We start from the raw sequence: 227,465 nt of genomic DNA on the forward strand, positions 1-227,465 counted from the left end.
ATTGCGCCTGGCCACCCTGAACGGTGCGCAGGCACTCGGCCTGGGGGATCGCATAGGTTCCATCGAGACCGGGAAGGCAGCCGACCTGTGCGCGGTCGCCCTCGATAGCTTCGAGACCCGGCCCTGCTTCAACCCGGCATCCCATCTGGTGCACGTAGCGGGCCGCGAACACGTATCGCACGTATGGGTTGCGGGCGAAATCCGCGTGGATAAAGGGAATGCAGTGTTGCAATTAAACGACACGGAATTGCTTGGGTTTGCCGCGCTGTGGCAAACTAAGCTTAGTAACTGAACTGGATATGTGCTGCGAGTTGCTGCCGCGGAAATTCACGCATCAGACTTGGCAGGCTTAATTGTTACCCTATTCATCCTCTTGCCAATCGACGAGGAAATTATGACCAAACAGACCAAAAAGCAGATGTTCGCACTGGCCGCCATCGCCTCGATCGGCCTCTCCGCATCCACTGTCTTTGCGCAGGTAAAAGACGTCGTGGTGGATGGCAAGGGTGAAATTCCCTACGTCATCGACGGACGCAACGTCGTCGCCCGCAGCGGCACCGGCCTGTGCTGGCGCACCGGCTACTGGAGCCCGGCGGCTGCCGGCACCGCGATGGCCGGCCAAGTGCCGGTCGGCTGCGAGTGCGACAGCGACATCGTGCCGAAGGACAAGTGCGGAGCACCGGCGCCGGCCGCCGCTCCGGCTGCAGCCCCGGCTCCCGCAGCTGCCACGCCGAAGCCCACCGCCGACAAGATCAAGCTGTCCGCCGACGCCCTGTTCGACTTCGACAAGGCCGTGCTGAAGCCCGAAGGCAAGACCAAGCTTGACGAGCTCGCCTCCAAGGCCAAGGGCATCAAGCTCGAAGTGATCCTCGCCGTCGGCCACACCGACCGCCTGGGCTCCGACTCCTATAACCAGAAGCTGTCCGAGCGCCGTGCCAACGCCGTCAAGACCTACCTGGTCAGCAAGGGCATCGAAGCCAACCGCGTCTACACCGAAGGCAAGGGCGAGCGCCAGCCGATTACGGGCAAGAACTGCGCTGACAAGCTGGGCCGCAAGAAGCTGATCGAGTGCCTGCAACCCGATCGTCGCGTGGAAATCGAACTGGTCGGCACGAAGTAATTCTGCCAGACTGAGCCAAAGGCCCTGCTTCGGCAGGGCCTTTTCATTTCTGCAACGCTCTTGCTCCAATTACGTCTTCGCCCGATCAAAGTCGAGACCCGAGCCATGAACACCAACGCCGACCCAGCCGAACTGCAAAAATTCAGCGACCTTGCGCACCGCTGGTGGGATCCAACTTCCGAATTCAAACCCCTGCACGAAATCAACCCCCTGCGGCTACGCTGGATAGACGGCCACACGAACCTCGCGGGCAAGCGCGTTCTGGACGTTGGTTGCGGAGGCGGCATCCTGTCCGAGAGCATGGCGGCGCTCGGAGCACAGGTCACGGGAATCGATCTTTCCGAAAAGGCCCTGGGCGTTGCCCGCCTGCACCTGTTCGAATCGGGCAACAAGGTGGATTACCAGCACTGCAGCGCGGAGGAGTTCGCCTCCCGGCACCCCGGCGAATTCGACGTCGTGACGTGCATGGAAATGCTCGAACACGTCCCCGACCCAGCCAGTACCGTGGCGGCCTGCGCCGGACTCGTCAAGCCGGGCGGCCAGGTCTTTTTCTCCACACTCAACCGCAACTTCAAGTCCTATCTGTTTGCCGTCGTCGGCGCGGAATACATCCTGAACCTGCTCCCCCGCGGGACGCACGAGTACGCCAAGTTCCTCAAGCCATCGGAACTAGCGCGCTTTTGCAGGAATGCAGGACTGGAGTCCGCAGAACTCCTGGGATTGAGCTACAACCCCCTCAGCCAGACCTATTCCCTGGGGCAGGATACGAGCGTGAACTACATGCTGCAGACGCGACGCAGCGCCTGACACGAGAACAAGAACGCGCACGCGGGGGAAAATCGAAAGCCCCCTGCACCCAGTGCGAAAAGTGCTAGACTTGCACTTGAAATCTGGAGAACCGCCACCAGATTCGAACCGTGATACACAGGGGCCGACCTGGCTTCGACGTGGGTCGCAAAGCAGCGCAGTGCATACCGAGGACCAGTCACCTCGTAAATCCATCTGGAAATCAACAAACGCCAACGACGAACGTTTCGTTCTAGCCGCTTAATCCCGGCTAGCGCTGCACCGGCAGGTCTCTGGGCCGGGTGGTCTTAGCGCAAGCTGAGCCGCTGCAGTGTCATCTACAGAGACTCGCGAGTTGCGCCGGGTTACTTGGCGCAACAGCTAAAGGTAAGGTAACTCGCTCCTGTCCGGCCTGCCGACCGGCTAAGACAGGAGTTAAATCAAATAGGTTGGCTAAGTATGTAGATCTGTCTGTGGAGGGCTTGCGGACGGGGGTTCAATTCCCCCCGGCTCCACCAATTCAACGCCAAGACATTCATTTGTCTTGGCGTTTTTCATTGCACCAGCAGTACGAGCACAACGGAGCACCGCCGGAGTCCATCCCCACCCCGCCCTGAAAGGCGAGACTGTAACAGCGACAAGACAGCTCAGCGCGGGCGCGCCACGATCGCTTCGATCACCTGTACGTCGGCATCTACGCGATCTTCGACATTTCTCGTCATTTCGGGTTGCCTGCGGACCGGCGGAGCGGCATGCCGGGCGCCCGCCCGGGGATCGTCGCTCCGCTTCGACTGTGACCTTGCGGCGGTTTCCCGTACCGTCGCACCACGCGCCCCCCGTGCGTTCGCACGTCCCTCCACGTCCTTCACCGGCCGCCCCCCGCCCGCCCCGCCCGACCGCCCGATGGCCGCCCCGGGCCTTTCCATGTCCGGACCAGCCATTTCCACGATGGTCGCAGCTGGCGTACGCACCTCTTGCACCGGCGACACGAACACCGGCACTGCCGGAACCGGCTCCTGACGAACACCCATCACAGCCGGGGCACTCACCGCGACCACATCCGCACCCTCGACCATGCGGGACGCCACGGGCTCGCCCTCCCACATCAAGGAAGTTAGCGCGAGCACGACGGCCAACGCCACACCCAGGACGAGCGCCATGCTCGCCCGTTTTCCGCCTGCGGCCATTCCTCTACCTGCGGAGAGCTCATCGAGAATCCGGATATCGCCACCGCCATGCTCACGCAAAGTCGTTGCGAAAAGATTCGGCACCGGCTGAACACCCATCGCAGCCGCCGTTTCTGAAGAAGCATGAGACATACACGAGCACCAATCCATTCGCCATATTCATATATAATAGTTTATTTTAACGACGTAAGCATTTTTCTTGCCTACGTCCGGCACCGTGAATTCGCCAATCTTGCTTGCTGCTCCATTCGCATACTTCGTGCTCGTCTGCATCGGACTGTTGCTCATCCGCTATCCGGCGCGACGACGTACGGTTCTCACAGCCGGAACGGCACGCACCCATGCGCTCGCCGCGGCACTTCGCAGCATGTTCCGCCGCACCGCAGGGCGCGTGTCGGCTGGTATTCGCCATATGCGAAATTGCAGGGTGAACATTTCCACCCCGCCGATCCAAAGCCGCCCGGTGGCGATTTCCGCCATCGCGCTCGCCGTTCTTCCTCCGCTGGCCGTGCTTGCGCTGTCGCAACGTGCAATGTTCGAGTTTGCTCCGGACGACACGCTCCCCGACCGCAAGATCGCCGCACTGCTGGCCGGCGAACACCTGACGCCCCCGCCGCCGCTTCCGCCCGCAGTTTTCGCCACGACGGAAGCGGACATACTCAGGCCGTCACTCGGGTCGGCCAGCAGGGACTGGAGTCTGCTCGACGGCGAGTTCCGGCAGCGTCTGCTCACCGTGTTCAAGCTGCTCGCGGAACAGCATGGCTACGAAGCGGTACTGCTCGAAGGCTATCGCAGCGCCGAGCGCCAGGCGGACCTGCTGCTGCGCGGCCCTTCCGTCACCCAGGCCGGTCCGAACATGAGCTATCACCAGCACGGCCTCGCCGCCGATGTCGCTTTCCTGCGCGACGGCAGGCTGATCATCTCCGAACGCGACCCTTGGGCCATGCGTGGCTACGAACTCTACGGCGCCCTTGCCGAGGCAGCAGGCCTGACCTGGGGCGGACGCTGGAAGATGATGGACCTGGGGCACGTCGAGCTGAGCCGGCGCGAAGTCCTTCCCGGCGGACGCTCCTGAGCCGCAGCCCCGTCACACCCGCAACTACGAGGAACCATTTCATGGCACGTCCATTCATCATCATCGGCGACCGGACCGATCACGGAGGCATCGTGATCGGCGCTTCACTCAGCAGCGACTGCAACGGCAAAGGCATCGCGCGCGTCGGCGACCAGGTGAGCTGCCCGAAGAAGGGGCATGGCCGGGTGACGGTCATCGCGACGGGCGATCCCACCACCCTCATCGACGGGCGTCCGGCCGCACGCCATGGCGACAAGACGGCCTGCGGTGCGACCCTGATCGCCTCGCAGGCCCTCACGGTCGACTGAGCCCGGACCCGCGATCCGATGTTCGCCTTCGCCCTGAGACCCCTTGTGCTCGTCGTTCTTACGACAACGCTTGTCTGGGCGCTCGTCCTCGGCTGGTGGCAAGCCGCGGGCTACGAGCCGGGCGCGGCCGACGTCGCCGCGCACCTGGTCCTCCTTCCGATCACACTTGTTGGCGGCTTCTGGCTCCTGCGCACCTTCATCGAACACCTGCGCCTGCCACCCCGCGTTGCGGCAAACGCGTCAGCCCCGCAAGACGCGGAATCTTCTAGCCTACCGGCCTCAGAGGCGTCCCGCACGACACGTCGCCCGGACGCGCGCCTGATCGCCTTCGCGCTGCAGTGCGCGCAGGGAACAGATCCGGCGCAGGTGCTCGACGCAAGCCGGCAAGGATGCACGCCTCCGCTCGACGACCACCTACGCGACATGCACGGCTTTCCCGCATTCGCCGCGCGCGTTGCCGATCTGCCATTGGAAGCACTCGATGACGCGCTGAACGACTCGGCCATCGACGTGCGCCGACCGCCCCGCGAAGAGGAAAGGCGGGCGCAGGCGATGCTGCACATGGCGCTCCCCCGCGCCCTTGACGAGATCGGCGAATCGATCGCGGTCGGCCGCGCCGCAATCCGGTCCGTGGTCTGGCTCTCGGACCAGGATTGGCCCGACGAATACCGGGACGGCCTTTCCGCCTGGCTGCGACGCGAGCACCTCGGTCCCCGCGGAATCGCTCCGGCAGAGATCCAATTTCACCGCGTACGGGACGACGCCCATGGGCTCGAGATCATCGATCAGCTGATTGCGGATCTGAACTGCCAGGGGTCCCCGGCAATCGAGCTCGTGATGGGCGCCGTGTCGCATGTCGGCGAGCGAACAATCACGAGCTGGGAGGCCGGGTCGCATCTGTTCACTGCGAATACGCAGGAGGGCCGGATTCCCGGCGAAGCGGCCGCGGTTCTGGTGCTCGCGAATCCCGCAGGAGCCGCGCTCGTACAACGCCTGCCGTCTCCGCGCATATCCCGCGCGGCATCAGGCAGAAGCACGCCCCCCGGTGATACCGGCCCCGGGACCGATGGCTCTCTCCCGGGGCGCATGATCGGTGCAACCCTGGCCGATACCGGCCTCGACGCGGCGGACATCTCCAGCGTGCTCGCCGACGCAGACCATCGCATCGGGGTGGCGAAGGTACTCCTGCGGACACTCTCCGAACACTTTCCCGCGCTCGAACCACTTTCGGACACGATCAGTCTCGGAAGCGCGACCGGCTTTGTCTCGCCGATCGGCGGACTTGTCACGCTGTTGTGCGCAACCGAAGCCGCCAAAGCGGCCGAGAGCGTCGCTTTGTGCCTGGCCTGCCAATCCCCCGGTGCCTGCGCGGCCATGATTGTCGACGCCAGCCCCCAGACTTCCCCATCACCCCCGCAAACGCCCGCCTCTGCCCTTCACGCCACTTGACCGATGTCTTCAATCCGCACTTTTCTGACCGACTCGCGCACGCTCTCCCTTATCGGCATCCTGGCCCTTGCGGCCTTCTTCACGCTGGGTGCCGAAACGCTGGAACTCGCATTGACATGGGCAGCGATCGCCTCGTGCGCCCTTCTCGCAATCTGGATTTCGATCTGGGCCTGGCGGCGCCGCCGGGCCGGTCTCGCCGCGTCCGCCCTCGAACGGCTACTCGAACCACGTACGGACGACGGCACAGGCCGGACGAAGGACGAAATCGAAACCTTGCGCCTGCGCATGAAGGAAGCCATCCGCACCATCAAGACATCGAAGCTCGGACTGGTCTCCGGACGGGCAGCACTATATGAGCTGCCGTGGTACATCACGATCGGCAACCCTGCGGCGGGAAAGAGCACGGCCGTCGTCAATTCGGGCCTCACCTTTCCCCTCGGTGACGCCGCCGGCAGCGTCGTGCAGGGGCTCGGCGGCACGCGCAACTGCGACTGGTTCTTCACGACGGAGGGGATCCTCCTCGACACGGCCGGCCGCTACTCCATCCATGAAGAGGACCGCGAGGAATGGCTGGGCTTTCTCGACCTGCTGAGGAAACATCGCCCGCTCGCTCCGATCAACGGGATCATCGTCACGGCGAGCATCGGCGAGTTGCTCCGCAATCCCCCGGGGGTCGCAATCGCGCTCGCCAAGAACCTGCGCCAGCGGGTTCAGGAACTCACCGAACGCCTGGAAGTGTTCGCACCGATCTACGTGATGTTCTCCAAGGCCGATCTCATCGCCGGGTTCAACGAATTCTTTCAAGACGTGGATTGGAACGAGCGCGACCGCGTGTGGGGCGCGACGCTGCCCTACGGGACCGACGGAAGCAACGACGCAATCGGGTTGTTCGACCGCCACTTCGATGAATTGTACGAAGGACTGCGCGAAATGAGCGTGGCGCAGATGTCGATTGCCCGCGGCGAGCGCATGGCACCGGGGCTGCTCACCTTCCCGCTCGAGTTCGCGGCGATCAAGCCGGTCCTGCGGTCCTTCATCGCGACGCTGTTCGAGGAAAACCCCTTCCAGTTCAAACCGATCTTCCGCGGCTTCTACATCACTTCGGCGATCCAGAGCGGCGAGACGCCCAGCAGTTCCAGCGAGCGCGTGGAAAAGCGCTTCGGACTTTCGGGCGATGGTCCGGCTGCAGCCCGGATCGCCTCGAACAACGGATTCTTCCTGAAGGACCTGTTCTCGAAGGTAATCTTCGCCGACCGCAACCTGGTACGGCACTATGCCAGCCGCAGAAAAAAACGCCTGCATCACGCCACATCGCTGACTGCAGCGGCACTGCTGGGCCTTTCTCTGGCGGGCTGGAGTTGGTCGTACGCGAACAATCGCAGCCTCGTCGAAAATGTCCGGGCCGATCTGGACCGTGCTGTCCGCCTTCAGGAAGATCGCATCGATCTGCAGTCACGGCTCGAGGCGCTCGAACTCCTTCAGGACCGCATTGCGCAACTGGAGCGCTTCGAAACGGAGCCCGCACGATCGCTCCGTCTCGGTCTGTTCCAGGGCGATGAGGTGAAATCCAGATTGCTCGAAGAGTACTACCGCGGCGTCACCGAAATCATGCTGCGCCCGGTCGGCGAAAGCATCGAAGGCTTTCTTGCTGCGGTCAATCGCAACTCGGGCCGTCTGCGGCAGGCCGACAACGCCGACCGGGGCACAAACGGCGACGCCCATCCGGACGTGCAGCCGTACAAGGAATCCTCGCCGACCAACGTCGAGGACGCCTACAACGCCCTGAAAACCTATCTGATGCTGGGCGACAAGGCACACACCGAGGTCGGCCACCTCTCGGATCAGCTCAGCCGCTACTGGCGCACCTGGCTCGATGCCAATCGCGGTTCCATGCCGCGGGAACAGATGATGCGCAGCGCGGAACGGATCATCAGCTTCCACCTGCGACATGCGAACGATCCCGGTTGGCCGACGATCGCGGGCAAGCTCTCCGTCATCGACGAAACGCGCACGACGCTGCGCCACGTGGTGCGCGGCATGCCGGCCATCGAGCGCGTCTACGGCGACATCAAGGCGCGAGCGGCCACCCGATTCCCCCCGGTGACGGTAGCTAACCTCGCAGGCCCGGGCGACACGGGCCTTGTCAGCGGCAGTCACGTGATATCCGGCGCGTTTACCGCCGAAGCCTGGCGCAGCTATGTCGAAGCCGCCATCAAGGATGCGGCCACGGGAGAACTTCGCAGTACGGACTGGGTTCTCGACACGAGCGCGAAGGACGACCTCTCCCTCGCCGGCAGCCCGGAGCAGATCCAGAAGACGCTCGTCGCGATGTACAAGAAGGAATACGTCCAGGAGTGGCAGAGATTCGTCTCGGGCATCGGCGTCAGCGGTTTCGACGGATTCCCTGTCGCCGTGGCAGCCATGAATCGGCTGGGCGACGTAAGCGCATCCCCCTTGGGCAAACTGCTGCGCACCGTGCACGAGCAGACCGCCTGGGACAATCCGGGGGTAAGCCATGCGGTAGCCGAACGCGCACAAAAGGGCTTCATCCAGTGGTTCAAGCAGTCGATCCTGCGGATGTCGCCCGCTCCGGTCACGCTCGAGGTGTCCTCGAACACGGTAACGGGTGCCAGCCCCATGGGCGCCGTCGGCCAGGAGTTCGCCGGAATCGGTCGTCTGCTCGCACGGAGGGACAACGGGGAAGCAATCCTGGACCTCTACCTGCGGCGGCTCTCGGGGCTGCGCACGCGCCTCAATCTCCTTGCCAACCAGGGCGACCCCGGCCCCGGCGCTGTGAAGCTGATGAGCGAGACGATCGAAGGCGGCAACTCGGAACTTGCAGACACACTGCGGTTCGTGGACGAGCAGGTGCTGACAGGCATGCCCGACAACCAGCGTGAAGTGCTCCGCCCGCTGCTCGTGAGGCCGCTGCTGCAAACCTTCGCGGCCCTGATCGCTCCGGCAGAACGGGAACTCGACAAGAGCTGGAATGCAAACGTGTACGAACCGTTCGGGCGTCAGCTTGCCGGAAAATACCCGTTCGACGCCAAGTCGGGCATAGAAGCGACACCGGCCGAGATCGCGCAGATCTTTGGTCCTGACGGGGCCATCTCCAAGTACGCGGCGGCAAGCATCGGACCGCTGATGATGCGGCGCGGAAACTATATCGAACCCCGGACCTGGGGCGATCTCGGTATCCGCCTGCGGCCCGAATTTCTCGCCGCGTTCCCCGGCTGGGTCGCTCCACTGGACAGTAGCAGCGCCACGCAGACCGCGGCGCTCGCGCAAACGAGCTTCAGACTGCTGCCGCAGCCGTCCCCGGGCACCACCGAATACACGATCGAGATCGACGGACAGAGGCTGCGTTACCGCAACGGCGCCGCTCAGTGGGCAACCTTCGTGTGGCCCAATCCGGCGGGAACCCCCGGCGCACGCGTCGTCGCGACGACCTTCGACGGACAGGAACTCGAGGTCGCAAATTTCGGCGGGCGCTTCGGACTCGAAAAGCTGATCAACTCCGCCACCCGAACCCGCAATGCGGACGGCTCCTTCAACCTCGTCTGGCAGGCGGGCGAGATCTCGGTGCCGGTCGCGCTCAAGATCGTAAGCAGCCCGGACGTGCAGACGGGCAAGAACACCGGAGCCGGGCCCAGCCGCAACGCCCCCCTCCCCGCCAGCGTGGCGGGCGAGGCGGCGAGGACACAAACCGACGCCGGAACGGTTGGCGCTGCCACGCTCGCCGCAACGGCTCAAGCAGGAGGGAGCCGGCCATGAAGGGGCCCACCATCAACGGCACGGGCTATTTCGGCAAATTGCCTGCACGCGGCGATTTCGTGAAGGGGGGCGGATCGGCACAACTGATCGCGATGCTCGACCGCTGGATATCGGAAAGCATGAACCTGCTGTCGACCGATCCCCGTTGGCGCATTCCGTACGACAACATGAATCCGGTCCATTTCGCCTTTGTCGGCCCGCGCAGCCGCCTCTCGGTCGTCGGCCATCTTCAGCCCAGCCATGATGCTTCCGCGCGACGCTTCCCCTTCCTCGTCGCCTCGACGATCGAGTCGGAGGCCGGGCACTCCCACCCCGGCCCTCTGGCCCTGTCCTCGCCATGGGAAAAGTTCGGGCAACTCGTCGGCCTTGCCCGGACGGCCGACGAACCTGCCCCCATGTTGCACGCCCTCGCGCGCATCGACTGCACCCAGGAACTCGCGCACATGGCACAAGCGTCAGGCGCCGATGCGGTGCCGGAATCAAGCACCATTGCGGACATCGACCGCCTGCTCGAGCATGAAGGCCACGCCGGAAACACGCGCAGCATCATCCTCGCGCTGGGCATCCTGCTGCGGCCGCTGCTCGGCAGCAACCGGCCGACAATCGAACGCGGCCTGCGCCTGCCCTTGCCCAGCGACGTCGGCCCCAGGGACGCAATGGCACAGGTGTGGGTGAACCTCGTCAGCGGCTTCGTCAGGAGTACCCCTTGCGAACTCCAGCTGCTGCTGGCGCCGGTTGCCGGACGCAATACGCTCGTCATCGGCTTCAACGGCGCATCGCCGCAGCCACTCGTCAGCCTGATCTCACCGGGGAGCGCACCCGACGCCGTAGTGAGCCTCGAAGACCCCGAATGGATCGACACGCACCCCGACCTGGTCGGCGACTACGGGATCGCCAAGCTGTCGAGCTATCTCGCACAGCCCGGGACGACCCTCGCTACTGCGCTCGCCACCTTCAGGGAAGTATTTTTCGGAGAATGATCTTGAAGCTCAGTTCCGCACTCGCTGCCGGGCTGCTCTATGCCGCGGCAGGCATGAGCGCGCAGCCCCCGCAAGCTCCTGCACCCGACGGAATGGTATACGTCACTGGAACGGTGCCCGACGAAAACGCCCGCGTGGCCATCATTGCCCGCCTGCGCGACCTTTATGGGGCCGACAAGGTCGTCGACCGGCTCGATTCGGGAGGCGTCGTCGCGCCGCCCGACTGGACCGGCCACGTCGTGAAGACACTCGGCAACGGCATCCGCGACGTTCGCCAGGGGCAGCTGGACGTGAACGGAACCCAGGTGACGATCAGCGGCAATGTCGCCAACGAAGCCCGGCGGCAGCACGTCGCCAGCGAGATTGCGACTGCGCTGAACCCGACTTACACGGTGAATAACGGTCTGCGGGTGCCGGCAGGAGCCCAGGCGCTACTCGACCGGACGCTTGCGGATCGTGTGGTCGAGTTCGAAAGCGGGTCGGCGATCCTGACGCCAACCGGCATTGCCATTCTCGATGAGATGGGGGCGGCCATTGCCGGACTCGATCGGCCCCGCGTTGACATCATCGGACATACGGATTCCACCGGAAACCGCATGACCAACATCACGCTGAGCCTCGCCCGGGCCGACGCGGTCAAGACCTATCTAACGGGCAAGGGCATCCCGGCAGCCGGCCTGAGCGCGATGGGCGCAGGCCCCGACCGGCCGGTGACGCCGAACGACACGCCCGAAGGCCGCGCGCGCAATCGCCGGATCGAATTCCGGCTCGCCGAGTGAGGACTGCCGGGCCGTTCAACGCGCCGGCGCATCCGGGGGTACGAGTCCGAGCAACTCCTCGACGTGTGAGAGCGCCCCGTCGTCCCTGACCACGGTCCGCAGCCATTCGTGCAGCGACATCTCGCCCCAGCGTGCCGCCTTGTCGGCGAGATAGGCCACCGGACTGTGGGGCTCCGTGCGTCGGAAGAAATCCGCCACCTCCCGGAGCCGCTCGATGGCATCGGCGCGCGTCACTATCGGCCCAGGCCGCATGCTGCCCGATGCTGGCTTGTCCGCCGCGCTCCGCGCATTTTCCGCAGACGAAACTGCGCCGGACTGCGAGGCGGGGGCAGACGCTTCACCGCCGCAGCGCCGCAGGGTGTCGAGCACCTCGATCAGGGCCTGGCGCACGTCATCGAAGCCAGGGCCATCCAGACCGAGTCTCGCGTCCACGACCCGTTCGAGTTCGTCCAGCGCCAGCCTTGCCGCTTCCGCCTCCGCTGAAATGCGGGCGAAAAAGTCGCGAGAAGTATCCCTGCGCGCCGCCTCGAACTGATCGAGCGTCACCGGCGCCGCGCGCATGAGGAATTCCGCCTCCTGCGGATTGCGCTCCAGGCTGGCCGCCAGAGTGCGTGCGGACTCCAGATCTGCCGTCGAGAAGCACCCACGCGACGAATCCGTCAGGGGCGTATCGCGAATGATGCGGCGGGACTGGCTGACCAACCAGTCGAGGCTCCCGGCACGCATCTCATGGTCACCATCCTCGGGCAGCGGATGGATATCGTCCCAATACGATTCGCACAGCCCCGCCACCAGCCGGTAGCCATCGGCGAGCCCGGCAAATCCGCACGTCCTCGCCACGGCCTCGGCCAGCCAGACGGCGAGGCGGACATCCTTCGCACGGGATGCCAGCGCATCCTCGCACAGACGCGCAACGCGTGGCCAGTCTGCCTCCTTCAGCGGCCTCACCCATTCGCCCTGACTCACCGAAGGGTCGTCGGCGCGGCGCGCTTCCTGGATCTCGTCGAAAAGCGCGGAGAAGGTGAGATCCTCGCCGCAGCGATTGCCGGCAAGCGGTCGAAGCAGTGCATCGAATTCCATGGGCGGTTCCGGTTCTGGCAAAACCGCCATTTTACATGACGTCAAAATACCCCGGCAGCATTCACGGACAGCTTTCAGGCGTACTGGATCAGCTCGATCTTGTAGCCGTCGGGATCCTCGACAAAGGCGATGACGGTCGTGCCGTGCTTCATCGGCCCGGCCTCGCGCACTACCTTCCCGCCGCGAGCCCGGATCTCGTCGCAGGCCCGGTACGCATCGGGAACCGCCAGCGCGATATGGCCGAATGCATTGCCCATCTCGTAGGAATCGACACCCCAGTTCCAGGTGAGCTCGATGACCGCCCCCTCGGACTCGTCTTGATAGCCAATGAACGCCAGCGTGAACTTCCCCTCGGGATAATCGTGGCGGCGCAGCAGCCGCATCCCGAGCACCTCGGTGTAGAACTTGATCGAACGATCGAGATCGCCGACACGCAGCATGGTGTGAAGCAATTTCATTTCAGCAGTCCTCTTCAGTCTTCGGCAATGAGCGCCGCATCGGCGCCATCGATGATCGGCAGCGCACGTCCGGCATCGCGCAGACGCGCGCGCGCCGCCTTCCAATCCGGATACAGCACGGTCACCACGGCCCAGAAACGCGGCGAGTGGTTCATTTCCGCGAGGTGTGCCACCTCGTGGGCGACGACGTAGTCGATGAGCGCGGCGGGCAGATGAATAAGCCGCCAGTGCAGCCGGATACCGCTGCGGCTGCTGCAACTCCCCCAGCGCGTACGTGCCGACGACAAACGCACGGCCGGCACGGCATGCCCAAGCCGGAAACAGAACTCCGCCACGCGCTCGCCGAACCACGGCAGCGCGCGAGCGCGCAGCGCACGGACCAGCGCCTTGCGTGCCCCGGGGCCGCCGGGCAACACGAGTTCTTCAACGCTGTCCGCGCCGAGGCGCCAGCGCGCCGGGCGACTGCCCTCCCCGACGCACAGACGGCACGTCTCGCCCAAAAGAGGAAACAGGACGCCATCCTCGACCGTCATCACGGTCGGCGGAACACGGACGGCGAGCTTCTCGAGCAGCCAGTCGTGGTGGCTGCGGATGAAACGATCTATTTCCGGCTGCGTCGCCGGCCACGGCACGGCGACACGAACGCCGCGGTGATCGACCTGCAGCGCGAAGCTGCGTCGCGGAGAACGCCTCAGAACGTATTCAAGATCCCGCTCGCCCAGGCGGATCCTGCAGGATTCCTCGCTTGCGGGGCGGGGCTGGCGCAACAGGCCGGCCAGTCGGCTCACGCCCTCTCCTGCCAAGCGTATCCGCGCGCTCCGATCTCTGCGCGGATGCGCGCCATCGCAGTCACGACGCTCGCGGCGGGGCCTTTCACGCCGAGCTCTATCGTCCGGACCTCGCCGGGCGCCGTCGGCACGCTCGGCAGGCTGAACAGCTCCAGATCGGGAAACTCTGCCGTCACGGCCTCCATCAGATCGACCAGTTTCCCTTCCATCGCGTCCAGCACCGTGATCGCCGCTTCGGTATAGTCAGTGGCATGGTGCAGCTGGCCGAACTGCGTATCCAGCACCCATTCGATCATCGGCCAGGCCATCACCGGAAAGCCGGGCACGAAGTAATGCCCGTGGACCGAAAAGCCCGGTACCTGGTTGTACGGATTCGGGATGATCGCGCTGCCTTGCGGATAGGTTCCGAGCTGCAGGCGATGCGGCGTGATTTCGGCGCCGAACTTCTCGCGCAGGATCGCCTCGGCCTCGGGATGGAGTGCGAGTTCCAGGCCCAGCGCAGCCGCCGCGCACTGGCGCGTGCGGTCATCGGGCGTTGCGCCGATACCGCCGAAACTGAATACCACGTCACCGGTAGCAAAGCTTTCGCGCAGCGTCGCAACGAGCCGCTGCGCGTCGTCGCCCACGTAGCGCGCCCAGGCAAGCCTGAGTCCGCGCACCCCGAGCATCTCGACGAGCTTCGCCAGGTGCTTGTCGCTGCGCCTGCCGGACAGGATTTCGTCGCCGATGATGATTGTGCCGAACGCCACCCCCTACTCCCGCACCTGCGGCACAGGCAGGGCATCGAGGACGCTTACACCCCGTTCGATGCGCTCGCGCCGCAACGCCTCGAGCATGAAATGGACGAACGCAAGGCCGCAGAACGCGGGTGCCACGAGATTGACGAAAGGCACATAGGCAAGCAGAGCGCAACCGCCGCCAAGCAGCAGCATGGATGTGCGCTGCACCCGCGGCAGCCGCTTCAGCTCCTCGCCGTCGGCGTGCAGCATCAGCGCGTCGTAACCGAACGCACGCTGGTTCAACCAGGCGGTCAACATGACAGACGCAACGAGCCCCGCCCCTGGTATCAGCCACAGAGGCAATGAAGCGACCATGCCGAACAGGAACAGCAGACCCGCGACGACCGCATTCCACGCACTGCCCAGGTTCGAGCCGCCGCGACGCAGCTCGAGGTCGCCATAGTCGCGCATCGCGACCCGCTCGAGCATCATCGGCAGCGCGAACACCGCGACCAGCAGGGCCGCAGTGACATAGATCAGCGGCAGGAATCCCAACGCAAGGGCGATCTCGACGACGATCAGCGTCGCGGCCCCACCGATCTCGGACGTCGCGATCCATTCGCCGACGAAGGCCCATCCCTGGATCCATCCCACGATCGCCTCAACCAGCGTCGACCATGACAGGATGGCAATCGTCATCCACACGACCAGGGCAACCAGACTGGGCCAAACGAGGTGCACGAACACCCCCTTGCGCCCGAGACTGCGCAATGCCCGACCAAACGCAAGCAGGATGTCGCGCATCGCCCCTCTCCGCTCAGCGCATCATCCCGGGCAACATGCCCTTCATGCCGCGCATCATCTTCTGCATACCGCCCTTGGAAAACTGCTTCATGACCTTCTGCGTCTGCTCGAACTGATTGAGCAGGCGATTGACTTCCTGCACGGTCACACCCGCCCCCGCGGCAATGCGGCGTTTGCGGCTCGCCTTGAGGACCTCGGGCTTGGCGCGCTCCAGCGGCGTCATCGAATTGATGATGCCCTCGATCCGTCCGATCGCCTTCTCCTCGACACCGCCCTGCAGCTTTCCAGCCATCTGCGAGAACTGCGCGGGCAGCTTGTCCATCATCGAAGCGAGGCCACCCATCTTGCGCATCTGCCCGATCTGCTCCTTGAAGTCGTTGAGATCGAAGCCCTTGCCGGTCTTGAGCTTCTCCGCAAAGGCACGTGCCTTCTCCTCATCGACGCCGCGCCGCGCGTCCTCCACCAGGCCGAGGATGTCACCCATGCCGAGGATCCGGCTGGCCATGCGCTCGGGGTGAAATTCCTCCAGGCCGGTGAGCTTCTCGCCCACACCGGCGAACTTCAGCGGCTTGCCGGTCACGTGCCGAACGGACAGCGCCGCACCGCCGCGCGCATCGCCGTCGAGCTTGGTGAGCACGACGCCGGTGAGAGGCAAGGCCTCGTTGAAGGCCCGCGCCGTATTCACGGCATCCTGGCCGAGCATCGCGTCGACCACGAACAGCGTTTCCACGGGATTGATCGCGGCATGGATCGCCTTGATCTCCTCCATCATCGCCTGATCGATCGCGAGCCGGCCGGCCGTATCGAACAGCACCACGTCATAGTAGTGGCGCCGCGCATGATCGAGGACCGCGAGGGCGATATCGACGGGCTTCTGGTCGGGCGTCGTCGGATAGAAATCGATCCCGGCCTGCGCCGAGACCGCCTTCAGCTGCTCGATCGCGGCAGGCCGATAGACGTCAGCCGAGACTGCGAGCACCTTCTTCTTCATCCGCTCGTGCAGCATCTTGCCGAGCTTGCCGGTGGTCGTCGTCTTGCCCGCGCCCTGCAGGCCCGCCATCAGGATCACGGCCGGCGGCTGCGTCGCCAGGTTCAGACCGATGTGGGCGCCGCCCATCAACGCCTTCAGTTCATCGTGCACCACCCCCACCAGGGCCTGGCCGGGCGTCAGCGATCCGACAACTTCCTGACCGACCGCCTTCTCCTTCACCCGCGCGATGAAGTCCTTGACCACGGGCAGGGCCACGTCGGCCTCGAGGAGCGCAAGGCGCACCTCGCGCATTGCATCCTGGATATTGTCTTCGGTGAGGCGCGCCTGGCCACGCAGGGTCTTGACGACCTTGGAGAGGCGCTGAGTGAGATTGTCGAGCATATTGGCTGGGGCCCTAGGCCTTGGAGTAAACTGCGGGGAACTATGCAAACCATTCTACTTCATCTGTTCGCCGCGACGCTCTACGCGGTCCTGGGCGCCCACTTCTGGCGAGTCACGGCTCGCGCAGCGCCGAACGAGCCGAGGCGCAGCATGTCCGCCGCGGAACGGTTCACGATGTTCGGGGCGATCATTGCCCATGGGTGGGCGCTGCAGGGAGAACTGTTCCCCGGCGAAGGCATGCGTTTCGGCTTCGGCTTCGCCGTATCGCTGGTCATCTGGCTGGCAGTATGCTTCTACTGGATCGAGACCTTCTACGCCCGCCTCGACGGCCTGCACGGCTTCGTCGTCGCAGCCGGCGTCGTGGGCAGCCTGCTACCCCTGGGCTTTCCGGGACAGCATCTCCTCGTGAATGCCGGAAGCCCCGGATTCCGCGCCCATTTCATCATGGCGATGCTGGCCTACAGCGTATTCACGCTGGCGGCGCTGCACGCGATGCTGATGGCCATCGCGGAACGGCAACTGCACAGCGGGCGGCTCACCAGGACCTTCGCCAACCTGCCCCCGCTGCTGACGATGGAGACGCTACTGTTCCGGCTGATCGGGATCGCGTTCATCCTGCTGACGCTCACGCTGAGTTCGGGCGTCGTGTTCTCGGAAGCGCTGTTCGGGCAAGCCTTCCGCCTCGACCACAAGACGGTCTTCGCGATCGTCTCGTGGCTGCTTTTCGGGGCGCTGCTCGTCGGACGGCGCGTCTGGGGCTGGCGCGGCCGCGTCGCGCTGCGCTGGACGCTGGCCGGCTTCATTGCACTGGTGCTCGCGTACGTCGGCAGCCGTTTCGTGGTCGAAGTGCTGCTCGAACGCACCACCTGAACCCGGGCAGGCGGCCCGGACTGCCGCCAGACGAATCGACCGCGGTCTTTACAATTCCTTACGCGGCGGGCAAGATCAAATGTCAGTTAGCTAAGATCGGGACATGGCAGCAAACCCCCAGACCGCCCTGAGCGGACTCGCGCGAGCACTGATACAGCACGGCCGACTCTCGGAAGCCGACGCGGTCACGTGCACCAAGGGCGCGGCAAACGTCCCGAACGGATTCATCCTCGAACTTGCGCAGCGCAAGCTCCTGACTCCGAAGGCCGTCGCGTGGTTCGCCGCCGAAACATTCGGCTATCCGCTGCTCGACATCTCGTCGGTGGATCGCGCCAGCATCCCCCGCGATGCGATCGACCGCAAGCTGATGGCCAAGCACCAGGTCGTCGCGCTGGGCAAGCGCCAGAATCGCCTCACCGTTGCGACTGCCGACCCGTCCAACATGCGCGCGCTCGACGAGATCCGCTTCCAGACCGGAATGCAGGTCGATCTCATCGTCGTCGAAGCCGACCGCCTGGCGCGCCTCGCCGAGACGCTGTCCGAATCGACCGAGGACACGCTGAAGGAGCTTACGGGCGAAGAGTTCGACATGGACCTCCTGCAGGATCAGGAGACCGGTACCGAACAGCCAGCCGATGACGCCTCCGCCGAAGTCGACGACGCCCCCGTCGTCAAGTTCATCCAGAAGGTCCTGATCGACGCGATCAACGAAGGCGCGTCCGACATTCACTTCGAGCCATACGAGAAGTACTACCGGATCCGCGTCCGCACCGACGGCATCCTGCGGGAAATCGCCCAGCCGCCGCTGATCCTGAAAGAAAAGATCGCGGCACGCATCAAGGTCATCTCGCGCCTGGACATCTCCGAGAAGCGCATCCCGCAGGACGGACGCATGAAGCTCGTCCTGTCGAAGAACAAGTCGATCGACTTCCGCGTGTCCTCGCTGCCGACTCTGCATGGCGAAAAGATCGTCATGCGTATTCTCGACGCCTCGTCTGCCATGCTCGGAGTCGATGCACTGGGCTACGAACCGGACCAGAAGAAACAGCTGCTCGACGCCATCGAGCGTCCGTACGGAATGATCCTTGTGACCGGGCCGACCGGCTCGGGCAAAACCGTTTCACTGTACACCTGCCTCAATATCCTGAACAAGGCGGGCGTAAACATCTCGACCGCAGAGGACCCCGCGGAAATCAACCTGGCCGGCATCAATCAGGTCAACGTCAACGACAAGGCCGGCCTGACTTTCGCCGCGTCACTGCGCGCCTTTCTGCGCCAGGATCCGGACGTGATCATGGTCGGCGAAATCCGCGACCTCGAGACTGCCGAAATCTCGATCAAAGCGGCCCAGACCGGCCACCTCGTGCTCTCGACACTGCACACCAACGACGCCCCGACCACGCTCGAGCGCCTGCGCAACATGGGCGTCGCACCGTTCAACATCGCTTCGTCCGTGATCCTGATCACCGCACAGCGCCTGGCGCGGCGGCTGTGCACGTGCAAGCAGCCGGTCGACATCCCGGTCGAAGCCCTGCTCGAGGCCGGATTCAGCGGCGAAGACCTCGACGGCAGCTGGCGCCCTTACGGCCCCGTCGGATGCGAACGCTGCAAGGGCAGCGGCTACAAGGGGCGCCTCGGTATCTACCAGGTCATGCCCATTTCAGAGGAAATTGCCCATATCATTATGACCAACGGCAATTCGATGGACATCGCCGCGCAGGCTCAGCGCGAAGGCGTGCGCGACCTTCGCCAGTCCGGCCTGCTGAAAGTGAAACAGGGTGCGACCTCGCTCGAGGAAGTGCTCGCCACCACCAACGAATAGGGAACATCGAACGCTCATGGCGACCACCACCCGAGCCCGAGGCGCCGCCGCCGGCCCCAAGGAAACCCTCTATACGTGGGAGGGCAAGGACAAGAACGGCAAGCAGGTGCGTGGCGAAATGCGCGCAAGCGGCGAATCCGTAGTGCAGGCCACCCTGCGCCGTCAGGGAGTGCAAGTCCTCAAGGTCAAGAAGGCCAAGATGTCGCGCGGCCACAAGATCACCGACAAGGACATCGCCCTCTTCACACGCCAACTGGCGACGATGATGAAATCCGGCGTCCCGCTGCTGCAGGCCTTCGACATCGGCATCAAGGGATCCGGCAACCCCAGCCTCGCGCGTCTGCTCAACGAGGTGCGCAACGACGTCGAAACGGGATCCAGCCTCTCCCAGGCCTTCAGCAGGCATCCGGTGTATTTCGACAAGCTGTTCTGCAACCTGGTCGGCGCCGGCGAGCAGGCAGGTATTCTCGACGGACTCCTCGACCGCATCGCGACCTACAAGGAAAAGATTCTCGCGATCAAGGGCAAGATCAAGTCCGCGATGTTCTACCCGATGGCGGTCATCGTCGTCGCGGCGATCGTCGTCACCGTGATCATGCTGTTCGTGGTGCCCGAATTCAAGAAGGTATTCGCGAGCTTCGGCGCCGAGCTTCCCGCACCAACAATGATCGTGATCGGCATATCCGATGCCTTCGTCCAATACTGGTACGTCGTATTCGGCATCATCGCGGGCGTCATCACCGGAATCAGCTACACGTACAAGCGCTCGACAGCGATGCAGATCGCAGTCGACCGGATAATACTCAAGCTGCCCGTCGTCGGCGAGATCGTGCTGAAAGCGACGATCGCGCGCTGGACTCGGACACTATCGACGATGTTTGCGGCCGGCGTCCCGCTCGTCGAGGCCTTGGATTCGGTTGGCGGAGCCTCCGGCAACTACGTGTACCAGACGGCGACAAAGCAGATCCAGACCGAAGTCAGCACCGGCACCAGCCTGACGGTGGCGATGCAGAACTCGAACGTATTCCCCAGCATGGTCGTGCAGATGGTCTCGATCGGCGAGGAGTCGGGCCAGCTCGACTCGATGCTGGGGAAGGTCGCCGACTTCTTCGAACAGGAAGTCGACGACGCCGTCGCCGGCCTGTCGACCCTACTCGAACCGATCATCATGGTCTTCCTCGGCGTGGTCATCGGCGGCCTCGTCGTCGCGATGTACCTGCCGATCTTCAAGCTCGGCCAGGTCGTCTGACCCCTCCCTGCCGCCCGGTGCGCACGAACCGGGCGGCGCCACGCAAGCCCTCCCATGCCTGATTTCCTTCGCGACCCGATCCTGTTCACCTCCCTCGCAACGCTTCTCGGCCTGTTCGTCGGCAGCTTCCTGAACGTCGTCATCCATCGCCTGCCGCAGATGATGGAGCGCGAATGGCATGCGCAGGCCGCGGAATTGCGCAACGAACCGCTCCCCCAGCAGGAAACCTTCAACCTCGCCACCCCGCGCTCACGCTGTCCGCACTGCGGGCACCTGATCACCGCACTCGAGAACATCCCGGTCGTCAGCTACCTGATGCTGCGGGGCCGCTGCCGTCATTGCAGCGCCCCCATCAGCCGTCGCTACCCCGTCGTCGAGCTGCTGACGGCGGTCCTGTCGGGCTACGCGGCCTGGCATTTCGGCTTCGGACTTGCCGCGCTCGGCGCCCTGGCTTTCGTCTGGACGATGATCGCACTCGCCTTCATCGACCTCGACACCCAGCTCCTTCCCGACAATCTGACGCTGCCCCTGCTGTGGCTGGGACTCGCGCTCAACCTCGGCGGCGCCTACGCGGACATTTCCGCGAGCGTGGTCGGTGCGATGGCCGGCTACCTTGCGCTGTGGTCGGTGTATTGGCTGTTCAGGCTCGCAACCGGGAAGGAAGGCATGGGTTACGGCGACTTCAAGCTGCTCGCCGCCATCGGGGCCTGGTTGGGATGGCAGATGCTGCCGCTGACGATCCTGTTCTCGTCGCTGGTCGGCGCAGCGGTGGGCATCGGCTTGATCGTCTTCGCGCGCCACGGGCGCAACGTCCCCATACCGTTCGGCCCCTATCTTGCCGCGGCAGGCGTGCTGGCGATGTTCTGGGGGCAGACCCTGACAGGCCTCTACCTCGGGACCTTCTGATGCGGGCTTGAAAACCCGCCGGGCACCCCCACATCGCAGTAGCTGTCATGCTCGCGCGCGACGGACGGCTCCCTTCTCGCCAATGCTGCGTTGCGCTAGACTTAGAAGCTTGATTTCCGGAGGTTGCCATGCCCATTTATGAATATCGTTGCGACAGCTGCGGGTTCCAGAAGGAACATCTCCAGAAGATGAGCGACGAGACGCTCACCGTCTGCCCGTCGTGCAACGCGAACAGCTATCAGAAGCTGCTCTCCGCAGCCGGCTTCCAGCTGAAGGGCACCGGCTGGTATGCGACGGATTTCAAGGGGGGCGGTTCCGCCCCGGCGAAATCCGAACCCGCCGCGACGCCGGCAGGCTGCGGCGGCGCGTGCGCCTGCCACCCGGGCTGAGGGCGACCGCGGCACGTGAAAAAGTATTTCATTACCGGACTGCTGATCTGGATCCCGCTCTCGATCACCTTCATGGTCCTGGCGTGGATCGTCGGCACGCTCGACCAGATCATCGAATGGCTGCCTAAAGGCCTTCAGCCGCGAAACCTGCTCGGCTTCGACATTCCCGGTGCCGGCCTCGTGGTCGGCGTCGTCATACTGCTGAGCACCGGCCTCATTGCTGCCAACGTCATCGGGCAAAAGGTCGTCCGCTACTGGGAGGCCCTCCTTGCCCGCATTCCGGTGGTGAAATCGCTCTACTATGGCGTGAAGCAGGTTTCGGACACGCTTTTCTCCAGCTCCGGCCAGGCTTTCCGCAAGGCACTGCTCGTCCAGTACCCGCGCCAGGGCTCGTGGACGATAGCCTTCCTCACCGGCAAACCCGGCGGCGACGCAGCCACTCACCTCAAGGGCGAGCATGTCAGCGTCTATGTGCCGACGACGCCGAACCCCACCTCGGGCTTCTTCCTGATGATGGCCAGGGAAGACGTGATCGAACTCGACATGAGTGTCGATGAAGCCCTGAAGTACATCATCTCGATGGGCGTGGTGGCACCTCCCGCGCACGTCGCTCCAGCGCGCTCGGCGCTCTTGAATGAGTAACCTCGCGGCCCGCAGCGGCCGCGCCTTCGTTTCGGAACTGAACCCATGCGAACCAAGTACTGCGGACAGGTAAACGCCGCCGACCTCGACCAGACCGTGACCCTGTGCGGCTGGGTACACCGCCGCCGCGACCACGGCGGAGTCATCTTCATCGATTTGCGCGACCGGGAAGGTCTCGTGCAGGTCGTGTGCGACCCCGACCGCGCCGAAACCTTCCGCACGGCGGAATCGATCCGCAACGAGTACGTGATCAATCTGACCGGCAAGGTCCGCCGCCGCCCGGCAGGCACCGAGAATCCGAACCTCGTTTCCGGCGAGATCGAGGTGCTGTGCCATACCATCGAGGTGCTCAACGCATCCGTGACGCCGCCGTTCCAGCTCGACGACGACAACCTGTCGGAGAACGTGCGACTGGTGAACCGGGTGCTCGACCTGCGCCGTCCGCAGATGCAGAAGAACATGATGCTGCGCTACAAGGTCGCGATGGCCTTCCGCCGCTTCCTCGACGGGCAGGGGTTCATCGACATCGAAACGCCGATGCTCACTAAGAGCACGCCGGAAGGTGCCCGCGACTACCTCGTGCCTTCGCGCGTCCATCCGGGCCAGTTCTTCGCACTCCCCCAATCACCGCAGCTCTTCAAGCAACTGCTGATGGTCGCCGGCTTCGACCGCTACTACCAGCTCACGAAGTGCTTCCGCGACGAGGATTTGCGCGCTGACCGCCAGCCGGAGTTCACCCAGGTCGATATCGAAACCTCGTTCCTGAACGAGACCGAAATCACCGCGATCATGGAAGACATGATCCGCTTCGTGTTCAAGGAAGCGCTCGCGGTCGAACTGCCGAATCCGTTCCCGCGCATGACCTACGCCGAGGCGATGCGCCGTTACGGCTCGGACAAGCCGGACATGCGCGTGACGCTGGAACTGACCGAAGTTACGGATGCGGTCCAGGACGTGGCCTTCAAGGTGTTCAGCGGCCCGGCGACCAGCGGCGGTCGCGTCGCCGCGCTGCGCGTGCCGGGCGGCGCCTCCCTGACGCGCGGCGAGATCGACGAGTACACCAAGTTCGTCGGCATCTATGGCGCCAAGGGTCTCGCCTACATCAAGGTCAATGACGCCGCGCAGCCGAACGAGACGGGCCTGCAGTCGCCCATCGTCAAGAACCTCCACGAGACCGCGCTGCGCACCATCCTGGAGCGCACCGGCGCACAGTCCGGGGACCTGATCTTCTTCGGCGCGGACAAGACCAAGGTGGTCAATGACGCTCTCGGCGCCCTGCGCATCAAGCTCGGCCATGAAAAGGGCTACGTCACCGGCGACGCCTGGCGTCCGCTGTGGGTGGTCGACTTCCCGATGTTCGAATACGACGAGGAAGACAAGCGCTGGGTTGCCTGCCACCACCCCTTCACGAGCCCGAAGGACGAGCATGTCGACCTGCTCGAATCGAACCCGGGCGAGTGCCTCGCGAAAGCCTATGACCTGGCGCTGAATGGCTGGGAGATCGGCGGGGGCTCGGTACGTATCCATCGTGCGGATGTGCAGTCGCGCGTATTCGAAGCGCTCAACATCGGCCCCGAGGAGCAGCAGCTCAAGTTCGGCTTCCTGCTCGACGCCCTCAAGTACGGCGCACCGCCGCACGGCGGCCTCGCGTTCGGCCTCGACCGCATCGTTACGCTGATGACGGGTGCCGAGTCGATCCGCGACGTGATCGCCTTCCCGAAAACCCAGCGTGCGCAGTGCCTGCTCACCGACGCACCGAGCGCCGTCGACGAGAAGCAGCTGCGCGAACTGCATATCCGTCTGCGCCAGAAGGTCGAGACCCAGGTCGAAGTCGCCAAGACCTGATCAACCCCGCACGCGGGATGATCGGAGGGCAGATGGGCGACCATCTGCCCTCTTTGTTTGAGCGCTGCATGCCATAGGCCACGGGGCGTGCGGAAAAGCTACAGATTTTCCCCGACAGTGCCGTAAGCTAGGGACACGCCCCGACGCAGAGTCATCTGTACAGCCCGTAATGGAACCATGGCAGACCTCGAACGCCTGACCCTACTCATCGTCGAAAGCAATCAGGGCATGCGCAGCCAGTTGCGCTCGATGCTCAACAGCTTCGGTATTGCCAACGTCAAGTTTGCGCCCTCGGCAGGTGCGGCCATCAGCCGCCTGCGCGACCACCGCCATGACGTAATCCTGAGCGAATACAACCTCGGAGAGGGCCAGGACGGCCAGCATCTGCTGGAGGATCTACGCAACAAGGAGATCATTCCGCTCGACACGCTGTTCATCATGATCACGGGCGAGCGCAACTACGAGCGCGTCATCAGCGCGGCGGAACTTGCTCCCGACGACTACATCCTGAAGCCGCTCGCACCCGACATGCTGCGCATGCGGCTGCAGCGGGCAGTGGAGAAGCGCGACACTTTCCTGCCTGTCTATCGGCTCGTCGAAGCCGGAGAAACGCAACAGGCCATCGATGCCTGCGCGGCCCGGGCGGAAACCTATCCGCGCTACCGCATCGATTTCCTGCGCCTCGAGGCGGAATTGCACGCCGCGCTCGGGCATTCCGACCAGGCTGAAGGCATCTACCGCACGATCCTCGCGGCAAAGGTGGTGCCGTGGGCACGGCTCGGCTTGGCCAAAATGCTCTTTGCGAACAAGGATTACGCCGCTGCGGAAGAGATTCTGAGCACGCTGGTGGCTGAAAACAGCCGGTACGTCGATGCCTACGACTGGCTCGCCCGCACCCGCGAGGAAACCGGCCACATCGAGGAGGCGCGCGACGTATTGACGAGTGCTGTCGCCCTTTCGCCTCACCGTCTGGGACGTCTGCGTCATCTCGGTAACGTCCAGTTGGCCGTCGGGGATGGTCCTGCAGCAGAGCGGACCCTGGCCGAGGTTGTGCGCAAGGGCAAGTACTCGGATTTCCGCGATCCGGAGGACCATGTGCTCCTGGTGCGGGCGCAACTCAGCCAAGGCCGTACCGAGGAAGCGCAGGCGACGATCCACGATCTGGAGTCGAGCATGGGAGGTATGCCGGCGACACCGGTATGCGCCTCGCTGTCGAAAGCCCTCTATCACACCCGCACCGGTGCAGCGGATCTCGCGCAGGCAGCACTCCAGGACGCACTGCAGGCGGGCGCTGCCCTGTCATCCCTGTCGTTCGACATGAAGCAGGAACTCGTCAAGGCCTGCCTGGACAACGGCATGGAGGCGGAAGGCAGTCAGTTGGTGGTCGACATCCTGCGCAACGCCGCCGACGAACGCACGGTCCAGAAAACCCGCGCGATCCTGCAGGAGCGAGGACACGGCGATCTGTCGAACGAGCTTGAGGAGCGTGTCCATGTCGAGGTGCGTGGTCTCATCGCCGCCGGTGCCGACAGGGTCAAGGCGGGCGACTTCGACGGCGCCGTGCGGGAGATGATGGCGGCGGTACAGAAGATGCCAGGGAATCCGCACGTACTCTTCAATGCGGCCCTCGCCTTGTTGCGGCACATCGAGAACCGCGGCTGGAACGAGCGCCTTGCGGCACAGGCGCGTGGCCTGATCGCGCGCACGCGGCGGCTCGACCCCAGCAACCCCCGCCTCGACGCGCTGAGCGGCTTCATGCAGCAGCTGGCCCGGAAATACAATCCGCGCCAGAGCGGCTGAGCTCGGGAATGTGCCATTTCGGGCGATAGACCCAAGGCAGACCGGCCCCAGGAGATTCACTTGCGTGCATTGATACTCAGGTTCGCGCTCTTCGCTGCAGCGACGCTCACGGCTTTACCGGGATGCGGCCGCGGACCGGACAGTTCGACGGGCGCAGACGCACTCCCGCGGGAGGCGCTGGCCACGCTGGTGCTGATCGACCGCGGGGGCCCCTTCCCTTATCGCAAGGACGGCACGGTGTTCCAGAACAGGGAACGCCAGCTTCCCGACAAGCCTCGCGGTTACTACCGCGAATACACGGTGCCGACGCCGGGGGAGAACGACCGGGGCGCCCGCCGGATCGTCACGGGAGGGAATCCTCCCGAGGTGTATTACTACACCGCCGACCACTATCGCAGTTTCCGCCGGGTCGATCCGCGGCGCTGATGCGGGAGGAAGCGATGGACAACGAAAGCCGACTGGCCGACAGGCTGCGCAAGGGGGCGGGAGCCGGGGTGTTCCACCTGCCCGCCGACGGTGGGGTCGTGATCGCTGCGGCCGCCGCATCGGGCGGCCTGGGCGTGGCACGGGTAGATCTCACCGGCTGCGGGAACAAGGATGAGTTCCTGCGCCGGATCGCCACGGCGCTGCGTTTCCCGGCCTGGTTCGGACACAACTGGGACGCGCTCGCGGACTGCCTGACCGACATGAGCTGGTGGCCGGCCGCAGGCCACGTGCTGATCCTGGAACACGCGGACGGTTTTCGCACCGTGGCCGAAAGGGACTTCCTGACCGCGCTCGAGATCCTGGAGGAAGCCGCCCGTAATCGAAGCGCGGACGATGCGCCGTTATGGACCTTCGTCGGCCTGGCGGCGGACGGCATCGCCCACCTGCGCAGCCTGTGACAAACGCGATGACCTACAAGCTGCCGGTATCGGTGCTCATCGTGGTACATACGGCAACGTTCGACATCCTGTTGCTGCAGAGGGTGTCACCGCCGGGATTCTGGCAGTCGGTCACCGGGAGCCTGGAGCCGGGCGAATCGCCCGCGGAGGCGGCGTTGCGGGAAGTCCTTGAGGAGACCGGAATCGGCGTCCGCGCGGATTGCCTCGTCGACTGGCGCCATAGCAACCGTTTCGCGATTCGCGATGAATGGCGCCACCGCTACGCGCCGGACGTCTCGCACAATATCGAGCACGTCTTCAGCCTGTGCGTACCGGACGGCCAGCTGGTCACGCTCGCACCCGACGAGCACGACGCCGCGCTGTGGCTGCCCCGCGAAGCGGCCGCAGCGAAAGTCTTCTCATGGACCAACCGCGACGCGATCCTGCAACTGCCCGAGCACTACCCGGCAAGCGGCAGACATTAGCCACTTCAGCCGTACGGGCCGTTCAACCCTCGGGCGTCTGGAGCAGTGCCTTCAGACAGGCAGAGCATTAGCATCCGGCCCCGTCTTCGGGAGCCGCCGGGAACGCAGGCAATGCTGCACACCAGCACACCGACTCCACTGCCAGTCTTGAAATGCCGCATTCCGAATCTATATTTGGGGTGGAAGACCATGTTGTGAGAGAGGAGAAAACCATGAGCAACCTGATTCGTCGCGATCCACTCGATGACCTGCTGCGCGGATTCTTCGTCCGTCCGGTCGATTTCGGCGGCGGCGTCAGCGAAGCTCCCCAGATGCGCGTGGACGTGAAGGAGGACAACGACGCCTACCAGGTCCACGCGGAACTGCCGGGCATCATGAAAGAGGACATCCATGTCCACATTGACGGGCCGGTAGTGTCGATCAGTGCCGAACGCAAGCAGGAGAAGGAAGTCAAGGAAGGCGAGCGGGTGCTGCGCACCGAACGTTATTTCGGCAAGGTGTCACGCAGCTTCCAGCTCGGCCAGGAAATCGATGAAGCCAAATCGAGCGCGAAGTTCAAGGATGGAGTGCTCGAACTGAGCCTGCCGAAGAAAGCGCATGAGCAGGCAAAACGGCTGACCATCGACTGACGTCCTCGCTGCGTTGCGTCGGGCAAGCCGCAATCTTCCGGAAAGGGGGATTGCGGCTTCTGCTTTGCAACATGACTCTTTAAAATGGCGGCGCTCAATCATCCAGGAAGCTGCCATGTCCGACACCCCCGATACCGGTAAGGTCACCCCCGCGCTGAAGGCCGAGATCCTCGCGGAGGCCCTGCCCTACATCAAGCGTTTCTTCGACAAGACGATCGTCATCAAGTACGGCGGCAACGCGATGACCGATCCGAAGCTGAAGGACTGCTTCGCGCGCGACGTGGTACTGCTGAAACTGGTGGGACTGAACCCGGTCGTAGTGCACGGCGGCGGCCCGCAGATCGAAAACCTGCTCGCACGCGTCGGCAAGAAGGGCGAGTTCGTCCAGGGGATGCGCGTGACGGACGCCGAGACGATGGAAGTCGTCGAGATGGTTCTGGGCGGGCAGGTCAACAAGGAGATCGTGAATCTCATCAACCAGGCCGGCGGCAAGGCGGTCGGCCTGACGGGCAAGGACGCCAATTTCATCCGCGCCAAGAAGCTGATGATGCAGAAGAAGGATGCGCCCCCGGGCGACCTCGTCGATATCGGCCAGGTCGGCGAGATCACGCAGATCGACCCGACCCTGATCGCTTTCCTGGACCAGGGCGACTTCATCCCGGTGATCGCTCCGATCGGCGTCGGCGAGGATGGCGAAACCTACAACATCAACGCGGACGTGGTTGCCGGCAAGCTCGCCGAGATCCTCAAGGCAGAGAAGCTCGTGCTGCTGACGAACACCCCGGGCGTACTCGACAAGGACGGCAACCTGCTGACCGGTCTAACCCCGCGCCAGATCGACGGACTGGTCGAGGACGGCACGCTGTCGGGCGGCATGCTGCCGAAGATCGGCTCGGCGCTGGACGCGGCGCGCAACGGCGTGAAGTCCGTGCATATCATCGACGGCCGCGTCGAACACTGTCTGCTGCTGGAGATCCTGACCGACCACGGCGTCGGCACGATGATCAAGAGCAAGTAAGCCGCGCCCGCGGGCCGCACGGTGCTTGCGTAGGGCGGGAGGAGCGTAGCGCATCCCGCCCAATCCGGCGGTCGGAAGCGGCCCACAGGCCGCGTGGCGGGATACGCCTTCGGCTCCTCCCCTCCCGCCCTACGGGGCTGAGCGAATTCGAAAGGCTCAGCCGGAACGAAAGTTAATGGAAACGCCCCGGCCGCTTCGCGCGAGCCGGGGCGTTTTCGCGCTGGGGATCAGTCGCCCAGTCCGCCTCTGCGCTGCAGTTCCAGCACGAGGTAGGTCGCCGCCTCGTCGGCACTCATCGTCACCGTGTTGATGCGCACGTCGGGTGCTTCCGGCGCCTCGTAGGGCGAATCGATGCCCGTGAAGTTCTTGAGTTCGCCGCGCCGCGCCTTCTTGTACAGGCCCTTGGCGTCACGCCCTTCGGCGACCTCGAGCGGCGTGTCGATGAACACTTCGATGAACTCGTCTTCTGCCATCAGGCTGCGGGCCATCTGGCGCTCCGCGCGGAACGGGGAGATGAAGGCCGAGATGACGATGAGACCGGCATCGACCATCAGTTTCGCGACTTCGGCGACACGGCGGATGTTCTCGACGCGGTCGGCCTCGGTGAAGCCGAGGTCCTTGTTGAGGCCATGGCGCACGTTGTCGCCGTCGAGCAGATAGGTGTGGTAGCCGTGCGCGTGCAGCGTCTTCTCCACGAGGTTGGCGATCGTCGACTTGCCGGCGCCTGACAGGCCGGTGAACCACAGCACGCACGGTTTCTGGTGCTTGAGCGCGGCGCGCGCAGCCTTGTCCACATCGACGTGCTGCATGTGAATGTTCTGGCTGCGGCGCAGCGCGAAGTGGATCAGCCCCGCGCCGACGGTGTTGTTGCTGAGGCGGTCGATGAGGATGAAGCCGCCGGTGTCGCGGTTGTCGGCATACGGATCGAAGGCGATCGGACGGTCGAGGCTGAGGTTGCACACGCCGATGGCGTTGAGGTCGAGCGTGCGCGCGGCCACATGCTCCAGGGTGTTCACGTTCACCTGGTACTTGATGTGGGTGACGGTCGCGGTGACGGTCTTTGCGCCGATCTTGAGCAGATAGGGGCGGCCGGGCAGGAGCGGCTCGTCGTGCATCCACACGAGGGTCGTCTCGAACTGGTCGGCCGAGCCGGCGGGCGAATCGGCGGTGGAGATGACGTCGCCGCGCGAGATGTCGATCTCGTCGGCGAGGGTCAGCGTGATCGACTGGCCGGCGACGGCCTGCGCCAAATCGCCATCGCGCGTGACAATGCGCGCGACGGTGCTTTCCTTGCCTGAGGGCTGCACGCGGATGCGGTCGCCGGGCTTCACGATGCCGCCAGCGATGGTGCCGGCGAAGCCGCGGAAGTCGAGGTTAGGGCGATTGACCCACTGCACCGGCAGGCGGAAGGGCTGCTTCTGCAGGCGCTCTTCGTCGATCTCGACGGTTTCGAGGTAGCTCATCAGCGTCGTGCCGCGATACCAGGGCATGTTCGCGCCGGGCTCGATGATGTTGTCGCCCTCGTAGGCGGACATCGGGATGAAGGTCACATCGGCGAGGCCGATCTGTTCGGCGAAGCTGCGGTAGTCGTCGCAGATGCGACGGAACACGGGTTCGGCGTAGTCGACGAGGTCCATCTTGTTGATCGCGACGACGATGTGACGGATGCCGAGCAGCGACACGAGGTAGCTGTGGCGGCGCGTCTGCGTGAGCACGCCGCGGCGGGCGTCGACCATCAGTACGGCGGCGTCGGCAGTCGAGGCGCCGGTCACCATGTTACGGGTGTATTGCTCGTGGCCCGGAGTGTCGGCGACGATGAACTTCCTCTTGTCGGTGGAGAAGAAGCGATAGGCGACGTCGATCGTGATGCCCTGTTCGCGCTCGGCGGCAAGGCCGTCGACGAGCAGCGCGAAGTCGAGGTTCTCGCCCTGCGTGCCGTACTTCTTCGAGTCGGCCTCCATCGCGGCGAGCTGGTCCTCGAAGAGCATCTTCGATTCGTACAGCAGCCGGCCGATCAGCGTGCTCTTGCCGTCGTCCACGCTGCCGCAGGTGATGAAGCGCAGCAGGCTCTTCTTCTCGTGTGCCTGCAGATACTGCTCGATGTCGGTGGCGATCAGATCCGAGATGTGGGCCATTTTAGCAGGTCTCCCGCTGGGCCGCCCCAAGGGAGACCTTAGCCCCCTTGGGAGGCAACGAACGAATGTGAGTGTGGGGGCGCATCAAAAATAACCCTCCTGCTTCTTCTTTTCCATGGACGCGGCGGAGTCGTGGTCGATGACCCTGCCCTGGCGTTCGGACGTCCTCGTCAGCAGCATCTCCTGGATGATCGCGGGCAGCGTGTCGGCTTCGGACTCGACGGCGCCGGTAAGCGGGTAGCAGCCGAGCGTGCGGAAGCGCACCTTCTTCATCATCGGCACTTCGCCCGGCTCGAGCGGCATGCGCTCGTCGTCGACCATGATCAGCGTACCGTCACGCTCGACCACCGGGCGCTCGGCCGCGTAGTACAGCGGCACGATGGGCACGCTCTCGAGGTAGATGTACTGCCAGATGTCGAGCTCGGTCCAGTTCGACAGGGGAAAGACGCGCATCGACTCGCCCTTGTGCTTCCGGGCGTTGTAGAGCTTCCACAGCTCGGGGCGCTGGCTCTTCGGATCCCAGCGATGCTGCGCGGTACGGAACGAGAAGATGCGTTCCTTGGCGCGCGACTTCTCCTCGTCGCGGCGCGCGCCACCGAAGGCTGCGTCGAAGCCGTACTTGTCGAGGGCCTGCTTGAGCCCCTCCGTCTTCATGATATCGGTGTGGGTTGCGGAGCCGTGCGTAAAAGGGTTGATATCCCTGCCGATCCCCTCGGGATTGATATGCACGATGAGATCGAGCCCCAGGCTGCTCACCATCTCGTCGCGGAAGACGTACATGTCGCGGAACTTCCAGCGCGTATCGACGTGCAGCAGGGGGAAGGGCGGCGGTGCCGGATGGAAGGCCTTCATCGCAAGGTGCAGCATGACGGCGCTGTCCTTGCCGATGGAGTACAGCATCACCGGGTTTTCCGCTTCGGCAACCACCTCCCGCATGATGTGGATGCTTTCGGCTTCGAGCCGCTGCAGGTGAGTAAGAGACATCGAGGTCCTCGAGATGACGATGAATTGCACGGCCGGCCTGCGGAATCGCGTCTACAATGCCGGGTCGCCAAGTATACCAACCGGCTGGAGTGGCACCTGTGTCAGATAATTGCCCCCTTTCCGATCTCCTCGAATCCCTGCTGCCCGTTGCGCGCAAGGCAGGCGAAGTGGTGATGTCAGTGTATGCGACCGATTTTTCGGTGCACGACAAGGACGACGCATCGCCGGTCACCGAGGCGGACGAGCGCGCCGAAGCCGTGATCCTCGCCGGGCTCGCGGCACTCGCGCCGGGCATTCCAGTGGTGGCGGAAGAAGCAGTGGCGGCAGGACGTATTCCCGCAATCGCCAGGCGTTTCTGGCTCGTCGATCCGCTCGATGGCACCCGGGAGTTCATCAAGCGCAATGGCGAATTCACGGTCAATATCGCCCTCGTCGAAGACGGCCGGCCGTTGCTGGGCGTGGTATTTGCACCCGCCCTCGACAGGCTCTACGCGGGAACGGTAGGCGTCGGCGCCTTCATCGAGGACGCATACGGACGCCACGCGATCCACTGCCGTGTACCGCCGGCCGAGGGCCTCACCGTCGTTGCGAGCCGTTCGCACGGGGATGCCACGGCACTCGATACCTTCCTTGCCGGGCGCAAGGTCGCGAAGCTTGCGAGCGCAGGCTCGTCCCTGAAGCTGTGCCTGATCGCCGCCGGCGAAGCCGACCTCTATCCGCGGCTGGGACGCACGATGGAATGGGACATCGCAGCTGGCCATGCCGTGCTCGCCGCCGCAGGCGGACGCGTGACCCGGCTCGACGGCAACCCCCTCGCCTATGCCAAGCCGGGCTTCGAGAACCCCCATTTCGCTGCCTGGGGCTTTGGCGAAGGCACCGAGCACAGCGCCCGATGACGGCCTACGCGGTCCTGTTGTCCGTCGTCGCGCTGCTCGTGCTGCTGATCCGCGGCAGGATCGCACCCGCGATCCTGTTCACCGCGTGGGCAGCCGCCTACTACCTCGCCGGCCTCGTCAGCGAACGTGAATGGCTCGCCGGCTACACGAATCCTGCGCTGATCACGCTGGTCCTGCTGTTGCTCGTATCGCTGGCGCTCGAGCGCTCGCCGCTACTGGACCGCTTCTCGGATCTCGTGCTGAAGGGCGGGCCGGCGCGGGCGACACTGCGCCTGTCGGCCGTGACGGCGATGTTTTCGGCTGTACTCAACAACACGGCCGTCGTCGGCGCCCTGCTGGGGGTAGTGTCCAAGCAGCGCCGGGTCGCGCCGTCGAAACTGCTGATCCCCCTTTCGTACGCCGCGATCATCGGCGGGGTCACGACGCTGATCGGCACCTCGACGAACCTCGTCGTGAATTCCTTCGTGATCGACGCAGGATTGCCGCCGCTGGGGATGTTCCAGTTCAGCCTCGTCGGCATTCCACTCGCGCTCACGTGCATCGCGGTGATGGTGTTGTGCTCGGGCCTGCTGCCGGAACACGCGCCGGCCGAACGTGAAAACAATCAGACCTACTTCCTCGAGGCGCAGATCACGCCGGGCGCGCCACTCGCCGGCCGAAGCATCGAACAAAACGGCCTGCGCAATCTCGACGGGCTGTTCCTGCTGGAACTCGAGCGCGAAGGCCGGCTGATCTCGCCTGTGGGGCCCGACGAAATCCTGGAGGAAGGCGACATCCTCGTGTTCACCGGGCAGGTCGAGAAAGTGCAGTCGCTGCAGCAGATCCGGGGCCTGCAGGTGTTCGGTACACGCGCCGACGCGCTGTTGGGGTCGAACCTCGTTGAAGTCGTGATCTCGAACGAGTCGATACTGCCCAATCACACGCTGCGCGGGGTGGATTTCCGTTCACAGTTCGACGCCGGCGTCGTCGGCATACGACGGGGCGACAAGCGCCTGACCGGCCAGCTCGGACGGATTCCCCTGCGCGTCGGCGACTCGCTGCTGCTCGCAGTCGGCCCGGACTTCGCCCAGCACCGCAACATCGACCGCAACTTCCACCTGCTTGACACGGGCGTGCTGCGGCCGAAGCTGACGCCACGTCAGAGCACGCTCGCTCTGACGGGTTTCGCGCTCGCCATTGCCGTTTCGGCAATTGGCGTCTGGCCGCTGCTGAACTGTCTGCTCGTGCTGCTCGCCGTACTGCTCGCGACACGTATCCTGTCCGTGAGCGAGATGCGCCGCCGCTTCCCCTTCGACCTGCTGGTGACGATCGGCTCGGCGCTCGCGATCGCGAAGGCGCTGGAATCCTCGGGCGCCGCCGAACTGGTGGCCGACTCGATGCGCGGTGTCTTCGACGGCTACGGCGTGGTCGGCGCCTTCGTCGGCGTATACCTGATCACGGTCGTGTTGACGGAGGTCATCACGAACAACGCTGCAGCCGCGCTCGCGTTTCCAATCGCGCTGTCGACGGCCCGCGCCTTCGACGTCGATCCGATGCCCTTCGTGATGGCGATCGCCTACGGTGCGAGTGCGGGCTTCCTGATTCCCTTCGGCTACCAGACTCACCTGATGGTGATGTCGCCCGGCCGCTACCGCACGCTCGACTTCATCCGGATCGGCCTGCCGGTGAGCCTGACCTATTCGGCGGCGGTGCTGCTGCTCGTGCCGACGTTCTTCCCCTTCTAAGCCGCTTCAGCGCGCGCTGAGACGGGAGACGAATTCGACAACGGTGCCGACCGTCGCGAACGAGCTGCCGTCGATCTCGTCGTCCGGCACCTCGATAGCGAAACGCTCCTCGATCGCGTGTATCACGGCGAGCACTGCCATCGAATCGAGCTCCGGCACGCTGCCCAGCAGCGCGGTGTCTGCGTCGAACAGCAAACCGCGGCCGTCGAGGCTCAACACTTCATCGAGCAGGGCCAAGACCTGTTCCTGAATATCCAAAACGAAAACCTCACTGCACCTACCAACACATTACGATCGCGAGTATCCGCCGCCGGCGTCGGGCGACGAGCGGCGCATTATACTTCCGGTCAGTGCCGATCTGCCTCCACCGACGCCGGAATAAATGCACGACATGAAACCCGGATCACCACAATGACAACAACCGCCCTGCTCCACGACCTGATCCGCAGCGCCGTCGCGCGCAATCCCGCACAAGCCGCGCTGACGCGCGGTGTACAAACCTTATCCTACGCGGAACTCGCAGCGCAATGCGACGCTTTTGCCGCCGGACTGCTCGCACTGGGCCACGCGCGGGCCGAACGGGTCGCGATCTACCTCGAAAAGCGTTTCGAATTCGTGTCGGCCGCGTTCGGGACGAGCGGTGCCGGTGGCGTGCTGGTCCCCGTGAACCCGCTGCTTAAAGGAGAACAGGTCGGGCACATCCTGCGCGACTGCAACGTGCGCGTGCTGGTGACGAGCGCCGAACGCCTGCCCCTGCTGCAGCCGGTGCTGGCGCAATGCCACGATCTGCGGCAGGTCGTGCTCGTCGGCAATCCGGCCACGCTGCCGACGGTGGACGGCGCAAGCGTACATCGCTGGAATGATCTCACGGGAGCACCTGCCCGTGCCGGCCACCGCGTGATCGACTCCGACATGGCTGCGATCCTGTACACGTCCGGCAGCACGGGGCGGCCGAAAGGCGTCGTGCTGTCCCACCGCAATATCGTCACCGGCGCCCGCAGCGTCGCGCAATACCTCGAGAACCACGCCGGCGACACGCTGCTCGCCGCCCTGCCGCTGTCGTTCGACGCCGGCTTCTCGCAACTCACAACGGCCTTTCATGCCGGCGCGCGTGCAGTACTGATCGACTATCTGCTGCCGCGCGACGTGCTCAACGCGGTCGTGCGCGAACGCGTCACCGGCCTTACCGCCGTGCCGCCGCTATGGATCCAGCTCGCCGGGCTCGACTGGCCGGAGACGGTCGGCGAACACCTGCGCTATATCGCCAACACCGGCGGACGGATGCCCTTCGAGACGCTCAAGACGCTACGCGCCAAGCTGCCGCCCACCCGCCCCTTCCTGATGTACGGCCTCACCGAAGCCTTCCGCGCGACCTACCTTCCGCCCGAGGAGGTCGACCGCCGCCCCGACTCGATCGGCAAGGCGATCCCGAACGCCGAAGTGCTGGTGCTGCGCGAGGACGGCAGCGAATGCGCGCCGAACGAACCGGGCGAACTGGTGCAACGCGGCGCCCTCGTCGGCATGGGCTACTGGAACGATCCGGAAAAGACCGCCGAACGCTACAAGCCCCTGCCCGCGGGCATCGGCGGACGCGAGGCGGGGTTGCAGATACCGGAGATCGCGGTGTTTTCGGGCGACACGGTACGGCGGGATGAAGACGGCTTCCTGTACTTCATCGGACGGCGCGACGAGATGATGAAAACCTCGGGCTATCGCGTGAGCCCGACGGAAGTCGAAGAGATCGTCTACGGCACCGGCCGCGTCGGCGAGTGCGTCGCGTTCGGCCTGCCGCACCCGACGCTCGGGCAGGCGATCTGCGTCGTCGCCACGCCCGCGCCGGGCGCAACACTCGACACCGCCGCCCTACTCGCCGACTGCCGCAGCCGCATGCCCGCCTACATGGTGCCCACGCGAATCGAGGTACGCAGCGGTCCTCTTCCCCGCAATCCCAACGGCAAGATCGACCGTAAACTGCTCGCGACCGAGCACCAGCAAGAAGAGGCTGCGAAGTGAACACCACTCCGAAATCGACCCCGATCCACGCGCCGATGACGCAGTTCCCTGTGCGCGACGGTGAGCTCGTCGTCGGCGGGGTTCCGCTCACCCGCCTCGCCGCACGCGTCGGACAGACGCCCTTCTACGCCTACGACCGGCATCTGCTGGGCGCTCGAGTCGGCGAACTGCGCGCGGCGCTGCCCGAGGCGATAGATCTCCACTATGCGGTCAAGGCAAATCCGATGCCCGCGCTGGTGGGCCATATGGCGGAACTCGTGGACGGGCTCGACGTTGCGTCGGCCGGCGAACTGCGCGTCGCACTCGACGCCGGCTGTCCGTCCGGCGACATCAGTTTCGCCGGTCCCGGCAAGCGGGATTGCGAGCTCGAACAGGCGGTCGCCGCGGGCGTGTTGCTCAACGTCGAGTCGGCGGGCGAACTGCGGCGTCTGGCAGACATTTCCGCCCGCCTCGGCTGGCCCGCGCGCGTCGCCCTGCGCGTGAATCCCGACTTCGAACTGAAGAGTTCGGGCATGAAGATGGGGGGCGGCCCCAAGCCCTTCGGCATCGACGCGGAGGCCGTGCCGGAGCTCCTCGCCGAAGTCGGGCGACTCGGACTCGCGTTCGAAGGCTTCCACCTGTTCGCCGGCTCGCAGAATTTGCGTGCAGAAGCGATCGTCGAGGCACAGCGGAAGAGCTTCGAACTCGCGCTGCGCCTCGCCGACGCGGCCCCCGCCCCCGTGCGCGTACTGAACCTCGGCGGCGGCTTCGGCATTCCCTACTTTCCGGGCGAAACGCGCCTCGACCTGGCGCCGATCGGAGCGAATCTCGCGGACCTCGCACACCGCGCGGAAGCGCGCATGCCGGCGGCGACGCTCGTCATCGAGCTCGGACGCTACCTGGTTGGCGAGGCCGGCCTCTACGTCTGCCGCGTCGTCGAGCGCAAGATCTCGCGCGGTCAGGTCTTCCTCGTTTGCGACGGCGGCCTGCATCACCATCTGTCGGCCTCGGGCAACTTCGGCCAGGTCATCCGCAAGAACTACCCCGCGACGATAGGCAACCGTGCCGATGCACCTCCCACCGAGGTGGCAACGGCGGTCGGACCTCTGTGCACCCCGCTCGACCTTCTCGCCGAACGGATGCCGCTACCCGAAACGCAGGTCGGCGATCTGGTCGTGATCTTCCAGTCCGGCGCCTACGGCGCGAGCGCGAGCCCGCAGGCCTTTCTCGGACATCCACCGGCAATCGAAGTGCTCGTCTGAGCGCAACGGCAGGGTCACCCTCACGCAGCTGCGCTTCGCTTCGTTCGCTGTGATCAACTTACGGCGGGACTTGCACCCGCAGGAGTGCCCCCATGCTGGGCGCACAAACGAAACGGCCCCGCCGAAGCGAGGCCGTTTCCGGCCGGGCCCGCAGGCCCGGAGGGTGAGCTGGCGCTCAGACCGGCATTACATGCCCATGTCCATGCCGCCCATGCCGCCCATGCCACCCATGCCGCCCATGCCGCCACCCATTGCGGGCTTGTCTTCCTGCAGCTCGCCGACCATGCAGTCGGTGGTGAGCATCAGGCCGGCAACCGAAGCGGCATTCTGCAGCGCGGTGCGCTCGACCTTGGTCGGGTCCAGCACGCCCATCTCGACCATGTCGCCGTACTCGCCGGTCGCGGCGTTGTAGCCGTAGTTGCCGGAACCTTCGACGACACGATTGACCACCACCGACGGCTCGTCGCCGGCGTTGGCAACGATCTCGCGCAGCGGCTGCTCCATCGCACGCAGGACGATCTTGATGCCGGCGTCCTGGTCGTGGTTGTCGCCCTTGAGGTTGGTCAGGTTGGAACGGGCACGCAGCAGCGCGACGCCGCCGCCGGGGACGATGCCTTCTTCAACGGCAGCGCGGGTGGCGTGCAGCGCGTCTTCGACGCGGGCCTTCTTTTCCTTCATTTCGACTTCGGTGGCAGCACCGACCTTGATCACCGCAACACCGCCGGCGAGCTTGGCGACGCGCTCCTGCAGCTTCTCGCGGTCGTAGTCGGAGGTGGCTTCCTCAATCTGCACGCGGATCTGCTTGACGCGCGCTTCGATGCGGTCGGCCTGGCCGGCGCCGTCGATGAGGATGGTGTTTTCCTTGCCGATCTCGATGCGCTTGGCCTGGCCGAGGTCGGTCAGGGCAGCCTTGTCGAGGGTCAGGCCGACTTCCTCGGCGATGACCTGGCCGCCGGTCAGGACGGCGATGTCTTCCAGCATGGCCTTGCGACGGTCGCCGAAGCCCGGGGCCTTGACGGCGCAGGTCTTGAGGATGCCGCGGATGTTGTTGACGACCAGGGTCGCCAGCGCTTCGCCTTCGACGTCTTCGGCGATGATCAGCAGCGGACGGCCGGCCTTGGCAACCTGCTCGAGCACCGGCAGGAGGTCCCGGATGTTGGAGATCTTCTTGTCGAACAGCAGGACGAACGGGTTCTCGAGGATCGCGACCTGCTTGTCCGGGTTGTTGATGAAGTACGGCGACAGGTAGCCGCGGTCGAACTGCATGCCTTCGACGACGTCCAGCTCGTTCTGCAGCGACTTGCCATCTTCGACGGTGATGACGCCTTCCTTGCCGACCTTGTCCATCGCACGGGCGATGATGTCGCCGATGTCGATGTCGGAGTTGGCGGAGATCGAGCCGACCTGGGCGATTTCCTTGTTGGTCGTGCAGGGCTTGGAGATCTTCTTCAGCTCTTCGATGGTGGCGATGACGGCCTTGTCGATGCCGCGCTTCAGGTCCATCGGGTTCATGCCGGCGGCGACGTACTTCATGCCTTCGCGGACGATCGACTGGGCCAGCACGGTTGCGGTGGTGGTGCCGTCACCGGCGATGTCGGAGGTCTTGGAAGCGACTTCCTTGACCATCTGCGCGCCCATGTTGGCGAACTTGTCCTTCAGTTCGATTTCCTTGGCGACCGAGACGCCGTCCTTGGTCACCGTCGGGGCGCCGAACGAGCGCTCGAGCACGACGTTGCGGCCCTTCGGGCCGAGGGTCACCTTGACCGCGTCGGCCAGGATGTTGACGCCTTCGACCATGCGGGCACGGGCGGAATCACCGAACTTGACTTCTTTAGCTGCCATTCTTCATTGCTCCTTCGATTCGTTTGACGGGGCTAGCGGGAGGCTCAGGCCTCGACCACGCCCATGATGTCTTCTTCGCGCATGACGAGCAGCTCGTCGCCTTCGACCTTGACGGTCTGGCCGGCGTACTTGCCGAACAGGACCTTGTCGCCAACCTTGACGGCCATCGGGCGGACCTTGCCGTCGTCGAGGATCTTGCCGTTGCCGACAGCCAGGACTTCGCCCTGATCGGGCTTCTCGCCGGCGGAGTCGGGGATGACGATGCCGCTGGCGGTCTTGCGTTCGGCTTCGAGGCGCTTGACGATCACGCGATCATGCAAGGGACGGATTTTCATTGACTCACTCCTTGTTATCACATCGAGCACGGGACATGGCCCGTCTGGAAAATTCGCTTGGGCCTGGGGGTCTACCCGGGCCGTTAGCACTCACTGCCAACGAGTGCTAATAATAGGGACGCACTTTTGGGATTTCAAGTGCAGGACGGTGAGAAATGTTGACCGGCCGACTCTGAACCGGCAGCCGGACCGCAAAAGGGCTCGGGCAGCCCTTGCCGATACCTGACGCCGCCCGCCTGCGCGGGGCGCAGCAAACTCCGCGCCGGCGGCGAGAACGGCAACATCCGGCCGGCACCGTTCCAACAAGTGACGAAGGCGCACAAGTCCCTTCGAAGATGTCGTTTGCCCCGGTTTGCCTTGTTGCATAGGATGAACCGGAAAAGAATCCCCGACTCGCCCTTCAGCAGAGGGATGACGGGTAACTTCCAGCGTATCGGAACATAAAGGGACGAGATCTCGCCCGTACGGCTGCAGTTCACTATTTTCACAACACACCTCCCGGCCACTGTGTGCCCCGGGAGCTTTCCGAAAATCGGGACCACCCATGGCAAGCGCTCTTTCGCACATCCGCGTACTGGACCTTTCGCGAATACTCGCAGGCCCGTGGTGCAGCCAGATGCTCGCCGACCTGGGCGCCGACGTGATCAAGGTCGAGCGCCCCGGCGCAGGCGACGACACCCGCGGGTGGGGGCCGCCGTGGCTGAAGGACGAGCACGGCGCCGACACCGACGTCGCGGCCTACTACCTGTGCGCCAACCGCAACAAGCGTTCGGTGACGATCGACATCACGCGCCCCGAGGGCCAGGATCTCGTGAGACGGCTCGCTGCCCGGTCCGACGTCGTGATCGAGAACTTCAAGGTCGGCGGACTCGAACAGTACGGGCTCGATTACGCAGCGCTCAAGGCGGTCAATCCGCGCCTCGTATATTGCTCGGTGACCGGCTTCGGCCAGGATGGCCCCTACGCGCCACGCGCCGGTTACGACTTCCTGATCCAGGGTCTGGGCGGCTTGATGAGCGTTACCGGCCGCCCCGACGGGGAGGAAGGCGGCGGCCCGATGAAGGCCGGCGTGGCGCTGACCGACATCCTCACCGGACTGTACGCCTCGAACGCGATCCTCGCCGCGCTGGCCTGGCGCGAGCGCAGCGGCGAAGGCCAATACATCGACCTCGCCTTGCTGGACGTACAGGTCGCCTGCCTCGCAAACCAGGCGGCGAACTACCTCGCGACCGGCCGCTCGCCCGGAAGGCTCGGCAATGCGCATCCGAACATCGTGCCGTATCAGGACTTTCCCACCGCCGACGGCTACATGATCCTTGCCATCGGCAACGACGGGCAGTTCGCGCGCTTCTGCACCGAAGCGGGCCGCCCGGAGCTGGCCGCCGACCCGCGCTTTGCGACCAACGCGGAACGGGTCAGGCACCGCACCACGCTGATTCCGCAGCTGAAGCGGCTCACGGTGATGCGCAGCACGGCCGCCTGGATCGCGGCGCTGGAGTCCCTCGCGGTCCCCTGCGGCCCGATCAATACGCTGGCGGACGTCTTCGCCGACCCGCAGGTGCAGGCGCGCGGCCTGAAGGTGACGATGCCGCACCCGGCCGCCGGCACGGTGCCGCTCGTGGCGAACCCCATGAAGCTGTCGGCGACGCCGCCGGATTACCGCCTTCCGCCCCCCGCGCTCGGCGAACATACCGCCGAGATCCTGAGCGGAAGGCTGGGCCTGAAGGACGAGGAGATCGCCCGTCTGCACGCCGACGGCGTGCTCTGAATCTCCCGCCCTTCAGCCCGCGCGATCTCAGTCCTTGAGGACCGCAGCCATCGCTTCGGCGACGTAAGCGACGTTGCGCGTGTTGAGGCCGGCGACGCACATGCGGCCTGAGCGCACCAGGTACACGGCGAATTCCTCGCGCAGGCGGTCGACCTGCGCGGGGCTCAGGCCGGTGTAGCTGAACATGCCGCGCTGCGTGATGAAGTAGCTGAAGTCGCGCCCCGGCACGCGCGCGCTGATGACGTCGAAGAGCTTCTGGCGCATCGCGCGGATGCGGTCGCGCATCGCGTCGACTTCGCCCGTCCATTCCCCGTACAACGCGGGGTCGTCCATCACCATCGCGGTGACGCGCCCGCCGTGGAAGGGGGGGCTGGAGTAGTTGCGGCGCACGGTGAATTTCATCTGGCCGAGCACGCGCGAAGCTTCCTCGGCGTCCTTGCACACGATGGACAGACCACCGCAGCGCTCGCCGTAGAACGACAGGTTCTTCGAGAAGGAGTTGCTGACGAGGAAGCTCACGCCGGCATCGGCGAGCGCGCGGATCGCGAAGGCGTCGTCGTCGAGGCTGTCGCCGAAGCCCTGGTAGGCGATGTCGAGGAAGGGAATGAGGCTGCGCTCCTTCGCGACGGCGATCACCTGGCGCCACTGCTCCTGCGACAGGTCTACGCCGGTCGGGTTGTGGCAGCAGGGGTGCAGCAGGACGATGCTGCGCGCCGGCAGGGTCTTCAGCTTCGCGAGCATGTCGGCGAAGCGCACGCCGCCGGTCGCCGCGTCGTAATAGGGGTAGTCATTCACGGCGATGCCGGCGCCCTCGAAGATCGAGCGGTGGTTGTCCCAGGTCGGATCGCTGACCCACACCTCGCTCGCGGGGAAATAACGCTTGAGCAGGTCGGCGCCGACCTTCAGCGCGCCCGAGCCACCGATGGTCTGGATCGTGGCGATGCGCCCCGCCTTCAGCGCGGGGTGTTCCGGGCCGAACAGCAGGCGTTGCACGGCCGCGCGGTAGTCCGCGGCGCCTTCCATCGGCAGGTAGGAGCGCGGCAGCGGCGTCGCGGCGAGCGCGACCTCGGCCTTGCGCACGGAACCGAGCAGCGGGATGCGGCCCTCCTCGTCGTAGTACAGGCCGATGCCGAGATTGACCTTCTGCGCGCGCGGATCCTGCATGAAGGTTTCGACGAGGGTGAGGATGGGGTCGCCGGGATAGGCGTCGACGTGTTCGAACATGGGCAAGCGGCTCCGCGGTGATCAGTCGGGTTAAGCGGTCGAGTTGAGCGGTCGGGTTGAACGTCGCTGGCAGCGGCGCCGAAGCGACACGGCACACGCAGACGGCAAGTTCGGGAGTGTATCCGATCGGGTCCGCGCGTCGCCCATCGAAGCGGCCGGGCATCGGCCGGGGCTCGCGGGGCCAGATACGGGCACTGATGATTGCCCGCACCGCAGGGCACCGCCGAGCGGGTCGAAGACCATCCCTACGACATGGAAATGGTAACTTTGTGTGACAATAGCGCGACTACGTCTTAGGTTATAGCTTCACGAACGGATGCCAGCTGCGATGCCTTCACGAAGATTCCTTGTTCTGCTGCTCGCTACCGTCCTGGGCGCAATCGGGGCGCTCGCCGCTCCTGCCGCATCGGCCGGCGAGCAGGCCTACAAGGCGGTGGCCGCGGTGCGCAAGCTGATCGCATCGGGTCAGGTGCCGGCGGGCTCGCGGCTCACCCTGGGGTTCAAGCAGGGCAACGTCAATGCCTTCCTCGGCAGCGAACTGGCGTTGCAGAAGGAATGGGAGAGCCTGACCGGCATCGTGCTCGACGTGCACATCGTGCCGCAGCAGCCGATCCGGGAGACGCTGCGCAGCACGCCCGACATCGACATCGCGGTGGCGCGCAACCACGAGTATCCCGATCTGCTGGCCGACGGGCTGATCACCGAGATCGGGCCGTTCATGGCCGAATACGGCTACCGCTTCGACGACAACACGACCGAAGGGTACATCCGTCCGGAACTGCAATCGAAGGTGGGCGAGCGTACCGTCGCCATTCCGGCCGACGGCGACGTGGTGCTGCTGTACCTGCGTCGCGACCTGATGGAAGACCCGCAGGAGCAGGCAGCCTTTCGCAAGACTACCGGGCATGCGCTCGCGCCACCGAAGACCTGGACGGAGTACGAGGAGCTGGTGCGCTTCTTCCACCGTCCAGCGCAGGGCCTTTACGGTGCGGGCGAGGAACGCGACGAGGAAGGCGCCTGGATGTACTGGACGCCACGCTTCCTGTCTTCGGCCGCGCCGCACGCAGAGCTGTTCGACGAGCAGATGCGGCCGCGCCTCACCACGCCCGGCGCCATCGCCGCAACCGAAAGCTACCTCGCGCTGGTGAAATATTCGCCGCCGGGCATCACCGACCCCGGGCGGAACTACAATTTCACGCTGCCGCTGTTTGCCCAGGGCAAGACTTTCGCGACGATGAACACCATCGCCGCCGCCCGCATGTTCAACGCCGAAGGCTCGGCGGTACGCGGCAAATTCGTCGCCGCCCCCCTGCCCGGCAGCCGCGTGGACAACCGCATCGTGCGGCACAACACGCTGATCTACGGCAACAATCTCGTGATTCCGAAGTCGGCCCGCAATGCGCGCCTCGCCTTCCTGTACGCCATGTGGCTGACCGACCCCGACGTATCGACGCGCTCGATCGGCGTGGCGGGCGGATTTACCGACCCGTATCGCTGGAACCACCTGCGCGACGCGCGCATCCGCAAGATCTACACACCGGAAGTGCTCGCCGTCTTCGGCGCTGAATGGGCCGTGACGCAGCCGGCCGGCACCGGACTGCGCGGCGATGCACAGTATCTCGCCGCGCTCGACCGCAACCTGACCGCCGCCGCCCGCGGCGAGATCGGCGCGCAGGAGGCGATGAGCCGTACCAGCGCCGAGTGGGAACAGATCACGGAGAAGCTTGGCCGAGCCGAGCAGATCCGCCAGTGGGCGGAGTTCCGTCGCGAGTTCGGTAATCGCCAATGAATCTGCCGCATGCACCCTCCCCGGCTGTCGCCGTGCCAACGCGGCGGAGCCCCTTCCGCCAATCGCTGCTGGTGCGGCTGTCCACGATGTTCGCGCTCGGGGGCCTGCTCGTGGCGGCAATCCTGCTGATCGGCAACCGCGTTCTCGACGATGCGAAGCAGCGGCTCGAAAATACCGTCATCCGCCAGGTACAACCACTCGCTGCGACCCATCGCCTGCAGACGCGCAGCAACGAACTGCGCACGCTGGAGCTCGAACTGCCCACGGTGCGAGACGTGTTCGCACTGCCGCAATACGCCGAACGCATGCAGGTCGAAATCGAGGCGATGACGGCGGAGCTCGCGCCTTTCCTGGCCGTCCTCGCGACCTCGCGCCCGGATGACGCGGCGCGGCTGGAAAGACACTGGGCCAACTACCGCGGCGACCTGCAGGAAGTCATCCACCTCGCGGGGAAGATGGACCTCGCTGCGGCGGAGGCGATCACCAGCACGCGCACGCGCACGGCGCATGCGGCGATATCGTCGATCCTGCGCGAACTGGTCGGCGCAACCGAGCAGGCCGCAACCGAAGCCTATCGACAGGCGCGCGAAGAGCAGCAGCGGCAACAACGCTTCTTCCTCACGCTGTCGTTCGGCGGATTCCTGTTCCTCGCCGTGGGACTGGTCGTTTTCGCGCGCTCGCTCTCGCGCCGGCTGCGCACGGTGCGCGATGCCGCGACCAGGCTGGCCGCGGGCGAGGACCGCAAGCCGATCGCGATCTCCGGCGATGACGAGATCAGCGACCTGGGCCAGGCGTTCAACGCGATGCAGGAGATCGTCGTATCGCGCGAACAAAGCCTGCGCGCCGCCCAGGAGGAACTGGAGGATCGCGTCACGCAGCGCACGCAGGCGCTGGCGACGGCCAATTCGCGGCTGTGGATGCTGTCGCAGGCCGTCGAGCAGAACCCCATCGGGGTGCTGATCGCAGGCGCCGACCGGCGCGTGGAGTACGCCAATGCCGCCTATGTGCGCGTGACCGGCCGTCCGGCCGACACTCAGCTGGCGAGCTCGCTGCCGGAAGCGGCCGACCCGGAACGCAGCCGGGACGTCGACACGGAATTCCGCGCCGCCTTGCTGACCGCCGCGGACTGGGACGGCGAACGCCGCAGCCGCCGCCCCGACGGCAGCGAATACTGGGAGCACCTGCGCCTGGTCGCGATGCGCACCGAGCAGGGCCGGCCGGAGCACCTCCTGCTGATGCGCGAGGACATCACCGAACGGCGAACGCAGGAAGAGAAGGTCGCCTACCAGGCCTATTACGACAGCCTCACGGCACTGCCCAACCGCACGCTGGCGCTCGACCGCCTGCAGCAGGCAACCGGGCGCGCGGCGCGCGAGGGCACGATGTGCGCCGTGATGTTCATCGACCTCGACAACTTCAAGCAGATCAACGACACGATCGGCCACGTCGCCGGCGACGAGCTGCTGTGCCAGGCTGCCGTGCGGCTGCGCTCGGTGATCCGCGCCGAGGATACGGTCGCACGTCTGGGCGGCGACGAATTCCTCATCATCCTCGGTGTCGCGCAGGCGAACGATGCCGACGCGGCCGCAGCCAAGATCATCCAGGCCTTCACGCCGCCCTTCCAGATCGACGGGCGCGAGTTCGCCGCCTCGCCCAGCATCGGCGTATCGATCTTCCCCGACGACGGCAACGATCCGTCGGTGCTGCTGCGCAATGCCGACCTCGCGATGTACGAAGCGAAGGATGCGGGCCGCAACACCTTCCGCTTCTTCAACCAGAAGATCCACGACGACTCGGTCGCGCGCATGGAGATGGAGCGCGAGCTGCGCGGTGCGCTGGAGCGCGGGGAACTGCAGGTGCATTTCCAGCCGCTGGTGGCGGCGCGCGACGGCCGCTTGGTCGGAGCCGAGGCGTTGCTGCGCTGGACGCACCCGGTGCTCGGGCGTGTGCCGCCGGACCGTTTCATCCCCATCGCCGAACAGAGCGGGCTGATCGTGAGCATCGGCGACTGGGTGCTGGAACAGGCCTGTACCCACGCGGCGCGCTGGCGCGAGGCCTGCGGCGGCGAATTCGTGATCGCTGTGAACGTCTCGCCGCGCCAGTTCGCCGCGCCCGGCCTCGTCGACACGATCCGGGCCTGCGTCGAGCGCCACGCGATTCCTCACCACCAGCTCGAGATCGAAGTCACCGAAGGGCTGCTGATCCGCAACCCGGCGGAAGTGCGCGAGGCGATGCTCGCGCTGGCGGCGATCGGCGTCACGGTCGCGCTCGACGACTTCGGCACCGGCTACTCGTCGCTGAGCTACCTGCGCGCCTTCCCCTTCCACACGATCAAGATCGACCGCAGCTTCATCCGCGACCTCTCCGAGGACGCAGAGGACTGTGCGCTGGTCGTCGCGGCGATCCGCATGGCCCGCGCACTGGGCCTGCGCGTGGTCGCCGAGGGGGTGGAAACGGAGGTCCAGTCGCGCTTCCTCGCCCACCAGGAGTCGGACGTCCTGCAGGGCTATCTTTTCGGCCCGCCGATCCCGCCTGAAGATTTTGTCACCGATTGGGTGCACAATCCTACTCGTCGGGCATTCTCATCATGAGAGGACATGGGCAAGGGCGACGTTACGAGACCGGGCGGACCGGGCACTGACGACAGATCGGGCGGACGGAGGGAGCTGATTGCTGCGACCGACGCGCGCGTGGGCATGTTCGTCGTCGAACTCGATCGCCCGTGGGTCGGCACCCCCTTCCTGCTGCAGGGCTTCCTGATCGACGACGACAAGACGCTCGAACAGCTGCGCGAATGCTGCCGCTTCATCTACATCGACCGCAGCCGCTCCGTTGGCGACCACTACGGCGCGCAGGAACAGGCCCGCACGCTGCACACGGGCAACGCGGCACCGCGCCACGCGGTGATGGAGGCCGGGCCGGGCGGCGGCGGTAACCCGCTGAGCTTCCTGGAAGCACTCGCGCTCGTGCGCAAGGGCGGCCTCGACGCGGCCGCCGCGCGCCGGCTCGCGGGCGAGGCGATCGCGAATCGGCCCGAAACGCACTCCGTCGAGCGCGAACTGGTCCGCGCGTCGCCCGTCATCGCGGCGGCCGAAGCGGTGTTCGAGCAAGTCATCGCAGACGTGCGCGAGAACCGCAAGCCGGACATCGCCCAGGTCACTGAGTGCGTCGACGACATGCTGCAGAGCGTCAAGCGCAACCCCGATGCGCTGCTGTGGCTGATCCGGCTCAAGCACTACGACCGCTACAGCTACCACCACGCGCTCGACGTCACCGTGCACCTGATGGTGTTTGCGCACTGCATGGGTTTTTCCGAGGACGGCGCGACGGTGCTGGGCGTCGCCGGCATGATGCAGGACGTCGGCAAGATACGTCTGCCCGAGCGCGTGCTGCAGAAGGCCGGCCGCTTGAGCCGGCTCGAAATGGAGATCGCCAGGTCGCACGTCGAGCACTCGACGCAGATCATCCTGCAGGATCCGCATCCCATGCCGGGCCTGCTCGAGATCGTCAGCCGCCACCACGAACGCATCGACGGCTCGGGGTATCCCGCCGGACTGCGCAACGGGGCCATCGGCCTGCGCGCCGAGATGGCCGGCCTCGTCGACTCCTTCTGCGCGATGACGAGCAAGCGTGCCTACGACGAGCCGCTGAGCACCCAGCGCGCGCTCGAAGCGCTGATCCGTCAGCGCGACAGCAAGTTCTCCGCCAATGTCGTCGACGGGTTCATCCAGTGCATCGGCCTGTATCCCGCAGGAACGCTGGTCGAACTCAATTCCGGTGAAATCGCTGTCGTCATCGCACAGAACCGCGTCCGGCGCATGCAGCCGCGGGTGCTGGTGCTCCTGTGTGCCGACAAGACTCCGAACCCCCATCCGCCGACGCTGGATCTGCTCTACTCGCCCCTGACACCGGCCGGTGCCCCCTACCGGGTCCTGCGTGCGCTACCCGCCGGCGCCCATGGCATCGACCCGTCGGAGTTCTACCTATCCTGAACGCGACCCTGCCCCCCCTCCCGCGCCGCGCCGACGAAGTACTCGCCGTGATCGGTTATTCCGCAGCCGATGCGGCGGCGTTGCGGGCATTCGCGCTGGCCGTCCCTGACGACACGCTCGACGCCGCGTTTGCCGCATGCCTCGAACGCAACAACGCGCGGCCGCCCACACCGAGCGATACCGTACTGTATGCACGACTGCTCGACCGGCCGCTGTGGGGCACGAGCGAATGGCTCGACTCGCTCGCCGCGACGTGGCTGGACTGTAAGCAGTTCGGCAGCCCTCCGACGCTGCCGTCGGCCGCCTCCGCCCGTCTGGTCGAAGCCGTGCATGCCGTGCTGCATGCGGACGACCGCTCGCCCGGCAGTGCGGAATGCGACATCCTGCTGGCGACAGCCAAGCTCGCGCAGGCGGTGCAGGCGATGCTCGCAAGCGCATCGCTCGAGCGCCTGGACCTGCGCCTTGCGGCGGGCGAAGGCGTCGATCCGCTGACCGGGCTGCCCACGCGTGCGCAGTTCGTGCACGCGCTCGAGCGTGAGATGAACCGTCCGGAACAGAAGCTGGTCGGGCTCGTGCTCCTGCATCTTGCGTGGGGAGCCGGCGGCCCGCAACAGCTCAGCGCGCAGCGCGACCAGCTGCGCCGGCAGCTCAGCGACGCCATGGGCAGCGCGCTGCGCCCCGGCGACATGCTGTGCTCGATCGCGGACCAGGAATGGGCGCTGATCATGCCGGAACTGCGCAGCATCGGCCAGGTACAGCTCGCCGCACGCCGGCTGGTCGAGATCTGCGAACAGCTCCCCGAGCACAGCACGCCGCAATTGCGCGGCTCGATTCACGCCGGCACGGCATGTGCCCCCGAGGACGGCGACACGGCACACGACCTGGAGCACGCGGCACGCGCTGCCCTGCTTCGCGCAATGCGCGCGGGGATACCGGTGGTGTGCTTCCACACCGACATGATCGCGCGCATGGAGCACGAGATCGACCTCGAGCACGACATCGCGCGCACGATCGCCCATCCGCCGTTCCAGCTATGGCTGCAGCCACAGATCAGGCTCGACAGCGGCCGCTGCGCCGGAGCCGAGGCCTTGCTGCGCTGGCAGCGCACCGATGGCGAATGGGTTTCCCCACCGCAGATCATCGACATCGCCACCCGCCTGGGGCTGATGCCCGAGCTGTCCCGATGGATTCTCGGTCAGGCGGTACGCACGCTGTCCGAACTCGATGCGCAAGGCATAGAAATACCGGTATCACTCAATCTCGTCGCCGCGGACCTGCACGACGAGGAACTGCCGCATCTGGTCGCACAGATGCTCGCAACCTGGCGCGTGCCCCCTGCCCGCCTGGTACTGGAAGTCACCGAAGGCGCGCTCATCTCGGATCGCGATCGCGCCGGACGCGTGATCCAGGCCCTGCGCGCGCTCGGCTGCGGCGTCTCGCTCGACGACTTCGGCACCGGGTTTTCGTCGTTCGCCTACATGCGCGACCTCCCCGTCAGCGAGCTCAAGATCGACCAGCTTTTCGTCCGCGACATGCTGCGCTCGAGCCGCGATCACGCGATCGTCGCGACGGTGCAGGCGCTCGCGCACGGTTTCGGCATGCGCGTGGTGGCCGAAGGGGTCGAAGACCCGTCCACCGCCGACGAGCTCCGACGCATGGGCTGCGACCTCGCACAGGGATTCCTGTACGCCCGGGCGATGCCGCAGTCGGACTTCGTGCCCTGGGTGAAGGCACGCAACGCCGAGTGAAGCCGCTTCAGTATCGGGGATTGCGTTCGGGCCGCGCCTGACGAAGCCCTGCCAGGATCTCGCCCTTCGACCGGCTCAGGACGAACGGATGTGACGAGGGCATCTCAGAACGCGATCGCGATGCCGAAATGCAGGCGCATACGCCGCTCCGCCTGCCCCCAGGCGAGATCGAGGGCGAGCGGACCGGCCGGGCTTTTCCACCGCGCGCCGACGCCGTAGCCCTTCTTCCACTCGAAGATACCGCGATCGTCCGCCGCATCGCCGGCATCGAAGAAGGCCGCCGCGCCCCATTGCGGCCGGAACCAATGCACGTACTCGGCGCTCGCCGTCGCAAGGTAGCGCCCGCCGACGATCGCATCGGCATCCTGCACGCCGAGACTCTGGTAGGCATAGCCACGCACAGTCTGGGTGCCGCCGGTGCGGAAGAGGAAATCCTGCGGCACGCCATCACGGCTCTTCGCGAGCGTCGCGCCGCCCTCCGCACGCAGGATCAGCACGTCGCGCGCGACCACCGGCACGTAACGCACATAGCGGCCGTACAGACGCACGAAGTTCTGGTCCGACAGCAGGGCGCGCGAGCCGCCACCGATCTCGAGTTGCATCACGTCACCGCGGCGCGGATCGAGCACGTCATCGACCGCGCGCCGCGTCCACGCCCAGTTCAGCGTCAGCGCCTTGCGCCGGGTCGTGTCGCCGCCGTCCAGCTTGCGCTCCTCCTGTTGCAGGCGCAGCGCGAGGCGCGTGTCTATCGTGCCGCCCGCGATCGCGCGGGTGTTCGTGCGCGCCACCCCCACCGCCTGCGTCGTCAGCGTAAGCCCCTCGACGGTACTGCGTTCGGCCGCAGCGCCAACGCTGTCGCGATAGCCCCCCGGCGCCGGCGGCAGGAATACGTCGGCAAACAGCGACTGGCGCAACTGCTCCACGCGCAGGGCGCTGGCAAGCTCCCAGCCGCGGCCGAAGAGGTTCACGTCGCGCCAGCTGACCTCGCCGCGGAAGCCCGTATTGCTCGAATAACCGGTACCGAAGCCGAGCTGGCGCGAGCGCGCCTCGGACACCTGCACGCGCACCGGCACCGCCGCGGCGAGCGCCGGGTCGCGCTCGACGTCTACGACCACGGACGCGAACTGCGGCACGTTCTGCAGCGTGCCCTGCAACGCCAGCAGTTCATCCTGATTGAAGGGACGCCCCGGCTGCAGCCGGTTGAAACGCTCGACGAGATCGGCCGGGAGATTCTTCAGCCCCGCCACCTCGATCGGGCCGAGAAAGAAGGGCGGACCGGAATCGACGGTCACCAACAGCCGCACGGTCGCCGCCTCGGGATCGACCTCGGCGCGGCTATCGGCGATCCGTGCCGCGGCGTAGTCGCGCGACGCGACATCATCGAGCAGACGTCGCTTGGCATCATCCCAGGCCGACTGACGAAAAACCTGCCCGGCAGCGAGCGGCCAGGCATTGCGGAGCTGCGTGCGCCGCGCCGCGAGCGCCTCGCCTTGACCACCCAGCGCACCTTCGAACTGCACCTCGACCGCGACAACCTTCGCCGGCGTACCCGGCACGACGGTCAGTTTCCAGTCGCCCTCGTCTTCACGCTCCAGCCGCAGCTCGGGCGAGAAATAGCCTTCGGTCGCGAGCAACTCGGCCGCCTCGCGCCGCGCACGGCGCGCGAGCGCGATGCGATCGGCACGCTCGGCCGGCAGGATCTGGTCGCTGCGATTGAGGATGCGCAGGTGCCGCTCGAGCAGCGGACGCACACTTTCCGGCGCATCGAGCTGCACGCGCAGAGGCTGCTGCGCGGCGGCGAGCGGCGACAGCACGGCAAGGCACAGCGCGGCGAGCACGCGCGCACCTGATGCTCGGACGCGACGGACGGACATGGCCGGATTGTACCGGTCGCCGCCGCGCCCCAGCGTCCCGGACGAACGGCGTTGCGCGACGTTACCTGCAGCGGCCCTCAGTTCCCCATCGCCATCAGGCTCGCATTGCCGCCTGCCGCCGCGGTGTTGATGCTCAGCGTGCGCTCGGCCACCAGCCGGCCAAGGTCGTACTCCGGCTGCGGACGCACCACGGACAGGATCGGGCCGTCGCGGCGCGCGAGGCGCACACGCCATTCGTCGGCCATGCCTTCCTCACCGTCGAAGAGCAGCGCGCCAAACTCGCCGTCGAACCACTTCGCGTCGATGCGCACGCAGCGGGCGATCTCCGCCGGCAAGGCTGCAAGGAACTTGCGCGCGAGCGCATCGTCGCCCAGCACGAGGCCGTTGCCGGTCGCGAGCGCCGCCATCAACTGATGGAAGTGGCCCGCCATCGAACCCGCGAGCGCCGCGACCGTACCGCGCGGCCGGAAGCTCAGGCTGTTGTCCTCGCCGGTCGGCCCCGGCAGTGCAAGCCGCAGGTTCGCGAGATGATGGCTGCGGTAGGCTTCGGCACGCAGGCGCAGCGCCATCGTGTCGTCGCCCTCGACGAGCGTGCGTCCCGCCTCGTCGACCCACGCCGCGAAGCGCTCGAACAGATCCGGCACCGCGGCTGCCGTCGCGAACTCTGCGCCCGGGCTGCGGCGCAGCAGGCGATGCAGGTACAGCGGCCCGCCCGCCTTCGGCCCGGTGCCCGAGCGGCCTTCGCCGCCGAAAGGCTGCACGCCGACAACGGCGCCGATCATGTTGCGATTGACGTAGATGTTGCCGACATGGGCACGCGCGACGATGTCGTTGATGGTCTCGTCGATGCGCGAATGGACGCCCAGCGTCAGGCCGTAGCCGGTCGCGTTCACCTCGTCGACCACGCGCAGCAGCTCGTGCGCCGGGAAGCGCAGCACATGCAGCACCGGGCCGAAGACCTCGCGCTTGAGTTGCGACAGCGACCGGATCTCTATCATCGTCGGCGGCACGTAGGTGCCCTTCGCGCATGCGTCGGACACCGGCAGCTCGAACACCTTCGCGCCGCCCTTGCGCATTTCCTCGATGTGGCGGAGCAGCCCGGCCTGCGCCTCGGCGTCGATCACCGGGCCGATGTCCGCACGCACGTCGGCGGTGTTGCCGACCGCCAGCTCGCGCACCGCGCCCTCGGTCATCTCGATCACCCGGTCCGCGATGTCCTCCTGCAGGCACAGCACGCGCAGCGCCGAACAACGCTGTCCGGCCGAATCGAAGCTCGACGCGATCACGTCGCCGACAACCTGCTCGGGCAGCGCCGTGGAATCGACGATCATCGCGTTCTGCCCGCCGGTCTCGGCGATCAGCGGCACGTCACCGCCGCGCTCGGCGAGCGTGCGGTTGATGATCATCGCGACCTCGGTCGAGCCGGTGAACATCACGCCGCGCACGCGCGCATCGCGCACCAGCGCTGCACCGACGACTTCGCCGCGACCGGGCAGGAGCTGCACGACCGCCTCCGGAACGCCCGCCTCGCGGAACAGGCGCACCGCCCACGCGGCGATCAGCGGCGTCTGCTCGGCCGGCTTCGCGAGCACCGGATTGCCGGCGACGAGCGCCGCCGCCACCTGCCCGGCGAAGATCGCCAGCGGGAAATTCCACGGGCTGATGCACAGCACCGGCCCCAGCGGCAGGTGCTGTGCGTTGTCCAGCTCGCGCGCCTGCTGCGCGTAGTAGCGGCAGAAATCCACCGCCTCGCGCAGTTCGGCGATCGCGTTCGACCACGACTTGCCGGCCTCGCGCACCGCCAGCGCGATCAGCGCCGGCCCGTCGCGTTCGAGCAGGTCCGCGGTGCGCTCGAGACACTCGGCCCGCTGCACCGGCAGACGCGCCGCCCAGTCGTGCGCGGCGGCCGCGGCAGCGCGCAGCGCGGCCTCGACTTCGGCCAGATCGGCTTCGATGACTTCCCCGACGACATCCTCGAGGTCGGCGGGATTGCGCACCGGCTGCGGCGAACCTTCGATGACGAGACCGGCCACCAGCGGCCCGGCCGAATGGCGCTGCCTGCGGCTGTGCGCCAGCGCGGCGGCGATCGCGGAACGCACCGGCTCGCTCGACAGGTCGAAGCCCTGCGAATTGCGCCGCCCCTGTCCATACAGATCCCTGGGCAACGGGATGCGCGGATGCGGCGAGCCGGCGAGCGGCTCCGCGAGCGCGACCGGATCGCGGACGAGTTCCTCGACCGGCACGTTCTCGTCCACGATCAGGTTCACGAAGCTGGTGTTGGCGCCATTCTCGAGCAGGCGACGGACCAGGTAGGCGAGCAGCGTCTCGTGGCTGCCCACCGGGGCATAGATGCGCACCAGGCGGCGCAGGGCCGGGTCGCCGACGATCTGGTCGTACAGCGGCTCGCCCATGCCGTGCAGGCACTGGAACTCGTAGTCGCCTTTGCGGTAGTCGCCCTCGGCCATGTGCATGATCGACGCCATCGAGTGCGCGTTGTGCGTCGCGAACTGCGGATAGATCACGTCGCGCGCGGCCAGCAGCCGCTTCGCGCACGCGAGATAGGACACGTCCGTGTACACCTTGCGCGTATAGACGGGGTAGCCGTCCAGCCCGTCGATCTGCGCGCGCTTGATCTCGGCATCCCAGTAGGCGCCCTTCACCAGGCGCACCATCAGCCGGCGCTCGTTGCGGCGGGCGAGGTCGACGATCCAGTCGATCGCGAAGGGGGCACGCTTCTGGTAGGCCTGCACGACGAAGCCGATGCCGTCCCAGCCCGCCAGATCCTTGTCCTCGACCAACGCTTCGAGGAGATCCAGCGAAATGTCCAGCCGGTCGGCCTCCTCGGCGTCGATGTTGAGGCCGATGTCGTAGCCGCGCGCCAGTTCGCACAACTGCTTCAGTTTCGGCAGCAGCTCGCCCAGCACGCGCTCGCGCTGCGCCCAGTTGTAGCGCGGATGCAGCGCCGAGAGCTTCACCGAGATGCCGTTGCCGTCGACCACGCCACGCTTGGCGGACCCGTTGCCGATCGCATGGATCGCGTGCTCGTAGTCGTCGTAGTAGCGCTGCGCATCGGCCGCGGTCATGGCCGCCTCGCCCAGCATGTCGAAGGAGTAGCGATAGCCGCGCGTCTCGCGCTCGGCGCCGCGCTCGAGCGCTTCCTCTATCGTGCGCCCGGTCACGAACTGCTCGCCCAGCAGGCGCATCGCCAGATCCATGCCCTTGCGGATCAGCGGTTCGCCGCCGCGCGTCAGCAGCTTGGACAGCGCGCTCGCGAGCCCCTCCTCGCTGCGCGTCGCGACCAGGCGGCCGGTGATGAGCAGCCCCCAGGTCGCCGCATTCACGAACAGCGACGGACTCTGGCCCAGGTGCGCACGCCAGTCGCCACGCGAGAGCTTGTCCCGGATCAGACGGTCGGCCGTGGCCTTGTCGGGCACGCGCAGCAGCGCCTCGGCGAGGCACATCAACGCGACGCCTTCTTGGCTCGACAGCGAGAATTCCTTCATCAGCGCATCGACGCCGCTCGAACGGGCGCGCTTCGAGCGCAGGCCGACGACGAGCTGACGCGCCAGGTCATGGATGCGCCGCTGCATGACCGCATCGACGCGGGCGGCCTCGACGAGCGGCGGCACGCAGCTCGGCTCGGGGCTGCGGCAGGCGTCGAAGATGTGACGGCGCAGTTCCGGACGCGGGTCGGCAGGGATGGCGGCAAGGAGGTCGGAAGTGTTCTGGGTGCTCATGGGCGAAAGACTCCGCAAAGAATTCCCGGCGGGGTCTCCAGCCGCCGGCCCGGACGGGCGAACCCGCCCGTCAAAAACCCGATTCTTCACCCGACATCGTAGTTTATGGCTTCGAAATTCGCTTCCAATAAGTCATAATTCCTGCCGCAATCGAACCTTTCAGACGAATGGTCTACAGACGAACGGAATGGACCGCATAGATCTCAAGATTCTCGCCGAACTCCAGAAGGATGCCCGTCTGTCATTCGTGGAGCTCGCGCGCCGGGTCGGCCTGAGCAAGACGCCGTGTGCCGAGCGGGTACGCAAGCTGGAAGAAGGCGGCGTCATCCGCGGCTACCATGCGAACCTCGATCCGGTCGCGATGGACCGTTCGCACGTCGTGATCGTGCAGGTGCTGCTGAGCGGCACGACCGCGCACGAATTGAAGCTATTCAACGAGGCGGTCCAGCGCATCCCCGAGATCCAGACCTGCCAGATGATAGCGGGCGACTTCGACTACCTTCTAACGGTGCGCACGCGCGACATCCAGACCTACCGCAGCGTGCTGGGCGAGAAAATCTCGGAGCTGCCGTGCGTCAAGCAGACGCACACCTATGTGGTGATGGAAGTCGTCAAGGACGAGAAGACGATAGAGATCAAGACGGGCGACGGGCGCCGCTCCGCCTGATATCGTCGGCTGCGTGCAGGGACATTACCGCCGCAATCCTTGCCTTCGTGAACCGCCCCGCGGTCCGGGGGCGGCGCAGGACTGTCCGTGAGTGCCGGCGCTGCATGGGTTGCGGGAGAAGAAAGCGACGCATGTCTGAGCCGGCGCAGCCGGCGAGTTTGCGTCGCCGCTCCCGCGACCCATGCAGCGGCGGGAAGCCGAAGGCCACGAGCGCCTGCCCGGAGCAGCCCCCGGACCGCGCACGGGCGGGCGCCCCGACGGGGCGCCCGCCTTCCTCAGCCCTCGAGGTGGTACTTCGTCACGCGCTCGACTTCCGCCGCCGAGCCCAGCACCACCGGCACGCGCTGATGCAGCTTGGTCGGCTGCAGGTCCATGATGCGCTCGCGGCCCGTCGTCGCCGCACCGCCCGCCTGCTCGATGATCATCGCCATCGGATTCGCCTCGTACATCAGGCGCAGCTTGCCACCCTGGTCGCGGCACTTCTCATCCAGCGGATACATGAAGATGCCGCCGCGGGTCAGGATGCGGTGCACGTCCGCGACCATCGAAGCCACCCAGCGCATGTTGAAGTCCTTGCCGCGCGGGCCGGTCTTGCCGGCCTGCAGCTCGCCGACGTAACGCTGCACCGGCGGCTCCCAATGGCGCGCGTTCGACGCGTTGATCGCGAACTCCTGGGTCTCGTTCGGCACGGTCATGAAGGGATGCGTGTAGATGAAGCTGCCCATCTCGCGGTCCAGCGTGAATCCATGCACGCCATCGCCCACGGTCAGGATCAGCTGCGTCGACGGGCCGTACAGCGCATAGCCGGCAGCAACCTGCTCGCGGCCCGGCTGCAGGAAATTCTGCTCCGTCGGCTCGCCTTCGCCTTCCGGGTTACGCAGCACCGAGAAAATCGTGCCGACCGAGATATTCACGTCGATGTTCGACGACCCGTCGAGCGGATCGAAGAGCAGCAGGAAGCCGCCTTTCGGATAATCGAAGGGGATCTGATGCACCTCCTCGACTTCCTCCGACGCCATCGCCGCGAGGTGGCCGCCCCACTCGTTCGCCTGCAGCAGGATCTCGTTCGCGATCACGTCCAGCTTCTTCTGGGCCTCGCCCTGCACGTTGTCGGTACCGGCCTCGCCCAGCACGCCGGCCAGCGCACCCTTCGACACATTGACGCTGATCGCCTTCACGGCGCGGGCGACGACCTCGATCAGCAGGCGCAGCTCGGGCGTGGTCCGGCCCGCGCGCTGCTGCTCGATCAGGAACTGGGTTAGCGTGACGCGTCGCATGAAATGACTCCTTGTGGATCCGGCAGGGCCGGATGCAGATAATGGCGCAAGCTGAAAAAAGCGGATTATCCCGCGTACGGCGGCCGAACGCATCAAGATCCGCGCACCTGCGGCCCGGCGAAGGGGTTATGATCGCCATTCCGCGGGCTTCTCCGCGCAGCGGCGGCGACGGCAGGCCCGGCGACCGCAAGATCCGATCACTCACTATGCACGTTCTGGTTCTCGGCGCCGGCGTCACCGGCGTCACGACGGCCTGGTACCTCGCCAGGGCCGGATTCGAAGTCAGCGTCGTCGATCGCGAGCCCGCAGCGGCACTCGAAACCAGCCGCGCCAACGGCGGCCAGATCTCCATCAGCCACCCGGAACCCTGGGCCAATCCCGGCGCGCCGCTCACGGCACTGCGCTGGCTAGGCCGCGAGGACGCTCCGCTGCTGTTCCGTCCGCATGCCGACAGCGCCCAGTGGCACTGGGCCTTCGCCTTCCTGCGCGAATGCCTGCCCGGCCGCACGCGCCGCAACACCGCGGCCATCGCCAGCCTCGCCGTGCATAGCGGCCTGAAGCTGCGCGCGCTGCGCGCCGAAACCGGCCTCGCGTACGATCACCTCGAGCGCGGCATCCTGCACCTCTTCTTCACGCCGGGGGAATTCGCACACGCCCGCGGCCGCGTCGCCGAACTCGCCGCCTACGGCATCGCCGCGCGCGCGTGCGGGGCCGACGAATGCGTCGCGCTCGAACCCGCCCTCGCCGCGGAGCGCAGCCAGCTCGCCGGCGGCCTGTACGCGCCCGGAGACGAATCCGGCGACGCCTGCCGCTTCACACAGAGCCTCGCGCGGCTCGCCGCCGAAGCCGGTGTGAGCTTCCGTTACGACACGACGATCACCGGCCTGTCATGCACGCGCGGCGCCATCGAAGCGGTCGAGGTGCGTGACGCGCAGGGCCGCGCGGACACCCTGCGTGCCGACGCCTATGTCGTCTGCCTCGGCAGCTACGGCCGCGCCCTCGTCGCGCCGCTGGGCGAGAAGTTGCCGATCTACCCCGTCAAGGGCTATTCGATCACCGCACCCGTCACCGATCCCGCGCGCGCACCCAGCGTCAGCCTCACCGACGAATCGCGCCGCATCGTCTGCTCGCGCCTCGGCGACCGCCTGCGCGTGGCGGGCACGGCGGAGCTCAACGGCTTCGACACCACCATCAACACGGCGCGTTGCCAGGCGATTCTCGACTGGGTCGAGGCGCGCTTCCCCGGCGCCGTCGACCTCGCCCGGGCCGAGCGCTGGGCCGGCCTGCGCCCCGCCACACCCGGCAACATCCCGCTGATCGGGCGCAGCCGCGTCTCCCGCCTGTGGTACAACACCGGCCACGGCACACTGGGCTGGACCCTCGCCTGCGGTTCGGCGAGCGCACTCACCGATCTCATTTCCGGCCGACGCCCGCCGGTCGAGCATTTCCCCTTCCTCGACGGGCGGCGCTAAGCCCGTCCGCGGTCAAGGCGCGGCGCGGTATCCACCGCCCCGCCACGTCACGCGCAGCCGGTGCAATGACATGGAGCGGAGGCAGCAGCGCAGGCCGGCGGATCGCCGGCTGCACTGCCGTCCTGACGCTGCTTACTTGACGACTTTCAGGTGATTGCGGGCGGCGCCCCGGCCGCCGCCTGACGGCGTATCCGGCCCTTCGCCATCACCGGGACCGGAACCGCCTTCGACCGACACGTCTTCTTCGGGCTGCGCCTCGCTGCCGGCGATCTCCGGCTCGAACGCCATGCCATGCCCGTTCTCGCGCGCGTAGATCGCGAGCACGTTGGATACCGGCAGGGACAACGCATGCGCGACACCGCCGAAGCGCGCCTGGAAAGTGACCAGATCGTTACCCATCACCAGATGGTTGGTCGCATCCGGCGCGAGGTTGAGCACGATCTGCCCATCGCGCGCGTAGCCGGGCGGAACGACCGTGCGCTCATCGACTGCTACCGCGATGTAGGGCGTGAACCCCTGGTCGAGGCACCAGTCGTAGATGGCGCGCACGAGATAGGGTTTGGTGGATACCTTGCTCATATATTCGATCCGTGGGGCCCCGACGCGCGGGGCCGCCTGCGCGTCAACGACGCATTACCTTTTCGGACGGTGTCAGGGCGTCGATGAAGCCCTGGCGGCTGAAGATGCGCTCGGCGTACTTCATCAGGTTCGCGGCGGCCTTCGGCAGTTCGATGCCGTAGTGCTCGAGCCGCCACAGCAAGGGCGCGATCGCGACGTCGAGCATCGAGAATTCGTCGCCGAGCATGAACTTCTGCTTCGCGAAGATCGGCGCGAGCTGGACGAGCTGATCGCGAACGTGCGCGCGGCTCTTCTCGACCGTGGCCTTCTGGTTCTTCTCCAGCGTGTCGATGTGCGAGAACAGTTCGTGCTCGAAGGTGTGCAGCAATTGCCGTGCGCGGGCACGCATGATCGGGTCGGGCGGCATCAGCTGCGGATGCGGGAAGCGCTCGTCGATGTACTCGTTGATGATGTTGGACTCGTACAGGACGAGGTCGCGGTCGACCAGCACCGGCACCCGGTTGTACGGATTGATGACGGCAATATCTTCCGGTTTGTTGTAGAGATCGACGTCGATGACCTCGAAGTCCATCCCCTTTTCGAACAGCACGATCCGGCAGCGATGGCTGAACGGATCGGTGGTGCCGGAATACAGGTTCATCATGGTGTTACAGCTCCCGATACAAAAACAAAGCGCACCACGCGGTGCTCGCGTGGTGCGTCAGACTTCAAGGCGTCGAATCAGTTCGCGCCGACGTTCAATGAACGTCCTTCCAGTAGTTCTTCTTCAGCGCGAAGCTGAGCGCGAACAGGCCGGCGAGGAAGATCAGCACGACAACGCCGATGGTCTTGCGCTTCTCGGCGACGGGTTCGCCCATCCACACGAGGAAGGAGACGAGATCCGCGACGGTCTTGTCGTAATCCTGCGCCGACAGCTTGCCGGGCTTGGCGAGCTCGAGCTCGATGGCCTTCACGCCTTCGTGCTCGGTCACCTTGGCAACCTGCTCGCCCTGCAGCTCCCACAGCACGTGCGGCATGCCGACGTTCTCGAACACCTTGTTGTTCCAGCCCGTCGGACGGTTCGGGTCGCGATAGAACTGGCGCAGGTAGGTGTACAGCCAGTCGGCGCCGCTGCCGAACTCCGAGGCGCGCTGGCGCGCGATCAGGGTCAGGTCGGGCGGAGTCACGCCGAACCAGGCCTTCTGCTCCTTCGTGCTCGCCGCGACCTTCATCAGATCGCCGATGCGCTCGCCCGTGAACATCAGGTTGTCGCGGATTTCCTGCTCGGTCAGACCGATCTGCGTCAGCGTGTTGTAGCGGACGAAGCTCGCGTTGTGGCAGTTCATGCAGTAGTTGACGAAGGTCTTGGCACCCGCCTGCAGTGCAGCCGGATCCTTGCTCACCGGGGCCTTGTCGAGATGCAGCACCGCACCGGAGGCCAGCGCCAGCGTGGGCGCGAACAGCGCCGCAGCGGCCAGGCGCTTCAGGGTCTTGATCACGTTGATAGTCATTTGAAAGTCACCCTATCCGGTTCGGGTTTGCACTTGTCGATTTTGCTGTACCAGGGCATCGCCAGGAAGAAGGCGAAATAGATCACCGAGCAGATCTGCGCCACCAAGGTACGACCCGGGGTCGGCGGCAGAACACCGAGGTAGCCGAGGATGAAGAACGCGACGACGAAGACCGCAAGGATGCCCTTGTACAGGCCGCCCTTGTAGCGGATCGACTTCACCGGGCTGCGATCGAGCCAGGGCAGGAAGGCGATGATGACGACCGATGCGCCCATCGCGACCACGCCCCAGAACTTCGCATCGAGGCCGAACAGCGGGTAGGTGACCGCGCGCAGGATCGAGTAGAAGGGGGTGAAGTACCACACCGGAGCGATGTGCGGCGGCGTTTTCAGCGGGTCAGCCGGGATGAAGTTGTTGTACTCGAGGAAGTAGCCGCCGCCTTCGGGCGCGAAGAACACGATCGCCGTGAAGAAGATCAGGAAGCCGACCACGCCGACGATGTCCTTCACCGTGTAGTACGGATGGAAGGGGATGCCGTCGAGCGGGATGCCGTTGGCGTCCTTCTTCTTCTTGATCTCGACGCCGTCGGGGTTGTTCGAGCCGACTTCGTGCAGCGCGACGATGTGCGCGAGCACCAGGCCGATCAGCACCAGCGGCACGGCGATGACGTGGAAGGAGAAGAAGCGGTTCAGCGTCGCGTCGGACACGACGAAGTCGCCGCGGATCACCAGCGACAGGTCAGGACCGATGACCGGGATCGCCGAGAACAGGTTCACGATGACCTGCGCGCCCCAGAAGGACATCTGTCCCCACGGCAGCAGATAGCCCATGAAGGCTTCGGCCATCAGCGCGAGGAAGATCAGGGTGCCGAAGATCCAGATCAGTTCGCGCGGCTTGCGGTAGGAACCGTAGAGCAGCCCGCGGAACATGTGCAGGTACACGACGATGAAGAACGCCGAGGCGCCGGTCGAGTGCAGGTAGCGGATCAGCCAGCCGCCCGGGACTTCGCGCATGATGTACTCGACGCTGGCGAACGCGACCGGAATGCCGGAGGCGTTGACCGAAGCGTCGGGTTTGTAGTGCATGACCAGGAAGATGCCGGTCAGGATCTGGATCACCAGCACGAGCAGCGCGAGCGAACCGAAGAAATACCAGAAGTTGAAGTTCTTCGGCGCGTAGTACTCGGACAGGTGCTCTTTCCAGGTCGATGTCAGCGGAAACCGCTCGTCGACCCAGTTGAGCAATTGTTGGGATTTGGTAGTCATCGCTTAGGCCTTTGAGTCGTCACCGATGAGGATCGTGGTATCGGAAAGATACTTGTGCGGCGGCACCTCGAGGTTGTCGGGCGCCGGCATGCTCTTGAACACGCGACCGGACAAGTCGAACTTCGAACCGTGACAGGGGCACAGGAAGCCGCCGTGCCAGTCTTCGCCCATGCCGCTTTCGGCACCCATCTTGAACTTGTCGCTCGGCGAGCAGCCCAGGTGCGTGCAGATACCGACGGCGACGAGGTATTCGGGCTTGATGGAGCGGCTCTTGTTTTTCGCGTACTCCGGCTGCATCTGCTTGGCAGATTCCGGATCGCTGACAATGGTGTCGGTCTTGTCGAGCGACGCAAGCATCTCGGGGGTCCGGCGCAGAATCCACACGGGTTTGCCACGCCACTCAACCGTCATCATTTCGCCCGGCGCCAGCTTGCTGATATTCGCCTCGACCGGCGCACCTGCAGCCTTCGCACGCTCCGACGGCGTCAGACTGGCAACGAACGGCACAGCCGTCGCCACCGCAGCCACGCCACCGGCGGCCGACGTCGCGACAAGCAGTTGCCGGCGGCCACTGTCCATCTTCTGATCCACGCTCATGACCTCATCCCTGAAAAGAAACCCGTTTCCGGATACAAAAAAACTGCGGGATTTTAACAAAAAGCCTGATACATAAAAAGAGGGCATGCCGCAATCATGTCATTGACATAGGCAAAAGCCACGGTCTTGAGGCGTTGCGCGGAAACGACTGGAGTCATATGCTGCAATGCAGCTTCCGCAACGCAGCAAAACCCCGGATCAGAGCGCCCGACGCTCGACGAGGGCCTGTGCGATCGTGCCCGTATCGGTGTGTTCCAGCTCGCCGCCGACAGGTACACCACGCGACAGGCGACTCACCCTGACGCCGCGTGCGGAAAGCAGCTCGGCGATGACGTGGGCGGTGGCTTCGCCCTCGTTGGTGAAGTTGGTGGCGAGGATCACTTCCTTCACCGCATCGTCCGAGGCCCGCGCGAGCAGCTTGTCGAGGCGCAGTTCGCGCGGCCCGATGCCGTCGAGCGGGGACAGGCGCCCCATGAGGACGTAGTAGAGGCCGTTGTAGAGCTGTGTCTGCTCCATCATCGCGAGGTCTGCCGGCATTTCGACGACGCACAACAGCGAGTGGTCACGCTGCGGATTCGCACAGCGCTGGCAGATATCGGTTTCCGAGAAGGTGTTGCAGCGCTCGCAGTGGCGCAGCACTTCGAGCGCGTGCCCGAGCGCCCGCGCGAGCCGGCCGGCGCCGCGCTGGTCCCGCTGCAGCAGGTGGTAGGCCATGCGCTGCGCCGACTTAGGGCCGACGCCGGGTAGCGCGCGCAGGGCTTCGATGAGTTCGTCGAGACTCGAGGGGGAGCTCATCAGAACGGGAGCTTCATCCCGGGCGGCAGGTTGAGGCCGGACGTGAAGCCCGCCATTTTCTCCTGCGTGGTCGCCTCGGCGCGGCGCACGGCGTCGTTCATCGCGGCGGCGACGAGGTCCTCCAGCATTTCCTTGTCGTCCATGACCGAGGGGTCGATGGTGACGCGGCGCACGTCGTGCTTGCAGGTCATGAGGACCTTCACCATGCCGGCCCCTGCCTGGCCTTCGACTTCTACGAGGGCGAGCTGGTCCTGCATCTTCTTCATGTTTTCCTGCATCTGCTGGGCCTGCTTCATCAGGCCCGCAATTCCGCCTTTCATCATGGTGCGATTCTCCGCAATTGGGGATTCAAAGTGGTTTCACCGACGCTTCCACGAGGGTTGCGTCGAATCGTTCGATCAGTTCGCGCACGAAAGGATCGCTTTCGAGGGCCGCGACCGCCTCGGCGTGGCGCGCGCGGCGATCGGCCTCGTCGCGCTGGGCGGGCGTCTCGCCCGCGATCGCGCCGACGGTGGTGCGCAGCTTGAGCGGCGCCCCGTACAGGGAGGCGAGCTGGTCCTGGATGCGCTCGACCACCCCCTGATTCATGTCCAGGAGGTGTCGATGGGCGTTCGACAGCCGCAAGTCGATCACGCCGTCGGCAAAGCCGAGCCACTCGCAGTGCTGCGCGAACTCGCGCACGAGGCCGCCAAGGCCGAGCCGGCGGATGAGGCCGTGCCAGTTGCCGGCAGCGAAGTCCGCCGCCGCGTCGTCGTCGCCGGACTGGGGCGCAGGCGTCGCGACCGGCGGAGCCGGCGGAGCAGAGGCCACTTCCGGCAGCGGAGCGGGCTGCGGCGCCCTCTCGGGCAGCACCGCGAGCGCAGGCCGCGCCGCAGCCTGGGGTGGAGCGGCTTCGGCGGGCGGCTCGGAGCGAAGCACGGCCGGTTCGGCGCTCTGGCCGGCGAAGGCTTCCGGTGGGAGATCCTCCCAGGGCGGCACCGAGTTGGAGGGCTCCGACCGGGTCTCCGCGGGGGCGCTTGCCGCGGCCGGCGCCGGGTGGTGCACGGGCTCGGCCACCGGGGCAGGGGCTGCGGGCACCGGCGCGGACGCCGAGGGCGCTGCGGACATTGCAGGCGTCGCCGGGGCGGACTGGGCGCCTGCATTCGCGGGAGCCGGTCGCGGAACTGCTGCGGGCCGCGGGGCTGCCGGCGGCAGGCTGCGGGCGACGCCCCCTCCCCCGCCTTCGGCCGCGGGGCTGCCGAGCGCCGGCGGCTGGTCGGGGCGGAACGCGTGCAGGCGCAGCAGCGTCATCGTGAAACCGGCGTAGTCGTCGGGCGCGAGCGACAGCTCGTCGCGGCCATGGATCGCGATCTGGTACGCGAGCTGGAGGAATTCGGCGTCGAAGGCCTCGGTATAGGGCAGCACGCGCTGGCGCTCGGTCTCGTCGGCGATCGCGGCGGGGGCGAACTGCGCAAGGGCGACGCGGTGCAGCAGCGATGCGAGGGCCTGCAGCGCCGCATCGAAGGAGAGGCTGCGCGCTTCCATGCGGTCGGCGATGCCGAGCAGCGCCGTGACGTCGGCTGCGACGAGCGCATCGAGCACGGCATACAGGTGGTCGTCGCCGACCGTGCCGAGCATGTGGGTGACCTGCTCTTCCTCGACCTTGCCCGAGCCGTGGGCGATGGCCTGGTCGAGCAGCGACAGTGCGTCGCGCATGGAGCCGTTGGCGGCCTTGGCGAGGTGGCGCAGCGCCGGAGCCTGGAACGGGATGGTCTCGGCCTCGAGGATACGCGACAGGTGGTCGACGATGTGGCCCTGCGGCATCTGCTTGAGGTTGAACTGCAGGCAGCGCGACAGCACGGTGACCGGGATCTTCTGCGGGTCGGTGGTCGCGAGAATGAACTTCACGTGCTCCGGCGGCTCTTCAAGCGTCTTCAGCATCGCGTTGAACGCATGCCCGGTGAGCATGTGCACTTCGTCGATCATGTAGACCTTGTAGCGGCCCTGCACCGGCGCGTACACCGCCTTGTCGAGCAGGGCGGCCATGTCCTCGACGCCGCGGTTCGACGCCGCGTCCATCTCGACATAGTCGGGGAAGCGGTCGGCATCGATCGCCTGGCAGGCTGCACACTGGTTGCAGGGCTCGGCCGTGACGCCGGTCTCGCAGTTCAGCGCCTTGGCGAGGATGCGCGAGATCGTCGTCTTGCCGACGCCGCGGGTGCCCGTGAACAGCCAGGCGTGATGCAGCCGGCCGGTCGCGAGCGCATGACTGAGCGCACGGACGACATGCTCCTGGCCGACCAGCGTCGCAAAGGATTTCGGCCGCCACTTGCGGGCGAGAACTTGATAGCTCATGGCGCGGGATTCTAGCAGAGCACCGGGAGTGGTCCCCGGCTGAATGCGCGGGGCACGCCGCTCAGGGTTGTCCGAGCTGCAGGTAGTAGCGCACGTCGCCGGCTTCGGGCGAGTAGCTGGCACCCACGTAGATCGGACCGAGGGCGGTGTCGGCGCCAAGGAAGAGCGAGTACGCGCGGCGCCGGCCGGGATCGGGCGTGAGGGAGGCGCCGTAGTTGCGCAGTTCGGCCCATTCGGCGGTGGCGCCGGCATATACCCCGCGCCCGAGCGTGTCGGGCAGGCGCGTGATCTGGCGGTAATAGGCGGCACTCACGAGCGCCACCTGATCGGCGGCGAGTTCGCCATAGCGGTAGCCGGACAGGCGGAACGGCCCGCCGAGCAGGGTACGGCCGACTTCGGGCAGGTCGCGGTCCGGGCTGCCGGCGAGCAACCCATGCAGGCGCAAAACGTTGGACCCGATCGAGGTCGCGGCGTCACCGTCGAGCTCGGTGAAGAAGTAGCGCTGATCGGCACCGAAAGTCGGCGAGTGCAACTCCGCGCGCAGGCGGGCCGCGTAGCCGCGCCGGGGAAAGAAGGGGCTGTCGAGGCGGTCCAGGACGGCTGAGGCATGCAGCCAGCCGTCCTCGATGAGACGCTCGGGGTAGAGTTCCGGCCCGGAGATGACCTCCGAACTGCGTCGGCCGCGTCGCCAGCCCGCGCGCAGTTCGCCCCACATGCCGACCTCGTAGCCGGCATCGAGGCCGATCAGGCCCCCCTTCTCCTTGTTCTCGGACAGCTTGCGCCCGTCGACGAAAACGGGCAGCACGCGATTGAAGAGTTCGAAGGACGGCGCGACGAACCAGCCGCTGTCGAGGTCGAGCGGCTGGAACAGCTCGGTACGGATGCGGTTGGTCGTGCCGAGCTGCAGGTCGGTGTCCCAGCGCCCGCCGCGGGTGTTCAGCCAGCGGCGCGACAAGCCGGCATAGAGGCCGACCTGGGAGCCGCCTTCGAAGTCGGCCGCGAGGCCCCCGCCGAAGCGCAGCAGATTGGGCCCCGACGCCTTTTCGTCAGCGTCGAGTTGCACCGTGGCACGCGGCCCGTCGTGCAGCACGCTGTAGCGCAGGCGGTCGAAATCGCCGCGCTCGTAGATGCGGTCGATGTCCTGCTCCAGTTTCGGCGTGTCGAGCGGCTCTCCGGCCTTCTGCGTGAGCGTGGCGCCGAAGAGGCGTTCTGGCACGAACTTGAGGCCTTCGACCTTGATGTCCGCGACGACGGGGGCGCGCTTGTGCCAGCGGAACTGGCGCAGCGCCTGCCACTTCGCGTAGCTGTCCTCATCGACGCTGAAACGCGCAAGCGAGGCGGACTGGCGCAGTGCGGCCTCGGTGCCGTAGGGAATGGTCTCGAGCACACGGTCGAAGTCGCGCGACGTGATGCCGGGCAGCTCGACCTGGATGAGGGCGTCGTCCGGTCCCAGGCGCGCAAGCTGCTGGCGCACGTTCTGCTCGAGGGCGAGGTTGATCGCCTGCAGCGCGATGTCGGTCGCCGAGCGCAGGCGCTCGCGTGCGTGCGGCGGCGTGCCGAGGTTTACGGCGATCACGCGCCCGCCGCACAGCTCGCGGCCGATGTCGACGGGCAGGTTCATCACGAGGCCGCCATCGACGAGCAGGCGTTTGTCGTTCTCGATCGGCAGGAACACGCCGGGCACGGCCATGCTCGCGCGCATCGCGCGCCACAGCGGGCCCTTGTCGAGCAGCACGAGTTCGCCGGTCTCGAGGTCGGTGGCGACCGCGCGGTAGGGCAACGCGAGGCTGTCGAAGGTGTCGAGGACTTCGGCGTCGCCGGCGAGCCGCGTGAGGAAGCGGTCCATCGCCTGGCCCGAGATCGCGCTCTGCGGCAGCAGCAGCGCGCCGTCGCCGTAGCCCAGGGTGATCGCCGAACGGTTGCGCGCGGCGTCCTGCTTGTCGCGGAAGGGCTGGTCCTCGCGCGGCACGCTGCTGGCGAACATGTTCACCCAGTCGACTGCCTGGATCTCGCGCACCATGTCGCCCAACTCCATCCCGGCCGCGTAGGCGCCGCCGACGATGGCGCCCATCGAGGTGCCGACGATGCAGTCGACGGGGACGCGCATATCCTCGAGAACCTTCAGCACGCCGACATGGGCGATGCCGCGCGCGCCGCCGCCCGAGAGCACGAGCGCGACACCCTGCGGCGGCGTGGATGTTTCGGCGCTCACGGGCACGGCGGCGATGCCGGCCAGACACAGCAGGGAAAGGGCAAGGGGACGCAGGTTCAAGCGCGTGCTCGACGAAGGGACTCACCGAAGATAGCGCAAGACCGCAGGGCGTGCGTAACGGAAGTCCCGCAAGGAGGCACAAAATGAAACGGGCGCCCCATTGCGGAGGCGCCCGTTCGCGAATGAGGGTGGCGAGCCCGACCCCCGGCACTTGCAGGGAACGGCTGTGGCTGCTGCCTTCCGGCCCTGACCAGGTTCACCGCGCTGCAATGCGGGGAGACCCGCCACGGGCGGCATTGTAGCAGCTTATGGCCAGAGGGCGGGCGCGGCGAGCGACATTCCATCGGTCGGATGAGCCCGATCGTCGCATGGCGGGACGCACTACGCGCCTCCCGCCCTACGGGTCACCGCAGGGCGGGCGCGACCGCCACTACTTCGCTCAGCCCTTCAGCTCGGGGAAATCCTCCTCGAAGAACTCCAGCGCGCCGCGCACGGAGCCGTCCTTGCCCTCCTCGCTCTTCCTCAGCTCGACGCGGCGGATCTTGCCCGAGATGGTCTTGGGCAGGTCCGAGAACTCGAGGCGGCGGATGCGCTTGTAGGGGGCGAGCTTGTCGCGCGTGAAGGCGAAGATGTCCTTCGCGAGCTCCTTCGACGGCTCGAAGCCGGCGGCGAGGATCACGTAGGCCTTGGGTACGGCCAGGCGCAGCGGGTCCGGGCTCGGCACGACGGCGGCTTCGGCGACGGCCGGGTGCTCGATCAGGATCGATTCGAGTTCGAAGGGGCTGATGCGGTAGTCGGACGCCTTGAACACGTCGTCGGCGCGGCCGACGTAGGTGATGTAGCCTTCCTCGTCGATGCTCGCGACGTCGCCGGTGCGGTAGTGGCCGTCACGCATGACTTCGGCAGTCTTCGCTTCGTCGCCGGCGTAGCCGAGCATCAGGCCCATCGGGCGCTTGGCGAGCACGAGGCTGATCTCGCCTTCCTCGGCCGGCTTGCTGTCGGCGTCGAGCAGCGCGATCGTGTAACCGGGCAGCGGGCGGCCCATCGATCCGGGCTTGAGCTTCTGGCCCGGCGGATTGCCGATCTGGCAGGTGGTTTCGGTCTGGCCGAAGCCGTCGCGGATCGTGATGCCCCAGGCCTTCTTCACCTGCTCGATGACTTCAGGGTTGAGCGGCTCGCCGGCGCCGATGAGTTCGCGCAGCTTGGTCTTCACCGAGGCGAGGTCTTGCTGGATCAGCATGCGCCACACGGTCGGAGGCGCGCACATGGTCGTGATCTCGTACTTCACGAGCACGTCGAGCAGTGCCTTGGCGTTGAAGCGGTTGTAGTTGTACAGGAAGACGCAGGCGCCGGCGTTCCACGGAGCGAAGAAGCAGCTCCAGGCGTGCTTGGCCCAGCCCGGGGAGCTGATGTTCATGTGGCGGTCGTTCGGCTGCAGGCCGATCCAGTACATCGTCGACAGGTGGCCGACGGGGTAGGACTGGTGGCTGTGCTGGACGAGCTTGGGCTTGGAGGTGGTGCCGGAGGTGAAGTACAGCAGCAGCGGGTCGGTGACCTTCGTGACGCCCGACGGCGCGAATTCCGGCGAGGCGGCGTAGGCGTCCTCGAAGGACAGCCAGCCAGCGGTCGCGCCGCCGACGCTGACGCGGGTGTAGGCACCGGCGAGGTCGGCGAACTTGTCGGTGTGGGCCTTGCCGATCACGACGTGCTTGACCTGGCCGCGCTCGAGGCGGTCGGCGAGGTCGTCCGGAGTCAGCAGCGTGGTCGCGGGGATCACGACGGCGCCGAGCTTGATCGCGGCGAGCATGGTTTCCCACAGCGGGACTTCGTTGCCGAGCATGATCAGGATGCGGTCGCCGCGCGCCACACCCTGCTCGCGCAGCCAGTTGGCGACGCGGTTGGAGCGGGCCGACATCTCGGCGAAGGAGAGCTTCGACTCGCGGCCGTCTTCCTCGACGATCCACAACGCGGGCTTCTCGTTGCCCTTGGCCATGAAGTCGAAGTAGTCGAGCGCCCAGTTGAACTCGGTGAGTTGGGGCCACTGGAAGCCGGCATACGCGGTCGCGTAGTCGGTGCGGTTGGCCAGCAGGAAGTCCCGCGCTTTCAGAAACTCGGCAACTGCAGTCATTTCCTCTCCTTTCCCAGAAGCGGCGCGACGGATGTGTCTCCGCCGTGCCCGATGTACGCCCGCGTGCCACAGGCCCGGAAGTGCAGCCGGGGTATTGTGCCGCAGGCGCCTTTGATTGAGTTTCGACGCCCCGTGTCGGACGCCGGGCGGTATTTTGACGTTGACGTAAACGTCATGCAACCACGTTGCGCCAACACGTTGCCCAAACTGACCGGCGGAGGCGGGATTCCGTGTAACAACAATTGCTCACGACGGTGGCGCCCGGCAGACTGCGCCGCTCGTTCCCTTTTGGAACAGGACGTTGCAAGGCTTCTTCGAGTTTTCCACGCAGACACGGACGTCAGGGCGGAACTACTGGCCAGCCTGACGTCCTTCCTCACGATGGCCTGCATCGTCTTCGTGAACCCGGACATCCTGTCCGCGACGGGCACGCGACGTCATCGCAGCGCGCTGCGCGTCAGAGCGGTGTACGCCAGGCGAAGCGGAACTCTTTCGACGGCAGCTCCGTCCGGCACCGGCCGTTGTCCGCATCGGGCCCGACGACGAACCACTCCGCCCGGGAGGTATCGCCGACCTTGCGGGCCTTCTCCGGCACGAAGCACTGCGACAGCTCGCGCGCGGGGACCAGCGCGAAGGCCTGCGGGTGCGCGCGCAACCACTGCGCGGCCTCGTCGACGCCCGCACGCGACTGGAAGCCGAAATGCACGATCGGCTGGCGCGCGTAGAGCCAGTGCCCTTCGCGCCATTCAATGAGAAGCAGCTCCGCGCCCCCCGTCAACTTGGCGGTCTGGCGCATGACCCCTGCGTGGGGATTGGGTCCATCCTTGATTGGCTCGACGAAACCGGCGACGAACCAGGCGCCGAACCACACCACCGCGACGCCGGTGAATATGCGCCGCAGGCGCGGACGCCCGTCGAACCAGCGCTGCAACAACCATGGCACCAACGGCGCGACCGCCAGCACGATGCCCAGCAGCGCAGGGAAGATGTAGAGCTTGCGCTTGCCGGTGCTGAGCGAGAAGAACAGCACGATCATTACGGCCCAGCCCAACAGCACCAGCAGGCGACCGTCCTTCTTCAGCAGCTGTCGGCGCCATGCCGGCACCAGCCACGGCAGCCCGAAGATGATCGGCGTCCATGCCTCCGGAATGACGTTCGTGAAATAGAACCAGACCGGTTCGCGGTGCATCCAGGCATTGGTGTAGCGCTCGGCCGTCTGCCGCAGCGTGACGTCCTGCAGGTAGGCCAGGCTTTCCGGGTCGCCATGCAGCAGCACGGTGGCGGCGAGAGGAACCGCCCATACGGCGACCGCCGCGATCATCACGACGCCCCCCAGGGCCCAGCGCAGCGGCTCGCCCGGCACGGGTCCGACGCCCTTCCAGCCCTTGCGTACCGCATAGGCGTAGGGCAGGAGCATGAACAGCGGGAGGAAACCGATGACCTTGGTGATCACGCCGAAGCCCATCGCGGCGCAGGCAACGTAGAACCAGCCCCATGCCGGCCCCTGGATCAGGTGGCGCAGCAGTCCGTACGTACCGAGGGCGATCCACAGACACAGCAGGCCGTCGAGCTGTCCCGCGCGGAGCACGTTGTAGGTCTGGAAGCAGGCGAGAAACAGCAGGGCGGCGATGACACCGATGCGGCGGTTCCACCAGCGCCGCCCCAGATCGTACAGGCAGCCGGTTGCCACCGTGCCCGCGATCACGGCCGGCAGGAACAGGGCAAGCTTCGGCGAGCCGGTGACACGGATCAGGAAGGCCACGATCCACATGAAGAGCGGCGGCTTGTCGGGGTAGATCTGCCCGGCCCGATGAGGAATGATCCACGAGCCGTTCTGCAGCATCTCGAGCGCAACGCCAAGGAAGCGCTCCTCGTCCACGTTCGACGGCTCGCGCAGACCCAGACCCGCGCCAATCAGCACGAACGCCAGCAGCATTATCGCGATCAGCCCGGTGCGCGGATGAGTAAGCGTTAGCCAGGGGTGGCGCCGGATCGGGACCGGGCCAAGGACTGAAACGTTGGAGTCGTCGCGCATGCGTTGCTCGATTGTGGCCATCACGGGGCACGCGGCAGGCCAAGGCAGATCCTGCCAAACATGCATGCCGACGGGCCCGGGACATCAGGATAATCGCGAGACAGCACGACGGCTGGCCGCAGGCAAGGCGCGACTCTACCTCGATTTGCGTCAAGAAATCGTCAAATCCATATGTCTTTTCCTGCGCGGGGCAAGGCCCGTTCATCGCGATTGCTCGCGCCGTTTGCGTCAGCCCCTACCCTCGATCAGGCGGCACTTTGCCCGGCCGCGACCATGCGCTTGATCTCGGGCACGCAGGAGCCGCAACTGGTGCCGCATTTCAGCTTCTCCTGCAGCGCATCGAAGCCGACACCGCCGGCGATTGCTGCGGCGATGTCGCTTTCCGACACGTTGAGGCAGTTGCATACGATGCGCCCACGGCTCTTCGCGGCGGCCGGCGGACTCGCCAGCGGCGCGAGGATCCAGCGTCGCAGTTCGGCGGTCGGCTGGCGTTCGACCAGCACGTCGCGCAGCCAGCCGGCGGCGGCGGTTTCGCCGGTGAGGCGCAGGCCGACGAGGAGGCCGTCCTCGATGCGCGCGCGCTTGGTGATGCCGCGGCGCGCATCGCTGTACGCGAGGCAGCGCTCGTCGTCGAGGCCCAGCAGCGCGTCGAGCTCGTCGAGCCAGGCCTGGGGGATCGGCTGGTCGTGCGCGATGCGCAGCACCACGGCGGGATGGTCGCGGCCGGCGAGCGCGAGCGAGGCGTAGGCGAAGCGCTCCAGCCACGGGATGAGGCGTGCGGCGCGCTCGAGGGTGACGCCGGCGGGATCCCTCTCGCCGCCCTCTCCCGTCGTCGCTCCCGTCGTCGCGCCCTCGGGCTCGCCGCGCATGATCAGCGCCTGGTGCGGCAGCTTCGCCTTCTCGACCTGCACCGTGGCGTGCTTGAGTTCCGGCTGCTTCGACCAGGGGTCGAATTCGCGCAGGGTGAGCATGTTGACGCCGCCCGAGTTCAGCGCGTTCGCACCCCAGTGCATCGCGACGAAGGCCTGGCCGGAGCGGATCTCGTTCGACGCGGCCGCGCGCAGCACGATCTCGCCGCGCCGGCTCTTCACGCGCACGAGCTCGCCGTCGCTGATGCCGCGCAGCTGCATGTCGTCGGCGTTGAGCTCGATGCGCGCCTCGTCGACGTGGTTGTAGAGGCGCGCGACCTTGCCGGTGCGGCTCATGCCGTGCCACTGGTCGCGCAGGCGGCCGGTGGTGAGGCGCAGCGGGTAGCGGGCGTCGGCGCGTTCGGCGGTGAGTTTCGTCGTCGGCACGACGAAGCGCGCGCGGCCGTCGGCGGTGGGGAAGCGACCGTCGGCGTAGAGGCGCACGGCGCCTTCGCTCGCGCCTTCGGGGAAGGGCCACTGCTGCGGGCCTCGCGTGTCGAGCAGCGCGTAGCTGAGGCCGGTGATGTCGAGGTCGCGCCCGCGCGTCGTCTGCGCGTGTTCGGCGAAGATCGCTTCCGGACCTGGATAGCCGAACAGGCGCGCGGCCTCGGGCTTGCCGATCCGCGGGCCCAGCCGGCGCGCGAAGTCGCACACGATGTCCCAGTCGGCACGCGCCTCGCCCGGCGCGGGGATGGCGCGATTGACGTGCGTGATGCGGCGCTCTGAGTTCGTCACCGTGCCTTCCTTCTCGCCCCAGGTCGCGGCCGGCAGCAGCAGGTCGGCGAAGGGCGCGGTCTCGGTGTTGCCGTAGGCTTCCTGCAGCACGACGAAGTCGCAGCGCGCGAGCGCCTCGCGCACGCGTTCAAGCTCGGGCAAGGACTGCGCGGGGTTGGTGCAGGCGATCCACACGGCCTTGATGCGGCCGTCGTGCATCGCATCGAAGAGCTCGACGGCGGTGAGGCCGGGTTTTTCCGGCACGTCCGGCACGCCCCACAGGCGCGCGACTTCGGCGCGGTGCTCGGGGTTCGCCAGGTCGCGATGCGCGGACAGCAGGTTCGCGAGGCCGCCGACTTCGCGCCCGCCCATCGCGTTGGGCTGGCCGGTCATCGAGAACGGGCCGCAGCCGGGCTTGCCGATCTTGCCGGTGGCGAGCGACAGCGCGATCAGCGCCGCGCCGTTGTGCGTGCCGTGCGTGGACTGGTTCAGGCCCTGGCACCACAGCGACATCGCGCGCGGCGCTTCGCCCCACCAGCGCGCGGCGCTGCGGATGTCGTCCGCTTTCACGCCGCACACCTCGGCCGCGACCGCGGGCGTGATCTCGCGCACGTGCTCGCGCAGCGCATCGAACCCTTCCGTGTGTTCGCGGATGAAGGCGTTGTCGACGAGGCCTTCCCACAGCAGCACGTTGAGCATCGCGTTGAAGAGCCAGATGTCCGTGCCGGGCAGGATGGGCAGGTGCAGGTCGGCGGTGGCCGCGGTGTCGGTGCGGCGCGGGTCGACGACGATGATCTTCATGTCCGGCCGCGCGGCCTTCGCGTCCTCGATGCGGCGGAAGGCGATGGGGTGCGCATAGGACGGGTTGCCGCCCGCGATCAGCAGGCAGTCGGTCGCGGCGAAGTCCTCGTACGAACAGGGCGGCGCGTCCGCGCCCAGCGTCTGCTTGTAGGCGGCGACCGCGCTCGACATGCACAGGCGCGAGTTGGTGTCGACGTTGTTCGAGCCGATCAGGCCCTTCATCAGCTTGTTGAAGACGTAGTAGTCCTCGGTCAGCAGCTGGCCGGAGATGTAGAACGCCACCGCGTCCGGGCCGTGGTCCTTGATCACGTCGGCGAAACGCTGTGCGGCGGTGCCCAGCGCTTCGTCCCAGCCCACGCGGCGGCGGGCTTCGCCGCGCGCGGTGCGCAGTTCGGGGTACAGCAGGCGCGTCTCGCGGCGCGCGGTGAAGTGCAGCGTGGCGCCCTTGGTGCACAGACGGCCGAAGTTCGCCGGGTGCTCGGGGTCGCCGCGCACGCCGGTGATGCGCGCGCCGTCATGTTCGATGAGGACGCCGCAGCCGACGCCGCAGTACGGGCAGGTGGCTTTCGTTTCCATCGTGATCTCTCCGGGGGTCGTCATCTGTTCTTTATCCGCGCCGACTCAGCAGGTACAGCAAAACCACATTCAGCAGCAGCGACCCCAGCGCGACGATCTTCAGCGTCAGCGTCAGGTTGCGTGTCGCCAGCGGTGCCCGCCGGTGGGTCGCGAGGGGCCGATGGGCGCCGCGTTCGAGCGCGACGAGAAACTCCTCGGCCGTCTCGAAGCGCTCCTTTGGCTCGCGCGCGCAGGCCTTCATCAACACGCTCTCGAGCCACTCCGGCGTGTCCGGCCGGTAGCGCGTCGGGCGCACGGGCTCGCCGAAGCGTGGGGTCTGGAAGGGTTCGACTTCGCCGTAGGGGTACTTGCGCGTCAGCAGTTCGTACAGCGTCACGCCGCAGGCGTAGAGATCGCTCGCCTCGTTGGCCTGCCGGCCGGCGAAAAGCTCGGGCGCCATGTAGGACGGCGTGCCGGGGTTGTTGATCTCGCGCAGCGGTTCGGCCCCATGCGTGCCGTCGGACGCCGCGACGCCGAGGTCGAGCACGCGCAGCTCGCCGTGGCGGTCGAGATGTACGTTGTCGGGCTTGATGTCGCGATGCACGATGCCGAGCCGGTGCAGCGACGCGACCGCGCGCAGCAGCGCGGTGCCGATGGGCACCAGCTCGTGCGCCGCGTAGCGGTGGCCGCGCGCGAGGCTGGCCTTCAGCGTCTCGCCCTCGTGCCAGCTCATCAGGTAATACAGATGGTCGCGCCCCGGGTGCTCGCACACGCGCGGAAAACCGTGGCCGGGCACGCGGCGCGCGAGCCATTCCTCGCGCACCAGCGACGCCATCGCCTCCTCGTCGCCCTCCTCCTGGCGCAGGGTCTTGAGCACCAGCGCGGCGCCGTCGACGATGCGGGTCACGCGGTACAGCAGGGTCACGCGCGACTCGTGCAGCAGCTCCTCGACGCGCAGGCCATCCATCGTCTCGCCGACCTTGAGCCGCGGCGGCAGGGGCAGGCGTCGGCCGCTGGCGAGGCGGTCGCGCAGGTTGTCGGCGGGCACCGCGTCGACGTTGGCGACCAGCGCCGTGCAGTTGTCGGTCGCGCCGCGACGCAGCGCTTCGAGCACGAGCGCGTCGGCGGCGGCCTGCGGTTCGTCCTCGCGCGCGAGCAGCTCGCCCATGCCCGCGTCGCCGAGCGTGTTCCACACACCGTCGCTCACCAGCACGAAACGATCGCCGACCGCCAGCTCGCCGTCGTCGAAGTCGATCAGCAGCTGCGCGTCGAGCCCCACCGCGCGGCGCAGCACGTTGTCGAGTTCGGGGTGCTCCCAGGTGTGATCCTCGGTCAGGCGCCGCAGCGCGCCGTCGCGCCACAGGTAGGCGCGCGAGTCGCCGACGTGCGCGACGTAGTAGCGCCTGCCGCGCAGCACGACGGCCGTGAGCGTCGTCGCCATGCCGGCGTAGTCGCGCGACTTCGCGGACTGCGCGAGCAGCCAGCGGTTGATCGCGCCGACGACCGTGTCGATCGACTTCTCGACGCTCCACGTATCGGGCGTCGCGTAGTAGTCCGCCAGCAGCCCGCGCACCGTGTATTCCGCGGCCTCGCGCCCGTTGGCATGGCCGCCGACGCCGTCCGCGACCGCCAGCATCAGGCCCTTCGCTTCCAGTTCCGCACCTTCCGGGGTCGCCGCGCCGACGAAATCCTCGTTGCGCGGGCGCAGGCCCTGTTCGGTGGCGTGGCCGAGGCGCACGGAGAGCGGCGCGACCTTGCCCGGGCGGCGTCCAGCCGCGGGCGCATCCCCCGCCGCGGAACCGGAAATCCGCTCGGGCTGAGCCTGTCGAAGCCCTGCCGAGCCCCGCCCTTCGACGGGCTCAGGGCGAACGGAAGACGCCCCCTCGAATCGTCGTGCTGACAAGGTCGCAGGCTTGTTCATGCCGGGCTCTCCGCTCGTGCCGTTCGTGGCTCAGATGCGCGCCGACGTGAGGTGCGCCGCACCCCAGGTGGTGCGCCACCGCGTCTTCACCGACGTGAGCCCGATCAGCGCGGCGAGCGCGAGCGCGGCGAAGATCATGAAGCCCATCTGGTAGCTGCCGGTGGCCTGCTTCGCGTAGCCCAGCGAGGACGCGAGGTAGAAGCCGCCGACGCCGCCCGCCATGCCCACGAGCCCGGTCATCACGCCGATCTCCCTGCGAAAGCGCTGCGGCACGAGCTGGAACACCGCGCCGTTGCCCATGCCAAGCGCCAGCATCGCCGCCACGAACACCGCGAGCGCCATCCACGCCTCCGGCAACCCGAGGCCGACAATGGCGAGGAAGACCGCCGCGAACACGTACATCACCGACAGGCTCTTGATGCCGCCGATGCGGTCCGCGACGCGGCCGCCGATCGGGCGCACCATCGAACCCGCGAACACGCAGGCCGCCGTGAAGTAGCCCGCCATCTTCGCATCCAGCCCGTACTGCGTATTGAAGTAGATCGTCAGCGAGGATGCCAGGCCGACGAAGCCGCCGAAGGTCACCGAATAGAAGAACATGAACCACCACGCGTCCTTGTCCTTGAGCACCTTGAAGTACTCGGTCAGCGGCTTCGCGGGCGGGCACTCGGGCGCATCCTTCGCGACCACGAGGTAGAACGCGAACACCGCGATCAGCGGGATCAGCGCGAGGCCGAACACGTTGGTCCAGCCGTAGGCCATCGCGAGCCCCGGCGCGAACAGCGCCGCGAGCGCGGTGCCCGAGTTGCCGGCCCCTGCGATCCCCAGCGCCGTGCCCTGGTGCTCGGGCGGATACCAGCGCGACGCCAGCGGCAGCGCCACCGCGAAGGCCGCGCCGGCGAAGCCGAGGAACACGCCCAGCAGCAGCGTCTGTTCATAAGTGTGGATGCCGAACTGCCACGCGACGAAGAGCGCGCCGATCACGATGACCTGCCCGATCGCGCCGGCCATCTTCGGCTTCAGGTGATCGACCAGCACGCCCATCAGGATGCGCAGGATCGCGCCGGCCAGCACCGGCACCGCGACCATCAGGCCTTTCTGCGCGTGATCCAGGCCGAGGTCCTTGGCGATCTGCACGCCCAGCGGCCCGAGGATGACCCACACCATGAAGGCCAGGTCGAAGTACAGGAAGGAAGCCAGCAGCGTCGGCGGGTGTCCGGCCTTGAGGAAGGATTTCTTGTCCATTGGTACAGCTCCGAAATACGAATGCGGCGATGTAGGGCGGGAGGAGCGAAGCGCATCCCGCCACGCGGCGGTCGGGTGGGGCTTGACGGTCCGATTTGCGGGATACGCCTTCGGCTCCTCCCGCCCTACGTTCCATCAGACTTTCAGCAACACCCGGCCGCCCTCGACCTTCACCTCGAAGGACTTCGTGCAGCCCACATCCGGCGCGACCGCGCTGCCCGAGTCGAGCTCGATCTTCCAGCTGTGCAGCGGGCAGGTAACCTGCCGCCCATGCACGATGCCCTGCGACAGCGGGCCCTGCTTGTGCGGGCACTTGTCGTGCAGCGCGAAGACCTCGTCGTCCGCGTTGCGGAAGATCGCGATGTCCCCGCCGCGCGCCGCCTTCACGACGCGCGAACCGAGCACGGGGATGTCCTCGACGGCACAGATGTCCTTCCAGCCGGCGGCGACGCTGATTTCAAGGGTGTTCATCGATTCGCTCCCGTCTCAGGCTTCAAGGATTTCGAATTCGCGGCGCACCGCGGGCACGGCCTCGGCGGCGTAGCGCTCGGCCCACGGGTCCTTCGCGTCCTGCAGCGCGTACAGCAGCCGCTCGAACAAGGCCTTGCGGTTCTCGGCGTTCTCCAGCACGTGCTTCTTCACGTGCTCCAGACCCACGCGCTCGACGTAATGGACGGTCCGCTCGAGGTAGTAACCCTCTTCGCGGTAGAGCTGCAGGAAGGCGCCCGAGTACTCCATCACTTCCTCGCGCGTCGCGACCTTGCACAGGAACTGCGCCACTTCCGTCTTGATGCCGCCATTGCCGGCGACATAGAGCTCCCAGCCCGAATCGACGCCGATCACGCCGACGTCCTTGATGCCGGCCTCGGCGCAATTGCGCGGACACCCGCTCACCGCGAGCTTCACCTTGTGCGGGCTCCACATGCCGAAGAGCATCTTCTCCAGGTCGATGCCCATCGACATCGAACGCTGCGTGCCGAAGCGGCAGTGCTCGGCGCCGACGCAGGTCTTCACCGTGCGGATGCTCTTGCCGTAGGCGTGGCCCGAAGGCATGCCGAGGTCCTTCCACACGTTCGGCAGGTCCTCCTTCCTGATGCCCAGCAGGTCGATGCGCTGGCCGCCGGTGACCTTCACGGTCGGCACGTGATACTTCTCGGCAACCTCGGCGATGCGCTTCAGCTCCGCCGGCGTCGTCACCCCACCGAGCATCTGCGGCACGACCGAATAAGTGCCGTCCTTCTGGATGTTGGCGTGCGCGCGTTCGTTGATGAAGCGGCTCTGCGGATCGTCCTTCGCCTCGTGCGGCCAGGTCGAGATCAGGTAGTAGTTGAGCGCCGGGCGGCAGGTCGAGCAGCCGTTCGGCGTCTTCCACGACAGCGTTTCCATCGTCTCGGGGATGGTCAGCAGCCTGTGGTCGCGGATCGCCTTCCTCACGTCGCCATGCGACAGCTCGGTGCAGCCGCACACCGCCTTGTCGTGCGCGCTCACCGCCTGATAGGCCCCCCCGACCGTCGACGCCAGGATCTGCTCGACGAGCCCGGTGCAGGAGCCGCAGCTGGACGCGGCCTTCGTGTGCTTCTTGACCTCGTCCAGCGTGAACAGGCCCTTCTCCTTGATCGCCTTGACGATGGTGCCCTTGCACACGCCGTTGCAGCCGCACACCTCGGCCGTGTCGGCCATTGACGCGGCCCGGTTCTCGCCCTTGTGGCCGGCGTCGCCCAGATGGTTCTGACCGAACATCAGGTGGTCGCGGATCGCATGGATGTCCTGGCCGTCCTTCATCAGCTGGAAGTACCACGAGCCGTCCGCAGTGTCGCCGTACAGTACCGAACCCACGATGCGGTTGTTCTTGATGACGATGCGCTTATAGACGCCGCCCTGCTTGTCGTGCAGCACGATGTCCTCGGTGTCCGCCCCGCCCGAGAAGTCGCCCGCCGAGAACACGTCGATGCCCGTCACCTTGAGCTTGGTCGAGGTCACCGAGCCCTCGTAGCGGCCGATGCCGAAGTTCGCGAGATGGTTCGCCGCGACCTTGCCCTGCTCGAACAGCGGCGCGACCAGACCATAGGCGATGCCGCGGTGCGCGACGCACTCACCGACCGCATACACGCGCGGGTCGGTCACGGTCTGCAGCGTGTCCGAGACGTGGATACCGCGCACACGGCCCGTGCCGCAGTAGATGCCGGCCGATTCCGCCAACGCGAAATTCGGGCGGATGCCGGCCGCGACGACGACGAGGTCGGCCGGAATCTCCATGCCGTCCTTGAAGCGCACCGCGGACACGCGTCCACTCTCGCCCCGCACCAGCGCCTCCGTCTGCTTTGACAGCAGGAAGTTCATCCCCTTCGCTTCGAGCGAAGCCTGCAGCATGTCGGCGGCCGGCTTGTCGAGCTGGCGCTCCATGATCCAGTCGGCCAGATGCACGACCGTCACGCTCATGCCGCGCAGCATCAGGCCGTTCGCGGCTTCCAGGCCGAGGAGGCCCGCGCCGATCACGACCGCGTGCTTGTACTGCGTCGAAGCTTCGATCATCGCCTCGGTGTCACCGATGTCGCGGTAGGCGAGCACGCCCGGCAGGTCCGCGCCGGGGATCGGCGGGATGAAGGGCGTCGAACCAGTCGCGATAAGCAGACGGTCGTACTCGGCTTCCGTGCCGTCGGAGGCGATGACCTTGCGCTTGGTGCGGTCGATCTTCGTCACCATCTTGCCGGCGTGCAGCGTGATGGCGTTGTCGCGGTACCAGTCGAGATCGTTGAGCATGATCTCGGGCAGCGTCATCTCGCCCGCGAGCACCGGCGACAGCAGGATGCGGTTGTAGTTGCCGTGCGGCTCGGCGCCGAACACCGTGATGTCGTACAGGTCCGGTGCGAGCTTCAGCAGCTCTTCGAGCGTGCGGCAGCCGGCCATGCCGTTGCCGATCATCACGAGTTTCATCTTTTTCATGGCGGGCTCCTTCAGGCAGCGCGGGAAGCGAATTCGGTGAATGCGGGGACAGCGTCGGCGATGCGGGCTTCGGCGTAGGCCGCGACCTCGCCGATGACGATCAGCGCGGGCGCGGGCAGCGCGGCCTCGCGGGCGCGTTCGGCGATGTCGGCGAGCGTGCCGACCACCTGCTGCTGCGTCGGCAGCGTGCCGTGGGCGATCACCGCGGCCGGCGTCGCACAGGACAGACCGCCCGCGGCGAGGCGCCCGGCGATACGCGGGAGCGCGCCGAGTCCCATGTAGATCACCAGCGTCGTGCCGCTCTTCGCCAGCGCCGACCAGTCCGGTTCAGTGCCGTCCTCGGTGTGACCGGTCACCATCGTCACGCCGAAGCAGTGCGCGCGATGCGTCACCGGGATACCGGCCGCGCCCGCGACCGCGACGCCGGCGGTCAGGCCGTGGATCACCTCGACCTCGATGCCGAGCGCGCGCAGGTAATCCATCTCCTCGCCGCCGCGCCCGAACACGAAGGGGTCGCCCCCCTTCACGCGCGCCACGGTCAGGCCACGGCGGGCGTAGCGCGCCATCGCGCGATGGATGAACTCCTGCGCCGCCGACTTCATCCCCGCGCGCTTGCCCACGCGCAGCACGCGCGCCGTCGGTTTCGCCAGCGCCAGCACTTCGTCCGTCACCAGCGCATCGGCCAGCAGCACGTCGGCCTGTCCGATGGCGCGCGCCGCGCGCAGCGTCAGCAGGTCTGCAGCTCCGGGGCCGGCACCGACGAGAAACACCTTGGCCATGATCGTTCTCCACTTCGTAAGGCGAAAAAAAACGGCGCCACGTCGCCCCCGGGAACTGGGTTCCCGAAGAAACGACGGACGCCGTTGTCCGCATGCCCTGCATCAAGCATTTCAAGCCGGAGCCTCGTTGCCCCGGCCTACGGACTCCTTATCGCAAGATGGGTGCCAGCCCCCACATTGAGACGTAAGCTATTATTTTTAAATCGATTATCCTCGCACCAGCGAGGAAGACCCGGGCACAAGGGGGCGGGACGCAGGCACCATATCGGTGCATGGCGCATGATGCTGCACCACAACATAGCGCCCCCGGCAAGAATGGCGGGAGAAGGATCAGGATTGATCCGGCCTGCGGCAAGGCACCGCAGGCACGCGCAGAGGACGGGCGATCGGCGCACGACACCCCCTGCGGGGGCGCCGCGACGCGGAATTACGCGAAGATCACGATATCGGACGCATCCAGATCGGCCATCCGGCCGGTCACGATGCCGAGCAGGACCGGCGCGGCGCCGTCCCCGTTGCCATCCTCGTCGTAGTAGAGCTTGCCCGACGCCGTATCGTAGATCAGGAAATCGTCCACGCCCGTCTCGTTCGAGCTGGCACCGCTCAACCCGCTGCCCTTGACGAAGTTCGTCGCGGTAAATCCGGCGAGGGACTGGAACTCGTTCGCGTCGAAGCCCAGCTTGTCGACGGTTGCGTCGAAATCATTGATGCGATGCACCGTCGCCTTGGTCACCTTCGTGCCGTCCTGCTTGAACACCGTGGTGCTGGGCGGCGTGAACAGCGTGTCGAACACGAAGGTGTCGCTGCCCGCGCCACCCCAGACCTTGTCCGCCCCCTCGCCGAGGAAAATCAGGTCGTCACCGGCGCCGGTCTTGATCGTATCGTTGCCCGACGCGGCCACACCATCTTCCGCATAGTAGCCGTCCGGATCGATGATGTCGTTGCCGGCACCGGTGGTAATGATGTCGTCACCCGAACCGCCCAGCACGACGTTGTTGCCGTCGCCGGCACGCACGTTGTCGTTGCCGGTGCCCGAGGCGATGAAATCGTCGCCGCTGCCTGCAGTGATGCGATCGGCGCCGTCGTTCTCGTCAATCAGGCCGACCTCGGCAAAGACCGCGTTGCTGCCATTACCGGCATCGACTTTGTCGTTGCCCGTACCCATGTAGATGATGTCGTCGCCGTCGCCCGCCTTGATCGTGTCGTTGCCGGCATTGCCGTCGATGACGTCATCGCCCGTGGTGCCAACCAGCTTGTCGTTGCCGACAGTGCCGATCAGGCCGTCCCACTCGACGACCGACCACAGCAGATTCGAACCGTCGAGGTCGTTCCACTGCCCGGCCGCGCCGAGACCGCCGGCCGGCGCCGGCCACCTGCCCGTCGCGATGGCGAGGAAGTCCTGCGCGCCGCCGAAATCGTCCGGCTCGCTGCCGAGGCTGCCGGAGCCCCAGTTCTGGTAGCCCGCCCCAAGCAGTCTGCCGTCCAGCCACTGCCAACTGCCCTCGCTTTGCACGTCCGAAGCTCCGAGCCAGAGATAGCTCGCGCCGCCGCCGTCCGCGGCTGTCGTTGCCCCCTTGGCGACCGAAGCCTTCAGATTCTTCAGGATCGCGACATTCTCGGCGCTGGAGTCGATCATCGACAGGTAGGACGGCACGATCATCGCCCCGCCTCCCGCTGCCTCCAGTCGGCCGCCATCGCTCCATGCGAGTCCCAGCGCATTCGCCGAGGCATCGCCCCACGTCAGCGGGGCTGTCTCGATCTCGTAGGTGTGTCCGCTGTAGTAAAAGTGCATTGCCATCGCAGTTATTCTCCGGTTCCGGGCGTGGGAGATGATAACCGCGCATCATTGCCTAGTCACCCGTATGTCGTGACATGCGCCGCACGGCCGCACCGAAGAACGCAAGCGCAGGAGGAAGGCAGCGCCCTCCTCCCGGCGAGGCGCCGCTCACGCCGCGCGTTTCAGCTGCTTCTTGTAGAGGAAATCCAGCACCGCCGCGCGGCAGTGCGCGAACTCCGGTTCCTCCGCCAGCGCCAACCGGTCGCGCGGCCGCGCGAGCTTCACGTCGAGGATCTCGCCGATGGTCGCCGCCGGCCCGTTGGTGAGCATCACGACGCGATCCGATAGAAGCACCGCCTCATCGACGTCGTGCGTCACCATCACCATCGTCGCCTTCGTCGCCGCGACGATCTTCACCAGTTCGTCCTGCAGCGTCGCGCGCGTCAGCGCGTCGAGCGCGCCGAAGGGCTCGTCCATCAGCAGGATGCGCGGCTCCATCGACAACGCGCGCGCGATGCCGACGCGCTGCTTCATGCCGCCCGAGATCTCGTGCGGGAACTTCGTCTCGGCGTGCGTGAGCCCGACCAGCGCGAGCGCGTCCTGCGTGCGCTGCTTGAGCCTCGCCTTGCCCTCCTTCGCGCCGAACACGCGGTCCACCGCGAGATGGACGTTGTCGTAGCAGGTCAGCCAGGGCAGCAGCGAGTGGTTCTGGAACACCACCGCGCGTTCCGGGCCGGGGCCGGCGATTTCTCGCCCGTCGCACAGCATCACGCCGGAAGTGGGGCGGGTGAGCCCCGCGATCAGGTTCAGCAGCGTCGACTTGCCGCAGCCCGAGTGCCCGATGAGTGCGATGCTCTCGCCCTCGTGAATGTCGAGATTGATACCCTGCAGCGCCGTGAAGGGGCCATTCTTCGTGCCGAACACCTGCCCGACGTTCTCGATCCGTACGATTTTCTTCATGATGATCTCCTCCACCACTCAGCGGTTTTCGTAGTTGAAGCGCCGCGCTACCAGCATCAACGCCTGCTCGAGGACCAGGCCGACGATGCCGATCACGAAGATCGCGATGATGATGTGCTCGACCTTGAGGTTGTTCCACTCGTCCCACACCCAGAAGCCGATGCCGACGCCGCCCGTGAGCATCTCGGCGGCGACGATCACCAGCCACGCCGTGCCGATCGACAGACGGATGCCGGTGAGCATGTAGGGCAGCACCGCCGGGAACAGGATCTTCGTGAACACCTTCCATTCCGACAGGTTCAGCACGCGCGCAACGTTGAGGTAGTCCTGCGGCACGCGCGTGACGCCCTGCGCGGTGTTGAGGATCATCGGCCAGATCGAGCAGATGAAGATCGTCCAGGTCGCGGCCGGGTCGGCGCGCTGGAACACCAGCAGGCCAATCGGCAGCCACGCCAGCGGCGACACCGGGCGCAGCAGGCTGATGATGGGGTTCATCATCTGCGACAGCACCGCGAAGCGCCCCAGCAGAAAGCCGGCCGGGATGCCGACCAGCGCCGCGATGCCGAAGCCGACGGCGACGCGCTGCAGGGACGCCAGCACGTTCCAGCCTATGCCCTGGTCGTTCGGGCCGGCCTGGTAGAAGGGGTCGGCGAAGATCGTCACCGCCGCGTCCCAGGTCTTGCCCGGGCTCGGGATGCCGCCCCCGTTCATCGTCGCCAGATGCCACAGGCCGACCAGCAGCGCGAGCCCCGCCAGCGGCGGCAGCACCGCCCCGGCGAGCGCGCGCAGCCAGCCCCTCAACGCCGCCCCGGCGCCGTGCCTCGCCCGCGCCGCAGCGCTGCGCACCGTCTCCCCCTTGCCTGCCGCCGGTCGCGCGGCCTTCAGATCCACCACTTTCGCGTCGCTCTCGTCGGCCGCCGGAGCCGGCGCCACGCCCATCGTCGCTGTCGCGCTCATCGCCGGTCCCCCGCTTACGCCCGCACCTTGAACGACCCGGCATACTTCGCCGGATCCCTGCCGTCCCACACCGTGCCGTCGATCAGCTTGTGGCTGCGCATGTCGCTCTTCGGCAGCGGCACGTTCGCCGCGGTGGCGGCCTGCTTGTAGATGTCGATGCGGTTCACCTGCTTCGCGACCGCCAGGTAATCGACGTCCTTGTCGAGCAGACCCCAGCGCCGGTGCTGCGTCAGGAACCACATGCCGTCCGACAGGTAGGGGAAGTTCACCGCCCCGTCGTTGTAGAACTTCATGTAGTTCGGGTCGTCCCAGCTCTTGCCCAGGCCGTTGGAATAGCGCCCGAGCATGCGTTCGAGAATCACGTCCATGTCGGTGTTCACATAGGACTTCTGCGCCACCGTCTCCGCCGTCGTGCGCCGGTTCGGCAGCGACGCGTCGATCCAGCGCCCGGCCTCCAGGATGGCGGCGGTGAGCGCGCGCGCCGCGTTCGGATGCTTCGCGACCCAGTCCGCGGTCGTCCCCAGCACCTTCTCCGGGTGATCGGTCCAGATGTCCTGCGTCGTCACCGCGGTGAAGCCGACCCTGTCCATGATCGCGCGGTTGTTCCACGGCTCGCCGACGCAGAAACCGTCCATGTTGCCCACGCGCATGTTCGCGACCATCTGCGGCGGCGGCACGGTGATGACCTTCACGTCCTTCATCGGGTTGATGTCGTGCGCCGCCAGCCAGTAGTACAGCCACATCGCGTGCGTGCCGGTCGGGAAGGTCTGCGCGAAAGTGTATTCACCCGGCTTCGCCGTGATCAGCTTCCGCAGCCCCGCGCCGTCGGTCACCCCCTGCTCCTTCAGCTTGCTCGCGAGCGTGATCGCCTGGCCGTTGTTGTTCAGGCTCATCAGCACTGCCATGTCCTTCTTCGGCCCGCCGATGCCCAGATGCACGCCATACACCAGCCCGTACAGCACGTGCGCCGCGTCGAGCTCGCCCGACACCAGCTTGTCGCGCACCGACGCCCAGCTCGCCTCCTTGCTCGGGATGATCTTGATGCCGTACTTCTCGTCGAACTTCTGCACCGCCGCCATCACGACCGACGAGCAGTCCGTCAGCGGGATGAAACCGACGCGGATCTCCTTCTTCTCCGGCGCATCCGAGCCTGCCGCCCACGCGCCGCCGCCCACGCCCAATCCCGTCGAACCCATCATCGCCGCTCCCGAAAGCGCCACCGTCCGCCGCACGAACTCCCGTCGCGACATGCTCTTGTCCTCGAACGCACTCATCTTCATCTCCCTGCAGGCCGAAAAACGAAAACGGCGCACATCGCCCGCAGCGAATCGCGAGGATTCCGCCACAGGGATGGACGCCGTTGTCCGTAGCTTGCACGACCCCGACATTGGGGCCGGTCAATCCGTCGTCGAACCGCCATTGATCCGACTCGGATCTCCTTTAGCAGGGGCTGTGCCAGAGGCAGGAGAAAGCTCGGAAACCCTTTCGCACAGGGCCTTCCGTCCCACGATGAAGGAGGACGAACGGGTATCCCGGGGGTCCGAGGGCGCACTATTGCAGTGCACCAAGAAGGGCTTTCGCACCAATGGCGCGCGCCAGGACCGGTACGGTGTAGGACCGGTACGGTGTAGGACCGGTACGGTGTAGGACCGGTACGGTGTAGGGCGGGTGCGGTGTAGGGCGGGTGCGGTGTAGGGCGGAAGGAGCGCAGCGCATCCCGCCACGGCCGTCCCGAGAATGGCTACAACAGGTACTTCGCCATGTCGATGAGATCCTGCGCGACCGCCGCCATCGGCTTCGCGCGCTCCATCGCCAGCTTGCGCAGCGTCGCGTAGGCCTCGGCCTCATCCAGCCCGCGCGACTTCATCAGCAGGCCCTTCGCGCGGTCGATCAGCTTGCGCTCCGAGAGCTTCTTCGTCGCCGCCGCAAGCTCGCTGCGCAGCGCCTGATGCTCCTCGAAGCTCGCCACCGCCACGTCGATCACCGGCTTCAGGCGCTGCGGATCGAGGCCGTCCACGACGTAGGTCGACACGCCCGCCTTCACCGCCGCGCGTATCGTCTCCTGGTCGCCTTCCTGCGCGAAGATGATCACCGGCCGCGGCATCTCCGCGTTCATCACCGCGAGGTTCTCCAGCGTGTCGCGCGACGGCGCATCCGTCTCGATCAGGATCACGTCCGGCCGGATCGCCTCGATCTGCGCCGACAGGTCCGACGAAGACGCGAGCACCGCCGCCACCTGATGACCGGCGAGCGCCAGCCCGGCACAGATTTCCGCCGCCCGGGCACGTGATTCATCGATGACGAGTACGCGAAGCATGTCGAAGATTATGCAAGATCCGCGCCGCCGTGAACCGGAAAACGGAGACGCCCCCGTAGGGCGGGAGAAAGCAAGTGTATCCCACCGATCCCGCCGTGATGCCGGGCGCAACCGACGGAACCCCGGACGAGCGGCGGGACTTCATCCCGCCCTGCTGACGCCGAAGCCGCTCACACGACCATGCCAGGTCGCCGCGCTCAGCCGCCGCGCTGACGCCGCGCCTCGAACAGGCAGATGCCGCTCGCGACCGACACGTTGAGACTCTCGACCGTCCCAAGCATCGGGATCTTCGCCAGCTCGTCGCAGGTCTCGCGCGTCAGCCGCCGCAGCCCCTCGCCTTCGGCGCCCATCACCCACGCGACCGGACCCTTCTGGTCGATCTCGTACACCGACTTCTCGGCCTCGCCCGCAGCGCCCACCACCCACACGCCGGCTTCCTGCATCTCGCGCAGTGCGCGCGCGAGGTTGGTCACCGTGACGTAGGGCACCGAATCGGCCGCGCCGCTCGCGACCTTCACCGCCGTCGCGTTGAGCCCGACCGCGCGGTCCTTCGGCGCGACCACCGCGTGCGCGCCCGCCGCGTCCGCGACGCGCAGACAGGCGCCGAGGTTGTGCGGATCCTGCACGCCGTCGAGCACCAGGATCAACGCGTTCTCTTCCAGCACGTCGAGCACGTCGGCGAGCTTGAGGTCGCGGCTGCGCGCATCGACGCGCGCGATGACGCCCTGATGGCGCCGCGTGCCGACCATGCCGTCGAGGCGGTCGGACTCCGCCTGAATCATGCGCACCTTCTGCGCCTCGGCCAACCGTACGACGTCCTTCGAACGCGCATCGGTCCGGCTCGACGACAGGTACAGCTCGAACACCGCCTCGGGGTCGCGGCGCAGTTTGCCCAGCACGGCATGGAAGCCGTAGATCAGGCGCGACTCGGTGCGCCCGCCGGCGGGCGCGTCATCGTTGCCCGGCTGCTGCGGGCGGGAACGGCTTGTAGGTTTGTTAGCCACGGCGTTTCACTTTCCTGGAGGATCCTGCTGTTTCGTTGTTCGTTTCGGCCGCTGCGGGCTTCTTCGCCCGAGGTGCCTTCGCCGCTTTCACGGCCTTGACCTCTTTCCCGGGCGAGACGTCGCCCGCATCTTCCGCAGTCTTGGGCGCCGTTGCCGTCACCGTCTTCGCGGCCTTCACCGCTTTCGCTGCCTTAGACCCGCTCGGCGCCGGCGCAGGCACGGACGCCGCCTTCGCGCCCTTCTTCGCCCGCGCGACGGGCTTGACCGCTTCCGCCGGAGCCGGCCCAACGGCCTTCACCGCGTTCGCGCGCTTTCCGGCGCCGGCAGCCTTCACTTCCGGAGGCGCTTTCGCAGCCTGCTTCGCCTGCTTCGCCTGCTTCGCCTTCGCCGCCGTCGCGTCGGCCTTGTCCGCGACATCCGTATGCACCGGGCGAGCCGCGGGCTTGGGGGCCGCCTTCCCGGCCTTTTTCGCGCCCTCTGCCTTTGCCGGCTTCACCGCCACGGGACGTTCATCGACGGTCGGCGCTTCAGCCACAGCCACCGTTGCCTTGGCCTTCACGGCCTTGCGAGCGCCTGAAGAGGCCCTGGACTTGCCCGTCTTCTCCGCCGGCTCGATCACCACCGCTGCCGCGACGACGGCCTCCGGGGCCTTCGCCCCCTTGTCCTTCGCAGTCTTGCCTGCCCGCTCGGTCGCCCGCTGCGCGCCTTCGATCAGCCGGAAGTCGATCTTGCTCGTCTCGAGATCCACCCGGACGACCTGCACGCGCACGCGATCCGACAGGCGGTGGCGCACGCTGGTGCGCTCGCCGGCAAGCTCGTGGCGCGTCTCGTCGAAGTGGAAATAATCGCTGCCGAGGTCCGAAATATGGACCAGCCCTTCGATGAAAATGTCGTCGAGGGCGACGAAGAGGCCGAAGGGTACCACCGCCGACACGCTGCCGGAAAACTCCGCACCGACCTTGTCCTGCATGTAATAGCACTTCAGCCACGCGACGACATCGCGCGTCGCGTCGTCCGCGCGCCGCTCGGTCGACGAGCAGTGCAGGCCGATCGCATCCCAGTCGCCGGCCGCGTAGAGACGGTTCTCCAGCGCCGCCTTGATCGAACGATGCACCAGCAGGTCGGGATAGCGGCGGATCGGCGACGTGAAGTGGGTGTAGGCCTCGTACGCCAGGCCGAAGTGCCCGACGTTGTCCGGGCTATACACCGCCTGGCGCAGCGAGCGCAGCATCACCGTCTGCAGCAGTTGCGCGTCCGGCCGGTCCTTGACCTTCTCCAGCAGCTTCGCGTAGTCGCCCGCCTTCGGATCGTCACCTCCGCCGACGCCGAGCCCGAACTCCGCGAGGAAGCCGCGCAGCTTTTCCAGCTTCTCCGGCGTCGGGCCCTCATGCACGCGGTACAAGGCCGGGTGTTCGCGTTCCTGCAGGAATTCCGACGCACACACGTTCGCAGCGAGCATGCACTCCTCGATCAGGCGGTGCGCGTCGTTGCGCACCTCGGGCACGATGCGGTCGATCTTGCCCGTGTCGTCGAAGATCATGCGCGTCTCGGTCGTCTCGAAATCGATCGCACCGCGCTTCGCGCGCGCCTTCAGCAGTACGCGGAACAGCTTGTCGAGGTTTTCCAGGTGCGGCAGCAACGCGCCGACCGTATCCAGCGCGGCCTTGTCCTTGTCGTACAGGGCCGCCGCGACCTGGTTGTAGGTCAGGCGGGCGTGCGAGAACATCACCGCCGGGTAAAAGCGGTAGGCCTTGATTTCCCCCGTCGGGCCGATGCTCATGTCGCACACCATGCACAGGCGCTCGACCTGCGGGTTGAGCGAACACAGGCCGTTGCTCAGCTTCTCGGGCAGCATGGGGATCACGCGCCGCGGGAAATACACCGAATTGCCGCGATCCTGGGATTCCACGTCCAGCGCACTGCCCGGCTGCACATAGTGCGACACATCGGCGATCGCGACGATCAGGCGGTAGCCGCGTCCCTGCCGCTCGCAATACACCGCGTCGTCGAAATCCTTCGCCGTTTCGCCGTCTATCGTCACGAGCGGCAGCTTCGTGATGTCCTCGCGCCCCGCCCAGTCCTTCCTGCGCACGGCGGCCGGCAGCTTGCGCGTCTCGGCCTTCGCCTCGGAAGAGAACTCGAACGGCAGCTCGTGCTTGCGCAGGGCGATCTCGATTTCCATGCCCGGATCCGCGTAGTTGCCGAGCACCTCGATCACGCGGCCGATCGGTTGCGCGAACTTGGTCGGTTGTTCGATCAGCTCGACGGTGACGACCTGGCCCGGCAAGGCCTTCTTGCCCCCCGGCGCCACCAAGATGTCCTGCGCGATACGCCGGTTCTCCGGTACGACCACCTGCACCCCATGCTCGTTCAGCACGCGGCCGACGATGCGCGTGTTTGCGCGCTCCAGCACCTCCACGACCTTGCCCTCGGGACGGCCGCGACGGTCGAGGCCCGTGATGCGGACGATCACGCGATCGCCGTGCAGCACCTCGCGCATCTCCTTCGGACCGAGGAACACGTCGGGCTGAGCGTCGTCGCGGATCAGGAAACCGAAACCGTCCGCATGTCCCGACACGCGCCCGCGAATCAGATCGGCCTTGTTCGGCAGCAGGTAGGCATCGCGCCGGTTGCGCAACAGCTCGCCGTCGCGCTGCATCGCGCGCAGGCGACGCTCGAAGAGTCCCGCTTCGTCCGGACTCACGTCGAGCGCGGCGCACAGCTCCTGCAAACTCATGGGCACGCCCTGCTCGGCGAGCGTCTGTTGGACGTATTCCCGACTCGGCAGGGGGTGATCGTACGTGGCGGACTCCCGCTCGTAGAACGGATCGGCACTGCGGACGGGGCTGGGTTTGCGTTGGCTGCCACCTGCTGCGGCCTTGGGCGTTTTCCCTTTTTCTTTTTTCATTGTTTTACTCGTTGACATTCAAAATTTGGCGCTTATAATGCGCGGCTCTTGCCCAGATGGCGGAATTGGTAGACGCACTAGTTTCAGGTACTAGCGCTGCAAGGCGTGGAGGTTCGAGTCCTCTTCTGGGCACCAGTTCTACAGGAAAGCCGACCTTGTGTCGGCTTTTTTGTTGCCGATCGCCGACCGATCCCGCGACGAGGCTGCAGCGGGACGACACGGCTCCCGCCACTCCGGGGGTCGCCTTCCCGAACCGCCAGTGGCGGGATACGCTGCGCTGCTCCCGCCCTACGATGACCGAATCCCTCTTGGCCATCCGCAAACAAGTCGCTATAATGCGCGCTCTTGCCCAGATGGCGGAATTGGTAGACGCACTAGTTTCAGGTACTAGCGCTGCGAGGCGTGGAGGTTCGAGTCCTCTTCTGGGCACCATATCCAGGCAAAAGCCGGTCGAAAGACCGGCTTTTGCTTTTTGTGCTGCCCGTTCGAACCGGCCACATTCGCCAGCACCGAACCCCGCCCCGCGAACGGCAACGCTGCCCGACGACGCACCCGCCGGAACCGGCGGGTGCACGGGGCCGGTCGGTGCCGACCCCGGGTCGTTCAGCGTTTCCGTACCCGTCAAGCCCGCTCAGGCTCCGAACGGATGGCGGCGCAGGATGGTCTCGTCGCGCTCGGGGCCGGTCGAGATCACGTCGATCGGCACCTCGATGATTTCCTCGATGCGGTGCAGATAGGCGCGCGCCTCCTGCGGCAGCGCGTCCCAGCTCTGCGCGCCGAAGGTCGTGCCGCTCCAGCCGGCCATCGTTTCGTAGATCGGCTCGCAGCGCGTCACTTCCTCCGAGCCCATCGGCAACAGGTCGATGCGCTGGCCGTCGAGCATGTAGCCCGTGCACAGCTTCAGCTCCGACAGGCCGTCGAGCACGTCGAGCTTGGTGATGCACAGCCCGGTCACGCCGTTGATGATGATCGAGCGCTTCAGCGCGGCGAGGTCCAGCCAGCCGCAGCGGCGCTTGCGCCCCGTGACGGTGCCGAACTCGCGCCCCTTGGTCGACATCTGGTGACCGGGCACGCCGGCGGTGTCGATGTCGAGCTCGGTCGGGAAGGGTCCGCCGCCGACGCGCGTGCAGTAGGCCTTGGTGATGCCCAGCACGTAGTGCAGGCGGCCCGGGCCGACGCCGGAACCGGCCGCGGCCTGGCCCGCGACGCAGTTGCTCGACGTGACGAAGGGGTAGGTGCCGTGGTCGATGTCGAGCAGCGTGCCCTGCGCGCCCTCGAACAGCAGGCTGCCGCCGGCCTTGTTGACCGCGTACAGCTCGGCCGAGACGTCGGCCACCATCGGACGGATCTCTTCGGCGTCGGCCATCGCCTGGTCGAACACGGTCTGGAAGTCGACCGCATCGGCGCCCAGATGCTGGGTCAGCACGAAGTTGTGGTATTCGAGGTTCGCGCGCAGCTTGTCGGCGAAGCGCTCGCGGTCGAACAGGTCATACACGCGTAGCGCACGGCGGGCGACCTTGTCCTCGTAGGCCGGGCCGATGCCCTTTCCGGTCGTGCCGATCTTGTCGGAGGCGCTCTTCGCCGCCTCGCGCGCGCGATCGAGCGCCGAGTGATAACCGAGGATCAGCGGGCAGCCCGGGCTGATGCGCAGGCGCTCGCGCACCTTGATGCCGCCGGCTTCGAGCACGCGGATCTCGGACAGCAGGTGATGCGCGTCGAGCACCACGCCATTGCCGATATAGCAGGCGACGCCTTCACGCACGATGCCCGACGGCACGAGGTTGAGCTTGTATTCGTTGGCGCCGATCACCAGCGTATGGCCGGCGTTGTGGCCACCCTGGAAGCGCACCACACCCTTGGCATGATCGGTGAGCCAGTCAACGATCTTGCCCTTGCCCTCATCGCCCCACTGGGTACCGACAACCACTACGTTCTTTGACATTTACTTCATTCTCCCTGAAGCGCCCCGACCGTCCAGCGGCCGTCACGCTCGATCAGTTGCCGGTCGCAACCGGCCTCCTTCCAGCTTCCTTCATGTCCCGGCAGGGCCGTCATCACGACCTCTCCCTGCGCACGCAGTTGCGCGACCGCAACCTGCAGAGCCTCATTCGCGACTGCCGGCGCAAGGATGGCGCCCGGCTCGGTCGCATCGGGCAGATGCAGGGCCAGCTCGCGCAGGTCGAGGCTGAAGCCCGTCGCCGGCCTGGCGCGGCCGAATGCCTGACCGATACTGTCGTAGCGCCCGCCGAGCGCAAGTGCAGCGGGCGAGCCGCTGCCGTAGGCTGCGAACACCACTCCGTTGTGATAGTGGTAGCCGCGCAGATCGGCAAGGTCGAAACTGATCGGCAGGTCCGCGAGCGCAGCCGCGAGCGTGCTCAAGTCATCGAGCGCGGCGCGGATCTCGGGCTCGTCGGGCAGGCAGCGGCGCGCCTCGTCCAGCACGTCTGCGCCGCCATACAGCGCCGGCAAGGCCAGCAACGCCGAACGCGCCGGCTCCGCAACGTCAGCCAGCAGCTCGCGCAGGCCCGGCACGTCCTTCGCCTGCAACAGGTCGAAAAGCTCCTCCTCGCGCTCCGGCACCATCCCGGCACGAGCAGCGAGCACACGGAACAGGCCGACATGCCCCAGATCGATGCGGCTGGCCGGCACTTCCGCGAGGCGCATCACTTCGGAGAGCAGGCGCACGATCTCGATGTCGGCGTCGATGCCGGCATGGCCGTAAAGCTCAGCACCGAGTTGAAGAGGCTCGCGCGTAGCGGTGAGCGTCGAAGGCAGTGCGTGCAGCACGCTGCCGCAGTAACACAGGCGCGACACCCCCGCACGGTTGAGCAGGTGCGCGTCGATGCGGGCGACCTGCGGCGTCATGTCGGCACGCACGCCCATCGTCTTGCCCGACAACTGGTCGACCAGCTTGAAGGTGCGCAGCTTGAGATCCTGCCCTGCCCCGGTGGTCAGCGAATCGAGGTATTCGAGCAGCGGCGGCACGACCAGCTGGTAGCCATGGCTGCGGAAGGCGTCGAGCAGGCGCCGGCGTAGGCGCTCGAGCTTTTCGGCTTCGGACGGCAGCGCGTCCTGGATGTGATCGGGAAGAACCCAGCGCATGATACTCACGAGAACAGAAACAGCAGCACCACGCCGATCAGCATCGAGGTCAGTCCGATGAAACGGATCTGGCCGTCGGCCATGTGCGCGAGCCGCAAAAAAGTTTCGCGCCAGGCGGCTGGCGCGACAAAGGGCAGGATGCCTTCGATCACCAACATCAGTGCGAAGGCCATCAAAAGCTTGTTGCTCATGAGCTCAGTTCTTCTTGCCTCCGCCGGAATCCTTCATGAACCTGAAGAACTCAGAGCTCGGATCGACGACCATCACGTCGTTCTTGTTCGCGAAGCTTTCTCGATAAGCCTCGAGGCTGCGGTAGAAGGAATAGAACTCGGGGCTCTGGCCGTAGGCTTGAGCGTAGGTCGCCGTGGCCTTGGCGTCGCCGCCACCCTTGACCTGCTGCGCCTCTCGGTAGGCTTCCGCGATGATGACCTCGCGCTGGCGATCGGCGTCGGCACGGATCTTCTCGGCGATCGCACCGCCCTCGGATCGCAGTTCGTTGGCGACGCGCTTGCGCTCCGCTTCCATGCGGCGATAGACGGACTCGGACACTTCGAGCGGCAGGTCGACACGCTTGAGGCGCACGTCGAGGATCTGCACGCCGATCTTGCGCGCATCCTGGTCGGCACGAGTGCGCATGTCTTCCATGATCTTGTCGCGCGCACCGGACACGACGTCATGCACCGTACGGCGGCCGAACTCCTCGCGCAGGCCCGCATTCACGGTCTGCAGCAGCCGGATGCGCGCACGCGCCTCGTCACCCGCAACCGAAACGTAATAGAGCTGGGGATCGACGATACGCCACTTCACGAAGTGGTCGACCAGCACGTTCTTCTTCTCGGCGGTGATGAAGCGCTCGGGCTCCGGCGTATCCATCGTCAGGATGCGGCGGTCGAAGTAACGCACGTTCTGGATCATCGGCCACTTGACGTTCAGGCCCGGCTTGTCGATAACGTCCTTGACCTCACCGAGCTGGAACACCACGGCGAACTGCCGCTGGTCCACGGTGAACAGCGTCATCGAGGCAAGTACTGCGATCAGCAGCAGCACACCGGCGAAAATCGGCATCTTGTCACGCATCAGCGCTCTCCCCGTTCACGATCGCGCACCATCGCGTCGCGGCTGCGTGAATCCGTCGAACTATCGGCCCGCGGCGCGGGTGCGGGAGTTGCGGGACCGGACGCCGCCGTGGGGGTCGCGTCATGCGCCCCCTGCGTGGCAGCGCCCTGCATCAACTTGTCGAGCGGCATGAACAGGAGGTTGCCGTTGCCCTTCGCATCGACCATGACCTTGCTGGTTTTCGACATAACCTGCTGCATCGTTTCGAGATACAGACGCTCGCGGGTCACTTCAGGCGCGCGCCGGTACTCGGACAGGATCTGCGTGAAGCGGCTCGCGTCGCCTTCCGCGTTCGCGACCACGCGGGCCTGGTAGGCGTTGGCTTCCTCGATCAGACGCGAGGCCGTGCCGCGCGCGCGCGGGATGACGTCGTTGGCGTAGCCCTCACCCTCGTTGCGCAGGCGCTCGCGGTCCTGGCCAGCCTTGACCGCATCGTCGAACGCGGCCTGCACCTGCTCGGGCGGCTGGGCGTTCTGCATCGTCACGCGGCTGATCTGGATACCCGTGTCGTAGCGGTCGAGGATCTTCTGGATCGATTCGTGCGCCGAGGAGGCCATCTGCTCGCGCCCCTCATAGAGCACGAAGTCCATCTTGCTCTTGCCGACGATCTCGCGCATCGCGGATTCGGCCGCCTGCATCACCGACTCGTCCGCATAGCGGTTGTTGAACAGGTACTTCTCCGGGCTCGTCAGCACGTACTGCACCGCGAACTGGATGTTGATGATGTTCTCGTCATCGGTGAGCATCAGCGCTTCGCGCAGCATCTTGTTGCGCTCGGAACCGCGATAGCCGACCTCGACGGTGCGGACACCGGTCAGGTCGACGACATCACTGCTCTCGATCGGATACGGCAGGCGCCAGCGCAGGCCCGGATCGGTGGTCTCGACATATTTGCCGAAGCGCAGCACGACGCCGCGCTGGTTCGCATCGACGATGTAGAAACCGCTCGCCAGCCAGATCACGGCGATCAGGCCCAGCAGCGCGCCAATGCCGCCACCGAACTGCCTGAACGAGAGCTGCGGGAACTGCGGTCCGCCACCGTCGCCACCTCCGCCGCCGCGCGGTCCGCGCTTGCCGCCGAGCATGCCTGACAGTCGCTGATTGAAATCGCGCCACAGGTCCTCGAGGTCGGGAGGCCCCTGATTGCCTCCGCGCCTGTCGTCGCCGCGCTTGTCGTCGCCATTCCCCTGGTTGTTACCCCAGCGTGGATCGTTGAGAGACATTAGAACGCCTGTAATCACGTTTGAATTGGGTCTTTATCGGTGAAATCCGGCGCTATCCCGACGGAATCGCCCGGTGCGTCCGCCGCTGCGCTGCATGCTGCCTCGACGAGGGCCTCGCGCAGCAGCCCAAGCCCTTCGCCACTTCTGGCGCTCAAAAAAACGCGTACGATCTTACCATACTCGTCCCGCTGGACCCCGGGCTCGGCGGGGGTCAGGTCGATCTTGTTCATGACCATGATCTGCGGGACGCCGCCCGCGCCGATCTCGGCCAGGACGGTGTTGACCGCCTCGATCTGGGCCTCGCGGTCCTCGCTCGCGGAGTCTACGACATGCAGCAGCAGATCTGCGTTCGCAGTTTCCTCTAGCGTCGCATGGAAGGCTGCAACCAGCGCGTGCGGCAGGTCGCGGATGAAGCCCACGGTGTCCGACAGGACGACATTGCCGCCCTCGCCCACATAGAGCCGGCGCGAGGTCGTATCGAGCGTCGCGAACAACTGGTCGGCGGCATACGCCCCGGCCTTCGTCAGCGAATTGAACAGCGTCGATTTACCGGCGTTGGTGTAGCCGACGAGCGACACCGACAACACGTTGCGCCCTTCCCGCCCGCGACGGCGCACGCGGCGCTGCTTCTCGATCTGGGCGAGACGCTCCCTGAGCACCTTGACGCGCTTGCCGAGCAGTCGGCGGTCGGTCTCGAGCTGGGTCTCGCCCGGGCCGCGCAGGCCGATACCCCCCTTCTGGCGCTCCAGGTGGGTCCAGCCGCGCACGAGGCGCGTCGAGAGATGGTCGAGCTGCGCGAGTTCGACCTGCAGCTTGCCCTCGTGGCTGCGCGCGCGCTGCGCGAAGATGTCGAGGATCAGGGCCGTGCGGTCGACGACGCGGCACTGCAGCGAGCGTTCGAGATTGCGCTGCTGCCCGGGCGACAGCGCATGGTTGAAGATGACGAAATCGGCGTCGTGGACGCGCAACGTTTCGGCGATCTCGTCGACTTTGCCACGCCCGGCGAATAGTGCAGGATCGGGCCGTGCCCGCCGCCCGCCGACGACGGCCTCAACGCTCGCGCCGGCACTGAGTGCGAGCAGCTTGAGTTCGGAAAGGCGCTCGTCCAGCGCGCCCTGGTTCAGGTCGAGCTGGACGAGTACCGCGCGCTCACCGGCATCGGGGCGCTCAAACATGGAGGAACTTGGCGTCCATGGGGCGCCGCGGGGACTCAGCTATTGCCGTCACCCGAGTCCTGTTGCTGGATGTTGACCGGACGTGCGGGCACGACGGTCGAAATCGCGTGCTTGTACACCATCTGGGTGACGGTATTCTTCAGCAGCACGACGTACTGGTCGAAGGATTCGATCTGGCCCTGCAGCTTGATGCCGTTGACCAGATAGATCGCCACGGGGACATGCTCCCTGCGCAGGGTGTTCAGGAACGGGTCTTGTAGAAGTTGCCCTTTGTTGCTCATTTTCAAACCTCGAGGCTGCGTTTTATTGTGAATGTAAAGGATTTCATGCTGCACTGCCACATTTGTACACGCAATCGATCCCGGTGCGGAGTTGGAATCTAATCTTTGCCAATATACGGATTGTGCGAGGTGCGGAATTGTATCCGCAACGGCGTGCCCTGCAGTTTGAACGCCTCCATGAACGTGCGTTCCAGGAAGCGCACGTAGGATGCGGGTATCTGGTCCAGGGCGGCGCCGTGGATCACCACGATCGGCGGGTTGTTGCCGCCCTGGTGGGCGTAACGCATCTTCGGCCGGAACATGCCGCTGCGCGGCGGCGCCTGCTTCGCGAGCGCGGTCTGAAGGGTACGGGTCAGACGCGGCGTCGACAGGTTCACCATCGCCGCAGCGTAGGCGGAATCGACCGATTTCATGACCGCGGCGACGCCTGCGCCCTTGAGGGCGGAGATGTAATGGAAACGTGCGAAGGACAGGAAGCCCAGCTTGTGCTCGATGGCGCGCTTGATCAGTTCGCGGCGGTAGTCGTCCACGCTGTCCCACTTGTTCACCGCAACGACCAGGGCACGCCCCGAATCGAGGATGAAGCCGGCGATGTGGGCGTCCTGGTCGGAGATGTCCTGGGACGCATCGAGCACCAGCACGACGACGTTGCACTGCTCGATCGCCTGCAGCGTCTTGATGACGGAGAACTTCTCGACGGCCTCGAAGATCTTGCCGCGGCGGCGCAGGCCGGCGGTGTCGATGAGCGTGTAGTTCCGGCCTTCGCGCTCGAACGGGACCGCGATGGCGTCGCGCGTCGTGCCCGGCATGTCGAAGGCAATGACGCGCTCCTCGCCGAGCAGGCTGTTCACGAGCGTCGATTTGCCGACGTTCGGGCGGCCGACGATGGCGATGCGCGGGCCGCGGCCCTCGGCCTCTTCCGGCTCTTCGTCGAGCGGGAACTCGCCGAGCACCATGTCGATGAGCAGCTTGACGCCGTCGCCGTGGGCGGCCGACACCGGCAGCGGCGCACCGAGGCCGAGCGCATGGAAGTCGGCGGCGACGATGCTGCGCTCCATGCCCTCGGCCTTGTTCACGACCAGATGCACGGGGCGCCCGGCGCGACGCAGGCGCGCGGCGATCTGCTCGTCGTGCGGCGTCAGGCCGGCGCGGCCGTCGACGAGGAACAGCAGCACGTCGGCTTCGGCGATCGCCTGTTCGGCCTGACGGGCCATCTCGTGCATGATGCCGCTCTTGGCGACCGGATCGAAGCCGGCGGTGTCGACGACCAGATAATCGCGGTCGCCGACGCGGCCGATGCCGTAGTGGCGGTCGCGCGTGAGGCCAGGCTGGTCGGCGACGAGGGCGTCGCGCGTGCGCGTGAGTCGGTTGAACAGCGTCGATTTACCGACGTTGGGGCGACCGACGAGGACGATGGTGGGTTTCAAGCGCTCATTCCCGCTTAGCGGGCCTCATACACATGGATGCCGCCATCGCGCGTCTGGACGACGAAGCCGTCGCGCCCGAAACGGCGCGGGTCGGCGGTAACGGAGCTGCTGTCGGCGCGGGTGCGCGCGGCGAAGCTGCCGTCCTCGCGCTTGAGCAGGTGGACATAGCCTTCGAAGTCGCCGACCGCGACGAAATCACCGACGATCAGCGGGCGCGACAGCACGCGGCGCGCCAGCGTGTCCTGTTTCCACACGTTCGCACCGCTGGAGCCGTCGAGCGCGTGGACTGCATCGTTGTCGTCGGTGATCACGACGAAACGGCTGTCGCGATCCATGCCGACGCTGCTGGAGAAATCGCGCGACCACAGCGCATTGCCGTTGGTGGCGTCGAAGCACGCGGCACGCCCTTGGTAGGCGACGGCGCACAGTTCCTTGCGGCCTATCACCGGCGTTCCGGCGACGTCTGCGACGCGCTCGAGTTCGGTCGCGCCCTTGGGCGTCGCGACAGTCAGCTCCCAGAGCTGGCCACCGTTGGCGAGGCTCACCGCCACGAGCTTGCCGCCAGGGTAGCCGGCCACGGCGGCCGGACCTTCCAGCGTGACACCGGCAAAGCTGCGCAGCGACAGCGGCGGCGTCGCGCGCTGGAACACCCACTTGCGCGAGCCGGTGGCAGCATCCAGGCCGATGAGGCGGCTGTCCGAGGAGCGCACGACGACGATGGCGTCTCCCACCGCGGGGGCGGCGAGCACTTCGGCACCGATCGCGGCACGCCAGCGCTCGGCACCGTTCGCCGCGTCGAGCGCGACGACCTCGCCGGCCGTGGTAGCCACGACCGCGAGCTTGCCGTTGCTGCCCACGCCTGCGGACAGGCGCTTGGCGGCATTGACCGTCCACACGGCCTTGCCGTCCTTGAAGCGCGCGACGGCGCCGTCGTGGGCGGCGGCATAGACGTCCTCACCGACGACCGCGGGCTGGAACACGTAGGGGCCGGACTTGCCGATGCGCGCCTGCCACAGCGGGCGCAATTCGACCGAGGCCTTGAAGTCGGGCAGTTTGGCCGGCTTCGGTCCCGATTCGGCAAAGGGGTTGAGCGAGGAGCAGCCGGCAAGCAGTGCCAGCGAGGCCGCGAGGGCAAGCGCGGTGAACGGTCGCTTCATCGCTCAGCCCTCCAGGGCTTGCTGCTTGACGCGAATGACTTCGCGCAGGGTTTCGCTGCCGTCGGCGCCTTCCGCCGCCAGCGCATCGAGCGCAGCCTGGTAGGCACTGCGGGCCTCGGCGGGCTTGCCGCTCGCCGCCAGCACGTCGCCGCGGAGGTCTTCGAAGCGCGCCTTCAGGGCCGGGGCCGGAGCGTTCGTCAGCTGCGCAAGCGCCTGGTCGTAAGCGCCCTCGTCGAGCAGCACGGCGGCAAGGCGCAGGCGGCCGATGTCCTTCAGCGCGGGGTCGCTGCCCTTGGCAAGCAACCATTCGAGCTGGGCGCGGGCGTTCTTCGCATCGCCCTTGTCGATCTGCACGCCGGCCGAGGCCAGCGCAGCCAGTTCCGCATAGGCGGATGAGGGGAATTTTTCGATCAGCTGGCCGGCGGCTTCACGCGTCTTCTGCGCGTCGCCCTTCATCATCGCCTGCTCGAGCGCGAAGTACAGCGCACCAGCGTCGCCGGCCTGCCGGTTCTTGTAATACTGGAAACCCTGCCAGCCGACGGAGGCCAACGCGGCAGCCACTGCGATCGCAGTCACCAGATTGCCGTACCGGACCCACCAGGCCTTCAGCTCGGAAATCTGTTCCTGCTCTTCGAGGTCATACACTGCCATCGTTTTCCTCTTCTTCTTCAGTAAATAGACATTCGGCGACGACGTCGCCGAGGGCTTCGAGGGCGACGCGCTGCTGGCCGCCAGGACCGCGCAGGGGCTTCAGGCCGACCTCGCCCGCCGCGGCCTCGTCGTCGCCGATGACGACAGCGAGCTGCGCGCCACTGGCGTCGGCCTTTTTCATCTGCGACTTGAAGCTGCCGCCACCGCAATGGGTGAGCACCGCGAAACCGTAGCCGCGCAGCGCCTCAGCCGCACGGAAGGCGAGGCGCTGGGCCTGCTCGCCCATGTGCACGACGTAGACGTCGGGTTGGGCGCGTTCGATCTCGCCGCCGCCCTCGCGCCACAGAGCCAGCAGGCGCTCGACCCCCATCGCGAAACCCGCCGCCGGGGCGGACTTGCCGCCGAGTTGCTCGACCAGCCCGTCGTAGCGGCCGCCCGCGCACACCGTACCCTGGGCACCGAGCCGCGTCGTGACCCATTCGAACACGGTGCGGTTGTAGTAGTCGAGGCCGCGCACCAGGCGCGGGTTGATGCGGTACGGGATGCCGGCATCCTTGAGCAGGGACTGCACACCGTCGAAGTGCCTGAGCGACTCCTCGCCGAGGAAGTCGATCAGCTTCGGTGCCGCCTCGACGAGCTCCTGCAGCTCGGGGTTCTTGGTGTCGAGGATGCGCAGCGGGTTGGTGTGCAGGCGGCGCTTGCCGTCCTCGTCGAGGCGATCCACGTGCGCGGACAGGTAGGCGATCAGCTCGGCACGGTGGCTCGCACGCTCCTCGCTCGACCCCAGCGAGTTGAGTTCGAGCCTGACGTCCTCGAGCCCGAGGTCGTCCCACAGGCGCGCGCACATCAGGATGTGCTCGGCGTCGATGTCGGGACCGTCGAAGCCCAGCGCCTCGACGCCGATCTGGTGGAACTGGCGGTAGCGGCCCTTCTGCGGGCGCTCGTGACGGAACATCGGCCCGTGGTAGTACAGGCGCTGTGCGCCCGTCGCCAGCATCTTGTGCTGGATCGCGGCACGCACGCACGAGGCGGTGCCTTCGGGTCGCAGCGTCAGGAGCTCGCCATTGAGGGCGTCCTCGAAGGAGTACATCTCCTTCTCGACGATGTCGGTGACTTCGCCGATCGCGCGCTTGAACAGCGGCGTGGGCTCGACGATGGGCATGCGGATCGGGCGGTAGCCGTAGCTGCGCAACCAGTCGCGCACGATGTCTTCGAAATGTTCCCAGGCCTCGGCGTCGTCGGGCAGGATGTCGTTCATCCCGCGCACGGCCTGCAGCGTCTGCATTACAGGTTTCTTTTCAGTCATAGGTGGACGGTTCAGGCCGCCTTTTTTGTGTATTTGGTCGCGACGTAGTTATCGATGATGGCGATGAATTCGGCGGCGATGCTGTCCCCGCGCAGCGTAACCGTTTTTTCGCCGTCGACGAACACGGGCGCGGCCGGGGTCTCGCCGGTGCCGGGCAGCGAGATGCCGATGTTGGCGTGCTTGCTCTCGCCGGGGCCGTTGACGACGCAGCCCATGACGGCGAGCGTCATGTTCTCGACGCCGTCGTACTGCTCGCGCCATCCCGGCATTTGCTCGCGCACGTAGGTCTGGATCGTCGACGCGAGCTCCTGGAAGAAGGTGCTGGTCGTACGGCCGCAACCGGGGCATGCGGTGACCATCGGCGTGAAGGCGCGCAGGCCCATGGTCTGCAGGATCTCCTGCGCGACGACGACTTCCTGCGTGCGGCTGCCGTTGGGCTCGGGCGTGAGCGAGATGCGGATCGTGTCGCCGATGCCTTCCTGCAGCAGCACGGCGAGCGCGGCCGTGGAGGCGACGATGCCCTTCGAGCCCATGCCGGCCTCGGTCAGGCCGAGATGCAGCGGGTAGTCACAGCGGCGCGCCATCTCGCGATACACGGCGATGAGATCCTGCACGCTCGACACCTTTGCCGAGAGAATGATGCGATCCGCGCCCAGCCCGTATTCCTCGGCCTTGGCGGCAGATTCCAGTGCGGAGACGACCAGCGCCTCGCGCATCACGGCGCCGGCGTCGCGGGGCGCGGAAAGCTTCGCGTTCTGGTCCATCACGCGCGCGAGCACGGACTGATCGAGACTGCCCCAGTTCACGCCGATGCGCACCGGCTTGTCGTACTTGCACGCGAGTTCGACGATCGCGGCGAACTGCGGATCCCGCTTGGCTCCCGCGCCGACGTTGCCCGGGTTGATACGCAGCTTCGCGAGCGCCTCGGCGCACGCGGGGAAGTCGGTGAGGAGCTTGTGGCCGTTGTAGTGGAAGTCGCCGACGAGCGGGACGTCCATGTTCAGCGCGAGCAGGCGGTCGCGGATGTGCGGAACGGCCTTCGCGGCGGCTTCGTTATTGACGGTGATGCGCACCAGCTCCGAACCCGCACGTGCGAGTTCGGCGACCTGCATCGCTGTGCCGAGCACGTCCGCGGTGTCGGTATTGGTCATCGACTGCACCACGACGGGGGCATCGGAACCGATCAGGACGTGCCCGACGCGGACCTGGCGCGTACGGTGACGCGGCAGGGGGCCGGCGTGATTGTCGGAGGTGGGGGTTGTAGCCAATTCAGCTCACTCCAGGGTGAATCTTGCGACACTGACGCGTACGTGCGGCTTCAGGTCGTACGGCTTGCCGCGGTAGTCGAGGGACACCTGTCTGGCGTTGCCGACGACCAGCGCGAAGGGCGGCTTGCCCTGCACGGTGCGCGAGCTGCCGGCGCCATTGACACCCGAATAGACGATGGAACCGCGCGCATCGCGCACCTCGATCCACGATTCGCCTTCGAAACGGAACACGATGTGCTCGACGCCCTCGGCGGGCGCTGCGGCCGGAAGCGCGGTAGCGGCCGGCGCCGTTGCAACCGGTGCCGTAGCTTGTGCGGCGGGAGCTGCCGGCGGGACGCCCGGCGCGGCCGCGGGGGCCGGCGCAGGAAGTGCTGCCACAGAAGCTGCTGCAGCGGGAGCACCCGCAGGCGCGGCTGCCGGCGCAGGCATTGCCGGCGCTACCGGGGTGGCAACCGGAAGCGAGGGCACGACACCACTCGCGGCGAGCGCGGATTCCGACACCTGGCCTTGCGGCGCCGCTGCGGCGCTGGTCACGGCGGGAGTCAACGGCGCTGCCGATTCGACGACGCCTTCTGCGACTTCGGCATTCTCCGCAGGCATGCGGAACCAGTCGAAGTACCAGCCCACGAGCACGACGAGCAGGAGCGCACCGGCGATCAGCCCGACGGGGATCTGCATCGAACGCCCGCCGCTGCCGCTGGGCATGACGCCTATGGCATTCGATACCGGCGCGAGTTCCACGGTTTGCGGCATGACGTCGGACTCGAAGGCGGCAAGCACGGCCGCCGGATCGACACCGAGATAGCGGGCATAGTTGCGCAGGAAGCCGCGCGCAAACGCCGCGCCGGGCAGGAGATCGAGCCGCCCCGCCTCCATCGCCTCGATCTGCCGGCTGGTCAGCTTGAGGGAATGCGCGACGTCGCTTGCCGTTTCGCCGCGGATTTCGCGCAACTGCCGAAGTTGCGCGCCCATCTCGGCAGCCAGGTCGGACGATGCCGCCTCCTGCCGGTCCAGATGCACTTCTGTCACTCGTAATTTCCCTGAATCATCGTCTGGTATTCGGGACTGTCGGCGAAGCGGCCGCGCAGCTGTGCCGCGTAGCTGGCTTCGGCGTCACGGTTGCCCAGGCGGCGCGCGGTGCGCAGTCCCAGCCACACCGATTGCGGCGTCGGTTCGCCCTGCTGGTGCAGGTCGACCAACAGGGCGCTCGCGACGTTGTAGACACCGCGCCGGTATGCGATGCCGGCGAGCTGGTAGATCGCCTGACGGTTCGCCGGATCGGCCTGCACGGCGCGGCGGAACTCCGCCTCCGCCGCAGCGTCGTCGCCTTGGCGCAGATGGCACAGGCCCGCGTTGGTGTAGGGCCGCGTCGGGGTGCGGTAATACGGGTTGCGCGCCGACGAGGCGAGGCGCGCCAGGCCGTCCTGCGGGTTGCCGTTGAGACACTGGAACCAGCCGAAACTGTTGTTGAATTCCGGGTCGTTGGGCGCGATCTCGAGCGCTCGCCTGAAGTTCTCGCGCGCCGAGTTGGGATCGTCGATGGCCATGTACACGAGCCCTATCAGGTGATAGGCCGGCGCGTAGCTGGACTGACTCTGCAGCGCCACGCGCGCTTCGTCGAGCGCCACGGCGTAGTTGCCGAGCTGCAGGTATGCCGCACCCAGCTCGGCGTGCACCTTGGCCGTCGCCTCGCCCTTGCCCGACACCGGCGTGTCCGCCACGGGACGATCCGCGAGCGGCGTGCCGGCGGCGTTCATGGTGGCGTTGCAGCCGGCAAGCGCCAGCACCAAGAGCGGAAGCGACAGCTTCACGAAGAGCCGGGTCATGCACGATCCTCCATCGGTTTGACAAGGCGAACGGTACGGCGCGTGCGGTCCTGAACCTGCCCCGCGAGCTGGCCGCACGCGGCATTGACGTCGTCGCCGCGGGTCTTGCGGGTGGTCGTGACGATGCCCGCATCGATCAGGATACCTGCAAAGCGGCGTATGCGTTCGGGCTGGGAGCGGTCGAACCCGGAATTCGGGAAGGGGTTGAACGGAATCAGGTTGAACTTGCACGGCACGTCGCGCACGAGGGCGACGAGCGCGCGCGCATGCGCGTCGGAGTCGTTGACGCCGTCGAGCATGACGTATTCGAAGGTGACGAAGTCGCGCGGGGCGCGTTCCAGATAGCGCCGGCACGCGGCCATCAGCTCGCGCAGCGGGTACTTCTGGTTGATCGGCACGAGGCGGTCGCGCAGCGCGTCGTCGGGCGCATGCAGCGACACGGCGAGCGCGACCGGGCATTCGTCGCGCAGGCGGTCCATCGCCGGGACGATGCCGGAGGTCGACACGGTGACGCGGCGGCGCGACAGACCGTAGGCGTGGTCGTCGAGCATCAGGCGCAGCGCGGTGACGACGTTGTCGAAGTTCGCGAGCGGCTCACCCATGCCCATCATGACGACGTTGCTGATGACGCGGCCGTTATCCGGCTCGCCCTCGGCGTCCTTCGCGCCGGCCGGCGTCGAGGTGCCGCCCAGCAGCTTGTTCGCGAGCCACAGCTGGCCGATGATCTCGGCGGCCGAGAGGTTGCGGTTGAAGCCTTGCTTGCCGGTCGAGCAGAAGGCGCAGTCGAGCGCGCAACCGGCCTGCGACGAGATGCACAGGGTGCCGCGATTGGTCTCGGGGATGAATACGGCCTCGACCGCGTTCGCGCTGCCCACGTCGAGCAGCCACTTGCGGGTGCCGTCGGCGGATACGGTGTCGCGGATGGCTTGCGGCGGGCGGATGCACGCCTCCTGGGCGAGCTTCGCGCGCAGGCTCTTCGCGACGTCGGTCATGTTGTCGAATTCGGTTTCGCCGAAGCGGTGCATCCAGCGCATCACCTGGCGCGCGCGGAAGGGCTTCTCGCCGCGCTCGGCAAACCAGGCGACGAGGCCGTCGACGTCGAAATCGAGCAGATTGACCGGTGTTTCCATGTATTTCCTGTGCTGCCCTCAAAATGCAATCGGCCCGCGACGCACGAAGTGCGCGGGCCGATGCGCGGGCGTAGCCCTGAGAGGCTTAGCGGGCGTAAACGTTCATTCCGGGGAAGAAGAACGACACCTCGACCGCGGCGGTTTCCGGCGCGTCCGAACCGTGAACGGCGTTGGCGTCGATCGAATCGGCGAAGTCGGCGCGGATGGTGCCCGCAGCGGCCTTCTTCGGGTCCGTGGCGCCCATCAGGTCACGGTTCTTGGCGATGGCATTCTCGCCTTCGAGGACCTGGATCATCACCGGGCCGGAAATCATGAAGGACACCAGATCCTTGAAGAAGGGGCGCTCCTTGTGCACGGCGTAGAACTGGCCGGCCTCACGCTCGGACAGGTGCACCATCTTCGAGGCGATGATCTTCAGGCCCGCATCCTCGAAGCGCTGGTAGATCTTGCCGATCACGTTCTTGGCGACGGCGTCGGGCTTGATGATGGACAGGGTGCGTTCGATAGCCATTTGAAAAAACTCCGGTTTGAATCGGTCAGCGAAAAATTGGGCGCAAAAAGCGTAGCTCGTGATTCTAGCAGTTTTTCTTGACAGGCTCCCAGCGCACCGAAAACGGCACGCCTGCCTCAGCCCCGTCAGACAGTCGCTTTTTTTGCACTGCAGCAAGCGTGGCGCGCTTCTTGCGGAAGACCATGGCACAAACAGGGAAATATGGACTCCGCCATGACCTACTCCGGCCATCATCGACGCACATCCGATATCGATTTGCTGACAATTTACGAGATCAGCAAGGTACTGACCTCATCGCTCGACTTCAGGCAATGTGTGCAGAGCGTACTGCGCCTGCTGCTGACACAACTCCACATGCGCCACGCCCTGGTCGGTCTGGTGCAGACAGACGAGCAGTTGCACATTCTTGGTGCGGCGGGCGTGCCCTGGCCGATGAGCGAGGCACCCGTCCTCGACCCCGGCATGGGTGTGATCTCGAAGGTGATCCGCAGCGGTTCGCCGATCGTGATCCCCGACATCGCCGCGGATGCGAACTTCACCAACCGCACGGGGCGCGACCCGCAGCAACTCGCGGGGGTGTCCTACGTCGTCGTGCCGCTGAAGCTGGACCGTGGGGTGATCGGCATTCTCTCGGCCGACCGCCATCCCGACGCCGAACAGCCGATGAACTTCGAGCGCGACGTGCGCATCCTGTCTCTGGTTGCGAACCTGCTGGCGCAGACCTATCGCCTGCACCAGTCGGTCGCCGCCGACCGGCAGGTGCTGATCGAGGAGTCCGCGCGCCTGCAGAAGCAGCTGCAAGGCAGCTACGACATCGAGAACGTCGTAGGGCGCTCGAAACGCATGAAGGAAGTGTTCGCGGACGTGCATCAGGCGGCCCCGTCCGGGGCGACGGTGCTGCTGCGCGGAGAATCGGGCACGGGCAAGGAGGCGATCGCACATGCGATCCATTACCTGTCGCCGCGCGCAAAAGGCCCATTCGTGAAGCTGAACTGTGCGGCGCTGCCGGAGACGCTGTTGGAGTCGGAGCTTTTCGGCCACGAGAAAGGCGCTTTCACGGGCGCGACGTCGGAGCGCAAGGGGCGTTTCGAGCTGGCGAAAGGCGGCACGATCTTCCTCGACGAGATCGGCGACATCTCGCCGGCCTTCCAGGCGAAACTGCTGCGCGTGCTGCAGGAGCAGGAGTTCGAGCGCGTCGGGGGGAACAAGACGCTGCGCGCAGACGTGCGGCTGGTGGCGGCGACGAACCGCAACCTGGAAGAGATGGTGCAGAGGAACGAATTCCGCGCCGACCTGTATTTCCGCCTCAACGTGGTGACGATCTTCATGCCGTCGCTGCGCGAGCGCAAGGATGACATCCCGCTGCTGGTGGATTTCTTCCTCGACCGTTTCAACCGCGAGAACCGCCGCCAACTGACGATTACGCCCGGGGCGCTGGACATCCTGCAGCAGTGCAACTGGCCGGGCAACGTGCGCGAGCTGGAGAACTGCATCCAGCGCGCGGCGACGATGACGCGCGCGAACACGATCCGCGAGGTCGACATGCGCTGCCAGAAGGGACAGTGCTTCTCGGCGGTGCTGCTGGAGAGCGCGCAGTCGCGGGCGTGCTTCCCGGTGATCGGGGTGCCGGCACGCAGTGCGCCGCCCGCTCGGACGACGCCTGCAACACCGGCAGGCGAGCCAGGCGACGAGGTCACAGCCGGCAGGGTGCCGGCCAGCGAGCGCGAGCGTCTGGTCGATGCGATGGAGCGCTGCGGCTGGGTACAGGCGAAAGCGGCGCGGCTGCTGGGGCTCACGCCGCGGCAGATCGGTTATGCGCTGCGCAAGTACAACGTGGAGGTGAAGCAGCTTTGACGGTGGATTGCTTCGATCCGCCCGCGCCCGGGGGCTCCGTAGGTGGGTGGCTCGTGGGCCGCTTAGACGGGGCGGTTGTCCGCGACCTTGACCGGTCCCATCTCGGCGAGCGCCTGCGCGTACTCGACGCGCGGGAAGCCGCCGCCGATTTTCGCGGCGGCGTCGACGATGACGTCGATCTTGGCTTCCGGGGACATCTTCTTGAGGTCGCCCTTTTCGAGGTACAGCAGGTCGAGGAGCTCGTTGTAGACGGTCGCCTCGTCGAGCGGCAGGACGTGGAAGCTGACGCCGTCGAGGTCGAGCAGGTATTTCTTCGAGATGTCGACGTTGCCGGCGAAGATGAAATACTTGCCCGCCGGGACGAGCGCGGCACCGAAGGTGGCGCGGACTTCGTCGAGGTGGGCGAGCGAATCGACGTGCAGGGCGAGGAAGCTCACGGCTTCGCCTTCGACGGCGAGGATGACCTGGTCGGCCTTGATCTCGGGGGGACGCTTTTCACCGGCGAGCGAGGGCGGGAACTTGAGGCCAAGTTCGCCGCGGAAGCCGTAGCGGGCGGTCTTGCCGGTGGGGCCGGAGAAGGTGGGTGACAGGAGCTTGCCGTCGAGGGCGCTGAACAGGGTCGGCGTGGTCATGTTGGATCTCTCGTGCAGTGACAGTGGGTAAGGCGGTTCAGCCACCTTTCCGCAAGAAGTGCGCCACGGCGCTGGGCGAGGTCGGGGCCGGCACGCAAGGCCTTGTCTTGTCTGGCCTTTCCGCGCCCGGACGACGGTTTGCGCGTGCGGCGCGCGGGCTGCTGCAACGACGGCGCAGGGACGACATTCCGGACATCGACGCGACATTGCTGTCGCAGATGCGACATCGCGCCGCAGAGTCGATGCGGTCAATATAGTTCTTTATTTTCAATCTATTGCGTCGATATGGCGGCACTGGCACAGGCATTGCAGTGATCCCCGCAGACGCTGCGCGGCGTGCATTCGCGCCGTTGCGGCCTGATGGACCACTGCGAAGGGAGTTCCCCCATGTCACCGCAAGGCCTCGTTGTGCCCGAAACCCCTGCCCGCAAGATCATTCCGCTCGCCGTCGCGGGAACGGCCGCGTCGCGCGCGGGCGGCTGCGGCACCGCGACCAAGGGCGGCTGCGGGTCGGGCAGTTCCGCCGGATTGCCGCAGCATGTGCGCGACCGCGTCCACGACCATCCCTGTTACAGCGCGGAGGCGCACCACCACTTCGCGCGCATGCACGTGGCGGTGGCGCCGGGCTGCAACATCCAGTGCAACTACTGCAACCGCAAGTACGACTGTGCGAACGAGAGCCGGCCGGGCGTCGTATCGGAAAAACTGACGCCTGAGCTGGCGGCGAAGAAGGTGCTCGCGGTGGCCGCGCAGATTCCGCAGCTGTCGGTGGTGGGCGTGGCGGGTCCGGGCGATGCACTGGCGCTGCCGGAGAAGACGTTCCGCACCTTCGAGCTGATCCGGAAGGCCGCGCCCGACATCCGGCTGTGTCTGTCGACGAACGGGCTGGCCCTGCCCGATCACGTCGATCGCATCAAGGCGCTGGGCGTGGACCACGTGACGATCACGATCAACATGATCGATCCGGAGGTCGGCGCACTGATCTATCCGTGGATCTTCTTCGAACACAAGCGCCGGCGCGGGCTGGAGGCGGCGCGCATCCTGCATGAACGGCAGATGCAGGGACTGGAGATGCTGGTGGCGGCCGATGTGCTGGTGAAGGTCAATTCCGTGATGATCCCGGGGATCAACGACCGCCATCTCGCCGAGGTGAACGCGGCGGTGAAGTCGCGCGGCGCCTTCCTGCACAACATCATGCCGCTGATCTCGGACCCGGCGCACGGCACGCATTTCGGCCTGACGGGGCAGCGCGGGCCGACGCCGGCGGAGCTGAAGGCGCTACAGGATGCGTGCGAGGGCGAGATGCAGATGATGCGTCACTGCCGCCAGTGCCGCGCCGATGCGGTGGGGATGCTGGGCGAGGATCGCGGCGCGGAGTTCACGTCGCAGAACATCGACGCGATCGCGGCCGGGGTCGATGCGGCGGCGGTTGCCGAGTCGCGTGCGGCCTATCGCAGCTTCGTCGAGCGCGAGCGCGCGGACCAGAGCGATGCGGCGGAGGCGGCGCGGGCGCAGCTCGGGACAACGGCCGAGACGCGGCTGGTGGCGGTCGCGACCAAGGGGTCAGGGCGGATCAACCAGCATTTCGGCCACGCCGAGGAGTTCCAGGTGTACGAGGTGTCGGCCGCGGGCGCGAAGTTCGTCGGTCATCGCAAGGTATCGCTGTACTGCCAGGGCGGTTACGACGATGACGAGGCGCTGCCTGGGATCGTCGAAGCGCTGGCCGGCTGTGGCGCGGTGTTCGTCGCGAAAATCGGCCACTGTCCGCGCAAGGATCTCGCGGCGGCGGGCATCGCCGCGGTCGAGGACTATGCGCATGAATACATCGAGGCTTCGCTGATCGACTGGTTCGCGAAGTCGGTCGCGGGCGCCGCCGACATCGCAGCCTGAAGGAGGATCGAACATGTGCGTGACCCTGACCCCCACCGCCGCCAGCTTCATCAAGCGCATCGTGCGCCTGAGTGGCGGCAACGCCGACAGCGGCTTCAGGCTGTCCGTGAAACCCGGCGGCTGCTCCGGCTTCGATTCGAACTTCACGGTCGAAGCCGCACCGGCCGACGGTGACGCAGTGATCGAACAGCTCGGCGCGCGCCTGTTCCTGACCGGAGACAGTTGTGCGCTGCTGCGCGGTTACACGGTCGATTTCACCGAGAACAGCGCCGACAGCCGGCTGAGTTACCGCAGGGAGGGCGCGCCGGAGGTCTGTGGCTGCGGGTCCGGCGCCGGCCCCCGGGCGGCGGGCGAGGCGGTCGCGGTGACGTTCTTCAAGCCCGGCACCGGCTGCACGAAGGGATAGGAGGCGATCATGTCCGCACGCGACTCCGACATCGTCGAACTCGACGGGCCGCCGGCCTTCGATTACGGCGAGAAGGTCATCTCGCGGAAGAACGTCAGGAACGACGGCACCTTCCACGGCCGCGAGATCGGTGACGTGCTGGTGAACAAGGGCGATGTCGGCTACGTGAAGAGCATCGGCAGCTTCCTGCAGCAGTTCTACATCTACGGCATCGACTTCGTCGACCGGGGCTACGTGGTGGGCATGAAGGGGCGCGAACTGCGCTCGCTCGATGCACCCTCCTCGGGCACCTGCGGCGAGGACGAAGCGATCCATTTCGACGAAGAGGAAACGATGCGATGAAAGTCACCGTGCGCAAGGAAACGGCCGGCCACTATTCGATCTACGTGGCGAAGAAGGACCTCGAGGCGCGCATCGTGAGCGCCGAGCAGCCGGCGATCTGGGGCGGCAAGGTGGAGCTCGACAACGGCTGGACGCTGGAGATGCCGGCGATGGCGGCCGACACCCGGCTGCCTATCACCGTCGAGGCGCGACGGCTCGGCGAAGGCTGAGACGCCCGCGCAGCGGCCAACGCGCCGCTCAGTCGCCGTCGAACGACAAGGCCCGGCCGGCCGCCAGCAGCGCCGCGTACTCGGCCGCCGGCACCGGCCGGCTGAACAGGAATCCCTGCATCTCGTCGCACGCGTTGGCGCGCAGGAAATCGAGCTGCGGGCGCGTTTCGACGCCCTCTGCGACCACCGTCAGATCCAGGCTGTGGGCGAGCCCGATGACCGCGCGGCAGATCGCCGCATCTTCGGGGTCGCTCGCGATGTCGCGCACGAAGGCGCGATCGATCTTCAGCTGGTCGATGGGAAAGCGCTTGAGATAGGCGAGGCTCGAATAGCCGGTGCCGAAATCGTCGAGCGCGATGCAGATGCCGATCGTGTTGAGCTCGCGCAGCATCGCAATCGCCCGGTCGACGTCGTGCATGACCGTGCTTTCGGTGATCTCGAGTTGCAGGCAGTGCGGGTCGAGGCCGGCCGCCGCCAGGGCAGCGTGCACCGTCTGCGGCAGATTCTCCTGGCGGAACTGGCGGGCCGAGAGGTTGACCGCGACGGGCGGCACGGCGAGCCCCTCGGCGATCCAGGCAGCCTGCTGACGACAGGTTTCGCGCAGCACCCATTCGCCGAGCGGCACGATCAGCCCGGTATCCTCGGCGACGGGGATGAAGTCGGCCGGCGAGACCATGCCGCGCTCGGGATGTTGCCAGCGGACCAGGGCCTCGGCGCTGGTCACCCGGCCATCGCCCAGGCTGACCTTGGGCTGGTAGAACACCCGCATCTCGCCCTTGTCGATCGCGCTCCGCAGCGCGCTGGCCAGCGCGAGCTGCGCGGTGACCCGCTGGTTCATCTCCGGCGAGTAGAAGCGGAAGGCGTTGCCGCCCGCGGTCTTGGCGTTGTGCATGGCGATGTCGGCGAATCCGAGCAGGGCTTCGGCGTCCTGTCCGTCGCGCGGGAAAAGGCTAATACCGAGACTTGCAGTCGAGTACACCCCGTGGCCGGCGATATCGAGCGGCGCAGCGACATCCTCGAGCAGCCGCCCCACCAGCGGCGCGACATCCGCGACGGCGGCAAGGTCGTCCAGCAGGATCGCGAATTCGTCGCTGACCAGGCGCGCGACGGTATCCCCGTTGCGCAGCGGCCCCTGCACGCGGCGTGCGGTCTCCTTGAGCAGAGTGTCGCCGCGGGCCTGGCCCAAGGTGTCGTTGATGGCCTTGAAGCGATCGAGGTCGAGCAGCACGACCGCAACCGCCCTCCCGTTGCGCCGGGCATGTACCAGCGCCTGATCGAGGCGGTCACGGAACAGGTGGCGGTTGGCGAGCCCGGTGAGCGTGTCGTAGTGCGCCTGGTGGGCGAGCTCGCGTTCGGCGCGCTGGCGCGCATCGCGCTCGCGCAGGCTGCGCAGGCCGTAGGCCAGGTCGTTGGCGAGTTCCTCGAGCAGGGCCACCTCCTGCAGGTCGAAGGCGTCACGCTCGCTGGCGTAGATGTTGAGCGCGCCGACCGTTCGTCCGGCCGCAGTCAGCGGCAGTGCGATGCTCGAGGTGAAGCCGCGGCGCAGCGCCTCGGCACGCCACGGCGCATAGGCCGGGTCGCCGGGGATGTCGATGCAGGTTTGCGTGGTGCCCAGCCGGATCGCACGGCCCGTCGGCCCCTGGCCCGAGGGGACGTCCGCCCAGCTCACGTCGAGCGTGCGCAGGTAGTCCGCGCCCACGCCCGCAGCAGCCGCGGGGTGCACCGAACGGGCGGGATCGTCGAGCGCAAGGCCGACCCATGCCAGCCGGTAGCCGCCATGTTCGACGATGTGGCCACAGACGGTTTCGAGCAACTCCCCCTCATCCTGCGCACGCACCAGCGTTTCATTGCACAAGGTGAGCATGCGCAGGGTACGGTTCAGGCGGCGCAGCTCGTTCTCGGCACGCACCTGCGCCGAGATGTCGCGCACGGCGGCGATGACCTGCGTCGCGCCGTCATGCGCCATGACGGCCCTGCTGATGTCGGCCGGGAACTCGCTGCCGTCGCGCCGCCGCGCGAAGATGCCGGGGCGGCGCATGCCGATCACATCGGAATGCGGCGTCCGGTGATAGTCCGAACGCTGGTCCGAATGTTGTGCCCGGAAACGTTCGGGCACGAGAACCTCGACCGTCTGGCCGAGCAGGTCGCTGCGCGGGTAGCCGAACAGCATCTCGGTGCGCGCGTTGACCATCGTGATGCGACCGGCGGCGTCGGTGATGACGATGCCGTCGGCGGCCGACTCGAGGATGCTGCGGAAACGCTCCTCGCTGGCGCGCAGGGTGCGTTCCGCCTGGCTGCGTTCATCGACTTCGCGCAGCAGCGCCGCGTTGCTGGAGGCCAGTTCGGTGCTGCGCTGCGCTTCGCGCCGCTGCGCCGCCTGCAAGGCTCCGGCCATGTCGTTGAGGGCGACGTTGAGCGTCGCGAACTCGTCGCCGCCGTCGCTGCGCAGGCGCACACCGAGATCGCCCGCCGCCAGGCGCTGCGCGAAGGTCATCGTCTGCCCGATCGAGCGCCGGATGCTGCGCGAGAAGAAATATCCGATGGCCAGGCCGAGCGCGGCCGCAAGCGCTGCGATCATGAGCAGGGCCGTGCCGGCGAAGTGTTCGAAGCCCAGCAGCTCCTCGCGTGTGCTTGTAGCGCGGCCGCTCGCATGGGCGTGCAGGCGCTGCAACTGCGACTCGATTTCATGCACCGCCTCGAGATACTTCTCGCGGGTCGTCTCGAGCTCGTCGCGGACCGCTACGTAGGCCAAGAAGGCCTCTCGATAGTCGTGCAGCGCAACGGCGAACGCGCTGCGCAACGCGGCCGGCAGGGACTCGCCTGCGACCGCGACGGCAAAGCGCTCGCCCGCATCAGCGAAACGCCGGGCGTGGAGCGCGCTGTCGGTGATCATGTAATCCTTCTCGAACCGCCGCATCGCGAACAGATCCGCGCGCAACCGATGCGCTCCGGCAGGAATCAGCGCCTCGATGCGGTGCGCGGCCGCGCGCAGCGTACCGGCCAGGCCGTCGTCACGGCGGCCGAGCTGCCCCTGCAGCGCGGCCGCAGCGAGGAATTCCTTCTCGAAGCCGATGGCAGCAGCCTCGATCTGCCGCACTTCGTTCCGCACGTCGGCTTCGCGCGCGAGCGCCCCGATCGCCGCCACATGCTCGCGCAGCGTCTCGAGGTTGGTGCGCACGAGCGTCACATAGCGCGAGCGGCTCTCCTCATAGCCCAGCACGGGCACCGCAAGCAGAAAGTCCTTCTCGTAGCGGCGCGCCCGGAGCAGCGCATGATTGGCGAGCAGGCTCAGTTCGGCGATCCTCAGTTCGACCGCGAAGTGTTCCTCGAACAGCGTCCCGATCCGGCGATGGCTGGCCAGCGAGGCGATTCCGACAGCCAGGGTGATTGCCACCAGCAGCGCGAAGCCTATCCTCAGGCGCGCACCGAGGCTCAGCTGGGCTAACGTCCCGGGCAGGGAGCCGCCGCGTCCGGGGAGCTTGCTCGCCATGGCACTAATCCACGTAGGGGACGAAGTCGAGCTGCCGGATCAGCCCGGTCACGCTCGACGACATCGCGAACTCGATGAATTCGCGTGCCAGCCCTCGCGGCAGGCCCCGGGTCACGAGGGTCAGCGGCCGCGCGATCGGGAAATCCCCCTTGCGCACGCTGCGGCTGCTGGCGTCGATGCCATCGACCGCAACCAGCCGGACCGGTTGACCGGCCTCCACGGCCCGCTCGGCCTCGCCGATCGACATGAACACGATCGCGCCGCGGTCGCCGGCCACCGCCTGCAGGCGCTGCCGGTTGTCGGTGAGGATGTTGGCTGCGGGAACGGCCGCATAATCGATGCCGAAATGCCTGGCGAAGAGTTCGGACGAACTGCGCCCCTGCTCCGAAGCGAGGATGCGGATCGGCCGGTCCTCGCCGCCCACGGCGCGCCAGTTGCCGATCCGCCCCCGATAGATGGCGGAGATCTCGCCCGAACTCAGGTTCCTGACCGGATTGTCGCGGTGGAGCACCAGCGACACCCCGTCGCGGGCGATCGGCACCCCGACCAGATCCGTCTCGCCCTCCGGCAGCGCGCGCGAGAACATTGCAATATCGGCCTGCGCGTCACGCAAGGCCTGCAGCCCCCGATCCGAGCCCAGGGGGCGGACGTCGACGACGACGTCCGGACGCCGCTCGCGAAAGCGTTCGGCGATCGCCTTGACCAGCGGGCTCATCCTGCCGGAACCTGCGATGACGAGCGCGTTGCGCGAGCCCTGGGCACCCTGTGGGCCTGACGTCAACGGCGCGGCCGACAGGGCCGGCCCGACCGCGCACACGGCAAGCAGCGCACCGATGAGCAGCCCGCTGCCGCCGGTGGCAGACGGCCCGCCGCCGATCACGGCACGCCCACTGCAAACGGCTCGCCCGGCCACGCGTCGAAACCACTCGACACCGGCCGCAAGGGCGTGCGCGCATCCGCGCCGAGGCATTTGCCCCCCTGCCGCGGAGCTGATCGATTCCATCGGGAATGTGTGCAGTTGTTTCAGAGTCCGGCGAGTCTAGTGCAATCGGCATGGGCGGGCAATTCCGGGCCGATACACCCACCTTCGCATCCTGCCGCCCGGCGCGCGATCGGGATGTCGCGCCCGCGCCACGCGCCTCGGCGCGGTCATGCGCCCTGCAGCGCGAGCAGCCCGTCGACCTGACGCTCGATCGCGTGCCTTACCTCGGCGTCGAGACGCTTCAACCAGCGCGCGGGGATCGCCCCGACGCCATAGTGCGCCCCCGCCAGCATTCCGGCGATCGCGCCCGTCGTGTCGGCGTCGCCGCCGTAATTCACGGTGCGGATCAGGCAGGATTCGAAGCTGTCGGTGGCGAAGAAGGCGTGCAGCACCGTCTGTACCGTGTCGACGACGTAGCCGGTCGCACGCTTAGGGTAGGGATCGAAGCGGAACTGGCGGTGCGCCGCGACCAAGGCCTTGGCGTGCTCACGCAGCTGCGCGAGCTTGTCGCGCCAGTAGCCACCGGCGAGCAGATCCGCGAGCATGCGCGCAAAGCACAGCGTCGCGGCGTCGGACAGCGGGTGGTTGTGCGTGACGTGGGCCTGCTCGACGACGCAGCGGGAAAGGAGGTCGGGGTCGCGGAAGGCGAACAGGATCGCGGGCAGGACGCGCATCAGCGCGCCGTTGCCGGCGTCCCCGTCCGAGAAGGGCGATTCGAGCGAGCCGTCGCAGCCGTAGCGCTGGAGGCCGCGGCGGCAGGTGTTGCCGACGTCGATCGGCTTCGATTTCAGCCACGCGAGCCAGTGGCGCGCGATGTTGGCGAGATCCCACCCGCCCGCCTCGAGAATCGCCGCGCCGAGCGCGAGCGACATCTGCGTGTCGTCGGTGACCTGGCCGGCCCTCAGCCTGAGCCAGCCGCCGCCGACGATGTCGCGCAGCTCGCCGTACTGGTGGCGGATCTCCGAGGGGGTGAGGAATTCCACCGTGGCTCCCAGCGCATCGCCTACGGCCAGCCCCAGGTAGGCGCCCAGTGCGCGTTCGCGCAGGGTCGGCTCGATGGCGTTCGTCATAAGGTCGCCATCCTGACACGATACTCGCCGCCGAGCACGAGCATCTCGCCCTCCCCGCGCAGCAGCGGGCCCGGCATCAGGGCGTTGCAGTAGACGAGCTTGCACAGCGGCACCTCGACTTCGAGGATGGTGTCGCCGAACTGGTCGGCGATGTCGCGCCGTGTCGTGAACGAGACAAGGTTGTTCTGCCGCGCGATGGCCTCGCGCGCGCGGCCGGGCCTGCCGTCCGTGCGCGGCAGCCAGGCGACGACCTGGTGCTCGCCGAAGTCGTTCACGCCGCGGTACAGCGTGAGGTGGCGGCGGCCGGGATACAGCCAGCGCCGGAACATGTGTTGGGCGTATTCGTACAGCAGGTCGAGCTGCGCATGGATGCAGTTGTTGTGGAAGCGCGCGTGCATCTTGTCCTCGACGTAGGCCATCCACGCTGCGGACGGGTAGCGGCCGAGCACCTCCTTGTGGAAGGTGGGGTGCAGGCCGAAGCGCGACTCCGCCCAGCCCTTGAGCACCGCAGCTTCGCGGCCGCTGGCGTCGAAGCCCCAGCCGCGCAGCAGGCGCAGATAGCTCGCGCGGTAGCGCTTGCGGCCGGCGGCGTCGTGTTCGCGCGGCAGGTCCAGCTCGAACACCGTGCGCATGTAGATCTGGAAGGCGAGCACCGCCTCGTCGACCGTGGTCGCATCGTCGAGCATCGCGAACAGCGTGCCGTTGGTTTCCCGCACGCCGTGGATGTGCAGCGCGAGCGGATGGTCGCTGAACGCGACGCTCGCAATCAGGCCCGTCGGGATGCCGACGAGGTTGGTCGAGTGGCCGGCGACGGCGCGCGTTTCAGTAATTGCTGAAATGGCCTTCGCGCCTCGCCTGTGCCCGCGCCTGTTTCACGAGTTCGCGCGATTGGGGCGGCGCGGCAGGCGCGGACACCAGCTTTTCGAGCGAGGTTCCGCCGCAGTGCGGGCATGGGGGCGTGTCGCCAGCGCGCACGAGCATCTCGAAGGTCCGGTCGCAGGCGGGGCAGCGGTAGTCGAAGATGGGCATGATCGTTCCATTGGGTTTGTCGGCTCCGCCCTAATGCGCAAGAACGATGCCATCGGCAAGAACGATGCCATCTGCAAGAGCGGCGATCGTGAAGCGGGCGGACAGGTTTTCGTAGGGTGGGAGGAGCACAGCGCATCCCGCCGATCCACCGGCCGGAGGCATTCCAGCGCCGCACGGCGGGATCCGCCTCCGGCTCCTCCCGTCCTACGAGACCGCCGCGGGTGACGCGCATCGATCGACGGAATGTCGTCCCGCCCGGCTGCGCCTCACCAGCGTTGGCGGCAAGCCGATGTCCGACAGCCGCCGCTTTCTTGTCGCGTTGCCGACAGGACCGGAACACCCCTCGCAACACCCGCAAATCCCGAAAATCCCGCCGAAACCCGCATGAATGCTTGATCTCTGCGATTTTCACGGCCACTGGCACAACCCTTGCCATAGGGAAAGCGTGCCGGTTCGCCGGGCGTGAAAGCTGGACTCAAACCTTCTTGAGGAGAAATGAAATGTCCCTTCGTCAAATCGCGTTCTACGGAAAGGGTGGCATCGGCAAGTCGACCACGTCGCAGAACACCCTCGCCGCGCTGGCCGAGATGGGCCAGAAGATCCTGATCGTCGGCTGCGACCCGAAAGCCGACTCGACCCGCCTGATCCTGCACGCCAAGGCCCAGGACACGGTGCTGTCGCTCGCGGCCGACGCCGGCTCGGTGGAGGACCTCGAGCTCGAAGACGTGCTGCGCGTCGGTTACCGCGACATCCGCTGCGTCGAATCCGGCGGCCCGGAGCCCGGCGTCGGCTGCGCCGGCCGCGGCGTCATCACCGCGATCAACTTCCTCGAAGAGAACGGCGCCTATGACGGCGTCGATTATGTCTCCTACGACGTGCTCGGCGACGTGGTGTGCGGCGGCTTCGCGATGCCGATCCGCGAGAACAAGGCGCAGGAGATCTACATCGTGATGTCGGGCGAGATGATGGCGATGTACGCCGCCAACAACATCTCGAAGGGCATCCTGAAGTACGCCAACGCCGGCGGCGTGCGCCTCGGCGGCCTGATCTGCAACGAACGCCAGACGGACAAGGAATACGAACTGGCGGACGCGCTGGCGAAGAAGCTCGGCACCTCGCTGATCCACTTCGTGCCGCGCGACAACGTCGTGCAGCACGCCGAACTGCGCCGCATGACCGTGCTGGAGTACGACCCGGAGTCCAGGCAGGCTGCCGAGTACCGCACCCTGGCGCAGAAAATCCACGCCAACAAGGGCAACGGCACGATCCCTACGCCGATCACGATGGACGAGCTGGAAGACCTGCTGCTCGAGTTCGGCATCATGCAGAAGGAAGACGAGAGCATCGTCGGCAAGGCCAAGGCCGCCTGAACGGGCGCACTTACAGGAGATCCGTTATGAGTGCGGCAACGTTGGAAAAGTCGGATGACAAGACGCGCGAGGTTGCGCAAACCCGGGCGTTGATCGACGAGGTGCTCGAGGTCTACCCCGAGAAGGCGGGAAAGAAGCGCGCCAAGCACCTCAACGTGTATGAGGAAGGCAAGCCCGACTGCGGCGTGAAGTCCAACATCAAGTCGCTACCCGGCGTGATGACGATCCGCGGCTGTGCCTACGCCGGCTCGAAGGGCGTGGTGTGGGGCCCGATCAAGGACATGGTGCATGTGAGCCACGGCCCGGTCGGCTGCGGCCAGTATTCGTGGGCCACCCGCCGCAACTACTACAACGGCACGACCGGCGTGGATGCCTTCGGCGCGATGCAGATCACGTCCGACTTCCAGGAGAAGGACATCGTCTTCGGCGGCGACAAGAAGCTCGACAAGCTGGTCGACGAGATCACGCAGGTCTTCCCGCTCGCGAAAGGCATCTCGATTCAGTCGGAGTGCCCGATCGGCCTGATCGGCGACGACATCGAGGCGGTATCGAAGAAGAAGTCGAAGGAGATCGGCCTGCCGATGGTGCCGGTGCGCTGCGAGGGCTTCCGCGGCGTGTCGCAGTCGCTCGGCCACCACATCGCCAACGACGCGATCCGCGACTGGGTGTTCGACAAGGCGGACTACGAGCAGCCCTTCGAATCCACGCCCTACGACGTCGTGCTGATGGCCGACTACAACATCGGCGGCGACGCGTGGAGCTCGCGCATCCTGCTCGAAGAGATGGGCCTGCGCGTGATCGGCCAGGGCACGGGCGACGCGACGTTGAAGGAAATCGAGATGATGCCGCGCGCGAAGCTGCTGCTGCTGCACTGCTACCGCTCGATGAACTACATCGCGCGCCACGTCGAGGAGAAGTACGGCGTGCCGTGGTTCGAGTACAACCTCTTCGGGCCGACCAAGATCGCCGAAAGCTTGCGCGGCATCGCGGCCTTCTTCGACGACACGATCAAGGAGAAGGCCGAACAGGTCATCGCCAAGTACACCGCGCTGTCGCAGGCGGTGATCGACAAGTACAAGCCGCGCCTCGCGGGTAAGAAGGTGATGCTGTACGTCGGCGGCCTGCGCCCGCGCCACGTCGTCGGCGCCTACGAGGACCTGGGCATGGAAGTCGTCGGCACCGGCTACGAGTTCGGCCACGGCGACGACTACCAGCGCACGACCCACTACGTGAAGGACGGCACGCTGATCTACGACGACGTCTCGAGCTTCGAGCTGGAGAAGTTCGCCGAGAAGATCCGCCCCGACCTGATGGCTTCGGGCGTCAAGGAAAAGTACATCTTCCAGAAGATGGGCATCCCCTTCCGCCAGATGCACAGCTGGGATTACTCCGGCCCCTATCACGGCTTCGACGGCTTCGCCATCTTCGCCCGTGACATGGACATGGCGATCAACTCGCCGGTTTGGGGCATGACCAAGGCCCCCTGGAAGAAATAAGGAGCACGACCATGCCTCAATCAGCTGAAAAGGTCCTCGACCACGCCGGTCTGTTCAAGGAACCGGAATACCAGGAGATCTTCGAGCGCAAGAAGGACTTCGAAGGCGGCTGCGGCGCGGCCAGGGTGCAGGAGATCGCCGACTGGACGAAGACCGCGGAATACCGCGAGATCAACTTCAAGCGCGAAGCCCTCGTCATCAACCCCGCCAAGGCCTGCCAGCCGCTGGGCGCGGTGCTGTGCGCGTCCGGCTTCGAAGGCACCCTGCCCTACGTGCATGGCTCACAAGGTTGTGTGGCCTACTTCCGCTCGCACTTCAACCGCCACTTCAAGGAACCGTGCTCGGCGGTGTCCGACTCGATGACCGAGGACGCGGCGGTGTTCGGCGGCCTCAACAACATGGTCGACGGCTTGGCCAACGCGCATGCGCTGTACAAGCCGAAGATGATCGCGGTGTCGACGACCTGCATGGCCGAAGTCATCGGCGACGACCTCGACGCCTTCATCAAGACCGCCAAGCAGAAAGGCTCGATCCCCGAGGACTTCCGCGTCCCGTTCGCGCACACGCCCTCCTTCGTCGGCAGCCACGTCACCGGCTACGACAACATGCTCAAGGGCTTCCTCACGAGCTTCTGGGACGGCAGGACGCGCGCCGAAGTGTCGACGCCGACGATCAACATCAACGGCGGCTTCGACGGCTACTGCGTCGCCAACAACCGCGAGCTGAAGCGGATGATGAAGGAGATGGAGGTCGAGGCCACCATCATCTCGGACCCGTCCGAGGTCTTCGATACCCCCACCGACGGCGAATTCCGCATGTACGCCGGCGGCACCACCGCGGCGCAGATGGAGGCGGCGCTGAATGCGAAGGGCACGGTCTTCATGCAGGGCATCTCGGCAGCCAAATCCGCCGAGTACGTCGAGAAGGCTGGCCAGAAGAGGGTTTCGCTCAACTGCCCGGTCGGCGTCACCGGCACCGACGCCTTCCTGATGGCGGTGTCCGAGCTCACCGGCCAGCCCATCCCGGCCTCGCTGGAGCTCGAACGCGGCCGGCTCGTCGATGCGATCGCCGACTCGCAGGCCCACCTGCACGGCAAGCGCTTCGCACTGTTCGGCGACCCCGACATGCTGCTGGGCCTCACCGCCTTCCTGCTGGAACTGGGCGCCGAGCCGGTGCATATCCTCTGCACCAACGCGACCAAGGAGTGGACCGAGAAGATCAACAAGCTGCTCGCCGCCAGCCCCTTCGGCAAGGACGCCAAGGCCTGGCCGGGCAAGGACCTTTGGCACATGCGCTCGCTGCTGGCCACCGAGCCGGTCGACTTCCTGATCGGCAGCTCGCACGGCAAGTACCTCGAACGCGACATCGGCACGCCGCTGATCCGCATCGGCTTCCCCATCTTCGACCGCCACCACCACCACCGCTTCCCGATCTGGGGCTACCAGGGCGGCCTGAACGTCCTCGTGAAGATCCTCGACAAGATCTTCGACACGCTGGACGCGCAGACTGAGGGAACGGCTAGCTTCGACCTGGTGCGCTGAGGAGGACAGCATGCCCACGGTCTGCCAGGCCGCGAGCATCGTGAAGTTTTGAACGGCTGAAACCCGCTCACGGCATCCGGCGATCTCTCCACGTCGGATGCCGCTCCGGCCCGCTCGCAAGGCGGGCCGTTTTTGTCTGGCGATGGACCGGGGCCAAGGTCAGGAGGCAGCTTTTTCCGGTTCTGAAACGGGGACGGGGTTACGCGACCACGATATGCCGTTCGACACGCTCAGGGCGAACGGGAGTCTGGATTGCAGCCTCAATAAGCAAGGGGTCCCAACGCACCGACCAGGCCGCTCAGGTCGGCCACTTCCAGGTGCGGTTTCTCGACGTGCGGCCACGCGGCCTGCCCGCGATTCACCCACGCCGCCTGCATGCCCGCGTTACGTGCCCCCAGCACATCCAGAACCATGTCGTCGCCCACGTGCAGCACCTCGTGCGGCTGCACGCCCACGGCTTCGGCTGCGACCTGGAAGATGCGCACGTCCGGCTTGGACACGCCCACCTTGAGCGCCGCGACGCTGGCGACGAAGTACGGCGCCAAACCCACGCGCGCGAGATCGGCGTTGCCGTTGGAGATGCTCACCAGCGGAAAACGCGCGGCCAGGAATTCCACCGCGGGGAGCGCGTCGGGAAAGAAGCTCACGTTGTGGCGTTCGGTGATGAAGGCGTCGAAGGCGGGGCCGGCCAGCGAGGGGTCGTCCCCCGCGCTCGACAGCGCCACGCGGATCGACTCGTGGCGCAGCGCCGTCATGTCATGGGCGAGGTCGGGACGCTGTAGTTCCACGGCGTCGCGGATCTCGCGCAGCGCGCGGGGGCTCGCATACATGGCTGCCGTCGCGGGGGCGTTGCTCACGAGCCATTCGTGCAGCACCTTTTCCGCGCGATCGATGGTGGGCCAGATGGGCCACAGCGTGTCGTCCAGATCCAGCGAGACGGCTTTGATTTGTTTCAGGTTCAGCATGCGCTCAATGGTACCTGAGCGGGGCGCTGCGCTCACGTTCGGGCAGTAACAGTGCGTCAGGAACGGACCTCCGTTGCAAGCCCGCCGACAAACACAAGGGGCAGAAAGGTCGGCTGCGGAGGTTCCCGAGCCCCGCCCGAGACCCCGGTGGCGACGAAGGCGCGTCTCGAGTCCGTGCGCATCGAGATGTTCGACCGCCACCGCCGCCACGAGCATCGCACCCGAGCCTTAGTCGAGCTGATCTTCAAACAGCTCGCCCACGAATTTCACGAACGCGCTGATCTTCGCGGGCTGGTGGCGGCTTGGCGGATAAAGGATCGATATCGGAGGGCCGGGCGCCGACCAGTCTGCCAGGATAGGCACCAGGATTCCTTTCGCAAAGTAGCGCTGCAGCGAGAGGGAGAAAAGCTGGACCACGCCGCCGCCGGATATGGCCGCATCGATCAAGGATTCGGCGTGATTGATCCAGATGCGGGCTTCGGGCATCTGCTCGAACGCTGCATCGCCCTTGCTGAAGTACCAGGGGACGGGTTGCCCCGAAGTCGGTTGCAGAAAACCGATCTGCGGATACCTCGCCAGATCCTGCGGCACCGCCGGGGTGCCATGCCTGGCCAGAAAATCGGGCGATGCGCAGCACACATAGCGCGTCCGGTGAAGCGTCTTCGCCACACGCGCCAGATCCTTCAACTCCCCGACACGGATGGAGACATCCACCCCAGCCGCTTCGGGTGCGAGAACCTGATCGCCAAGCGTCATTCTCACCGTCACTTCGGGATAAAGCTCTGCAAAACGAGGCAATGCCGGAGCGATATACATGCGCCCGATGGCGGTGGGAACGTCCACCCGAAGTACCCCCTGGGGTACGACCTTCGCCCCCCGCAAGCCCTCTTCCAATTCCCCGAGTCCATCGAGCAGGTCGCGGGCCCGCTCGTAGCACGCCCGACCCTCGTCGGTCAGCGAGAGTTTGCGCGTCGTCCGGTTGAGCAGCCGCACGCCCAGATGGCCTTCCAGATTCGTAAGGTGGTTGGTCACCGAGGAATTCGACATATCGAGATGCCGGGCAGTGCGACTGAAGCTGCCCATTTCGACAATGCGGCAAAAGACCCGCAACGCCTCGAAACGATCGATGGACATTTTCGCGATAATCAAAAGAATGATGTCAATTATTCTATATTTAACGCAGCACCAACGATCATCGGAATCCGCTCCGCGACGGGTCGAAAGACCAATGACAAGTCCTTCGCCGGAGCGGCCCATGTACCGGCGAACTCTTGAATCAAGGCGATCGACGAGCGCTTCGGGCGCCATCCGCATCGCAATGCGGCGGTCGGCAGGGAGTCGACGCGGGGGCAAGGGAGAGCGTCACCCACGCCCCTTGCACGGTCGGTGCCCACGGCGGCACGTCAAGTCGGTGCGGACGATCGAGAGTCGAACCCATGCTGCGAACTTCTTATTTCTGTCTTGACAGAAATTACAGACAACTCTAGATTTACCGCATGGAACTCAAGCCGATCGCAGAAAGATTCATCCTCCACTGGGGCGAAATGGGCTCGCGCTGGGGCGTCAATCGCACTGTCGCGCAGATCCACGCGCTGCTCTACCTCGCCGGCCGGCCGATGGATGCGGAAGAAATTGCCCTTACGCTGGGTGTCGCGCGCTCGAACGTCAGCAACAGCCTGAAGGAGTTGCAGAGCTGGCGCCTCGCACGCGTGGTGCATCTGATGGGCGACCGCCGCGACCACTTCGAAACGTCCACCGATATCTGGGAACTGTTCAAGCTGATCGTCGAAGGCCGCCGCCAGCGCGAGATCGACCCGACGATTTCGGTGCTGCGCGACTGCCTCGGCAACCCGGCGATCGGCGACGAAGACACCGGCACCGAGCAGCGCATCAAGGAGACGCTCGAGTTCATCGAGGTGCTGACGACCTGGTCGGAGGAGATGCTGCGACTGCAGCCCGAAACCCTGATGAAGGCGATGGGAGTCGGCGCGAAGATCAGCCGCGCAGTCAGAAGGAAGGACTGAACCGACGACAAGGTCCGGCGCGGGCAGCGATGCCCGTTTTTTTGAGGCATTAATTTCTGTTTTTACAGAAACAACCGTCATTCGAGTAATTAATCATGGAAAGATATCCGATCACCATCTTCCACGACGGCAATTGCCCAATCTGTCGTCTGGATATCGCGAATCTCCGGTCGCGCAACGACGAGGGGCGTCTGCGTTTCATCGACATTGCCGCACCGGGGTTCGACCCCCGGCCCTACGGCATGACGCGGGAGGAGTTCGCTTCGCAGATTCGAGCGCAACTTCCCGACGGCAACCTGATCACGGGCATGGAGGTGTTTCGCCGCGCTTACCGCGCCGTCGGTCTCGGCTGGCTCATCGCCCCGGCCAACTGGGGGCCGCTGAAGGTTCCGGCCGATGCGCTCTACCGCTTCTTCGCCCGTCACCGTCCAACGATTTCGCGTCGCTTCGGCGGCCTGCTCGAAGCGCTCGCCGCCTGCCAGGCAGAGCGCCGTGGCCGCGCCTGCCGGTCGGGCCGATGCGCAGTTCCCGGCCGGCACTAACGGAGACGCAGATGAAGACTATCGTGTTGATCGCGCCGGAAACCACCGCCCCGGTGAGGACGGCCCCGGATGATACTTTCGCTGGCCAACGGGCATCGGCGCGGGGGGCCATGCCATGCGAGTCCTGATCCTTGGCGCTCGCGGCTTCATCGGGGCCTCGCTTGCCGATGCCTTCACCGCCGCGGGCCACACGGTCGTCAAGGCCGTGCGCCAACCGGTTGCGCCCGACGAAATCGCGATCGACTTCGCCTCCGACCACGACCCGGCCGACTGGGGTGCATTCATCGCGGGCGTCGACGTCCTCATCAACGCCGTCGGCATCATCGTGGAGACCGCGGCGCAGCGCTTCGACGTCATCCATACCGCAGCGCCGGTGGCGCTGTTCGAAGCCTGCGTCGCGGCCGGCACGCGAGCGCCACGGGTGATCCAGATTTCTGCGCTCGGCGCCGACAGGGGCGACTCGAGCTACTTCCTCACTAAGCGCGCCGCCGACGAGGCGCTGATGAGCCTGCCGCTCGACTGGCAGGTTCTCCGGCCGGCACTCGTTTTCGGCGAAGAAGGCCAATCTGCACGGCTCTTTCTCACCCTTGCCAGCCTGCCGCTTCTACCGCTTCCGGGCGGTGGCGAGCAGCCGCTGCAACCGGTGCATATCGACGACCTCACCGACGCCGCGTTGCGCCTCGCCGATCCGGCCACGCCGGCACGGCAGTGCATCGAACTCGCCGGGCCGGCCCCGCTCACCCTGCGCGACATCCTCCTCGTTTACCGGCGTGCGCTCGGCTTGCCTCCGACCGGGCAGTTCGCGATCCCGACGCCGCTCATGGCGATCGCCGCGGCCATTGCGGATCGCATTCCCGGCGCGCTCTTCAACCACGAAAACTGGCGCATGCTGCAAGCAGGAAATACCTGCGCCCCCGATGCGCTCGCCGCGGCGACGCGCCTGCTCGGCCATGCGCCGCGCTCGATCGAGCGCTTCATTGCGCCCGAACGTTCGGCCGATCTGCGCCGCCGGGCGCTCGACAGCTGGCATGGCCTCTTGCTGCGAGTAGCGCTCGCCATCATCTGGTTCGTCACCGCGATCGTCAGCGCCGGCGCGTACCCGCAGGCCGACAGCCTGGCCCTGCTCGCCCGCGTCGGCCTTGCCGGCGTCCCGGCGTTCGTCGCGCTCTACGGTGCCGCCGCGCTCGACTTCGCTTTTGGCGTCGCCACCCTGTTCAGGCCCGGTCGGCGCCTGTGGCTGGCGCAGGCGGGCCTCGTTCTCGCATATACCGCGATCATCGCCTTCGCGCTCCCGGAGTTCCTTGTCCATCCCTTCGGCCCGATCACCAAGAACCTGGCCGTTCTCGCAATCCTGATCGTCCTCCATTCACGCGAGGTTTCGTCATGAACACCTACCTGATCCTGAAGACCCTCCATATCGTCTCCTCGGTCTTCCTTGTCGGCACCGGTTTCGGTACGGCTTTCTACCTCTTCTTCGCCAACCGCTCCGGCTCGGTCGAATCGATCGCCGTCGTCTCGCGTCTCGTCGTCCGCGCCGACTGGTGGTTCACCACGCCGGCCGTGATCATCCAGCCGGTCACCGGCCTCCTGTTGATGGAACTCGGCGGCTGGCCGCCGACAGCGCCCTGGCTGCTGGTCTCGTTCGCGCTGTTCGCGCTCGCCGGCATCTGCTGGCTACCGGTCGTGTGGCTGCAACTCAGGATGGCGCGCACCGCGTCGGCGGCCAGCGCTGCGGGCGGCGCGCTGCCGCATCCCTACTGGGCCGACGCAAGGCGATGGGAGCGCCTCGGCTATCCGGCGTTTGCGGCGATGGCGGCCGTCTACTTCCTGATGGTCGTCAAGCCAGGTTTCTGAACCGGTCATTCCGTCCTCACATCAGGAGTTCGCCATGCGCATTCTGTTGATCAATCCACCATATCGCGCCCTTACGATTCACGGCATGGGGCCGCAGGTGCCCCTGGGAATGTTGTCCATCGGCGGCCCGTTGATCGACGCGGGGCATGACGTTGCCCTGCTCAACGCCGAGCAGGCGATGCTGAGCGAGACCGAGATCGTCCGGCGCGTGCACGCTTTCGCGCCCGACGTTGTCATGACGGGACATAGCGGCTCGAGCCCCGCCCATCTGACCGTGCTGCGCATGCTGTCGGCCATCAAGAAGGCGGCCAGTCACCTCGTCACCGTCTATGGCGGCGTGTACCCCAGCTTTCACGCACAAGCCATTCTGGAGACCGCCCCTCAGGTCGATATCATCGTCCGTGGCGAGGGTGAAGCGGTGGTGGTTCGCCTGGCCGAAGCCTTGGCCGCCAGGCAAGAGCTGACCGGAGTGGACGGCATTTCCAGTCGCGACGAACATGGGCGCATTTTCGAGACGCCGTCAGCGCCGGTCATCCGCGACCTCGATGCCTGCCGGGTCGCCTGGGAACTGATCGACGACTGGGATCGCCATCGCTGCTGGGGTCTGGGCCGCTCGGCAATCATCCAGTTCTCGCGCGGTTGTCCTCACCGGTGCAGCTATTGCGGTCAACGGGAGTTCTGGGTGCGCTGGCGGCACCGCGACCCGGTCCGCCTGGCCGACGAGATCGCCATGCTGCATCGCCGCCACGGCGTGAATTTCATTACCTTTGCCGACGAGAATCCAACCACGAACGTCAGACAATGGCGGCGATTCCTCGAGGAGATGTCGGCGCGTGCGGTCCCGGTAGCGCTCACCGCGGCAATGCGCGCCAGCGACATCTGTCGCGATGCCGAACTGTTGCCGCTTTACCGGAAAGCGGGCTTTTGCGCGATATTGGTCGGCATCGAGACCACCGACGCGACGATCATCGAGCGTGTCGGCAAGGACTCCAGCGCGACCGTCGATAGCGAGGCGATCCGGCTCCTGCGCAAGAACGGAATCATCGCCATCGCCACGCATGTCGCCGGCTTGGGCGACGAAGGGTGGATCAGTCGCTGGCGTGCCTTCCGCGGCATGGTGCGCTACGACCCGGACCTGGTGAACGTCATGTACGCGACACCCCACGACTGGACCCGGTTCGGCGCCGAAACAGCCCACCTCGACGTCGTCGAACCGGATATGAGCCGCTGGGATTTTCGTCACCAGGTGCTCAAGACCTCGCGCCTGAAACCCTGGCAACTGTTTCTGGCCGTCAAGCTCACCGAACTCGCACTACATATCCGGCCGCGCGTACTGTGGCGCACGGCCTTCCACCCCGATGCGGAAATGCGCCGACAACTACGCTGGTGTTTGTGGAACGCGGCTAAAGTATGGCGGGCAGAAATCGTTGATTTCAAATGTTTCGGGCGGACTGCGAAATCTCGTTTTGCTCGTACCGGCGAGTCGCAGTTCTTCAATTCAGGTCGTACCGTGACGCGAGGAACGGGGTGCGGTCACACCCGTTCCGCATGAATTTCCACACCGGCCGCGGTTTGACCCGGCCGGCCCGTCCGGAATCGCTCCATGCTAGGGAGTCGCCCATGTACCAAGAGATCCTGGAATTCTGGTTCGACGAGATTTCCCCCGCGCAGTGGTGGAAGAAGGACGCCGCTTTCGACCGCCTGGTCGCCCAACGCTTCGGCGAGGTGCATGCGCAGGCGGCGCGCTGCGAGCTGTCCGGGTGGCGCGGGAGTGCCGCCGGGCGGCTGGCGGAGGTGATCGTGCTGGATCAGTTCTCGCGCAACATGTTCCGCGATTCGCCAGAAGCCTTCGCCTGCGACGCGCTGGCATTGGCACTGGCGCAGGAGGCGATTGCGGCAGGGGCGGAGCAGGCGCTGCGGCCGGTAGAGCGCAGCTTTCTGTACATGCCCTTCATGCACAGCGAGTCGCTGGAGATCCATGAAATGGCGGTGCGGCTTTTCGAGCGCAACGGCATCGCGGACAACCTGGACTCGACCCGGAGGCACAAGGCGATCATCGAGCGCTTCGGGCGCTATCCGCATCGCAATGCGATTCTGGGAAGGGCGTCGAGCGCGGAGGAGATCGAATTTCTGAAGCAGCCGGGTTCGCGCTTCTGAACCCGGCTGCTTCGACCCGCCGCAGAGGGCGGGGCGTTCGGCGACGGCAGGGCGATCAGAGGATCATCTTGCCGACGTACCACGCGCCGCCGGCGATCAGCGCGCTGCACGGGATGGTGAGGATCCACGCCCACACGATGCTGCCGGCGACGCCCCAGCGCACGGCCGAGACCTTGCGCGCGGAGCCGACACCGACGATGGCGCCGGTGATGGTGTGGGTGGTCGACACAGGGATGCCCAGCGCGGTGGCGAGGAAGAGCGTGATCGCGCCGCCGGTTTCAGCGCAGAAGCCGCCGATGGGCTTGAGCTTGGTGATGCGCTGGCCCATGGTCTTGACGATGCGCCAGCCGCCGAACATCGTGCCGAGGCCGATGGCGAGGTAGCACATGACGATGACCCAGGTCGGCACGGGGTCGGAGCTCTGGCTGATGCCGGCGGCGATCAGGAGCATCCAGATGATGCCGATGGTCTTCTGCGCGTCGTTGCCGCCGTGGCCGAGGCTGTACAGCGAGGCCGAGAGGAGCTGCAGGCGGCGGAACCACTTGTCGACCTTGCGTTGCGGGGTTCGGAAGCATATCCACGACACCGCGACCATCAGGATCGATCCGAGCAGGAAGCCCAGCAGCGGCGACACGAGGATGAAGGCGACGGTCTTGATGAGTCCGCTGGCGAGCAGCGAGCCGAAGCCGCCCTTGGCGACCGCGGCACCGACCAGGCCGCCGATCAGCGCGTGCGAGGAGCTGGACGGGATGCCGTAGTACCAAGTGATGATGTTCCACGCGATCGCCCCGACCAGTGCGCCGAACACGACGACGTGGTCGACGACCATCGGGTCGATGGTGCCCTTGCCGATGGTCGTCGCCACCTTCAACTGGAAGATGAAGATTGCGACGATGTTGAAGAACGCCGCCCAGGCGACCGCCTGGTGGGGCTTGAGCACGCCGGTCGAGACGACCGTCGCGATCGAGTTAGCCGCGTCGTGGAAGCCGTTCATGAAGTCGAACAGCAGGGCCAGCGCCACGAGGAACATCACCGTGGCGAGGCCGATCTCCATAGTTGCCATGTTGTTTTCCGGGAGATCGCTGGTCAGGAGTTTTCGAGCACGACGGACTCGAGGATCTTGGCGACGTCCTTGCAGCGATCGGTGACCGATTCGAGCAGTTCGTAGACGCCCTTCATCTTCAGGACCACGCGGACGTCCGGCTCCTCGCGGAAGAGGCCCGACAGCGCCTTGCGCAGGACGCGGTCGGCATCGGATTCGAAGCCGTCGATTTCGTGGCAGATGCGCAGGATCTCGCGGCCGTTGTCCATGTTGGACAGCAGCACGACCGCGGCGCGCACGCTCTCGGCGCAGGACAGCGAGAGCTCGGCGATGCGCAGGGCGTCCTCGGTGACTTCGACGATGTCGTACAGCGAGACGGTCTCGGCGACGTCCTGGATGGTGTCGAGCACGTCGTCCATGTGCGAGATGAGCTGATGGATTTCGTCGCGGTCGAGCGGCGTGATGAACGTGGAGTGCATCAGCGCCATCACGTCGTGGTTCAGCTTGTCCGCACGGGTCTCGATCTCGTCGATGTCGGCAGTGGCCTTCGCCGTCGCCGATGCGTCCTTTCCGACGGCCTGCATCAGCACGACCAGGGCCTTGGCGCCGGCCACGATCTCGTCTGCATGGGAGTTGAAAAGGGTGAAGAACTGACCCTCACGGGGCATGAAGCGGGAGAACATGGTTGTTTTTGCCTGGCGGCCGCATGGAGTTAGGGCGCGATTTTACCAGCGGAAACATCCCTGTAATGTGCCGTGCGTAAATTCAGCCTGGAATCCCCCATTGCGGGTCCATGCGCCCACTGTGGACGGTCGGGACGGGAGCGGCCTCGCGCGCCCTGCCCGTCCGGACGCCCGACGGCAGTTCACATGCCGATCGGAACATTCCGGCGCGTGCGGCCTACATGCGCCGGCCGAAGGCCTTGCCGATAGCCTCGACGGCTTCCGGGCTGTCCCACTCCTTCGCACCGAACACTTTCTGCACGACCTTGCCGTCGGCGTCGACCAGCACCGTGAGCGGAATGCGGTCGGCGCCGAGCATGTTCTCGAGCGCGAGCTGGCGGTCGATGAAGTGCGGGAAGCTGGTCTTCGCCTGGGTGAGGAAGGCCTGGGCGCGCTCGGGGTAGTCGTCGATGGAGATGCCGATCACGTTGAACTGCTTGCCGTAGCGCTTCGACAGGCGCTCCAGCGATCCCATCTCGGCGAGACAGGGCGGACAGTAGCTCGCCCAGACGTTGATGATCAGCGGTTTGCCGCGATAGTCGCCAAGCAGCTTCGAGCCGGTGGTGAGGCCCTGCATCGGCATCTGGCGCAGGGTGCCGCCTTCGGGGACTTCGCCCGGCGTGGCGAAGGCGGAGCCGGACACGATGGCGGCGAGGCACAGGGCGAGGGAGACGAGGGCTTTCTTCATGTTGGCGCAGGATCGGAAGCGCGGCGCGGTGCGCCGGAAAACGAGAGCATAGCAGGGCGGAGGAAGCTCGGACACGGCGGCGGGCCGGTGCTTTTCCGTGGGAGCGGCTTCAGCCGCGAATGGGCGGTATCGAAGGGGGCGCGGCCGATTCGCGGCTGAAGCCGCTCCCACAGCGTCTGTGTCGCTTCCTCGACAAATTGGTTGTCGCGAGTTCGACAGCGGCCGCGATGCGGTCGCACGCCCGTCGCAAGTCTTTGATTTTGCGTGATGCCAGGTCTGGCATCGATCGTGCAACGGTTTCCCCGCCCCCCGACACCCGCGCCACGAGCGCACACAGGAAACCGACATGAGCGCACTAAAACAGAGAATCGACAGCCTGCTGATCGAGCCCGGCTGCGCGACGAACCAGGCGAAGAGCGACAAGGCGCGCAAGGAGGGCTGCAAGAAGCCGCTGACGCCCGGCGCGGCGGCGGGCGGCTGTGCCTTCGACGGTGCGAAGATCGCGCTGCAGCCGGTGGTGGACGTCGCCCACCTGGTACATGGACCGATCGCGTGCGAAGGCAATTCGTGGGATTCGCGCCACGTGTATTCGTCCGGCGCGCAGACCTACCGCACGGGCTTCACGACCGACATGGCGGAGTTCGACGTCATCTACGGCGGCGAGAAGCGCCTTTACCGCGCAATCAAGGAGATCATCGACAAGGTGAATCCGCCGGCGATCTTCGTGTACCAGACCTGCCTGCCGGCGATGATCGGCGACGACGTCGAGGGCGTGTGCCGCGCGGCGAGCGCGAAGTTCGGCACACCGGTGATCCCGGTGAACGCCCCCGGTTTCGCGGGCAGCAAGAACCTCGGCAACAAGCTGGGCGGCGAGGCGCTGCTCGACCACGTCGTCGGCACGCTGGAGCCGGAATACACGACGGCCTGCGACATCAACCTGATCGGCGAATACAACGTCGTCGGCGAGTTGTGGCAGGTGAAGCCGCTCTTCGACGCGCTGGGCATCCGCGTGCTGGCGAGCTTCTGCGGCGACGCACGCTACCGCGACATCGCCGGCTCGCACCGCGCGAAGGCGGCGATCATGCTGTGCTCGCAGGCGCTGATCAACATCGCGCGCAAGATGCAGGAGCGCTACGACATCCCCTTCTTCGAGGGCAGCTTCTACGGCATCGCGGACATGTCGGACTGCCTGCGCAAGATCTCCGCCTTGCTGGTGACGAAAGGCGCCCCTGCGGATCTGCCGGCGCGCGCCGAGGCACTGATCGCGCGCGAGGAGGCGCGCGCGTGGGCACGGCTGGAAAAGTACCGTGCGCGGCTCGCGGGCAAGCGCGTGCTTCTCTTCACCGGCGGGGTGAAGTCGTGGAGCGTGGTGTCGGCGCTGCAGGAGGTGGGCATGGAGATCGTGGGCACCTCGATGCGCAAATCGACGCAGGGCGACCGCGCCAAGGTCGTCGAGATCATGGGCACCGACGCGCACATGTTCGACGAACTTCCGCCGCGCGAGATGTACCGGATGCTGAAGGAGTCGCAGGCCGACGTGATGCTCTCGGGCGGGCGCTCGCAGTTCGTCGCGCTGAAGGCGAAAACGCCATGGGTCGAGATCAACCAGGAGCGCCATCACGCCTACACGGGCTACGACGGGGTCGTGAATCTCGTCGCCGAGATCGACAAGGCGCTGCATAACCCGATCTGGTCACAGGTGCGGCAGCCGGCGCCGTGGGAACAGCCCGAGGGCTGGGGCGCGGCGTGAACGCTACCGGGCCGGCGCCTCGGACGCCGGCAGCGCCGTCGACAGCGCTTCGATCAGGTCGGAGAGCGCGCGCACGGCGCGGTCGCGGGCTTCTTCGATGTCCGCCGCAGGGGCGCCCTCGTGGATGCACCGTTCGAGTTCGGCCGCGATTTCCTGCAGCAGCGCCGCGCCGATCTGGCCCGCCAGCCCTTTCAGCGAATGGGCGAGGCGCTCGGCCGCAGCGAGGTCGCCACCAGCGAGGGCGGCGTCCAGGCGCGCGGTGAAATCCCCGTAGCCGGTGACGAACTTGCGCAACAGGGAGAGATAGAAGTCTTCCTTCCCCATCAGGCGCCGCACGCCGAGATCGGGATCGAGGCCGGGAACCCGCCTGAGCCGCGCGAGGATGGCGCACGGCGCAGCGGATGGCGCCCCCGGCACACCCGGGGCGCTGGCGGCCGATGCGTCGGCGCGCGGGGCGACCCAGCGCAACAGCGCGGCCCACAGGCGATCGGGGTGGATCGGCTTGGCGAGGTGATCGTTCATCCCCGCCTCGATGCACCGTTCGCGATCGCCCGACATGGCGTTGGCGGTCATCGCGACGATGGGCAGGTCGGCGCAGGCAGGTAGCCGGCGGATCGCACGCGTCGCGGTCACGCCGTCCATCACCGGCATCTGCATGTCCATCAGCACGAGGTCGTAGCTGCACTGCTGCACACGCTGAACCGCTTCCTCGCCGTTTTCGGCGATATCGACGCGGAAGCCCGCGGCGCCCAGCAACTCGCTCGCCACCTCCTGGTTGAGCTCGTTGTCCTCGACGAGCAGCAGGCGGGCGCCGCGGATCGCGGCAAGATCGGTCGGCGCTTCGCCGGTGGCGGCATGCGCCTTGGCTGGCCGCAGGACGCCATCGAGCAGCCGGATCGCGGTGTCGAACAGCGCGGAAGCGGTCACCGGCTTGAGCAGGATGTCATCGACGCCGGCGCCGACGGCCGCGCGCACGACATCCTCGCGCCCGTAGGCGGTGACGACGATGCGCACGGGCAGCCGCGGCAGGCCGAGCTGGCCGATCGCGCGCGCGGCGGCCACGCCGTCGAGTCCGGGCATCTGCCAGTCGAGCAGGACGATGTCGTAGGGCTCGCCGGCCTGCGCCGCGCGCTCGACTTCGACAAGGGCCGCGCGCCCGCAGTCCACGGCATCCACGTGGAAGGTCATGCAGCGCATCATCTCGGCGAGCACGTCGCGCGAGCTGAGGTTGTCGTCGGCGACCAGCGCACGCAGGCCGCGCAGGTCCGGGGCGGGCATGAGCAGGTGCCCCTCGGAACGGCCGATGCCGAGGCGGCAGGTGAACCAGAAGGTGGAACCAGCGCCCGGCTTGCTGTCGACGCCGACGCTGCCGCCCATCATGCCGGCGAGCCGCTTGCTGATCGCAAGCCCCAGCCCCGTGCCGCCGTACTTGCGCGTGGTCGAGGTGTCCGCCTGCTCGAAGCTGCGGAACAACCGCCCGCGCTGCTCGTCGTCGATGCCGATGCCGGTGTCGCGCACTTCGAAGCGCAGCACGACGTCGCCGTCCTCGAAGCTTTCGCGCCGGATGCGCAGGACGATCTCGCCGCGGTCGGTGAACTTGACTGCGTTGTTGGCGTAGTTGAGCAGGATCTGGCTGATGCGCAGGGGGTCGCCGATGAGGCTCGCCGGCACGTCGGACGCGAGGTCGATGACCAGTTCGAGGCCCTTCGCGTTGGTTTTCTCGACGATCTGGGCGCCGACGTCGGCGACGGTCTTCTCGAGGTCGAAGTCGATGTGCTCGATGACGAGCTTGCCGGCCTCGATCTTGGAGAGGTCGAGCACGTCGTTGATGATGCCGAGCAGGTGCTGGCTGGACGCGAGGATCTTCTCGAGGTAGTCGCGCTGACGCGCGTCGAGCTGCGTGCGCAGGGCGAGGTAGGTCATGCCGATGACGGCGTTCATCGGCGTGCGGATCTCGTGGCTCATGTTGGCGAGGAAGTCCGACTTGATGCGTGCGGCGTCCTCGGCGAGCGCGCGGGCCTTCTGCATCCGCTCGATGGCTTCGAATTCGGCGGAGATGTCGTCGACGACCCAGACCGAGCCCTTGCGGCGGTCCGACAGATCCACGGCCGTGCCGGTCAGGCGCGCCCAGAACAGCGTGCCGTCGCGGCGCATGAGCTGCTGCTCGCGCCGGTGCGATTCGCCACGCCAGATCGCGGTGTACACCGGCTCGCCGCCTGCTGCGTGCGCGTCCTCGTCAGGGTACCAGACCGCCGTGCGTTGCCCGACGAGCCCGCCATGCGGCCAGCCGAACATTTCGTGCAGGCGCCGGTTGCAGCGCACCAGCACGCGGTCCTTGATCAGGGCGATGCCCGAGGTCGCGGTGTCGAAGATCGCCTGCTGCTCGGCGTTGGCTTCGCGCAGCGAGGCGCTGACCGCGGCCAGTTCGGCGGTGCGCTCGGCGACGAGGCCTTCGAGCCGCTCGCGGTACTCCGCCAGCTCGCGCTGCGCCTGCTTCTGCTCGGTGATGTCGGTGAGCACCGAATGCAGCAGCGCGCGCTCGCCGTCGTGGATCACCGTGACCAGCGTGTCGACTTCGACCAGCGTGCCATCGCCGCGCACGTGCTCCCATTCGAAGCGCCCACCGCCGTCGGCAAGCGCCCGCCGCGACATCTCCTCCGCGAGCACGCTGGAAGGCTGGCCGTCCGGCTGCAAGGGCGGCGAGATGTCGCTGGGGCTGCGGCCGAGGAGGCGGTCGAGGCGGTCGAGGCGCAGGAGGTCGAGCGCCGCGCGGTTGGCGGCGATGAAGCGGCCGTCCTCGACGAGCACGATCGCATGGCGCGCGTCCTCGAACAGCATGTGGAAACGCGCCTCGCCGGCGGGCGAGCGGACTTCGACGCGGCCGGACATCATGCTCGACCGACTCCGTTCGCGGCAGCGGGGAAGACTGCGATTCGCATGGGACGGCCGACAGGCATCCGATAGACGGGCATCTGCGCTCCTCGTGTCCTGAATTTGACGTTCATCGACGTGCGTGCCGGAGGCCGGGCACGGCCGGATGGGTGCGTCCTCGCGGGGCGGGCCGGGTAGCGGCGCACGGCTCCAGCCAGCCGTCATCATACCGCGGGCGGCCCTGATTGCCGTGCGGGATTGCCGCCCGGAACGGCCTGCAGCCGCGCTGCACGGGTTGTGTGGCGCTTGCGACAGGTTCGTGTCGGACATCCGCCAAAGCCGTTCCCGCACGATCCGGCGCCGCGGCCATGTGCCTGTTTTTGCGGGAGTATGTACCTCTGGCACCGTTCCTGCTGTGCAGTGCTCGTACCCTTTCGAGCACGCATCATGGCCACGATCATTCCCGGCAGGAAAGCCTGCACGACGAACCCGCTGAAGATGAGCGCACCGATAGGCGCCGCGCTGGCCTTCCTCGGCATGGACCGCGCGCTGCCCTTGCTGCACGGCTCGCAGGGCTGCACGGCCTTCGGGCTGGTGCTGTTCGTGCGCCACTTCCGCGAGACGATTCCGCTGCAGACGACCGCGATGAACGAGGTCACGACCATCCTCGGCGGCCTGGAGAACATCGAGCAGGCGCTGCTGAACATCAAGAAGCGCGCCAACCCGGCGCTGATCGGGATCTGCTCGACCGGCATCACCGAGGCCAAGGGCGACGACGTCGCGGGCTTCCTGAAGCTGATCCGCGACAAGCATCCGGAGCTCGCCGGCACGGAGGTCGTCTACACCTCGACGCCGGACTTCGTCGGCGGCTTCTCCGATGGCTGGGCGAAAGCCGTCAGCGCGATGGTCGACGCCCTGGTGCCGCCGACCAAGGTGCGCACGCCGTGGCAGGTGAACATCCTCGCCGGTTGCCACCTGACGCCGGGCGACATCGAGGAGATCCGCGAGACGGTCGAAGCCTTCGGCCTCACGCCCATCGTGCTGCCGGACCTCTCGGGCTCGCTCGACGGCCACATCCCGGAGACCTTCCTGCCGCACACGCTGGGCGGCACGCGCCTCGCGGACGTGAAGCGCATGGGCGCCTCGGCGATCACGATCGCGATCGGCGAGCAGATGCGCCCGGCCGCGGCGCTGCTGGAGAAGAAAGCCGGCGTGCCCTTCCGCGTGTTCGAGCGCCTCACCGGGCTTGCCGCCTGCGATGCCTTCATCGCGCTGCTGTCCGACCTGTCCGAACAGGACGTGCCGCTGAAATACCGCCGCCAGCGCAGCCAGCTGCAGGACGCGATGCTCGACGGCCATTTCTACTTCGGCGAGCAGAAGGTCGCGATCGCCGCAGAGCCGGACCTGCTGTTCGCGCTGTCGCACTTTTTCGCCGACATGGGGGCAACGGTGAGCTGCGCGATCGCGCCGCAGGACGCGCCGGTGCTCGCGCGCGTGGCGGCGGAGACGGTGCGCATCGGCGACCTGGGCGATTTCGAGGAGCACGCCGCCGGCTGCGACCTGCTGGTCACCCATTCGCACGGCCGCCAGGCCGCGGCGCGACTGGGCATCCCCTTCTGGCGCGCCGGCTTGCCGACCTTCGACCGACTGGGCGTCGCGCACAAGGTTTCGGTCGGCTATCGCGGCACGCGCGATCTGATCTTCGAGGTGGGCAATGTCTTCATGGAGCAACTGCACGCGCATGAACAGCACGTCACCCCCGCCAGCCTGCGGCCCGACCTCCACCGAGCCGGCCCCGCGCCGGCCGTGGATGCGCCGGCTCGCGCTGGTCACTGATTCGCCATTGGGAGAACTCGGCATGAAAGTCGCCTTTGCAACGGAGAACCTGATCGACGTGGACGCCCACTTCGGCTGGGCGAAGAAGATCGCGATCTACGAAGTGCAGCCGGACGCAAGCCGGCTGGTCGAAGTCGTCGAGTTCGCCGGCGATCTCGCCGAGGACGGCACCGAGGACAAGCTCGTGCCCAAGCTCGACGCGGTGCGCGATTGCGCGATGCTGTACGTGGCGGCGATCGGCGGCTCGGCGGCGGCCAAGGTCGTGAACCTGCGCGTGCATCCGGTGAAGGTGGCGAACCCGCAGCCGATCGCGACGATCATCGAGCGCCTGCAGGAGGTGCTCAAGGGCACGCCGCCGCCGTGGCTACGCAAGGTGCTGCTGAAGGGCCGCGAGCGCAGCTTCGATTTCGATGCGGAGCATGACGCCGCGAGCGAGGCCGAACATGCCTGACGCCCTCGCCCCCGACGAGGCGGCCGTCGTCATCGCCGCATCGCCCTTCCTCGCGGAGCTGGTCAAGCTGATCCGCGCCCAGGACACCTTCGGCCGGCGCGAGCACAAGAGCGATGCCGACATCCTCAAGCCCTTCGTCGTCGACAAGGCCGCGCGCAAGCTGATCTCCATCATCGACGATCCGGGCCCGGAGGTGATGGCGCGGGTGGAACTGTTCTACAACGCCGCCGGCCTCGCGATCGAGCGCCGCACGGGGCTCATCGCGACACCGACGATCAAGCTCAACCACGAAGGCTTCGGCCGCGCGATGCTGACGACGGGGCGCCTGATCGTGTTCTCGAAATACCACCGCGACATCCACCGCTTCGGCTTCGACACGCTGCAGGCGCTCGCCGAAGCCGGCGACCGCATCGTCGGCGAGGCGGCGGAGCTCATCGGCCGCTTCCCCGAGATCGCGAATTTCTGAGGTGAACATCGATGACGAGTGATGAACTGAAAGCGCTGGTGAAGAAGCTCAACGCGCAGGCGACCCAGGCCAAGATGGACCTGCACGACCTGTCCGAGGAACTGCCGATTGGCTGGGAGCGCATCCCCGAGCAGGCGCAGAAGACTTTCGAGGCCTACGCGAAGCTCGCCGAAGCGCGTACCCGGCTGGCCGCCGCCGGTTGAGCGCCGGATCCCGATTACCCTTTCACGGAGCAGCCATGTCCCACTTCACCGTCACCCTGCCCTCGGGCGTCGCCTGGACGCCCAACTTCATCGCCGCGATCAACCAGGACAAGTGCATCGGCTGCGGCCGCTGCTTCAAGACCTGTGCGCGCGAGGTACTGCAGCTCATGGCCGTCGACGACGATGGCGAGATGTTCGCGATCGAGGACGAAGACGAGGAATACGAGAAGAAGGTGATGCACATCGCGCACCCGGAGAGCTGCGTCGGCTGCGAGTCGTGCAACAACAACTGTGCGCGGCGCTGCATCTCCTATGCGCCGAAGGCGATGTAACATGCGCCCCGCCGCCGCATACCTCGCGATGATAGCCGCGCGCTGGAAGCCCGGCGGCAGCCTGTTCGCCGCCGGCGCGCGCCACGACGAGTACGAGGACGTGCGCCGCCTGCTGCTGCAGGGCGCCGCGGGGCGCAGCGCCGACGTGGTCGCGCTGGCCGAATGCGTCGCGCGCGCCTGCATGGGCGAGGACCACCTGTGGCACGACCTCGGCCTGCCTTCGCGCGCCGAGTTGTCCGCGCTACTGCACGAGCACTTCCCGCGCCTCGCCGGACGAAACGTGAACGGCATGCGCTGGAAGAAGTTCTTCTACAAGCAGCTGTGCGAAGAGGTCGGCATCAGCGCCTGCCGCGCGCCGTCCTGCGGCGTGTGCGCCCACCACGGCGAATGCTTCGGCAGCGAGGATCTGCCGCTGCTCGCCTTCGCCTGAGCATCAGTCTCCCGCTCGGCCGCGCCGCAGCAGCTCGAGCGGCACCGACGCGGCGCGGAACATCCGCGTGACGAGCACGCCCAGCACGAGGCCGCCGAACGCGCCCAGCACCGCGGCGACGTCGGTGTGCGCGAGCCGGTCGCCGCCGACCGCGCCGGCGACGATCAGCAGCGCCGGCAACAGGTAGCCCAGGAGCGCCGCACGGTTGATCGCATCCGGGTCGGCCGCGAGCGTCACCGCATCGCCCGGCGCAAGGCCGTCGCATGCGGGCACCGTCACGAGCGACACCTTGGCGCCGCCCGCGAGCTTGCCGACGCCGCAACGGCTACGCTCGCCGCAGCTCGAACAGCCCTGCACCGGCACCGCGACGAGAGCCCTGCCCCCCTCGACCGACCGGACCACGCCCTCATGCGTCAGCACACCGGACATCGCAACAGGCCTCCGTTCAGAACGCGTAGGGCCGGTGCAGCCACTGTCGCACCACCGCCAGATCGCGCTCGGGAAGATAGGAAAACCCCGCCGCCGCGTCGGACGCGACCGCGGCCGGCACCCAGTGCCCCACCGCCTTGCCGGCGAGCATGCCGAAGTACCACGCCATCGGATAACCGACGGCGCGGTCGAAGGCGAGCAGCGCCGCGTGCAGCGACAACCCACTCGCGCCCTCGCGCGCGCCGAAGCGCGGGGCCTCGCCGGTCAGCGCGGGGATGGGCGTCGCACGCACGAGGGTCTGCCGGAAGCGGTCCAGATGCTCGCGCAGCGCGATCGCCCAGTGGTTGCAGAAGGCGGTCGCCGGCCCCGCGCTGGAGGCATCCCAGTCCGCGACGAAGCGGTGGATGGGCTGCGGTTCGAGCGCCTGCGTGCGCATGCGCGCGAGCAGATCGCCGACATGCGTGAGGCGGCGGAAGCGGTAGTGCGCGGCCTCGACGGGCGTGCCGCAGCGCGGCCCATGCTCGCCCGCGCACGCCTCGCCGCCGCAGGGCGCGTCGATCAGTTCGTCCAGCGTCCCGGGTGCAGCTCCGTCGCGGAACAGCGGCGACGCCCAGGTCTCCTGCAGCGCCTCGACCTCCAGCTGGACGAAATCCGTGCTCGCCCGCCCCGGCGCCGCAGCCGCGAAGTAATGCGTGCGGCCACGCAGGTGGGTCGCACGCAGCGTCGAGCCCCCGTAGTCGTCGAGCAGCGCGCCGAGCTCGCCGTCGCGCGCCTCCAGTTCCGCGACTGCCCATTGCTCGAGATTGTCGGAGACGCGCACGCCGTCCGCGTCCATCACGCCCCCCAACCGGTACCAGCCGCCGCGGCACAGCACCTCGCGGAACGGCCAGTCGGGCAGGTGCTTACGAATCGCATGCGCGAGCGCCGCCGGCCCCGCGGCGGCGGGGGTCACGGAGCAGGCTTCGACGACGGGCTCGGCGAGCTGGCGGCAGCGCTCGCCCCAGGCAGTGGGCGCATTCATGCGGAGCTCCTTCCCGGATGGCCGGACGAGGCGCGCCCGGCCGCGGTTTGCACGCGCATCACAGATAGACGATGCAGTTCTCGCCGGCCGGGCACACCGCCAGGCATTGCGGCGAATCGGCATCGCCGTCGCACTCCGTACAGGTGTCGACGGTGATACGGAAGACGCCGCCCTTCTCGGTGATCGACTTGGTCGGACAGGCGGGCTTGCAGTCGCCGCAGGCGGTGCATTCGTCGGCGATGATCTTCATGGCCATGGTGGGCTCCTTGATGACGGGATGGGATCCGATTCCCCGCGCCGTCGCGACGACGACGCGGCGAGGCTCACGCGGCTTATCGCAAGGACGGTGCCACGCCCGACGAGATCACTCAAGCCACTGAAAACAAATGCAAACCATGCTCAGAACGGCCTTCGCAGGCCGCGTCGCGAATGTCGGGTTTGTGACAAGCGAAGCGCGACGTCGTACGGAACCCGCGGACCGTAAAGCCATCGAACATTCGCCCGCCCCGACAGGACGACTCGATGCACACCCCCTCCCCCAATCCCGACACGACCCGCGGCACGCTCCGCCGCCGCATCCTGCGCTGGCTGGGCGGCCTCCCCTTCCTGCCGCTGGGGCTGGCGACGACCGCGGTTCCGGCCGGCGCCGCCACCCTGCGCCCTACGCCCGAGGATGACATCGGCCCCTTCTACCCGCTCGACTGGAACGGCGACATCGACGCCGACCTGACGAAGCTCGCCGGCGCACCGGGAAGCAGCGTCGAAGGCGCACTGCTGCGCCTCAGCGGCGCCGTGCGCGACACTACCGGGAAACCGGTCGCCGACGCCGCCGTCGAAATCTGGCAGGCCGACGCGCGCGGCCGCTACCGCCACCCCGGCGTCGATCCGCGCACGCGCGATCCCGCCTTCCAGGGCTTCGGCCGCACGATGACGGACGCCCAGGGCCGTTACAGCTTCCTCACGATCCTGCCGGGCAACTACGGCACGCGCCCGCCGCACATCCACTTCCGCGTCGCCCAGCCGGGACGTGCCGAGTTCGTCACGCAGATGTACTTCCGCGGCAACAACCGCGAGGGCAACGGCTACGCCCCGCCCGAGCGCGAATTCCTGACGGTCGCGCTCACGCCCGGCAAAACCGGCGCGCCGCAATCCGCCACCTTCGACATCGTCCTCGCCGCCCGCTGAGCACGCCCCCGGAGCATCCCGCGCGGGCTGTCGCAAAGACGACAGCCGCGTCGGCTTTGTCAGGATTGCCCCCCGCGCCCCACCGTCACGCCTGCTCGCCGGGCAGCTTGTACAGCATCACAAGGTGCTGAATCCGCGGCACTTTCATCCCCACCCGGAGCCCGTGGCACGCTCCATGCACTAGCGCCCTCGTAGCGGCAACCGCCGCGACCGAAACACTGCGCAAGCCATGACTGCCACGACCGAAATCCTGTTGCTGCTGCTCTCGACCGCCCTCGTGAACAACGTGGTGCTGGTCAAGTTCCTCGGCCTGTGTCCCGTGATGGGCGTCTCCAAGAGCATGGACGCCGCCCTCGGCATGGGGCTCGCGACCACCTTCGTCATCACGCTGGCGTCGGCGCTGTGCTGGATGCTCGACCGCTGGCTGCTCGCCCCCTTCGAACTCGGCTTCCTGCGCATCCTCTGCTTCATCCTCGTGATCGCCGCCGCGGTGCAGTTCGTCGAGATGGTCATCAAGAAGACCAGCCCCGCGCTGTACCAGAGCCTGGGCATCTACCTCCCGCTCATCACGACCAACTGCGCCGTGCTCGGACTCGCCCTGCTCAACGTGCAGCAGAGCTTCGGCTTCATGAAGAGCGTGCTGTACGGCTTCGGCTCGGCGCTCGGCTTCACGCTGGTCCTGCTGGTCTTCGCCGGCCTGCGCGAACGCCTCGCGCTCGCCCGCGTGCCCGCCGCGTTCGACGGCGCGCCGTCTGCATTCGTCACCATCAGCCTGCTGAGCCTCACCTTCATGGGCTTTTCCGGCCTGATCTCCTGAGGAGCATCACCATGCTCGTTGCCGTCTCCAGCCTCACCGTCCTCGGCGCCGTTCTGGGCGTGCTGCTCGGTTTCGCGAGCCGCCGTTTCCACGTCGAAGGCAACCCCGTCGTCGCCGAAGTCGAGGCACTGATGCCCGGTTCCAACTGCGGCCAGTGCGGCTTCCCCGGCTGTGCCGGCGCCGCGGCGGCCATCGCCGGCGGCGAGGCGCCCGCCACCTGCTGCCCGCCCGGCGGCAAGGCGCTCGCGCAGAGCATCGCCGCCAGGCTGGGACTCGACATCGACCTCTCGGCGGTCGCCGATGCCGGCCCGCAGCTCGCCGTCGTCACCGAAGACATCTGCATCGGCTGCTGCCGCTGCATCAAGGCCTGTCCGACCGACGCGATCCTCGGCGGCGCCAAGCAGATCCACGCCGTGCTGCACGAGGCCTGCACCGGCTGCGGCAACTGCGTCGAACGCTGTCCGACCGAAGCCATCGGACTGAAACCGGTCCCGCTCACGCTCCAGCACTGGGTGTGGCCCAACCCGGCCCGCGCCTGAACCCGGAACGCACATCATGGGATTCTTAGACAAGATCTTCCGCCCCCTCACCCGCAGCGAACCCTGGGGCGTGCATCCGGACGAGCGCAAGCGCCCGGCCTCGGAAACGCCGATCCGCCGCCTGCCGCCCCCGCCGCTCCTGTACCTGCCGCTGTCCCAACACGTCGGCGCCGCGGCCGAGCCCATCGTGCGGATCGGCCAGAAGGTCCTCAAGGGCGAGTGCGTCGCGACCGCCAAGGGCAACATCTCCGCGCCGGTGCACGCGCCGACCTCCGGCGAAATCGTCGCGATCGGGCCGATCACCGCGCCGCACCCCTCGCGCCTCGAGATGATGGCGATCACGCTGCGTAGCGACATGGAAGACCGCTGGGCGCCGCTCGAAGGCCTCGCCGATCCGCTCGCCCGCGCGCCCGAGGAACTCGCGCGCCGCGTCGCCGAAGCCGGCATCGTCGGCCTCGGTGGCGCGACCTTCCCCGCCTCGGTGAAGCTCGGTCTCGGCCACCGCTCGCGCATCCGCACGCTGATCCTCAACGGCAGCGAATGCGAACCCTACCTGTCGTGCGACGACCGCCTGATGCGCGAGCGCGCCGGGGGCGTCATCCGCGGCGCGGTGCTGATGCGCCACGCCACCGGCGCGCGCGAAGTGCGTATCGGCATCGAGGACAACAAGCCCGAGGCGATCGCCGCGATGCGCGCCGCCGTCGACGGCCATGCGGACGTGCAGGTCTGCGTCGTCCCCGCGCGCTACCCGATGGGCTCGGACCGCCAGCTCATCATCGAACTCACCGGCATCGAAGTGCCGGCCGAATCGCGCGCGGCCGACGTCGGCGTGCTCGTGCACAACGTCGGCACGGCCTTCGCGATCCACCAGGCCATCGACCTCGGCCGCCCGCTGGTGAGCCGCCTCATGACGCTCAACGGCGAAGCCCTCGCCCAGCCGGGCAACTACGAGGTCCTCGTCGGCACTCTCGTCGAAGACCTCCTCGCCTTCGCCGGCGGGGTGCGCGGCGAACCCGCGCGCCTCGTCATGGGCGGCCCGATGATGGGCCTCCTGCTGCCCTCCGCCAAGGTGCCCGTCGTCAAGGGCTGCAGCGGCATCCTCGCGCTGTCCGCCACGGAAGTCGCACGCGACGAACCCGGCCCCTGCATCCGCTGCGGCAGCTGCACCCGGGCCTGTCCGGTCGGCCTGCTGCCCCTCGAGATGAACGCCCGCATCGCCAACGCCGCCCTCGATGCCGCCGTCGCCCTCGGCCTGCACGACTGCATCGGCTGCGGTTGCTGCGCCTGGGTGTGCCCCTCGCGCATCCCGCTCGTACAGGCCTTCAACCATGCGAAGGGCGAACTCGCCGCGCACGAGCGCGACAAGAAGCGCACGGACGCGACGCGCCGGATGGCCGAAGCGCGCAGCGAGCGCCTCGAACGCGAAGCGCGCGAGAAGGCTGAGGCCGCCGCGCGCCGCGCCGCCGAGCGCAAGGCACAGAAGGCCCGCGAAGCCGCCGAGAGCGCGGCATCCAACTCCGAAGGAGCCCCGGCATGAGCCCCGTTCCCACCTCCGCCGACGACGGCGCCCTGCCCGCTCTGCCCACCCTCGCCGCCTCGCCCCACGCCCACGGCGGCATGTCCGTCGCGCAGGTCATGCAGCGCGTGATGCTCGCGCTCGCCCCCGCGACGCTGTTCGGCTTCTGGCTGTTCGGCTGGCCGGCGATCAACCTCTTCGCCGTCACCATCGGCGCCTGCCTCCTCGCCGAGCGCTTCTGCGAACGCCTGATGGGCCGCACGAGCAGCCTCGGCGACGGCTCGGCGCTGCTCACCGGCTGGCTCCTCGCGCTGTCGCTGCCGCCCTGGGCGCCGGCCTGGATCGGCCTCCTCGGCGGCTTCATCGCCATCGTCGTCGGCAAGCAGGTCTTCGGCGGCCTCGGCCAGAACCTCTTCAACCCGGCGATGGTCGCGCGCGTCGCCCTCCTCGTCTCCTTCCCCGTCGTGATGACGCAGTGGGTCGTCCCCCAGCCGCTGTTCTCGGCAGACGCCCCCGGCTTCATCGACAGCCTGCGCATCACCGCAGAAGCGCCGGCCCACCCCGACGCCGTCACCTCCGCATCGCTGCTCGGCCACAGCAAGACCGAACTGGCGCGCGGCATCACGATCCCCGAAGCCCTCGCCAGCGGCCCGCAGACGCTCTTCGACTGGACCGGCCTGCGCACCGGCAGCCTCGGCGAAACCGGTACCCTGCTGGTGCTCGCCGGCGGACTCTACCTCCTCGCCAGCGGCATCATCCGCTGGCATATCCCGGCGGCCGTGCTCGCCGGCATCGCCCTGCCCGCCCTCGTCGGGCATGCCGCGGATCCGGCGCGCTACCTCTCGGCCACGCAGCACCTGCTCTCGGGCGCGGCACTCCTCGGCGCCTTCTTCATCGCCACCGACTACGTCACCTCGCCCAACACCCCGGCGGGCCAGCTCATCTTCGGCTTCGGCATCGGCATCCTCACCTGGATCATCCGCAGCTGGGGCGGCTACCCCGAGGGCATGGCCTTCGCGGTGCTGCTGATGAACGCACTGACCCCCGTGATCGACCGCTACTGCCGCCCGCGCATCCTCGGCCGCCGGCGCGACGGACGCGCGCTCGAACCGACCCCGATCGACAACACCGGAGGCGCATGATGGGCACCGACCAATCCCCCGGCTTCTCGCTCGACGCGCTACGCGACCGGCTCGCCTACCAGCCCCTGCTGCTCGGCGGCGTCGCCCTCGTCGCCGGCACCGCGCTCACGCTCGCCAACAATGCGACGCGCGCGCCCATCGCCGCCGCCGAGGCGCACGACACGCAGATGACGCTCGCGCAGGTCCTGCCTGCCGGCAGCGCCGACAACGACCTGCTCAGGGACGTCCTCGAACTTCCCAGCCCCGCCGCCGGCAGCACCCGCAGGATCCACATCGCACGCAAGGCCGGCGTCGTCACCGGTGCCGTCTTCAACGTCTCCGAGCGCGGCTACGCGGGCGAGATCCGCCTGCTGATGGCCGTCGATCCCGCGGGCAGGGTGCTGGGCGTGCGCGTCCTCAAGCACACCGAGACGCCCGGCCTCGGCGACAAGATCGAGATCGCCCGCAACCCGTGGATCACGAGCTTCAGTGGCAGATCGCTCGGCGACCCCACCGCCGACAAATGGGCCGTCAGGAAGGACGGCGGCATCTACGACAGCTTTGCCGGCGCCACCATCACACCGCGCGCAGTGGTCAAGGCCGTCAAGGGCGGCCTCGACTACTTCGCCGCCCATCGCAACGAAATCCTCGGAGCACAGCCATGAACGCCGCCAAACTGATGCGCGACGGCCTGTGGGACAACAACGTCGTCTTCGCCCAACTCCTCGCGATGTGCCCGGCAATGGCCGTGACGACCTCGGCCACCAACGGCCTCGGCATGGGCCTCGCGACCACCGCGGTGCTGATCGTCTCCAACATCCTCGTCGCCTCGATCCGCCATGTGGTCAGCGCACAGGTGCGCATCCCCGTGTTCGTCGTCCTCATCGCGACCCTCGTCACGATCATCGACCTCGTCCTCAACGCCTGGCTGCACGAGCTCTACAAGGTGCTCGGCCTCTTCATCGCGTTGATCGTCGTGAACTGCGCCATCCTCGGCCGCGCCGAAGCCTTCGCGGTACGCAACCCCGTTCCCGCCGCCGCGATCGACGGCCTCGCGATGGGCGTCGGCTTCACCGCCGCGCTCACCGTCATCGGCCTGATCCGCGAGATCCTCGGCAGCGCCACCGTGTTCGCGCAGGCCAGCGCACTCCTCGGCAGCCACTTCGCCTTCCTCGAGATGAAGATCGACGCCTGGAACGGCGCCCTGCTGATGATCCTGCCCCCCGGCGGCTTCGCCGTGCTCGCCTTCCTCCTCGCCGGCAAGCGCGCGTGGGAGCTCAAGCGCCGGCAGACCGCGCGCGCCAGCGAATCCCACTGCTCCGTCCCCGGCCCCGCGTCGGCGTGAGCGGAACGACCAGCGAAGGAGAGCCCCCATGCAAGTCGGCGTTGCCTACACAGAACCGGGCCAGCAGGCCTGGGTCACCATTGACGTCCCCGACCAGGCGACCGTCCGCGACGCCATCGAACGCTCCGGCATCCTGCGGCAGTTTCCCCACATCGACCTCGCCATGCAGAAAATCGGCGTGTTCAGCAGGCTCGTGAAGCTCGACGCCCCGCTGCGCGCCGGCGACCGCGTCGAGATCTACCGCCCGATCACCTGCGACCCGCAAACCGTTCCGCGCCGCGACCTCGCTGACGGCGACGAGGACTGAAACGCCCTGTCCGCAACCGCGCCACACAGCGCCGTGCTCGCGGAGCCGGTGCGTGCGAGGGCCTTGCGCCTCCGATCGACGGAACAAACGCGGGCCGGACTCCGCCCCCGCGTCCGCGAGGCGAATCCGGCCCGCCGAGGCGTCGTCCGAATCGGCTCAGGAACCCAGGCTCCGCCGCAACCCCTCGATCGTCACACGGTGCTCCCCCTGCGCAGTCTGGAACACCTTGAACACCTTCTGCTCGATACCGCTCGACGCGACGAAGTCGTTGTGCGCCCGCGCAAGCAGCGCGCGACAGGCCGCGAAGGCCGACGCAGCAGGCAGGCTCTCGACCCCGCCCGTGTGCGCCAGATACTGCTGGAAGCGCTTCAGGATGTGCAGGCGGCTCACCTGCACGACCGCGACGTCGTAGGGGATCGCAAAGTAATTGAGGAAATCCTCCGCGCTTTCGAGGTGCTTCAGATCTTCGACAAGGGTACTCACGGCATCACTCCTTCGGTAAGCAGCGCACGGCATTCACGGTGGAAGCGCATCAACTCGCGCAGATCGGGACTACTCTTGGTCCGCATCGCATGCTCGCGCACGCGCTCGAGCACGAGGCGGGCGGTCACCGCATCGACCTCCAGCCCCAGCTCGCTGCACGCATTCACGACCGACGCCGCGCCGGAATGCTTGCCCAGCACCAGGCGATGGCTGCGTCCGACCTCGGCCGGATCGAAGCTCTGGTAATTGCCCGCGTCCTTCACCAGCCCATCGACGTGGATCCCCGCCTCGTGCGTGAACACCCAGCCGCCGACAATCGGCTTGTTGGCCGCCACCGGCCGTCCAGACGCCTCCGCGACCAGCTCCGAGATCACCGGCAGCTGCCGCGTATCGACCCCCGACTCGAGCCCCTGCAGGTGGCGCAGCGCCATCACCGCCTCCTCGAGCGGCGCGTTGCCCGCGCGCTCCCCGAGACCGTTGACCGTCGTGCTGATGTGTGTCGCGCCGGCCTTCACGGCCGCCAGCGTATTCGCGGTCGCGAGCCCCAGGTCGTCATGCGCGTGCATCTCGACGTCCAGGTCGCACTCGGCCCGCAATCGTGCGATCGCCGCATGGGTTGAAAACGGGTCGAGCACGCCCAGCGTATCCGCGTAGCGAAAGCGCACCGCGCCACCGGCCTGTGCGGCCTCCAGCACGCGGCACAGGAAGTCGGGATCCGCGCGCGACGCATCCTCGCCCCCGACCGACACCACCAGCCCGCGCTCGCGGGCCGCGCGCAAGGTATCGCGCAGCTGCGCCAGCGCCCAGTCACGGCTCCGCCCCAGCTTGCGCTCGATCTGCTGGTCCGACACCGGCAGCGCCAGATGGATGATGTCGGCCCCGCAATCGGCCGCCGCGTCGAGATCGGCCACGCACACGCGGCACCACACCATCAGCCGCGCCGGCAGCTTCAGCGCGACGATCGCGCGGATCACCGCGCGTTCGGCCTCGCCCATCGCCGGCACGCCGATCTCCATCTCGCGCACCCCGGCCGCCGCCAGCGCCTGCGCGATCACCAGCTTCTCGTCCGCCGTGAAGGCGACCCCGGCCGTCTGCTCCCCGTCGCGCAGGGTCGTATCGTTGATCGTCACCATGATGCTGCGTCCCGTGAATGGCATTGCCCTGCTACCGCAAGGACGATGCCACCCCCGCATCCACCGCAACTTCGCCCCGCAAGCGGCGGCATTTCGGGGATTCGCCCTGCACCGTCGGCCGGACCGGACGACTTCGGCGCGACAATTGGCACGAACCCGACACAGACAATCGTCACTTCACGAACAACGCGGCGAAAAAAAAAGCGCCGGACCAGCCGGCGCTTTTTCCTGTTGCGGAAGGAACGACGCTTACAGCATCGCCTTCAGCAGCTTGGCCATCTCGGACGGGTTGCGCGTCACCGTGAAGCCGCACTCTTCCATGATGGCGAGCTTGGCGTCGGCGGTGTCGGCACCACCCGAGATCAGCGCACCGGCGTGGCCCATGCGCTTGCCGGCCGGCGCGGTCACGCCGGCGATGAAGCCGACGATCGGCTTCTTCATGTTGGCCTTGCACCACTGCGCGGCTTCCGCCTCGTCCGGACCGCCGATCTCGCCGATCATGATCACCGCGTCGGTGTCCGGATCGTCGTTGAACATGCGCATCACGTCGATGTGCTTCAGGCCGTTGATCGGATCGCCGCCGATACCGACCGCCGACGACTGGCCCAGACCGATTTCGGTCAGCTGCGCGACGGCTTCATAGGTCAGCGTGCCCGAACGCGACACGACACCGATGCGGCCCTTGCGGTGGATGTGACCCGGCATGATGCCGATCTTGATCTCGTCCGGCGTGATCAGGCCCGGGCAGTTCGGTCCCAGCAGCAGCGTTTCCTTGCCGCCCTTGGCAACCTTCTGCTTCATCTTGTTGCGCACGACCAGCATGTCGCGGACGGGGATGCCTTCGGTGATGCAAATCGCCAGATCCAGGTCGGCCTCGCAGGCTTCCCAGATCGCATCGGCGGCACCTGCCGGCGGCACGTAGATCACGGACACGGTCGCGCCGGTCTCGGCTGCGGCTTCCTTCACCGAAGCGTAGATGGGGATGTCGAAGATCTTCTCGCCAGCCTTCTTCGGATTCACGCCGGCAACGAAGCAGTTCTTGCCGTTCGCGTATTCCTGGCACTTCTCGGTGTGGAACTGGCCGGTCTTGCCCGTGATGCCCTGGGTGATGACCTTGGTGTCTTTATTGATCAGGATGGACATTCAAACTCTCCTTACTTGACCGCCGCGACGATCTTGGTCGCAGCTTCCGCCATCGTGTCGGCGGCGATGATCGGCAGACCCGACTCGGCGAGGATCTTCTTGCCGAGGTCTTCGTTGGTGCCCTTCATGCGCACCACGAGCGGGACGGAGAGATTGACTTCCTTGGCTGCGGCGACCACGCCGGTGGCGATGGTGTCGCACTTCATGATGCCGCCGAAGATGTTCACGAGGATGCCCTTGACCTTGGGGTTCTTGAGCATGATCTTGAAGGCTTCGGTGACCTTCTCGGTCGTCGCGCCGCCGCCGACGTCGAGGAAGTTGGCCGGCTCGGCGCCGAACAGCTTGATCGTATCCATCGTGGCCATCGCCAGACCGGCGCCGTTCACCAGGCAGCCGATATTGCCGTCGAGCGAGATGTAGGCGAGGTCGAACTTCGACGCTTCGATCTCGTCCGCGTCTTCTTCGTCGAAGTCACGGAAATCGACGATCTCCGGGTGACGGTAGAGGGCGTTCGAATCGAAGTTGAACTTGGCGTCGAGTGCCTTGATGTTGCCGTTGCCTTCGAGGATCAGCGGGTTGATTTCCGCGAGCGAGGCATCGGTTTCCATGTAGCAGGTGTACAGGCGCTTCAGCGCATCCACCGCCTTCGCGACCGAAGCTTCCGGCACGCCGATGCCGCGCGCCAGGTTTTCGGCCTGCGCGTCGGTCAGGCCGACCAGCGGGTCCACGAATTCCTTGAGGATCTTCTCAGGCGTGCTGTGCGCTACTTCCTCGATGTCCATGCCGCCTTCGGAGGAGGCCATGATCGCGACCTTCTGCGTGGCGCGGTCGGTCAGCGCAGCAACGTAGTATTCCTTCTTGATGTCGGCGCCTTCCTCGATCAGCAGGTTGCGCACCTTCTGGCCTTCGGGCCCGGTCTGGTGCGTGATCAGCTGCATGCCGAGGATGTCGTTCGCGTACTGACGCACTTCGTCCAGCGAGCGCGCGAGCTTCACGCCGCCGCCCTTGCCGCGGCCACCGGCGTGGATCTGCGCCTTCACGACCCAGACCTTGCCGCCCAGCTCTTCTGCTGCCTTCACCGCGCCATCCACCGACACGGTATGGAAACCGCGCGGCGTCACGACGCCATACTTTCTTAGTAGTTCTTTTGCCTGATACTCATGAATCTTCATGGTTGCCCTTCGATCGAAGCCGCGACGCAGGGCGCGCCGCGCAGGTTGATGGGACGCTTCGGAGCATCGCTCCACGACACACGCCGTCTCCCTCGACCGACGCATACCGCTCCCGACCGGTCGTGTGTCGCCCGGCCCGACCTCTTGACCCAGCCCCTGAATGGGGACGAAGATCGCAAGATCGCAGGATTATACTCGCAATTGCGCAGTGCAGAATCGCAAGTCCGACGTGATCCTGCCCACCGCGCAACGGGCCGCGCCTACTCGTCGGACGCGGGCTTGCGGTACCACTTCGGGTAGTAGCGGCGCACGGTCTCGCGCGAACTCTCCAGCGCGTGGCACTTGTCGAGCTGGAAGGGTTTTTCGACGGTCTCCTCGTTGTCGCGCCGGAAGGTCGCGTAGGTCTGAATGGCCGCCGTCGGCAGGCTCATCAGCAGCTCGGTCACGTGCGAGCAGCCGCGCACGTCGGCGAACATCTCCCCGACGTTGCGGCGAAAGCCGCGGAGCAGGTTCAGCCCGACAAGCCGCCCGTATGCGGGACCGATCGTGTCGCACTCGCCCACGTAGGGAACACGGTCGGAAGACGCCTCGGCATCGACGATATTGAACGCGTCGTCTATCGTGATCCGCACGCGCATCTCGTGCACGGGGTCGCCCGCGCGGCGCACGCCCGACGCGAGCGGATAATCGACGGGCTTCGTGTCGCGCAGGCAGGCCTCGAGCTCCAGCAGGCCATCGTCGCGGCGAAAGCCCTCGACCGTGATCTGGCGCAGATGCGCCGAGCTGCGTGCGCACTTGGGAGGAGAGAGCGTCATCGGACGTACGGCAACGTATGGAAAACCGCATGTTACCGCGAATCGGGGCCATGTCCGCGCCCACAGGCGCGCCTGGTCGGTGCGGTACGACAGCATTTTCCACCCCACTGCGCGGCGCGAATTCCAGACGTCATAATATTGGAAGTAAGATCTTCTGTTTCCGGCGGGCAGCGGGAATGCAGATTCGCTACAATGTCCCGCAAAGATTTGATACAAGATACGGCTTTACGCCCGGGCCTCGCCAGCTTACGAACGGACGATGAAAAAACAGCAGTTCCAGCACCCGAGGGATTCCGCGCCCCTGCTCCTGACGGCGCTGCTGGCGCTCGCGCCAACATCGTCCGGCGCCTTCGTTCTCGGCGAACCGGTACCCTTGTCGAAGATCGGCGAACCCCTGAAGATCGAGATTCCCGTCCTGCAGGGCGATCCCGCGCAGCTTGGTGAATGCCTGCGCCTTGCGGCCCTGCCTGCATCGTCCGACGGCCTGCCGCGGGTGCGCAATGCGCGCCTCGATTTCGCCGGACACGGGCCGAACGTGCGGCTCGTGCTTTCGCACCGCCTGCCCAGCTTCGACCCCGCGCTGCGCTTCGCCATCGAGGATCTTTGCGACAGCCGCCTGCGTCGCGAGTACACGGTGCTGCTGGCCTTCCCCGACAACTCCACGGCCGACGCATCCGCGGGCACCGCAGCCTCGACACAATCGGGGGATACGGCTGCGGGCGCCCCCCCGCAGGAGACGCCGCGCCGTCCGCGCCACTACCGGCGCGCAGCCTCCTCCGCCGACGCACCGGTGGCGACGTCCACAGCGGCACCCAGCCGGGCCGCAGCGCCGTCGAGCGCCAGCCGCGACCGGCTCGAACTCGGTGGCGGCGAATCGGAGATTCCCGGATCCGGCCTGCGCCTGAGCACGCAGCTCGGCAGCCTTGCACGCATCGACGCGACGACCGAGGCCCGACGCGAGCAGCTGCGCCGCGAGCAATCCGTGATCATGGCGATCGACCGGACGATCGTCGCCCAGCTCGAACTGGACGAACGCATCCGGCAACTCGAAGCCGTGCAGTCGCGGATGATGGCCGAGCACATCCGCACGCCCGTAGCGGCATCCCGCACCGAGCCCGTTGCGCCGGCCACGGAGCCGGCCGATGCTGAGCCGCCGGCACCGCAGGCGCAGCCGGCGGAGCCCGACCACAGCGTCGCCGAAGCCTGGAAACAGGGTACGCTGACGGTCGGATTCGTCTCCCTGGCGCTCGCTGCCGTCCTTGCCTGGATCCGCAAGCGCCGCGACAAGGCGCCCGCTGCCGACGAAACGGAACCGGCACGCAGACCCGCACCTGCCCGGAAGAAGGCGCCCCTCCGCCCCGCCAGCCCGGTCGCTGCGGCCCATCCTGCCGCCCCCGTGCTACCGCCGGACTTGCCGGAGACGACCGCTTCCGGCCGCGCCCCCGTGCATTCGCCCTTCGGCTGGGAGACGGAGGAGGACATTTTCGCGCCCCCCGTATCGATAGCGCCGATAGCGCCCATTGCCCCGCTCGCCCCGACCTCTCGCGTCGCGGTCGAGGAATCCGCAGAAGAGCACGAATCGGCAATCGAGCTCGCCGAAATCATGATGGGGTTCGGCCGCATCCGCGGTGCGGCCGACACGCTCGCCGAGTTCATCGCGTCGAATCCGAAGAAGGCGGTCACGCCCTGGCTCAAGCTCATGGAGGTGTACCGGACCGCGGACCTGCGCGAGGAATTCGACGCCCTCGCCAAACAGCTCAACAAGACCTTCAACGTCAAGACCGTCACCTGGGAGAGCTTCGACGAAGCACGCACGACGACGAACTCGATGGAACAGATGGCCCACGTGACGACGAACGTCCAGCAGATGTGGGGCACGCGCGAATGCCAGGCCTACCTCGAGCATCTGCTGCGTGACAACCGCGACGGAACCCGCGAAGGCTTCCCGCTCAGCGTGATCGACGAGATCCTGCTGCTCGAACTGCTCCTCGAGGACCAGCTCGGCCCCTACCGCCCCGAGATCACGCCGCCGCCCGACGGCGACGCGTCCCGCGCGACACCGCCCCAGCTCGTGTAAGCCGGGAACGGCGGCGGATCGGGCCATACCCGGTCCTGCCCTACACCGGATTGTCGAGATCGACGAAACGGGCCTCGATGCCGAAAGTCTGGTCCAGATATTGCGCCAACGCGTGGATCCCGTAGCGCTCGGTCGCGTGGTGCCCCGCGGCGATGTAGGGCACGCCCGATTCGCGCGCGAGATGCACCGTCTGCTCGGAAATCTCCCCAGACACGTATAGATCCGCGCCGGCCGCGATCGCCTGCTCGAAATAGCCCTGCGCGCCGCCCGTACACCACGCGACGCGGCTTACTGACCGGGTTCCGTCCCCCACCAGCAGGGGCTCGCGCCCGAGCCGGGCGGCAAGCGAACGCGCAAGCTGCTCCGCGGTACCGACCTGCGCGGGCCGGCCGATCCACGCGAGATCCTGCTCTCCGAACCGCCCCTCGCCAACCCAACCCGCGACAGCCGCCAGCTGGGCGTTGTTGCCGAGCTGCGGATGGGCATCGAGCGGCAGATGGTATGCAAGCAGACTGATGTCATGGCGCAGCAGGCTGGCGATGCGGCGCTTGCGGATACCCGTGATGCGCCCGTCCTCGCCACGCCAGAACCAGCCGTGATGCACGATGACGGCATCGACCCCCTCCTCCACGGCACGGTCGAGCAGCGCCTGGCTCGCGGTGACGCCGCACAGCACGCGATGCACCTCGGCCCGTCCTTCCACTTGCAGGCCGTTTGGGGAATAATCCCGGAACCGCGGGACTTCCAGCAGTTCATCCAGATGGGCTTGCAGTTCGGCGAGTTGCATGCGGTCTCCAACTCCAGTTTTCCGGGCCTCTTGGCGAGCGCGACATCGAGCGCCGCCCAATTCGAGCAACATTATGCGCCGCCTGTGGCTGATCTTCGCGCAGGCCGTGACAGTGAGCGTCGCGGTCCTGTTTGTACTGAACACCCTGAAACCGGAATGGTTCAAGAACGCGGCCCCGGCTGCGGTCGTCTCCATCCTCGAGGCCCCGGAAACCGACTCCGCGGCATCCGTTCCCGCGCCGAACTCCTATGCCGACGGCGCCCGACGCTCGATGCCCGCCGTGGTACATATCTACACGGCCAAGGACATCGAGCGCCCACGCCACCCCCTGCTCGACGACCCGATCTTCCGCCATTTCTTCGGCGACCGGCAGGGGAACGCGCCATCGCAGCGCGCATCGGGACTGGGCTCGGGGGTCATCGCGAGCCCCGACGGACTGATCCTGACCAACAACCACGTCATCGAGGGTGCCGACGAGATCGAGATCGCACTCAATGACGGACGCAAGTTTCCCGCGCGCCTCGTCGGCCGCGACCCCGAGACCGACCTCGCGGTGCTCCGCCTGCAAGGCAACGGCAAGCTGCCCGCAATCACCTTCGCACGGCAGGACGCGCTGCAGGTCGGCGACGTCGTCCTCGCCATCGGCAACCCCTTCGGTGTCGGCCAGACCGTCACGATGGGCATCGTCTCGGCCCTCGGGCGCAGCCAGCTCGGCATCAACACCTTCGAAAACTATATCCAGACCGACGCCGCAATCAATCCGGGCAACTCGGGCGGCGCGCTGGTCGACAGCCAGGGCAACCTCGTCGGCATCAACACGGCGATCTATTCGCGCTCGGGAGGCTCGCTCGGCATCGGCTTCGCGATCCCTGCGTCGACCGCGCGCGACGTGCTCGAACAGATCATCGCTACAGGGCAGGTCACGCGCGGCTGGATCGGCGTCGAAATCCAGGAGATCACGCCCGAACTCGCCGAATCCTTCGGCATTCCGGGCACCGAGGGCGCGCTCATCGCCGGCGTGCTGCGCGACAGCCCGGCCGAGCGCGCCGGCATCCGCCCGGGCGACATCCTCATCGGCGTCGACGGCAAGCCGGTCCACGACCCCAAGGGCATGCTGGAGCAGGTCGCCGGCCTGATGCCGGGCCACAACGCAAACTTCCGCGTGCGCCGCACCGACAGCGAACTCGATCTGAAGGTGGAAATCGGGCGCCGGCCGGCGCCCTCCGTGCAACGCTGAACACGGCCCGCCGAGGCGGGCTTAATTGCTCTCGATGCGCTCGAGCGACTCGCTGCCGCCGTCGCTCCGGTCCTTGACCAGAATCCGCGCAATGATCACCCCCACCTCGAAGAGCAGGCACATCGGGATCGCCAGCAGCAGCTGCGACACGACATCCGGGGGCGTAATCACCGCCGCGACGATGAAGGCTCCGACAATCACGTAGGGGCGTGCCGCAACCAGCTTCTCCACGCTGACCACGCCCGTCTTCGCGAGCAGGATGACCGCCACCGGCACCTCGAAGGTCAGGCCGAAGGCGATGAACATCGTCATCACGAAGGACAGGTACTGCTCGATGTCCGGCGCCGGTGTGATGCTCTTCGGAGCAAACTCCGCGATGACCTTGAACACCGTGCCGAACACGAAAAAGTAACAGAACGCCATGCCGAGCAGGAACAGTATCGTGCTGCCGAGCACGAGCGGCAGTCCGAACCGCCTCTCGTGCGCATACAGGCCGGGCGCGACGAAGGCCCAGGCCTGATAGAGGACGACGGGCAGCGCAACCACGAAGGCCGCCATCATCGTCACCTTCACCGGCACGAAGAAGGGCGTGACCACGCCGGTCGCGATCATGTGCGTCCCTGCCGGGAGCGTCCTGATCATCGGCATTGCCAGCAGATCGTAGATGTCGCTCGCCCAGGGCATCAGGCACAGGAATACGACCAGGATGGCCAGCATCGCGCGCAACAGGCGGTCGCGCAGCTCGACGAGATGCGAAACGAAGGTTTCCTGCGCGGCGCTCATGCTTTGTCCGTGGTTGTGTTCACGAGCGGCCCGGAAGACTGCCCGAGCCCGAGTTCGAGCTGACGGCTATCGACGACCGCCTCGGCGGGCTGCGTATCGAGCGACGACAGATTCGCACCCTCCGCCGGCATTGCGGCGGGCGCGGCCGGGGTGGCCTCGGCCACCGGCGCTGCGCTCGGCGCAAGCTGTCCGTCGAGAGCGCTCTTCGCCTCAGCCGCCGTCCGCGCGAGATCAGCCTCCACGCTCTGGGCCTGCCCGCGCATCGACGATTCGAGATCGCGCGCCTGCTGTTCGACCTGCTCCTGCAACTTCTTGAGCTCCTCGAGCTGCATCTCGCGCTGGATGTCCGACTTGACATCGCTGACGTAGCGCTGCAGTCGCCCCAGAAGATGGCCTGCGGTCCGCGCAACCTTCGGCAGGCGCTCGGGCCCGACGACGACGAGCGCCACCACAGCGATGACGATGAGTTCAGAAAAACCTAGATCGAACATGATGTAAGAGCCTTTGCCGGCCGGGTCATGCGTGCAGTGACGGCCTCAAAACGAAGGGGCGCACCAACACCGCGCCCCTTGCCGCTGCCATCACCCACGCAGGCTCAGGAATGCAGCTTGTCGGACTTCTCGCGCGCCGGGGCGTCGATGGTTTCGCCGCCGATCTTCTGCTGGACGTCGTCGGACTTCTCCGATTCCTTCATCCCGTCCTTGAAGCCCTTCACCGCACCGCCGAGATCCTGGCCGATATTGCGCAGTTTCTTGGTGCCGAACACCAGCACGACGATCACCAGGACGATCAGCCAATGCCAGATACTGAATGAACCCATACCGCTCTCCTTAACGCTTCAACATGGCCGGAAGCACTTCCGGGCCACCCAGGATGTGGACATGCAAATGATACACTTCCTGCCGCCCCACCCTTCCGGTATTGATGATCGTGCGGTAACCCTCGCCGCAGCCGTTCTCGCGTGCAAGACGGGCTGCGGTGGTCATCACCCTCCCCATCACCTCGACATGCTCGGGCCCCAGCTCCGCCATCGACGGGACGTGCAGCTTCGGGATCACGAGGAAGTGCACCGGCGCGACCGGGTTGATGTCGTGGAACGCGAGCACGTGCTCGTCCTCGTACAGCTTCTTCGCGGGAATCTCGCCGGCCGCGATCCGGCAGAAGATGCAGTCGCTCATGCTCGCCTCAGGCCGTGGTGCGCGACTTCTTCTCGTCAATCCCTGAGACACCCTCGCGGCGCCGGAATTCAGCGAGCACGTCGTCGACCGACAGGCCGAAGTGCGTCAGCAGCACCATCGAATGGAACCACAGGTCGGTGACCTCCCAGACGATGTGCAGCATGTCCTTGTCCTTGGCCGCCATGATGGTTTCGGCGGCTTCCTCGGCGACCTTCTTGCAGATCGCGTCCGTGCCCTTGGCGTACAGGCTGGACACATAGGAGGAATCGGGGTCCGCCTTCTTGCGCTCCGCGAGGGTCGCGGCGACGCGGTGCAGCACTTCGATGTCGATCATTTGTAGATATCCTTGGGATCCTTCAGCACGGGGTCCACGGCCTCCCACGAACCCGCGCTCAGATAACGCTGGAAAAAGCAGCTGTGGCGGCCGGTATGACAGGCGATCCCGCCGACCTGCTCGACCTTCAGCAACACGACGTCGTTGTCGCAGTCGATACGGATCTCATGCACCTTCTGCACGTGGCCGGACTCCTCGCCCTTATGCCACAGCTTGCGGCGCGAACGCGACCAGTAGATCGCCTCGCCTGTCTCGGCGGTACGTTGCAGGGCCTCGCGGTTCATCCACGCGAACATCAGCACGTCCCCGGTCGAAGCCTCCTGCGCGATCACCGGCACGAGGCCCTGGTCGTCCCAGCTGACCTCGTTGAGCCAGCGGGCGGAATTGGCATTGCTCACAGACGTACCTCGATACCGCGGCTGCGCATCAGCTCCTTCGCCTCGCGCACCGTATGCTGGCCGAAATGGAAGATGCTCGCCGCGAGCACGGCGTCGGCGCGGCCTTCGGACACGCCTTCGGCCAGATGCTCGAGCGTGCCGACGCCACCGCTGGCGATCACCGGAATCGGGACGGCATCCGACACCGCGCGCGTGAGCGCGAGATCGAAGCCGATCTTCGTGCCGTCGCGGTCCATGCTGGTGAGCAGGATCTCGCCGGCGCCAAGGGCCGCGACCTTCCTCGCCCACTCGATCGCGTCCAGCCCGGTGTTGTTGCGCCCGCCGTGCGTGAACACCTGCCACTTGCCCGGCGCGGTCTGCTTGGCGTCGATCGCGACGACGATGCACTGGCTGCCGACCTTGCCCGCAGCGTCGGCGACGACCTGCGGGTTATTCACCGCAGCGGTGTTGATGCTGACCTTGTCGGCGCCGGCATTGAGGAGGCGCCGCACATCCTCGACGGTGCGCACGCCGCCACCCACCGTCAGCGGGATGAAGACCTGCTCGGCGACCTGCTCGACGACATGGATGATGGTGTCGCGCGCGTCGGAACTCGCGGTGATGTCGAGGAAGGTGATCTCGTCGGCGCCCTGCTCGTCGTAGCGACGCGCGATCTCGACCGGGTCGCCGGCGTCGCGCAGCTCGACGAAATTGACGCCCTTGACCACACGCCCGGCATTCACGTCCAGGCAGGGGATGATGCGCTTGGCAAGCATCAGGCAGTTTCGCCGCTGAGTTCGTCGGCGCGCGCCTGCGCGGCGGCGAAGTCCAGCGTGCCTTCGTAGATCGCACGACCGGTGATCGCGCCGGTAATGCCTTCGGACTCGACCGCGCACAGCGCGTCGATGTCCGCCAGCGAGGCGATCCCGCCGCTGGCGATGACCGGGATGCGCAGGGCCTGCGCAAGGCGCACGGTCGCTTCGATATTCACGCCGGAGAGCATGCCGTCGCGGCCGATGTCGGTATAGATGACGCCCTCGACGCCGTAATCCTCGAATTTCTTCGCCAGATCGACGACATCGTGGCCGGTCATCTTCGACCAGCCGTCGACGGCGACCTTGCCGTCCTTGGCGTCGAGGCCGACGATGATGTGACCCGGGAAGGCGCCGCACGCGTCGTGCAGGAAGCCCGGATTCTTCACCGCGGCAGTCCCGATGATGACGTAGGAGATGCCGTTGTCGAGGTAGTGCTCGATGGTGTCGAGATCGCGGATGCCGCCACCGAGCTGGACCGGAATGTCGTCGCCGACCTCATCGGCGATCGCGCGGATCGCCGCTCCGTTCTTCGGCTTGCCGGCAAAGGCGCCATTGAGGTCCACAAGGTGCAGGCGGCGTGCGCCGAGGTTGATCCAGTGCCGCGCCATCGCGGCCGGGTCCTGGGAAAACACCGTGGCATCGTCCATTTCGCCCTGCTTGAGGCGGACGCAATGGCCGTCCTTCAGATCGATAGCGGGAATCAGCAGCATACGGGGAAGAGTTGCATCTGAGGAGTGGAAGGGAAGCTACAGGCGGGGTCCGGACGGTATTCGTCAGGGAGCCCAGGAAATGAAATTCGCAAGCATCCGCAGGCCCGCCTGCGCACTCTTTTCGGGATGGAACTGAACCGCGAAGATGTTATCCCGCGCTACCGCACTGGTAAACATCAATCCGTAATCGGTTTCGGCCGCAATCAGCGCAGCCTCGTCGGGCAGGACGAAATAGCTGTGCACGAAATAGAAGCGATCGCCGTCGGGAATGCCTTCCCACAACGGGTGTGCGATGCGCTGGCGTACCTCGTTCCAGCCCATGTGCGGCACCTTCAGGCGCGAGCCGTCGGCCGCGACCATCTTCGCGTCGGGAAAGCGCACGACATTTCCGGGCAGGATGCCGAGGCCGGGCACGTCGCCCTCCTCGCTGTGGCCGAAAAGCATCTGTTCGCCGATGCAGATGCCCAGGAAGGGCTTGGACGCGGCGGCGTCGAGCACCGACGCGCGCAGTCCGCGCAGATCCAGTTCGCGCATGCAGTCGGGCATCGCGCCCTGCCCCGGGAACACCACCCGTCCCGCGGCGGCCACCACCGCGGGATCGGAGGTCACGACCACAGTCTTGCCGGGGGCTACGTGTTCGACCGCCTTGGCAACCGAACGCAGGTTGCCCATGCCGTAGTCGATGATGGCTACGTCGCTCATCGCGGAATCGCTCGCAGGAAAATCAGAAGGTTGGGCGGGGAGTCTGGCAGGAACTCAGAGGGCGCCCTTGGTCGAGGGGATCACGCCGGCGGCGCGCTCGTCGCGCTGTGCCGCCATACGCAACGCGCGACCGAAGGCCTTGAAGATGGTTTCGCACTGGTGATGGGCGTTGTCGCCGCGCAGGTTGTCGATATGCACGGTCACGCCGGCATGATTGACGAAGCCCTGGAAGAATTCGCGCGCGAGATCGACGTCGAAGTTACCGATGCGCCCACGCGTGTAGTTCACGAAGTAGTGCAAGCCGGGACGGCCGGAGAAGTCCACGACGACGCGCGACAGCGCCTCGTCGAGCGGCACGTAGGCGTGGCCGTAGCGGAAGATCCCTTTCTTGTCGCCGAGTGCCTTCGCGAAGGCCTGCCCGAGGGTGATGCCGACGTCCTCGACCGTGTGGTGGTCGTCGATGTGGGTATCGCCATCGGCCTTGATGTCGAGATCGATCGCGCCGTGGCGGGCGATCTGGTCGAGCATGTGATCGAAGAAGGGCACACCCGTGGCGAGACTGGCCTTGCCGCTGCCGTCCAGGTCGATGCGGACGGTGATCCGGGTTTCCAGGGTGTCGCGAGTTACTTCGGCTTGCCGCATGAGAATCTGCTTCGAATCCAGGAGTTCAGAGGGAGTTCTGACGCGCACGGGCGTCACTCTCGGGCATGATACCATCGCCTGACTGTCCCGCCGCAATGCCGGCCGCAGCGGCCGCCGGACGCGGCCCACAACGGCCCGGACGTGCTCGGGTCCCCTCCGACAATCCTGCATCCGATCCGCCGATGAGCCAATACTGGAGCGCCGTCGTCAACGGCCTGACCCCCTATGTCCCGGGCGAACAGCCCAAGCTCGCCAACCTGGTCAAGCTCAACACCAACGAGCATCCGTACGGACCGTCGCCCAGGGCGATCGAGGCGATCCGCGCCGAGGCGTCCGACGCGCTGCGCCTGTATCCCGACCCGACCTCGGAACGGCTGCGCGCCGCCATCGCCGCGCGCCACGGCATCACGGTGCAGGAAGTCTTCGTCGGCAACGGCTCCGACGAGGTTCTCGCGCACGCTTTCCTGGCGCTGCTGAAGCACGACAGTCCGCTGCTCTTCCCGGACATCTCGTACAGCTTCTACCCGGTGTATTGCGGACTGTACGACATCGAGTTCGAGACGGTGCCGCTCGACGGGAAGCTCGCGATCCGCCCCGACGATTACCTGCCCGCCGACGGCAAGGCCGCGGGCGGCATCATCTTCCCGAATCCGAATGCGCCGACCGGGCGCCTGCTGGCGCTCGCCGAGATCGAGCGCATCGTCGCGGGCAACCCGCAGTGCGTGGTCGTGATCGACGAGGCCTACGTGGACTTCGGCGGGGAATCGGCCATTCCGCTCACCGCACGCTATCCGAACCTGCTGGTCGTGCAGACCTTCTCCAAATCGCGCTCGCTCGCAGGCCTGCGCGTGGGCTTCGCGATCGGCCACCCCGACCTGATCGAGGCGCTGGCGCGCGTGAAGGACAGCTTCAACTCCTACCCGCTGGACCGACTGGCGATCGTCGGCGCGACGGCGGCGATCGAGGACGAGGCGTATTTCGAGCGCACACGTCAGGCGGTGATGCGCACGCGCGGCCGGCTCGTCGCGGACCTCGCCGCGCTCGGCTTCGAAGTGCTGCCCTCGGCGGCGAACTTCGTGTTCGCGACGCACCCGGCGCGCGACGCGGGGGAACTCGCCGCCGAGTTGCGCAAGCGCGCGATCATCGTGCGCCACTTCCGCCAGCCGCGCATCGAGCAGTTCCTGCGCATTACGGTGGGCACGGACGAGCAGTGCGCCGCGCTGATCGGGGCGCTACGCGAGATCCTCGCGTAAACGCATGAAAGGCGCCCCACCGGGACGCCCTTCCTTGATCCCCGGCGCGCGCCAGCGGCGCGGCGGCTCACTTGTGCAACCGCATCTCCGCCGAGCGCGCGTGTGCTTGGAGACCCTCGCCGTGGGCGAGCGTGGAGGCGACGCGGCCCAATGTCTGCGCACCTGCCTCCGAGATCTGGATGATGCTGGTGCGCTTCTGGAAGTCGTACACGCCCAGCGGCGACGAGAAGCGCGCGCTGCGCATGGTCGGCAGCACGTGGTTGGGGCCGGCGCAGTAGTCGCCCAGCGCCTCGACCGACCAGTGGCCGACGAAGATCGCACCGGCGTGGCGGATGCGGTCTACCCACGGCTCGGGTTCGTCGAGCGACAGCTCCAGGTGCTCGGGCGCGATACGGTTCGCGATCGCGCAGGCCTGCTCCAGGCTCTCTACGTGGATCAGCGCGCCGCGGTTCGCGAGCGAGGCGGCGATGGTCTCGCGGCGCGGCATCGCCGGCAGCAGGCGCTCGATCGACGCTTCGACCGCGTCGATGAACGCGGCGTCGGTACACAGCAGGATCGATTGCGCGAGTTCGTCGTGCTCCGCCTGCGCGAAGAGATCCATCGCGACCCAGTCGGAATGGCCACTGCCGTCGGAGATGACGAGGACTTCGGAGGGGCCCGCGACCATGTCGATGCCGACCGTGCCGAACACGCGGCGCTTGGCCTCGGCGACGTAGGCGTTGCCGGGACCGACGATCTTGTCGACCTGCGGCAGGGTCTGCGTGCCGTAGGCGAGCGCGGCGACGGCTTGTGCGCCGCCGATCGTGAACACACGGTCGACGCCGGTGATCGCGGCAGCAGCCAGGACGAGCGGGTTCTTCTCGCCGTTCGGCGTCGGCACGACCATGATCAGCTCGCCGACGCCGGCGACCTTGGCCGGAACGGCGTTCATCAGCACCGAACTGGGATAGGACGCCCGTCCGCCGGGCACGTACAGGCCGACGCGATCGAGCGGCGTGACCTTCTGGCCGAGGCGCGTGCCGTCGGCCTCGACGTAGTCCCAGGATTCGGCGCGCTGGCGCTCGTGGTAGACGCGCACGCGGTCGGCAGCGATGCGCAGCGCCTCGCGCTGCTCGACGGTCAGGCTGTCGAGCGCGGCCTTCAGTTCGGCCTTCGGCAGTTCCAGCCCGGCCATCGACTTCACGTCGAGGCGGTCGAAGCGCCGCGTGTATTCGATGACCGCGGCATCACCGGTAGTGCGCACGGCACTCAGGATCTCGGTGACGGCCGCGTCGATGCGCGCATCCGCGCTGCCTTCGAAGGCGAGCAGCGCGTCCAGCGTGGACAGGAACTCGGGATCGCGCGCGTCAAGGCGGCGGATCGTTCGGCTCGCATCACTCATTTCACAGCTCCCGCAAAGGCCTCCAGCACGGGCTGGAGGAGTTCGCGCTTCAGCTTCAGCGAGGCTTGGTTAACGACCAGGCGCGAGCTGATCTGCATGATCTCCTCGACTTCCTCGAGGTTGTTCGCGCGCAGCGTGTTGCCGCTCGAGACGAGGTCCACGATCGCGTCGGCGAGACCGACCAGCGGCGCGAGCTCCATCGAGCCGTACAGCTTGATCAGGTCGACGTGCACGCCCTTGGCGGCGAAGTGCGCCTTGGCGCTGTTGATGTATTTGGTCGCGACGCGGATGCGCCCGCCGGGCCGCGTCGCCGCGGCGTAGTCGAAGCCCTTCTGCGTCGCGACGCACAGGCGGCACTTCGCGATGTTGAGGTCCAGCGGCTGGTACAGCCCTGCCCCGCCGTGTTCGAGCAGCACGTCCTTGCCCGCGATGCCAAGGTCGGCCGCGCCGTACTGGACATAGGTCGGCGTGTCGGTCGCTCGCACGATCACGAGGCGCACGTCCGGGCGGTTCGTGCCGATGATGAGCTTGCGCGAGGTCTCGGGGTTGTCGGTCGGGGTGATACCGGCAGCCGCAAGCAGCGGCAGCGTTTCCTCGAAGATGCGGCCCTTGGACAGGGCAAGGGTGATGCTGGACACGAAGGGTGCCTCGGGAAAAAAGCGGGCTGACATTGTAACCCGCCCGCCCTTCTGATAGCCTTCGACGACTGGCTGAACCGCGCTGCGGTTCGGCCTTTTTTACTTTTTGCGCGAAGCACGGAGTCGAAACGCCATGAAACCCGAAATCGTGATCTCCTCGCAGGACCTCGATCGCCTCGAGGGCTTGCTGGCCGCACCGGCCGCCCGCAACCGCAGCGACCTCAACGGCCTGCGCGACGAGCTTGCGCGGGCCGATGTGCGCGAACCCCAGGACATGCCGGCCAACGTCATCACGATGAACAGCCGCGCTCACTTCCGCGAGTTGCCCGGCGGCCGCGAGCATGAACTGACGCTGGTCTACCCCGGTGACGCGGCACCGGACGGGGGGAAGGTGTCGGTCTTCACGCCGGCCGGGAGCGCCCTGCTGGGACTGGCGGTCGGCCAGACGATCGACTGGGAGAATTCGGACAAGCACCCGATCAGGCTCGAGGTGCTGGATGTCACGTGGCAGCCGGAGGCTGCGGGACGCTTCGACCTGTAAGGACTGCGGGCGCCGGCGCAACGACCGGCGCCCCACGCATTCAGGCGAGCCGGCGCACCCTCGCGCCGAGGTCGGCGAGCTTCTGCTCGAGGCGCTCGTAACCGCGGTCGAGATGGTAGATGCGCTCGATCACGGTCTCGCCCTCGGCAACCAGTCCTGCGATCACGAGACTCGCCGACGCGCGCAGGTCGGTGGCCATCACGGTCGCGCCCTGCAAGCGTTCGACGCCCTGCACCATCGCAGTATTGCCGTCGATGCGGATGTCCGCGCCGAGCCGCTGAAGCTCGACCGCGTGCATGAAGCGGTTCTCGAAGATCGTCTCGCGGATCACCGCCGCACCGTTCGCGACCGCATTGATCGCCATGAACTGCGCCTGCATGTCGGTCGGGAAGGCCGGGTAGGGCGAGGTGCGAATGCTCACCGACGTAAGGCGCTGCGGCGCCTTCAGGCGGATCGCGTCGCGCTCGGTGACGACGTCGCAGCCGGCATCCATCAGCTTGTCGATCACTGCGTCGAGGTAGGCCGACGAGGTGCGCGTGAGACGGATCTCGCCGCCCGTAGCGGCCGCGGCGCACAGGTAGGTACCGGTCTCGATGCGGTCCGGCATGATGCGGTGGGTCGTGCCCGACAGACGCTCGACGCCGCGGATGCGGATCACGTCGGTGCCGGCACCCGAGATGCGCGCGCCCATCGCGACGAGGCAGTTCGCCAGGTCGACGACTTCAGGCTCGCGTGCGGCATTCTCGATGACGGTCTCGCCGTCGGCGAGGCAGGCCGCCATCATCAGGTTCTCGGTGCCGGTGACGGTGACCATGTCGGTGAAAAGGCGCGCGCCCCTGAGGCGCGGCACCTGCGCATGCACGTAGCCGTGCTCGACCGTCACCTGCGCGCCCATCGCCTGCAGGCCCTTGATGTGCTGGTCCACGGGCCGCGCGCCGATCGCGCAGCCACCGGGCAGGCTCACCTTCGCCTCGCCGCAGCGCGCGACCAGCGGGCCGAGCACGAGGATCGACGCCCGCATGGTCTTGACCATCTCGTAGGTCGCGACCGGGTTGTCGAGCTCCGAGGCATCGAGCGTCACACTGCCGGCATCGTCACCGCTGCCGCGGCTGACCTTCACGCCCATCTGCGCGAGGAGCTTCAGCAGCGTGCCGATGTCGTTGAGCTGCGGCACGTTCGTGAACGTGACCGGCTCGCGTGTGAGCAGCGCCGCGCACAGGATGGGTAGCGCCGCGTTCTTCGCGCCGGAAATGGCGGTCTCGCCCGTGAGGCGGGCACCGCCTTCGATCAGAAGCTTGTCCATCGTGTCCCGCTCAGAAGCCCAGGTCGGTGCGGACTTCGGCCCACTTGGCGGGGGTATAGGTCTGCAGCTGCAATGCGTGGATCTCGTTGCCCATGAGCTTGCCGAGCGTCGCGTACACGGCCTGGTGCTGGCGCACCTTGGGCTTGCCTTCGAATTCGGTACTGACGACGATGCCGGTGAAATGCACCCCGTCGTCGCCCTGGATCTCGACGAACTCGCAGGCCATGCCCTGCTCGATGAGACGCTTGATTTCTGCTGCTTCAAACATTTTGACTACCCTCAAGCCCGCAGCTTGTAGCCCCGGGCGAGCATCGCCAGGGTCAGTACTGCGAGGAACACGAAACAGACACTCACGACCGCAAGGCTCAGCCACGGCGAGACGTCGGACTGGCCGAAGAAACCGTAGCGGAAGCCGTCGATCATGAAGAAGAACGGATTGATGTGCGAGACCGTCTGCCAGAAGGCCGGCAGCGAGTGGATCGAGTAGAACACGCCGGACAGCATCGTCAGCGGCATGATCAGGAAATTCTGGAAACCCGCGAGCTGGTCGAACTTGTCCGCCCAGATGCCTGCAATGACGCCCAGCGAACCGAGGATCGCGCCCCCCATGAGGCCGAACGCGAGGATCCAGCCCGGGGCCGCCATCGGCAGATCGACGAAGGGGAAGGACACGAGCAACACGCCGATGCCAACGAAGAGGCCGCGCAGCAGCGATGCGATCACGTAGGCGGCGTAGAACTCGCGGTAGGACAGCGGCGGCAGCAGCACGAAGATGATGTTGCCGGTGATCTTGCTCTGGATCAGCGACGAGGAGCTGTTCGCGAACGAGTTCTGCAGCAGCGACATCATCACCAGCCCCGGCACGAGGAAGGCCGTGTAGGCGACATCGCCGTAAACCGTGACATGCCGGTCGAGCACGTGCGAGAAGATCAGCAGATACAGCAGCGCGTTGAGGACGGGGGCGCCGACGGTCTGGAAACCCACCTTCCAGAAGCGCAGCACTTCCTTTTGCAGCAGGGTGCGGAACCCGATCAGGCGCTCATGCACGGCTCATGACCTCCACGAACACGCGCTCGAGGTCGGCTTCGCCCAGACGCAGCTCGAGGATCCGCGCCCCCGCCTCGCGCAGCCGCGCGAGCAGCGGTTCGAGATCCTCGTATCGATCGAGCGGGAAGTCGACCCAGCCGCCGGACATGACCGCGCCGCCCAGCGCCGCAACGGCCTCGGCTTGCTCGAGGCGGACGCTGAGCGAGTGGCTCGCGAAACGCCGCAGCAGGTTCTCCGTGGTGTCCAGTGCGACGACCTTGCCCGCTTTCAGCATCGCGATGCGGCCGCACAGCGCCTCGGCCTCTTCGAGGTAGTGCGTCGTCAGCACGATGGTGTGGCCGTCGCGGTTGAGCTTGCGGATGAACTGCCACAAGCCCTGGCGCAGCTCGACATCGACACCGGCAGTCGGCTCGTCGAGCACGATCACCGGCGGACGATGCACGAGCGCCTGCGCGACCAGCACGCGCCGCTTCATGCCGCCCGAGAGCATGCGCATGTTGGCGCCCGCCTTGCCGGTCAGGTCCAGGTTCTCGAGAATCTCGTCGATCCAGTCGTCGTTGTTGCGGATGCCGAAATAGCCGGACTGGATACGCAGCAGTTCGCGCACCGAGAAGAAGGGGTCGAACACCAGCTCCTGCGGCACGACGCCGAGGTTACGCCGTGCGCTGCGGTAATCCGAGACGACGTTGAAGCCCATGACCTCGAAGATCCCGCCGTCCGGACGCACGAGCCCCGAGAGCGCCGAGATGAGCGTCGTCTTGCCCGCGCCGTTCGGTCCGAGCAGGCCGAAGAATTCGCCCTGCGCGACTTCGAGGTCGACGCCGGCGAGCGCCTGGAGGGAACCATAGCGTTTGGTCGCCGAAACGATCCGGATTGCGGGAGAAGGCATCGACTGCAACGGCTCAGGCTTCGGCGGGCAGCAGCTCGTCGACACCGTAGAGCGTCGCGAGGCTGCGCATCCCCGCCGGCATGCCGGCCTGGCGAACCTTGTGCCCGCTCGCGCGGGCGACACGCATCCAGTCGAACAACAGCGCAAGCGCCGATGAATCCGCCGCGCTCACGCCGGACAGGTCGACGACCAGGTCCTCGGCGCGCACGAGTGCGCGACCGCGCTCGATCCATTGCGCGGCAGTCACCATCGTCAGCTCGCCTTCGATGGCGAGAACCTTGCCCGAAGCGGCGTTCATGTACGTGCCGGCGCAGCGAGGTCGCGGTTCTTTTGCTCCAGCGACTTGATCAGGCCATCCACGCCGCCGGCGCGAATCTCCTGCGCGAAGGTGCCGCGGTAGTTCGTCACGAGGCTCACGCCGGCGACGACCACGTCGAAGACCTTCCAGCCTTCGGCCGTCTTTTCCAGCGTGTAGTCGATGTTGATCGCCTGCGCACCGGCCTGGCGGACTTCGGTCTGCACGCGCACCGAGGTATCGGCCTCGGCGAACTTGGCGGGCTTGTAGCCGATGGTCTGGTCGCGGTACTGCGTCAGCGCATTGGAATAGGTGCGCACGAGCAGGGTACGGAAGGCTTCGACGAGCTTGCCCTGCTGCTCCGGGTTGGCCTGGCGCCAGTCCTTGCCGACTGCCAGCATGGTCATGCGGCGGAAGTCGAAATGCGGGAGGACCTTTTCCTCGACCAGATCGATCACACGACGCGTGTCGCCGGACTGGATCGCCTTGTCCTGACGCACGATGGTCAGGACGTCGTCACTGACTTCGCGCACGAGCGCATCGGGCGCCTTCAACGAGTCAGCCGCAAACGCCGGCAGAAGCGAGAACATCAGGCACAGGGAAAGCAGGAACTTCTTCATCATCACTCCTCGGGAACACCGGCAACCAGGCACGTGCCCCTTTTGTCCGTCAGAAAATTATTGTGCGCCGGTATCGGCGAACAGCTCGGCGTCATCCTGTTTCCGCCGCGCCCCGTTGAAATCGATCTCCTCGAGCGGCGGATTGCCGTCGAACACGCGGTAGCGGCGCTGCTGCAGATAGAAGTCGCGCGCGTAGGCATACTTGTCCAGCGTGCCTTCGTCCAGCGTCTTGTCGATGCCGAGCAGGTTGGCGCGCGCATGCACGAGGCGCAGCGCCGTGAGGCTGTTGCGCGTCGGGACGTCCTTGATACCCCACACGTCGTCGCCGTACAGGTCGATCGGCAGAACCGCCGCGTCACGGACAGTGCGCGGACCGAAGAACGGCACGACGAAATACGCCCCTTCGCCCACGCCCCACCAGCCCAGGGTCTGGCCGAAATCCTCGTCGTGCTTGGGCAGCTCGAGCTCGCTCGCGACGTCGAAGAGGCCGAGGATGCCCACCGTCGAGTTGATCGCGAAGCGTAGCAGGTCGCTCAGGCCATCCGCCAATTTGCCCTGCAACAGGTTGTTGCCGCCGATCCACACGTCACCGACGTTGCCGAAGAAGTTGCCGACGCCGGTACGCAGCGGCAGCGGCGTGACCTTGTCGTAGGCCTTGGCGACCGGCTGGATCGCGGCCTCGTCAACCTTCTCGTTGAAGGTGAACATCGCACGATTGTAGCCTTCGAGCGGGTCGTCCGGATTGGCGACGCGCGCCGTGCAACCGGCCAGCGCAAAGCAGGCGGACGCGAGCACGAGCGCCTTCACGAACTTGGGGGAGGTCTTCTTTTTCATTATGGAATTCAGGTTGCGCGCATCCGGTTCAGTTCGCGGGTGCCGACCCTTCGGCCGCCTTGTCGAACATGAATTGGCCGATGAGCTTCTCCAGGACGACCGCGGACTGGGTGATCTGCAGCGCGTCGCCGGTTTTCAGCATCGCCTCGTCGCCGCCCGGCTCGAGGCCGACATACTGCTCGCCGAGCAGGCCGGAGGTCAGGATGGTCCCGATCGTGTCACGCGGGAACTGGTAGGTCGCATCGAGCGACAGGGAGACGACGGCACGATAGGTCTTGGAGTCGAAACGGATCTCCTTGACGCGTCCGACGACGACGCCTGCGCTCTTCACCGGCGCCCTCACCTTGAGGCCGCCGATGTTGTCGAACTGTCCGGTCACGAGGTAGGTTTCACCGCCGTTGGCAGCCCCCAGGTTGCCGACCTTGAACGCCAGGAACATCAGCGCGGCCACACCGATGACGACGAAGAAACCGACCCACAGGTCGAGCGTTGTACGCCTCATGACTGCCCTCGGAACATAAGAGATGTAAGCACGAAATCGAGCGCCAGGATCGCCAGCGCGGAGGTCACGACGGTGCGGGTGATCGCACGCGACAGCCCTTCGGCGGTCGGCGTACAGTCGTAGCCCTCGAACACGGCGATCAGCGCGACCGTGGCGCCGAACACGAAGCTCTTGATCACCCCGTTCATGATGTCGAAGCGGAAGTCCACGGCCGCCTGCATCTGCGACCAGAATGCGCCGTCATCGACGCCGATGAACACGACGCCGATCAGCCAGCCGCCGAACACGCCCATCGCGGAGAACAGCGCGGCCAGTAGCGGCATCGAGATCACACCGCCCCAGAAACGCGGCGCGACGACGCGGGCGATGGGGTTGACGGCCATCATGTCCATTGCGTCGAGCTGCTCGGTGGTTTTCATCAGGCCGATCTCCGCGGTCACGGCGAGGCCGGCGCGGCTGGCGAAGAGCAGCCCCGCGACGACGGGGCCGAGTTCACGCGTCAGCGACAGCGACACCAGCACGCCGAGCGCGTCGCCCGAACCGTAGCGCTGCAAGGTTTCATAGCCCTGCAGGCCCAGCACCATGCCGACGAAGAGACCCGAGACGACGATGATCAGCAGCGACAGCACGCCGCTGAAGTAGATCTCGCGCACCGTCAGGTGGATACGCGTCAGCGACTGCCCCGAATGGCGCAGCAGCAGCATGAAGAAGCGCGCCGCGAAGCCGATGCGCCACACGCCCTCGACCGCCGCCGCGCCCAGACGGCGGATGAAGTTCAGCAGGCCGTTCATGCGGACCTCCCGCCGATGAGGCTCTGATCCAGCGCTTCGGCCGGGTAGTGGAAGGGCACGGGGCCGTCGGGCTCGGCGTGGATGAACTGGTACACCCAGGGATCCTTCGATGCGCGCAGCTCGTCGGGCGTGCCTTCCGCGACGATGCCGCCTTCGGAGACAAAATAGATGTAATCGACGATCTGCAGCGATTCCATGATGTCGTGCGTCACCATGATCGTCGTCGCCCCGAGCGCATCGTTGAGCTTGCGGATCAGCTGGCCGATGACGCCGAGCGAGATCGGATCGAGGCCGGCGAAGGGCTCGTCGTACATGATCAGCATCGGATCGAGCGCGATCGCCCGCGCCAGCGCGACGCGGCGCGCCATGCCGCCCGACAGTTCCGCGGGCATGAGGTCCGCCGCGCCGCGCAGCCCCACCGCGTTGAGCTTCATCAGCACCATGTCGCGGATCAGGCCGAACGGCAGGTCGGTGTGTTCGCGCAAGGGGAAGGCCACGTTGTCGAACACCGACATGTCGGTGAATAGCGCGCCGAACTGGAACAGCATGCCCATGCGCCGGCGCATCTCGTACAGCTCGGCCGTATTCAGGGACGATACATTGCGGCCGGCAACCTCGACGGTGCCGGCCGTCGCACGCAGCTGCCCGCCGATCAGGCGCAACAGGGTTGTCTTGCCGCAACCGCTGCCGCCCATGATCGCAACGACCTTGCCCCGCGGCACCTTCAGGTCGATGCCGCGCAGGATCTCGCGCTCGCCGTAGGCGAAGCGGACATCCTTCAGGCTTACCAGCAGATTGTCGGTTTCGGAAACCAAGTCGACGTCCCTCGGGGATCTTCAAAGCCTGTTAGTTTAGCAGACAGGGCGAAAGCAGCAGCCATTGCCGCCGGCCCGATGCGGGACGAATACACGAACACAGTGTTGCGTCGTGCGGCGCATGCGGGAGGACGAACGCCGACACGGGCGTCGCAGCGGATCACCGCCCCCGCAGCAGCCGACCTTCCGCCTGCTCCAGATCGGCGGGCACACCCATCAGCACGATCACATCGCCCGCCTGCATCAGCGTTTCCGCACTCGGCGCGACGCCGCGGATGTTGCGCCGGCGCACGGCCGAAACGCTCACGCCGAAGTCGTCGAGCGCCATCGCCCCCAGGGTGCGGCCGACCGCATGCGCGCCGGCCGGAAGGGTCACGGGGTGCAGGCGCACCTGGCGTGCCTCGGGGCCGTCGGCTGCATCGGTGGTGCCGTGGAAGAAGCCGCGCATGAGGGCGTAGCGCTGGTTACGCACGTCGCGGATGCGCCGCACGACCCGATTGAGCGGCACGCCGATGAGCGCGAGGGCGTGCGACGCGAGCATGATGCTGCCCTCGAAAGCCTCCGGCACAACCTCCGCGGCACCGCCTTGCGCGAGGCGATCCATATCCTTCTCGTCGGCGGCGCGCGTGACGATGGGCAGATCCGGCCGCAGCGCGAGTGCGCGATGCAGCACGCGCAGCGCCGCCTCGACCTCGCCGAAGGAGATCACCAGCGCGCTCGCGCGCATGATCCCGGCGGCCATCAGCGTCTCGTGGCGCGAGGCGTCGCCGTAGACGACGGTATCGCCGGCCGCCCCGGCCTCGCGCACACGCTCGGGATCGAGATCGAGCGCAACGTAGCTGACGTTCTCCTGCTCAAGGAAGCGCGCCATGTACTGCCCGCTGCGCCCGTAGCCGCAGATGATGATGTGCTTGCTGGTGTTCATCGACTGCGCCGCGACGCGCGTCAGCTCCATCGAACGCAGCAGCCATTCCGACGCGACGAAGCGCATCACGATCCGGTCGCTCGCCTGCACGACCAGCGGCGCGAGCAGCATCGAGACGACCAGCGCCGCGACCGTGGTCTGCAGCAGCGCAGGCGGTATCAGGTCGAGGCCATCGATCTGCGACACCAGCACGAAGCCGAATTCGCCGCCCGCGCACAGCCACAGACCGGTGCGCAGCGCCGTCCCGGCGGAGGAACCGAAAGCGCGCGAGGCCGCGAATACGATCGCGCACTTCACGACCAGCAGCGCCGCGACCATGCCAAGCACCGCGAACAGATGGCTCGCGATCACATGGACGTCGAGGAACATGCCGACCGTGACGAAAAAGAGCCCCAGCAGCACGTCGCGGAAAGGCTTGATGTCCTCCTCGACCTGGTAGCGGAACTCGGTCTCGGAAATCAGCATGCCGGCGAGAAAGGCCCCGAGGGCGAGCGACAGGCCGACGAGCTGCGACAGCCACGCCAGTCCCAGCGTGATCAGCAGCACGTTGAGCATGAAGAGCTCGCCCGAGCGGCGCCGCGCGACGATGGTGAACCAGGTGCGCATCAAGCGCTGGCCGAAACCGAGCACCAGGACCAACAGCACGACGGCCTTCAGGGCCGCGATACCGAGAGTTTCGGCCAGCGCCTCGGCCGGCTGCGACAATGCCGGGAGCAGGATCAGCAGGGGCACGACGGCGATGTCCTGGAACAACAGCACGCCCATGGTCTCGCGCCCGTGCTTGCTGTCGAGTTCCATCCGGTCGGACAGGAGCTTGGACAGGATCGCGGTGGACGACATCGCCAGCGTGCTGCCCAGCGCGAGCCCCGCCCCCCAGCCGAGGCCGAGGAGGTATCCGACCGGCATCACCAGCGCAATGCACCCGAGAACCTGAGCGGCACCGAGCCCGAATACCGTCCGTTTCATCGCCAGCAGGCGCGGCAGCGAGAACTCGAGCCCGATCGAGAACATGAGGAACACGACACCGAACTCGGCGAGATGGCTCGCACCGTCGGAGGCGGGCACCAGTTTCAGCGCGTGCGGCCCCACGGCCGCGCCGACCAGCAGGTAGCCGAGCACGGGCGGCAGGTTGATGCTGCGAAAGATCGCCACCGTGACGACCGCCGCGGCCAGCAGGAGGAGAACCAACTCCAGGGTATTCGGCATGGGGCTCCGCGTTGTGCATCGGGTTCGGCGGACGGTTCGGATATACTTGTCCGTCTTGGTGCGCCGCAGCGTCGTCCGATTATCGACGACTCATATTGCGCAGCGCCATCTATAAAAGAAAAGTGTAACCGCTCCGAACGCCATGAACCCACCCCAGCCAAAATCCGCGCGGGAAGCAGGCGCCATCTCCCTCGCGCGGCGCGTACTCCGCATCGAGGCCGATGCCGTCGTCGCCCTCGCGGACCGACTCGGCGCCGAATTCGAGCAGGCGGTGGACCTGATCCTGCAGCGCCGCGGGCGCGTCATCGTCACCGGCATCGGCAAGTCGGGGCACATCGGGCGCAAGCTCGCGGCCACCCTCGCCAGCACCGGCACGCCGGCCTACTTCGTGCACGCCGCGGAGGCCGCGCATGGCGACCTCGGGATGATCACGCCGGAAGACATCGTGATCGCGCTGTCGAACTCGGGCGCGAGCGAGGAAGTGCTCACCATTGTGCCCCTGGTCAAGCGCCAGGGCGCCAAGCTCATCTCGATCACCGGCAAGCCGGAGTCCCCGCTCGCACGCGAGGCCGACGTGCATCTGGATGCGGCCGTGGCCGAGGAAGCCTGTCCGCTGAACCTCGCCCCGACGGCGAGCACGACGGCGGCGCTCGCACTCGGCGACGCCCTGGCGGTGGCGCTGCTCGATGCGCGCGGCTTCGGCGCAGACGATTTCGCGCGCTCGCATCCCGGCGGCAGCCTGGGTCGTCGCCTGCTGACCCACGTCAGCGACGTGATGCGCCCGAGCGAGCGTGTGCCGCAGGTGTCCGAAGACGCCTCGATGATGGCCGCGCTGATCGAGATGTCGCGCGGCGGCATGGGCATGACCGCCGTGGTCGGCGCCGGCGGCCGCCCGATCGGCATCTTCACCGACGGCGACCTGCGCCGGGCGCTGGAACGCGGCTGCGACGCGCGCAGCGCGACGATCGCCGAGGTGATGACGCGCAATCCGCGCAACATCGGCCCGGACGCGCTCGCCGCGGCCGCCGCCGAGATGATGGAACGGCAGCGCATCAACCAGTTGCTGGTGGTGGACCATCAGGGCGCCCTCGCCGGCGCGTTGACGACCCACGACCTCATGCTGGCGAAGGTGATCTGATGCACGCCGCCTCCCTGCACACGACCTGCACCGCCTGACGCTCCGGCCGTGAAACCGTCCATCCAGCAACTCTATCCCCTCGCCGGCCTGATCATCGTGGCCGGCGCCTCGCTCTGGCTGGAGCGGATCACCACCGACGAGGAGGCCCGCCCGTCGTCCCAGGAGCGCGTAGCGCCGGACTTCGTCGCCGAAGGGACGCGCCTGATCGCCTTCGACCACAGCGGCCGACAGCACTACGAACTGCTGACCGACAAGATCACGCACCACCCGCAAACCGATGCCACGACGCTCGATCACCCCCGCCTGCACTACGAGGTCGACGGGCGCGAACTGCACCTCAGTTCGGAACAGGGCGAAGTGCTCCGCGAGGGCGACGAGGTGCGTCTGGCGGGCGACGTGCGTGCGCGGCGCAATGCAGCAGAAGGCAGCCCCGAAATGACCCTCGCGTCCGCTTCGCTCACGATCTGGCCCGACGACGAACGTGCCGCGACGTCGGACCCGGTCGCGATCACCCAGGGCGCCAGCACGGCGCACGCGAACGGCATGAAGTCCGACAACATCTTCGGCACACTGGAACTCATCGGCAACGCGCGCGTGCATATCCCGCGCACCAACCGGAAATCACCATGATGCGCACATCCCTCCCCACCCTGCTGGCGCTCGCTCACGCGCTCGTTCTGGGCCTGCTGTCGCAACCCGCGCTCGCCGAACGCGCAGACCGTGATCAGCCCGTCAACATCGAAGCCAACCGCGTCACCGTGGACGACCGCAACAAGGTCCACGTCTTCGAAGGCGATGTCGTCCTGACGCAGGGCACCCTCGTGATCAAGGGCGCAAAACTGGTCGTGACCCAGGGCCCGGACGGCTTCCAGTCCGGTGTCGCGACCGGCAGCGAGAAGCGGCTTGCGACCTTCCGCCAGAAGCGCGAAGGCAGCACCGAGTATGTCGATGGCGAGGCCGAGCGCATCGAGTACGACGGTCGCGCCGAACGGGCCCGCCTCTTCAACCAGGCGCACGTGAAATCGGGCGCTGACGAAGTGAGCGGCCACTACATCGAGTACGACTCGCTGAGCGAGAACTACCTGGTCACCAATCAGCCCGGCAAGACCGAGACGCGCGCTGCCGGCGACGGGCGCGTGCGCGCGGTGATCCAGCCCAAGAATTCCGGCCCCGAGAAGACCAAATGACCGCTTCACCCTTCCAAGGAGGAGACTGCATGGAGTACAGCAACATCATCGTCGAAACGCGCGGGCGGGTCGGACTGATCACGCTCAATCGCCCGAAGGCCATGAACGCGCTCAACGACCAGCTGATCGATGAGGTCGGCTACGCGCTCGACGGCTTCGAGAAGGACGAGAGCATCGGCGCGATCGTCATCACCGGCTCGGAAAAGGCGTTCGCGGCGGGAGCCGACATCGGCGCGATGGCGAATTACTCGCACATGGACGCCTACAAGGGCGACTACATCACGCGCAACTGGGAGCGCCTGAAGAGCTGCCGCAAGCCGATCATCGCGGCGGTCGCCGGCTTCGCTCTGGGCGGAGGATGCGAGCTGGCAATGATGTGCGACATGATCTTTGCTGCCGACACCGCGAAATTCGGCCAGCCCGAGGTCAAGCTGGGCGTGCTGCCCGGCGCCGGCGGCACGCAGCGCCTGCCGCGCGCGATCGGCAAGGCGAAGGCGATGGACATGTGCCTCACCTCGCGCATGATGGACGCCGCCGAGGCCGAACGCGCCGGCCTCGTTGCCCGCATCATCCCCGCCGACCGCCTCGTCGACGAGGCGATCGAGGCCGCCACGGTCATCGCCGGCTTCTCGCTGCCGGTAGTCATGATGATCAAGGAATCGGTCAACCGCGCATTCGAGAGCAGCCTCACCGAAGGCCTGCTGTTTGAACGCCGCACCTTCCATTCGGCCTTCGGCCTGGAAGACCAGAAAGAAGGCATGGCCGCCTTCGTCGAGAAGCGCAAGCCGGTCTTCAAGCATCGCTGATGCTTTTTGCGCCGCCGCAATCCTGCGGCGGCGCCCTCCCCCGTAATTTTCGTGTAACCTTCGCGGCGCATGCTGCATGGCAGCCATTGATGCCAATGGCACAGGCTCGCAAACTGCCTGCCGGCATTTGTTTCATAATGAAACAAAATAAAAACAGCCACATAGAACACAGCGCGGCTGTCACACGAGTTGTAAGAATTTTTTTGTGCATCGCACAAAACAGCTTGACACACAGTTGCGCGGACCTATAATCGAATCCATGTTGCGACGCACCACGCACTACGGCCGGCGCGAAGCAAACCAAATCCAACGTAACACACATCAGGAGATGAAAATGTTTGCAACCCCCGAGCAATTCGCCGCCGCCAACAAAGCCAACGTCGAAACCCTGCTGACCCTGGCCAACAACGCCTTCGCCAGCGCCGAGCGTTTCGCCGCCCTGAACCTGAACACCGCCCGTTCGATCCTCGAAGACGGCCTGGCCAACTCCAAGGCCCTGCTCGGCGCCAAGGACGCACAGGAATTCCTGGGCCTGCAGGCTTCGCTGGTTCAGCCGCTGGTCGAGAAGGCCGTGGCCTACAACCGCAGCGTCTATGAAATCGCTTCGCAGGGTCAGGAAGAAGTCTCGAAGCTGGTCGAAGTCCAGATCGCCGAGCTGAACAAGAGCCTGGCCGCTGCCCTCGACAAGGCTGCCAAGTCGGCTCCCGCCGGTTCGGACGTCGCCGTTGCCGCCGTCAAGTCGGCCATCGCCGCCGCCAACAGCGCCTACGACAGCGTCAGCAAGGCTGCCAAGCAAGTCGCCGAGATCGCCGAAGCGAACGTCGCTGCCGCGACCAACGCCACCGTCAAGGCCGTGAGCGCCACTGCCAAGACCGCGTCGAAGAAGGCTGCCTGATAGCCGTCTGATCGACTCGACGCGCCCGCCCCGCGAGGGGCGGCGCGGCAACAAAAAGCCCCGCAGAGCGATCTGCGGGGCTTTTTGTTTTCAGGACTGAATCGGCGGCTGCGAGAGCGGCCGGTGCGGCGGCGAATCCGGCACCTAGCCGGCGATCCTGGCACCCGGAGCGGCGGTGCCCTCGGCTTCCTCTTCCGCGTCCTTCTCTTCCTCGATCGACAGGCTCAACTCCGTGCCCGCGGAGGTCTTCGGCTGGCGACGCTCGGCCTTCAGCTTGATCTGCAGGCGCAACTCGTTGGTCGAATCGGCGTTGCGGATTGCCTCCTCGTAGCTGACGAAGCCGGCGTCATAGAGGTCGAACAGCGCCTGGTCGAAGGTGCACATACCCAGTTCGCGCGACTTCGCCATGATCTCCTTGATGGACTGGAACTGCCCCTTGAAGATCATCTCCGCGATCGTCGGCGTGTTGAGCAGGATCTCGATCGCCGCCTTGCGTCCCTTGCCGTCCTCGGTGCGGATCAGGCGCTGCGACACGATCGCGCGCAGGTTCGACGAGAGATCCATCAGCAGTTGGTTGCGCCGTTCCTCGGGGAAGAAGTTCACGATCCGGTCGATGGTCTGGTTCGCGTTGTTCGCGTGCAGCGTCCCCAGGCACAGATGGCCCGTCTCGGCGAAGGCGATCGCATGCTCCATCGTCTCGCGGTCGCGGATCTCGCCGATCAGGATCACGTCGGGCGCCTGGCGCAGCGTGTTTTTCAGCGCATGTTCCCAGGAATGCGTATCGACGCCGACCTCGCGGTGCGTGACGAGACACTGCTTGTTGCGGTGGACATACTCGACCGGATCCTCGACCGTGATGATGTGCCCGGGGGCAGTGCTGTTGCGGTGATCGATCATCGCGGCCAGCGTCGTCGATTTGCCCGAACCCGTACCACCCACGACCAGCACGAGGCCGCGCTTGGTCATGATGATTTCCTTGAGCACCTCCGGCAGGCCGAGCTTGGCGAGCGTCGGGATCTCGGACGCGATCGTGCGGATGACCATGCCGGCGTGTTGCTGCTGGACAAAGACGTTCACGCGGAAGCGGCACAGTCCGGGGATGGAGATCGCAAAATTGCACTCCATCTCGGCCTCGAACTCGGCACGCTGGCGGTCGTTCATCAGGCTCAGAGCCAACGAACGCGTGATGTCGGGCGTCAGTCGCTGTTGGCTGAGCGCCTTCATCATGCCATGCGCCTTCACGGTCGGCGGAAAATCGACCGAGATGAACAGGTCCGACCCATCCATCTGGTGCATCGCATTGAGCAGCCTGTGCATGTAGTTGCGGGCTTCTTCCATGCCTAGGGCGGACGACATATGGATTCCTTCAGAGGGGCAATCGCAGGGCTTCGACAGGCTCGGCCCGAACGGCATTTCGTTGCCGGGTTCATGGAAGCGGCATTTCAGGACGTCTCCGCCGGAACCGGACGCAGTGCCGCGGGGATGTCCTGCGGAAAATCAGGACGCGGGCGCGACTGGCGCTTCCGCCGGCAGGGCGATCTCGTAGTACGTGCGCTCGCGCGTGACACGGCCGCCCAGGCTGCGGATGCGCCGCCTCACGACGTCGAAGCGGCTGTCCTCGAAACGGGCATGGTCCCTGCAGACGCCAGGATAGGCCTTGCACTCGCTGGAGATGCGGATCAGCAGCTCCGCCCCGCTGGCCATCGTCTCGACGACGATGGTGCCGCCCTTTCCACCCGGGCCGGCAGGACATTCCGTGCACGCCTGCAGCAAATTCATCAGCACTTCGTTGAGGTAGTCGGGAATCACCGAAACCGCGGGCAGATCGGAGCCGCCCCTGAAGTCGAGACGGATCGACCGGAAGCGCCGGTCGAAGCCGAGAAAATCGAGGATCGACTTGACCATCACGTTGATGTCGATGAGTTCGCGCGATTCGCGCCGCGCCGCCGCGAACTCGGAGATCTGCCGGGTCATCCCGGCGATGCGGCGGGTCTGTTCGAGAATCAGGCCCGGCTGGCAGGCGTCGCACCCGGTGCGCTGCTTGTTCAGCTGGATCTCCTGCGCGAGCATCGAAATCGTTGCAAGCGGATTGCCGACCTCGTGGGCGACGTTCGCGGCCATCGTCGCGAGGGCGGCCATCTTCTCGTGATGCCAGCGCTCTTCGCGTTCCGCCGCGCGCTCCTGGGCCGCCGCCTGCGAGTCGATGATGCGCTGGCCGTTGCGCACAATTGCCCACAGGACGCCATACAGCACGATGAGCGTGCCCCCGACGACCAGGAGGAAGACCTCGGAGCTGGTGCTCACCTTGTCCTCGTTTTCCGCCAGGGTCGTCTCCAGCGCCTCCTGGTTCGCGTGCGCCAGCCCGCCAAGTTCGGCCGAAACCGCCTGGATGCGCGCGAGGAATGACGTGACGTCGGAATAGATCTCGAACACGCCCACGACGCGTTCGCTGCCACGCTCGCGCACGGGAATGTAGCTCGAAATCAGGTCGCGGTTCTCGACCACGCCCTCGAAGGCACTGAAGCGCTCGCGGTGGGTCATCTCGCTGGCGGGCACCCCGGCCGCCGCGTTCTTCCACCCCTGGTTGTCCGCCTTGTCCTCGCCGATCTGTGCATGCTCCGACGAATAGATCGTGATGCCACGCAGATCGAACACCTTGATCTTGAACACGCTGCTCGCCTGCATCGTGTCATAGGCCTTGGCGTCGAGCTCGGCAAAGCCCGGCAGCGCCATGATCGTCCTGCCCAGCTCGGCAAAGCATGCGCGCCGTGCATCGGGACCGCCCGCCGCCGCCGAGGACAGGCTGCGGCACGGCGCGGCGGAAATGGCCTGCGCACGGGCGGCAAAGGGCGCGATGTGGGAGTCCCACAACACGTTGCCGACGACGCGCGTGAGCGTGACATGGCTGGCCTCGTGCAGCGAGATCAGGCTCGCGCGTGCGGCGTGGTCCTGCTTCGCGGCGAGATCTGTCTGGGCTCGGGCGAAGAAATCGCCCTGTTCGCGCTGGACCTCGGCGAAAAACGTGATCTCGTCGCGTTGCAGGAAATACAGCACGACGGCGACGATCACGAACGCGGCAAGGCTCGCGAGCGTGAAATAGCGCATCAGGCGGAAATGTCCGGCGGATTCGCGCGCCGGCGGCTCGGCCGGCTGCGACGAAAGCCTGCCACGACGATCCATCATCTGCATCCCTTCCGCCCCTTCCATTCCTCGCTCCGCGCCCCGGAGGGCGGCTTGCGGGACGACCGAAGCCGCCCGATTCACTCCGCCTCTTCGACCTCGCCCGGAACTGCAGCGGCCGCGTCGGGACCGCTCCGGTAGTGGTGCGGGAACAGGCGGTGCATCTCGCCTTCGATCCATGCCGCGGAGCGGCGATTGATCTCGGCGGCATCCAGCCCCGTCGGGTCGATCACGGGACCGATGCTGACGGTGATCTCGCCCGGGTATTTGAGGAAGGCGTCGCGTCCCCAGAATTCCCCGGCATTATGCGCCACAGGCACGGCGGGGACGCCCGCCTGCTGCGCGAGCGCGGCGCCGCCCGCCTTGTAGCGGCGCTTGGCGCCGGGAGCGGTGCGGGTGCCCTCGGGGAACACCGCGACCCAGTAGCCTTCCGACAGGCGGTCCCGTCCCTGCTCGACGACCTGGCCGAGCGCATCCTTGCCGGCGGCACGGTCGATCGCGATGCCCGGAATCGACGCCAACCCCCAGCCGAAAAACGGCACCTTGAGGAGCTCGCGTTTCAGCACGAAGCACAGCGGCGGAAAGATCACCTGCAGGGCCATCGTCTCCCACGCCGACTGGTGCTTGGAGAGGATCACGGACGGCACCGAGGGGATGTTCTCGCGCCCGATGACCTTGTAGCGGATGCCCAGGATGCGCGGGATGAACCACATCATCAACGGCGCCCAGGCCGTGACGACGCGATGGCGCGTGCGCGGCGACAGCGGGTAGGCGAGGATGCCGAACAGCGCGAACGGCGGCGTGAAAATCGCCAGGACGATGGCGAACAGCAGGGAGCGCAGGACGACCACGGTATCCTTCAGGCGGTGAGATCGGCGACCACGGCCGCGAGATCGGGGTAGATGAGCGTGCCTTCGGGCAGCGCAGGATCGTCGCGCGTCTTCATGCCCTTGCCGGTCAGCACGAGATAGGGCTTGCAGCCGACCGCGACGCCGGCCTGCAGGTCGCGCAGGCTGTCGCCGATGCAGGGCACGCCATCCAGCCTGGCGTTGAAGCGCTCGGCGATCTGCAGAAACAGGCCCGGCTTGGGCTTGCGGCAGTCACAGGTGGAATCGGCCGAATGCGGGCAGAAGAAGATCGCATCGAGCCGGCCGCCGGCCTGGGCGAGGCTCTTCACCATCTTCTCGTTGATCGCGTTGAGCGTGTCCATGCCGAAGAGGCCGCGACCGACGCCGGACTGGTTCGACGCGACGACCACGCGCCAGCCCCACTGATTGAGGCGCGCGATCGCCTCGAGCGAGCCCGGGATCGGCTTCCACTCGTCGGGCGACTTGATGAACTGGTCGGAGTCGTAGTTGATGACGCCGTCACGGTCCAGGATGATCAGCTTGTTCGGCATGGATCAGCTCCGGAAATCACGCCGACAGACGCGACAGGTCGGCGACCTGGTTCATCAGACCGGCGAGTTGGCGCAGCAGCGCGAGGCGGTTCTGGCGCGTCATCGGTTCCTCGGCCATCACCATGACCTCGTCGAAGAAGGTGTCGACCGCGGCGCGCAGGCCGGCGAGCACGCACAGCGCGTCGGTGTAGTCCTCGTTGCCCATGTGCGAGCGCACCAGCGGCGCGACATCGACGACGCGGTGGAACAGCGCCTTTTCGGCCTCTTCCTGCAGCAGCGCGACCTCGGGTTCGGGCAGTTCACCCTCGACCTTCTTGAGGATGTTGACGATGCGCTTGTTCGCGGCGGCGAGCGCCTCGGCCTCGGGCAGCGCGCGGAAAGTGCGCACGGCGTCGAGCTTGGCAGGGACGAGATCCATGCGGGTCGGGCGCAGCGCGAGCACGGCGTCGATGACGTCGCCCGCGTGGCCGGCGTCGCGCAGCAGGTTCTTCAGGCGCTCGAACATGAAGTCGAGGAGCTGCGACTCGAAGCCTTGCGCGGTGAGAAGACCAGGCTTGAAGCCGGCCGCGGCGTCGCCGATGAGCTCGGCGAGGTCGAGCGGCAGCGGCGTCTCGATGAGGATGCGCAGCACGCCCAGCGCGGCGCGGCGCAGGCCGAAGGGGTCCTTGTCGCCGGTCGGCAGCTGGCCGATACCGAAGAAGCCCACCAACGCGTCGAGCTTGTCGGCGAGCGCGACGGCGCAGGCGACGTTGCCCGCGGGCAGCGCATCGCCGGCGAAGCGCGGCTGGTAGTGCGACTGGATCGCGTCGGCGACGATCTCGCCTTCCTTGTCGTTGAGCGCGTAGTAGCGCCCCATGATGCCCTGCAGTTCGGGAAACTCGCCGACCATGTCGGTGACGAGGTCGGCCTTCGCGAGGCGGGCGGCACGGCCCGCGGCAGTTGCGTCGCCGCGCAGCTTGCCCGCGATCGCGCTCGCGAGGCGTTCGAGGCGTTCGACGCGCTCGAACTGGCTGCCGAGCTTGTTGTGATAGACGACCGGAGCGAGGCGCGGCAGGCGGCTCTCCAGCGTGTGCTTGCGGTCCTGCTCGAAGAAGAAGCGCGCATCGGACAGGCGCGGGCGCACGACGCGCTGGTTGCCCGTGATGATGTTGGAGGCGTCCTCGAGACGCATGTTGGACACGATCAGGAAGCGGTTGCGCAGCTTGCCGTGCGCGTCGAAGAGCGGAAAGTACTTCTGGTTCGCACGCATCGTCAGGATCAGGCATTCCTGCGGCACGGCGAGGAACTCGGCTTCGAATTCGCCGACATACACGGTCGGATGCTCGACCAGCGCGGCGACCTCGTCGAGGAGGTCGGCGTATTCGCCCAGGCTCGCGCCTTCGCGCGCGGCGGTCGCGAGGAGCTGGCGCTCGATCTCGGCGCGGCGTTCGGCGAAGTCAGGAATAACCTTGCCTTCGGCGAGCAGCGTCGGCTCGTAGGCGTCGGCGGTCGCGAGCGCGATGTCGCCGCGGCTCATGAAGCGGTGGCCGCGCGTGATGCGGTCGGAGTCGAGGTCGAGCACGCGGCCCGGCACGATGCGCTCGCCGTGCAGCATCGAGAGTTTGTGCACGGGGCGCACGAACTGCGCGTCACCCGCGCCCCAGCGCATCAGCTTGGGGATGGGCAGGGCCTTGACGGCGTCCTGCACGATCCCGGCGAGCACGGCGTCGAGTGCCGCGCCGTCTTCGTTGCGGGTGTAGAACAGCGCCTCGGCCTTGCCGTCCATGCGGCGCTCGAAGCTCGCGACGGCCTCGGGCGGAATGCCCTTGGCTTCGAGCTTCTTCAGCAGCGCAGGGGTCGGACGGCCTTCGGCGTCGAGCGCGACCTGCACCGGCATGATCTTCTCGGTGACCTCGCGTGCGGGCGCGGCGGCGCGCACTTGCGGCACGGTGATCGCCAGCCGCCGCGGCGCGGCGAACCAGCGGAAGCCGCGGTCTTCGGCGAGGAGGTCGCGCGCCTTGAGGCCGTCGAAGATCTTCGCGGCAAAGGTTTCGCCGAGGCGCGGCAGGGCCTTGGGCGGGAGTTCTTCGGTCAGGAGTTCAACGAGCAGGGAGGCATTCATCACACGGCCTCCTTCTTGTTTGCAGCGGTGTCGAGCATCGGGAAGCCCAGGCTCTCGCGGGAGTCGTAATAGGCCTGCGCGACGGCGCGCGACAGGTTGCGGATGCGGCCGATGTAGGCGGCGCGCTCGGTGACGGAGATCGCGCCGCGGGCGTCGAGCATGTTGAAGCTGTGCCCGGCCTTCAGGACCATCTCGTAGGCCGGCAGCGCGAGGCCGATCTCGATCAGGCGCTTGGCTTCGGATTCGTAGTTGTTGAAGAGCGAGAAGAAGAACTCGACGTTCGCGTGCTCGAAGTTGTAGGTCGACTGCTCGACTTCGTTCTGGTGGTAGACGTCGCCGTAGCTGACTTTGCGCCCGTCCGGATAGACCGCCCACACGAGGTCATAGACGTTCTCGACCCCTTGCAGGTACATCGCGAGGCGCTCGAGGCCGTAGGTGATTTCGCCCAGCACCGGCTTGCAGTCGATGCCGCCGACCTGCTGGAAGTAGGTGAACTGCGTGACCTCCATGCCGTCGAGCCACACTTCCCAGCCCAGGCCCCAGGCGCCGAGCGTGGGGTTCTCCCAGTCGTCCTCGACGAAACGCACGTCGTGCGCGTTGGTGTCGATGCCGAGCGCGCGCAGCGAGTCGAGGTAGAGCTCCTGGAAGTTCAGCGGCGAAGGCTTCAGCACGACCTGGAACTGGTAGTAGTGCTGCAGACGGTTGGGGTTCTCGCCGTAGCGGCCGTCCTTGGGGCGGCGCGAAGGCTGCACGTAGGCGGCATTCCACGGCTCCGGGCCGATCGCGCGCAGGAAGGTCGCGGTGTGCGAGGTGCCGGCACCGACTTCGAGGTCGTAGGGCTGCAGCAACACGCAGCCGCGATCGGCCCAGAACTGCTGGAGCGTCAGGATGACTTGCTGGAAGGTGGGTTTGTGCAGGGACATGGTCTCTCGACAGCTATGGGCGACGGCAAGGGCGCCGCGCGGCAGACGCAAAGGGGGGATTTTAATGGCATTCCGGGTACAGGGCGAAGTTCCCCGCCGGAAATTGCTCGTCTCACGGGTGGAACACCTCGTGCGCCGGGGTCAGATCGGACCTCCGGGGCCCGCCTTCTGGCGCCGAAACCCCGCGACGGCGAGCGCCAGCGCGACGAACGCCAGCGACGCTGCATCGCCCCAGCGCGCATAGGGCGTGAGGCCTTCGTAGCCCTGCACGGATGCGCGCAGCGCCCCACGCTCGAAGGCCGGCAGCACCTCGACGACGCGGCCGTCGGGCTGCACCAGCGCGGTCATGCCGGTGTTGGTCGAGCGCAGCATCGGCCGCCCCGTCTCCATCGCGCGCACGCGGGCGATCTGCAGGTGCTGGGGCTGAGCGAAGGAGTCGCCATACCATGCGAGGTTCGACAGGTTGAGCATCAGCGTCGCCTCGGGCAGGCTGCGGATCAGCTCGCGGCCGAAGAGGTCTTCGTAGCAGATGTTGATCGCGACGCGCTGCTCGCCGAGGCGCAGCGGCGGCTGGTCGGGCGCGCCGCGCGTCTGGTCGGACATCGGAATGTCGACCAGCTCGTAGAACCAGCCGAAGAGCGGCGGGGAGTATTCGCCGAAGGGCACGAGGTGCTGCTTCGCGTAGGTCTGGGAGGGCGAGGCGCCGAGGCTCAACGCGGCGTTGTAGATCGAGCCGCGCGCATCGCGCAGGAACACGCCGAACACCAGATCGCCACCCCGCGCCGCGACCGGCGCGGCGAGTTCTTCGAGGTAGCCGTCAGGCAGGCGGTCGGCCAGCAGCGGCAACGTCGTCTCGGGCAGCACGACGAGGTCGGCGGGATGCTCGCGCACGAGGCGCGCGTTACCGTCCAGCCAGTCTGCAAGGAGTTCGGGCCGCCACTTCAGGCCCTGCTCGATGTTGGTCTGGATCAGCGCGACCTCGAGCGGCTTGCCGGCCGGGGAGGTCCAGGCGACGCGCCCGAGACCGTAACCGAGGCCGCACAGGACGATGGCGGCAGCGAGCGTCGCCGCGGCCGGACGCACGCTGCGCCAGGGCGTGAGGGCGACGAGCGCCGCGAGGAAGGCGACCAGGCCGCCCACGCCATACACGCCCAGCACGGAGAAGTATCCGGCGAGCGGGCTGGGCGGAGTCTGCGAGTAGCCGAGCGCGAGCCACGGGAAGCCTGTGAACAGCCAGCCGCGCAGCATTTCGGAGCCGATCCACAGGCTGGAAAAAAGCAATGCGCGCCGCCACGCAGCTCCACGGCCGAGACGGACGAACAGGGCGCCGACTGCGGCCGGAAAGAGCGCGAGGTAGGCGCAGAAGAGCAGGATCGCGAAGGCGGCGAGCGGCATCGGCATGCCGCCGTAGCGGTTCAGCGCGACGTAGAGCCAGGACACGCCGGCAAGGAAGGCGCCCAGGCCCCAGGCGAAACCGAGCGCGAATCCGCCCCGGGCGCGCGATTCGCGGGCGGCGAAGCCGGCCAGCACGGCCAGGCTCAGCACCGCCAGCGGGAAGATCCCGAAGGGGGAGAAGGCGAACACCGACGCGCCGCCGGCAAGCAGCGCCGCCAGCAGTCCGCGCATCCGCCCGCCTGCCGCTGCGGCGCCCGAATCCTGCGCGCGAACGGTCACGCGTCCGCCGTTCCGGAGACGGGCTGCACGAGCAGGGTATGCACGCGCCGGCCATCGACGCGCAGCGCGGTGACGCGCAGCCTGCCCAGCATCACGACTTCGCCGCGCCGCGGCAGGCGGCCGAGCTGGCAGATGAGCAGGCCGCCCACGGTGTCGACTTCGGCGTCGCTGAAGTCGGAGCCGAAGGCGGCATTGAATTCGCCGATTTCGGTCGTCGCGCGGACGCGGTAGCGGCCGTCCGCGTCGAGCTGGATGTTGTCGCTGGGTTCGAGCTGGTCGAACTCGTCCTCGATGTCGCCGACGATCTGCTCCAGCACGTCCTCGATCGTGACGAGGCCGGCAACGCTACCGTACTCGTCGACGACGATCGCCATGTGGTTGCGGCTGACTCGGAATTCGCGCAGCAGCACATTGAGCCGCTTCGATTCGGGCACGAACACCGCGGGCCGCAGCAGCGCGGGCATGTCGAAGCCGCGTCCCGCGTAATAGCGCAGCAAGTCCTTGGCGAGGAAGATGCCGACGATGTCGTCCTTGCTGGCACCGACCGGGAAGCGCGAATGGCCGGTGTCGACGACGTGCGCGGCGATGCTGTCGACGGGGTCGTCGAGGCGGATGATGTCCATCTGCGAGCGCGGGATCATCACGTCGCCGACCTGCAGCTCGGACATCTGCAGCGCGCCCTCGATGATCGCCAGCGCGTCGGCATCGAGCAGGTTGCGTTCGAAGGCCGCGTGCAGCAGGGCCAGGAGTTCGTCGCGGTCCTCGGGCTCGCGCGAGAGCAGCGCGGAGAGGCGTTCGAGCAGACTAGGTCGGGGTGATGCGGGGTCCATATGTCGGAAGAATCAGGCGGGCGGGTCAGACGGATCGTTCGGCGTAGGGATCAGGATAGCCCAGTTCGGCGAGAATCCGTGTTTCCAGCGCCTCCATCTCCTCGGCTTCGTCGCTGTCCTCGTGGTCGTAGCCCTGCAGGTGCAGCATGCCATGCACGATCAGATGCGCAAAATGCGCGGCCAGCGGCTTGCCCTGCTCGACGGCCTCGCGCATGACGACCGGCACGCACAGGACGAGATCGCCGGCGAGCGGCGCGTCGTCACCGCCGGGCATGTCCTCGCCCTGATCATAGACAAAGGTCAGGACGTTGGTCGCGTAGTCCTTGCCGCGGAAATCGCGGTTGAGCTCGCGGCCTTCGGTCGCGCCGACGAGGCGCACCGTGACTTCGGCATCGTCGTCCTGCAGCGCGGCCTGCGCCCAGCGGCGCATGTCGGTGGAGGACGGCGCGTTGTCGCGGTTCGCCTTGCCGATCGCCTTCTGGATCGTCAGCGCGAGATGCGGGGGCGAGTCGATCATCACGCCTGCTCCTTCTTCGCGAGCGCGACCTGCATCGCGGCACGCGTCGCCTGGTTGTCATAGGCCTCGACGATGCGCGCGACCAGCGGATGGCGCACGACGTCCTCCTTCTGGAACTCCGTGAAGGCGATGCCGCGCACGGCGGCGAGCACCTCGCGCGCTTCCAGCAGGCCGCTGCGGTGGCCGCGCGGCAGGTCGACCTGCGTGAGGTCGCCGGTGACGACGGCCTTCGCGCCTATGCCGATGCGGGTGAGGAACATCTTCATCTGCTCGGGCGTCGTGTTCTGCGCCTCGTCGAGGATGATGAAGGCGTGATTGAGCGTGCGCCCGCGCATGAAGGCGAGCGGCGCGATCTCGATGCTGCCGCGCTCGAAGAGCTTGGCGACGCGATCGAAACCCATCAGGTCGTAGAGCGCGTCGTAGAGCGGGCGCAGGTAGGGATCGACCTTCTGCGCGAGATCGCCCGGCAGGAAGCCGAGGCGTTCGCCGGCCTCGACCGCCGGGCGGGTCAGGATGATGCGCTCGACGAGCTGGCGCTCGAAGGCGTCAACCGCACTGGCGACGGCGAGATAGGTCTTGCCGGTGCCCGCGGGGCCGATGCCGAAGGTGATGTCGTGCGCCTGGATGTTGCGCAGGTACTCGACCTGGCGCGGCGTGCGGCCGTGCAGCTCGGTCTTGCGCGTCATCAGCGCGGGAGCGGCCTGGTCGGACTTGCGGCGGTTGGCGATCTCGATCAGGCCGAGCTGGACGTCATCGACGCTCAGGTGCTCGCTCGCCTGCTCGTAGAACTCGCGCAGCGCCTTCGCCGCGAGCGCCGCCTGCGCGGCCCCGCCCTGCAGCGTAAAGCGCTCGCCGCGGCGCGCGATCGTCACGTCGTAGGCGGTCTCGATCTGGCGCAGGTTCTCGTCGAGCACGCCGCACAGGTTCGCCAGCCGCTGGTTGTCCAGCGGCTCCAGCACCACTTCGGTGGGTCGGCCCATTCAGACCTCCCGCGTGACGATTTCGCCGCGCAGGCTGTGCGGCAGCGCGGCGGTGATCGTCAGTTCGACGAACTGCCCGATCAGGCGCGGATTGCCGGCGAAATTCACGACGCGGTTGTTGTCGGTACGCCCGGCGAGCTCCGTCTCGTCCTTGCGCGAGCGCCCTTCGACGAGCACGCGCTCGACGCGGCCGACCATCGCCTGGCTGATCGCCTGCGCCTGCTCGTCGATGCGCTTCTGCAGGCGCGCGAGCCAGCGCAGCTTGGTTTCCTGCGGCACCGGGTCTTCCATGTCCGCCGCCGGCGTGCCGGGGCGCGGGCTGAAGACGAAGCTGAACGAGGCGTCGAAACCAATCTCCTCGATCAGCTTCATCGTCTTCTCGAAATCCTCCTCGGTCTCGCCGGGGAAGCCGACGATGAAGTCCGACGACAACGACAGATCGGGCCGGGCCGCGCGCAGCTTGCGCACCACCGACTTGAACTCCAGCACCGAATAGCCGCGCTTCATCGCCGCGAGGACGCGATCGGAGCCCGACTGCACGGGCAGGTGCAGGTGGCTCACGAGCTTGGGAATGTTCGCGTAGGCATCGATCACCCGCTGCGTCATCTCGCGCGGGTGCGAGGTCGTGTAGCGCATGCGCTCGATGCCGGGGATTTCGGCGACGCATTCGAGCAGGAAGGCGAAATCGCCCAGCTCGCCGCCCTTCCTGGAGAGCGGCCCGCGCCACGCATTGACGTTCTGGCCCAGCAGCGTCACTTCCTTCACGCCCTGCCCCGCGAGGCCGGCGACTTCGGTGAGGATGTCGTCGAGCGGCCGCGACACTTCCTCGCCGCGGGTATAGGGCACGACACAGTAGGTGCAGTACTTCGAACAGCCTTCCATGATCGACACGAAGGCGCTCGCCCCTTCGACGCGCGCGGGCGGCAGGTTGTCGAACTTCTCGATCTCGGGGAAGGAGATATCGACCTGCGAGCGGCCGCTATAGCGCCGTTCGGCGATCAGCTGCGGCAGGCGGTGCAGGGTCTGCGGCCCGAACACGACGTCGACGTAGGGCGCGCGCGCGACGATCGCCTCGCCCTCCTGGCTGGCGACACAGCCGCCGACGCCGATGATGAGGTTCGGGTTCGCCTGCTTCAGGTGCTTGACCCGGCCGAGGTCGTGGAACACCCGCTCCTGCGCCTTCTCGCGCACCGAACAGGTGTTGAAGAGGATCACGTCAGCCTCTTCGGGGTTGTCGGTCTTGACCAGTTCCTCGGTCGCCCCGAGCACGTCCGCCATCTTGTCGGAGTCGTACTCGTTCATCTGGCAGCCGAAGGTGCGGATGTATAATTTCTTCATCGAAGCGTGTTGACGCGCAGTTTCGCAAACCGCTATATTAGCAGGCTCGAGCGGTGATGTAGCTCAGACGGTTAGAGCGATGGATTCATAACCCATAGGTCGGCAGTTCGATTCTGCCCATCACCACCAACGAATTCAGGGGCTTGCAGCGATGCAGGCCCTTTTCTTTTTTTGGCGGGCTAACAGCGGGCTAACACTGCGCGGGAAAATTGCCTGCTAAGTGAGGGCGGCTCATTCACGGGACCAGATGGGGTCCTGCCCAAATCGATCCACTTCGACGCGAACGGCAGCCCATCACGGATAGCTGAAACCACGCGCCGAACATGATCGAGAGCGGCATTCTGGATGATGCGCTGATGCGCGACGCCGCTGTGGCTACGAAATTCGTCCGGCCTTTCCAGCGATCACCCTCTTCAGCGAGTCCGCCACCAGATCCACAACTCGTCCTTGTTGATCTGCCGCTCCATACCCCTCTTCAGCATGACGCGATTGACCGCTGCGAGTATGTCGCGCCAGAAGTCGGTTTTTCCGGCCCACTGGCGGCTGTGACCTTGACTGACGGCCTCGTAACTGAATGATCCGCACCTAATCTACTCTCTCTCGAACCCGCTCCCCGGCGTGAACTTCAGCGTCCGGGCGTTTTCCGTCACTGTCCGAACTACATTGTCCGGCGCGCCTGCCGGTATCTGGGCCTCGATCTCCAAGGTCACGGTCACATTGGATCCGATCAGCCCAGCCAGATGGGAAATGACCTCCTCTGCGATTTTTCCTGCATCACGCCCGACGCGTGCTGCATCGAGGGTAATGGCCCCGTGGAAGCGCGTGGGTTTGGCCGCAGCCGGCGCTGCTCCCGTTGCACCGCCACCGCCGGTCGTACCTGTCGTCGCATCAGTACCGCCGCCGGTGACCTCACCGGCACCAGCGCCGTTGCCCGCAACTGCGGGTTCCGTAGCGATACGCTCGGCATCGATCTGTTTGCTCGCCACCTCCGGCTTAACGACCAGCCCTGGCGAATGCAAATCGGAAAGGCTGACCATCGTGCCGCCGCGAAGTCCCCTGTAGCGCCCGGCGTCCTCGTCGAAACCGTCCGCATATCCAAAACTGTCCTTTGACCACGTGAGTAGGTTCACGCCGTCGTTGATGGCATTCAGCAGCACCGCGGAATCCTTCAGACGCGGCAGGTAGAGATAGCGAGCGAAATCTTCGACCAGTTGCTTCACGGCAACATGCGTTTGTCGCTCACCACGCCAGAGCGGAATCTTGTCGAGTTCCATCTTCAACCGCGTTGGCGCAAAGCTGGTCAGATAGAGCTCGTCGGTGCGAAGCTTCTTGCTTGCACGCACTGCCAGCGCATCGGAGCCGGAAAGGCGCAGCGCCTCCCATGTCACTGCCGCCTGTGGCGTGTTCTGCACCGGCACCAGGAGCCATTGATAGGTTTCGGGCAGGCGCGCCGTTGCGGCACTGTCGGCGGCTGCCATCTGCTGTTCAACCTGCTTCTTCTGGTGCGAGGTGAGGCCAAGTTGCGCCTCGTCCGTCATGATCGACTGCCAGGCCAGATACTTCCGCGCCGCTTCGTCGAGGTCCTGCAGCCGCGTCTTGTCGGCGGCTAGAAACACCAGGGTGTTGCGGTACAGGCGCGGCGAGTTGCCGCGATTCTCCAGAATCGCCCTGGCGGCGGCTTCGGCCGCATTCCCTGCTTCCTTGCCATAGGGATGCGCGGTTCCCAGAACCACCAGACGCGCATCGAGATCGTCCGGCACATCGGCACCACCGGGCGGCATCGGATGGATGCGCTGGAAGTCGCCGGTCGAGGCCAGGTCTCTCTTGAGCCGGCGTTCCAGTTCGGCGACCACCTTGTCCGGGTCGCGCTTCAACTGCTCGGCCCGGTCCTCGGCCAGCTTGGTCACCGTCGGCTGGGTCGAATACCAGTAATGTGGCCCATCGGCGTAGAGGTAGGTCGCGGCGCTCGCCATGCGGCGCAGGGCATCGCCAAATACCGCCGGCGATTCGCCCGGCATCACGCAGCCCAGCTTCACGCGGCGGTCCTCGATACCCTTGTGCGCGGCCGCCGTGGTCGGCGCCGAGCCCATGTAGATGGCGCGGGCCACGCGCCGGCACGCGGAAAACTTGCCGAGGTTGGGTAGTTCGCTGTCGAGCTTGAGCGGCAGCGAGTTCGGCCCATCGACATCCTTCTCGATCACCGGCACCCAGTTATCCGAGAGGTAACGCGTCAGTTCCGACTGCACGCGCGCATCGTCGATGGCCACGTTGGCCGGCAGGATTAGCGGATTACGGTCGCCCTTTTCCCACAGGCTATGGATTACGGCTGCCATCAGGCGCAACACCCCGCGCGTACGCTGGAATTTCACCAGCGCGCTCCAGTCGGTATAGAGCCGGTCGAAGATTTCCGGGTGGATCGGGTAGGCCGCCTTCAGGCGCTGCTCGTATTCGGCGTCGCGCGTTTCCGGCGGGAATTCCGCCTGCTGCGTGCGGTAGAAGTCAGCGAAGGCACGCGCCACCACGTCGCGCTGCTTGAACTGCTCGGCATCCGCCAGCGGCTGGAAGAGCCGGCGGCGCACAATCTCGAAACCTTCCTCGGCGCTGGCCGGGCGCCACGACGATTCCACACGGCCCACCACATTGCGCAGCCGATCCAGAGCCTCGCGGCCGCGCGTGCCGCCCACTTCCACGTCGTCCGCGTGTGTGTGTGGCGAACCGGAGGTATCCGAGGCCGGCAAGCTGATCACCAGCAGGCAGTTCTTCGCCAGCTTGGCCGATTCGGTCAGCACCTGGGCGAAGGTGAATTGCGTCTCGAAGCCGCCGGCGGGCAGGTCGCTCTGGTCGTGCAGTTGGCGCGCATAGGCGACCCACTCATCCACCAGGACCAGGCAGGGGCCGTAGTCGTTGAACAGCTCGCGCAGCACATCGCCAGGGCTGGTGGCGCGCTCGTCGTCATTCTGCACGCGGGCATAGCCGGCTCGGCCACCCAACTGCCAGGCCAGTTCGCCCCACAGCGTATGCACCACCGTGCCATCGGGCTTGACGGACGGATTGCCCGGTGAAATCTTGTTGCCCACCAGCACCACGCGGTTGGCCTTGGGCACGGTGCGTGCGCCAGCGGCCGCCAGCACCGCGTCGATGCCGGCCAACTCGGTCGGCGCAATGCCCGAAAATAGGTGATACAGCGCCAGCATCGAGTGCGTCTTGCCGCCGCCGAAGTTGGTCTGCAACTGAACGACCGGGTCGCCGCCACCCACCGTCAGCCGGCGCACGGCACTGGTCAACATCTCCTTCAGGCTTTCGGTGAGATAGGTGCGACGGAAGAACTCCACCGGATTGCGGTATTCGTCGGTGCCCTCGCCCAGATGCACTTGCCACAGGTCGGCGGCAAACTCGGCCTGTTGGTAGCGGCCGCTGGCCACGTCTTCATGCGGCATCACCACTTCGCGCCAGGGCATAAGACTGCCCGTCACCCCGCTTTCGATGGCGATGCTCGATGACTTGCGCTTCTCGCCCCGCGCCTGCTCGTCAAATCGCACGCGAAGCAATTCCATCTTCGTCTTCTCTACCTCGTCTGCCTGCGTGGCCGATACGGCAGTGAGCAGACGGCCAGCGGAATCCAGCGCACGATAGGTGTCGTCGCTGGAAAAGGGTGCCTGATGTGCCCAGCTATTGCGGACGGACAGCAGCTCGTTCACCAGACTGCGCTCTGTCTTGCCGAGAATCTGCCGAAACACTTCGCCCCATTTGCGATCCATGACCACCAGCAAGGCAGCCACGTCACTGAGTGATTCTGTTTTGCCAGCACCAAGGCGGGTGTCGGACAGAACATCCTTAACCTCGAAGGCCCAACCGTCCCCATACTTCGCCTTGAACTCCCTCTCGACAAACGGCCCTAGCCCAGCCTTGAGCAGTTCCAGCGCCTTGCCGACGCGTTCGTGATTGGTGATGGCCATTAGTACTTATTCCTGATCGAAGAGGTCGTCGATGCCGGGCGTAACGGCACGCGGGGTTTCGTGCGCCAGCCGGGTGATTTCCGGCCAGCTTTGCACCAGGCCGTTGTAGGCCATGGCCTCGTTGGCGCGCTTCTTCCGTTCGCACAGGGTGTAGAGGCGGTAGCAGAGTTCGCGGGCAGTTTCGGCCTGGCTGCCGAGTTTGGCGACCAGCTTGGCGGCGGCCGGTTCGCCGCCGGCTTCGAGCACGCGCACCAGTTGGTGCACCATCTCCCAGACCGTGAGGCGCTTGTCGGTGCCCGGGTCCCAGTCGGCGGGCAGTTCGTCGGGTTTCAGCAGGCGCACCTTGCCCTTGCCGGACACGATGATGCCGGCCTCGACCAGACCGTCCATGCCGGTGTTCTTGGCCTGCGAGAGCACGGTGGCGACGCCGTATTCGCCCTCGTTGAACGCCATCTGCTCGAACCACGCCAGCGCCCAGCGCGTGTCCGCGTCGAAGTCGCCTTCCTGCTCGGCCAGCGCCTCGTCCAGCGTCTGGTTGATCAGCGCCAGGGCGGCGCGCACCGAAAGCGGCTTGCCTTCGGCGTCGAGCACCCTGGCATAGCGGGTATACACCGCCATGCCAGGGCCGATGGCCGCCTGCGCAAGATCGACCGGCGCGATGTTGCCGGCTTGCAGGTGGGCGAGCGCGGCAGGGAGTTCGGCCTTGAGGGCGGAGAGGAAGTCGCGGCGGGTGGCGGTTGGCGCGGTCGCGGAGCGGGGTCGGCAGACGAGGACGATGCTGGAGGCGAGCGCGTTGGTGCCTGAGCCGATCATTCGGTTGCCGAGTTCGGTGCGCATCGGCCAGGTGCCGCTGATGGCAAAGCCGGCCTCGATGACGGCGGCGAGAAAGGTATCCCAGCCGGTGTTGGTGGTGCCGTCGCCGCCGTCGCTCTCCGACTGTTTGAAGGCGTAGTAAATGGTGACCGGAAAGGCCGGGTGCGCCTGTTCTGCTAGGCGGTGCATCGCCTGCGTCATGCCGTCGAGGAAAAAGGTTTCCGCCTTTTCCTTGCTGCCGTGGCGGTAGGGGGTGGCCACCAGTTCCTCGGCCTTGGGCACGGCCATAGTCGCGAACAAGTCGGGGAAAATCGGTCGCAGCGAACGACGCAACCAGACGTAGAAGAAGTCGGAGAGGTCGGCGTAGCCGATGTTGTCGTAGTAAGGCGGGTCGGTGGAGATGACTTTGCCCGCGCTAATGGCTTGGCTCGTTGCATCGAACTGCTGGACCACACCAAGGGCAGAACCGGGCATGTTAGCAACGGCTTTTGCGCCCCATTCAACGTTGTTCAGCCAATTGCCGCTGGATTCAGAAAACGGATTCCCTTCAGCGAAATCCCAGACCATTGGGATCGCTTGGCGACCAAACGTGTTTCGAAGCGCCTCCATCTTTGGGCTGTTGTCCCATGAGCAGATCGTCGAGCCGCGGTCCGCTGTTCGGCTAAGCGCAAAGGTCATGTACACCCCCACCGCCTCCGCATACGCCGTCGCGCCAGCGCCGACTGTTGCGAGGGGCTGGTTGTCGTCGGGCAGGCCGGCTTTGAGGGCGTCGCGCTTGACCCGCTCGCGCGCCTCGGCCACCAGATCGGAGAAGGTCGTCAGCGCGACGAGTTGGCGGGGGGTGAAGAGGTCGGCGAAGGTGGTCAGTCCGTAGTTCGGCGTCTTGAAATCGCGCGGATTGACGGGCAAGACGTTGTCCGGTTTCCAGTCCGGTTGAGCCTTCTGCGCAGCCGCTTCGTGCTCCGGCGTCGGCGTGAGATAAATGCGACCGCGGGTGCCTTCGGCCACCACCGCCATCAGCTTTGAGCCCAGGCGGCTCGCCTTGCCTTCCTCCCGGATGTGATCGTAGGTTACGGGGACACCCGACATCAGGCACTTGAACGCCGCACGTTTGCCAGCGGTGGTGCCCAACTTCGCTCCTTCCGCATCCGTCGGCTTGCCCACCTTCACCGTGAAACGATATCCGCCGCCTTCGATCACCGGCTCGACATAAGCTTCCTTGCCCGCCTTGGTGGACAGCATGAACGTCGAGGCGAGCGGCACTTCGACGTTGGCGAAGGCCGGGTTGGGGCTTTTGACGGTGCGCGCCCACAGCCAGGCGATGACGGTGAGCTGCTGCCCGACGTAGGGCTTGAGGTCCGGTCGCTCCGTGGCCATTTCGGCGGTGACCTCGACCTTGGGGTAGAGGTGGCCGATGCGCTTTTCCGCCTCGTCGCGCATCCACTGGCCGTAGTAACGCACGTCTTCGGCGAGACCCTGCGCGCCTTGCCAGCCCTTGTCCATCTGCGCCTTCTGACGCTGCGACTCCGGATTCACCGGCGCCTTGCCGGCGAAGCGCGGCGGTATCTCGATCATCGCCTTGTTAATCAGCACTGCCACGGGGTTCAGGTCGCTGGCGTAGCTCTCCAGTCCCAGCCGCTGCGCTTCAAGCGGCAGCGCGCCGCCGCCGGCGAAGGGGTCGTGGAAGGCGGGCAGCACTTCGCGATTGAACAATTCCTTCGCGCGAGGGTGGTCGGCGTTTTCGGCGCAGGCCCGCCGCCAGCTTTCCCAAATCGCGTCACGGGCCTTTTGCAGCACCGCCTCGTTGGTGGTGTTCTCCCACAGCACAAGCTCTTCGATGATCTTGAACAGGCGCTCGCGCTCCTCGTCCTGCGCCTTTTCGGTCGGAAAGAGGTCGGGATGCGCCGAGGGGTCATCGACCATCTGTGCAAAAATCACCGCACGCGCCGCCGCCAGCGGCCGCCGCGCCCACCACAGGTGCAGCGTGCTGGGGTGGCCGTGGCGAATCGACTTCTCGCGCGCCGCAGCCTTGTTGATGGCTTCGAGCGGCAGGGCGACTTCGATGAGCTTTTTCTTGTGCGTCATGGTTCGAGAATGGCTTTGGACAGCGAGTAGTAGGGCTTCAGGCAACCGTCGGCATCGGGTTGGAGGTAATCCTGGCGCAGCCAAGCGACTATTTCCGGGTCGCTTGCATCGCCGAGGGTATCGGTAAGCGTGCTGGCATGCTGCCTGCGCCGTTCATTGAGCCGCGGGCAGTCGAGACCCAGGTAGCCGATCAGATAATCGGCTTTGCCGTTGGCTGCCGTGGCTGGCTCAATCGCCCCGATCGGCAGGTAGCGGAACATGGAGCACGTTTGCGGATCGTGAGGCGCTGAAAACGCCTGCGCGTCCCACACCCCATTCGGGTTCCGGTGCCGGTCATCCTTGAACCGGCCACAATGTTCTCCTTTGCCACCGTTGCAGGAAATGGCCAGATTGCTGTACTCGTAGATACGCGCGGGGCTATTTTCACGGGACGCCATGTGCTCAATGTGGCTCTCGCCCGGTGCAATGGTACTTTCGCAATAACAACACAAGCCCTGTTGCTCCAGGCGCAGGCTCGCGTCGGTTTGGACGTGGCAGGGTGTACCGATGAACTTGCCCCAATCTTGATTAACAGGCTGGTGCCCGAGACAGGCCGGGGCTGTGCTCCGTTGAATCGTCTTCATGCCGAAGCCCTCTTTGACAACACCTCGATCTGACGAATACGCAAGTCAGCCCGTTGCAGGGCGGGGTCGCTGCGGCCCAGTGCAGACTCCAGTTCCGAGCGCAGGGCCACGGCGGCGGCCGAAGCGTGTTGCCGTAATTCGACCAGTCCAAGGTAGGCATTGAGTTTGGCAACGGTTTCGATCTGCGGTGGGCGAGCATGGGTGCCAAAGACTTCAGCTAGAACCCGTGAGCTCTCGGCACCATAGGTACCGACATCCGCCGGCAAGGCTTCGAACTGGTGATCGCCACCGAGCAAATGGAGATGCTCACGGCGAACGGTGGAGAGAACCGCCGGGCTGTGGGTCGAGACAATCAGTTGCGTGTTCGGAAAGGCTGCGCGCAGGCGCGGAATCACGGTCTGCTGCCAACGGGGATGCAGGTGTAATTCCACTTCGTCGATGAGCAGTATGCCGGGCGCCTCCAGTGGGTCCGACCAGTTCGGGTTGGCCTGCGCCAGACGACGGGCGAAATCGAGTGCGATGGCCAGCAGATTGCGATAGCCGTCGCTCAGTTGGGCGAGTTCCAATGTCTGGATGGTGTCGCCGGCAAGGCGAATGTCCACCGTGAGGCGCGGCGGAGTGCCATCAAAATAAATCCGTTCCAGTCCGTCGATCATGACCGACAAGGCCTTTCGGACAGCTCGGATATCCGCGTATGCCTGATTTTCTTTTGCATCGCTGCCAGGTTTGGCTCGCAGCTCGGAGTTTTCACGCAAATAAAACCATTGACACATCGATGTGAAATTTGCGGCAGCATCGAGCGCGTCGGCAAAAGCCTTGTCCCGCGAAAAATCGAGCTTGAAGATGTCGCCCAGTTCGGGCGTGCCGCCCATGCGCCGAGTCGAACGGTAGTAGGCGACAACCGGCAGGGGAATCAGAGCCTGCGGCGCCTTGCCGATTTCACGCCACAGAGCCTGGACATAATGGTGCAGGTCGGATAGACGCTCCGAAGTGCTGTTGTTGTAGCCGAAGCGTGCTGGTGGCTGGAAGGTGATGTACTGAGACCATTCCAGTGCTGCGGGCTGCCCGCTCGGGGTTTGCCCGGTAAATCGGTCAACCGGGTAGTAATCGCTGGCGCTTAACTTGATCTGGACGAAGGATTTCGTGGATTCCTTGACCACTGATGTCATGTGAATGTCGGATGGCAGCAGTGCGGCGTTTTGTGCCTTGCGCTGACGCTGACTGCCCGCGCCGTTTGCAGCAACCAGCTCAAAGAGCGCGATGGCCAAAGCGTCCAGGATGCTGCTCTTGCCGGCGCCGTTCGCACCGACGATGACGTTGATGTCGGGCTGCAATGTCACCGTAAGCGATTCGAAACAGCGGAAGTGTGTGATGTCGATTCTTGAGAGTTTCATCGGCATGCCTTTGTGCTTGCGACCGAACTCGGAGCATCGACGCCCCACCACAGGAATACATGAGGCGCCATTTGCACGACCGCGATACGGCGATTTTTGGCGGTCATGGGCAGGCTTGCAGCAATCTCTTGTTGGCCGTCAGCAGATCGATCCCGCCCATGGTCATATCGCTATCGTGGGTGAGCAGTTTCCAGCCGTTGAGCCGACAATTCTCGATCATCAGTGCGTCATTGAAATCGGCCGTACCGCTTTGCACGGCCACGAGCACCGTCGGCAGGTCGATGCGAATGAGCGGAGTGTCGCATGCAGTGCTGGTTTTCAGAATTTGCTTCATCTCGGCGACTGCGGACTGAAGAATGCCCGCTGCGTCCGCCGACAGGCGAAAGTCCTTGAACTTTGGGTAGTGGGTTCTCCAGCACGCATCGTATTCGATGCGAATATAGCGATTGAGGTATTCGCTGAGAATCAAGGCATCGACGATTGGCCTGGCTTTCGCCTGCAACAGACGGGAAAACACGCCGGAATAGGTTGCGGCCCACGACGGTGCAGGCTGCGCTGCGGGCGGCTGCAAGTAAAGCCAGACGTTGGCGTCAATGAGGATGGGTTCGTCAGCCTGGAAACCGTAACTTGCAGCGGCACGCGCCTTATTCTTCGTCTGCATCGGTAACCTCCCGCCACGCCTGGTCGTAGGCCGCCCGGTTGGCGAAGTAGCGCCTGGCGTTTGCGATGGCGCGCTCCAGCATGGCGCGATCATCGTCGGAGATGTCACGGAAGGTGAGGTGCTCCTTCAGAAAGACTTCGTCATACTGCCCGCCGTACAGCTGTCCGATCGCGGCATTCAGAAACGCCGTGATCATGTTCTCCCGGTTGGCGAAAGACAGATCGACAGCCCGGTCCGCCCTGAAGGCGGCGACGATCTTGTCAAAGACTTTCTGTCCGTCATCGCTCGATACCCATACTGGGCCGCCGACGATGTCGAATATTTTCAGCGTGATGTGATCGGCCATGGTGGCGAGTCCTGTTCAATGTCCCGATTCGGCGTGCAGGCGGTAGCTGCCGGTGTCTGCTGTGTTGATCTCGATGTTGATCACTGTGCCGGGGAAAGCGGTGTCGATGCGTGTGAGCGTTTCACCTTCCGGCCTTAGCTCCCAGTAGCCGCGATCCGATACGATCTGGATGCGTCCCTTGTTCATGGCGATGAATTCCCGGATCAGCTTAAGTCCGAGTCCGCCGGGCACGCTCCCCGTCTTGGTCGTATTGCCCTCCTGCAAGGCCCATTCGATGGCCTTATCGGAGTTCATTTTCAGCCCGAGTTCCGTGTGAATTTTGCGACGGATGCCGATGCCAGCGTCAGCAACGCAGAAATCGAGGCGATGTTGTTGGGGGAAATACTGTCCACAGGCAAAGATACCCAGCTTGCTATCGGAGTGCATCGCGGCGTTGACAAATATTTCGAGGACGCTGTTCCTGAAACGTTCGGACAGGGCCACCGACATGGTCGGCAATCCCTTGCCGCGCAGATGCTGGTTCAGATATGCGGCAAAATACCGGTCGTCGTCGGCGGAAAACCGCCGGTACGGAATGGTCGTGCCATGCGTGTCATTCCTCTCGGGAAACCCGAATCCGACAAGAAACCGGTTCTTGGCGAGTATGGTTTCGACGCGTGGGTTAATGCCGCACAACTTGAGCTCATTGAGGTTATCGACAGCATGCGCAAGAACGACGCCGAGCGGCGCACTCATGTTTGCGTCGAACCAGGTGCAGGCGGAAAAATCGACCTCGACGGTATCGAGAAAATAGCCTTGCAGAGCCGAGGAAAGTCTCGCGAGGCTCGCAAAACCCGACCGGCTGCTATGAATCTCCCCCACACAGACTTTCTTGGACTCGTTGTTCATGGCGCTATCCTGAATAGCTGCTTCAGTCCTTGCTCAACTACGACCTGGTCTGGCGAAGAAAGCACTCCCAACTCGCCGCGCACCAAGCGATGATCGAGCGTAAACAGCTTGAAGCGCACCACGGATGGCGCCGGCAAGCCCGCCGCGGTTAGATCGACAACGGGGCAATCAAGCGGCCACGGCGCATTTTCCGCCGAGGTGATCATCGCCATCACGGAATGACCGGCCGGACTATTGAAGCTGGCGCCGGCGGAGAGCACCAGCGCAGGGCGGTTCTTGGTCGCGTTGCGGTCGGTGAATGGAAAGGGCACGCGCACCACGGTGAAGCGGTCAAAGCTCACGGTAGGCTTCCTCGTCGGCACTGCTGGCCCATTCCGACAGAGTGCCTTCGACCGCGCGCAGATACTCCAGATCGAGCGGCTGGACGCGCCTGACCGTCGCCGTGCCGTCCGCGCCGACTTCCCAGGCGATGAGGTCGCCTGGTGCAACGTGCAGCGCGGCGCGCACCTCCTGCGGGATGGTGGTTTGCCCTTTGGCGGTAATCTTGGCAACAGCGAGCATGGCGCTCTCCGGTAAGGATGGCATTACATTCTTACTTTACTTCGACGCCGCAGGGGATTCAAGGCACATCGGGTCATCGCGGCGCTTCGGCTCGGGCAATCAGCTCGGCAAAGTCGTAATTGACGCTGGTAACGCCGAAATCCGGCTCGCGGCCGAAGGGCTGGCGCAGGTAATGCACCTTATGGTTCTGGTCGTCGAGGAATTCGACGATGGCGAGGATGAAGTCCTCGGGCTTGTTGAGCGAATAGAGAATCTCGTTGCGGGTGACGGTAATGGATTGCGCCCCCGACACACGTCCTTTCACTTCGACGAAGCGCAAGCGGCCGGTGCCGGGAATGCGGCTTTCGATGTCGTAGCCGAGCTTTTCGAATTCGCGATCCGTCGGGTCAAAGCCCAGCCCGCGTTCGATGTCCATGATGATGGAACGCGCACGCGCCGCGCTGGCCTGGGTGTCGCCGGCCGAAAATATCGGCACTGGAGAGTCGGCGACAATGCACCCCATTTTCTGCAGGAGACCGGCCGGCACGACCAGCAAGCCGCCGAGTACCACAGGTGGCAGCGGCGATATCTGCGCTTCCAGACGCAGGTCGTCGAGGCGTTTTTGCAGACGGGCCTGCAAGAGGTCGGCACGTTTACGGGCTTCGCCAGAGTTCAGTTTGGCGTTGGGTTTGCCGGCCTGCTCTTGCAGTTTGAGCTCTTCGGCGCGATGGTCCCAGTAGTTAATCTCCTTGGTGAGGCGATCCTTGACTGCCGCTTCGGTCTTGGCGATGAGCTCCAGCTTGCGGGACTTCACTTCGGCCAGGTGCTCCGGCACCACCTTGGCGATGGCGTAGCCTTGGGCGGTTTTTTCAATGTCGCGGGTGATCCACTGGCATTCGGGTCGGGCGAGCAGCGCATCGATACCCGGCTCGCCCTCCGCCAGCGGACGGAAGTCGAGATAGGGGGCGTAATGGACGTGGCGAGCACTCCCGGCTTCATCCATCTCGACGTACAACATACGCCTGGAGACGACACGGCGGTTCCCGTCGCGAGGGGTGCTGGCGTCCTGGATGGCGTGTTCGAGGTAGAACAGCACGCGCGGCTGCGTACCGAAATCACGATCATCGACAAGCACTGTGCCGCGCTTGAGCAGATCGCGGTTGCGTTCCAGCGTGAGGTCGATGACGGCATCGAGCAATGGATGGCCGGGGCAGACAAAGGCGGCCAGTGGCTGACCTTGCGGTGAGACGAGTTTTTTCTCGAAGGCGATACGCTCGTAGCGCGGCAGCACGGGCTCACCGATGCCGATGAGACGATCACGATTTCGCACCAATGCCGGCACATGGGTGATCTCGAAACGGCGCGCCTCACGTTGTTTGGCGCTGCCATTCAGCCGCTTGAAGGCTTCGAGGAAGAAGGACTCGATGTAATGCGGCTGCAGGCGCCGGGCGTCGGCGCGCTCCATATCCTCGCGGATGCGCTGCACGCAGGTGGCGTCCATGCTGTCATGGACCAGTTGCCGCTCGTCGAGCAAGGATTGCAGGTGTTCCGAGTCGAGCGCGGTATCGAGGACAGTGGTGAGATAGGCTTTGGTTTCCGGCAATTCACCATAGCGGATGGCATCGATGAGCAGATCGCGCAGGCTCATGACCTTGCCATCAGATTCGAAAGCGAGCTTGCCCAGCACGTCGAAAACCTGCCCGCCGAGGGCCTGGCGAGCCTGCTCCAGCTTTTCGAGCAACTTGCGATAGACATCGCCTTCGCGGGTATCGTCGGCCACCAGATTCCACAGGTAACAGACTTCAGTCTGGCCAATCCGGTGAATTCGACCGAAACGCTGCTCCAGTCGGTTGGGGTTCCAGGGCAGGTCGTAATTGACCATCAAGTGAGCGCGCTGGAGGTTGATACCTTCGCCGGCGGCGTCGGTGGCCAGCAAGACCTGCACCGTGGGGTCGTGCTTGAAGGATTCCTGAACCTTGAGCCGTTCTTCGCGCCCCACCCCGCCGTGAATGAGGACCACAGCCTCCTTGCGGCCGAGGAACTTGGTGATGCGGTCTTCAAGATAGTTCAGCGTATCGCGATGCTCGGTGAATATGACAAGTTTCTGATGCGGTGATGACTTGTGTGGTGGAATCGGGCCAGACCCATAGGGTGCGGCGGGTTCTTCCACGCGATGGCCCAGGCCCGCTGTGGTGAAAATCTCGCCGAGCAGGCTGGCGAGTTCGGTCCATTTGGTATCGGCGCCACTGCGGCGTACTGCCAGAGCGTGGGCTTCCAGCGTCTTGAGGGTTTCGATCTCGATGCGCAGCTCCGCAATGGAGCGTGCGGCCGTGGCTTGGTCGAGAATTTCTTCCTCGGCGGTCTCTACCTCATTGTCCGGGGCGTCTTCGAGATCATTTACATCTTCCGCGTCCAGCACAGGCACTGTGGTGACCATCGGGGCTGCAAGCTGCCCGGCGCGTTGCAACAGCTCCAGCTCGCGCAGGCGGGATTCGAGCCGTTCGCGGCGCCGGCGCAGCGACTGGTAGATCGCTTCGGGTGACGAGGCCAGGCGGCGTTGCAGGATGGTCAGTGCGAAGCCGACCGTGCCAGCTCGCTTGTCGTTCTCGAGCGCCTCGGCGCGGTTGAACTCGTTGCGAACATATTCAGTGACGGCCTTGTACAGTGCCTCCTCCTGGGGGGAGAGGTGGTAAGGCACGGTGTACGCAATGCGCTCGGGGAACAGCGGGGTGCCGTCGAACTTGCGCAGTTTTTCCTTGACCATGCGCCGCATCAGATCGGACACGTCGGCGGAATGCACACCGTCGCGGTACTTGCCCTCGAAGCGGTCACCATCGAGTAGAGCCATGAAAAGCTGGAAATCCGCTTCCTTCCCGTTGTGCGGTGTAGCCGACATGAGCAGGAAATGACGAGTGAGACCCGACAGCAGTTGGCCGAGGTGGTAACGCTTGGTGTATTTGGTTTCGCCACCAAAGACGGTGGCCGACATCTTGTGCGCTTCGTCGCAGACCACCAGATCCCAGCGGCAATCGGGCGCTTGCAGCTTCTGCTGTATCTCTTCGTTGCGCGAAAGCTTGTCGAGGCGGGCGATGACCAGTTTGGTTTCCATGAACCAGTTGCCGGTGCGTGCCGCTTCCAGCTTGTCGTTGGTGAGGATCTCGAACGGCAGGTGGAAGCGCCGGTAGAGCTCGTCCTGCCACTGCTCGGCCAGGCTGCCAGGGCAGACGATCAGGCAGCGTTGCAGGTCGCCGCGCGCGACCAGTTCCTTGATGAGCAGACCAGCCATGATGGTCTTCCCTGCGCCGGGATCGTCGGCCAGCAGAAAACGCAGTGGCTGGCGCGGCAGCATCGCTTCATAAACAGCAGTGATCTGGTGCGGCAGCGGCTCGACGACGGAGGTATGTACGGCCATCACGGGATCGAACAGGTGCGCGAGACGGATGCGCTGCGCCTCGGACACGAGCCGGAACAAGGCGCCATCGCCATCGAAACTCCACGGGCGGCCCTGCTCGACGATTTCGAGCGAGGGTTCGCTGTCCCGGTAAAGAAGCTGGTTTGCCACCTTGCCGTCGGCCGTTTTGTAGGTGAGCTCAAGGGCTTCGGAACCGAACCACTGCACATTGACGACAGTGACCAAGGCATCGGGCACGATCCCGCGCACAGCAGCACTGGGCTGGAGTTGTTCGAGTTTCATCATTGCAGAGGTCGGCTTCTATTGTTGGCTTCCAAGCAAGTCTCGCATTGTCCATCAATGTGTACTCAGGCGAAACGTACTATGCATTTTCCATGCAAGATGAGTCGCCGATGCAGAAGTTGCGTCAGATAGTGCCGACTCTTCGGGAGACGAGGCGCCCATGCTCAGCGACAGCTCAACGATACTGACCCCACAACATCGAACTTAGACGTAACAGTCACGGTCCTTTGGTGACGTACTCGAGCAAGCTGCACTTGAGAATAGCCCCACCGCCCGTGCCGGCGACTCAGTCCAACAGGCTTTTTAGCGTACCGAACGCGGTCATCGCACCACACTGCCTCATCAGCGTAAGCGCGCCGCGTCCGCCGGGCTAAAAACCCTCTGAATTATGCCCAATACCCGTCTTTGTCTCGCGTGAGCGCAAGGCGGCATATCGAACAACGAACTGCCGCGCACCGCACGTAAAACGGACCTGTCACCAAAGGTCTCGCCGAAGCAGCCGCTGCTCCCTCAGCGCCCGCGCCAGCTCCTGCAACTGATCTCGCCAGCCCCCCTTGAAGGCATTGCGTGACACGCGCGCCTTCCCGTCATCCGTCCGCGGCCCCGTCGACTGCTCCCATGGCCGCCATTGCCGGATTAACTCGGATTGTCTGGCTCTTCGCTCGGGGGTCCAGCCGTTTGCCATCGTCACTCTCCAATAGTTTGTTCTGCGCTTTTTTCTTTTTTCCCGCGGGCGCGGACGCGGGCGTTGCTATGCCGTTATTGACCTGCTGCGGACCTGCCGCGAAGTTCGCCTGCCGGGCGATTACGACCGGCGGATTCTTGATCTCAGCCAAAGTCTCCAGCGTTGCACGGCACTGGTTCTGGGCCTTGAGCGCGAGCCGCATGTAACGCTCACAGACGTCGACCTGCCGCCCCATATTCGCCGCTGATCGACGCGCCATCTCGCCAAAGATCGAATTCAGTGCAACCGCCTGAGCAGTCAGTGTTGCCTCAACCCCGCCAAGATCACCACGCTTCACGGCGGCAACCTTGTCGGTCAAGACACCGATCGCTTCCATGAGCGACACTTCGCCAAAAGCGCCGCTGGCAAAATCGACCGTGACCGCTGCCGAAGTTGGAATCGGCGACGCCGCTAGTTCGGCTATCACGGCCTCCATCGATTTGTTTGCCGGTAGCTCGGCGACGATCGCTCTCGACTTTGGAGCCTCGCCGCTCGTTTTCTCGCTCATCATCAGCTTGTCCTTTGTTCGATAAGGGAGGGCCAGCGTTCGCTGCCAGCCCGTGTGCCTGCATCGACCGGGAGTAGTAGACAACCTTCGCAGCGGCGCGGACGATAACGTTTAGGTTCATGCCCCCGACGTGCCCTTACCCGACCATCGGGAGCGACAAGTACACACACACGACCACATAGGTTGCAGCACCAAACACTGCAGCGCCGCTCCCCCCAGCGTTCCGCGAGGATCTGTCGGCAGCAGGTCAGTGCAGAGTCCAGGGCAGCAAATGCCGCCAGTAGCGCCGCTGATCGTTCAGCCGCGGTATTGGTGGCGAAAATGGCATGTATTAGCGCGTTCAGTTTGTCCGCTTCGATGTCGGCCATCGCTCGGGCCGAGCTTCGCTGGTCAGGGCTGCAGGGCTGATCTTCAATGTGCGCAACATTCTGCAGGTCTGCGACTTCCGCGACTTCCGCGACTTTTTGGTCCTTTTGGGCGTAAATCAGTCCATTAGTCGCAAGAATCGCAGAAGTCGCAGCAGGGCCTGGTTGGTGATGGGGGATCTTTGAAGGGTCAAACCACATAGTGCAGCACACTCCATGACAGCCGGGCTTTCACACCATCGACTTCGGTATTCCGCTCGTTTTCAACCAGATAACCATTGACCACCAGTTCATTGATGCATGCCATCAGGCGCTTCTTATCGCGCAACTGGCTTGGCCCGCCATTGAGGATTTGTTTGGACCGAAAGATCCCCAGGCCACGCTCCTGCAGCCACCCCGACAGGGCCTCCGCATCAAGAACTGACTGTGGAATGGCCGCGGCACCGCGGATGCGCAAGGCTTCCCCGAGATACCACTGAACGATCGTCAATCCGCGTTCGAGATAGCTGCGATCGACCTCGCGCGCCGCAAGCCCTCGCTCAATCACTGCAAGCACCCCAGCGATTCGACATGCGTTCTCAAGCGCCTTGGCGGTGCGGTCGCGAAGTTCGGCTAGGTCGGCCCCCGCGGCCATCAACGTCTCGAACTGGTTTCCGGCCACGACGGCCAGTGCTTCGGCCTCGGACGACAGGGGCAATACAACGGGGTCGAGTTCCTGCGGAGACTCTCCAGTGCGAGGCGCCGCCTCCATCAAAGACTTAAGAACTGCGCACAGCCTGCGGATTTCAGGCCGATCTCCGACCCGCTCGAAATGGCTAACGTGACGATGACCAATCGTGCTTGCCGGCCAGGCAACGAGACAACGTGCCAATAGACCCTGCCCGTTCGCCAGTCGGTCAGACAGCAACTTGACCATGACCTCGGGCTGGGCGAGCTGGTGCATTGCCATCCGGCGACCATAGAGCACGCCCGAACCATCACTGGCGCGAACACGATCGAACGGCGAGCCATCCCACAGCTTGCACCAGCGTGCCATGGTCTTCAGTGCGTTATCGGAGTTCAGTGCATTGCCGCCGATCAGAAGTCCGCCTTCGTCACTGAACAGGGCCACACTGGGCTGACCGGCAGCAAGCAGCTTGTACAACCCCTCCACCGTCGGATCGCTTACGAAGCGCATGGGCATCACCGGCGCAGCAGGCTTCTCCCCACACTGCTGGATCGCGAGAAAGACATCATCCTTGCTGGCGCCACTCTTGGTCTTGGTCGCATTCCTCTTCGCCGCATCGGCCGCCTCTTCCCAGGCAACGAGTTCCAGGCTGTAGCGTTCGAGGTCCGACGCGTAGCTTTCCATGTCGGCACGCTCCTGCGCCCTGGCTGCGCCGAGGACGGCCTCATCCAGCGCGCTCTTGCGCTCACCGGAATCGCCAACAGTCAGGAGAAACAGCGCCAGCGGCTTGATCTGCCCCCACGGAAGCCGGATATCAAAATGAGCCTGAGCAGCAAGCGATGCCGCCGCGAGCACCGACTGGCAGCACATGGTGAGTGGCGCCATGATCGTCTCGTGCAACACCCTTGCCGCATCACCCAATACGGGACCCAATGCTGCAACGGGATAACTCGCGGGGCTTGGCAGCTGCGCGCGCAAAGGCTCCGGCGATACTTGCACCGCTGCCGACACGGGCGGCACTATCGGCCTGGCCAACGGAATGACCACTGACGGGACGATCTGCCCCCGCCCCCTTCGATCTTCTACCAGGTTATCGAGAAAGCTCGCGCCACGATCGATGCTATGCCCCATTGAGGCCCCCTACATCGAGCGCGACTTGAATTCGACCGACCGCCAAGGAAAGGCGATCACGATCGGCCGGTGCGAACGGCCGCCCCTCCAATAGCGCGGCGCCCGCTAACATCACCACGAGCGCCTCAAAAGCAATGCAGCGCAAGACATCGGCTGCCGGAAACGGTCGGCGATGCGCGCGCAGCGGTTCATTGCCGCCAAGCCGTTCCAAGAACAGGTCGGAAACGTTGAGCCCCACGGCCCCCATCACTTCATTGACACCGCAGCCCGCGAAGCAATGAACAAGCACCCGCTCATCGTCACCTAGTCTGATTGCGAGGGAGGGGCCGCGGTCGTCATGGGCAGGACAGCAAGCCTGCCAGCGTCGTTGACCAAGCCGCCTGACTTTGTCGAGGCGAGAAAGAAGAAGATCAACGCTCATCCTCTCGCCCTCACGCCGTCGCGCCGGTGTCGCAAAGGCGGCCATCCATCCATTTGATGAGATCCGAACGACGGTACCGCACGTTGCGCCCGATCTTCACGAAGGGGAGATTGTAGCGGCCGGTGCTGCGCCATACGGCAAGAGTGCCGGGCGAGACATCGATGAACTTGGCCGCCGCTTTCTCATCGAGCAGCTCAGCTACGGTAGCAACAATTTGGTGAGGCGCTTGAGTTGGCATTATTCACATCCATTAAGGGCCGCTACGACGCGGCAAGGATGCGAACTTTGCGCAAACTAGACGAACAGCCGGCCTAAATAGGCAACGTCATCTGCCTATTTAGGCCGGCGGGAGGCCAGGGGCGATAGCTCTCGCGGCATCGAGGACCTTCCGTATCGAGTCGTCAGATATGGTCACACCGACTGCTTGAGCACCCTTCTCCAGCTCCTTTCCGCTTGGCAACTTTCCTTTCGGCCACAGCGAAAGAAGGGCTGCAACCGTCTCTAGTTGCTTGCTCTCCCGCGGAACGCGAGAAACTGAACCGTCATTAGCCGGAGGCTTTACCTTGCCCTGTTTTCCGATGGCTTCGACATCTGCAGTTCGCATAAAAATCGCAGCTAGATCTGGCCGAATGACCTTCCATCCGGAATCGTCTGGCGTCGACTCATCCCGCCAGACCATGCCATCATCGTCAGCATCAGAGAGAACCTGTGCAACCAAATCAATTTCTCCACTCTCCATAAAATACGGGATCTTTCTGCGGGGAATCGGCACATATAGGAAATGATGGACTTCAACTCTGTCGCAGTCTGGAACCCACCGTTCGCCCCCCTCATCGACGAACCTGCCCCTTGTTGCTTTACGTGTTTGGTCCAACAGCAGGTAAAGCTTAAGCTGCCCCTCCAACGCCGCGACCAGGGCAGAATCTTGATCGCACCCTAGAAATTCCACCGCCCTGTTGAGTTTCATGTAACTTGGCTTCAGCATTAATTCTCACCGCGCTCTGATTATTCCTTCACTGTAGTAACCGCTCTTGCTCCCGCAGCGGTACCCGTCATCGTATGTGGCGATCGCAATAGAATTCGCGATGTTTCCGGCTCTACCCGCCCATGCGCTTCATCGGCACCACATCAGCCCCCTCCTTGAGCCCCGCCGCCTCAAGCATCGCGGTGGTCGCAGTATTCACGGATTGACGGACAGGGTCGAGATCAAGCCGCGCATAGATCGCCGTCGCCTGCTGGCTCTTATGATTTAGGCTCTTCCCGATGATCGCAAGCGACGCGCCCGTTCGCGCCTGCCAACTTCCGAGCGTTCGTCGCAGGTCGTGTAGCGTTACCCCGTTCGCATCGCTTCTCCCGTAGGGAATGCCCGCGCGCTCCATAACTCGCATCACAGCCTTTTTCGGCTCCTGCATGTAGCCGCTCTTTCCCGCGCCAGGGAACACAAAACCGCCGCTTGTCACCTCCTTGCGCGCTTCAAGGATCGCCACCGCTTCGGGGCACAGAGTGACACTTTGCGGTTCGTCGTTCTTAGTCCGGGGAATGCGCCAAACGCTCGCGTTCAAGTTGATTTCCCGCCAGTGCATAGCGCACAGGTTCGCCCGCCGCGCGCCGGTCAGCAGCGCAAGCAGGATGAAATCGCGCATAATGTCATTCGGCTCGTCCGCCACCGCAGCGAAAAACCTCGGCAGCTCGTCGGCTTGCAGGAAGCGGTCACGGCTTACTTTCTTGCCTGCGACCTTCACACCCTGCGCCGGATTTGTTTCGAGATAGCCCCACTCGATAGCTTTGCCGAAAACACCTGATGCCAGCGCCCGAATGTTGCGCACGGTCGCCACCGATTTACCGCCCTTTTCGGCGCCCGACAGGACCCGCGCGATCATGTCACGAGTAATTGCCGTCAGCTTGTGACCGCCCATCGGCTTTTGCAAATAATCGCGAAAACGTTGCACATCGGCCGCCCATGCACGCTTCTTTTCGCCATGGCGGGCGCCATACTCTGCGAAGAACTCAGATAACGTCGGTTCCGCCTTGAACGCCCGCCGGGCTTCGGCAGGATTCGCGCCGCTTGCGAACTCGCCCAAGACCTTCTGCGCCTCGGCCCGAGCCCGCTCCACGGTCATGTCAGGAAAGGTGCCCAGCTTCACCCACGCGACCGACTGGCCGGCGCGCTTCACCACATAGAAGGTTCGCGCGCCTGCATGAGTCATACGCAGAGCCAGCTTCGGCACCTCTGTGTCGTAGATCGTCAGCCGCTTTCCTGCCGCCGGGGCCACCACCCCAAGCAACGCCGTTTTCGTGAACCTCAGACTCGCCACTTTCTCACCTCGCATCTACCGGGCTAACACCGGGCTAACACTGGCTAACAAATTTGATCATATTTCATGTTAGCCCGTTAAGATGAGTATCGTCTAAACGTCTTACAGGGTAAAGGTTTATTAAGACCCATTAACCCATAGGCTCCTCTGGAATCACGGATTCATAACCCATAGGTCGGCAGTTCGATCCTGCCCATCACCACCACGATTTCCAAGCGAAAGCCCAGCCCTCACCGGCTGGGCTTTTTGCTTTCTGGTCATCGCGGAATCATGGAGAATCGAGCAGCATCCAAGTCAGCGGCAGCGGAAGATCGCCAGTGAGCCGGCGCGGTCAAGGGAACAGGCAATCTTCCGCCGCGTAGCCCAGTATCGAGTTCTCATCGTTCGCGGCTACGGCTGTAACCCCGACCCCTTGCAGATCTTCCCGGATCTCTTCATACGCCTGATCCGACTTTGTATCGCGCACAGGTGCCTGTGCCGGAAATCCATTGCTGCACCTGCTCGGCAACCCACTGACCGTCGTCCAGCGGGATGTCGTGACCGGCCAGGGGATGAATGCTGATCGCGCAGTTCCATGCGCGTGCCAGGGCCAGGGAACACTCCACATCAACGAGCCCGTCGTTCCGGCTGGCGAGGATCAGCAGCGCCGCGGCAGGACTTTCGTTCGGCGCACGGTATCGCGCCGCCGCGCACAGCTGGCGCCATGCGTTCTTCCTCGTGACGGGATATTCCTCGCGGAAGGCGATCCACGCGTTCAGCACCTCTGCCGCGCCCACGCGTAGCCGGCTGGTGAGGAAGAGGATGTTTTCCTCCCATGCGCGTCCGTCGCCGCCGAACAGCGCCAGCTTCAGCAGTGCAGGGTAGCAGCGGGGGCGCAAACGCCGATAGAACGGACTGAACGGGCGCAGGCTGGTGTTGATCAGCACGCAGCGGGCGACCTCGCCAGGATGCGCGTGCGCCCACGCCACCGCCACCATTGCACCGAGCGACATCGCCAGCAGGTTGTACGGCGGCGCGATGCCGAGACGTGACAAGGTCTTCTGGCAATAGGCGGCGATCTCCCGCACATCGGTCGGGCTGTTCAGCTGGTGCAGCGATCCATTCCCGGGAAGATCGATCGTCACGACGCGCGAATCCGGCACGGTTCGGCGGAAGGTGTCGACGAAATCGCCCCAGTGACGCCTTTCCCGCGTCAGTCCGCGGAGGAAGATCCAGGTCTTCATCGGCTCAACGGTACCAGTGAGCGAGCGCGAGCTCGTGATGTTTCGCGTGCGCCTCGCCCTGCGGCAGCCATAGCCGGTAGCTGCACGCGGCACGCGACAGGAAATCGAGCAGCGACAGGTGGTGACGGAGTACGCGCTGCTGCCTGTGTGCGACCTGGGGATTGAAGATTCCGTGCCGGGAGAACAGCTGACGCGGATTCTTCTTGATCCACAGCCAGGCGCCCATCTCCAGCGTCAGCGGCAGGAAGATGCGCCCCGCCTTCTCGCACGCCTGCAGGTGCAGGAAATCCCACAGGTCGCCATGGGTCAGGTATTGGCGGCTTTGCGGCTCGATGACGTAGGGATGATGCGTATGCGTCTGGCGAAAGATCTCTTTCAGGGCATGGATCTCGGCGAGGTGGCGCAGCGGTGTGCGCGTGTGGGCATAGGGAAACCAGATGCGATCGATCAGCCCGAATCCCGAATGGCAGTCGAGGGCGATGCTGAAGTCCCGGGTGAGAAGTTCCTCGCGGACGATTTCGCACAGCGCGCGACTCTCGGTTTCCATGGCGTTGTGCCGACGACCACGGTACCAGGGCAGGCGGGAGCTGATCCGCTGCCCGCCGATCAACGGCGACACTCGCTCGTGAGCGTCGAGCGGCGCGTTGCGCATGAGGTCGACGCCGTTTGGATTGGCGCGCGTGCCGCGCCACATGCCGCCGGGGTTCACCAGCGGCATGAAGACCAGGCGAACGGATTCGAGCTGCCGATGCAGGGTGGAATCCCACCGCAGGCGCATCACGATATGCCGCAGGTAGGCGATCACGACGTCGGCACCTATCCTTTCCAGGCCGTGAACGCCGCCGAAGAAGCCGATCGCGGGCACCTCGCGATCCGGATTGCCCAAGGCAATCGCGTAGAGCGGAAAGCGGATGCCGGAACCTCCGTCGATTTCGGACACGACGCGCGTCTCGAGATGACCTCGCCCCGCCTCGATGACGCTTTCCAGTTCGCTCAGTTCGGAAATCGCAGTATTCGCCACGTTCGCATCGTCAGAAGAGTTCGCATGGAGGCGTGGGCGGGCCGGAGTGCCGGGAGCGGATGGCCGTGTCTTCCCGCGCTGACCGCACGCGCGTCGTCGTGCTGAAACGAGATTGCCATGTTCCCTTGATAGGGTGGGCAGAGTCAGTCATCGCAGACACCCGGGAGCGCCAATGAGGTGGAGATTCTTCGATCTGCAACGAATCATCGACGAGGTGTTCGTGGACGACTGGCTCTATCCGTGGCAGTCGAACGCCATCGGCACCGGGGCCTCGCAATGATCGCAGATACCAATTCGAACGCATGGGGAGCCTGAATTCGATGCCGGACATGCTGTTTTGCCACTGCTGCCGCCTTCACCACCCGCGCGAGCAGATGTCCCGCCATCTCACCCGGCACGGTTATCGGTGGCGCTGCCGGCGCTCGATCGAAGCTGCGCAGGGCAGCATCGCCGAACGTGATGCCTTCGGCAGGCAGCAGACGCAAATCAACGTTGATCTTGCGCGCCAGAAGGCGAAACGGCAATTCCTGTCCATGCAGGAACGACGATTATTGCCTTGAACCCGGAACCTGGATCACGGGCCCGGAGGGGTGTCGGCCCGGCCTGCGACAACCCATCCATCACATCGCCCACGCGCCGACACCTGCCGTTTCAGTGCTTCTTGCTGCACTTGTGCGACTAGCGCGACGCGAGGCGGTTCACTCTGGCCACAGCGTCAATCTGCACCTGCGCACCGAGCGGCAGGCGCGAGACTTCCACACATGAGCGCGCCGGGAAATCGGTCGCAAAGTAGTTGGCATACACCGCATTCACGGCTGAAAAGTCATCCATGTCCGTCAGGAAGACGGTCACGCGGACGACTTGGTTCAAGCTGGATCCCGCTGCGCGCAGGATCGCCTCGATGTTGTGCAGCGCTTGGTTGGCTTGCGTCACTGCGTCCGGGCCGACCAGCGAACCGGTTGCCGGATTCAGTCCGACTTGCCCCGATGTCCAGACCCACCCGTCCATGATGACGCCCTGCGAATAGGGGCCGACAGGCGTGGGGGCGTCCTTGATGAGGACGATCCGCTTGGTCATGCGCAGTCAGAGGTAACCGATGTGCTTGCGGTCCGGGCTGGAGATGACGACCTTGACGAACCGGTGCGGGATGAAGGCCTCCGATTCGATCGTCGAGCCGTCGTCCTTGACGCGTTCCGAGACGACGTGGAAGTAGTTGCGCCCTGGGTCCGCCTCCCGGCAGTAAAGGTACCTGCCGATGGATCCTTCGTGCAGGTAGTCCTTCACGACCGGCGCCAACTCGGCAAGCCCGTCCGCCGTCAGAACCAGGCAAAAGTATTTGCTCGCCATGAGATGCCTCGCAAATGGTTTCAGTCGCGGCCTTGCGACATCACTCGTCCAGAATAGTCGATGCACCACACATTCGCCCCGTCGCGCAGCGTCGGCGTCCGCACGACGCTCAACGCCCCAGCCGCTTCGCCCAGAACGCCGCGACGTCCAGCATGCGTCGCGAGAAGGCCCATTCGTTGTCGAACCACAGCATCAGGCTCACAAGACGCTCGCCGCACGCGTGCGTCTGGCTGCCGTCGACAATCGCGGAGTAGCCGTTGTGGTTGAAGTCCACCGACGCGTGCGGGCCGTCGGAGTACGCGAGCACGCCGTGGCGGTCCTCCTCGGCAACGCGCCGCATGAGGCGGTTGATCGTCTCGACCGTGGCGTTGCGCCGGAGCGTCACCGTCAGGTCGATGGCCGAGACGTTCGGCACCGGAACGCGGATCGCCTTGGCCACGATGCGCCCTTCGAGCACCGGCAGCAGGCGGGAGATGCCTTTCGCGAGGCCAGTCTGGACCGGGATCATCGACTGCATCGCCGAACGGGTCATGCGCAGGTCGGTGGCGTGGTAGCCGTCGATCACCGGCTGGTCGTTCATCACCGAGTGCAGCGTCGTCGTCAGCGCGTGCTCGATGCCGAAGGTCTGTTCGAGGATCGCGAGGATGGGCACGACGGCGTTGGTGGTGCAGGAGGCGGCCGAGACGATGCGTTCGCTGCCGTCGAGCGCCTCGTGGTTCATGCCGAACACGACGGTGCGGTCGACGTCCGCGGCGCTGTGGCCGGGGTGCGAGAGCAGCAGGCGCGGGCAGCCGGCACCGAGGAAGGCTTCGAGTTCGTGCCGGTAGCGGTAGCGTCCCGACGCCTCGACAAGGAGGTCGGCATCGCAGGCCCGCCAGTCGACGCCGTCGGGCGTGGTCGCGTGGGTGACCGCGATGTCCTGGTCGTCGATGTGCAGGCGGCCGTCACGTATGCCGACGGTGCCGGGGAAACAGCCGTGGGTCGAATCGAAGCGCGTGAGATAGGCCATGCTCTCGATGTCCGCCGGCTCGTTGATGGCGACGACGGACAGCGACTTGCGCAGCGGCGATTCGTGGAGGGCGCGCAGGAAGCAGCGGCCGATACGGCCGTAGCCGTTGATTGCGATGCGGAAACTCATTCAGGGAGGCGGGACGGTAGGCCATGCAGTTGAATGCTCAAACCGAAGCATAGCCGGAGAAAGGGGGTTACGTCGCGTTCGCCCGATACCCCGCCCCTTACGGAAGCGATACCCCCCTCACCGGACGCGCCCGTATTGCGGCGAGACACGTCCGGCAAGGGGGGGGAAACGGATCTCAGACCTGCTTCACCGACGCGCGGCAACGGTCGCTGCCGTGGTCGTCGCAGCCTGCATCGTCGGACTCCGGCTCCGGTCGGGGATCGTCGGCCCCCTTCTTGGCGACGATCGACCTGCAGCTGTCCGTGCCGTTGTCGTCGCATCCGGTGTCGTCGGGCTGAGGCTTGCGGCCTCCACCATCGTCCGCGCCCTTCTTCGCGACGATCGCATTGCAGAGGTCAGTGCCATTGTCGTCGCAGCCGGTGTCGTCCGGGCGAGGTTTCCGGCCGCCGTCGTCGGCGCCCTTCTTGGCCAACATGGTTACCGGTGCAGCGGGCATGCTCGCTTGGCTGCCTTGCGGGGACGCGGCTGCGGATACCGAGGCGGCGTAACACGCGGAGGTTGTGAAGCCGAGGACGATGATCGCTGCGGCAAGCTTGCGGGGAAGGGTTTTCATTTTGCATCTCCTGTCGGGGTTGGGGCACGGGCCGAAACGCGGACTACGATCCGAAGTCGTCGCGTCCGGTCCGACACTTCACCTATGCACTGCACGTGCCACCCCGTCGCCGCAGGCAGAAGAAATTTTCAAAAGCCTGTTTTATTTGATCTTTGTCAATTTTCAACGGCAATGCCATGCGCGCCGCCGAGCCCCCGTCGGCTCCCCGACTGCGCGACTCGCCCCATTGCATGGGGGATATCAACCACTTTCCCCGCCGGTCAGGCCCCGATTCCCCGCATCCACCCGAGCCCGTCCTCGGTCCTTCCACGGGGCCGGTATTCGCAGCCGACCCAGCCGGCGTACCCAAGTTCGTCGAGCAGGCGGAACAGGTAGCGGTAGTCGAGTTCGCCGTCGTCCGGTTCGTTGCGCGCCGGCACGCCCGCGATCTGGATGTGGCCGATGTGGTCGAGATGGCGGCGCAGCTTGGTGGCGATGTCGCCTTCCATGATCTGTGCGTGGTAGAGATCCATCTGCACCATCAGGTTGGGCTCGCCGACTTCCTCGCGGATCGCATGCGCCTCGGCCTGCGTGCTCAGGAAGTAGCCGGGCATGTCGCGCGTGTTGATCGGTTCGATCAGCACCGTGACGCCGTGCTGCGCCGCGGCCCGTGCCGCGTGGCGCAGGTTGTCGACGTAAAGGGCGCGCTGGATACCGGGCGCCGCGCCGGGCACGACGAGGCCGGCCATCACGTGCAGGCGCGGGGTGCCGAGCTCCTGCGCGTATTCCAGGGCACGGACCACGCCCGCGCGGAACTCCGCCTCGCGCCCCGGCAGCGAGGCCAAGCCGCGCTCGCCCGCGGCCCAGTCGCCCGGCGGCATGTTGAAGAGGACGTTGGCGAGCCCGCTCTCGCGCAGCCATGAGGCGACCTCGGCCGGCGCGTGCTCGTAGGGGAACAGGAATTCGACGGCCCCGAACCCGGCGCGCGCCGCTGCGGCGAAACGCTGCGGAAACGGGTGCTCAGTGAACATCATCGTCAGGTTGGCGGCAAACCTGGGCATCGCAGCTTCCTTGCGGGAGGGCGGGAGGGCGGGCGCCCCGCGGAGCGGCTATTTTCGCGGACTTTGGCGCAGCACGCCAGCACCGTCGCCGCGACGATGCCAACGGCATCCAGCATGACAGTCTACTTTCCGGCGTGCATAATCGGCTGATGCGAATCCGGGATCCGGGCGGCCCGGCGCCGCAGGCGGCCCGGATCGATCAACAATTCCAAAGCCGCACGGAGAGCACCGATGAGTCAAGTCCTGTTCGAATGGTCCGACAGTTTCAACGTCGGCATCCAGGAGATCGACGAGCAGCACCGCACCCTGGTCGACCTGCTCAACCAGCTGCACGCGGCGATCCGCGACCACCGGGGCAGCCAGGCCTGTCGCGAGATCCTCGACCAGCTGGCCGACTACACGCGCACCCACTTCCTTCTGGAAGAAAGCCTGATGCGCGTATCGCACTATCCCGGCTTCGAGCTGCACAAGCAGCAGCACGAAGACCTCATCGGCCAGGTCCAGTCGCTGCAGGACAAGCTGGACAGCGGCCAGGCGTCGATCAGCTTCGAGCTGCTGCACTTCCTGCAGGTGTGGCTCACGAAGCACATCAACGAGAGCGACAAGCGCTTCGGCAACCACTTCGCGCGCAACACCAACCTGCAGGGCTATTCGGAGTGGTCCGAGGAGGTGAAGACGACTATGAAGAAAAAGAAGTGGTGGTGGAAGTTCTGGTAAACGCCGAAGCGGCCGCCTGACCCGCTGCGCGCCTGCCTCTCCGGACAGGCCGTGCGCGCGACTCATCCTGCGGGCCGCCGGCAAAGGTGGCCCGCCTGTCGTTTACGCGCCAGAGCTTGCGCCCCCGCCCCAGCCTCGTCGGAAACGTCCGCGACCGGGCCCGCCGGGCAAATCCGCGCCGGCGCCCATTTGCCCCGCGCCGCGCGAGGGATCAGAATCCGCATCGGCCCGATCTTCACCGGCCCAACCAGCATTACAGACCCTGACGACAGGGCATCTTCACCAATCCCGTACAACGAGAGTACCGATGGACCTACCCGCACACCAACTCACGATGACCGTGCTGATGACGCCGGACATGGCGAACTTCTCCGGCAAGGTGCACGGCGGCGCCGTGCTCAAGCTGCTCGACCAGGTCGCCTACGCCTGCGCGAGCCGCTACGCCGCGCGCTACGTCGTCACGCTGTCGGTGGACCAGGTGATGTTCCGCCAGCCCATCCTGGTCGGCGAGCTGGTGACCTTCCTCGCGAGCGTCAACTACACCGGCACGTCGTCGATGGAAGTCGGCGTCAAGGTGGTTGCGGAGAATATCCGCACCCAGGAAGTGCGCCACGCCAACAGCTGCTTCTTCACGATGGTCGCGGTGGACGACGACGGCAAGCCGGTGGCGGTGCCGCCGCTGCGCCCCTTCAGCCCGAAGGAGAAGCGGCGCTTCGAGGCGGCCGAGGCGCGCAAGGCGCTGCGGCTGGAGCTCGAACGGCGCTTCGCCGAGACCCACGGTTCGGCCGACCCGGCCTGAAGCCGCCCCTGCGCCCCGCGGGTGGCGCAGTCATTCAAAGGAAACCCCATGCAAGATCACCCGCAAATCGTGTGGCAGGACGAGGCCGGCACTCCGCATTCGGCGCGCTGGCGCTCGGAAAGCGGCAGTCCGCCCCCGCGGCGCGTCGTGCTCGCCGACGATCAGACCCCCGCCGACCAGGCCTACCGGCTCGCGTGCGAGGGCACGGCGCTGCTGTACCGCGGCGACTTCCACAACGCGAAGCTGCTGCTGCAGGCGATGGCGCGGCGCATCGACCGCAAATCGGGCCGCCCCGGCAAGCCGGCCCCAGCGAAGAGCACGACGGAGCGCTTCCACCTGCACCGCCAGGCGCAGGCGCAGCGCGCCCGTGTGCTGGGCATGCTGCTGCTGCCCTTCGAGGCCGGCCACGGCCTGCCGCTGCGCCGTGCGCCGGACGTGCGGCAGGCCTGCCTCGAAGCCTACGGCGCAGCCGACGAAGCGTATGTCGCGTCGCTGCGCGAGCTGCTGGGCCTGATCGGCGCGCACGAATGGCGCAAGAAGGGCGTTCCCGTCCCGGCGCTGGATGCGGCCATCCACCCGCATTACGGCGTGTTCTCGCCGGTGCGCGGGGAATACGTCGATCTCGTCGCCCGGGCGCCCCTGCCCGCGGCCTTGTCGGGCGACGCGGCGGCCTTCGACGTGGGAACCGGCACGGGCGTGATCGCCGCAGTGCTCGCGCGCCGCGGCGTCGCACACATCGTCGCGACCGACCAGGATCCGCGCGCACTGGCCTGCGCAAACGAGAACATCGCGCGTCTCGGCTATGCGCGACAGGTCGAGGTCGTGCAGGCCGACATGTTCCCCGAAGGCCGTGCGGCGCTGGTCGTGTGCAACCCGCCGTGGGTGCCGGCACGCCCGAGTTCGCCGATCGAATACGCCGTATACGACCCCGACAGCCGCATGCTGCGCGCCTTTCTCGGCGGCCTCGCGGCGCATCTGGCCCCCGGCGGCGAAGGCTGGCTGATCCTGTCGGACCTCGCCGAACATCTGGGCCTGCGCTCGCGCGAGGAGCTGCTCGCGGCGATCAAGGCCGGCGGCCTGCAGGTGATCGAACGGCTCGATGCGCGCCCCCGGCACGGCAAGGCGAGCGACGCGGACGACCCGCTGCACGCGGCGCGGGCCGCGGAAGTCACGTCGCTGTGGCGCCTCGCCGCACGCTGAGCGGCGCGGCCCGCCGGCGCGTCATTCGTCCTGCAGCATGCGCTTGAGGTAATCCGGCAGGCCCGACAGCACCAGCGTGTCTGAGCTGCGGTCGTAGTGCACGGCGCCCGAGTGCAGGCTGGCGCGGTCGAATTCGAGCTTCCACTGTTCGCCGGCGGCGCGGAAGCGCACCAGCGGGCGGATCGCGCGGCGGTCGGGAACGAAGCCGCTGGCGAGCGGCGCCTCGCCGGATGAGAGGGCCGCGTCGAGGCGCTCGGGCTGCTCGGGCCACACCTTGCGCGCGATCTCGTCGAGCGCGAGCGGCGAACCGGCCTCGCCCAGCTCGTCGAGGTAGCCGTGCGCGCGTTCGAGCATCGCGTCGCGCGCGGGCGCCTCCAAGCGCTGCGTGTCGGCGAAGTCGGACAGACGCTGCACGAGCTTCTTCGTCTCCTTCAGCGCGATCACGACGTCGCCGCAGCCGAGGAAGCGCTTGAACCACGGTGCGACGTCGCCACGCCCCTTGAGGAAGCTGACGTAGCGCTCGTCGCCGCGCTGCCAGCCGCTGAGGTCGATGCGCCCCACCGCGGGCAGCGCCGAGAAGTCGAGGTGCAGGCAGTCGACGATA

Annotated in this window: 211 protein-coding genes, 3 tRNA genes and 2 other RNA genes (2 of these 216 only partly in view); 80 read left to right on the forward strand and 136 right to left on the reverse strand. The window is 66.1% G+C overall.

The window, feature by feature from the left end:
• The 4 genes from F464_RS0106345 to ssrA all read left to right on the forward strand — a co-directional run.
• Positions 1-292: the 3' end of a TRZ/ATZ family hydrolase gene (locus F464_RS0106345; RefSeq protein WP_018988950.1), read on the forward strand. Its footprint begins 1,028 nt before the window's first position; the window shows 292 of its 1,320 coding nt (coding positions 1,029-1,320); its start codon lies beyond the left edge, outside the window; it ends in the stop codon at positions 290-292.
• Between the two features lie 102 nt (positions 293-394).
• Positions 395-1,120, forward strand: a complete 726-nt coding sequence (locus tag F464_RS0106350; protein WP_018988951.1) for an OmpA family protein — start codon at positions 395-397, stop codon at positions 1,118-1,120.
• 105 nt (positions 1,121-1,225) lie between these two features.
• A complete protein-coding gene (gene ubiG, locus F464_RS0106355; RefSeq protein ID WP_018988952.1) occupies positions 1,226-1,927 on the forward strand; it encodes a bifunctional 2-polyprenyl-6-hydroxyphenol methylase/3-demethylubiquinol 3-O-methyltransferase UbiG in 702 nt (233 codons plus the stop codon).
• 120 nt (positions 1,928-2,047) lie between these two features.
• Positions 2,048-2,424: a transfer-messenger RNA gene (ssrA, locus tag F464_RS30225) on the forward strand.
• A 129-nt stretch (positions 2,425-2,553) separates the two neighbouring features.
• On the opposite strand, the gene F464_RS0106360 is transcribed toward ssrA, so the two are convergent.
• Entirely contained in the window at positions 2,554-3,192 is a 639-nt protein-coding gene (locus F464_RS0106360; protein ID WP_157353579.1) for a hypothetical protein, read from the reverse strand.
• Between the two features lie 160 nt (positions 3,193-3,352).
• Here F464_RS0106360 and F464_RS0106365 point away from each other — a divergent pair, with 160 nt between their 5' ends.
• Genes F464_RS0106365 through F464_RS0106390 form a run of 6 tightly spaced genes read left to right on the forward strand, consistent with a single transcriptional unit; the run spans position 3,353 to position 11,458 of the window.
• Positions 3,353-4,168 carry a M15 family metallopeptidase gene (locus F464_RS0106365; RefSeq protein ID WP_232428844.1) on the forward strand — a complete coding sequence of 272 codons (816 nt, stop codon included), beginning with the start codon at positions 3,353-3,355 and terminating at the stop codon, positions 4,166-4,168.
• Positions 4,169-4,209: 41 nt separating this feature from the next.
• Complete coding sequence (locus F464_RS0106370) at positions 4,210-4,476, forward strand: PAAR domain-containing protein (RefSeq protein WP_018988955.1); 267 nt, start codon at positions 4,210-4,212, stop codon at positions 4,474-4,476.
• 18 nt (positions 4,477-4,494) lie between these two features.
• On the forward strand, positions 4,495-5,925 hold the full coding sequence (locus tag F464_RS0106375; RefSeq protein WP_018988956.1) for a hypothetical protein: 1,431 nt from the start codon (positions 4,495-4,497) through the stop codon (positions 5,923-5,925).
• A gap of 3 nt (positions 5,926-5,928) precedes the next feature.
• The gene (tssM, locus tag F464_RS0106380) at positions 5,929-9,699 is read left to right on the forward strand and encodes a type VI secretion system membrane subunit TssM (protein WP_018988957.1); all 3,771 of its coding nucleotides are present in this window, start codon (positions 5,929-5,931) and stop codon (positions 9,697-9,699) included.
• On the forward strand, positions 9,696-10,679 hold the full coding sequence (gene tagF, locus F464_RS0106385; RefSeq protein WP_018988958.1) for a type VI secretion system-associated protein TagF: 984 nt from the start codon (positions 9,696-9,698) through the stop codon (positions 10,677-10,679). Before tssM ends, tagF begins: the two co-directional genes overlap by 4 nt.
• A gap of 53 nt (positions 10,680-10,732) precedes the next feature.
• Positions 10,733-11,458, forward strand: coding sequence for an OmpA family protein (locus F464_RS0106390; protein ID WP_198292233.1), 726 nt, complete (start codon positions 10,733-10,735; stop codon positions 11,456-11,458).
• 15 nt (positions 11,459-11,473) lie between these two features.
• Here F464_RS0106390 and tssA read toward each other — a convergent pair whose 3' ends face one another.
• The 6 genes from tssA to ffh all read right to left on the reverse strand — a co-directional run bounded on the left by tssA (position 11,474) and on the right by ffh (position 16,679).
• Positions 11,474-12,538, reverse strand: coding sequence for a type VI secretion system protein TssA (gene tssA / locus F464_RS0106395; protein WP_018988960.1), 1,065 nt, complete (start codon positions 12,536-12,538; stop codon positions 11,474-11,476).
• Between the two features lie 74 nt (positions 12,539-12,612).
• Positions 12,613-12,996, reverse strand: a complete 384-nt coding sequence (gene gloA / locus F464_RS0106400) for a lactoylglutathione lyase (protein WP_026295799.1) — start codon at positions 12,994-12,996, stop codon at positions 12,613-12,615.
• Between the two features lie 14 nt (positions 12,997-13,010).
• Positions 13,011-13,784 (reverse strand): M48 family metallopeptidase, encoded by a 774-nt coding sequence (locus F464_RS0106405; protein ID WP_018988962.1) that lies wholly within the window; start codon positions 13,782-13,784, stop codon positions 13,011-13,013.
• Positions 13,781-14,533, reverse strand: coding sequence for a competence/damage-inducible protein A (locus F464_RS0106410; RefSeq protein ID WP_018988963.1), 753 nt, complete (start codon positions 14,531-14,533; stop codon positions 13,781-13,783). Before F464_RS0106410 ends, F464_RS0106405 begins: the two co-directional genes overlap by 4 nt.
• Positions 14,534-14,536: 3 nt before the next feature.
• Positions 14,537-15,307 (reverse strand): EI24 domain-containing protein, encoded by a 771-nt coding sequence (locus F464_RS0106415; protein ID WP_018988964.1) that lies wholly within the window; start codon positions 15,305-15,307, stop codon positions 14,537-14,539.
• A 13-nt stretch (positions 15,308-15,320) separates the two neighbouring features.
• Complete coding sequence (ffh, locus tag F464_RS0106420) at positions 15,321-16,679, reverse strand: signal recognition particle protein (protein WP_018988965.1); 1,359 nt, start codon at positions 16,677-16,679, stop codon at positions 15,321-15,323.
• 42 nt (positions 16,680-16,721) lie between these two features.
• On the opposite strand from ffh, the gene F464_RS0106425 reads away from it, so the two are divergent.
• From F464_RS0106425 to argB, 13 genes are all read left to right on the forward strand, one after another.
• A complete protein-coding gene (locus tag F464_RS0106425; protein ID WP_018988966.1) occupies positions 16,722-17,549 on the forward strand; it encodes a cytochrome C assembly family protein in 828 nt (275 codons plus the stop codon).
• A 103-nt stretch (positions 17,550-17,652) separates the two neighbouring features.
• Entirely contained in the window at positions 17,653-19,371 is a 1,719-nt protein-coding gene (gene pilB / locus F464_RS0106430) for a type IV-A pilus assembly ATPase PilB (protein WP_018988967.1), read from the forward strand.
• A gap of 16 nt (positions 19,372-19,387) precedes the next feature.
• Positions 19,388-20,620 (forward strand): type II secretion system F family protein, encoded by a 1,233-nt coding sequence (locus F464_RS0106435; protein ID WP_018988968.1) that lies wholly within the window; start codon positions 19,388-19,390, stop codon positions 20,618-20,620.
• 54 nt (positions 20,621-20,674) lie between these two features.
• Positions 20,675-21,526 (forward strand): prepilin peptidase, encoded by an 852-nt coding sequence (locus tag F464_RS0106440; protein ID WP_018988969.1) that lies wholly within the window; start codon positions 20,675-20,677, stop codon positions 21,524-21,526.
• A gap of 128 nt (positions 21,527-21,654) precedes the next feature.
• Positions 21,655-21,915: an FmdB family zinc ribbon protein gene (locus F464_RS0106445; RefSeq protein WP_018988970.1), complete on the forward strand. Its 261-nt coding sequence runs from the start codon at positions 21,655-21,657 to the stop codon at positions 21,913-21,915.
• Positions 21,916-21,930: 15 nt separating this feature from the next.
• On the forward strand, positions 21,931-22,557 hold the full coding sequence (locus F464_RS0106450) for a DUF502 domain-containing protein (RefSeq protein ID WP_018988971.1): 627 nt from the start codon (positions 21,931-21,933) through the stop codon (positions 22,555-22,557).
• Positions 22,558-22,602: 45 nt separating this feature from the next.
• On the forward strand, positions 22,603-24,402 hold the full coding sequence (aspS, locus tag F464_RS0106455) for an aspartate--tRNA ligase (RefSeq protein WP_018988972.1): 1,800 nt from the start codon (positions 22,603-22,605) through the stop codon (positions 24,400-24,402).
• Positions 24,403-24,579: 177 nt separating this feature from the next.
• The gene (locus F464_RS0106460) at positions 24,580-26,202 is read left to right on the forward strand and encodes a response regulator (RefSeq protein ID WP_018988973.1); all 1,623 of its coding nucleotides are present in this window, start codon (positions 24,580-24,582) and stop codon (positions 26,200-26,202) included.
• Between the two features lie 60 nt (positions 26,203-26,262).
• A complete protein-coding gene (locus F464_RS0106465) occupies positions 26,263-26,628 on the forward strand; it encodes a ribonuclease domain-containing protein (protein ID WP_018988974.1) in 366 nt (121 codons plus the stop codon).
• Positions 26,629-26,642: 14 nt separating this feature from the next.
• Complete coding sequence (locus F464_RS0106470) at positions 26,643-27,086, forward strand: barstar family protein (protein ID WP_018988975.1); 444 nt, start codon at positions 26,643-26,645, stop codon at positions 27,084-27,086.
• A gap of 8 nt (positions 27,087-27,094) precedes the next feature.
• On the forward strand, positions 27,095-27,550 hold the full coding sequence (nudB, locus tag F464_RS0106475) for a dihydroneopterin triphosphate diphosphatase (protein WP_018988976.1): 456 nt from the start codon (positions 27,095-27,097) through the stop codon (positions 27,548-27,550).
• A gap of 212 nt (positions 27,551-27,762) precedes the next feature.
• Positions 27,763-28,179 carry an Hsp20/alpha crystallin family protein gene (locus F464_RS0106480; RefSeq protein ID WP_018988977.1) on the forward strand — a complete coding sequence of 139 codons (417 nt, stop codon included), beginning with the start codon at positions 27,763-27,765 and terminating at the stop codon, positions 28,177-28,179.
• Between the two features lie 115 nt (positions 28,180-28,294).
• Positions 28,295-29,197 carry an acetylglutamate kinase gene (gene argB, locus F464_RS0106485; protein ID WP_018988978.1) on the forward strand — a complete coding sequence of 301 codons (903 nt, stop codon included), beginning with the start codon at positions 28,295-28,297 and terminating at the stop codon, positions 29,195-29,197.
• A gap of 227 nt (positions 29,198-29,424) precedes the next feature.
• Here argB and cysN read toward each other — a convergent pair whose 3' ends face one another.
• A complete protein-coding gene (cysN, locus tag F464_RS0106490; RefSeq protein WP_018988979.1) occupies positions 29,425-31,332 on the reverse strand; it encodes a sulfate adenylyltransferase subunit CysN in 1,908 nt (635 codons plus the stop codon).
• 84 nt (positions 31,333-31,416) lie between these two features.
• Positions 31,417-32,316 carry a sulfate adenylyltransferase subunit CysD gene (cysD, locus tag F464_RS0106495; RefSeq protein WP_018988980.1) on the reverse strand — a complete coding sequence of 300 codons (900 nt, stop codon included), beginning with the start codon at positions 32,314-32,316 and terminating at the stop codon, positions 31,417-31,419.
• Positions 32,317-32,372: 56 nt separating this feature from the next.
• Between cysD and cysQ the strand changes: the two genes are divergently transcribed.
• Entirely contained in the window at positions 32,373-33,212 is an 840-nt protein-coding gene (gene cysQ, locus F464_RS0106500; protein ID WP_084600422.1) for a 3'(2'),5'-bisphosphate nucleotidase CysQ, read from the forward strand.
• The gene (locus tag F464_RS0106505) at positions 33,209-34,936 is read left to right on the forward strand and encodes an SLC13 family permease (protein ID WP_018988982.1); all 1,728 of its coding nucleotides are present in this window, start codon (positions 33,209-33,211) and stop codon (positions 34,934-34,936) included. Before cysQ ends, F464_RS0106505 begins: the two co-directional genes overlap by 4 nt.
• Before the next feature lie 6 nt (positions 34,937-34,942).
• Here F464_RS0106505 and F464_RS0106510 read toward each other — a convergent pair whose 3' ends face one another.
• Positions 34,943-35,194 (reverse strand): acyl carrier protein, encoded by a 252-nt coding sequence (locus F464_RS0106510; RefSeq protein WP_026295802.1) that lies wholly within the window; start codon positions 35,192-35,194, stop codon positions 34,943-34,945.
• Between the two features lie 153 nt (positions 35,195-35,347).
• On the opposite strand from F464_RS0106510, the gene F464_RS0106515 reads away from it, so the two are divergent.
• Both F464_RS0106515 and F464_RS0106520 read left to right on the forward strand, forming a co-directional pair.
• Positions 35,348-36,949, forward strand: coding sequence for an acyl-CoA ligase (AMP-forming), exosortase A system-associated (locus F464_RS0106515; protein WP_018988984.1), 1,602 nt, complete (start codon positions 35,348-35,350; stop codon positions 36,947-36,949).
• 35 nt (positions 36,950-36,984) lie between these two features.
• Positions 36,985-38,190 (forward strand): pyridoxal-dependent decarboxylase, exosortase A system-associated, encoded by a 1,206-nt coding sequence (locus F464_RS0106520; protein ID WP_018988985.1) that lies wholly within the window; start codon positions 36,985-36,987, stop codon positions 38,188-38,190.
• A gap of 186 nt (positions 38,191-38,376) precedes the next feature.
• On the opposite strand, the gene groL is transcribed toward F464_RS0106520, so the two are convergent.
• Entirely contained in the window at positions 38,377-40,032 is a 1,656-nt protein-coding gene (groL, locus tag F464_RS0106525) for a chaperonin GroEL (protein WP_018988986.1), read from the reverse strand.
• Positions 40,033-40,076: 44 nt separating this feature from the next.
• Positions 40,077-40,367: a co-chaperone GroES gene (groES, locus tag F464_RS0106530; RefSeq protein WP_004311482.1), complete on the reverse strand. Its 291-nt coding sequence runs from the start codon at positions 40,365-40,367 to the stop codon at positions 40,077-40,079.
• Between the two features lie 544 nt (positions 40,368-40,911).
• Here groES and F464_RS0106535 point away from each other — a divergent pair.
• Positions 40,912-42,135, forward strand: a complete 1,224-nt coding sequence (locus F464_RS0106535; RefSeq protein WP_026295804.1) for a CaiB/BaiF CoA transferase family protein — start codon at positions 40,912-40,914, stop codon at positions 42,133-42,135.
• A 27-nt stretch (positions 42,136-42,162) separates the two neighbouring features.
• On the opposite strand, the gene F464_RS0106540 is transcribed toward F464_RS0106535, so the two are convergent.
• Positions 42,163-43,359 carry an amino acid aminotransferase gene (locus F464_RS0106540; protein WP_018988988.1) on the reverse strand — a complete coding sequence of 399 codons (1,197 nt, stop codon included), beginning with the start codon at positions 43,357-43,359 and terminating at the stop codon, positions 42,163-42,165.
• Between the two features lie 328 nt (positions 43,360-43,687).
• Here F464_RS0106540 and F464_RS27945 point away from each other — a divergent pair, with 328 nt between their 5' ends.
• From F464_RS27945 to F464_RS0106560, 4 genes are read left to right on the forward strand one after another with little or no spacing between them, the layout of a single operon-like run.
• On the forward strand, positions 43,688-45,148 hold the full coding sequence (locus F464_RS27945; RefSeq protein ID WP_018988989.1) for an ABC transporter substrate-binding protein: 1,461 nt from the start codon (positions 43,688-43,690) through the stop codon (positions 45,146-45,148).
• Positions 45,145-47,739, forward strand: a complete 2,595-nt coding sequence (locus tag F464_RS29840; RefSeq protein WP_018988990.1) for an EAL domain-containing protein — start codon at positions 45,145-45,147, stop codon at positions 47,737-47,739. Before F464_RS27945 ends, F464_RS29840 begins: the two co-directional genes overlap by 4 nt.
• Before the next feature lie 6 nt (positions 47,740-47,745).
• Positions 47,746-49,140 carry an HD-GYP domain-containing protein gene (locus F464_RS0106555; RefSeq protein WP_051092257.1) on the forward strand — a complete coding sequence of 465 codons (1,395 nt, stop codon included), beginning with the start codon at positions 47,746-47,748 and terminating at the stop codon, positions 49,138-49,140.
• A 47-nt stretch (positions 49,141-49,187) separates the two neighbouring features.
• Entirely contained in the window at positions 49,188-50,888 is a 1,701-nt protein-coding gene (locus tag F464_RS0106560; RefSeq protein WP_018988992.1) for a putative bifunctional diguanylate cyclase/phosphodiesterase, read from the forward strand.
• A gap of 104 nt (positions 50,889-50,992) precedes the next feature.
• Here the strand turns inward: F464_RS0106560 and F464_RS0106565 are convergent, their stop codons facing one another.
• Together F464_RS0106565 and putA are read right to left on the reverse strand one after the other, a co-directional pair.
• The gene (locus F464_RS0106565) at positions 50,993-52,762 is read right to left on the reverse strand and encodes an autotransporter assembly complex protein TamA (protein WP_026295806.1); all 1,770 of its coding nucleotides are present in this window, start codon (positions 52,760-52,762) and stop codon (positions 50,993-50,995) included.
• Between the two features lie 77 nt (positions 52,763-52,839).
• The gene (putA, locus tag F464_RS0106570; RefSeq protein ID WP_018988994.1) at positions 52,840-56,499 is read right to left on the reverse strand and encodes a trifunctional transcriptional regulator/proline dehydrogenase/L-glutamate gamma-semialdehyde dehydrogenase; all 3,660 of its coding nucleotides are present in this window, start codon (positions 56,497-56,499) and stop codon (positions 52,840-52,842) included.
• A gap of 187 nt (positions 56,500-56,686) precedes the next feature.
• On the opposite strand from putA, the gene F464_RS0106575 reads away from it, so the two are divergent.
• Positions 56,687-57,166, forward strand: coding sequence for a winged helix-turn-helix transcriptional regulator (locus F464_RS0106575; protein WP_018988995.1), 480 nt, complete (start codon positions 56,687-56,689; stop codon positions 57,164-57,166).
• A 275-nt stretch (positions 57,167-57,441) separates the two neighbouring features.
• On the opposite strand, the gene F464_RS0106580 is transcribed toward F464_RS0106575, so the two are convergent.
• Entirely contained in the window at positions 57,442-58,443 is a 1,002-nt protein-coding gene (locus F464_RS0106580) for a class 1 fructose-bisphosphatase (RefSeq protein ID WP_018988996.1), read from the reverse strand.
• Positions 58,444-58,649: 206 nt separating this feature from the next.
• Here F464_RS0106580 and F464_RS0106585 point away from each other — a divergent pair, with 206 nt between their 5' ends.
• Positions 58,650-59,915 carry a D-amino acid dehydrogenase gene (locus F464_RS0106585; protein ID WP_026295807.1) on the forward strand — a complete coding sequence of 422 codons (1,266 nt, stop codon included), beginning with the start codon at positions 58,650-58,652 and terminating at the stop codon, positions 59,913-59,915.
• A 132-nt stretch (positions 59,916-60,047) separates the two neighbouring features.
• Here the strand turns inward: F464_RS0106585 and F464_RS0106590 are convergent, their stop codons facing one another.
• From F464_RS0106590 to rnr, 25 genes are all read right to left on the reverse strand, one after another.
• Complete coding sequence (locus tag F464_RS0106590; RefSeq protein WP_018988998.1) at positions 60,048-60,494, reverse strand: ClpXP protease specificity-enhancing factor; 447 nt, start codon at positions 60,492-60,494, stop codon at positions 60,048-60,050.
• A gap of 43 nt (positions 60,495-60,537) precedes the next feature.
• On the reverse strand, positions 60,538-61,137 hold the full coding sequence (locus F464_RS0106595) for a glutathione S-transferase N-terminal domain-containing protein (protein WP_018988999.1): 600 nt from the start codon (positions 61,135-61,137) through the stop codon (positions 60,538-60,540).
• Positions 61,138-61,231: 94 nt separating this feature from the next.
• A complete protein-coding gene (locus F464_RS0106600; protein ID WP_018989000.1) occupies positions 61,232-61,984 on the reverse strand; it encodes a cytochrome c1 in 753 nt (250 codons plus the stop codon).
• Positions 61,981-63,249 (reverse strand): cytochrome b, encoded by a 1,269-nt coding sequence (locus F464_RS0106605; RefSeq protein WP_026295808.1) that lies wholly within the window; start codon positions 63,247-63,249, stop codon positions 61,981-61,983. Before F464_RS0106605 ends, F464_RS0106600 begins: the two co-directional genes overlap by 4 nt.
• 3 nt (positions 63,250-63,252) lie before the next feature.
• Complete coding sequence (gene petA, locus F464_RS0106610) at positions 63,253-63,846, reverse strand: ubiquinol-cytochrome c reductase iron-sulfur subunit (RefSeq protein ID WP_018989002.1); 594 nt, start codon at positions 63,844-63,846, stop codon at positions 63,253-63,255.
• Between the two features lie 198 nt (positions 63,847-64,044).
• Positions 64,045-64,641 (reverse strand): recombination mediator RecR, encoded by a 597-nt coding sequence (gene recR / locus F464_RS0106615; protein WP_018989003.1) that lies wholly within the window; start codon positions 64,639-64,641, stop codon positions 64,045-64,047.
• Positions 64,641-64,964 carry a YbaB/EbfC family nucleoid-associated protein gene (locus F464_RS0106620; RefSeq protein WP_018989004.1) on the reverse strand — a complete coding sequence of 108 codons (324 nt, stop codon included), beginning with the start codon at positions 64,962-64,964 and terminating at the stop codon, positions 64,641-64,643. The genes recR and F464_RS0106620 overlap by 1 nt, the downstream gene beginning before the upstream one ends.
• A 25-nt stretch (positions 64,965-64,989) precedes the next feature.
• Positions 64,990-66,975, reverse strand: coding sequence for a DNA polymerase III subunit gamma/tau (gene dnaX, locus F464_RS0106625; RefSeq protein WP_018989005.1), 1,986 nt, complete (start codon positions 66,973-66,975; stop codon positions 64,990-64,992).
• Positions 66,976-67,036: 61 nt separating this feature from the next.
• Positions 67,037-69,247, reverse strand: a complete 2,211-nt coding sequence (locus tag F464_RS0106630; protein ID WP_018989006.1) for a patatin-like phospholipase family protein — start codon at positions 69,245-69,247, stop codon at positions 67,037-67,039.
• Positions 69,248-69,374: 127 nt separating this feature from the next.
• Positions 69,375-69,473, reverse strand: an RNA gene (gene ffs, locus F464_RS30230) — signal recognition particle sRNA small type.
• 153 nt (positions 69,474-69,626) lie between these two features.
• A complete protein-coding gene (locus F464_RS0106635; protein WP_018989007.1) occupies positions 69,627-71,315 on the reverse strand; it encodes an AMP-binding protein in 1,689 nt (562 codons plus the stop codon).
• Positions 71,316-71,772: 457 nt separating this feature from the next.
• Complete coding sequence (locus F464_RS0106640) at positions 71,773-73,371, reverse strand: ArnT family glycosyltransferase (RefSeq protein WP_232428848.1); 1,599 nt, start codon at positions 73,369-73,371, stop codon at positions 71,773-71,775.
• A 224-nt stretch (positions 73,372-73,595) separates the two neighbouring features.
• A complete protein-coding gene (locus F464_RS0106645; protein WP_084600424.1) occupies positions 73,596-76,349 on the reverse strand; it encodes a nitrate reductase in 2,754 nt (917 codons plus the stop codon).
• 31 nt (positions 76,350-76,380) lie between these two features.
• Positions 76,381-78,249 (reverse strand): bifunctional protein-serine/threonine kinase/phosphatase, encoded by a 1,869-nt coding sequence (locus tag F464_RS0106650; protein ID WP_232428846.1) that lies wholly within the window; start codon positions 78,247-78,249, stop codon positions 76,381-76,383.
• 30 nt (positions 78,250-78,279) lie between these two features.
• Complete coding sequence (locus F464_RS0106655; protein ID WP_018989011.1) at positions 78,280-79,494, reverse strand: nitrate/nitrite transporter; 1,215 nt, start codon at positions 79,492-79,494, stop codon at positions 78,280-78,282.
• 135 nt (positions 79,495-79,629) lie between these two features.
• Positions 79,630-79,965, reverse strand: coding sequence for a nitrite reductase small subunit NirD (gene nirD, locus F464_RS0106660; protein ID WP_018989012.1), 336 nt, complete (start codon positions 79,963-79,965; stop codon positions 79,630-79,632).
• 15 nt (positions 79,966-79,980) lie between these two features.
• On the reverse strand, positions 79,981-82,437 hold the full coding sequence (nirB, locus tag F464_RS0106665; RefSeq protein ID WP_018989013.1) for a nitrite reductase large subunit NirB: 2,457 nt from the start codon (positions 82,435-82,437) through the stop codon (positions 79,981-79,983).
• An 11-nt stretch (positions 82,438-82,448) separates the two neighbouring features.
• Positions 82,449-83,216 carry a uroporphyrinogen-III C-methyltransferase gene (cobA, locus tag F464_RS0106670; protein WP_018989014.1) on the reverse strand — a complete coding sequence of 256 codons (768 nt, stop codon included), beginning with the start codon at positions 83,214-83,216 and terminating at the stop codon, positions 82,449-82,451.
• A 427-nt stretch (positions 83,217-83,643) separates the two neighbouring features.
• A complete protein-coding gene (locus F464_RS0106675) occupies positions 83,644-85,014 on the reverse strand; it encodes a hypothetical protein (RefSeq protein ID WP_018989015.1) in 1,371 nt (456 codons plus the stop codon).
• Between the two features lie 147 nt (positions 85,015-85,161).
• The gene (locus F464_RS0106680) at positions 85,162-85,953 is read right to left on the reverse strand and encodes an ABC transporter ATP-binding protein (RefSeq protein WP_026295810.1); all 792 of its coding nucleotides are present in this window, start codon (positions 85,951-85,953) and stop codon (positions 85,162-85,164) included.
• 18 nt (positions 85,954-85,971) lie between these two features.
• On the reverse strand, positions 85,972-86,910 hold the full coding sequence (ntrB, locus tag F464_RS0106685) for a nitrate ABC transporter permease (protein ID WP_026295811.1): 939 nt from the start codon (positions 86,908-86,910) through the stop codon (positions 85,972-85,974).
• A 14-nt stretch (positions 86,911-86,924) separates the two neighbouring features.
• On the reverse strand, positions 86,925-88,184 hold the full coding sequence (locus F464_RS0106690) for a CmpA/NrtA family ABC transporter substrate-binding protein (RefSeq protein WP_018989018.1): 1,260 nt from the start codon (positions 88,182-88,184) through the stop codon (positions 86,925-86,927).
• 467 nt (positions 88,185-88,651) lie between these two features.
• Positions 88,652-89,227: an ANTAR domain-containing response regulator gene (locus tag F464_RS0106695; protein WP_018989019.1), complete on the reverse strand. Its 576-nt coding sequence runs from the start codon at positions 89,225-89,227 to the stop codon at positions 88,652-88,654.
• Between the two features lie 197 nt (positions 89,228-89,424).
• A complete protein-coding gene (gene rlmB / locus F464_RS0106700) occupies positions 89,425-90,231 on the reverse strand; it encodes a 23S rRNA (guanosine(2251)-2'-O)-methyltransferase RlmB (RefSeq protein ID WP_018989020.1) in 807 nt (268 codons plus the stop codon).
• On the reverse strand, positions 90,224-93,139 hold the full coding sequence (gene rnr / locus F464_RS27955; RefSeq protein ID WP_084600425.1) for a ribonuclease R: 2,916 nt from the start codon (positions 93,137-93,139) through the stop codon (positions 90,224-90,226). The genes rlmB and rnr overlap by 8 nt, the downstream gene beginning before the upstream one ends.
• 50 nt (positions 93,140-93,189) lie before the next feature.
• Between rnr and F464_RS0106710 the strand changes: the two genes are divergently transcribed.
• Both F464_RS0106710 and F464_RS0106715 read left to right on the forward strand, forming a co-directional pair.
• Positions 93,190-93,274: transfer RNA gene (locus tag F464_RS0106710), tRNA-Leu, on the forward strand.
• A 212-nt stretch (positions 93,275-93,486) separates the two neighbouring features.
• Positions 93,487-93,571 (forward strand) — tRNA-Leu (locus tag F464_RS0106715).
• 199 nt (positions 93,572-93,770) lie between these two features.
• On the opposite strand, the gene F464_RS0106720 is transcribed toward F464_RS0106715, so the two are convergent.
• The 16 genes from F464_RS0106720 to ndk all read right to left on the reverse strand — a co-directional run bounded on the left by F464_RS0106720 (position 93,771) and on the right by ndk (position 109,312).
• Complete coding sequence (locus tag F464_RS0106720; protein WP_018989022.1) at positions 93,771-95,081, reverse strand: adenylosuccinate synthase; 1,311 nt, start codon at positions 95,079-95,081, stop codon at positions 93,771-93,773.
• Positions 95,082-95,086: 5 nt separating this feature from the next.
• Complete coding sequence (locus F464_RS0106725) at positions 95,087-96,241, reverse strand: ATP phosphoribosyltransferase regulatory subunit (RefSeq protein ID WP_018989023.1); 1,155 nt, start codon at positions 96,239-96,241, stop codon at positions 95,087-95,089.
• Between the two features lie 5 nt (positions 96,242-96,246).
• A complete protein-coding gene (locus F464_RS0106730) occupies positions 96,247-96,432 on the reverse strand; it encodes a DUF2065 domain-containing protein (RefSeq protein WP_018989024.1) in 186 nt (61 codons plus the stop codon).
• A gap of 4 nt (positions 96,433-96,436) precedes the next feature.
• A complete protein-coding gene (gene hflC, locus F464_RS0106735; RefSeq protein ID WP_018989025.1) occupies positions 96,437-97,318 on the reverse strand; it encodes a protease modulator HflC in 882 nt (293 codons plus the stop codon).
• The gene (hflK, locus tag F464_RS0106740) at positions 97,318-98,580 is read right to left on the reverse strand and encodes an FtsH protease activity modulator HflK (protein ID WP_018989026.1); all 1,263 of its coding nucleotides are present in this window, start codon (positions 98,578-98,580) and stop codon (positions 97,318-97,320) included. The genes hflC and hflK overlap by 1 nt, the downstream gene beginning before the upstream one ends.
• A 14-nt stretch (positions 98,581-98,594) precedes the next feature.
• On the reverse strand, positions 98,595-99,755 hold the full coding sequence (hflX, locus tag F464_RS0106745) for a ribosome rescue GTPase HflX (protein ID WP_018989027.1): 1,161 nt from the start codon (positions 99,753-99,755) through the stop codon (positions 98,595-98,597).
• Between the two features lie 35 nt (positions 99,756-99,790).
• Positions 99,791-100,036 (reverse strand): RNA chaperone Hfq, encoded by a 246-nt coding sequence (gene hfq / locus F464_RS0106750; RefSeq protein ID WP_026295813.1) that lies wholly within the window; start codon positions 100,034-100,036, stop codon positions 99,791-99,793.
• A 98-nt stretch (positions 100,037-100,134) separates the two neighbouring features.
• Positions 100,135-101,463 carry a ribosome biogenesis GTPase Der gene (gene der / locus F464_RS0106755; protein WP_018989029.1) on the reverse strand — a complete coding sequence of 443 codons (1,329 nt, stop codon included), beginning with the start codon at positions 101,461-101,463 and terminating at the stop codon, positions 100,135-100,137.
• Between the two features lie 14 nt (positions 101,464-101,477).
• A complete protein-coding gene (gene bamB, locus F464_RS0106760) occupies positions 101,478-102,620 on the reverse strand; it encodes an outer membrane protein assembly factor BamB (protein WP_018989030.1) in 1,143 nt (380 codons plus the stop codon).
• 3 nt (positions 102,621-102,623) lie between these two features.
• Positions 102,624-103,271 carry a tetratricopeptide repeat protein gene (locus tag F464_RS0106765; protein WP_018989031.1) on the reverse strand — a complete coding sequence of 216 codons (648 nt, stop codon included), beginning with the start codon at positions 103,269-103,271 and terminating at the stop codon, positions 102,624-102,626.
• The gene (gene hisS / locus F464_RS0106770; protein ID WP_018989032.1) at positions 103,258-104,556 is read right to left on the reverse strand and encodes a histidine--tRNA ligase; all 1,299 of its coding nucleotides are present in this window, start codon (positions 104,554-104,556) and stop codon (positions 103,258-103,260) included. The genes F464_RS0106765 and hisS overlap by 14 nt, the downstream gene beginning before the upstream one ends.
• 32 nt (positions 104,557-104,588) lie before the next feature.
• A complete protein-coding gene (gene ispG, locus F464_RS0106775; protein WP_018989033.1) occupies positions 104,589-105,845 on the reverse strand; it encodes a flavodoxin-dependent (E)-4-hydroxy-3-methylbut-2-enyl-diphosphate synthase in 1,257 nt (418 codons plus the stop codon).
• Between the two features lie 6 nt (positions 105,846-105,851).
• Entirely contained in the window at positions 105,852-106,874 is a 1,023-nt protein-coding gene (locus tag F464_RS0106780; protein WP_018989034.1) for a RodZ domain-containing protein, read from the reverse strand.
• Complete coding sequence (pilW, locus tag F464_RS0106785) at positions 106,871-107,671, reverse strand: type IV pilus biogenesis/stability protein PilW (RefSeq protein ID WP_018989035.1); 801 nt, start codon at positions 107,669-107,671, stop codon at positions 106,871-106,873. Before pilW ends, F464_RS0106780 begins: the two co-directional genes overlap by 4 nt.
• Entirely contained in the window at positions 107,668-108,801 is a 1,134-nt protein-coding gene (gene rlmN / locus F464_RS0106790; protein WP_018989036.1) for a 23S rRNA (adenine(2503)-C(2))-methyltransferase RlmN, read from the reverse strand. Before rlmN ends, pilW begins: the two co-directional genes overlap by 4 nt.
• 85 nt (positions 108,802-108,886) lie before the next feature.
• Positions 108,887-109,312, reverse strand: a complete 426-nt coding sequence (gene ndk, locus F464_RS0106795) for a nucleoside-diphosphate kinase (protein ID WP_018989037.1) — start codon at positions 109,310-109,312, stop codon at positions 108,887-108,889.
• A 255-nt stretch (positions 109,313-109,567) separates the two neighbouring features.
• Between ndk and nifA the strand changes: the two genes are divergently transcribed.
• Positions 109,568-111,166, forward strand: coding sequence for a nif-specific transcriptional activator NifA (gene nifA, locus F464_RS0106800; RefSeq protein ID WP_232428847.1), 1,599 nt, complete (start codon positions 109,568-109,570; stop codon positions 111,164-111,166).
• 62 nt (positions 111,167-111,228) lie between these two features.
• Here nifA and F464_RS0106805 read toward each other — a convergent pair whose 3' ends face one another.
• Positions 111,229-111,798 carry a hypothetical protein gene (locus tag F464_RS0106805; RefSeq protein ID WP_018989039.1) on the reverse strand — a complete coding sequence of 190 codons (570 nt, stop codon included), beginning with the start codon at positions 111,796-111,798 and terminating at the stop codon, positions 111,229-111,231.
• Between the two features lie 387 nt (positions 111,799-112,185).
• Here F464_RS0106805 and nifB point away from each other — a divergent pair, with 387 nt between their 5' ends.
• The 4 genes from nifB to nifT are packed head-to-tail and all read left to right on the forward strand — an operon-like array spanning position 112,186 to position 114,645.
• A complete protein-coding gene (gene nifB / locus F464_RS0106810; RefSeq protein WP_018989040.1) occupies positions 112,186-113,688 on the forward strand; it encodes a nitrogenase cofactor biosynthesis protein NifB in 1,503 nt (500 codons plus the stop codon).
• A gap of 13 nt (positions 113,689-113,701) precedes the next feature.
• The gene (locus tag F464_RS27960) at positions 113,702-114,094 is read left to right on the forward strand and encodes a HesB/IscA family protein (RefSeq protein WP_018989041.1); all 393 of its coding nucleotides are present in this window, start codon (positions 113,702-113,704) and stop codon (positions 114,092-114,094) included.
• A gap of 9 nt (positions 114,095-114,103) precedes the next feature.
• Positions 114,104-114,436: a nitrogen fixation protein NifZ gene (locus F464_RS0106820; protein WP_018989042.1), complete on the forward strand. Its 333-nt coding sequence runs from the start codon at positions 114,104-114,106 to the stop codon at positions 114,434-114,436.
• Entirely contained in the window at positions 114,433-114,645 is a 213-nt protein-coding gene (gene nifT / locus F464_RS0106825) for a putative nitrogen fixation protein NifT (protein ID WP_018989043.1), read from the forward strand. The genes F464_RS0106820 and nifT overlap by 4 nt, the downstream gene beginning before the upstream one ends.
• Positions 114,646-114,673: 28 nt before the next feature.
• Here the strand turns inward: nifT and F464_RS29845 are convergent, their stop codons facing one another.
• The 5 genes from F464_RS29845 to F464_RS0106850 all read right to left on the reverse strand — a co-directional run bounded on the left by F464_RS29845 (position 114,674) and on the right by F464_RS0106850 (position 121,216).
• Positions 114,674-118,135: an EAL domain-containing protein gene (locus tag F464_RS29845; protein ID WP_018989044.1), complete on the reverse strand. Its 3,462-nt coding sequence runs from the start codon at positions 118,133-118,135 to the stop codon at positions 114,674-114,676.
• A gap of 4 nt (positions 118,136-118,139) precedes the next feature.
• On the reverse strand, positions 118,140-119,105 hold the full coding sequence (locus F464_RS0106835) for a phosphate ABC transporter substrate-binding protein (protein WP_157353581.1): 966 nt from the start codon (positions 119,103-119,105) through the stop codon (positions 118,140-118,142).
• A gap of 179 nt (positions 119,106-119,284) precedes the next feature.
• Positions 119,285-120,187 (reverse strand): ADP-ribosyl-[dinitrogen reductase] hydrolase, encoded by a 903-nt coding sequence (gene draG, locus F464_RS0106840; protein ID WP_018989046.1) that lies wholly within the window; start codon positions 120,185-120,187, stop codon positions 119,285-119,287.
• Entirely contained in the window at positions 120,184-121,026 is an 843-nt protein-coding gene (locus F464_RS0106845; RefSeq protein WP_332309967.1) for an NAD(+)--dinitrogen-reductase ADP-D-ribosyltransferase, read from the reverse strand. Before F464_RS0106845 ends, draG begins: the two co-directional genes overlap by 4 nt.
• Positions 121,010-121,216 carry an FmdB family zinc ribbon protein gene (locus F464_RS0106850; protein WP_018989048.1) on the reverse strand — a complete coding sequence of 69 codons (207 nt, stop codon included), beginning with the start codon at positions 121,214-121,216 and terminating at the stop codon, positions 121,010-121,012. The genes F464_RS0106845 and F464_RS0106850 overlap by 17 nt, the downstream gene beginning before the upstream one ends.
• A gap of 500 nt (positions 121,217-121,716) precedes the next feature.
• On the opposite strand from F464_RS0106850, the gene nifH reads away from it, so the two are divergent.
• The 3 genes from nifH to nifK are packed head-to-tail and all read left to right on the forward strand — an operon-like array spanning position 121,717 to position 125,623.
• Positions 121,717-122,586 (forward strand): nitrogenase iron protein, encoded by an 870-nt coding sequence (gene nifH, locus F464_RS0106855; protein ID WP_018989049.1) that lies wholly within the window; start codon positions 121,717-121,719, stop codon positions 122,584-122,586.
• A gap of 26 nt (positions 122,587-122,612) precedes the next feature.
• Positions 122,613-124,082, forward strand: coding sequence for a nitrogenase molybdenum-iron protein alpha chain (gene nifD / locus F464_RS0106860; RefSeq protein ID WP_018989050.1), 1,470 nt, complete (start codon positions 122,613-122,615; stop codon positions 124,080-124,082).
• A gap of 11 nt (positions 124,083-124,093) precedes the next feature.
• A complete protein-coding gene (gene nifK / locus F464_RS0106865) occupies positions 124,094-125,623 on the forward strand; it encodes a nitrogenase molybdenum-iron protein subunit beta (protein WP_018989051.1) in 1,530 nt (509 codons plus the stop codon).
• A gap of 260 nt (positions 125,624-125,883) precedes the next feature.
• Here nifK and F464_RS0106870 read toward each other — a convergent pair whose 3' ends face one another.
• Positions 125,884-126,588: an HAD family hydrolase gene (locus tag F464_RS0106870; RefSeq protein WP_018989052.1), complete on the reverse strand. Its 705-nt coding sequence runs from the start codon at positions 126,586-126,588 to the stop codon at positions 125,884-125,886.
• A 228-nt stretch (positions 126,589-126,816) separates the two neighbouring features.
• Positions 126,817-127,896, reverse strand: a complete 1,080-nt coding sequence (locus F464_RS0106875) for a LysR family transcriptional regulator (protein ID WP_198292235.1) — start codon at positions 127,894-127,896, stop codon at positions 126,817-126,819.
• Between the two features lie 188 nt (positions 127,897-128,084).
• Between F464_RS0106875 and F464_RS0106880 the strand changes: the two genes are divergently transcribed.
• The 6 genes from F464_RS0106880 to F464_RS0106910 all read left to right on the forward strand — a co-directional run bounded on the left by F464_RS0106880 (position 128,085) and on the right by F464_RS0106910 (position 133,165).
• A complete protein-coding gene (locus tag F464_RS0106880; protein WP_018989054.1) occupies positions 128,085-128,612 on the forward strand; it encodes a GbsR/MarR family transcriptional regulator in 528 nt (175 codons plus the stop codon).
• Positions 128,613-128,707: 95 nt separating this feature from the next.
• The gene (locus tag F464_RS27970) at positions 128,708-129,154 is read left to right on the forward strand and encodes a thiol-disulfide oxidoreductase DCC family protein (RefSeq protein WP_018989055.1); all 447 of its coding nucleotides are present in this window, start codon (positions 128,708-128,710) and stop codon (positions 129,152-129,154) included.
• A gap of 115 nt (positions 129,155-129,269) precedes the next feature.
• Complete coding sequence (locus F464_RS0106895; protein ID WP_018989057.1) at positions 129,270-130,541, forward strand: SDR family oxidoreductase; 1,272 nt, start codon at positions 129,270-129,272, stop codon at positions 130,539-130,541.
• Complete coding sequence (locus F464_RS0106900) at positions 130,538-131,008, forward strand: DUF2269 family protein (RefSeq protein WP_018989058.1); 471 nt, start codon at positions 130,538-130,540, stop codon at positions 131,006-131,008. The genes F464_RS0106895 and F464_RS0106900 overlap by 4 nt, the downstream gene beginning before the upstream one ends.
• A gap of 34 nt (positions 131,009-131,042) precedes the next feature.
• A complete protein-coding gene (locus F464_RS27975; protein ID WP_018989059.1) occupies positions 131,043-132,560 on the forward strand; it encodes a B12-binding domain-containing radical SAM protein in 1,518 nt (505 codons plus the stop codon).
• 68 nt (positions 132,561-132,628) lie between these two features.
• Positions 132,629-133,165: a DUF924 family protein gene (locus tag F464_RS0106910; RefSeq protein ID WP_018989060.1), complete on the forward strand. Its 537-nt coding sequence runs from the start codon at positions 132,629-132,631 to the stop codon at positions 133,163-133,165.
• Between the two features lie 55 nt (positions 133,166-133,220).
• Here F464_RS0106910 and F464_RS0106915 read toward each other — a convergent pair whose 3' ends face one another.
• From F464_RS0106915 to F464_RS0106925, 3 genes are all read right to left on the reverse strand, one after another.
• Complete coding sequence (locus tag F464_RS0106915; protein WP_026295818.1) at positions 133,221-134,228, reverse strand: inorganic phosphate transporter; 1,008 nt, start codon at positions 134,226-134,228, stop codon at positions 133,221-133,223.
• A gap of 23 nt (positions 134,229-134,251) precedes the next feature.
• Complete coding sequence (locus F464_RS0106920) at positions 134,252-134,890, reverse strand: DUF47 domain-containing protein (protein ID WP_018989062.1); 639 nt, start codon at positions 134,888-134,890, stop codon at positions 134,252-134,254.
• Between the two features lie 217 nt (positions 134,891-135,107).
• Positions 135,108-135,617 carry a TlpA family protein disulfide reductase gene (locus F464_RS0106925; RefSeq protein ID WP_026295819.1) on the reverse strand — a complete coding sequence of 170 codons (510 nt, stop codon included), beginning with the start codon at positions 135,615-135,617 and terminating at the stop codon, positions 135,108-135,110.
• 346 nt (positions 135,618-135,963) lie between these two features.
• Here F464_RS0106925 and nifE point away from each other — a divergent pair, with 346 nt between their 5' ends.
• Positions 135,964-137,367, forward strand: coding sequence for a nitrogenase iron-molybdenum cofactor biosynthesis protein NifE (gene nifE, locus F464_RS0106930; protein WP_018989064.1), 1,404 nt, complete (start codon positions 135,964-135,966; stop codon positions 137,365-137,367).
• Positions 137,368-137,370: 3 nt separating this feature from the next.
• Here the strand turns inward: nifE and F464_RS27980 are convergent, their stop codons facing one another.
• Complete coding sequence (locus F464_RS27980; protein WP_018989065.1) at positions 137,371-140,259, reverse strand: response regulator; 2,889 nt, start codon at positions 140,257-140,259, stop codon at positions 137,371-137,373.
• 426 nt (positions 140,260-140,685) lie between these two features.
• On the opposite strand from F464_RS27980, the gene nifN reads away from it, so the two are divergent.
• Genes nifN through F464_RS0106965 form a run of 6 tightly spaced genes read left to right on the forward strand, consistent with a single transcriptional unit; the run spans position 140,686 to position 143,956 of the window.
• Positions 140,686-142,074, forward strand: coding sequence for a nitrogenase iron-molybdenum cofactor biosynthesis protein NifN (nifN, locus tag F464_RS0106940; RefSeq protein WP_018989066.1), 1,389 nt, complete (start codon positions 140,686-140,688; stop codon positions 142,072-142,074).
• A gap of 22 nt (positions 142,075-142,096) precedes the next feature.
• Complete coding sequence (nifX, locus tag F464_RS0106945; RefSeq protein WP_018989067.1) at positions 142,097-142,525, forward strand: nitrogen fixation protein NifX; 429 nt, start codon at positions 142,097-142,099, stop codon at positions 142,523-142,525.
• Complete coding sequence (locus F464_RS0106950) at positions 142,518-142,991, forward strand: NifX-associated nitrogen fixation protein (RefSeq protein ID WP_018989068.1); 474 nt, start codon at positions 142,518-142,520, stop codon at positions 142,989-142,991. The genes nifX and F464_RS0106950 overlap by 8 nt, the downstream gene beginning before the upstream one ends.
• An 11-nt stretch (positions 142,992-143,002) precedes the next feature.
• Entirely contained in the window at positions 143,003-143,194 is a 192-nt protein-coding gene (locus F464_RS0106955; protein WP_018989069.1) for a CCE_0567 family metalloprotein, read from the forward strand.
• Positions 143,195-143,229: 35 nt separating this feature from the next.
• Complete coding sequence (gene fdxB / locus F464_RS0106960) at positions 143,230-143,526, forward strand: ferredoxin III, nif-specific (RefSeq protein ID WP_018989070.1); 297 nt, start codon at positions 143,230-143,232, stop codon at positions 143,524-143,526.
• 1 nt (position 143,527) lies between these two features.
• Positions 143,528-143,956, forward strand: a complete 429-nt coding sequence (locus F464_RS0106965) for a nitrogen fixation protein NifQ (RefSeq protein ID WP_018989071.1) — start codon at positions 143,528-143,530, stop codon at positions 143,954-143,956.
• 3 nt (positions 143,957-143,959) lie between these two features.
• On the opposite strand, the gene F464_RS0106970 is transcribed toward F464_RS0106965, so the two are convergent.
• Genes F464_RS0106970 through F464_RS0106980 form a run of 3 tightly spaced genes read right to left on the reverse strand, consistent with a single transcriptional unit; the run spans position 143,960 to position 145,662 of the window.
• Positions 143,960-144,385, reverse strand: a complete 426-nt coding sequence (locus F464_RS0106970; protein ID WP_018989072.1) for a SoxR reducing system RseC family protein — start codon at positions 144,383-144,385, stop codon at positions 143,960-143,962.
• A gap of 16 nt (positions 144,386-144,401) precedes the next feature.
• Positions 144,402-145,406, reverse strand: a complete 1,005-nt coding sequence (locus F464_RS0106975; RefSeq protein ID WP_018989073.1) for a hypothetical protein — start codon at positions 145,404-145,406, stop codon at positions 144,402-144,404.
• Between the two features lie 58 nt (positions 145,407-145,464).
• Positions 145,465-145,662 (reverse strand): 4Fe-4S dicluster domain-containing protein, encoded by a 198-nt coding sequence (locus F464_RS0106980; RefSeq protein WP_018989074.1) that lies wholly within the window; start codon positions 145,660-145,662, stop codon positions 145,465-145,467.
• A 266-nt stretch (positions 145,663-145,928) separates the two neighbouring features.
• Here F464_RS0106980 and F464_RS0106985 point away from each other — a divergent pair, with 266 nt between their 5' ends.
• From F464_RS0106985 to F464_RS0107020, 8 genes are all read left to right on the forward strand, one after another.
• Entirely contained in the window at positions 145,929-146,591 is a 663-nt protein-coding gene (locus F464_RS0106985; protein ID WP_018989075.1) for a dioxygenase family protein, read from the forward strand.
• Between the two features lie 229 nt (positions 146,592-146,820).
• Positions 146,821-147,408, forward strand: coding sequence for an electron transport complex subunit RsxA (rsxA, locus tag F464_RS0106990; RefSeq protein ID WP_018989076.1), 588 nt, complete (start codon positions 146,821-146,823; stop codon positions 147,406-147,408).
• Positions 147,409-147,419: 11 nt separating this feature from the next.
• Entirely contained in the window at positions 147,420-147,947 is a 528-nt protein-coding gene (locus F464_RS0106995; protein WP_018989077.1) for an RnfABCDGE type electron transport complex subunit B, read from the forward strand.
• A 16-nt stretch (positions 147,948-147,963) separates the two neighbouring features.
• Entirely contained in the window at positions 147,964-149,484 is a 1,521-nt protein-coding gene (gene rsxC, locus F464_RS0107000; protein ID WP_018989078.1) for an electron transport complex subunit RsxC, read from the forward strand.
• Entirely contained in the window at positions 149,481-150,605 is a 1,125-nt protein-coding gene (locus F464_RS0107005) for an RnfABCDGE type electron transport complex subunit D (RefSeq protein ID WP_018989079.1), read from the forward strand. Before rsxC ends, F464_RS0107005 begins: the two co-directional genes overlap by 4 nt.
• Positions 150,602-151,249 carry an electron transport complex subunit RsxG gene (gene rsxG / locus F464_RS0107010; RefSeq protein ID WP_026295820.1) on the forward strand — a complete coding sequence of 216 codons (648 nt, stop codon included), beginning with the start codon at positions 150,602-150,604 and terminating at the stop codon, positions 151,247-151,249. Before F464_RS0107005 ends, rsxG begins: the two co-directional genes overlap by 4 nt.
• Positions 151,246-151,929, forward strand: coding sequence for an electron transport complex subunit E (locus F464_RS0107015; protein WP_018989081.1), 684 nt, complete (start codon positions 151,246-151,248; stop codon positions 151,927-151,929). The genes rsxG and F464_RS0107015 overlap by 4 nt, the downstream gene beginning before the upstream one ends.
• A gap of 28 nt (positions 151,930-151,957) precedes the next feature.
• Positions 151,958-152,236 carry an RnfH family protein gene (locus F464_RS0107020; protein WP_018989082.1) on the forward strand — a complete coding sequence of 93 codons (279 nt, stop codon included), beginning with the start codon at positions 151,958-151,960 and terminating at the stop codon, positions 152,234-152,236.
• A 156-nt stretch (positions 152,237-152,392) separates the two neighbouring features.
• Here F464_RS0107020 and nifW read toward each other — a convergent pair whose 3' ends face one another.
• The 5 genes from nifW to F464_RS0107045 form a co-directional block, all read right to left on the reverse strand.
• A complete protein-coding gene (gene nifW / locus F464_RS0107025) occupies positions 152,393-152,719 on the reverse strand; it encodes a nitrogenase-stabilizing/protective protein NifW (protein WP_018989083.1) in 327 nt (108 codons plus the stop codon).
• Positions 152,716-153,876, reverse strand: a complete 1,161-nt coding sequence (gene nifV, locus F464_RS0107030; RefSeq protein WP_018989084.1) for a homocitrate synthase — start codon at positions 153,874-153,876, stop codon at positions 152,716-152,718. The genes nifW and nifV overlap by 4 nt, the downstream gene beginning before the upstream one ends.
• A 225-nt stretch (positions 153,877-154,101) precedes the next feature.
• Complete coding sequence (gene sucD, locus F464_RS0107035; protein WP_018989085.1) at positions 154,102-154,995, reverse strand: succinate--CoA ligase subunit alpha; 894 nt, start codon at positions 154,993-154,995, stop codon at positions 154,102-154,104.
• A gap of 11 nt (positions 154,996-155,006) precedes the next feature.
• The gene (gene sucC, locus F464_RS0107040) at positions 155,007-156,167 is read right to left on the reverse strand and encodes an ADP-forming succinate--CoA ligase subunit beta (RefSeq protein WP_026295821.1); all 1,161 of its coding nucleotides are present in this window, start codon (positions 156,165-156,167) and stop codon (positions 155,007-155,009) included.
• 260 nt (positions 156,168-156,427) lie between these two features.
• The gene (locus F464_RS0107045; protein WP_026295822.1) at positions 156,428-156,982 is read right to left on the reverse strand and encodes a DUF2889 domain-containing protein; all 555 of its coding nucleotides are present in this window, start codon (positions 156,980-156,982) and stop codon (positions 156,428-156,430) included.
• 259 nt (positions 156,983-157,241) lie between these two features.
• On the opposite strand from F464_RS0107045, the gene F464_RS0107050 reads away from it, so the two are divergent.
• Positions 157,242-159,059, forward strand: coding sequence for a type IV pilus assembly protein FimV (locus tag F464_RS0107050; protein ID WP_018989088.1), 1,818 nt, complete (start codon positions 157,242-157,244; stop codon positions 159,057-159,059).
• 40 nt (positions 159,060-159,099) lie between these two features.
• Here the strand turns inward: F464_RS0107050 and F464_RS0107055 are convergent, their stop codons facing one another.
• Positions 159,100-159,846, reverse strand: coding sequence for a Nif3-like dinuclear metal center hexameric protein (locus F464_RS0107055; RefSeq protein ID WP_018989089.1), 747 nt, complete (start codon positions 159,844-159,846; stop codon positions 159,100-159,102).
• 73 nt (positions 159,847-159,919) lie between these two features.
• Here F464_RS0107055 and F464_RS0107060 point away from each other — a divergent pair, with 73 nt between their 5' ends.
• Positions 159,920-161,083, forward strand: coding sequence for a Do family serine endopeptidase (locus tag F464_RS0107060; RefSeq protein WP_018989090.1), 1,164 nt, complete (start codon positions 159,920-159,922; stop codon positions 161,081-161,083).
• A 21-nt stretch (positions 161,084-161,104) separates the two neighbouring features.
• Here the strand turns inward: F464_RS0107060 and tatC are convergent, their stop codons facing one another.
• The 10 genes from tatC to hisB form a co-directional block, all read right to left on the reverse strand.
• Positions 161,105-161,866, reverse strand: a complete 762-nt coding sequence (gene tatC / locus F464_RS27985; protein WP_018989091.1) for a twin-arginine translocase subunit TatC — start codon at positions 161,864-161,866, stop codon at positions 161,105-161,107.
• A complete protein-coding gene (gene tatB, locus F464_RS0107070) occupies positions 161,863-162,357 on the reverse strand; it encodes a Sec-independent protein translocase protein TatB (protein WP_018989092.1) in 495 nt (164 codons plus the stop codon). Before tatB ends, tatC begins: the two co-directional genes overlap by 4 nt.
• Positions 162,358-162,461: 104 nt before the next feature.
• On the reverse strand, positions 162,462-162,686 hold the full coding sequence (tatA, locus tag F464_RS0107075; protein WP_018989093.1) for a Sec-independent protein translocase subunit TatA: 225 nt from the start codon (positions 162,684-162,686) through the stop codon (positions 162,462-162,464).
• A 10-nt stretch (positions 162,687-162,696) separates the two neighbouring features.
• Positions 162,697-163,044, reverse strand: coding sequence for a histidine triad nucleotide-binding protein (locus F464_RS0107080; RefSeq protein WP_018989094.1), 348 nt, complete (start codon positions 163,042-163,044; stop codon positions 162,697-162,699).
• Positions 163,045-163,051: 7 nt separating this feature from the next.
• Positions 163,052-163,378: a phosphoribosyl-ATP diphosphatase gene (locus F464_RS0107085; RefSeq protein ID WP_018989095.1), complete on the reverse strand. Its 327-nt coding sequence runs from the start codon at positions 163,376-163,378 to the stop codon at positions 163,052-163,054.
• Positions 163,375-163,776, reverse strand: coding sequence for a phosphoribosyl-AMP cyclohydrolase (hisI, locus tag F464_RS0107090; protein ID WP_018989096.1), 402 nt, complete (start codon positions 163,774-163,776; stop codon positions 163,375-163,377). The genes F464_RS0107085 and hisI overlap by 4 nt, the downstream gene beginning before the upstream one ends.
• Positions 163,773-164,531 carry an imidazole glycerol phosphate synthase subunit HisF gene (hisF, locus tag F464_RS0107095; RefSeq protein ID WP_018989097.1) on the reverse strand — a complete coding sequence of 253 codons (759 nt, stop codon included), beginning with the start codon at positions 164,529-164,531 and terminating at the stop codon, positions 163,773-163,775. Before hisF ends, hisI begins: the two co-directional genes overlap by 4 nt.
• Positions 164,531-165,280 carry a 1-(5-phosphoribosyl)-5-[(5-phosphoribosylamino)methylideneamino]imidazole-4-carboxamide isomerase gene (gene hisA, locus F464_RS0107100; protein ID WP_018989098.1) on the reverse strand — a complete coding sequence of 250 codons (750 nt, stop codon included), beginning with the start codon at positions 165,278-165,280 and terminating at the stop codon, positions 164,531-164,533. Before hisA ends, hisF begins: the two co-directional genes overlap by 1 nt.
• 63 nt (positions 165,281-165,343) lie before the next feature.
• Entirely contained in the window at positions 165,344-165,982 is a 639-nt protein-coding gene (gene hisH / locus F464_RS0107105) for an imidazole glycerol phosphate synthase subunit HisH (RefSeq protein WP_018989099.1), read from the reverse strand.
• A gap of 54 nt (positions 165,983-166,036) precedes the next feature.
• Positions 166,037-166,624 (reverse strand): imidazoleglycerol-phosphate dehydratase HisB, encoded by a 588-nt coding sequence (gene hisB, locus F464_RS0107110; protein WP_018989100.1) that lies wholly within the window; start codon positions 166,622-166,624, stop codon positions 166,037-166,039.
• A 182-nt stretch (positions 166,625-166,806) separates the two neighbouring features.
• On the opposite strand from hisB, the gene hisC reads away from it, so the two are divergent.
• Entirely contained in the window at positions 166,807-167,877 is a 1,071-nt protein-coding gene (hisC, locus tag F464_RS0107115; protein WP_018989101.1) for a histidinol-phosphate transaminase, read from the forward strand.
• A 67-nt stretch (positions 167,878-167,944) separates the two neighbouring features.
• Here the strand turns inward: hisC and hisD are convergent, their stop codons facing one another.
• Positions 167,945-169,258: a histidinol dehydrogenase gene (gene hisD, locus F464_RS0107120; protein ID WP_018989102.1), complete on the reverse strand. Its 1,314-nt coding sequence runs from the start codon at positions 169,256-169,258 to the stop codon at positions 167,945-167,947.
• Positions 169,255-169,896, reverse strand: coding sequence for an ATP phosphoribosyltransferase (gene hisG / locus F464_RS0107125; protein ID WP_026295823.1), 642 nt, complete (start codon positions 169,894-169,896; stop codon positions 169,255-169,257). The genes hisD and hisG overlap by 4 nt, the downstream gene beginning before the upstream one ends.
• Before the next feature lie 133 nt (positions 169,897-170,029).
• On the opposite strand from hisG, the gene rnk reads away from it, so the two are divergent.
• On the forward strand, positions 170,030-170,437 hold the full coding sequence (gene rnk, locus F464_RS0107130; protein ID WP_018989104.1) for a nucleoside diphosphate kinase regulator: 408 nt from the start codon (positions 170,030-170,032) through the stop codon (positions 170,435-170,437).
• Positions 170,438-170,477: 40 nt separating this feature from the next.
• Here the strand turns inward: rnk and murA are convergent, their stop codons facing one another.
• The 11 genes from murA to F464_RS0107185 form a co-directional block, all read right to left on the reverse strand.
• Complete coding sequence (murA, locus tag F464_RS0107135) at positions 170,478-171,740, reverse strand: UDP-N-acetylglucosamine 1-carboxyvinyltransferase (protein ID WP_018989105.1); 1,263 nt, start codon at positions 171,738-171,740, stop codon at positions 170,478-170,480.
• A 10-nt stretch (positions 171,741-171,750) separates the two neighbouring features.
• Positions 171,751-172,008: a BolA family protein gene (locus F464_RS0107140; protein ID WP_018989106.1), complete on the reverse strand. Its 258-nt coding sequence runs from the start codon at positions 172,006-172,008 to the stop codon at positions 171,751-171,753.
• An 11-nt stretch (positions 172,009-172,019) separates the two neighbouring features.
• Positions 172,020-172,787, reverse strand: a complete 768-nt coding sequence (locus F464_RS0107145; protein ID WP_018989107.1) for an ABC transporter permease — start codon at positions 172,785-172,787, stop codon at positions 172,020-172,022.
• Complete coding sequence (locus F464_RS0107150) at positions 172,780-173,676, reverse strand: ABC transporter ATP-binding protein (protein WP_018989108.1); 897 nt, start codon at positions 173,674-173,676, stop codon at positions 172,780-172,782. Before F464_RS0107150 ends, F464_RS0107145 begins: the two co-directional genes overlap by 8 nt.
• Positions 173,677-173,689: 13 nt before the next feature.
• Positions 173,690-173,974 carry an STAS domain-containing protein gene (locus F464_RS0107155; RefSeq protein ID WP_018989109.1) on the reverse strand — a complete coding sequence of 95 codons (285 nt, stop codon included), beginning with the start codon at positions 173,972-173,974 and terminating at the stop codon, positions 173,690-173,692.
• Positions 173,971-174,591 (reverse strand): MlaC/ttg2D family ABC transporter substrate-binding protein, encoded by a 621-nt coding sequence (locus F464_RS0107160; protein WP_026295824.1) that lies wholly within the window; start codon positions 174,589-174,591, stop codon positions 173,971-173,973. The genes F464_RS0107155 and F464_RS0107160 overlap by 4 nt, the downstream gene beginning before the upstream one ends.
• Positions 174,592-174,648: 57 nt before the next feature.
• Positions 174,649-175,425, reverse strand: coding sequence for an MlaA family lipoprotein (locus tag F464_RS0107165; RefSeq protein WP_018989111.1), 777 nt, complete (start codon positions 175,423-175,425; stop codon positions 174,649-174,651).
• A gap of 28 nt (positions 175,426-175,453) precedes the next feature.
• A complete protein-coding gene (gene mlaD / locus F464_RS0107170) occupies positions 175,454-175,927 on the reverse strand; it encodes an outer membrane lipid asymmetry maintenance protein MlaD (protein WP_018989112.1) in 474 nt (157 codons plus the stop codon).
• Entirely contained in the window at positions 175,924-176,718 is a 795-nt protein-coding gene (gene mlaE, locus F464_RS0107175) for a lipid asymmetry maintenance ABC transporter permease subunit MlaE (protein WP_018989113.1), read from the reverse strand. The genes mlaD and mlaE overlap by 4 nt, the downstream gene beginning before the upstream one ends.
• A complete protein-coding gene (locus F464_RS0107180) occupies positions 176,715-177,533 on the reverse strand; it encodes an ABC transporter ATP-binding protein (RefSeq protein WP_018989114.1) in 819 nt (272 codons plus the stop codon). The genes mlaE and F464_RS0107180 overlap by 4 nt, the downstream gene beginning before the upstream one ends.
• Positions 177,534-177,693: 160 nt before the next feature.
• Positions 177,694-179,664: a monovalent cation:proton antiporter family protein gene (locus tag F464_RS0107185; protein ID WP_018989115.1), complete on the reverse strand. Its 1,971-nt coding sequence runs from the start codon at positions 179,662-179,664 to the stop codon at positions 177,694-177,696.
• Positions 179,665-179,806: 142 nt separating this feature from the next.
• Between F464_RS0107185 and F464_RS0107190 the strand changes: the two genes are divergently transcribed.
• From F464_RS0107190 to F464_RS0107210, 5 genes are all read left to right on the forward strand, one after another.
• On the forward strand, positions 179,807-180,802 hold the full coding sequence (locus F464_RS0107190) for a KpsF/GutQ family sugar-phosphate isomerase (RefSeq protein WP_018989116.1): 996 nt from the start codon (positions 179,807-179,809) through the stop codon (positions 180,800-180,802).
• A gap of 48 nt (positions 180,803-180,850) precedes the next feature.
• A complete protein-coding gene (gene lptC, locus F464_RS0107195; protein ID WP_018989117.1) occupies positions 180,851-181,432 on the forward strand; it encodes an LPS export ABC transporter periplasmic protein LptC in 582 nt (193 codons plus the stop codon).
• A complete protein-coding gene (lptA, locus tag F464_RS0107200; RefSeq protein WP_018989118.1) occupies positions 181,429-181,989 on the forward strand; it encodes a lipopolysaccharide transport periplasmic protein LptA in 561 nt (186 codons plus the stop codon). The genes lptC and lptA overlap by 4 nt, the downstream gene beginning before the upstream one ends.
• A 29-nt stretch (positions 181,990-182,018) precedes the next feature.
• Positions 182,019-182,795 (forward strand): enoyl-CoA hydratase, encoded by a 777-nt coding sequence (locus F464_RS0107205; RefSeq protein WP_018989119.1) that lies wholly within the window; start codon positions 182,019-182,021, stop codon positions 182,793-182,795.
• A gap of 328 nt (positions 182,796-183,123) precedes the next feature.
• Positions 183,124-183,690, forward strand: a complete 567-nt coding sequence (locus F464_RS0107210; protein ID WP_040394575.1) for a phasin family protein — start codon at positions 183,124-183,126, stop codon at positions 183,688-183,690.
• A gap of 144 nt (positions 183,691-183,834) precedes the next feature.
• On the opposite strand, the gene F464_RS0107215 is transcribed toward F464_RS0107210, so the two are convergent.
• The 11 genes from F464_RS0107215 to miaB all read right to left on the reverse strand — a co-directional run bounded on the left by F464_RS0107215 (position 183,835) and on the right by miaB (position 196,632).
• Complete coding sequence (locus tag F464_RS0107215; protein WP_040394577.1) at positions 183,835-185,046, reverse strand: PilT/PilU family type 4a pilus ATPase; 1,212 nt, start codon at positions 185,044-185,046, stop codon at positions 183,835-183,837.
• Between the two features lie 141 nt (positions 185,047-185,187).
• Positions 185,188-186,897 carry a sensor histidine kinase gene (locus F464_RS0107220; protein ID WP_018989122.1) on the reverse strand — a complete coding sequence of 570 codons (1,710 nt, stop codon included), beginning with the start codon at positions 186,895-186,897 and terminating at the stop codon, positions 185,188-185,190.
• Between the two features lie 53 nt (positions 186,898-186,950).
• Positions 186,951-187,721 (reverse strand): lysophospholipid acyltransferase family protein, encoded by a 771-nt coding sequence (locus tag F464_RS0107225; protein WP_018989123.1) that lies wholly within the window; start codon positions 187,719-187,721, stop codon positions 186,951-186,953.
• An 8-nt stretch (positions 187,722-187,729) separates the two neighbouring features.
• The gene (gmhB, locus tag F464_RS0107230) at positions 187,730-188,269 is read right to left on the reverse strand and encodes a D-glycero-beta-D-manno-heptose 1,7-bisphosphate 7-phosphatase (protein WP_018989124.1); all 540 of its coding nucleotides are present in this window, start codon (positions 188,267-188,269) and stop codon (positions 187,730-187,732) included.
• A gap of 16 nt (positions 188,270-188,285) precedes the next feature.
• Positions 188,286-190,373 carry a glycine--tRNA ligase subunit beta gene (gene glyS / locus F464_RS0107235; RefSeq protein WP_084600428.1) on the reverse strand — a complete coding sequence of 696 codons (2,088 nt, stop codon included), beginning with the start codon at positions 190,371-190,373 and terminating at the stop codon, positions 188,286-188,288.
• Positions 190,370-191,293 (reverse strand): glycine--tRNA ligase subunit alpha, encoded by a 924-nt coding sequence (gene glyQ / locus F464_RS0107240; RefSeq protein WP_018989126.1) that lies wholly within the window; start codon positions 191,291-191,293, stop codon positions 190,370-190,372. Before glyQ ends, glyS begins: the two co-directional genes overlap by 4 nt.
• 141 nt (positions 191,294-191,434) lie before the next feature.
• Positions 191,435-192,919, reverse strand: coding sequence for an apolipoprotein N-acyltransferase (lnt, locus tag F464_RS0107245; protein WP_040394671.1), 1,485 nt, complete (start codon positions 192,917-192,919; stop codon positions 191,435-191,437).
• Positions 192,920-192,963: 44 nt separating this feature from the next.
• Positions 192,964-193,797 carry an HlyC/CorC family transporter gene (locus F464_RS0107250; protein WP_018989128.1) on the reverse strand — a complete coding sequence of 278 codons (834 nt, stop codon included), beginning with the start codon at positions 193,795-193,797 and terminating at the stop codon, positions 192,964-192,966.
• A 25-nt stretch (positions 193,798-193,822) separates the two neighbouring features.
• Complete coding sequence (gene ybeY / locus F464_RS0107255) at positions 193,823-194,314, reverse strand: rRNA maturation RNase YbeY (protein WP_018989129.1); 492 nt, start codon at positions 194,312-194,314, stop codon at positions 193,823-193,825.
• Positions 194,314-195,294, reverse strand: coding sequence for a PhoH family protein (locus tag F464_RS0107260; protein ID WP_018989130.1), 981 nt, complete (start codon positions 195,292-195,294; stop codon positions 194,314-194,316). Before F464_RS0107260 ends, ybeY begins: the two co-directional genes overlap by 1 nt.
• Complete coding sequence (gene miaB / locus F464_RS0107265) at positions 195,295-196,632, reverse strand: tRNA (N6-isopentenyl adenosine(37)-C2)-methylthiotransferase MiaB (protein WP_018989131.1); 1,338 nt, start codon at positions 196,630-196,632, stop codon at positions 195,295-195,297.
• Positions 196,633-196,684: 52 nt separating this feature from the next.
• Between miaB and F464_RS0107270 the strand changes: the two genes are divergently transcribed.
• A tRNA-Met gene (locus tag F464_RS0107270) sits at positions 196,685-196,761 on the forward strand.
• Between the two features lie 194 nt (positions 196,762-196,955).
• Complete coding sequence (locus tag F464_RS30860) at positions 196,956-197,210, forward strand: hypothetical protein (protein ID WP_157353583.1); 255 nt, start codon at positions 196,956-196,958, stop codon at positions 197,208-197,210.
• 12 nt (positions 197,211-197,222) lie between these two features.
• Here the strand turns inward: F464_RS30860 and F464_RS0107275 are convergent, their stop codons facing one another.
• The 18 genes from F464_RS0107275 to F464_RS0107360 all read right to left on the reverse strand — a co-directional run bounded on the left by F464_RS0107275 (position 197,223) and on the right by F464_RS0107360 (position 220,007).
• Positions 197,223-200,588 carry a Swt1 family HEPN domain-containing protein gene (locus F464_RS0107275; RefSeq protein WP_018989132.1) on the reverse strand — a complete coding sequence of 1,122 codons (3,366 nt, stop codon included), beginning with the start codon at positions 200,586-200,588 and terminating at the stop codon, positions 197,223-197,225.
• A gap of 6 nt (positions 200,589-200,594) precedes the next feature.
• Positions 200,595-203,486, reverse strand: a complete 2,892-nt coding sequence (locus tag F464_RS0107280) for a DUF1156 domain-containing protein (protein ID WP_018989133.1) — start codon at positions 203,484-203,486, stop codon at positions 200,595-200,597.
• Positions 203,483-204,109, reverse strand: coding sequence for a retron system putative HNH endonuclease (locus tag F464_RS30235; RefSeq protein WP_084600429.1), 627 nt, complete (start codon positions 204,107-204,109; stop codon positions 203,483-203,485). Before F464_RS30235 ends, F464_RS0107280 begins: the two co-directional genes overlap by 4 nt.
• Entirely contained in the window at positions 204,106-205,509 is a 1,404-nt protein-coding gene (locus tag F464_RS0107290; RefSeq protein WP_018989135.1) for an AAA family ATPase, read from the reverse strand. Before F464_RS0107290 ends, F464_RS30235 begins: the two co-directional genes overlap by 4 nt.
• A gap of 97 nt (positions 205,510-205,606) precedes the next feature.
• Positions 205,607-206,164: a hypothetical protein gene (locus F464_RS0107295; protein WP_018989136.1), complete on the reverse strand. Its 558-nt coding sequence runs from the start codon at positions 206,162-206,164 to the stop codon at positions 205,607-205,609.
• Positions 206,148-206,510, reverse strand: coding sequence for an STAS-like domain-containing protein (locus tag F464_RS0107300; RefSeq protein WP_018989137.1), 363 nt, complete (start codon positions 206,508-206,510; stop codon positions 206,148-206,150). The genes F464_RS0107295 and F464_RS0107300 overlap by 17 nt, the downstream gene beginning before the upstream one ends.
• A gap of 15 nt (positions 206,511-206,525) precedes the next feature.
• On the reverse strand, positions 206,526-207,398 hold the full coding sequence (locus F464_RS0107305) for an ATP-binding protein (RefSeq protein ID WP_018989138.1): 873 nt from the start codon (positions 207,396-207,398) through the stop codon (positions 206,526-206,528).
• Entirely contained in the window at positions 207,395-207,739 is a 345-nt protein-coding gene (locus tag F464_RS0107310; RefSeq protein WP_018989139.1) for a type II toxin-antitoxin system PemK/MazF family toxin, read from the reverse strand. The genes F464_RS0107305 and F464_RS0107310 overlap by 4 nt, the downstream gene beginning before the upstream one ends.
• Positions 207,729-207,959 (reverse strand): AbrB/MazE/SpoVT family DNA-binding domain-containing protein, encoded by a 231-nt coding sequence (locus F464_RS0107315; RefSeq protein WP_018989140.1) that lies wholly within the window; start codon positions 207,957-207,959, stop codon positions 207,729-207,731. Before F464_RS0107315 ends, F464_RS0107310 begins: the two co-directional genes overlap by 11 nt.
• A 73-nt stretch (positions 207,960-208,032) precedes the next feature.
• Positions 208,033-211,635 (reverse strand): helicase-related protein, encoded by a 3,603-nt coding sequence (locus F464_RS0107320; RefSeq protein ID WP_018989141.1) that lies wholly within the window; start codon positions 211,633-211,635, stop codon positions 208,033-208,035.
• A 584-nt stretch (positions 211,636-212,219) separates the two neighbouring features.
• A complete protein-coding gene (locus F464_RS30865) occupies positions 212,220-212,867 on the reverse strand; it encodes a hypothetical protein (protein WP_018989142.1) in 648 nt (215 codons plus the stop codon).
• A gap of 552 nt (positions 212,868-213,419) precedes the next feature.
• Positions 213,420-214,781, reverse strand: a complete 1,362-nt coding sequence (locus F464_RS0107330) for a YfjI family protein (RefSeq protein ID WP_018989143.1) — start codon at positions 214,779-214,781, stop codon at positions 213,420-213,422.
• A 235-nt stretch (positions 214,782-215,016) separates the two neighbouring features.
• Positions 215,017-215,448 carry a hypothetical protein gene (locus tag F464_RS30250; RefSeq protein ID WP_084600433.1) on the reverse strand — a complete coding sequence of 144 codons (432 nt, stop codon included), beginning with the start codon at positions 215,446-215,448 and terminating at the stop codon, positions 215,017-215,019.
• 10 nt (positions 215,449-215,458) lie between these two features.
• Complete coding sequence (locus F464_RS0107340) at positions 215,459-215,686, reverse strand: helix-turn-helix domain-containing protein (protein ID WP_018989145.1); 228 nt, start codon at positions 215,684-215,686, stop codon at positions 215,459-215,461.
• Between the two features lie 99 nt (positions 215,687-215,785).
• Positions 215,786-216,433 carry a hypothetical protein gene (locus F464_RS0107345; RefSeq protein WP_018989146.1) on the reverse strand — a complete coding sequence of 216 codons (648 nt, stop codon included), beginning with the start codon at positions 216,431-216,433 and terminating at the stop codon, positions 215,786-215,788.
• 112 nt (positions 216,434-216,545) lie between these two features.
• Positions 216,546-217,763 carry a tyrosine-type recombinase/integrase gene (locus F464_RS0107350; protein WP_018989147.1) on the reverse strand — a complete coding sequence of 406 codons (1,218 nt, stop codon included), beginning with the start codon at positions 217,761-217,763 and terminating at the stop codon, positions 216,546-216,548.
• A 434-nt stretch (positions 217,764-218,197) separates the two neighbouring features.
• On the reverse strand, positions 218,198-218,986 hold the full coding sequence (locus F464_RS0107355; protein WP_018989148.1) for an alpha/beta fold hydrolase: 789 nt from the start codon (positions 218,984-218,986) through the stop codon (positions 218,198-218,200).
• Between the two features lie 4 nt (positions 218,987-218,990).
• Positions 218,991-220,007, reverse strand: a complete 1,017-nt coding sequence (locus F464_RS0107360; RefSeq protein WP_018989149.1) for a M14 family metallopeptidase — start codon at positions 220,005-220,007, stop codon at positions 218,991-218,993.
• Positions 220,008-220,327: 320 nt separating this feature from the next.
• On the opposite strand from F464_RS0107360, the gene F464_RS0107370 reads away from it, so the two are divergent.
• Complete coding sequence (locus tag F464_RS0107370) at positions 220,328-220,567, forward strand: hypothetical protein (protein ID WP_157353584.1); 240 nt, start codon at positions 220,328-220,330, stop codon at positions 220,565-220,567.
• Between the two features lie 118 nt (positions 220,568-220,685).
• On the opposite strand, the gene F464_RS0107375 is transcribed toward F464_RS0107370, so the two are convergent.
• The 5 genes from F464_RS0107375 to otnI all read right to left on the reverse strand — a co-directional run bounded on the left by F464_RS0107375 (position 220,686) and on the right by otnI (position 224,145).
• Positions 220,686-221,084, reverse strand: a complete 399-nt coding sequence (locus F464_RS0107375; RefSeq protein WP_018989152.1) for a RidA family protein — start codon at positions 221,082-221,084, stop codon at positions 220,686-220,688.
• Positions 221,085-221,090: 6 nt separating this feature from the next.
• Entirely contained in the window at positions 221,091-221,354 is a 264-nt protein-coding gene (locus tag F464_RS0107380) for a hypothetical protein (RefSeq protein WP_018989153.1), read from the reverse strand.
• A gap of 109 nt (positions 221,355-221,463) precedes the next feature.
• Positions 221,464-222,492, reverse strand: coding sequence for a type I glyceraldehyde-3-phosphate dehydrogenase (locus tag F464_RS0107385; protein ID WP_018989154.1), 1,029 nt, complete (start codon positions 222,490-222,492; stop codon positions 221,464-221,466).
• Between the two features lie 175 nt (positions 222,493-222,667).
• Positions 222,668-223,105, reverse strand: coding sequence for a hypothetical protein (locus F464_RS0107390; RefSeq protein WP_018989155.1), 438 nt, complete (start codon positions 223,103-223,105; stop codon positions 222,668-222,670).
• Positions 223,106-223,365: 260 nt separating this feature from the next.
• On the reverse strand, positions 223,366-224,145 hold the full coding sequence (gene otnI / locus F464_RS0107395) for a 2-oxo-tetronate isomerase (RefSeq protein ID WP_018989156.1): 780 nt from the start codon (positions 224,143-224,145) through the stop codon (positions 223,366-223,368).
• 231 nt (positions 224,146-224,376) lie between these two features.
• Here otnI and F464_RS0107400 point away from each other — a divergent pair, with 231 nt between their 5' ends.
• The 3 genes from F464_RS0107400 to F464_RS0107410 all read left to right on the forward strand — a co-directional run bounded on the left by F464_RS0107400 (position 224,377) and on the right by F464_RS0107410 (position 226,861).
• The gene (locus tag F464_RS0107400) at positions 224,377-224,862 is read left to right on the forward strand and encodes a bacteriohemerythrin (RefSeq protein ID WP_018989157.1); all 486 of its coding nucleotides are present in this window, start codon (positions 224,377-224,379) and stop codon (positions 224,860-224,862) included.
• A gap of 307 nt (positions 224,863-225,169) precedes the next feature.
• Positions 225,170-225,661, forward strand: coding sequence for an acyl-CoA thioesterase (locus F464_RS0107405; RefSeq protein ID WP_018989158.1), 492 nt, complete (start codon positions 225,170-225,172; stop codon positions 225,659-225,661).
• Positions 225,662-225,709: 48 nt separating this feature from the next.
• Complete coding sequence (locus F464_RS0107410) at positions 225,710-226,861, forward strand: methyltransferase (RefSeq protein ID WP_018989159.1); 1,152 nt, start codon at positions 225,710-225,712, stop codon at positions 226,859-226,861.
• A gap of 21 nt (positions 226,862-226,882) precedes the next feature.
• On the opposite strand, the gene F464_RS0107415 is transcribed toward F464_RS0107410, so the two are convergent.
• On the reverse strand, positions 226,883-227,465 hold the 3' portion of the coding sequence (locus F464_RS0107415) for a nucleoid-associated protein (protein WP_018989160.1). Its footprint extends 440 nt past the window's final position; only the last 583 of its 1,023 coding nucleotides appear in the window; the start codon falls outside the window, past its right edge; its stop codon occupies positions 226,883-226,885.

This window comes from Aromatoleum toluclasticum ATCC 700605 (genome assembly GCF_000378245.1).
GTDB lineage: Bacteria > Pseudomonadota > Gammaproteobacteria > Burkholderiales > Rhodocyclaceae > Aromatoleum > Aromatoleum toluclasticum.

Coding starts and splice junctions, on each gene's coding strand:
- F464_RS0107260 (WP_018989130.1), bottom strand. CDS start 195,294: ATGGGCCGACCCACCGAAGTGGTGCTGGAGCCGCTGGACAACCAGCGG.
- ffh (WP_018988965.1), bottom strand. CDS start 16,679: ATGCTCGACAATCTCACTCAGCGCCTCTCCAAGGTCGTCAAGACCCTG.
- F464_RS0107295 (WP_018989136.1), bottom strand. CDS start 206,164: ATGCAGACGAAGAATAAGGCGCGTGCCGCTGCAAGTTACGGTTTCCAG.
- F464_RS27970 (WP_018989055.1), top strand. CDS start 128,708: ATGGAAAGATATCCGATCACCATCTTCCACGACGGCAATTGCCCAATC.
- F464_RS0107015 (WP_018989081.1), top strand. CDS start 151,246: ATGAACGCCGCCAAACTGATGCGCGACGGCCTGTGGGACAACAACGTC.
- F464_RS0107060 (WP_018989090.1), top strand. CDS start 159,920: ATGCGCCGCCTGTGGCTGATCTTCGCGCAGGCCGTGACAGTGAGCGTC.
- hisD (WP_018989102.1), bottom strand. CDS start 169,258: ATGAGTGATGCGAGCCGAACGATCCGCCGCCTTGACGCGCGCGATCCC.
- nifN (WP_018989066.1), top strand. CDS start 140,686: ATGGCCACGATCATTCCCGGCAGGAAAGCCTGCACGACGAACCCGCTG.
- F464_RS0107005 (WP_018989079.1), top strand. CDS start 149,481: ATGAGCCCCGTTCCCACCTCCGCCGACGACGGCGCCCTGCCCGCTCTG.
- nifV (WP_018989084.1), bottom strand. CDS start 153,876: ATGCCATTCACGGGACGCAGCATCATGGTGACGATCAACGATACGACC.
- F464_RS27945 (WP_018988989.1), top strand. CDS start 43,688: ATGCCTTCACGAAGATTCCTTGTTCTGCTGCTCGCTACCGTCCTGGGC.
- mlaD (WP_018989112.1), bottom strand. CDS start 175,927: ATGAGGCGTACAACGCTCGACCTGTGGGTCGGTTTCTTCGTCGTCATC.
- F464_RS0107185 (WP_018989115.1), bottom strand. CDS start 179,664: ATGCCGAATACCCTGGAGTTGGTTCTCCTCCTGCTGGCCGCGGCGGTC.
- putA (WP_018988994.1), bottom strand. CDS start 56,499: ATGAGCACCCAGAACACTTCCGACCTCCTTGCCGCCATCCCTGCCGAC.
- F464_RS0107080 (WP_018989094.1), bottom strand. CDS start 163,044: ATGAGCGACTGCATCTTCTGCCGGATCGCGGCCGGCGAGATTCCCGCG.
- F464_RS0106925 (WP_026295819.1), bottom strand. CDS start 135,617: ATGAAGAAAGCCCTCGTCTCCCTCGCCCTGTGCCTCGCCGCCATCGTG.
- F464_RS0106360 (WP_157353579.1), bottom strand. CDS start 3,192: ATGGGTGTTCAGCCGGTGCCGAATCTTTTCGCAACGACTTTGCGTGAG.
- F464_RS0106950 (WP_018989068.1), top strand. CDS start 142,518: ATGCCTGACGCCCTCGCCCCCGACGAGGCGGCCGTCGTCATCGCCGCA.
- hflK (WP_018989026.1), bottom strand. CDS start 98,580: ATGTCTCTCAACGATCCACGCTGGGGTAACAACCAGGGGAATGGCGAC.
- F464_RS0106850 (WP_018989048.1), bottom strand. CDS start 121,216: ATGCCCATCTTCGACTACCGCTGCCCCGCCTGCGACCGGACCTTCGAG.
- nudB (WP_018988976.1), top strand. CDS start 27,095: ATGACCTACAAGCTGCCGGTATCGGTGCTCATCGTGGTACATACGGCA.
- F464_RS30250 (WP_084600433.1), bottom strand. CDS start 215,448: ATGAGCGTTGATCTTCTTCTTTCTCGCCTCGACAAAGTCAGGCGGCTT.
- F464_RS0107330 (WP_018989143.1), bottom strand. CDS start 214,781: ATGGCGCCACTCACCATGTGCTGCCAGTCGGTGCTCGCGGCGGCATCG.
- ntrB (WP_026295811.1), bottom strand. CDS start 86,910: ATGAGCGCGACAGCGACGATGGGCGTGGCGCCGGCTCCGGCGGCCGAC.
- rsxA (WP_018989076.1), top strand. CDS start 146,821: ATGACTGCCACGACCGAAATCCTGTTGCTGCTGCTCTCGACCGCCCTC.
- F464_RS0107375 (WP_018989152.1), bottom strand. CDS start 221,084: ATGACCAAGCGGATCGTCCTCATCAAGGACGCCCCCACGCCTGTCGGC.
- rsxG (WP_026295820.1), top strand. CDS start 150,602: ATGATGGGCACCGACCAATCCCCCGGCTTCTCGCTCGACGCGCTACGC.
- F464_RS0106535 (WP_026295804.1), top strand. CDS start 40,912: ATGGCAAGCGCTCTTTCGCACATCCGCGTACTGGACCTTTCGCGAATA.
- sucD (WP_018989085.1), bottom strand. CDS start 154,995: ATGTCCATCCTGATCAATAAAGACACCAAGGTCATCACCCAGGGCATC.
- F464_RS0106540 (WP_018988988.1), bottom strand. CDS start 43,359: ATGTTCGAACACGTCGACGCCTATCCCGGCGACCCCATCCTCACCCTC.
- F464_RS0107355 (WP_018989148.1), bottom strand. CDS start 218,986: ATGAAGACCTGGATCTTCCTCCGCGGACTGACGCGGGAAAGGCGTCAC.
- F464_RS0106585 (WP_026295807.1), top strand. CDS start 58,650: ATGCACGTTCTGGTTCTCGGCGCCGGCGTCACCGGCGTCACGACGGCC.
- F464_RS0107155 (WP_018989109.1), bottom strand. CDS start 173,974: ATGAACGCCGCTTCGGGCAAGGTTCTCGCCATCGAAGGCGAGCTGACG.
- hflC (WP_018989025.1), bottom strand. CDS start 97,318: ATGCGTGACAAGATGCCGATTTTCGCCGGTGTGCTGCTGCTGATCGCA.
- cysQ (WP_084600422.1), top strand. CDS start 32,373: ATGCCGGGTCGCCAAGTATACCAACCGGCTGGAGTGGCACCTGTGTCA.
- F464_RS0106690 (WP_018989018.1), bottom strand. CDS start 88,184: ATGAGTGCGTTCGAGGACAAGAGCATGTCGCGACGGGAGTTCGTGCGG.
- F464_RS27980 (WP_018989065.1), bottom strand. CDS start 140,259: ATGATGTCCGGCCGCGTCGAAGTCCGCTCGCCCGCCGGCGAGGCGCGT.
- F464_RS0106390 (WP_198292233.1), top strand. CDS start 10,733: ATGAGCGCGCAGCCCCCGCAAGCTCCTGCACCCGACGGAATGGTATAC.
- glyQ (WP_018989126.1), bottom strand. CDS start 191,293: ATGTCCCTGCACAAACCCACCTTCCAGCAAGTCATCCTGACGCTCCAG.
- dnaX (WP_018989005.1), bottom strand. CDS start 66,975: ATGAGCTATCAAGTTCTCGCCCGCAAGTGGCGGCCGAAATCCTTTGCG.
- F464_RS0106515 (WP_018988984.1), top strand. CDS start 35,348: ATGACAACAACCGCCCTGCTCCACGACCTGATCCGCAGCGCCGTCGCG.
- F464_RS0106370 (WP_018988955.1), top strand. CDS start 4,210: ATGGCACGTCCATTCATCATCATCGGCGACCGGACCGATCACGGAGGC.
- F464_RS0107370 (WP_157353584.1), top strand. CDS start 220,328: ATGCCGGACATGCTGTTTTGCCACTGCTGCCGCCTTCACCACCCGCGC.
- mlaE (WP_018989113.1), bottom strand. CDS start 176,718: ATGAACGGCCTGCTGAACTTCATCCGCCGTCTGGGCGCGGCGGCGGTC.
- F464_RS27975 (WP_018989059.1), top strand. CDS start 131,043: ATGCGCATTCTGTTGATCAATCCACCATATCGCGCCCTTACGATTCAC.
- F464_RS0106440 (WP_018988969.1), top strand. CDS start 20,675: ATGCCTGATTTCCTTCGCGACCCGATCCTGTTCACCTCCCTCGCAACG.
- F464_RS0107050 (WP_018989088.1), top strand. CDS start 157,242: ATGAAAAAACAGCAGTTCCAGCACCCGAGGGATTCCGCGCCCCTGCTC.
- F464_RS0107140 (WP_018989106.1), bottom strand. CDS start 172,008: ATGTTTGAAGCAGCAGAAATCAAGCGTCTCATCGAGCAGGGCATGGCC.
- F464_RS0106835 (WP_157353581.1), bottom strand. CDS start 119,105: ATGCCTCGGCGCGGATGCGCGCACGCCCTTGCGGCCGGTGTCGAGTGG.
- F464_RS0106460 (WP_018988973.1), top strand. CDS start 24,580: ATGGCAGACCTCGAACGCCTGACCCTACTCATCGTCGAAAGCAATCAG.
- F464_RS0106425 (WP_018988966.1), top strand. CDS start 16,722: ATGCAAACCATTCTACTTCATCTGTTCGCCGCGACGCTCTACGCGGTC.
- F464_RS29845 (WP_018989044.1), bottom strand. CDS start 118,135: ATGGCGAGCAAGCTCCCCGGACGCGGCGGCTCCCTGCCCGGGACGTTA.
- petA (WP_018989002.1), bottom strand. CDS start 63,846: ATGAGCGTGGATCAGAAGATGGACAGTGGCCGCCGGCAACTGCTTGTC.
- F464_RS0106995 (WP_018989077.1), top strand. CDS start 147,420: ATGCTCGTTGCCGTCTCCAGCCTCACCGTCCTCGGCGCCGTTCTGGGC.
- F464_RS0106870 (WP_018989052.1), bottom strand. CDS start 126,588: ATGCTGAACCTGAAACAAATCAAAGCCGTCTCGCTGGATCTGGACGAC.
- ybeY (WP_018989129.1), bottom strand. CDS start 194,314: ATGATCGACTCGCCCCCGCATCTCGCGCTGACGATCCAGAAGGCGATC.
- tatB (WP_018989092.1), bottom strand. CDS start 162,357: ATGTTCGATCTAGGTTTTTCTGAACTCATCGTCATCGCTGTGGTGGCG.
- F464_RS0106920 (WP_018989062.1), bottom strand. CDS start 134,890: ATGTTCTCCCGCTTCATGCCCCGTGAGGGTCAGTTCTTCACCCTTTTC.
- F464_RS0107405 (WP_018989158.1), top strand. CDS start 225,170: ATGGACCTACCCGCACACCAACTCACGATGACCGTGCTGATGACGCCG.
- F464_RS0107380 (WP_018989153.1), bottom strand. CDS start 221,354: ATGGCGAGCAAATACTTTTGCCTGGTTCTGACGGCGGACGGGCTTGCC.
- F464_RS0107160 (WP_026295824.1), bottom strand. CDS start 174,591: ATGAAGAAGTTCCTGCTTTCCCTGTGCCTGATGTTCTCGCTTCTGCCG.
- F464_RS0106955 (WP_018989069.1), top strand. CDS start 143,003: ATGACGAGTGATGAACTGAAAGCGCTGGTGAAGAAGCTCAACGCGCAG.
- F464_RS0106640 (WP_232428848.1), bottom strand. CDS start 73,371: ATGGCCACAATCGAGCAACGCATGCGCGACGACTCCAACGTTTCAGTC.
- F464_RS0107300 (WP_018989137.1), bottom strand. CDS start 206,510: ATGGCCGATCACATCACGCTGAAAATATTCGACATCGTCGGCGGCCCA.
- nifK (WP_018989051.1), top strand. CDS start 124,094: ATGCCTCAATCAGCTGAAAAGGTCCTCGACCACGCCGGTCTGTTCAAG.
- hisB (WP_018989100.1), bottom strand. CDS start 166,624: ATGCGGCAAGCCGAAGTAACTCGCGACACCCTGGAAACCCGGATCACC.
- F464_RS30860 (WP_157353583.1), top strand. CDS start 196,956: ATGATCGAGAGCGGCATTCTGGATGATGCGCTGATGCGCGACGCCGCT.
- pilB (WP_018988967.1), top strand. CDS start 17,653: ATGGCAGCAAACCCCCAGACCGCCCTGAGCGGACTCGCGCGAGCACTG.
- F464_RS0106480 (WP_018988977.1), top strand. CDS start 27,763: ATGAGCAACCTGATTCGTCGCGATCCACTCGATGACCTGCTGCGCGGA.
- F464_RS0106575 (WP_018988995.1), top strand. CDS start 56,687: ATGGACCGCATAGATCTCAAGATTCTCGCCGAACTCCAGAAGGATGCC.
- draG (WP_018989046.1), bottom strand. CDS start 120,187: ATGACGAACGCCATCGAGCCGACCCTGCGCGAACGCGCACTGGGCGCC.
- F464_RS0106980 (WP_018989074.1), bottom strand. CDS start 145,662: ATGGCCATGAAGATCATCGCCGACGAATGCACCGCCTGCGGCGACTGC.
- F464_RS0106910 (WP_018989060.1), top strand. CDS start 132,629: ATGTACCAAGAGATCCTGGAATTCTGGTTCGACGAGATTTCCCCCGCG.
- rsxC (WP_018989078.1), top strand. CDS start 147,964: ATGGGATTCTTAGACAAGATCTTCCGCCCCCTCACCCGCAGCGAACCC.
- F464_RS0106805 (WP_018989039.1), bottom strand. CDS start 111,798: ATGACCACGCCGACCCTGTTCAGCGCCCTCGACGGCAAGCTCCTGTCA.
- gloA (WP_026295799.1), bottom strand. CDS start 12,996: ATGAAATTGCTTCACACCATGCTGCGTGTCGGCGATCTCGATCGTTCG.
- gmhB (WP_018989124.1), bottom strand. CDS start 188,269: ATGCCGAACAAGCTGATCATCCTGGACCGTGACGGCGTCATCAACTAC.
- hisH (WP_018989099.1), bottom strand. CDS start 165,982: ATGAGCGACGTAGCCATCATCGACTACGGCATGGGCAACCTGCGTTCG.
- F464_RS0106350 (WP_018988951.1), top strand. CDS start 395: ATGACCAAACAGACCAAAAAGCAGATGTTCGCACTGGCCGCCATCGCC.
- fdxB (WP_018989070.1), top strand. CDS start 143,230: ATGTCCCACTTCACCGTCACCCTGCCCTCGGGCGTCGCCTGGACGCCC.
- F464_RS0107250 (WP_018989128.1), bottom strand. CDS start 193,797: ATGGACCCCGCATCACCCCGACCTAGTCTGCTCGAACGCCTCTCCGCG.
- lnt (WP_040394671.1), bottom strand. CDS start 192,919: ATGCGCGGACTGCTGGCGGCGCTGCTTGCCGGCGGCGCGTCGGTGTTC.
- nirB (WP_018989013.1), bottom strand. CDS start 82,437: ATGAAAAAGATGAAACTCGTGATGATCGGCAACGGCATGGCCGGCTGC.
- F464_RS0106605 (WP_026295808.1), bottom strand. CDS start 63,249: ATGACTACCAAATCCCAACAATTGCTCAACTGGGTCGACGAGCGGTTT.
- miaB (WP_018989131.1), bottom strand. CDS start 196,632: ATGAAGAAATTATACATCCGCACCTTCGGCTGCCAGATGAACGAGTAC.
- F464_RS0107045 (WP_026295822.1), bottom strand. CDS start 156,982: ATGACGCTCTCTCCTCCCAAGTGCGCACGCAGCTCGGCGCATCTGCGC.
- F464_RS0107085 (WP_018989095.1), bottom strand. CDS start 163,378: ATGATCGACATCGAAGTGCTGCACCGCGTCGCCGCGACCCTCGCGGAG.
- nirD (WP_018989012.1), bottom strand. CDS start 79,965: ATGAACACCCTTGAAATCAGCGTCGCCGCCGGCTGGAAGGACATCTGT.
- F464_RS30865 (WP_018989142.1), bottom strand. CDS start 212,867: ATGATGAGCGAGAAAACGAGCGGCGAGGCTCCAAAGTCGAGAGCGATC.
- F464_RS0106600 (WP_018989000.1), bottom strand. CDS start 61,984: ATGACTATCAACGTGATCAAGACCCTGAAGCGCCTGGCCGCTGCGGCG.
- F464_RS0106875 (WP_198292235.1), bottom strand. CDS start 127,896: ATGGCGCCCGAAGCGCTCGTCGATCGCCTTGATTCAAGAGTTCGCCGG.
- F464_RS29840 (WP_018988990.1), top strand. CDS start 45,145: ATGAATCTGCCGCATGCACCCTCCCCGGCTGTCGCCGTGCCAACGCGG.
- F464_RS0107220 (WP_018989122.1), bottom strand. CDS start 186,897: ATGGAAGGGGCGGAAGGGATGCAGATGATGGATCGTCGTGGCAGGCTT.
- F464_RS0106695 (WP_018989019.1), bottom strand. CDS start 89,227: ATGCTTCGCGTACTCGTCATCGATGAATCACGTGCCCGGGCGGCGGAA.
- F464_RS0106620 (WP_018989004.1), bottom strand. CDS start 64,964: ATGATGAAAGGCGGAATTGCGGGCCTGATGAAGCAGGCCCAGCAGATG.
- F464_RS0107210 (WP_040394575.1), top strand. CDS start 183,124: ATGAAAATGTTTGCAACCCCCGAGCAATTCGCCGCCGCCAACAAAGCC.
- F464_RS0107215 (WP_040394577.1), bottom strand. CDS start 185,046: ATGTCGTCCGCCCTAGGCATGGAAGAAGCCCGCAACTACATGCACAGG.
- F464_RS0106725 (WP_018989023.1), bottom strand. CDS start 96,241: ATGCGCTGGGTTCTTCCCGATCACATCCAGGACGCGCTGCCGTCCGAA.
- rnk (WP_018989104.1), top strand. CDS start 170,030: ATGAAACCCGAAATCGTGATCTCCTCGCAGGACCTCGATCGCCTCGAG.
- otnI (WP_018989156.1), bottom strand. CDS start 224,145: ATGCCCAGGTTTGCCGCCAACCTGACGATGATGTTCACTGAGCACCCG.
- rnr (WP_084600425.1), bottom strand. CDS start 93,139: ATGAAAAAAGAAAAAGGGAAAACGCCCAAGGCCGCAGCAGGTGGCAGC.
- F464_RS0107190 (WP_018989116.1), top strand. CDS start 179,807: ATGAACCCACCCCAGCCAAAATCCGCGCGGGAAGCAGGCGCCATCTCC.
- ndk (WP_018989037.1), bottom strand. CDS start 109,312: ATGGCTATCGAACGCACCCTGTCCATCATCAAGCCCGACGCCGTCGCC.
- groES (WP_004311482.1), bottom strand. CDS start 40,367: ATGAAAATCCGTCCCTTGCATGATCGCGTGATCGTCAAGCGCCTCGAA.
- groL (WP_018988986.1), bottom strand. CDS start 40,032: ATGGCAGCTAAAGAAGTCAAGTTCGGTGATTCCGCCCGTGCCCGCATG.
- cysN (WP_018988979.1), bottom strand. CDS start 31,332: ATGGCCCACATCTCGGATCTGATCGCCACCGACATCGAGCAGTATCTG.
- aspS (WP_018988972.1), top strand. CDS start 22,603: ATGCGAACCAAGTACTGCGGACAGGTAAACGCCGCCGACCTCGACCAG.
- nifX (WP_018989067.1), top strand. CDS start 142,097: ATGAAAGTCGCCTTTGCAACGGAGAACCTGATCGACGTGGACGCCCAC.
- hisA (WP_018989098.1), bottom strand. CDS start 165,280: ATGCTGCTGATTCCCGCTATCGATCTGAAGGACGGCCATTGCGTCCGC.
- F464_RS0107305 (WP_018989138.1), bottom strand. CDS start 207,398: ATGAACAACGAGTCCAAGAAAGTCTGTGTGGGGGAGATTCATAGCAGC.
- sucC (WP_026295821.1), bottom strand. CDS start 156,167: ATGAAGATTCATGAGTATCAGGCAAAAGAACTACTAAGAAAGTATGGC.
- ubiG (WP_018988952.1), top strand. CDS start 1,226: ATGAACACCAACGCCGACCCAGCCGAACTGCAAAAATTCAGCGACCTT.
- F464_RS0106895 (WP_018989057.1), top strand. CDS start 129,270: ATGCGAGTCCTGATCCTTGGCGCTCGCGGCTTCATCGGGGCCTCGCTT.
- F464_RS30235 (WP_084600429.1), bottom strand. CDS start 204,109: ATGAAGACGATTCAACGGAGCACAGCCCCGGCCTGTCTCGGGCACCAG.
- F464_RS0106915 (WP_026295818.1), bottom strand. CDS start 134,228: ATGGCAACTATGGAGATCGGCCTCGCCACGGTGATGTTCCTCGTGGCG.
- F464_RS27960 (WP_018989041.1), top strand. CDS start 113,702: ATGTGCGTGACCCTGACCCCCACCGCCGCCAGCTTCATCAAGCGCATC.
- F464_RS0107020 (WP_018989082.1), top strand. CDS start 151,958: ATGCAAGTCGGCGTTGCCTACACAGAACCGGGCCAGCAGGCCTGGGTC.
- F464_RS0106655 (WP_018989011.1), bottom strand. CDS start 79,494: ATGGACAAGAAATCCTTCCTCAAGGCCGGACACCCGCCGACGCTGCTG.
- pilW (WP_018989035.1), bottom strand. CDS start 107,671: ATGACCCGGCTCTTCGTGAAGCTGTCGCTTCCGCTCTTGGTGCTGGCG.
- tagF (WP_018988958.1), top strand. CDS start 9,696: ATGAAGGGGCCCACCATCAACGGCACGGGCTATTTCGGCAAATTGCCT.
- F464_RS0106590 (WP_018988998.1), bottom strand. CDS start 60,494: ATGAGCAAGGTATCCACCAAACCCTATCTCGTGCGCGCCATCTACGAC.
- nifT (WP_018989043.1), top strand. CDS start 114,433: ATGAAAGTCACCGTGCGCAAGGAAACGGCCGGCCACTATTCGATCTAC.
- bamB (WP_018989030.1), bottom strand. CDS start 102,620: ATGAAGCGACCGTTCACCGCGCTTGCCCTCGCGGCCTCGCTGGCACTG.
- lptA (WP_018989118.1), top strand. CDS start 181,429: ATGATGCGCACATCCCTCCCCACCCTGCTGGCGCTCGCTCACGCGCTC.
- F464_RS0106900 (WP_018989058.1), top strand. CDS start 130,538: ATGAACACCTACCTGATCCTGAAGACCCTCCATATCGTCTCCTCGGTC.
- F464_RS0106965 (WP_018989071.1), top strand. CDS start 143,528: ATGCGCCCCGCCGCCGCATACCTCGCGATGATAGCCGCGCGCTGGAAG.
- F464_RS0107345 (WP_018989146.1), bottom strand. CDS start 216,433: ATGCTGAAGCCAAGTTACATGAAACTCAACAGGGCGGTGGAATTTCTA.
- F464_RS0107165 (WP_018989111.1), bottom strand. CDS start 175,425: ATGAAAAAGAAGACCTCCCCCAAGTTCGTGAAGGCGCTCGTGCTCGCG.
- tatC (WP_018989091.1), bottom strand. CDS start 161,866: ATGAGCGCCGCGCAGGAAACCTTCGTTTCGCATCTCGTCGAGCTGCGC.
- recR (WP_018989003.1), bottom strand. CDS start 64,641: ATGAGCTCCCCCTCGAGTCTCGACGAACTCATCGAAGCCCTGCGCGCG.
- F464_RS0107275 (WP_018989132.1), bottom strand. CDS start 200,588: ATGGCCATCACCAATCACGAACGCGTCGGCAAGGCGCTGGAACTGCTC.
- nifE (WP_018989064.1), top strand. CDS start 135,964: ATGAGCGCACTAAAACAGAGAATCGACAGCCTGCTGATCGAGCCCGGC.
- F464_RS0107055 (WP_018989089.1), bottom strand. CDS start 159,846: ATGCAACTCGCCGAACTGCAAGCCCATCTGGATGAACTGCTGGAAGTC.
- F464_RS0106970 (WP_018989072.1), bottom strand. CDS start 144,385: ATGTCCGGTGTGCTGACGCATGAGGGCGTGGTCCGGTCGGTCGAGGGG.
- nifD (WP_018989050.1), top strand. CDS start 122,613: ATGAGTGCGGCAACGTTGGAAAAGTCGGATGACAAGACGCGCGAGGTT.
- F464_RS0106730 (WP_018989024.1), bottom strand. CDS start 96,432: ATGAGCAACAAGCTTTTGATGGCCTTCGCACTGATGTTGGTGATCGAA.
- tatA (WP_018989093.1), bottom strand. CDS start 162,686: ATGGGTTCATTCAGTATCTGGCATTGGCTGATCGTCCTGGTGATCGTC.
- F464_RS0107150 (WP_018989108.1), bottom strand. CDS start 173,676: ATGCCTTCTCCCGCAATCCGGATCGTTTCGGCGACCAAACGCTATGGT.
- F464_RS0106765 (WP_018989031.1), bottom strand. CDS start 103,271: ATGGCAGTGTATGACCTCGAAGAGCAGGAACAGATTTCCGAGCTGAAG.
- hisC (WP_018989101.1), top strand. CDS start 166,807: ATGAGCCAATACTGGAGCGCCGTCGTCAACGGCCTGACCCCCTATGTC.
- nifB (WP_018989040.1), top strand. CDS start 112,186: ATGTCACCGCAAGGCCTCGTTGTGCCCGAAACCCCTGCCCGCAAGATC.
- F464_RS0107410 (WP_018989159.1), top strand. CDS start 225,710: ATGCAAGATCACCCGCAAATCGTGTGGCAGGACGAGGCCGGCACTCCG.
- F464_RS0107400 (WP_018989157.1), top strand. CDS start 224,377: ATGAGTCAAGTCCTGTTCGAATGGTCCGACAGTTTCAACGTCGGCATC.
- F464_RS0106975 (WP_018989073.1), bottom strand. CDS start 145,406: ATGAATGCGCCCACTGCCTGGGGCGAGCGCTGCCGCCAGCTCGCCGAG.
- F464_RS0107340 (WP_018989145.1), bottom strand. CDS start 215,686: ATGCCAACTCAAGCGCCTCACCAAATTGTTGCTACCGTAGCTGAGCTG.
- hisF (WP_018989097.1), bottom strand. CDS start 164,531: ATGCTTGCCAAGCGCATCATCCCCTGCCTGGACGTGAATGCCGGGCGT.
- hflX (WP_018989027.1), bottom strand. CDS start 99,755: ATGTTTGAGCGCCCCGATGCCGGTGAGCGCGCGGTACTCGTCCAGCTC.
- F464_RS0107315 (WP_018989140.1), bottom strand. CDS start 207,959: ATGCTCGCTGTTGCCAAGATTACCGCCAAAGGGCAAACCACCATCCCG.
- F464_RS0106445 (WP_018988970.1), top strand. CDS start 21,655: ATGCCCATTTATGAATATCGTTGCGACAGCTGCGGGTTCCAGAAGGAA.
- F464_RS0106505 (WP_018988982.1), top strand. CDS start 33,209: ATGACGGCCTACGCGGTCCTGTTGTCCGTCGTCGCGCTGCTCGTGCTG.
- F464_RS0106580 (WP_018988996.1), bottom strand. CDS start 58,443: ATGCGACGCGTCACGCTAACCCAGTTCCTGATCGAGCAGCAGCGCGCG.
- F464_RS0106415 (WP_018988964.1), bottom strand. CDS start 15,307: ATGCGCGACATCCTGCTTGCGTTTGGTCGGGCATTGCGCAGTCTCGGG.
- F464_RS0106720 (WP_018989022.1), bottom strand. CDS start 95,081: ATGTCAAAGAACGTAGTGGTTGTCGGTACCCAGTGGGGCGATGAGGGC.
- cysD (WP_018988980.1), bottom strand. CDS start 32,316: ATGTCTCTTACTCACCTGCAGCGGCTCGAAGCCGAAAGCATCCACATC.
- F464_RS0107385 (WP_018989154.1), bottom strand. CDS start 222,492: ATGAGTTTCCGCATCGCAATCAACGGCTACGGCCGTATCGGCCGCTGC.
- F464_RS0107280 (WP_018989133.1), bottom strand. CDS start 203,486: ATGACGCACAAGAAAAAGCTCATCGAAGTCGCCCTGCCGCTCGAAGCC.
- F464_RS0106985 (WP_018989075.1), top strand. CDS start 145,929: ATGCACACCCCCTCCCCCAATCCCGACACGACCCGCGGCACGCTCCGC.
- hisS (WP_018989032.1), bottom strand. CDS start 104,556: ATGCAGACGCTGCAGGCCGTGCGCGGGATGAACGACATCCTGCCCGAC.
- F464_RS0106680 (WP_026295810.1), bottom strand. CDS start 85,953: ATGAAGAAAATCGTACGGATCGAGAACGTCGGGCAGGTGTTCGGCACG.
- rlmN (WP_018989036.1), bottom strand. CDS start 108,801: ATGGAAACACCGGTCAATCTGCTCGATTTCGACGTCGACGGCCTCGTC.
- F464_RS0106645 (WP_084600424.1), bottom strand. CDS start 76,349: ATGGAAACGAAAGCCACCTGCCCGTACTGCGGCGTCGGCTGCGGCGTC.
- F464_RS0106520 (WP_018988985.1), top strand. CDS start 36,985: ATGACGCAGTTCCCTGTGCGCGACGGTGAGCTCGTCGTCGGCGGGGTT.
- F464_RS0106635 (WP_018989007.1), bottom strand. CDS start 71,315: ATGACTGCAGTTGCCGAGTTTCTGAAAGCGCGGGACTTCCTGCTGGCC.
- cobA (WP_018989014.1), bottom strand. CDS start 83,216: ATGGCCAAGGTGTTTCTCGTCGGTGCCGGCCCCGGAGCTGCAGACCTG.
- F464_RS0107290 (WP_018989135.1), bottom strand. CDS start 205,509: ATGCCGATGAAACTCTCAAGAATCGACATCACACACTTCCGCTGTTTC.
- hfq (WP_026295813.1), bottom strand. CDS start 100,036: ATGAGCAACAAAGGGCAACTTCTACAAGACCCGTTCCTGAACACCCTG.
- F464_RS0106375 (WP_018988956.1), top strand. CDS start 4,495: ATGTTCGCCTTCGCCCTGAGACCCCTTGTGCTCGTCGTTCTTACGACA.
- F464_RS0107390 (WP_018989155.1), bottom strand. CDS start 223,105: ATGAAAACCCTTCCCCGCAAGCTTGCCGCAGCGATCATCGTCCTCGGC.
- tssA (WP_018988960.1), bottom strand. CDS start 12,538: ATGGAATTCGATGCACTGCTTCGACCGCTTGCCGGCAATCGCTGCGGC.
- F464_RS0107320 (WP_018989141.1), bottom strand. CDS start 211,635: ATGATGAAACTCGAACAACTCCAGCCCAGTGCTGCTGTGCGCGGGATC.
- nifH (WP_018989049.1), top strand. CDS start 121,717: ATGTCCCTTCGTCAAATCGCGTTCTACGGAAAGGGTGGCATCGGCAAG.
- F464_RS0106820 (WP_018989042.1), top strand. CDS start 114,104: ATGTCCGCACGCGACTCCGACATCGTCGAACTCGACGGGCCGCCGGCC.
- tssM (WP_018988957.1), top strand. CDS start 5,929: ATGTCTTCAATCCGCACTTTTCTGACCGACTCGCGCACGCTCTCCCTT.
- F464_RS0106565 (WP_026295806.1), bottom strand. CDS start 52,762: ATGTCCGTCCGTCGCGTCCGAGCATCAGGTGCGCGCGTGCTCGCCGCG.
- F464_RS0107205 (WP_018989119.1), top strand. CDS start 182,019: ATGGAGTACAGCAACATCATCGTCGAAACGCGCGGGCGGGTCGGACTG.
- argB (WP_018988978.1), top strand. CDS start 28,295: ATGTCCGACACCCCCGATACCGGTAAGGTCACCCCCGCGCTGAAGGCC.
- F464_RS0106555 (WP_051092257.1), top strand. CDS start 47,746: ATGGGCAAGGGCGACGTTACGAGACCGGGCGGACCGGGCACTGACGAC.
- F464_RS0106675 (WP_018989015.1), bottom strand. CDS start 85,014: ATGGCAATGCACTTTTACTACAGCGGACACACCTACGAGATCGAGACA.
- murA (WP_018989105.1), bottom strand. CDS start 171,740: ATGGACAAGCTTCTGATCGAAGGCGGTGCCCGCCTCACGGGCGAGACC.
- F464_RS0106470 (WP_018988975.1), top strand. CDS start 26,643: ATGGACAACGAAAGCCGACTGGCCGACAGGCTGCGCAAGGGGGCGGGA.
- F464_RS0106595 (WP_018988999.1), bottom strand. CDS start 61,137: ATGATGAACCTGTATTCCGGCACCACCGATCCGTTCAGCCATCGCTGC.
- F464_RS0106880 (WP_018989054.1), top strand. CDS start 128,085: ATGGAACTCAAGCCGATCGCAGAAAGATTCATCCTCCACTGGGGCGAA.
- F464_RS0106435 (WP_018988968.1), top strand. CDS start 19,388: ATGGCGACCACCACCCGAGCCCGAGGCGCCGCCGCCGGCCCCAAGGAA.
- F464_RS0106650 (WP_232428846.1), bottom strand. CDS start 78,249: ATGAACAAGCCTGCGACCTTGTCAGCACGACGATTCGAGGGGGCGTCT.